Annotated in this window: 212 protein-coding genes, 4 tRNA genes and 15 pseudogenes (1 of these 231 cut by a window edge); 169 read left to right on the top strand and 62 right to left on the bottom strand. The window is 72.9% G+C overall.

Going from position 1 to position 226,710, the window contains the following annotated elements:
* Positions 1-139: 139 nt before the first annotated feature.
* Entirely contained in the window at positions 140-1,558 is a 1,419-nt protein-coding gene (locus ET495_RS15270) for an isochorismate synthase (protein ID WP_129205494.1), read from the bottom strand.
* Positions 1,559-1,738: 180 nt separating this feature from the next.
* Here ET495_RS15270 and ET495_RS15275 point away from each other — a divergent pair, with 180 nt between their 5' ends.
* A complete protein-coding gene (locus tag ET495_RS15275; protein ID WP_129205495.1) occupies positions 1,739-2,434 on the top strand; it encodes a demethylmenaquinone methyltransferase in 696 nt (231 codons plus the stop codon).
* A gap of 201 nt (positions 2,435-2,635) precedes the next feature.
* On the opposite strand, the gene ET495_RS15285 is transcribed toward ET495_RS15275, so the two are convergent.
* Positions 2,636-3,298: a response regulator gene (locus tag ET495_RS15285; protein WP_129205496.1), complete on the bottom strand. Its 663-nt coding sequence runs from the start codon at positions 3,296-3,298 to the stop codon at positions 2,636-2,638.
* Positions 3,299-3,779: 481 nt separating this feature from the next.
* Positions 3,780-4,709 (bottom strand): annotated as a pseudogene (locus tag ET495_RS19775) (histidine kinase); the annotation flags it as partial.
* On the opposite strand from ET495_RS19775, the gene ET495_RS15295 reads away from it, so the two are divergent.
* The 32 genes and pseudogenes from ET495_RS15295 (at position 4,700) to ET495_RS15445 (ending at position 39,286) form a co-directional block, all read left to right on the top strand.
* Positions 4,700-5,395, top strand: a complete 696-nt coding sequence (locus ET495_RS15295; RefSeq protein ID WP_129205497.1) for an ABC transporter ATP-binding protein — start codon at positions 4,700-4,702, stop codon at positions 5,393-5,395. The pseudogene ET495_RS19775 and the gene ET495_RS15295 sit on opposite strands and share 10 nt — an antisense overlap.
* Positions 5,392-6,681, top strand: coding sequence for an ABC transporter permease (locus ET495_RS15300; protein ID WP_129205498.1), 1,290 nt, complete (start codon positions 5,392-5,394; stop codon positions 6,679-6,681). Before ET495_RS15295 ends, ET495_RS15300 begins: the two co-directional genes overlap by 4 nt.
* 627 nt (positions 6,682-7,308) lie before the next feature.
* Entirely contained in the window at positions 7,309-8,616 is a 1,308-nt protein-coding gene (locus ET495_RS15305; protein WP_129205499.1) for a geranylgeranyl reductase family protein, read from the top strand.
* A 72-nt stretch (positions 8,617-8,688) separates the two neighbouring features.
* Positions 8,689-9,051: an NADH-quinone oxidoreductase subunit A gene (locus ET495_RS15310; RefSeq protein WP_129205500.1), complete on the top strand. Its 363-nt coding sequence runs from the start codon at positions 8,689-8,691 to the stop codon at positions 9,049-9,051.
* A gap of 24 nt (positions 9,052-9,075) precedes the next feature.
* Positions 9,076-9,627 carry a NuoB/complex I 20 kDa subunit family protein gene (locus ET495_RS15315; RefSeq protein ID WP_129205501.1) on the top strand — a complete coding sequence of 184 codons (552 nt, stop codon included), beginning with the start codon at positions 9,076-9,078 and terminating at the stop codon, positions 9,625-9,627.
* On the top strand, positions 9,624-10,358 hold the full coding sequence (locus tag ET495_RS15320; protein ID WP_129205502.1) for an NADH-quinone oxidoreductase subunit C: 735 nt from the start codon (positions 9,624-9,626) through the stop codon (positions 10,356-10,358). Before ET495_RS15315 ends, ET495_RS15320 begins: the two co-directional genes overlap by 4 nt.
* Complete coding sequence (locus ET495_RS15325; RefSeq protein ID WP_129205503.1) at positions 10,355-11,698, top strand: NADH-quinone oxidoreductase subunit D; 1,344 nt, start codon at positions 10,355-10,357, stop codon at positions 11,696-11,698. The genes ET495_RS15320 and ET495_RS15325 overlap by 4 nt, the downstream gene beginning before the upstream one ends.
* Positions 11,695-12,414: an NADH-quinone oxidoreductase subunit NuoE gene (nuoE, locus tag ET495_RS15330; protein WP_129205504.1), complete on the top strand. Its 720-nt coding sequence runs from the start codon at positions 11,695-11,697 to the stop codon at positions 12,412-12,414. Before ET495_RS15325 ends, nuoE begins: the two co-directional genes overlap by 4 nt.
* Positions 12,411-13,750, top strand: a pseudogene (nuoF, locus tag ET495_RS15335) (NADH-quinone oxidoreductase subunit NuoF). Before nuoE ends, nuoF begins: the two are co-directional and overlap by 4 nt.
* Positions 13,750-16,383 (top strand): NADH-quinone oxidoreductase subunit G, encoded by a 2,634-nt coding sequence (locus ET495_RS15340; RefSeq protein WP_129205505.1) that lies wholly within the window; start codon positions 13,750-13,752, stop codon positions 16,381-16,383. The pseudogene nuoF and the gene ET495_RS15340 overlap by 1 nt, the downstream one beginning before the upstream one ends.
* Positions 16,380-17,725 (top strand): annotated as a pseudogene (nuoH, locus tag ET495_RS19780) (NADH-quinone oxidoreductase subunit NuoH). The gene ET495_RS15340 and the pseudogene nuoH overlap by 4 nt, the downstream one beginning before the upstream one ends.
* The gene (gene nuoI / locus ET495_RS15350) at positions 17,722-18,513 is read left to right on the top strand and encodes an NADH-quinone oxidoreductase subunit NuoI (RefSeq protein ID WP_129205506.1); all 792 of its coding nucleotides are present in this window, start codon (positions 17,722-17,724) and stop codon (positions 18,511-18,513) included. The pseudogene nuoH and the gene nuoI overlap by 4 nt, the downstream one beginning before the upstream one ends.
* Positions 18,510-19,379, top strand: a complete 870-nt coding sequence (locus tag ET495_RS15355) for an NADH-quinone oxidoreductase subunit J (RefSeq protein ID WP_129205507.1) — start codon at positions 18,510-18,512, stop codon at positions 19,377-19,379. The genes nuoI and ET495_RS15355 overlap by 4 nt, the downstream gene beginning before the upstream one ends.
* Positions 19,379-19,678 (top strand): NADH-quinone oxidoreductase subunit NuoK, encoded by a 300-nt coding sequence (gene nuoK / locus ET495_RS15360; RefSeq protein ID WP_129205508.1) that lies wholly within the window; start codon positions 19,379-19,381, stop codon positions 19,676-19,678. The genes ET495_RS15355 and nuoK overlap by 1 nt, the downstream gene beginning before the upstream one ends.
* A 10-nt stretch (positions 19,679-19,688) precedes the next feature.
* Positions 19,689-21,611: an NADH-quinone oxidoreductase subunit L gene (gene nuoL / locus ET495_RS15365; RefSeq protein WP_129205509.1), complete on the top strand. Its 1,923-nt coding sequence runs from the start codon at positions 19,689-19,691 to the stop codon at positions 21,609-21,611.
* 15 nt (positions 21,612-21,626) lie between these two features.
* Positions 21,627-23,222, top strand: a complete 1,596-nt coding sequence (locus tag ET495_RS15370) for an NADH-quinone oxidoreductase subunit M (protein ID WP_129205510.1) — start codon at positions 21,627-21,629, stop codon at positions 23,220-23,222.
* Positions 23,219-25,015, top strand: a complete 1,797-nt coding sequence (nuoN, locus tag ET495_RS15375; RefSeq protein ID WP_129205511.1) for an NADH-quinone oxidoreductase subunit NuoN — start codon at positions 23,219-23,221, stop codon at positions 25,013-25,015. The genes ET495_RS15370 and nuoN overlap by 4 nt, the downstream gene beginning before the upstream one ends.
* On the top strand, positions 25,012-26,046 hold the full coding sequence (locus ET495_RS15380) for a polyprenyl synthetase family protein (protein WP_129205512.1): 1,035 nt from the start codon (positions 25,012-25,014) through the stop codon (positions 26,044-26,046). The genes nuoN and ET495_RS15380 overlap by 4 nt, the downstream gene beginning before the upstream one ends.
* A 307-nt stretch (positions 26,047-26,353) precedes the next feature.
* Positions 26,354-26,965: a hypothetical protein gene (locus tag ET495_RS15385; RefSeq protein WP_162616510.1), complete on the top strand. Its 612-nt coding sequence runs from the start codon at positions 26,354-26,356 to the stop codon at positions 26,963-26,965.
* Positions 26,962-27,618 carry an OmpA family protein gene (locus tag ET495_RS15390; RefSeq protein ID WP_129205514.1) on the top strand — a complete coding sequence of 219 codons (657 nt, stop codon included), beginning with the start codon at positions 26,962-26,964 and terminating at the stop codon, positions 27,616-27,618. The genes ET495_RS15385 and ET495_RS15390 overlap by 4 nt, the downstream gene beginning before the upstream one ends.
* 84 nt (positions 27,619-27,702) lie before the next feature.
* On the top strand, positions 27,703-28,257 hold the full coding sequence (locus tag ET495_RS15395) for a hypothetical protein (protein ID WP_129205515.1): 555 nt from the start codon (positions 27,703-27,705) through the stop codon (positions 28,255-28,257).
* A 163-nt stretch (positions 28,258-28,420) separates the two neighbouring features.
* Positions 28,421-29,680, top strand: a complete 1,260-nt coding sequence (locus ET495_RS15400; protein WP_162616511.1) for an RDD family protein — start codon at positions 28,421-28,423, stop codon at positions 29,678-29,680.
* Positions 29,677-30,495, top strand: coding sequence for a PP2C family protein-serine/threonine phosphatase (locus ET495_RS15405; protein ID WP_129205517.1), 819 nt, complete (start codon positions 29,677-29,679; stop codon positions 30,493-30,495). Before ET495_RS15400 ends, ET495_RS15405 begins: the two co-directional genes overlap by 4 nt.
* 17 nt (positions 30,496-30,512) lie before the next feature.
* Positions 30,513-32,240 (top strand): FHA domain-containing protein, encoded by a 1,728-nt coding sequence (locus tag ET495_RS19250; protein WP_129205518.1) that lies wholly within the window; start codon positions 30,513-30,515, stop codon positions 32,238-32,240.
* Between the two features lie 51 nt (positions 32,241-32,291).
* Positions 32,292-32,489: a hypothetical protein gene (locus tag ET495_RS15415; protein ID WP_129205519.1), complete on the top strand. Its 198-nt coding sequence runs from the start codon at positions 32,292-32,294 to the stop codon at positions 32,487-32,489.
* Positions 32,490-32,747: 258 nt separating this feature from the next.
* Positions 32,748-33,479 carry a hypothetical protein gene (locus ET495_RS15420; protein ID WP_129206076.1) on the top strand — a complete coding sequence of 244 codons (732 nt, stop codon included), beginning with the start codon at positions 32,748-32,750 and terminating at the stop codon, positions 33,477-33,479.
* Positions 33,476-33,721: a hypothetical protein gene (locus ET495_RS15425; protein ID WP_129205520.1), complete on the top strand. Its 246-nt coding sequence runs from the start codon at positions 33,476-33,478 to the stop codon at positions 33,719-33,721. The genes ET495_RS15420 and ET495_RS15425 overlap by 4 nt, the downstream gene beginning before the upstream one ends.
* Positions 33,722-33,861: 140 nt before the next feature.
* Entirely contained in the window at positions 33,862-34,521 is a 660-nt protein-coding gene (locus ET495_RS15430) for a hypothetical protein (RefSeq protein WP_129205521.1), read from the top strand.
* The gene (locus ET495_RS15435; protein WP_129205522.1) at positions 34,518-35,111 is read left to right on the top strand and encodes an OmpA family protein; all 594 of its coding nucleotides are present in this window, start codon (positions 34,518-34,520) and stop codon (positions 35,109-35,111) included. Before ET495_RS15430 ends, ET495_RS15435 begins: the two co-directional genes overlap by 4 nt.
* Before the next feature lie 42 nt (positions 35,112-35,153).
* Positions 35,154-37,643, top strand: coding sequence for a type VII secretion EssC family protein (locus tag ET495_RS15440; protein ID WP_245993133.1), 2,490 nt, complete (start codon positions 35,154-35,156; stop codon positions 37,641-37,643).
* Positions 37,644-37,673: 30 nt separating this feature from the next.
* Entirely contained in the window at positions 37,674-38,633 is a 960-nt protein-coding gene (locus ET495_RS18985; protein ID WP_245993135.1) for a hypothetical protein, read from the top strand.
* Complete coding sequence (locus ET495_RS15445; RefSeq protein WP_129205514.1) at positions 38,630-39,286, top strand: OmpA family protein; 657 nt, start codon at positions 38,630-38,632, stop codon at positions 39,284-39,286. The genes ET495_RS18985 and ET495_RS15445 overlap by 4 nt, the downstream gene beginning before the upstream one ends.
* Before the next feature lie 135 nt (positions 39,287-39,421).
* Here ET495_RS15445 and ET495_RS15450 read toward each other — a convergent pair whose 3' ends face one another.
* Together ET495_RS15450 and ET495_RS15455 are read right to left on the bottom strand one after the other, a co-directional pair.
* Positions 39,422-40,078 (bottom strand): hypothetical protein, encoded by a 657-nt coding sequence (locus ET495_RS15450; protein WP_129205523.1) that lies wholly within the window; start codon positions 40,076-40,078, stop codon positions 39,422-39,424.
* Positions 40,079-40,177: 99 nt separating this feature from the next.
* Complete coding sequence (locus ET495_RS15455) at positions 40,178-40,765, bottom strand: prepilin peptidase (protein WP_129205524.1); 588 nt, start codon at positions 40,763-40,765, stop codon at positions 40,178-40,180.
* Between the two features lie 905 nt (positions 40,766-41,670).
* Between ET495_RS15455 and cpaB the strand changes: the two genes are divergently transcribed.
* The 17 genes from cpaB to htpX all read left to right on the top strand — a co-directional run bounded on the left by cpaB (position 41,671) and on the right by htpX (position 57,646).
* Complete coding sequence (cpaB, locus tag ET495_RS15460) at positions 41,671-42,399, top strand: Flp pilus assembly protein CpaB (protein WP_129205525.1); 729 nt, start codon at positions 41,671-41,673, stop codon at positions 42,397-42,399.
* Positions 42,400-43,147: 748 nt separating this feature from the next.
* Positions 43,148-44,050, top strand: coding sequence for a CpaE/TadZ family protein (locus tag ET495_RS15465; RefSeq protein WP_129205526.1), 903 nt, complete (start codon positions 43,148-43,150; stop codon positions 44,048-44,050).
* Positions 44,047-44,379 (top strand): TadE/TadG family type IV pilus assembly protein, encoded by a 333-nt coding sequence (locus ET495_RS15470; protein ID WP_129205527.1) that lies wholly within the window; start codon positions 44,047-44,049, stop codon positions 44,377-44,379. Before ET495_RS15465 ends, ET495_RS15470 begins: the two co-directional genes overlap by 4 nt.
* On the top strand, positions 44,376-45,740 hold the full coding sequence (locus ET495_RS15475; protein ID WP_129205528.1) for a TadA family conjugal transfer-associated ATPase: 1,365 nt from the start codon (positions 44,376-44,378) through the stop codon (positions 45,738-45,740). The genes ET495_RS15470 and ET495_RS15475 overlap by 4 nt, the downstream gene beginning before the upstream one ends.
* Positions 45,722-46,663 (top strand): type II secretion system F family protein, encoded by a 942-nt coding sequence (locus ET495_RS15480; protein ID WP_129205529.1) that lies wholly within the window; start codon positions 45,722-45,724, stop codon positions 46,661-46,663. The genes ET495_RS15475 and ET495_RS15480 overlap by 19 nt, the downstream gene beginning before the upstream one ends.
* The gene (locus tag ET495_RS15485; RefSeq protein WP_129205530.1) at positions 46,660-47,574 is read left to right on the top strand and encodes a type II secretion system F family protein; all 915 of its coding nucleotides are present in this window, start codon (positions 46,660-46,662) and stop codon (positions 47,572-47,574) included. Before ET495_RS15480 ends, ET495_RS15485 begins: the two co-directional genes overlap by 4 nt.
* Entirely contained in the window at positions 47,571-48,767 is a 1,197-nt protein-coding gene (locus ET495_RS15490; protein ID WP_129205531.1) for a sensor histidine kinase, read from the top strand. Before ET495_RS15485 ends, ET495_RS15490 begins: the two co-directional genes overlap by 4 nt.
* The gene (locus ET495_RS15495; RefSeq protein WP_129205532.1) at positions 48,760-49,428 is read left to right on the top strand and encodes a response regulator; all 669 of its coding nucleotides are present in this window, start codon (positions 48,760-48,762) and stop codon (positions 49,426-49,428) included. The genes ET495_RS15490 and ET495_RS15495 overlap by 8 nt, the downstream gene beginning before the upstream one ends.
* Before the next feature lie 132 nt (positions 49,429-49,560).
* Positions 49,561-49,755: a hypothetical protein gene (locus ET495_RS15500; RefSeq protein ID WP_129205533.1), complete on the top strand. Its 195-nt coding sequence runs from the start codon at positions 49,561-49,563 to the stop codon at positions 49,753-49,755.
* The gene (locus tag ET495_RS18270) at positions 49,755-50,471 is read left to right on the top strand and encodes a hypothetical protein (protein WP_211340861.1); all 717 of its coding nucleotides are present in this window, start codon (positions 49,755-49,757) and stop codon (positions 50,469-50,471) included. The genes ET495_RS15500 and ET495_RS18270 overlap by 1 nt, the downstream gene beginning before the upstream one ends.
* A gap of 80 nt (positions 50,472-50,551) precedes the next feature.
* Entirely contained in the window at positions 50,552-52,150 is a 1,599-nt protein-coding gene (locus tag ET495_RS15510; protein ID WP_129205534.1) for an OmpA family protein, read from the top strand.
* A 71-nt stretch (positions 52,151-52,221) separates the two neighbouring features.
* Complete coding sequence (locus tag ET495_RS15515; protein ID WP_129205535.1) at positions 52,222-53,499, top strand: hypothetical protein; 1,278 nt, start codon at positions 52,222-52,224, stop codon at positions 53,497-53,499.
* Between the two features lie 349 nt (positions 53,500-53,848).
* The gene (locus ET495_RS15520; protein ID WP_129205536.1) at positions 53,849-54,073 is read left to right on the top strand and encodes a hypothetical protein; all 225 of its coding nucleotides are present in this window, start codon (positions 53,849-53,851) and stop codon (positions 54,071-54,073) included.
* Positions 54,070-54,594, top strand: coding sequence for a hypothetical protein (locus tag ET495_RS15525; RefSeq protein WP_129205537.1), 525 nt, complete (start codon positions 54,070-54,072; stop codon positions 54,592-54,594). The genes ET495_RS15520 and ET495_RS15525 overlap by 4 nt, the downstream gene beginning before the upstream one ends.
* Positions 54,591-54,965 carry a hypothetical protein gene (locus ET495_RS15530; protein WP_129205538.1) on the top strand — a complete coding sequence of 125 codons (375 nt, stop codon included), beginning with the start codon at positions 54,591-54,593 and terminating at the stop codon, positions 54,963-54,965. Before ET495_RS15525 ends, ET495_RS15530 begins: the two co-directional genes overlap by 4 nt.
* Positions 54,966-55,159: 194 nt before the next feature.
* Entirely contained in the window at positions 55,160-56,569 is a 1,410-nt protein-coding gene (locus tag ET495_RS15535; RefSeq protein ID WP_129205539.1) for an FAD-dependent oxidoreductase, read from the top strand.
* Positions 56,570-56,752: 183 nt separating this feature from the next.
* A complete protein-coding gene (gene htpX, locus ET495_RS15540) occupies positions 56,753-57,646 on the top strand; it encodes a zinc metalloprotease HtpX (RefSeq protein WP_129205540.1) in 894 nt (297 codons plus the stop codon).
* On the opposite strand, the gene ET495_RS15545 is transcribed toward htpX, so the two are convergent.
* Positions 57,640-58,710 carry a sugar-binding transcriptional regulator gene (locus tag ET495_RS15545; RefSeq protein WP_129205541.1) on the bottom strand — a complete coding sequence of 357 codons (1,071 nt, stop codon included), beginning with the start codon at positions 58,708-58,710 and terminating at the stop codon, positions 57,640-57,642. The genes htpX and ET495_RS15545 overlap by 7 nt on opposite strands.
* Before the next feature lie 693 nt (positions 58,711-59,403).
* Here ET495_RS15545 and ET495_RS15550 point away from each other — a divergent pair.
* Positions 59,404-60,072 carry a class II aldolase/adducin family protein gene (locus tag ET495_RS15550; protein ID WP_129205542.1) on the top strand — a complete coding sequence of 223 codons (669 nt, stop codon included), beginning with the start codon at positions 59,404-59,406 and terminating at the stop codon, positions 60,070-60,072.
* Positions 60,073-60,117: 45 nt separating this feature from the next.
* On the opposite strand, the gene ET495_RS15555 is transcribed toward ET495_RS15550, so the two are convergent.
* Together ET495_RS15555 and ET495_RS15560 are read right to left on the bottom strand one after the other, a co-directional pair.
* Positions 60,118-61,035, bottom strand: coding sequence for an HAD family hydrolase (locus tag ET495_RS15555; protein WP_129205543.1), 918 nt, complete (start codon positions 61,033-61,035; stop codon positions 60,118-60,120).
* A complete protein-coding gene (locus ET495_RS15560; protein WP_129205544.1) occupies positions 61,032-61,526 on the bottom strand; it encodes a YajQ family cyclic di-GMP-binding protein in 495 nt (164 codons plus the stop codon). The genes ET495_RS15555 and ET495_RS15560 overlap by 4 nt, the downstream gene beginning before the upstream one ends.
* A 180-nt stretch (positions 61,527-61,706) precedes the next feature.
* On the opposite strand from ET495_RS15560, the gene ET495_RS15565 reads away from it, so the two are divergent.
* From ET495_RS15565 to ET495_RS15590, 6 genes are all read left to right on the top strand, one after another.
* Positions 61,707-61,788: transfer RNA gene (locus ET495_RS15565), tRNA-Tyr, on the top strand.
* A 157-nt stretch (positions 61,789-61,945) separates the two neighbouring features.
* Positions 61,946-62,018, top strand: a tRNA-Thr gene (locus ET495_RS15570).
* Positions 62,019-62,082: 64 nt separating this feature from the next.
* Positions 62,083-62,159 (top strand) — tRNA-Met (locus tag ET495_RS15575).
* A 103-nt stretch (positions 62,160-62,262) separates the two neighbouring features.
* Positions 62,263-62,433, top strand: a complete 171-nt coding sequence (gene rpmG, locus ET495_RS15580) for a 50S ribosomal protein L33 (RefSeq protein ID WP_079572326.1) — start codon at positions 62,263-62,265, stop codon at positions 62,431-62,433.
* Positions 62,434-62,467: 34 nt separating this feature from the next.
* Entirely contained in the window at positions 62,468-62,938 is a 471-nt protein-coding gene (locus tag ET495_RS15585) for an FAS1-like dehydratase domain-containing protein (RefSeq protein ID WP_129205545.1), read from the top strand.
* Positions 62,935-63,363, top strand: coding sequence for a MaoC/PaaZ C-terminal domain-containing protein (locus tag ET495_RS15590; protein ID WP_425471154.1), 429 nt, complete (start codon positions 62,935-62,937; stop codon positions 63,361-63,363). The genes ET495_RS15585 and ET495_RS15590 overlap by 4 nt, the downstream gene beginning before the upstream one ends.
* A 4-nt stretch (positions 63,364-63,367) precedes the next feature.
* On the opposite strand, the gene ET495_RS15595 is transcribed toward ET495_RS15590, so the two are convergent.
* Positions 63,368-64,480 (bottom strand): LacI family DNA-binding transcriptional regulator, encoded by a 1,113-nt coding sequence (locus tag ET495_RS15595; protein ID WP_129205546.1) that lies wholly within the window; start codon positions 64,478-64,480, stop codon positions 63,368-63,370.
* A gap of 196 nt (positions 64,481-64,676) precedes the next feature.
* On the opposite strand from ET495_RS15595, the gene ET495_RS15600 reads away from it, so the two are divergent.
* Positions 64,677-65,957, top strand: coding sequence for an MFS transporter (locus ET495_RS15600; RefSeq protein WP_129205547.1), 1,281 nt, complete (start codon positions 64,677-64,679; stop codon positions 65,955-65,957).
* A gap of 25 nt (positions 65,958-65,982) precedes the next feature.
* Complete coding sequence (locus tag ET495_RS15605) at positions 65,983-67,155, top strand: UDP-N-acetylmuramate dehydrogenase (protein WP_129205548.1); 1,173 nt, start codon at positions 65,983-65,985, stop codon at positions 67,153-67,155.
* 34 nt (positions 67,156-67,189) lie between these two features.
* Here the strand turns inward: ET495_RS15605 and ET495_RS15610 are convergent, their stop codons facing one another.
* Together ET495_RS15610 and ET495_RS15615 are read right to left on the bottom strand one after the other, a co-directional pair.
* The gene (locus ET495_RS15610; RefSeq protein ID WP_129205549.1) at positions 67,190-67,627 is read right to left on the bottom strand and encodes a cupin domain-containing protein; all 438 of its coding nucleotides are present in this window, start codon (positions 67,625-67,627) and stop codon (positions 67,190-67,192) included.
* Between the two features lie 32 nt (positions 67,628-67,659).
* Positions 67,660-68,112, bottom strand: coding sequence for a RidA family protein (locus tag ET495_RS15615; RefSeq protein ID WP_129205550.1), 453 nt, complete (start codon positions 68,110-68,112; stop codon positions 67,660-67,662).
* 35 nt (positions 68,113-68,147) lie between these two features.
* Here ET495_RS15615 and ET495_RS15620 point away from each other — a divergent pair, with 35 nt between their 5' ends.
* Genes ET495_RS15620 through ET495_RS15640 form a run of 5 tightly spaced genes read left to right on the top strand, consistent with a single transcriptional unit; the run spans position 68,148 to position 73,609 of the window.
* On the top strand, positions 68,148-68,948 hold the full coding sequence (locus tag ET495_RS15620; protein ID WP_129205551.1) for a fumarylacetoacetate hydrolase family protein: 801 nt from the start codon (positions 68,148-68,150) through the stop codon (positions 68,946-68,948).
* A gap of 20 nt (positions 68,949-68,968) precedes the next feature.
* Positions 68,969-69,907 (top strand): acyl-CoA thioesterase, encoded by a 939-nt coding sequence (locus ET495_RS15625; protein ID WP_129205552.1) that lies wholly within the window; start codon positions 68,969-68,971, stop codon positions 69,905-69,907.
* Entirely contained in the window at positions 69,904-72,276 is a 2,373-nt protein-coding gene (locus ET495_RS15630; protein WP_129205553.1) for a bifunctional salicylyl-CoA 5-hydroxylase/oxidoreductase, read from the top strand. The genes ET495_RS15625 and ET495_RS15630 overlap by 4 nt, the downstream gene beginning before the upstream one ends.
* On the top strand, positions 72,273-72,758 hold the full coding sequence (locus tag ET495_RS15635; RefSeq protein WP_129205554.1) for an acyl-CoA thioesterase: 486 nt from the start codon (positions 72,273-72,275) through the stop codon (positions 72,756-72,758). The genes ET495_RS15630 and ET495_RS15635 overlap by 4 nt, the downstream gene beginning before the upstream one ends.
* Complete coding sequence (locus tag ET495_RS15640; protein ID WP_129205555.1) at positions 72,755-73,609, top strand: PaaX family transcriptional regulator; 855 nt, start codon at positions 72,755-72,757, stop codon at positions 73,607-73,609. Before ET495_RS15635 ends, ET495_RS15640 begins: the two co-directional genes overlap by 4 nt.
* Before the next feature lie 52 nt (positions 73,610-73,661).
* Here ET495_RS15640 and ET495_RS15645 read toward each other — a convergent pair whose 3' ends face one another.
* Both ET495_RS15645 and ET495_RS15650 read right to left on the bottom strand, forming a co-directional pair.
* On the bottom strand, positions 73,662-74,762 hold the full coding sequence (locus tag ET495_RS15645) for an LLM class flavin-dependent oxidoreductase (protein ID WP_129205556.1): 1,101 nt from the start codon (positions 74,760-74,762) through the stop codon (positions 73,662-73,664).
* A 36-nt stretch (positions 74,763-74,798) separates the two neighbouring features.
* The gene (locus ET495_RS15650; RefSeq protein WP_129205557.1) at positions 74,799-75,275 is read right to left on the bottom strand and encodes a flavin reductase family protein; all 477 of its coding nucleotides are present in this window, start codon (positions 75,273-75,275) and stop codon (positions 74,799-74,801) included.
* A gap of 162 nt (positions 75,276-75,437) precedes the next feature.
* Here ET495_RS15650 and ET495_RS15655 point away from each other — a divergent pair, with 162 nt between their 5' ends.
* The 5 genes from ET495_RS15655 to ET495_RS15670 all read left to right on the top strand — a co-directional run bounded on the left by ET495_RS15655 (position 75,438) and on the right by ET495_RS15670 (position 81,166).
* Positions 75,438-76,397: an AraC family transcriptional regulator gene (locus tag ET495_RS15655; RefSeq protein WP_162616512.1), complete on the top strand. Its 960-nt coding sequence runs from the start codon at positions 75,438-75,440 to the stop codon at positions 76,395-76,397.
* A 118-nt stretch (positions 76,398-76,515) separates the two neighbouring features.
* Positions 76,516-77,286, top strand: coding sequence for a cyclase family protein (locus ET495_RS15660; protein ID WP_129205559.1), 771 nt, complete (start codon positions 76,516-76,518; stop codon positions 77,284-77,286).
* A gap of 66 nt (positions 77,287-77,352) precedes the next feature.
* On the top strand, positions 77,353-78,243 hold the full coding sequence (locus ET495_RS18990) for a hypothetical protein (protein WP_245993136.1): 891 nt from the start codon (positions 77,353-77,355) through the stop codon (positions 78,241-78,243).
* A 485-nt stretch (positions 78,244-78,728) separates the two neighbouring features.
* Positions 78,729-79,529 (top strand): thiamine pyrophosphate-dependent enzyme, encoded by an 801-nt coding sequence (locus ET495_RS18995; RefSeq protein WP_245993496.1) that lies wholly within the window; start codon positions 78,729-78,731, stop codon positions 79,527-79,529.
* A complete protein-coding gene (locus ET495_RS15670) occupies positions 79,526-81,166 on the top strand; it encodes an indolepyruvate oxidoreductase subunit beta family protein (protein ID WP_129205560.1) in 1,641 nt (546 codons plus the stop codon). The genes ET495_RS18995 and ET495_RS15670 overlap by 4 nt, the downstream gene beginning before the upstream one ends.
* A 22-nt stretch (positions 81,167-81,188) precedes the next feature.
* On the opposite strand, the gene ET495_RS15675 is transcribed toward ET495_RS15670, so the two are convergent.
* From ET495_RS15675 to ET495_RS15705, 7 genes are all read right to left on the bottom strand, one after another.
* The gene (locus tag ET495_RS15675) at positions 81,189-82,175 is read right to left on the bottom strand and encodes a L,D-transpeptidase family protein (protein WP_129205561.1); all 987 of its coding nucleotides are present in this window, start codon (positions 82,173-82,175) and stop codon (positions 81,189-81,191) included.
* 130 nt (positions 82,176-82,305) lie between these two features.
* Positions 82,306-83,340 carry an adenosine deaminase gene (locus ET495_RS15680; RefSeq protein ID WP_129205562.1) on the bottom strand — a complete coding sequence of 345 codons (1,035 nt, stop codon included), beginning with the start codon at positions 83,338-83,340 and terminating at the stop codon, positions 82,306-82,308.
* A gap of 25 nt (positions 83,341-83,365) precedes the next feature.
* A complete protein-coding gene (locus ET495_RS15685) occupies positions 83,366-83,920 on the bottom strand; it encodes a response regulator (protein ID WP_245993497.1) in 555 nt (184 codons plus the stop codon).
* Positions 83,921-84,018: 98 nt separating this feature from the next.
* The gene (locus ET495_RS15690) at positions 84,019-85,170 is read right to left on the bottom strand and encodes a sensor histidine kinase (protein WP_425471155.1); all 1,152 of its coding nucleotides are present in this window, start codon (positions 85,168-85,170) and stop codon (positions 84,019-84,021) included.
* Positions 85,128-85,292, bottom strand: a complete 165-nt coding sequence (locus ET495_RS19785) for a hypothetical protein (RefSeq protein ID WP_162616513.1) — start codon at positions 85,290-85,292, stop codon at positions 85,128-85,130. The genes ET495_RS15690 and ET495_RS19785 overlap by 43 nt, the downstream gene beginning before the upstream one ends.
* Before the next feature lie 11 nt (positions 85,293-85,303).
* On the bottom strand, positions 85,304-86,161 hold the full coding sequence (locus ET495_RS15700) for an ABC transporter permease (RefSeq protein ID WP_129205563.1): 858 nt from the start codon (positions 86,159-86,161) through the stop codon (positions 85,304-85,306).
* The gene (locus ET495_RS15705; protein WP_129205564.1) at positions 86,158-87,063 is read right to left on the bottom strand and encodes an ABC transporter ATP-binding protein; all 906 of its coding nucleotides are present in this window, start codon (positions 87,061-87,063) and stop codon (positions 86,158-86,160) included. Before ET495_RS15705 ends, ET495_RS15700 begins: the two co-directional genes overlap by 4 nt.
* A 237-nt stretch (positions 87,064-87,300) precedes the next feature.
* Here ET495_RS15705 and ET495_RS15710 point away from each other — a divergent pair.
* From ET495_RS15710 to ET495_RS15940, 47 genes and pseudogenes are all read left to right on the top strand, one after another.
* Positions 87,301-87,376, top strand: a tRNA-Trp gene (locus ET495_RS15710).
* A gap of 93 nt (positions 87,377-87,469) precedes the next feature.
* Complete coding sequence (gene secE / locus ET495_RS15715; protein WP_129205565.1) at positions 87,470-87,724, top strand: preprotein translocase subunit SecE; 255 nt, start codon at positions 87,470-87,472, stop codon at positions 87,722-87,724.
* Positions 87,725-87,775: 51 nt separating this feature from the next.
* Positions 87,776-88,582: a transcription termination/antitermination protein NusG gene (nusG, locus tag ET495_RS15720; protein WP_129205566.1), complete on the top strand. Its 807-nt coding sequence runs from the start codon at positions 87,776-87,778 to the stop codon at positions 88,580-88,582.
* Between the two features lie 98 nt (positions 88,583-88,680).
* The gene (gene rplK / locus ET495_RS15725; protein ID WP_129205567.1) at positions 88,681-89,112 is read left to right on the top strand and encodes a 50S ribosomal protein L11; all 432 of its coding nucleotides are present in this window, start codon (positions 88,681-88,683) and stop codon (positions 89,110-89,112) included.
* A gap of 97 nt (positions 89,113-89,209) precedes the next feature.
* Positions 89,210-89,926 carry a 50S ribosomal protein L1 gene (rplA, locus tag ET495_RS15730; RefSeq protein ID WP_129205568.1) on the top strand — a complete coding sequence of 239 codons (717 nt, stop codon included), beginning with the start codon at positions 89,210-89,212 and terminating at the stop codon, positions 89,924-89,926.
* Between the two features lie 236 nt (positions 89,927-90,162).
* Positions 90,163-90,804 (top strand): RNA polymerase sigma factor, encoded by a 642-nt coding sequence (locus ET495_RS15735; protein ID WP_129205569.1) that lies wholly within the window; start codon positions 90,163-90,165, stop codon positions 90,802-90,804.
* Positions 90,801-91,283, top strand: coding sequence for a hypothetical protein (locus tag ET495_RS15740; RefSeq protein ID WP_245993140.1), 483 nt, complete (start codon positions 90,801-90,803; stop codon positions 91,281-91,283). Before ET495_RS15735 ends, ET495_RS15740 begins: the two co-directional genes overlap by 4 nt.
* A 160-nt stretch (positions 91,284-91,443) precedes the next feature.
* Positions 91,444-94,050, top strand: a complete 2,607-nt coding sequence (locus tag ET495_RS15745; RefSeq protein WP_129205571.1) for a CHAT domain-containing protein — start codon at positions 91,444-91,446, stop codon at positions 94,048-94,050.
* A 274-nt stretch (positions 94,051-94,324) separates the two neighbouring features.
* Positions 94,325-94,849, top strand: a complete 525-nt coding sequence (gene rplJ / locus ET495_RS15750) for a 50S ribosomal protein L10 (protein WP_129205572.1) — start codon at positions 94,325-94,327, stop codon at positions 94,847-94,849.
* A 90-nt stretch (positions 94,850-94,939) separates the two neighbouring features.
* Complete coding sequence (gene rplL / locus ET495_RS15755; RefSeq protein WP_129205573.1) at positions 94,940-95,329, top strand: 50S ribosomal protein L7/L12; 390 nt, start codon at positions 94,940-94,942, stop codon at positions 95,327-95,329.
* Between the two features lie 426 nt (positions 95,330-95,755).
* The gene (gene rpoB, locus ET495_RS15760) at positions 95,756-99,256 is read left to right on the top strand and encodes a DNA-directed RNA polymerase subunit beta (RefSeq protein ID WP_129205574.1); all 3,501 of its coding nucleotides are present in this window, start codon (positions 95,756-95,758) and stop codon (positions 99,254-99,256) included.
* Positions 99,257-99,315: 59 nt separating this feature from the next.
* Positions 99,316-103,190, top strand: a pseudogene (locus tag ET495_RS15765) (DNA-directed RNA polymerase subunit beta').
* A gap of 463 nt (positions 103,191-103,653) precedes the next feature.
* A complete protein-coding gene (gene rpsL / locus ET495_RS15770) occupies positions 103,654-104,028 on the top strand; it encodes a 30S ribosomal protein S12 (RefSeq protein ID WP_069982102.1) in 375 nt (124 codons plus the stop codon).
* The gene (gene rpsG / locus ET495_RS15775) at positions 104,028-104,498 is read left to right on the top strand and encodes a 30S ribosomal protein S7 (protein WP_129205575.1); all 471 of its coding nucleotides are present in this window, start codon (positions 104,028-104,030) and stop codon (positions 104,496-104,498) included. The genes rpsL and rpsG overlap by 1 nt, the downstream gene beginning before the upstream one ends.
* A gap of 76 nt (positions 104,499-104,574) precedes the next feature.
* Positions 104,575-106,677, top strand: a complete 2,103-nt coding sequence (gene fusA, locus ET495_RS15780) for an elongation factor G (protein ID WP_129205576.1) — start codon at positions 104,575-104,577, stop codon at positions 106,675-106,677.
* 126 nt (positions 106,678-106,803) lie between these two features.
* Positions 106,804-108,009 carry an elongation factor Tu gene (tuf, locus tag ET495_RS15785; protein ID WP_129205577.1) on the top strand — a complete coding sequence of 402 codons (1,206 nt, stop codon included), beginning with the start codon at positions 106,804-106,806 and terminating at the stop codon, positions 108,007-108,009.
* Positions 108,010-108,541: 532 nt separating this feature from the next.
* On the top strand, positions 108,542-108,850 hold the full coding sequence (gene rpsJ, locus ET495_RS15790) for a 30S ribosomal protein S10 (RefSeq protein ID WP_012877409.1): 309 nt from the start codon (positions 108,542-108,544) through the stop codon (positions 108,848-108,850).
* Between the two features lie 14 nt (positions 108,851-108,864).
* The gene (gene rplC, locus ET495_RS15795; protein WP_129205578.1) at positions 108,865-109,518 is read left to right on the top strand and encodes a 50S ribosomal protein L3; all 654 of its coding nucleotides are present in this window, start codon (positions 108,865-108,867) and stop codon (positions 109,516-109,518) included.
* 7 nt (positions 109,519-109,525) lie between these two features.
* The gene (gene rplD / locus ET495_RS15800) at positions 109,526-110,227 is read left to right on the top strand and encodes a 50S ribosomal protein L4 (protein WP_129205579.1); all 702 of its coding nucleotides are present in this window, start codon (positions 109,526-109,528) and stop codon (positions 110,225-110,227) included.
* Positions 110,224-110,526 (top strand): 50S ribosomal protein L23, encoded by a 303-nt coding sequence (gene rplW, locus ET495_RS15805; protein ID WP_129205580.1) that lies wholly within the window; start codon positions 110,224-110,226, stop codon positions 110,524-110,526. Before rplD ends, rplW begins: the two co-directional genes overlap by 4 nt.
* Before the next feature lie 31 nt (positions 110,527-110,557).
* Positions 110,558-111,394 (top strand): 50S ribosomal protein L2, encoded by an 837-nt coding sequence (gene rplB / locus ET495_RS15810; protein ID WP_129205581.1) that lies wholly within the window; start codon positions 110,558-110,560, stop codon positions 111,392-111,394.
* 15 nt (positions 111,395-111,409) lie between these two features.
* Entirely contained in the window at positions 111,410-111,691 is a 282-nt protein-coding gene (rpsS, locus tag ET495_RS15815; protein WP_012867940.1) for a 30S ribosomal protein S19, read from the top strand.
* 55 nt (positions 111,692-111,746) lie between these two features.
* Complete coding sequence (gene rplV, locus ET495_RS15820; RefSeq protein ID WP_129205582.1) at positions 111,747-112,115, top strand: 50S ribosomal protein L22; 369 nt, start codon at positions 111,747-111,749, stop codon at positions 112,113-112,115.
* A complete protein-coding gene (gene rpsC, locus ET495_RS15825) occupies positions 112,115-112,963 on the top strand; it encodes a 30S ribosomal protein S3 (protein ID WP_129205583.1) in 849 nt (282 codons plus the stop codon). Before rplV ends, rpsC begins: the two co-directional genes overlap by 1 nt.
* 2 nt (positions 112,964-112,965) lie before the next feature.
* Positions 112,966-113,385, top strand: coding sequence for a 50S ribosomal protein L16 (gene rplP, locus ET495_RS15830; protein WP_129205584.1), 420 nt, complete (start codon positions 112,966-112,968; stop codon positions 113,383-113,385).
* Positions 113,385-113,621: a 50S ribosomal protein L29 gene (rpmC, locus tag ET495_RS15835; RefSeq protein WP_129205585.1), complete on the top strand. Its 237-nt coding sequence runs from the start codon at positions 113,385-113,387 to the stop codon at positions 113,619-113,621. Before rplP ends, rpmC begins: the two co-directional genes overlap by 1 nt.
* 8 nt (positions 113,622-113,629) lie before the next feature.
* Positions 113,630-113,923, top strand: coding sequence for a 30S ribosomal protein S17 (gene rpsQ / locus ET495_RS15840; RefSeq protein WP_129205586.1), 294 nt, complete (start codon positions 113,630-113,632; stop codon positions 113,921-113,923).
* Positions 113,924-114,124: 201 nt separating this feature from the next.
* Positions 114,125-114,493, top strand: a complete 369-nt coding sequence (rplN, locus tag ET495_RS15845) for a 50S ribosomal protein L14 (RefSeq protein WP_021480431.1) — start codon at positions 114,125-114,127, stop codon at positions 114,491-114,493.
* 2 nt (positions 114,494-114,495) lie between these two features.
* Positions 114,496-114,837, top strand: coding sequence for a 50S ribosomal protein L24 (gene rplX / locus ET495_RS15850; RefSeq protein ID WP_129205587.1), 342 nt, complete (start codon positions 114,496-114,498; stop codon positions 114,835-114,837).
* A complete protein-coding gene (gene rplE / locus ET495_RS15855) occupies positions 114,837-115,421 on the top strand; it encodes a 50S ribosomal protein L5 (protein WP_129205588.1) in 585 nt (194 codons plus the stop codon). The genes rplX and rplE overlap by 1 nt, the downstream gene beginning before the upstream one ends.
* Before the next feature lies 1 nt (position 115,422).
* The gene (locus ET495_RS15860) at positions 115,423-115,608 is read left to right on the top strand and encodes a type Z 30S ribosomal protein S14 (RefSeq protein ID WP_012877422.1); all 186 of its coding nucleotides are present in this window, start codon (positions 115,423-115,425) and stop codon (positions 115,606-115,608) included.
* A 108-nt stretch (positions 115,609-115,716) separates the two neighbouring features.
* A complete protein-coding gene (rpsH, locus tag ET495_RS15865) occupies positions 115,717-116,115 on the top strand; it encodes a 30S ribosomal protein S8 (protein WP_129205589.1) in 399 nt (132 codons plus the stop codon).
* Positions 116,116-116,135: 20 nt separating this feature from the next.
* Positions 116,136-116,672 carry a 50S ribosomal protein L6 gene (gene rplF / locus ET495_RS15870; RefSeq protein WP_129205590.1) on the top strand — a complete coding sequence of 179 codons (537 nt, stop codon included), beginning with the start codon at positions 116,136-116,138 and terminating at the stop codon, positions 116,670-116,672.
* A complete protein-coding gene (rplR, locus tag ET495_RS15875; protein ID WP_129205591.1) occupies positions 116,672-117,043 on the top strand; it encodes a 50S ribosomal protein L18 in 372 nt (123 codons plus the stop codon). Before rplF ends, rplR begins: the two co-directional genes overlap by 1 nt.
* 34 nt (positions 117,044-117,077) lie before the next feature.
* Positions 117,078-117,749: a 30S ribosomal protein S5 gene (gene rpsE, locus ET495_RS15880; RefSeq protein ID WP_129205592.1), complete on the top strand. Its 672-nt coding sequence runs from the start codon at positions 117,078-117,080 to the stop codon at positions 117,747-117,749.
* Positions 117,749-117,931 carry a 50S ribosomal protein L30 gene (gene rpmD / locus ET495_RS15885; protein ID WP_012877427.1) on the top strand — a complete coding sequence of 61 codons (183 nt, stop codon included), beginning with the start codon at positions 117,749-117,751 and terminating at the stop codon, positions 117,929-117,931. Before rpsE ends, rpmD begins: the two co-directional genes overlap by 1 nt.
* A gap of 2 nt (positions 117,932-117,933) precedes the next feature.
* Positions 117,934-118,422, top strand: coding sequence for a 50S ribosomal protein L15 (gene rplO / locus ET495_RS15890; protein ID WP_129205593.1), 489 nt, complete (start codon positions 117,934-117,936; stop codon positions 118,420-118,422).
* A gap of 272 nt (positions 118,423-118,694) precedes the next feature.
* Positions 118,695-119,993, top strand: a complete 1,299-nt coding sequence (secY, locus tag ET495_RS15895) for a preprotein translocase subunit SecY (RefSeq protein WP_129205594.1) — start codon at positions 118,695-118,697, stop codon at positions 119,991-119,993.
* On the top strand, positions 119,990-120,628 hold the full coding sequence (locus ET495_RS15900) for an adenylate kinase (RefSeq protein ID WP_129205595.1): 639 nt from the start codon (positions 119,990-119,992) through the stop codon (positions 120,626-120,628). The genes secY and ET495_RS15900 overlap by 4 nt, the downstream gene beginning before the upstream one ends.
* A 31-nt stretch (positions 120,629-120,659) precedes the next feature.
* A pseudogene (gene map / locus ET495_RS15905) lies at positions 120,660-121,525 on the top strand (type I methionyl aminopeptidase).
* 343 nt (positions 121,526-121,868) lie between these two features.
* Positions 121,869-122,090 carry a translation initiation factor IF-1 gene (gene infA, locus ET495_RS15910; protein ID WP_012867920.1) on the top strand — a complete coding sequence of 74 codons (222 nt, stop codon included), beginning with the start codon at positions 121,869-121,871 and terminating at the stop codon, positions 122,088-122,090.
* A 69-nt stretch (positions 122,091-122,159) separates the two neighbouring features.
* Positions 122,160-122,273, top strand: coding sequence for a 50S ribosomal protein L36 (gene rpmJ, locus ET495_RS15915; RefSeq protein WP_009740505.1), 114 nt, complete (start codon positions 122,160-122,162; stop codon positions 122,271-122,273).
* A 173-nt stretch (positions 122,274-122,446) separates the two neighbouring features.
* On the top strand, positions 122,447-122,821 hold the full coding sequence (gene rpsM / locus ET495_RS15920) for a 30S ribosomal protein S13 (protein ID WP_129205596.1): 375 nt from the start codon (positions 122,447-122,449) through the stop codon (positions 122,819-122,821).
* 44 nt (positions 122,822-122,865) lie between these two features.
* Complete coding sequence (rpsK, locus tag ET495_RS15925) at positions 122,866-123,273, top strand: 30S ribosomal protein S11 (protein ID WP_129205597.1); 408 nt, start codon at positions 122,866-122,868, stop codon at positions 123,271-123,273.
* A 139-nt stretch (positions 123,274-123,412) separates the two neighbouring features.
* On the top strand, positions 123,413-124,435 hold the full coding sequence (locus ET495_RS15930; RefSeq protein ID WP_129205598.1) for a DNA-directed RNA polymerase subunit alpha: 1,023 nt from the start codon (positions 123,413-123,415) through the stop codon (positions 124,433-124,435).
* Between the two features lie 78 nt (positions 124,436-124,513).
* A complete protein-coding gene (rplQ, locus tag ET495_RS15935; protein ID WP_129205599.1) occupies positions 124,514-125,080 on the top strand; it encodes a 50S ribosomal protein L17 in 567 nt (188 codons plus the stop codon).
* Positions 125,081-125,291: 211 nt separating this feature from the next.
* A complete protein-coding gene (locus tag ET495_RS15940; protein ID WP_245993141.1) occupies positions 125,292-126,110 on the top strand; it encodes an alpha/beta fold hydrolase in 819 nt (272 codons plus the stop codon).
* Here ET495_RS15940 and ET495_RS15945 read toward each other — a convergent pair.
* Positions 126,037-126,804 carry an ROK family protein gene (locus ET495_RS15945; protein ID WP_129205600.1) on the bottom strand — a complete coding sequence of 256 codons (768 nt, stop codon included), beginning with the start codon at positions 126,802-126,804 and terminating at the stop codon, positions 126,037-126,039. The genes ET495_RS15940 and ET495_RS15945 overlap by 74 nt on opposite strands.
* A 40-nt stretch (positions 126,805-126,844) precedes the next feature.
* Between ET495_RS15945 and truA the strand changes: the two genes are divergently transcribed.
* Positions 126,845-127,780 carry a tRNA pseudouridine(38-40) synthase TruA gene (gene truA, locus ET495_RS15950; protein WP_129206081.1) on the top strand — a complete coding sequence of 312 codons (936 nt, stop codon included), beginning with the start codon at positions 126,845-126,847 and terminating at the stop codon, positions 127,778-127,780.
* A 25-nt stretch (positions 127,781-127,805) separates the two neighbouring features.
* Here the strand turns inward: truA and ET495_RS15955 are convergent, their stop codons facing one another.
* Positions 127,806-128,222 (bottom strand): DUF5709 domain-containing protein, encoded by a 417-nt coding sequence (locus tag ET495_RS15955; protein ID WP_129205601.1) that lies wholly within the window; start codon positions 128,220-128,222, stop codon positions 127,806-127,808.
* Positions 128,223-128,407: 185 nt separating this feature from the next.
* Between ET495_RS15955 and ET495_RS19255 the strand changes: the two are divergent.
* The 7 genes and pseudogenes from ET495_RS19255 to ET495_RS15985 all read left to right on the top strand — a co-directional run.
* Positions 128,408-128,536 (top strand): annotated as a pseudogene (locus tag ET495_RS19255) (DUF937 domain-containing protein); the annotation flags it as partial.
* 155 nt (positions 128,537-128,691) lie between these two features.
* On the top strand, positions 128,692-128,985 hold the full coding sequence (locus ET495_RS19260; protein WP_281276133.1) for a hypothetical protein: 294 nt from the start codon (positions 128,692-128,694) through the stop codon (positions 128,983-128,985).
* 271 nt (positions 128,986-129,256) lie between these two features.
* On the top strand, positions 129,257-129,706 hold the full coding sequence (rplM, locus tag ET495_RS15965; protein WP_129205602.1) for a 50S ribosomal protein L13: 450 nt from the start codon (positions 129,257-129,259) through the stop codon (positions 129,704-129,706).
* A 35-nt stretch (positions 129,707-129,741) separates the two neighbouring features.
* The gene (gene rpsI, locus ET495_RS15970) at positions 129,742-130,236 is read left to right on the top strand and encodes a 30S ribosomal protein S9 (RefSeq protein WP_129205603.1); all 495 of its coding nucleotides are present in this window, start codon (positions 129,742-129,744) and stop codon (positions 130,234-130,236) included.
* 201 nt (positions 130,237-130,437) lie between these two features.
* Positions 130,438-131,801 (top strand): annotated as a pseudogene (gene glmM, locus ET495_RS15975) (phosphoglucosamine mutase).
* Complete coding sequence (locus ET495_RS15980; protein WP_129205604.1) at positions 131,798-132,469, top strand: peptide deformylase; 672 nt, start codon at positions 131,798-131,800, stop codon at positions 132,467-132,469. Before glmM ends, ET495_RS15980 begins: the two are co-directional and overlap by 4 nt.
* Before the next feature lie 218 nt (positions 132,470-132,687).
* On the top strand, positions 132,688-133,464 hold the full coding sequence (locus ET495_RS15985) for a DedA family protein (RefSeq protein ID WP_129205605.1): 777 nt from the start codon (positions 132,688-132,690) through the stop codon (positions 133,462-133,464).
* 312 nt (positions 133,465-133,776) lie between these two features.
* On the opposite strand, the gene coaA is transcribed toward ET495_RS15985, so the two are convergent.
* Positions 133,777-134,799: a type I pantothenate kinase gene (gene coaA / locus ET495_RS15995; RefSeq protein WP_245993144.1), complete on the bottom strand. Its 1,023-nt coding sequence runs from the start codon at positions 134,797-134,799 to the stop codon at positions 133,777-133,779.
* Positions 134,800-134,863: 64 nt separating this feature from the next.
* On the opposite strand from coaA, the gene glmS reads away from it, so the two are divergent.
* Positions 134,864-136,759, top strand: coding sequence for a glutamine--fructose-6-phosphate transaminase (isomerizing) (glmS, locus tag ET495_RS16000; protein WP_129205607.1), 1,896 nt, complete (start codon positions 134,864-134,866; stop codon positions 136,757-136,759).
* 23 nt (positions 136,760-136,782) lie between these two features.
* A complete protein-coding gene (locus ET495_RS16005; protein WP_129205608.1) occupies positions 136,783-137,133 on the top strand; it encodes a holo-ACP synthase in 351 nt (116 codons plus the stop codon).
* Positions 137,134-137,166: 33 nt separating this feature from the next.
* On the opposite strand, the gene ET495_RS16010 is transcribed toward ET495_RS16005, so the two are convergent.
* Positions 137,167-138,216: a TIGR03560 family F420-dependent LLM class oxidoreductase gene (locus tag ET495_RS16010; RefSeq protein ID WP_129205609.1), complete on the bottom strand. Its 1,050-nt coding sequence runs from the start codon at positions 138,214-138,216 to the stop codon at positions 137,167-137,169.
* Between the two features lie 187 nt (positions 138,217-138,403).
* Between ET495_RS16010 and ET495_RS16015 the strand changes: the two genes are divergently transcribed.
* Complete coding sequence (locus tag ET495_RS16015; protein ID WP_129205610.1) at positions 138,404-140,038, top strand: bifunctional ADP-dependent NAD(P)H-hydrate dehydratase/NAD(P)H-hydrate epimerase; 1,635 nt, start codon at positions 138,404-138,406, stop codon at positions 140,036-140,038.
* A 21-nt stretch (positions 140,039-140,059) separates the two neighbouring features.
* Here the strand turns inward: ET495_RS16015 and ET495_RS19000 are convergent, their stop codons facing one another.
* The 3 genes and pseudogenes from ET495_RS19000 to ET495_RS16025 form a co-directional block, all read right to left on the bottom strand.
* Entirely contained in the window at positions 140,060-140,782 is a 723-nt protein-coding gene (locus ET495_RS19000; protein WP_245993499.1) for a beta-xylosidase family glycoside hydrolase, read from the bottom strand.
* 26 nt (positions 140,783-140,808) lie between these two features.
* Positions 140,809-141,609, bottom strand: a pseudogene (locus ET495_RS19005) (GDSL-type esterase/lipase family protein); the annotation flags it as partial.
* Positions 141,610-142,225: 616 nt separating this feature from the next.
* Positions 142,226-143,722 (bottom strand): MFS transporter, encoded by a 1,497-nt coding sequence (locus ET495_RS16025; RefSeq protein ID WP_129205612.1) that lies wholly within the window; start codon positions 143,720-143,722, stop codon positions 142,226-142,228.
* 175 nt (positions 143,723-143,897) lie between these two features.
* On the opposite strand from ET495_RS16025, the gene ET495_RS16030 reads away from it, so the two are divergent.
* Positions 143,898-144,614 carry a TetR/AcrR family transcriptional regulator gene (locus tag ET495_RS16030; RefSeq protein ID WP_129205613.1) on the top strand — a complete coding sequence of 239 codons (717 nt, stop codon included), beginning with the start codon at positions 143,898-143,900 and terminating at the stop codon, positions 144,612-144,614.
* Positions 144,615-144,712: 98 nt separating this feature from the next.
* On the opposite strand, the gene ET495_RS16035 is transcribed toward ET495_RS16030, so the two are convergent.
* The gene (locus ET495_RS16035) at positions 144,713-145,213 is read right to left on the bottom strand and encodes a glutathione peroxidase (protein ID WP_129205614.1); all 501 of its coding nucleotides are present in this window, start codon (positions 145,211-145,213) and stop codon (positions 144,713-144,715) included.
* Positions 145,214-145,250: 37 nt separating this feature from the next.
* Here ET495_RS16035 and ET495_RS16040 point away from each other — a divergent pair, with 37 nt between their 5' ends.
* Entirely contained in the window at positions 145,251-146,186 is a 936-nt protein-coding gene (locus tag ET495_RS16040) for a pseudouridine synthase (protein WP_129205615.1), read from the top strand.
* Between the two features lie 120 nt (positions 146,187-146,306).
* Here ET495_RS16040 and ET495_RS16045 read toward each other — a convergent pair whose 3' ends face one another.
* The 3 genes from ET495_RS16045 to ET495_RS19525 are packed head-to-tail and all read right to left on the bottom strand — an operon-like array spanning position 146,307 to position 147,054.
* Positions 146,307-146,711, bottom strand: a complete 405-nt coding sequence (locus tag ET495_RS16045) for a hypothetical protein (protein ID WP_129205616.1) — start codon at positions 146,709-146,711, stop codon at positions 146,307-146,309.
* Positions 146,708-146,863 carry a PadR family transcriptional regulator gene (locus ET495_RS19520; RefSeq protein ID WP_342770117.1) on the bottom strand — a complete coding sequence of 52 codons (156 nt, stop codon included), beginning with the start codon at positions 146,861-146,863 and terminating at the stop codon, positions 146,708-146,710. The genes ET495_RS16045 and ET495_RS19520 overlap by 4 nt, the downstream gene beginning before the upstream one ends.
* Positions 146,860-147,054, bottom strand: a complete 195-nt coding sequence (locus ET495_RS19525) for a PadR family transcriptional regulator (protein WP_342770118.1) — start codon at positions 147,052-147,054, stop codon at positions 146,860-146,862. The genes ET495_RS19520 and ET495_RS19525 overlap by 4 nt, the downstream gene beginning before the upstream one ends.
* Positions 147,055-147,282: 228 nt before the next feature.
* Between ET495_RS19525 and alr the strand changes: the two genes are divergently transcribed.
* Genes alr through ET495_RS16075 form a run of 5 tightly spaced genes read left to right on the top strand, consistent with a single transcriptional unit; the run spans position 147,283 to position 151,389 of the window.
* Positions 147,283-148,575 (top strand): alanine racemase, encoded by a 1,293-nt coding sequence (gene alr / locus ET495_RS16055; RefSeq protein WP_245993501.1) that lies wholly within the window; start codon positions 147,283-147,285, stop codon positions 148,573-148,575.
* A complete protein-coding gene (gene tsaE / locus ET495_RS16060) occupies positions 148,572-149,117 on the top strand; it encodes a tRNA (adenosine(37)-N6)-threonylcarbamoyltransferase complex ATPase subunit type 1 TsaE (RefSeq protein WP_129205618.1) in 546 nt (181 codons plus the stop codon). The genes alr and tsaE overlap by 4 nt, the downstream gene beginning before the upstream one ends.
* A gap of 9 nt (positions 149,118-149,126) precedes the next feature.
* Complete coding sequence (gene tsaB, locus ET495_RS16065; protein ID WP_129205619.1) at positions 149,127-149,903, top strand: tRNA (adenosine(37)-N6)-threonylcarbamoyltransferase complex dimerization subunit type 1 TsaB; 777 nt, start codon at positions 149,127-149,129, stop codon at positions 149,901-149,903.
* Positions 149,900-150,496, top strand: coding sequence for a ribosomal protein S18-alanine N-acetyltransferase (gene rimI, locus ET495_RS16070; RefSeq protein ID WP_129205620.1), 597 nt, complete (start codon positions 149,900-149,902; stop codon positions 150,494-150,496). The genes tsaB and rimI overlap by 4 nt, the downstream gene beginning before the upstream one ends.
* Entirely contained in the window at positions 150,493-151,389 is an 897-nt protein-coding gene (locus ET495_RS16075) for a sulfurtransferase (RefSeq protein ID WP_129205621.1), read from the top strand. Before rimI ends, ET495_RS16075 begins: the two co-directional genes overlap by 4 nt.
* A 96-nt stretch (positions 151,390-151,485) precedes the next feature.
* Here the strand turns inward: ET495_RS16075 and ET495_RS16080 are convergent, their stop codons facing one another.
* The gene (locus ET495_RS16080) at positions 151,486-152,106 is read right to left on the bottom strand and encodes a malonic semialdehyde reductase (RefSeq protein ID WP_129205622.1); all 621 of its coding nucleotides are present in this window, start codon (positions 152,104-152,106) and stop codon (positions 151,486-151,488) included.
* 128 nt (positions 152,107-152,234) lie between these two features.
* Between ET495_RS16080 and tsaD the strand changes: the two genes are divergently transcribed.
* Entirely contained in the window at positions 152,235-153,293 is a 1,059-nt protein-coding gene (gene tsaD, locus ET495_RS16085) for a tRNA (adenosine(37)-N6)-threonylcarbamoyltransferase complex transferase subunit TsaD (RefSeq protein WP_129205623.1), read from the top strand.
* Between the two features lie 18 nt (positions 153,294-153,311).
* Here tsaD and ET495_RS19830 read toward each other — a convergent pair whose 3' ends face one another.
* From ET495_RS19830 to ET495_RS16100, 4 genes and pseudogenes are all read right to left on the bottom strand, one after another.
* A complete protein-coding gene (locus ET495_RS19830; protein WP_484455995.1) occupies positions 153,312-153,800 on the bottom strand; it encodes an LURP-one-related/scramblase family protein in 489 nt (162 codons plus the stop codon).
* Between the two features lie 87 nt (positions 153,801-153,887).
* Positions 153,888-155,024 (bottom strand): annotated as a pseudogene (locus tag ET495_RS16090) (glutamate--cysteine ligase); the annotation flags it as partial.
* A 58-nt stretch (positions 155,025-155,082) separates the two neighbouring features.
* A complete protein-coding gene (locus ET495_RS16095) occupies positions 155,083-156,360 on the bottom strand; it encodes a class I SAM-dependent methyltransferase (protein WP_129205624.1) in 1,278 nt (425 codons plus the stop codon).
* Between the two features lie 83 nt (positions 156,361-156,443).
* On the bottom strand, positions 156,444-157,241 hold the full coding sequence (locus tag ET495_RS16100; RefSeq protein WP_129205625.1) for a hypothetical protein: 798 nt from the start codon (positions 157,239-157,241) through the stop codon (positions 156,444-156,446).
* 424 nt (positions 157,242-157,665) lie between these two features.
* Here ET495_RS16100 and groES point away from each other — a divergent pair, with 424 nt between their 5' ends.
* On the top strand, positions 157,666-157,962 hold the full coding sequence (groES, locus tag ET495_RS16105; protein ID WP_129205626.1) for a co-chaperone GroES: 297 nt from the start codon (positions 157,666-157,668) through the stop codon (positions 157,960-157,962).
* 114 nt (positions 157,963-158,076) lie between these two features.
* On the opposite strand, the gene ET495_RS16110 is transcribed toward groES, so the two are convergent.
* Positions 158,077-158,358, bottom strand: a complete 282-nt coding sequence (locus ET495_RS16110) for a WhiB family transcriptional regulator (protein WP_129205627.1) — start codon at positions 158,356-158,358, stop codon at positions 158,077-158,079.
* 191 nt (positions 158,359-158,549) lie between these two features.
* Here ET495_RS16110 and ET495_RS16115 point away from each other — a divergent pair, with 191 nt between their 5' ends.
* A complete protein-coding gene (locus ET495_RS16115; RefSeq protein WP_129205628.1) occupies positions 158,550-159,644 on the top strand; it encodes a MerR family transcriptional regulator in 1,095 nt (364 codons plus the stop codon).
* A 92-nt stretch (positions 159,645-159,736) separates the two neighbouring features.
* The gene (gene guaB / locus ET495_RS16120) at positions 159,737-161,248 is read left to right on the top strand and encodes an IMP dehydrogenase (protein WP_129205629.1); all 1,512 of its coding nucleotides are present in this window, start codon (positions 159,737-159,739) and stop codon (positions 161,246-161,248) included.
* A 39-nt stretch (positions 161,249-161,287) separates the two neighbouring features.
* Here the strand turns inward: guaB and ET495_RS16125 are convergent, their stop codons facing one another.
* On the bottom strand, positions 161,288-162,031 hold the full coding sequence (locus ET495_RS16125) for an exonuclease domain-containing protein (RefSeq protein WP_129205630.1): 744 nt from the start codon (positions 162,029-162,031) through the stop codon (positions 161,288-161,290).
* Between the two features lie 203 nt (positions 162,032-162,234).
* On the opposite strand from ET495_RS16125, the gene ET495_RS16130 reads away from it, so the two are divergent.
* Together ET495_RS16130 and ET495_RS16135 are read left to right on the top strand one after the other, a co-directional pair.
* Positions 162,235-163,359 (top strand): GuaB3 family IMP dehydrogenase-related protein, encoded by a 1,125-nt coding sequence (locus ET495_RS16130; protein ID WP_129205631.1) that lies wholly within the window; start codon positions 162,235-162,237, stop codon positions 163,357-163,359.
* An 84-nt stretch (positions 163,360-163,443) separates the two neighbouring features.
* On the top strand, positions 163,444-165,087 hold the full coding sequence (locus tag ET495_RS16135) for a succinic semialdehyde dehydrogenase (RefSeq protein ID WP_129205632.1): 1,644 nt from the start codon (positions 163,444-163,446) through the stop codon (positions 165,085-165,087).
* A gap of 79 nt (positions 165,088-165,166) precedes the next feature.
* Here ET495_RS16135 and ET495_RS16140 read toward each other — a convergent pair whose 3' ends face one another.
* The 6 genes and pseudogenes from ET495_RS16140 to ET495_RS16160 all read right to left on the bottom strand — a co-directional run bounded on the left by ET495_RS16140 (position 165,167) and on the right by ET495_RS16160 (position 172,916).
* Entirely contained in the window at positions 165,167-165,778 is a 612-nt protein-coding gene (locus tag ET495_RS16140; protein WP_129205633.1) for a SanA/YdcF family protein, read from the bottom strand.
* 121 nt (positions 165,779-165,899) lie between these two features.
* Entirely contained in the window at positions 165,900-166,145 is a 246-nt protein-coding gene (locus tag ET495_RS19530; protein WP_342770119.1) for an HD domain-containing protein, read from the bottom strand.
* Entirely contained in the window at positions 166,142-166,873 is a 732-nt protein-coding gene (locus ET495_RS16145) for a DUF4031 domain-containing protein (RefSeq protein WP_342770120.1), read from the bottom strand. The genes ET495_RS19530 and ET495_RS16145 overlap by 4 nt, the downstream gene beginning before the upstream one ends.
* A 136-nt stretch (positions 166,874-167,009) precedes the next feature.
* Positions 167,010-168,191: an acetate/propionate family kinase gene (locus ET495_RS16150; protein ID WP_129205634.1), complete on the bottom strand. Its 1,182-nt coding sequence runs from the start codon at positions 168,189-168,191 to the stop codon at positions 167,010-167,012.
* Positions 168,192-168,234: 43 nt separating this feature from the next.
* A pseudogene (pta, locus tag ET495_RS16155) lies at positions 168,235-170,324 on the bottom strand (phosphate acetyltransferase).
* Positions 170,325-170,435: 111 nt separating this feature from the next.
* Positions 170,436-172,916 (bottom strand): phosphoketolase family protein, encoded by a 2,481-nt coding sequence (locus ET495_RS16160; protein WP_129205635.1) that lies wholly within the window; start codon positions 172,914-172,916, stop codon positions 170,436-170,438.
* Positions 172,917-173,244: 328 nt separating this feature from the next.
* Here ET495_RS16160 and ET495_RS19790 point away from each other — a divergent pair.
* Positions 173,245-173,763 (top strand): annotated as a pseudogene (locus tag ET495_RS19790) (SURF1 family protein); the annotation flags it as partial.
* Positions 173,764-173,885: 122 nt separating this feature from the next.
* On the top strand, positions 173,886-174,119 hold the full coding sequence (locus ET495_RS19015; protein WP_245993145.1) for a hypothetical protein: 234 nt from the start codon (positions 173,886-173,888) through the stop codon (positions 174,117-174,119).
* A 91-nt stretch (positions 174,120-174,210) separates the two neighbouring features.
* On the opposite strand, the gene ET495_RS16170 is transcribed toward ET495_RS19015, so the two are convergent.
* Positions 174,211-175,944, bottom strand: a complete 1,734-nt coding sequence (locus ET495_RS16170) for an ABC transporter ATP-binding protein (protein WP_129205636.1) — start codon at positions 175,942-175,944, stop codon at positions 174,211-174,213.
* Positions 175,941-177,815 carry an ABC transporter ATP-binding protein gene (locus ET495_RS16175; protein ID WP_170220625.1) on the bottom strand — a complete coding sequence of 625 codons (1,875 nt, stop codon included), beginning with the start codon at positions 177,813-177,815 and terminating at the stop codon, positions 175,941-175,943. Before ET495_RS16175 ends, ET495_RS16170 begins: the two co-directional genes overlap by 4 nt.
* A 47-nt stretch (positions 177,816-177,862) precedes the next feature.
* On the opposite strand from ET495_RS16175, the gene ET495_RS16180 reads away from it, so the two are divergent.
* From ET495_RS16180 to ET495_RS16190, 3 genes are all read left to right on the top strand, one after another.
* Positions 177,863-178,264 (top strand): DUF3817 domain-containing protein, encoded by a 402-nt coding sequence (locus ET495_RS16180; protein WP_129205638.1) that lies wholly within the window; start codon positions 177,863-177,865, stop codon positions 178,262-178,264.
* A gap of 78 nt (positions 178,265-178,342) precedes the next feature.
* The gene (gene guaA, locus ET495_RS16185; RefSeq protein WP_245993146.1) at positions 178,343-179,884 is read left to right on the top strand and encodes a glutamine-hydrolyzing GMP synthase; all 1,542 of its coding nucleotides are present in this window, start codon (positions 178,343-178,345) and stop codon (positions 179,882-179,884) included.
* A 179-nt stretch (positions 179,885-180,063) separates the two neighbouring features.
* Positions 180,064-180,690 (top strand): aromatic ring-opening dioxygenase LigA, encoded by a 627-nt coding sequence (locus ET495_RS16190; protein WP_211340864.1) that lies wholly within the window; start codon positions 180,064-180,066, stop codon positions 180,688-180,690.
* 148 nt (positions 180,691-180,838) lie between these two features.
* Here ET495_RS16190 and ET495_RS16195 read toward each other — a convergent pair whose 3' ends face one another.
* Together ET495_RS16195 and ET495_RS16200 are read right to left on the bottom strand one after the other, a co-directional pair.
* Entirely contained in the window at positions 180,839-181,534 is a 696-nt protein-coding gene (locus ET495_RS16195) for a hypothetical protein (RefSeq protein ID WP_129205640.1), read from the bottom strand.
* Between the two features lie 190 nt (positions 181,535-181,724).
* Positions 181,725-183,437, bottom strand: coding sequence for a PspC domain-containing protein (locus tag ET495_RS16200; protein WP_129205641.1), 1,713 nt, complete (start codon positions 183,435-183,437; stop codon positions 181,725-181,727).
* Between the two features lie 147 nt (positions 183,438-183,584).
* Here ET495_RS16200 and ET495_RS16205 point away from each other — a divergent pair, with 147 nt between their 5' ends.
* The 5 genes and pseudogenes from ET495_RS16205 to pcrA all read left to right on the top strand — a co-directional run bounded on the left by ET495_RS16205 (position 183,585) and on the right by pcrA (position 189,642).
* On the top strand, positions 183,585-184,991 hold the full coding sequence (locus tag ET495_RS16205) for an ATP-binding protein (protein WP_129205642.1): 1,407 nt from the start codon (positions 183,585-183,587) through the stop codon (positions 184,989-184,991).
* A gap of 199 nt (positions 184,992-185,190) precedes the next feature.
* Positions 185,191-185,811, top strand: a complete 621-nt coding sequence (locus tag ET495_RS16210; RefSeq protein ID WP_245993503.1) for a LuxR C-terminal-related transcriptional regulator — start codon at positions 185,191-185,193, stop codon at positions 185,809-185,811.
* 93 nt (positions 185,812-185,904) lie between these two features.
* Positions 185,905-186,273: a hypothetical protein gene (locus ET495_RS16215; protein WP_129205644.1), complete on the top strand. Its 369-nt coding sequence runs from the start codon at positions 185,905-185,907 to the stop codon at positions 186,271-186,273.
* 86 nt (positions 186,274-186,359) lie between these two features.
* Complete coding sequence (locus ET495_RS16220) at positions 186,360-186,839, top strand: DUF456 domain-containing protein (protein WP_129205645.1); 480 nt, start codon at positions 186,360-186,362, stop codon at positions 186,837-186,839.
* A gap of 138 nt (positions 186,840-186,977) precedes the next feature.
* A pseudogene (gene pcrA / locus ET495_RS16225) lies at positions 186,978-189,642 on the top strand (DNA helicase PcrA).
* Positions 189,643-189,770: 128 nt separating this feature from the next.
* On the opposite strand, the gene ET495_RS16230 reads toward pcrA, so the two are convergent.
* Positions 189,771-190,322, bottom strand: a complete 552-nt coding sequence (locus tag ET495_RS16230) for a Clp protease N-terminal domain-containing protein (RefSeq protein WP_129205646.1) — start codon at positions 190,320-190,322, stop codon at positions 189,771-189,773.
* 96 nt (positions 190,323-190,418) lie between these two features.
* Positions 190,419-190,631, bottom strand: coding sequence for a helix-turn-helix domain-containing protein (locus tag ET495_RS16235; RefSeq protein ID WP_129205647.1), 213 nt, complete (start codon positions 190,629-190,631; stop codon positions 190,419-190,421).
* Between the two features lie 239 nt (positions 190,632-190,870).
* On the opposite strand from ET495_RS16235, the pseudogene sucC reads away from it, so the two are divergent.
* The 11 genes and pseudogenes from sucC (at position 190,871) to ET495_RS16295 (ending at position 203,645) form a co-directional block, all read left to right on the top strand.
* Positions 190,871-192,042, top strand: a pseudogene (gene sucC, locus ET495_RS16240) (ADP-forming succinate--CoA ligase subunit beta).
* A 52-nt stretch (positions 192,043-192,094) separates the two neighbouring features.
* On the top strand, positions 192,095-192,991 hold the full coding sequence (gene sucD / locus ET495_RS16245) for a succinate--CoA ligase subunit alpha (RefSeq protein WP_129205648.1): 897 nt from the start codon (positions 192,095-192,097) through the stop codon (positions 192,989-192,991).
* A gap of 428 nt (positions 192,992-193,419) precedes the next feature.
* Positions 193,420-194,387: pseudogene (locus ET495_RS19020) on the top strand (cell division protein PerM).
* A 37-nt stretch (positions 194,388-194,424) separates the two neighbouring features.
* Positions 194,425-195,066, top strand: coding sequence for a phosphoribosylglycinamide formyltransferase (purN, locus tag ET495_RS16260; RefSeq protein WP_129205651.1), 642 nt, complete (start codon positions 194,425-194,427; stop codon positions 195,064-195,066).
* Between the two features lie 397 nt (positions 195,067-195,463).
* Entirely contained in the window at positions 195,464-196,369 is a 906-nt protein-coding gene (locus tag ET495_RS16265) for an ABC transporter ATP-binding protein (RefSeq protein ID WP_170220590.1), read from the top strand.
* A 104-nt stretch (positions 196,370-196,473) separates the two neighbouring features.
* On the top strand, positions 196,474-197,508 hold the full coding sequence (locus ET495_RS16270; protein ID WP_129205652.1) for an aliphatic sulfonate ABC transporter substrate-binding protein: 1,035 nt from the start codon (positions 196,474-196,476) through the stop codon (positions 197,506-197,508).
* Positions 197,508-198,458, top strand: coding sequence for an ABC transporter permease (locus ET495_RS16275; protein WP_245993148.1), 951 nt, complete (start codon positions 197,508-197,510; stop codon positions 198,456-198,458). Before ET495_RS16270 ends, ET495_RS16275 begins: the two co-directional genes overlap by 1 nt.
* Positions 198,449-200,626: an acetate--CoA ligase gene (acs, locus tag ET495_RS16280; RefSeq protein WP_129205653.1), complete on the top strand. Its 2,178-nt coding sequence runs from the start codon at positions 198,449-198,451 to the stop codon at positions 200,624-200,626. The genes ET495_RS16275 and acs overlap by 10 nt, the downstream gene beginning before the upstream one ends.
* 55 nt (positions 200,627-200,681) lie before the next feature.
* Entirely contained in the window at positions 200,682-201,743 is a 1,062-nt protein-coding gene (sfnG, locus tag ET495_RS16285; protein ID WP_245993149.1) for a dimethylsulfone monooxygenase SfnG, read from the top strand.
* A pseudogene (locus ET495_RS16290) lies at positions 201,740-203,100 on the top strand (O-acetylhomoserine aminocarboxypropyltransferase/cysteine synthase family protein). The gene sfnG and the pseudogene ET495_RS16290 overlap by 4 nt, the downstream one beginning before the upstream one ends.
* On the top strand, positions 203,097-203,645 hold the full coding sequence (locus tag ET495_RS16295; RefSeq protein ID WP_129205654.1) for a CoA-binding protein: 549 nt from the start codon (positions 203,097-203,099) through the stop codon (positions 203,643-203,645). Before ET495_RS16290 ends, ET495_RS16295 begins: the two are co-directional and overlap by 4 nt.
* 231 nt (positions 203,646-203,876) lie before the next feature.
* Here ET495_RS16295 and ET495_RS16305 read toward each other — a convergent pair whose 3' ends face one another.
* Genes ET495_RS16305 through ET495_RS16325 form a run of 5 tightly spaced genes read right to left on the bottom strand, consistent with a single transcriptional unit; the run spans position 203,877 to position 208,620 of the window.
* Positions 203,877-205,082, bottom strand: coding sequence for an ABC transporter permease (locus ET495_RS16305; RefSeq protein WP_129205655.1), 1,206 nt, complete (start codon positions 205,080-205,082; stop codon positions 203,877-203,879).
* Positions 205,079-205,879: an ABC transporter ATP-binding protein gene (locus ET495_RS16310; protein ID WP_129205656.1), complete on the bottom strand. Its 801-nt coding sequence runs from the start codon at positions 205,877-205,879 to the stop codon at positions 205,079-205,081. The genes ET495_RS16305 and ET495_RS16310 overlap by 4 nt, the downstream gene beginning before the upstream one ends.
* Positions 205,876-206,142: an efflux RND transporter periplasmic adaptor subunit gene (locus ET495_RS16315; protein ID WP_129205657.1), complete on the bottom strand. Its 267-nt coding sequence runs from the start codon at positions 206,140-206,142 to the stop codon at positions 205,876-205,878. Before ET495_RS16315 ends, ET495_RS16310 begins: the two co-directional genes overlap by 4 nt.
* A gap of 10 nt (positions 206,143-206,152) precedes the next feature.
* Positions 206,153-207,631, bottom strand: a complete 1,479-nt coding sequence (locus ET495_RS16320) for a hypothetical protein (protein ID WP_129205658.1) — start codon at positions 207,629-207,631, stop codon at positions 206,153-206,155.
* Positions 207,628-208,620, bottom strand: a complete 993-nt coding sequence (locus tag ET495_RS16325) for a hypothetical protein (RefSeq protein WP_129205659.1) — start codon at positions 208,618-208,620, stop codon at positions 207,628-207,630. The genes ET495_RS16320 and ET495_RS16325 overlap by 4 nt, the downstream gene beginning before the upstream one ends.
* Before the next feature lie 458 nt (positions 208,621-209,078).
* On the opposite strand from ET495_RS16325, the gene purH reads away from it, so the two are divergent.
* Positions 209,079-210,734 (top strand): bifunctional phosphoribosylaminoimidazolecarboxamide formyltransferase/IMP cyclohydrolase, encoded by a 1,656-nt coding sequence (purH, locus tag ET495_RS16330; RefSeq protein WP_129205660.1) that lies wholly within the window; start codon positions 209,079-209,081, stop codon positions 210,732-210,734.
* Between the two features lie 140 nt (positions 210,735-210,874).
* On the opposite strand, the gene ET495_RS16335 is transcribed toward purH, so the two are convergent.
* Positions 210,875-212,392, bottom strand: coding sequence for an FAD-dependent oxidoreductase (locus ET495_RS16335; protein ID WP_245993151.1), 1,518 nt, complete (start codon positions 212,390-212,392; stop codon positions 210,875-210,877).
* A 53-nt stretch (positions 212,393-212,445) separates the two neighbouring features.
* Between ET495_RS16335 and ET495_RS16340 the strand changes: the two genes are divergently transcribed.
* Positions 212,446-212,778: a DUF3017 domain-containing protein gene (locus ET495_RS16340; protein ID WP_245993152.1), complete on the top strand. Its 333-nt coding sequence runs from the start codon at positions 212,446-212,448 to the stop codon at positions 212,776-212,778.
* 244 nt (positions 212,779-213,022) lie between these two features.
* Here the strand turns inward: ET495_RS16340 and ET495_RS16345 are convergent, their stop codons facing one another.
* Positions 213,023-213,982, bottom strand: coding sequence for an aquaporin (locus ET495_RS16345; RefSeq protein WP_211340865.1), 960 nt, complete (start codon positions 213,980-213,982; stop codon positions 213,023-213,025).
* Between the two features lie 256 nt (positions 213,983-214,238).
* Here ET495_RS16345 and ET495_RS16350 point away from each other — a divergent pair, with 256 nt between their 5' ends.
* Complete coding sequence (locus ET495_RS16350; RefSeq protein ID WP_129205661.1) at positions 214,239-215,225, top strand: malate dehydrogenase; 987 nt, start codon at positions 214,239-214,241, stop codon at positions 215,223-215,225.
* 149 nt (positions 215,226-215,374) lie between these two features.
* Here ET495_RS16350 and ET495_RS19535 read toward each other — a convergent pair whose 3' ends face one another.
* Positions 215,375-215,827 (bottom strand): hypothetical protein, encoded by a 453-nt coding sequence (locus ET495_RS19535; RefSeq protein WP_342770121.1) that lies wholly within the window; start codon positions 215,825-215,827, stop codon positions 215,375-215,377.
* A gap of 137 nt (positions 215,828-215,964) precedes the next feature.
* Here ET495_RS19535 and ET495_RS16355 point away from each other — a divergent pair, with 137 nt between their 5' ends.
* The 3 genes from ET495_RS16355 to ET495_RS16365 all read left to right on the top strand — a co-directional run bounded on the left by ET495_RS16355 (position 215,965) and on the right by ET495_RS16365 (position 220,733).
* Complete coding sequence (locus tag ET495_RS16355; protein ID WP_342770122.1) at positions 215,965-219,114, top strand: ATP-binding cassette domain-containing protein; 3,150 nt, start codon at positions 215,965-215,967, stop codon at positions 219,112-219,114.
* Positions 219,115-219,924: 810 nt separating this feature from the next.
* On the top strand, positions 219,925-220,221 hold the full coding sequence (locus tag ET495_RS16360; protein ID WP_162616516.1) for a WXG100 family type VII secretion target: 297 nt from the start codon (positions 219,925-219,927) through the stop codon (positions 220,219-220,221).
* Complete coding sequence (locus tag ET495_RS16365) at positions 220,218-220,733, top strand: hypothetical protein (protein WP_129205663.1); 516 nt, start codon at positions 220,218-220,220, stop codon at positions 220,731-220,733. The genes ET495_RS16360 and ET495_RS16365 overlap by 4 nt, the downstream gene beginning before the upstream one ends.
* A gap of 123 nt (positions 220,734-220,856) precedes the next feature.
* Here the strand turns inward: ET495_RS16365 and purU are convergent, their stop codons facing one another.
* On the bottom strand, positions 220,857-221,726 hold the full coding sequence (purU, locus tag ET495_RS16370; protein WP_129206088.1) for a formyltetrahydrofolate deformylase: 870 nt from the start codon (positions 221,724-221,726) through the stop codon (positions 220,857-220,859).
* Between the two features lie 76 nt (positions 221,727-221,802).
* Here purU and ET495_RS16375 point away from each other — a divergent pair, with 76 nt between their 5' ends.
* On the top strand, positions 221,803-222,309 hold the full coding sequence (locus ET495_RS16375; RefSeq protein WP_129205664.1) for a GNAT family N-acetyltransferase: 507 nt from the start codon (positions 221,803-221,805) through the stop codon (positions 222,307-222,309).
* 15 nt (positions 222,310-222,324) lie between these two features.
* Here ET495_RS16375 and ET495_RS16380 read toward each other — a convergent pair whose 3' ends face one another.
* The 3 genes from ET495_RS16380 to ET495_RS16390 all read right to left on the bottom strand — a co-directional run bounded on the left by ET495_RS16380 (position 222,325) and on the right by ET495_RS16390 (position 225,748).
* Positions 222,325-223,419, bottom strand: a complete 1,095-nt coding sequence (locus ET495_RS16380) for a type IV toxin-antitoxin system AbiEi family antitoxin (RefSeq protein ID WP_129205665.1) — start codon at positions 223,417-223,419, stop codon at positions 222,325-222,327.
* Between the two features lie 170 nt (positions 223,420-223,589).
* A complete protein-coding gene (locus ET495_RS16385) occupies positions 223,590-224,651 on the bottom strand; it encodes an ATP-binding cassette domain-containing protein (protein ID WP_129205666.1) in 1,062 nt (353 codons plus the stop codon).
* Positions 224,648-225,748: an ROK family transcriptional regulator gene (locus tag ET495_RS16390; protein WP_245993155.1), complete on the bottom strand. Its 1,101-nt coding sequence runs from the start codon at positions 225,746-225,748 to the stop codon at positions 224,648-224,650. Before ET495_RS16390 ends, ET495_RS16385 begins: the two co-directional genes overlap by 4 nt.
* Before the next feature lie 320 nt (positions 225,749-226,068).
* Between ET495_RS16390 and chvE the strand changes: the two genes are divergently transcribed.
* Positions 226,069-226,710 carry the 5' portion of a multiple monosaccharide ABC transporter substrate-binding protein gene (gene chvE / locus ET495_RS16395; RefSeq protein WP_129205668.1) on the top strand. It continues 483 nt past the right edge of the window, so 642 of the gene's 1,125 nt are visible here — the first part of the coding sequence; it begins with the start codon at positions 226,069-226,071; the stop codon falls past the right edge of the window.

A 226,710-nucleotide genomic window follows, 5' to 3' on the forward strand; every position in this document is an offset into this window, starting at 1 on the left:
TTCTTTCTGCGGTGGCGTGGGGAAATGATGACGCGAAGAGGTCGAGTGCAATTGTTCGCCGTCTCTCGCCCGGGCGGTATTGTCGACAATGTTTGCCGTGTGATGCTCTGTGCGGGTCCGGGCTCGGCGCCTCGGGAGCTCAGCTACCCAGCGCCCACCGCATCGGTACCAGCTTGGCCTCCGACTCCGCCAGCTCTGCCGCCGGGTCCGACGCCGCCACGACGCCGCACCCGGCGAAGAGACGCACCCGGTGCGGGTCGGCGTCGTCGAGCCGTGCCGAGCGCAGCGCGATGCCCCACTCGCCGTCGCCGTCGCCGCCCATCCAGCCGACCGGCCCGGCGTAGCGGCCCCGGTCCATGCCTTCGAGCTCGCGGATGAGCTCGCGTGCCGGCGCCGTCGGGGTGCCGCACACCGCGGCCGACGGGTGCAGCGCCGCGGCGAGCGTCAGCGACGACGGCGGCCCGCCGGGCGTGCCTCCGGAGGTCCCGGCCGCGCGGTCCAGCACACCGGTGACGTCGCTCGCGAGGTGCATGACGTTGGGCAGGTGCAGCACGAACGGCTGCTCGGGCACGTTCATGGACGTGCAGAACGGCTCCAGCGCGCGGGCCACGGAGACGACGGCGTGCTCGTGCTCCTCCAGGTCCTTCGACGAGCGGGCCAGGTGCGCGGCGCGCAGCAGCGCGTCGTCGTCGGTCATGCCCGGCTCGCGGCGGATCGTGCCGGCGAGCACGCGCGAGGCGACCAGCCCCTTCTCGGAGCGCACCAGCAGCTCGGGGGTCGCCCCCACCATCCCTGCCACGGAGAACGCCCAGGTCGCCTCGTAGGCGCGCGCGAGCCGGCGCAGCATCCAGCGCGGGTCGAGCGGGTGCTCAGCCGTGGCGACGACGTCCCGCGCGAGCACGACCTTCTCCAGCCGCCCCGCCTGGATGCGGGCGACCGCGTCGGCCACGATGCCGGGCCATCCCGTCGCGTCGACGGCGCCGTCCGACTCGGTGACGGTGCCGGGCGAGGCGACCGGCTCGCGCCGTGCGGGGTCGAGCAGCGCCGCCGTCGGGGCGGCGTCGAGCGTGGCGGAGATGGTCGTGATCCAGGCCTGGCCGCCGCGGCGCCCGACGACGACCCGGGGCACCACGAGCACGCCCCCCTCGGCGGACTCCGCGTCGAAGGCGAACGAGCCGAAGGCCACCGGCCCGGTGCCGGGCAGCCGGACGTCGTCGCGCACGACGGCACGGTCGAGCACCGCCTGCCAGGCGGCCTCGGCGGCGGCGAACCGCTCGGCGCCGCGGGTGTCGACGCGCAGCGCCTCGCCCCAGCCGACGATGCCGTCGCCGCGCCGCACCCAGGCGAGGGGTGCGCCGCCGGCGCGGTCGGCCCCGGCGGCGGCGCGCAGGGGGAGCCCCGAGGCGGGCAGGAGGTCGACGAGCGTGGTGAGGCCGTCGTCGGGCAGGTCGAGGGCCGCCGTTCGCACGACCAGCGGCTGCGCCTCGGGGAGCGGGCTTGTCGATCCGGACCGGCGCCCCGGGCGGCCTGCAGGGTGAGGAAAGGTGCTCGCGGACATCGCCCCCCAGGGTAGACCCGGACGCGTCCGGTTCCAGGTCCCGGCCGCGTGACCCGCGCCTCCGTGGCCTCGCCGCGCCCGGGCCCCCGTCCTGGGCCCTCGTCCTGGGCCCTCATCCTGGGCCCTCATCCCGGGACCGTCGTGTCCGGCGTCGGTGCGGTGCGTGGGAGCATGGGGCGCATGCCACGTGCCACCCTGGAGAAGCACCCCGGCGAGGTCGCGTCGATGTTCGACGGGATCGCCGAGCGGTACGACCTCGTCAACGACCTTGTCTCGCTCGGGCAGGACAGGCGCTGGCGCCGGCTCGTGCGCGAGGCCGTCGCGGCGGCACCGGGCGAGAAGGTGCTGGACCTCGCGGCCGGGACGGGGACCTCGAGCGAGCCGTTCGAGCTCGACGGCGCCCACGTGGTCCCCTCGGACATCTCGCTCGGCATGCTGACGGTGGGCAAGCGCCGCCGCCCCGACCTGCCGTTCGTCGCGGGCGACGCGACGGCGCTGCCGTTCGCCGACGGTGCGTTCGACGCGGTGACGATCAGCTTCGGGCTGCGCAACGTCGTCGACACCGCGGGTGCGCTGCGCGAGATGCTGCGCGTCGTGCGGCCCGGCGGGCGGCTGGTGGTGTGCGAGTTCTCGACGCCGACCTGGGCCCCGTTCCGCACCGTCTACATGGAGTACCTGATGCGGGCGCTGCCCGTGGTGGCGGGCGCCGTGACGCGCGACAAGGGCTCGTACGACTACCTCGCCGAGTCGATCCGCTCGTGGCCCGACCAGACCGGGCTCGCGCACCTGATGCTCGACGCCGGCTGGGAGCGTGTCGCCTACCGCAACCTCACGGGCGGGATCGTCGCGCTGCACCGCGCCGCCAAGCCCGCCTGACCGGCTCGCGCGCACCACGGAGGCGCTCGACCCGAAGGACGCGGCGCACGGCCCGAGCGCCGACGGCGGCCGGAGCACGGGCTCCGTGCACGGCTCGGAGACCAAGGGTCCGGTCCAGAAGGCGGTCCGCCGCACGAGCGGCCGAGCCGCCGGCGCCTCCACGCCGCCACGCCAACACGCCACCACGCCACCACGCCACAGTCACGCCCCCTGCGGCCGCACCAGCCCGTTCTCGTATGCCGCGATGACGAGCTGGGCGCGGTCGTGGGCGTGCAGCTTGGTCATGATCCGGTTGACGTGGGTCTTGGCGGTGTGCGGCGAGATGACGAGGCGCTCGGCGATCTCGGCGTTGGACAGCCCGGATCCGACGAGCGTGAGAATCTCGACCTCGCGCTCGGTGAGGTGTTCGAGCGCCCGCGGCACGGTGCCCGCGGCGGTGGGTCGCACGTAGCGGTCGATGAGGGCGCGCGTCGCGGCCGGCGAGAGCAGGGCCTCGCCCCCGTGTACGGCCCGGACCGCCGCGATGATCGCGTCGGGCTCGGAGCCCTTGCCGAGGAACCCGCTGGCTCCGGCGCGCAGCGCGCCGACGATGACGGCGTCCTCCTCGAAGGTGGTCAGCACGAGGACGTGCACGTCGGCGAGCGCCGGGTCGTCGCAGATGGCTCGCGTCGCGTCGATGCCGTCCATGCCGGGCATGCGGATGTCCATGAGCACGACGTCGGGGCGCAGCCGTCGCGCGAGCTCGACGGCTCGCCGCCCGTCGCCGGCCTCCCCGACGACGTGGAGCCCGTCGGCGTGCGTGACGAGGTCGGCGACGGCCGACCTGATGAGGGTCTGGTCGTCCACGATCAGGACGCTGATCATCCTGCCTCCCGGGGCCGAGCTCGACGGGCAGGTCGGCGGTCAGCGCCCACGTGCCGGTGCCGTCGTCCCCGTAGGTCAGAGTGCCGCGCACCGCCTCGACGCGCTCGGCCATGCCGACGATCCCGTGCCCGGTGCCGACCGCCTCGGGTGCCTGCGGCCGGTCGGCGACACGGTTCGTGACGGTCAGCCGCAGGTGGCCGGGCAGGTGCTCGACCAGCAGGTGCGCGCTCGTGCCGGCGCCGTGCTTGTGCGCGTTGGTCAGCGCCTCCTGGATGACGCGCAGCGCTGTCGCGTCGACGGTGCCGGGCAGCTCGCGCGGCGTGCCCTCGACGCGCACCGAGACGGCGAGCCCGTGGACGGCGAGCCCGCGCACGACGTCGTCGAGCTGGGCGAGCCCGGGCGGGCCCAGCGCGGGTGCGTCGGGGTCGCGCAGCGTCGCCATGAGGTCGCCGATCTCGGCGAGCACGGCCCGGGAGGAAGCGCGGATCGTGCCGAGCGCGCGCTCGGCGTCGTCGGGCCTCGCGCGGACCGCGGACGACGCCGCCCCCGCGTGCAGGTTGATGACGGCGATCTGGTGGGCGACGACGTCGTGCAGGTCGCGGGCGATCGACAGGCGGGCCTCGGCCACGCGCTGCCGGGCGAGCGCCTCGCGTGTGGCCTCGGCGCGGTCGGCGCGCTCGCGCGCCTCGGTGAGCTGGTCGCGTTGCGAGCGCACGGCTTCCCCGAGTGCCGACCCGAGCAGGACGGCGAGCACATGCTGGCCGGACCAGTCCCCGACCACCGCCGTGCGGGCGGCGACGACGACGGCGACGGCCAGCGTGAGCAGGATCGCGTCGCGTCGGCGCAGGTGCTGCACGCAGGTGTAGACGGCGATCGCGACGGCGGCCGCTCCGCCGGCGCCCTGGTGGCCGAGCAGCGCGGGCACGACCGCGAGCAGGAGCGTGAGCGCGACGACGGTGCGCGGCCACCGGCGGCGCCCGAGCAGCACGATCGCGGCGGCGGCCTGGAGCGCGATGCCGCCGGCGGTCCAGTGCGGCGCGGTCCCGCGGTCGGGGGGCACCGCGCCCGCGAGCAGCACCCCCGCGGTGGCGGCGACGTGCCCGAACCAGGGCCACGACCAGGGCGGGTTCACCGCGACGGGCGCCAGCGGCGCCCACCGGCTCGTCCTGATGCTGTCCACGTCCCTGCTGTCCACGTCTCTGCTGCCCACGTCCCTGCTGCCCACGTCCCCGCCGTCCACGTGCCCAGCATCGCCCAGCGTGCGCGCGCGCACGTCCCGCGCGGGGCGTAGCGCGCGTACTGCGGACGCGGTACGCGGGTGACCGCACCAGCGGGATCCGGCGCGGGACCGTCCCGGCGAGAGTGGACGCGTTCCGACAACCACCCCGGCGAAGGGCAACCATGACCGCACCGTTGATCTCGGTCCGAGATCTGCACAAGACCTACGGGACCGGGTCCGCCGCGTTCCACGCCCTGCGCGGGGTCGACCTCGACATCCGGCGCGGGGAGTCGCTGGCGATCGTCGGCAAGTCGGGCTCCGGCAAGTCGACGCTCATGCATCTGCTCGCGCTGCTCGACCGGCCGACGTCGGGCACGATCACGCTCGACGGCGTCGAGACCTCGACCCTGGCCGAGCGCGAGCTCAACAAGACGCGCAACGCCATGTTCGGGTTCGTGTTCCAGCAGTTCTTCCTCACGCCCTCGACGAGCGTGCTCGACAACGTCACGATGCCGCTGACGATCGCGGGCGTCCCGGCGCGCGAGCGCAACGCGCGCGGCATGGCCGCGCTCGAGCAGCTCGACATCGCGGACAAGGCGGGCAACAAGGCCAACGACCTGTCGGGGGGTCAGAAGCAGCGCGTCGTCATCTCGCGCGCGCTCATCAACCGCCCGCAGGTGATCTTCGCGGACGAGCCGACGGGCAACCTCGACTCCGCGACGGGCGAGGTCGTCGCGGACATCCTGTTCGACCTCAACCGTCGCCAGGGCATCACGCTCGTCGTCGTCACGCACGACCTCGACCTGGCCGCCCGCTGCGACCGCAGCGTCGTCGTGCGCGACGGCCTGTTCGCCGACGACCTGGAGGTGGCCGCATGAAGCCGCTCGACGTGATCCGCCGCGCGTTCGCGAACGCGTTCCGCTCCCGTCTGCGCACCACGCTGACGGTCGTGGCCATCGTGATCGGCGCGTTCACCCTGACGCTCACCAACGCCATCGGGGCGGGCGTCAACAGCTTCGTGGACGACACGGTCGCGTCGCTGGGCGTCGACGACGTCATGACGGTCATGCGCGCCAACCCGCAGGCCGACGCCGGCTCAGGCCCCGCCCGCTACGACCCCGACCAGGTGCAGGCGGGCGGCGGCGGGTTCCTGGGCGCGACCGCCGCCCTCACGGACGCCGACCTCGACACGATCGCGGCGACCGAGGGCGTGCAGTCGGTGCGGCCCATGCTGAGCGCCTCGCTCGACTACGTCCAGCACGAGTCGTCCGACCGCTTCCAGCTCACGGTGCGCCAGATGATCCCCGGCATGCACGTCGAGCTCGCCGCGGGAGAGCAGCTCACGCTCGACGGGCAGGACGCGCAGCTCATCCTGCCGTCGTCGTACGTCGACCCCCTCGGGTTCGCCGACGACGACGCCGCGATCGGCGCGACCGTGACGCTCGCCCTGACCGACGCCACGGGCACTCAGGTCACGACGACGGCGACCGTCGTCGGCGTCGCCGAGCCCGGGCTCGTGGCCGGGACCGCGGCGGTGCCGAACGAGGCGCTGCTGCAGACGCTGAGCGATCTGCAGGCCGTCGGCCGCCCGGCCTCCGTGCCGGCCGCGCATGTCGCGGCGATGGCGTGGTTTGACGCCGGCGCGGGCACCGAGGCGACCCAGGCGTTGCAGGACTCGCTCGCCGGCGAGGGCTTCACGGCGACCACCCTGACCGACCAGCTCGGCGCCTTCACCTCGGTGATCGACACCATCGTGCTGATCCTCAACGGGTTCGCGATCATCGCGCTCGTCGCCGCCTCGATCGGCATCGTCAACACGCTGTTCATGGCCGTGCAGGAACGCACGCGCGAGGTCGGGCTCATGAAGGCCATGGGCCTGTCGAGCGCGAAGGTCTTCTCGCTGTTCAGCGTCGAGGCCGTGGTGATCGGGCTGCTCGGCTCCGCGATCGGCGTCGTGCTCGCCTTCGCGACCGGCGAGGTCGTCCAGGCGGCGCTCTCGGGGTCGATCCTCGCCGACCTGCCCGGCCTGCAGCTCGTGCTGCTCGAACCGGGAACGGTCGCCCTCGTCGTCGTCGGCGTCATGGCGATCGCGTTCCTCGCCGGGACGCTGCCCGCGCTGCGGGCCGCGAAGCAGGACCCGATCTCGTCGCTGCGGTACGAGTGACGTGACGGCCCGGTGCCCTCCGCGCGCTGCGGCGCGCGGAGGGCACCGTCATGCAGGCGTCCGTCACGGCCACCACCGTGCGCACCTTCGCCGCCTCGCCCGCGGACGGCGGCACGCACGGCTCGCCGATCGCCTCGCTCGGGCCCGCCGACTCGGCGAGCTGAGGCACGGGCGCCAGGCCCGCGACGGGCACGAGGTTCGCCTCATCATCCGAGGTCAGGCACTTCTGGCTGCCCTGGCCCGGTGCGCCACGCCACGAACGGCGGACCGGGGCTGAGCCCCGCGCGGCGCGGCAGGAGCGCCCGGAGGCCACGTACGTCGGCACCGCGCGGTACTGATCGGGACCTTCCGGACGGTGCGGACATCGTTCTCACGGCGACACGTGGCGACGTTCGGTTCCAAAGTCGGTCCGGCTGCCGAAGTTCGCGCGTACGATCCACCCCTGCGGAGGGGCGTGGATTTTCCCAGGTCGCTCCGCTGCTCACCGGTGTCCGGCGGCATCCGCTACCCATGCGGGCGCCGAGTGGCTATGGTGACGTGGGGGTTGTGACTCGGTTCACAAGGCTGGTGCCGTCGTGTCCGGGCAAGTCTACGGTGCGTGACGAAGACGCGACGAGGAGGTGGGCGGTGCGCGCGGGAGCGAACGACGACGCCGACGTCGTCGTCGTCGGCGCCGGTCCGGCCGGCTCCTCGACGGCGCACTGGTGCGCCGCCGCCGGCCTCGACGTCCTGCTCCTGGAGAAGGCCGCCTTTCCGCGCGACAAGGTTTGCGGGGACGGGCTGACGCCACGCGCGGTCGCCGAGCTGACGCGCATGGGCGTCGACCTCGACCCGGCGGACGGGTGGATCCGCAACGACGGCCTGCGCGTGCTCGCGGGCCGTCGCTCATGGGAGCTGCCCTGGCCCGAGGTCACCGCGTTCCCCAGCTACGGCTCGGCGATGGCCCGCGCCGTCCTCGACCACCGGCTCGCCCAGCATGCCCAGCGCAGCGGCGCCAAGCTGCTCGAACGCACCAAGGTCACCGGACCCGTGCAGGACGACCGCACGGGACGCGTCGTGGGCGTCCGAGCGCAGGCCGCGGACGGACGCGAGGTCGTGTACCGCGCGCCCGTCGTCGTCGCCGCCGACGGCGTCAGCTCGCGGTTCGCGACGGCGCTGGGCATCGCCCGGCGCGACGACCGCCCGCTCGGCACGGCCTACCGCACCTACTTCCGCACCGACGGCGCGGGCACCCGCACCGCCCGGCACGCGGACACCTGGATGGAGTCGCACCTCGAGCTGTGGGCGGGCGAGCCGGGCCAGAGCGCCCTGCTGCCGGGCTACGGCTGGATCTTCGCCCTGGGCGACGGCACCGTGAACGTGGGCCTCGGCTCGGTGAGCTCGACGCCGCAGCGCCAGTCGGCCGTGGGGCACGACTACCGGGCGCTGCTGGCGCAGTGGATCGCGAGCACCCCCGAGGAGTGGGGGTTCACCCCCGAGAACCAGATCGGGCCGATCCGGGGCGCCGCGCTTCCCATGGGGTTCAACCGCAGCCCGATGTACCGCGACGGCACGATCCTGGTCGGCGACGCCGCCGGCATGGTCAGCCCGTTCAACGGCGAGGGCATCGCGTACGCGCTCCAGGCGGGGCGGGTCGCCGCCGACGCGATCGCCCAGGCACGCACCCGTACGAGCGACGCGGCCCGCGAGGCCGTGCTCGGCGGCTACGCCGAGCGCATGCGCGCCGACCTCGGCGGCTACTACACGCTGGGCCGGGCCTTCGTCCGGCTCATCGAGCACCCGGCGATCATGCGGTTCGGGACGCGCTACGCGCTGCCCGTCCCGGCCGTCATGAGCCTCGTGCTGAAACTGCTGTCCGACTGCTACGAGCCGCGCGGCGGCGACTGGGTCGACCGACTCATCTCCGCGCTGACGCGGGTCGTGCCGGCGGCCTGACGGCCGGGCGCCACGCCCGGGTGACGAGCACGGTCTCGAAGGAGTGATCGAAGCGATGGACGAGGAGGGTCGATGAGCAACCCGTATGTGCCGGTGCTGGTCCTCATGGCCGTGGCCGCGGTGCTCGCGCTCGGCGGCGTGGGGGCCTCTGCGGTCATCGGCCCGAAGCGCTACAACCGCGCCAAGCTGGAGGCGTACGAGTGCGGCATCATGCCGACGCCGCACGCCGTGGGCGGCGGGCGACTGCCCGTCAAGTACTACCTGGTCGCGATGACGTTCATCGTGTTCGACATCGAGGTCGTCTTCCTCTACCCGTGGGCGGTGAGCTTCGCGTGGCTGGCCGGGTTCGGCCTGGTGGCGATGCTCGTATTCCTCGCTCTCATCACCGTGCCGTTCGTGTACGAATGGCGGCGCGGCGGGTTCGACTGGGTCTGACGGGCGCGACGGAAGGGACGGGCAATGGGGCTGGAAGAGGCGCCGTCGGGCTTTCTGCTGACGACGATCGAGGATCTCGCGGGCTATCTGCGCAAGGCGTCGGTGTGGCCGGTGACGTTCGGCCTGGCGTGCTGCGCCATCGAGATGATGGCGGCGGGCGCATCGCGGTTCGACCTGTCGCGGTTCGGCATGGAGGTGTTCCGCGCCTCGCCCCGGCAGGCCGACCTCATGATCGTGGCGGGCCGCGTGAGCCAGAAGATGGCACCCGTCGTGCGGCAGGTCTACGACCAGATGAGCGAGCCCAAGTGGGTGCTGTCGATGGGCGTGTGCGCGTCGAGCGGCGGCATGTTCAACAACTACGCGATCGTGCAGGGCGTCGACCACGTCGTCCCTGTCGACATCTACCTGCCTGGGTGCCCGCCCCGGCCCGAGATGCTCATCAACGCCATCCTGGCGCTGCACCAGCAGATCCAGGACATGCCGCTGGGCGTCAACCGGCGCGAGGCCGCACGGGCCGCCGAGTCGGCGGCGCTGGAGGCCACGCCCACGTTCCAGCAGAAGGGACTGCTGCGGTGAGCGACGACGAGAAGGCACTGACCTCCACCACCGGCAGCCGCCCGCAGGGCGAGGTCGTCGGCGCACGGCACGGTCTGTTCGGCAACGGCGGCTCGGGCGACACGTCGGGCTTCGGCGGCACGGTCACCCCGATCCGGTTCCCCGGCGCGGCCGAGCGTCCCTACGGCGGCTGGTTCGACGACGCCGTCGACGTGCTCGCCGAGGTGCTCGCCGCCCAGGGCATCGGGTTCGGGCAGGCGATCGAGCGCGTCGTCGTCGAGCGGCAGCACGGGGCGCCCGGACCGCACGACGAGCTGACGCTGTGGGTCGCGCGCGAGCACCTGCTGCCCGTGGTCCGCGCGCTGCGCGACGACCAGGACCTGCGCTTCGAGCTGAGCCTCGGCGTCAGCGGCGTGCACTACCCGCACGACGCCGGCCGCGAGCTGCACGCCGTCTACCACCTGACCTCGGTGACGCACGGGCGCCGGCTGCGCCTGGAGGTCGCGTGCCCCGAGGCCGACCCGCACATCCCGTCGACGACGGCGGTGTACCCGGCGAACGACTGGCACGAGCGCGAGACGTTCGACTTCTTCGGCATCGTGTTCGACGGCCACCCGGGCCTCGCGCGCATCGAGATGCCGGACGACTGGCCGGGGCACCCGCAGCGCAAGGACTACCCGCTCGGCGGCATCCCGGTGGAGTACAAGGGCGCCACGGTGCCGCCGCCTGACACGCGCAGGAGCTACTCGTGACCAGTTCGACCTTCCATGCCACACGGGCCGCGGACGAGTCGCTGCCCGAGGGCGCGACGTTCTACGAGGCATCCGGCGGCGACTGGGACGAGATCGCCCGCGAGGTCGTGGGCGAGGAGCGCATCGTCGTCAACATGGGCCCGCAGCACCCGTCCACGCACGGCGTGCTGCGCCTGATGCTGGAGATCGACGGCGAGACCGTCACCGAGGCCCGCGCCGGCATCGGCTACCTGCACACCGGCATCGAGAAGAACATGGAGTTCCGCACCTGGACGCAGGGCACCACGTTCTGCACCCGGATGGACTACCTGGCCCCGCTGTTCCAGGAGGCCGCGTTCTGCCTCGGCACCGAGAAGCTCCTCGGCATCACCGACGACGTGCCCGAACGGGCGAGCGACATCCGCGTGCTCATGATGGAGCTCAACCGCATCGGCTCGCACCTGGTGTGCTTGGGCACCGCAGGCAACGAGATGGGCGCCACGACGGTCATGACCATCGCCTTCACCGCGCGCGAGGAGATCCTGCGGATCTTCGAGGCCGTGACGGGCCTGCGCATGAACCACGCCTACATCCGCCCCGGCGGAGTCGCCCAGGACGTGCCGGACGACATCGGCGACCTGGTGCGCAAGGCGCTGCCCGAGGTGCGCAAGTACCTCGGCCAGCTCGGCGACCTCATGCTCGCCAACCCCATCTTCAAGGCACGCCTCGTCGGCACCGGCACGCTCGACCTGGCCGGGTGCATGGCCCTGGGGATCACCGGGCCCGTGCTGCGCTCGGCCGGCCTGCCGTACGACGTCCGCAAGGCGTTCCCCTACAGCGGCTACGAGACGTACGACTTCGACGTCCCCGTCGCGAGCAACGCCGACTGCTACGACCGGGTCGTGCTGCGCATCGAGGAGTGCTACCAGTCGCTCAAGATCGTCGAGCAGGCGACGGCACGCCTCGAGAAGTCCATGGGCGCGCCCACGATGGTGGCCGACAAGAAGATCGCCTGGCCCGCGATGCTCGCCGTCGGCGGCGACGGCCAGGGCAACTCGCTCGAGCACATCAAGAAGATCATGGGCACCTCGATGGAGGCCCTGATCCACCACTTCAAGATCGTGACCGAGGGCTTCCGCGTCCCCGCCGGCCAGGCCTGGCAGACCGTCGAGCACCCCCGCGGCGAGCTCGGCGTGCACGTGGTGTCCGACGGCGGGACGCGCCCCTACCGCGCGCACTTCCGCGACCCGTCCTTCAACAACCTCCAGGCCGTGTCGGTCATGTGCGAGGGCGGCCAGGTGGCCGACGTCGTCGTGGCCGTCGCGTCACTGGACCCCGTCCTGGGAGGTGTCGACCGATGACCTACGACGCGCAGACCCTGACGTCGCTCAAGTCCGACGCCGAGGCCATCGTCGCCCGCTACCCGGACCCCCGCTCGGGGCTGCTGCCGCTGCTGCACCTGGTGCAGTCGGTCGACGGGTACGTCAGCCGCGACGGCATCCTGTTCTGCGCCGAGCACCTGGGCCTCACCCCGGCCGAGGTCAGCGCGGTCGCGACCTTCTACACCCAGTACAAGAGGCACCCCAACGGCACCTACACCGTGGGCGTGTGCACCAACACGCTGTGCGCCGTGATGGGTGGCGACGCCATCTTCGACGAGCTCAGCGAGCACCTCGGCGTCGGGCACGACGAGACGACCGACGACGGCGCCATCACGCTCGAACGCGTCGAGTGCAACGCGGCCTGCGACTACGCGCCCGTCGTGATGGTCAACTGGGAGTTCTTCGACAACCAGACGCCGCAGACGGCCACGGCGCTCGCGGACGACCTGCGGGCCGGAAAGCCCGTCGCGCCGACGCGGGGCGCGTCGAGCGTGTGCACGTTCAAGCAGATGAGCCGCGTGCTCGCCGGGTTCCCGGACGGGCGCGCCGACGAGGGCGGCGCCGCGGGCGAGCCGACCCTGGCGGGGCTGCGGCTGGCGCGCGAGCACGGGTGGACGGCTCCCGCCGGCGAGCCGGAGCAGAGCGCGGAGCAGACGCCGGGCGCGGCGCCTGCGGGCGAGGAGGGCTCGAAGTGACGACGCTGACGCCGGTCCTCACGGACACCTGGGACAAGGAACGATCCTGGTCCCTGCAGACCTACCTGGACGCGGGCCACGGGTACGAGGGCCTGCGCAAGGCCCTGACCATGGCCCCGCCGACATCGTGCAGACCGTCAAGGACTCGGGCCTGCGCGGCCGCGGCGGCGCGGGCTTCCCCACGGGGATGAAGTGGGGCTTCCTGCCGCCCGACGACGGCAAGCCGCGCTACCTGGTGGTCAACGCCGACGAGTCCGAGCCGGGCACCTGCAAGGACATCCCGCTCATGATGGCCAGCCCGCAGCACCTGGTCGAAGGCGTGGCGATCACGAGCGTCGCCATCAACTGTCACCACGCGTTCATCTACGTGCGCGGCGAGGTGCTGCACGTGTACCGCCGCCTGCTCGCGGCGGTGCAGGAGGCGTACGACGCCGGCTACCTGGGCAAGGACATCCTGGGCAGCGGCTACGACCTCGACGTGACGGTGCACGCGGGGGCGGGCGCGTACATCTGCGGCGAGGAGACGGCCCTGCTCGACTCGCTCGAGGGCCGCCGCGGCCAGCCGCGGCTCAAACCGCCGTTCCCCGCGGTCGCGGGCCTGTACGCCCGGCCGACCGTGGTCAACAACGTCGAGTCGATCGCGTCGGTCCCGGCGATCGTGCGCCAGGGCGCGGCATGGTTCGCGAGCATGGGCACCGAGCGCTCGCAGGGGCACGGCCTGTTCTCGCTGAGCGGTCACGTGACGCGGCCGGGCCAGTACGAGGCGCCGCTCGGCATCACGCTGCGCGAGCTGCTCGACCTGGCGGGCGGCATCCGGGCCGGCCACGAGCTGAAGTTCTGGACGCCCGGCGGGTCCTCGACGCCGATGTTCACCCACGAGCACCTCGACGTGCCGCTCGACTACGAGTCGGTGGGCGCGGCCAAGTCGATGCTGGGCACGCGCGCCCTGCAGATCTTCGACGAGACGACGTGCGTGGTGCGCGCCGTCAGCCGGTGGATGGACTTCTACGCGCACGAGTCGTGCGGCAAGTGCACGCCGTGCCGCGAGGGCACCTACTGGATGAAGCAGGTGCTGCGGCGCATCGAGGCCGGCCAGGGGCAGGAAGCCGACGTCGACCTGCTGCTCGACCTGTGCGACACCGTGCTCGGCCGCGCGTTCTGCGCCCTGGGCGACGGCGCGACCTCGCCCGTGACCAGCTCCATCGAGCTGTTCCGGGACGAGTACCAGGCACACATCGACGGGCACGGGTGCCCGTTCGACCCGGTCGCGTCGGCCCTGTTCGACTACACCCCGAAGACCAAGCCCGGCGTGCTCGCCGGCGCGGGAGGCCACTGATGACCGCGACCGCGGACAAGACGGCGGGCGGCGGCCCGGTCGAACCCGCCGAGCCCCGCAAGGACGGCGTGACCCTCACGATCGACGACGTCCAGGTCACCGTGCCCAAGGGCACCCTGGTGATCCGCGCCGCCGAGCAGCTCGGCATCCAGATCCCGCGCTTCTGCGACCACCCGCTGCTCGAGCCCGCGGGTGCGTGCCGTCAGTGCCTGGTCGAGGTGGCGATGCCCGACCGCGAGGGCAACGTGCGGCCCATGCCCAAGCCGCAGGCGTCGTGCACGCTCGAGGCCGCGCCCGGCATGGTGGTGCGCACGGCGCACTCCTCGCCCGTGGCCGACAAGGCGCAGTCGGGTGTCATGGAGCTGCTGCTCATGAACCACCCGCTCGACTGCCCGGTGTGCGACAAGGGCGGCGAGTGCCCGCTGCAGAACCAGGCCATGACCAACGGCCGCGCCGACTCGCGGTTCGTCGACGTCAAGCGCGTCTACCCCAAGCCGATCTCCGTCTCGACGCAGATCCTGCTGGACCGCGAGCGATGCGTGCTGTGCCAGCGGTGCACGCGGTTCAGCGACGAGATCGCGGGCGACGCGTTCATCGCGCTCCAGGAGCGCGGTGCCCGCCAGCAGATCGGCGCCTTCGACGTCGACGTCCTCGGATACCTCGAGTCCGCGGCGTCCGACGGCGCCGCGACCGCCGAGGACGTCGAGGGCCTGGCCGCGACCAGCGCCGACGGCACGCCGTTCGCCTCGTACTTCTCGGGCAACACCGTGCAGATCTGCCCGGTGGGCGCGCTGACCAGCGCCGCCTACCGGTTCCGTGCCCGCCCGTTCGACCTGGTGTCGACGCCGAGCATCGCCGAGCACGACTCGAGCGGTGCGGCGATCCGTGTCGACCACCGCCGCGGCGTCGTCGTGCGTCGCCTGGCGGGCGACGACCCGGCGGTCAACGAGGAGTGGATCACCGACAAGGACCGGTTCGCGTTCCGGTGGCAGTCGGCGAACGACCGCATCACGACGCCGCTCGTGCGTGAGGACGGCGAGCTGCGCCCGGCGAGCTGGGTCGAGGCGCTCGAGCTGGCCGCCGAGGGGCTGGCGAACGCGCAGGCGGCGGGCGGCGTGGGCGTGCTGCCCGGCGGCCGCCTGACGTACGAGGACGCGCTGGCGTGGTCGCGCTACGCGCGCACCGTGCTCGGTACCGACGACGTCGACCAGCGGGCGCGGGTGCACTCGGCCGAGGAGGTCGCGTTCCTGGGCCACGCCGTGGCGGGCACGGGCGTCGGCGTGACGTTCGGTGACCTGGAGAAGGCGCCCGTCGTGCTGCTCGCCGGCCTGGAGGCCGAGGAGGAGGGCGGGTACCTCTTCCTGCGGCTGCGCAAGGCGGTGCGCAAGCACGGGCAGCGTGTGCTGGGCCTGGCGCCCTTCGCGTCGCGCGGGCTGCAGCGCCTGGGCGGCGCCCTGCTGCCGGCCGCGCCGGGCATGGAGGGCGAGTGGCTGGGTGCGGTCGCGACGCAGGCGGGCGGTGGGCGGCTGCCCGCGGACCTGGCCGAGGCGGAGCGGGCCGCCATCACGGAGGCCGCCGAGGCGCTCGCGCAACCGGGTGCCGTGGTGCTCGTGGGCGAGCGGCTCGCCGGTGCGCCCGGCGCGCTGGGCGCCGCGGTGCGCGTGGCCGAGGCGACGGGCGCGCGGCTGGCATGGGTGCCGCGGCGTGCGGGGGAGCGCGGCGGCCTGGACGCGGGCCTGCTGCCGGGCCTGCTGCCCGGTGGCCGCCCGATCACGGACGCCGACGCGCGTGCGCAGGTCGCGCGCGCGTGGGGTGTCGAGGAGTCGGCGCTCCCGGCGTGGCCGGGCCGCGACCTGACGGGCATCGTGCGGGCGCTCGGCACGGGGGCGCTGGGCGGCGCCCTGGTCGGTGGTGTCGAGCTGGCCGACCTGCCGGACCCGCAGGCGGCGCGCAGCGCGCTGGCCGCGGCGGGCTTCGTCGTCAGCCTCGAGGTTCGCGCCTCGGAGGTGACGGCGCTGGCCGACGTCGTGCTCCCGGTCGCGCCGCCTGCCGAGCGCGCCGGCTCCTATGTGAGCTGGGAGGGACGCGTGCGCGCGTTCGGGCAGGCGCTGGAGTCCTCCGCGCTGCCCGACCACCGCGTGCTGCACGCGCTGGCCGCGCAGGCCGGCGTCGACCTCGGCGCGGACGACCCGGTCGCGGCGCATCACGCCGCCGCCGCGCTGCCGGCCTGGCGGGGCGAGCGGCTGGCCGCCCCCGGGACCACCACGGTCACGCCACCCGAGGTCGAGCGCGGCACGGCGGTGCTCGCCTCGTGGCACCTGCTCCTCGACGACGGCGCGCTGCAGGACGACGAGCCGCACCTGGCCGGCACGGCGAAGTCGCCGGTGGCCCGGCTGAGCGCGGCCACCGCGGCGGAGGCCGCCGTGTCCGACGGTGACGCCGTCACGGTGTCGACCGACCGTGGGTCGATCACGCTGCCCGTCCGGGTCACGCCCATGGTCGACCACGTCGTCTGGCTACCGCTGGCCAGCAAGGGGTCACGCGTCCACGACCAGCTCGGCGCCGCACCGGGCGACGTCGTGCGGGTCGCGGCCGCCGGCGCCCCGGCCACCGCACAGGGAGGTGCCGCATGAACCCCGGAGTCGTCGCCGACTTCAGCAACGACAACGGCTGGACGTTCCTGGTGAAGGCCGTCCTGATCGTGGTGTTCCTGCTGGTCAGCGTGCTTGTCGCGATCTGGTTCGAGCGCAAGGTCGTCGGCCGCATGCAGGTGCGGCCCGGCCCCAACGTGCACGGCCCGTTCGGTCTGCTGCAGTCCCTCGCCGACGCCATGAAGCTCCTGCTCAAGGAGGACATGAACGTCACGGCGGCCGACCGCATCATCTACCTGCTCGCACCGATGATCTCGGTGTTCTGCTCGCTGCTCGTCTTCGCCGTCGTTCCGTTCGGGCCCGAGGTGCGGCTGCCGTTCACCGACTGGTCGACTCCGGCGCAGCTCACCGACTTCCCGGTCGCGGTGCTCTACGTGCTGGCCTGTGCCTCGGTCGGCGTCTACGGCATCGTCCTGGGCGGCTGGTCGTCGGGGTCGACGTACCCGCTGCTCGGCTCGGTGCGCTCGACGGCCCAGGTCATCAGCTACGAGCTCGCGATGGGGCTGTCCCTGGTCAGCGTGTTCATCCTCTCGGGCTCGATGTCGACCTCGACCATCGTGGACGAGCAGACCAGCCGATGGTTCTTCGTCCCGCTGCTGCCGGCGTTCGTCATCTACGTCATCTCGATGATCGGTGAGACCAACCGGCTGCCGTTCGACCTGCCCGAGGCCGAGGGCGAGCTCGTCAGCGGTTACATGACCGAGTACTCGTCGATGAAGTTCGCGTGGTTCTTCCTGGCCGAGTACATCAACATGCTCAACGTCTCCGCGGTGTGCGCGACGCTGTTCCTGGGTGGTTGGCGTGCCCCTGGCCGCTGAGCGCGATCAACGACGGGATGTTCAACGAGGGCTGGTGGCCCATCCTGTGGTTCCTCGCCAAGGTGTGGATCCTCATGTTCATGTTCGTGTGGGTGCGCGGCACGCTGCTGCGCCTGCGCTACGACCAGTTCATGGTCTTCGGCTGGAAGGTGCTCATCCCGGTCGCGCTCGGCTGGCTCGTGTTCCTCTCGGTCGTGCAGTACGGGCGGCTCGCCGGCTCCGTCAGCCGGGGCACGTTGGTCGGGGTGATCACCGGGGTCGGTGTGGTCGTCGTGGCGCTGGCGACCTTCTGGCCCGAACGCCGCAAGCAGCCCGACGACGCCGCACCCGCCACGTTCGACGCGTTCGCGGGCGGCTACCCGGTGCCGCCCCTGCCGGGCCAGACGCTGCCGCCGTCGCCGCGCGCGGCGCGCCGACCGGTCACGGTCGACGCCACGCCCGCCGGCGCCCCCGCCGGCGCCCCCGCCGGCACTGCCGGGTCCGACGCCGAGGAGGACGCACGATGAGCGACTACAAGCCGCTACGGCCGGCCAAGGGACCGGTCGGCAGCCTGTTCGCCCCGGTCGCGGGCTTCGGGGTGACGCTCGGGGCGATGTTCCGGCCGACCGTCACCGAGCAGTACCCGTTCGAGAAGGTGCCGCCACCGCAGCGCTACCACGGCCGGCACCAGCTCAACCGGTACGCCGACGGGCTGGAGAAGTGCATCGGCTGCGAGCTGTGCGCCTGGGCCTGCCCGGCCGACGCCATCTACGTCGAGGGAGCCGACAACGCCGACGTCCGCGCCGAGACGGGCGGCGGGCAGGTCAGCCCCGGCGAGCGGTACGGCCGCGTCTACCAGGTCAACTACCTGCGGTGCATCTTCTGCGGGCTGTGCATCGAGGCGTGCCCCACCCGGGCGCTGACCATGACCAACGACTACGAGATCGCCGGCCCCACGCGCGCCGGGATGATCTTCGAGAAGCAGGACCTGCTGGCCCCGCCCGCGCCGGGCGCGCTCGCCGGACCGCACCCGATGGCCGAGGGCACGACCGACACCGACTACTACCAGGGCGCGGTCACGGGCCCGACGGCAGGGCAGGTCGCGTGGGTGCGTGAGCACCGCCCCGACGACCCGACGATCGAGGCCGCGACCGACGTCGTCGAGGGCCGGGCACCGGCACCGCAGCCCAGGAAGCACGAGCTGCGACCCCCGGCGACCAAGGCCACGGCGACCAAGGAGGCCGCGCGCGGCGGCCACGTCGACCGGCCGGCCGAGCCGGCCCCGCTCCGACCGGCCGAGGGAGGCCAGCGATGACGACGACCGGTGGTGAGGCGGCCCTCTTCGGGATCCTCGCGCCTCTCATGGTGATCGCCGCGCTCGGGCTGCTGTTCGTGCGTCGCGCGGTGCACGCGGCCGTGTGCGTGGTGTTCGTGATGATCTGCCTCGCGGTGCTCTACGTCGCCAACGAGGCACCGTTCCTCGGCGTCGTGCAGGTCGTCGTCTACACCGGCGCGGTGATGATGCTGTTCCTGTTCGTGCTCATGCTCGTGGGCGTCGACGCCGCCGACTCGCTCACGGAGACCATTCGCGGGCAGCGCTGGGTCGGCCTGCTGTTCGGGGCGGGGCTGCTCGCCGTGCTGCTGGGCGTGCTCAGCCGCACCGACCTGCCGGCGGCCGTGGGACTCGACCTGGCGAACGCACAGACCAACCCGAGCGGGCTGGCCGCGATCCTCTTCGGGGACTACGTGCTGGGCATGGAGGTCATCGGCGTGCTGCTGGTGACGGCCGCGCTCGCCGGCCTCGTGCTCACCCACCGCCGGCGGCTGGGACCGCGACGCACGCAGCGCTCCATCGCGCGCGAGCGCGTCGCGGCCGTGGCCGACGGCAGGGTGCTGACGCCGCTGCCCGCCCCCGGCGTGTACGCGCAGAACAACGCCATGGACACCCCGGCGCTCGGCCCGGACGGGCAGCCGCTGGAGCACTCGGTGCCGCGCGTGCTGCGCATCCGCGGTCAGCAGCGCACGGCCACCGAGGTGCTCGCCACCGAGGAGACGCTGCGCGGCAGGCTCGGCCTGCCCGCCACGGCCGAGGCCGCCGCCGCGGCCACGCAGGTCGAGGACACCGAGGTCGACGACGGGATCCGCGTCCCGTCCGCCGACGACGAGGAGGCGAAGCACTGATGCCCGTCACCAACTACCTGGTGCTCGCGGTGATCCTGTTCTCGATCGGGGCCACCACGGTGCTGCTGCGCCGCAACGCCATCGTGGTGTTCATGGGCGTGGAGCTCATGCTCAACGCCACGAACCTCGCGTTCGTCACGTTCGCCCGCATCCACGGCGACCTCACCGGGCAGGTGCTCGCGTTCTTCGTCATGGTCGTGGCCGCCGCCGAGGTCGTCGTCGGCCTGGCGATCATCGTGACGATCTTCCGCACCCGCCGCTCGGCCTCGGTCGACGACGTCAACCTGCTGAACGGCTAGGGGGAGCACGATGGAAACTCTGGGTCTTGCACCCTGGCTCGTCGGGTTCCCGCTGCTCGGGGCGGCGATCCTGCTCCTGGGCGGGCGGCGCACCGACCGCTGGGGCCACTGGCTCGGCGTGCTGGCCTCGACGGCGAGCTTCGGCACAGGGCTGGCGCTCCTGCTCGACGTGCTCGGCCGGCCCGCCGGCGACCGCGTACACGTCGAGACACTCTTCACGTGGCTCACCGCGGGTTCGCTGCACGTCGACGCGGCGTTCCGCATCGACCCGCTGTCGCTGACGTTCGTGCTGCTGGTGACGTTCGTGGGCACGCTCATCCACGTCTACTCCGTCGCCTACATGGAGCACGACGCCTCCCGGCGGCGGTTCTTCGCCTACTTGAACCTGTTCGTCGCGGCCATGCTGCTGCTGGTGCTCGCCGACTCCTACCTGCTGCTGTTCGTCGGCTGGGAGGGCGTGGGCCTGGCGTCGTTCCTGCTCATCGGGTTCTGGGACCACGACCTGAAGAACTCGGTCGCCGGCAAGAAGGCCTTCGTGATGAACCGCGTGGGCGACATGGGCCTGATCGTCGCGATGATGCTGATGGTCTGGTCGCGCGGCTCGGTGAGCTTCGACGCGTTCCTCGACGGTGCGGACGGCGTCGTCTCGGGTTCGCTCACCACCGGCACCGCGACCGCGATCAGCCTCATGCTGCTGCTCGCCGCGTGCGGCAAGTCGGCGCAGTTCCCGTTGCAGGCGTGGCTCGGGGACGCCATGGCTGGCCCAACACCCGTCTCGGCGCTCATCCACGCCGCGACCATGGTCACCGCGGGCGTCTACCTGCTGGTGCGCAGCGCACCCATCCTCGAGGCGGCGCCCCACGCGCAGCTCGTCATCGTCATCGTCGGTGCGATCACGCTGCTGTTCGGGGCGATCGTCGGCTGCGCCAAGGACGACATCAAGAAGGCCCTGGCCGCGTCGACGATGTCCCAGATCGGCTACATGATGCTCGCTGCGGGACTCGGTCCGATCGGGTACGCGTTCGCGATCTTCCACCTGGTGACGCACGGCTTCTTCAAGGCCGGGCTGTTCCTCGGCGCCGGGAGCGTCATGCACGCCATGGACGACAACGTCGACATGCGGCGCTTCGGCGGGCTGTCCCGCGCGCTGCCGGTCACCGCGATCACGATGGGCCTGGGCTGGCTGGCGATCCTGGGCGTGCCGCCCTTCTCGGGCTACTGGTCCAAGGACAAGATCATCGAGGCGGCGTTCGTCGGCGAAGGCTGGCGGCCGTGGGTCTTCGGCACGGTCGCGCTGCTCGGCGCCGGCATCACGGCGTTCTACATGTCGCGCCTGTTCTTCATGACGTTCGCGGGCCGGCGCCGCTGGCCCACCGCCGAGGAGACCGGCGGGCACGGCGCCCACCCGCACGAGTCGCCCGCGCTCATGCGCTGGCCCATGATCATCCTCGCGGTCGGCTCGGTCGGCCTCGGCTTCGTGCTCCAGCTCGGCGGCGGGTTCACCACCTGGCTCGAACCGGTGACGGGTCACGCCGAGCACGGCGAGCCGGTGCTGCCCGTCTGGCTGCTGGTCACGCTCACCCTGGTTCTGGTGGTGCTCGGCGCGGCGCTCGCGTTCCGCATGTACGCCGTCGGGCCGGTGCCCGTCACGGCACCCGAGTCGACCGTGCTGGTGCGCGCCGCCCGCCGCGACCTGTACCAGGACCCGGTGAACGAGACGATCGCGATGCTGCCCGGCCAGGTGGTCACGCGCACCCTCGTCTACGCCGACCGCACCGCCGTCGACGCCGCGTTCCTCCAGCTCGCCTCAGGCGTACGGCGGACGGGCGACGGGTTGCGGCGGCTCCAGAACGGCTATGTCCGGACCTATGCGGCCACGTCGCTCGGTGGCCTGCTCGTGGTCGCCGCCGTCGTGTGGGCCCTGGCCGGCTGAGGAAGGACGACGACGATGAGCTTCCCCTGGCTGACAGCCCTCATCGCGTGGCCGCTCGTGGCCGCGCTCGCCACCGCCCTGACCGGCCGTGGACGCGGACGCCCCGCCGCCACCGCGCACGGCCCCGGATCGGGCGCGTTCGGCGCCCCGGCCGCGCGCACGGTCGCGCTGGTCGGCTCGCTCGTCGAGATCGCGCTGCTGGTCGGCGCGTTCCTCGCGTTCGACACCGCGCGGGCCGGCGAGCACCAGCTCGCCGAGACCCACCAGTGGATCCCGGGCATCGGGGCCTCCTACGCCGTCGGCGTCGACGGCGTCGGGCTGCTGCTCGTGGCGCTCTCGGTGGGCCTGGTGCCCCTGGTGATCCTCGCGGCGTGGAAGGAGCAGGGCGGCGACCACCCGCGGCTGCGGTCCTACCTGGCGACCGTGCTGGTGCTGGAGGCGTTCATGGTCGCGGTGTTCGCGGCACGCGACGTCTTCCTGTTCTACGTGCTGTTCGAGGCCATGCTCATCCCCGCCTACTTCCTCATCGGCGGGTTCGGGCAGGGCGCGCAGCGCCGCTACGCCGCGGTCAAGTTCCTGCTGTTCTCCCTGGCCGGCGGGCTGATCATGCTCGTCGCCGTCATCGCGCTCTACCTGCAGGTGCCCGCCGCCGAGCGCGGCCCGGAGACCTTCCTGACCGCGAACCTGGCCGCCACCGCCGACGGCCTCGGCACGACCGCCGGCCGGCTGATGTTCTGCGCGTTCTTCCTCGCGTTCGCCGTCAAGGCGCCCATGGTGCCCGTGCACACATGGCTGCCCGACGTCACCGAGAACGCCACCCCCGGCACGTCGACGCTGCTCATCTGCGTGCTCGACAAGGTCGGCACGTTCGGGATGCTCACGCTGTGCCTGCCGCTGTTCCCGGAGGCGACCCGCTGGGCGGCGCCCGCGATCGTGGTGCTGGCCGTCGTCTCGATCCTGTACGGGGCGATCCTCGCCATCGGGCAGACCGACCTGCTGCGCCTCATCGGCTACACCTCGGTGTCCCACTTCGGGTTCATCATCCTGGGCATCTTCACCTTCACCGCGACGGGCACCGCCGGGGCGAGCCTCATGATGCTCAACCACGGCATCTCGACGGGGGCGCTGTTCCTGATCGCCGGCTTCGCGATCGCGCGGCACCCGCAACGCAGCCAGCAGATCGCCGACTACGGCGGCCTGCGCACCGTGGCGCCCATCCTCGGCGGCAGCTTCCTCGTCGCCGGCCTGAGCGCCGCGGCACTGCCGGGCCTGGCCACGTTCGTGTCCGAGATCCTCGTGTTCCTCGGGGCGTTCAGCGCCAACCACGCCGCCGCCCTGGTGGCCGTCCCCGCCGTCGTGCTGGCCGCCGTCTACGTGCTGCTGACCTACCAGCGCATGTTCACCGGGAAGGTGCCCGCCACGCTCACCGCCGACGGGCCCGTGCGCGACCTCGACGCGCGCGAGCGCACCGTCGCGGGAGTGTTCGTCGCCGCCCTGCTGCTGCTGGGCTTCGTGCCCAGCCTCGCCCTGCGCTACGTCGACCCCCCGGCACACACCACGGTCACGCTGACCGCTGCTGCCAGCGCCCACACCACGGAGGTGGCGTCGTGAACGAGTTCAACGCTCCGGCGATCGACTGGGCGGCCGTCTCGCCCGTCCTCGTCGTGCTCGGCGCCGGCGTGCTCGGCGTGCTGGTCGAGGCGTTCGTGCCCGCACGGGCCCGCCGCACCGTCCAGCTCGTGCTGTCGCTCGCGGCGCTCGCGGGCGCCGTCCTCGCCGTCGGGCTCCTGTGGGAGTCGGTCCACGCCAACCCGCGGCTCGTCGTCCGTGACAGCTACGACCTGACGCCGTTCGGCCTGGCCATCCAGGGCATCATCGCCGTGCTCGCGTTCCTGGCGGTGCTCGTCATGGCCGACCGCCCCGGCGGGCAGGACGCGTTCGCTCCCACGGCCGCGGCCGTGCCCGGCAGCCGCTACGAGGAGGAGGCGCGCCGCGCCGGCCTCCAGCAGACCGAGATCTACCCGCTGGCGCTGTTCTCGACGGGCGGCATGCTGCTGTTCGCCGCGACCGACGACCTCGTGGTGCTGTTCATCGCGCTGGAGGTGCTCAGCCTGCCGCTGTACGTGCTGTGCGCGACCGCGCGCCGGCGCCGCCTGCTGAGCCAGGAGGCCGCGTTCAAGTACTTCCTGCTCGGCGCGTTCGCCTCGGCGCTGACGGTGTTCGGCATCGCGCTGCTGTACGGCTACGCCGGGTCCGTCCACCTGCCGGCGATCGCCGACGCGCTCTCCGGGCGCGGCGACTCACCGCTCCAGGGCCTGCACGTGCTGGCGATCACCGGCATCGTGCTCGTCACCGGAGGCCTGCTGTTCAAGGTGGGCGCGGCCCCGTTCCACACGTGGACGCCCGACGTCTACCAGGGCGCCCCCACCCCGGTCACCGGGTTCATGGCGGCGTGCACCAAGGCCGCCGCCGTGGGCGCCCTGGTGCGCGTGCTGTTCTACCTGGGCAAGGGCTTCGACGCCGCGACCCGGCACGAGGTCCAGGTGCTCCTGTGGGCCGTCGCGATCGCGACCATGGCGATCGGCACGATCGTCGCGGCCGTCCAGACCGACATCAAGCGGCTGCTCGCGTACTCCTCGATCGCGCACGCGGGCTTCATCCTCGTCGCCCTCGTGGGGTTCGACGACGCCGGTGCCGGCGCGGTGCTCTTCTACCTGCTGGCCTACGGCCTGGCGACCGTCGGCGCGTTCGCCGCCGTGACCCTGGTGCGCGAACGGCTCACGGGCGCGGGCGAGGACTCCGTCATCCTGGGCGAGGCGACGCACCTGTCCCAGTGGGCGGGCATCGGCCGCAAGGCGCCCTGGCTGACGGCGGCGTTCGCGCTGTTCATGCTGTCGATGGCGGGCATCCCGCTCACGGCCGGCTTCGTCGCCAAGTTCGGGGTGTTCTCGGCCGCCGTCGGCGCCGGCGCGTGGCCGCTCGCGCTGCTGGGCGTGCTCGCCTCGGCGATCTCGGTGTTCTTCTACGCGCGGATCATCGTCCTCATGGTGCTGACGCCGGCGCCCGACGCCGCCCACGACGGAACCGGGAACGAGTCGCAGCACGGTGCGGGGCACGACGCCACGCGCGAGCCGGTCAGCGCGGGCCAGGGCACCGCGACGCTCGCCTCGGCAGGCACCGCGACGGGCACCGCAACGGGCACCGCAGCGGGCACCGCGACGGGCACCGCAGCGGGCACCGCGACGCAGGTGCGACCGGCGACACGCGCCGTCGTGACCGTGATGACCGGGTGGGGTCCGGCGGCCGTGGTGGTCGCCGTGTGCGCGATCGGAGTCGTCCTCCTGGGCGTGCTGCCCGCCACGGTTCTCGATCTGGCCGCCGGGGCGGTTAAGTTCGTGCCGTGAGCCTGCCCCCACAGCCCAGCGCCGCGCCCACCGTGACGGCCATCCCGCTGTCCGATCCCGCGCTCGCCGCGCGCCTCATGGAACGCATGGAGGCCGTGGAGCGCGCGCTCGCGGACGCCGTCGCGAGCGCCGACCGCCTGGCGGACGACGTCTCGCACCACCTCGTCGCCGCGGGCGGCAAACGGCTGCGCCCGTTCCTGACGCTGCTGACGGGCGAGCTCGGGGACGGGACGCGGCCCGAGCTGCTCGACGCCGCCGTCGTCGTCGAGCTCACGCATCTCGCGTCGCTGTACCACGACGACGTCATGGACTCGGCGCCGTTGCGGCGCGGGGCGCCCAGCGTGCACTCGGTGTGGGGAAACACCGTCGCGATCCTCGTGGGTGACCTGCTGTTCGCGCGCGCGTCGGCTCGGGTGGCCGGGCTGGGCCCCGACGCGGTGCGCCTCCAGGCCGAGACGTTCGAGCGCCTGTGCCTGGGCCAGCTCCACGAGACGACGGGCCCCGGCGAGGACGAGGACCCGGTCGAGCACTACCTCCAGGTGCTCGCCGACAAGACGGCGTCGCTGCTCTCGACGTCCGCGCGGTTCGGTGCCATGTTCGGCGGCGCGCCGCAGGCCGCCGTCGAGACGGTCGCGGCCTACGGGGAGAAGGTCGGTGTGGCGTTCCAGCTTGCCGACGACGTGCTCGACCTCGCGTCGAGCGGGGCCGAGTCCGGCAAGACGCCGGGCACCGACCTGCGCGAGGGCATCGGAACGATGCCCGTTCTGCTGCTGCGCCAGCGCGCGGCGCGGGGCGTGGCGTCGCAGGACGACCTCGCGCTGCTCGCGGCGCTCGACGGCGACCTGAGCTCGGACGCGGCGCTCGCCGACGTCGTCGGACGGCTGCGGGCCCATGACGTGCTGCGCGAGACGCGTGACCTCGCGGTGCGCTACGCGCGCGAGGCCGCTGCCGAGCTCGCGCCGCTGCCCGCGGGCCCTGTCCGCGAGGCGCTGGAGGCGTTCGCGTCCGCGCTGGCCGACCGGGCAGCCTGACGGCCGGCTGAGGGCCCGAGCGCGGGCCCGACCCGGGCGACGGGGAGCCCGCCCCCCTAGGAACGCGGCGCGTCGTTCGCTAGCGTGGTGTGTGGCGACCGTCACCGGGCCCCGCAGTCGCGGCCCGCACGAGCCTGCACGTGGCTCTCGCACGCGATCCCGGCACTGGGGCCGGGATCGCGTGAGGCCGGGGGAGCGGTCGCTGGGGTCGAGCCGTGACGAGCGAGGTGCGGCGCTCGGGCGTCGTCAAGGGCGACTGAAGGGAGGGGCGCGGGTGCGAGCACGCTTGCGAACGGGAACGGGAACGGTGGCGCTGGCGGTCGGGTTGGCGCTGGCGGGTTGTACCGGGGGTGCCGGGCAGGGCGAGAGCTCCGCGAGCGGTGAGCCCACAAGCGCGGCCGGCCAGACCGAGTCGGGGGCCGAGAACGACGGGGCCGTGGGCAAAAAGGCGGTCCTGGCCGAGCAGACCCTCGCCATGCCGAAGGGGGGCGTCGAGGGCCAGGCGACGATCACGGTGACGCTGCGCTCGGTCGAGGTCGCCGGCGACACGATGGAGGTCCTCTGGGCGTTCCGGTGGGACGAGGACGGCGCCCCGCCCACCTCGAAGCTGACCTTCTACGACATGGGCCTGAGTGCGGTGACCTCGGTGATCGACGGTGAGAACCTCAAGGTCTACCGGCCCTTCTGCACCAAGGGTGGGTGGGACGCAAGGCCCTTCGATCAGGCGATGTGCTCGAACAGCCAGATCGCCGCGCCTCGCAGCAACACCGATCCCGAGTTCCCCATCCATGGGGTGATCGAGGCGTGGGCGCTCCTCCCGGCCCCGCCAGAGCGCCCGGAAACCGTCGACGTCGTGCCCGCTGAGGGGATCCCGCCGTTCGGCGGTGTCGAGGTGACCTACCGGGACGCGGCGAAGTGATCGGTTCGCGGGCGCTGGCCGTCGCGATGACCGTGGCCGCAGCCGTCGCGGGCTCGCCCACGTCCTCACCGTCGCCGCCCTCACCGTCGCCGCAGTCGTCACACGACGCCGACCCCGGTCTCGTGGCCGACACGCAGCGGAAGCTCGACGAGGCGCGTGCGGACCTGGAGACCACGAGCCTCACGGACGAGATGCACCGCGCCGCAGTCACCGAGCTGCGCCCGGACGTCTCCATCGCCGACCTGCGGTCGGAGGGGTCCGTCACCGGTCTCGACACGGTGGTCGAGGACAAGGGCCGCACGGTCGTCCACCTGACTGCGGACCTGCTGTTCGAGTTCGGGCAGGCCACGCTGACGGACCCGGCCCGGGCCGCCGTCGGGAGGCTGACGGAGCAGATCCCGCAGGGCGTCGCGGTCAGCGTGGACGGCCACACCGACTCCGTCGGCGACGACGCGTTCAACGACACGCTCTCGCAGCAGCGGGCCGACTCCGTCGCGGCCGTGCTGGGCGAGGCACGACCCGACCTGGTCCTGACCGTGACCGGCCACGGTGAGCGCGAGCCGGTCGCCAGCAACGAGGTCGGCGGACAGGACAACCCGGCCGGGCGGGCACGGAACCGCCGGGTCGAGGTCTCGTACGAGTCCGGCGGATGACGCCGGCACCAACGCCGACAGACTCCGCGAGAGGGGTACCTCGCGATGGATGCACAGCAACGCAGACGACTGACCCTGGCCACCATGATCATGACCGCCTTCCTCGCGGGAGTGCGCCTGCTGCGCACCAGCGACGGCGCCGAGGTCGGCGCCAACGTGATCGCGGTGACGGTCCTGGTCGCGTTGTGCGCGCTGCTGCTCGCGCTGGTGGTGCGCCGCGTCAGGGCGTGCGCCGAGAACGCGGCCCGGCATCGCCCGGGGGCGGTCGTCGTCCCGGGGTACACGACCGCCGAGATGTGCGACCTCGCGGCCGTCGCCGGAGCCTCGACCCATGGCTGGTTGTCGATGGGCGGCAGCCCTGTCGCCGTCGTCGTCACCGCTGACGGGTTCGAGGTGTGGGGCCGGGCCGACGACGCGCCGCGCTGGGTGGTGCGCCGGGAGCCCGGCGCGGTCGCGATCGGGAGCGGCGTCTACGGGAGCCGTATACGTCGGGCCGTCCGCCTCGACGACGGCACGCTGGGAGCCGTGTTCGTGCCGGCCTTCCGGCCGCTGAGGGCAACCGGCGGCATGGTGGGCGACGACGTCGAGCGTGCCGTGGCGGTGCTCAGCGGGCGGGGCCGTGCGCCGCTGCACGGCTGAGCGCCGTGTTCCTCAGGGCAGCCGTCGCCCCGCGCGGCACCTGCTCGCGCATCGCGCCGTGCGCCGAGGGCAGCGGCGTCGTGCGTGCACCTGCTGGTCGATGCGTGCCGCGGTCCGAAGCGTGCACGCCGTCCGTCGTCCCGTCGCCCGAGTGAGGAGCCTCATGTCCGTGCTGTGCCCCGCGTGCGGCTCGCAGCAGCCGTCCGATGCGGCGTTCTGCCCGATCTGTGGCGCCCCGCGCCCGCGCGCGGACGCCCCGACCGACCTCGCCGCGCCCGGCCAGGGCGTGCCGTCGACCGCGACGCCGTCGGGCCGGAGCGGGAGCGGCCCTGACGGCGCGGGGGGCGCCGCGGGGGAGGGGTGCCCGACCGCCGGGGTCGGGCGGCGTGTCGCCGCGTCCGTCCTCGACCTGCTGGCCGTCGCGATGCCGACCTGGCTCATGCTGCTCGTGGGGGTCGTGCGCGCACCCGGCGGCTTCGACGCCGCCGGCCCGGTGGCGCTCGTCGCGGCGGCGCAGCCGTGGGCCGTCGGGGCCGGGGTGTGGTCCCTGGCCGCGGGGATCGGCCTCTGCTGGTGGGAGGGTGCCACGGGCGCGGCCGTCGGCGGGCGGGTGCTCGGCGTGCGTGCGGTGGATCGTGAGCACGCCGCGCCGCTCGGGTTCTGGCGTGCACTCGTGCGCGCCCTCGTCGTCGCCGCAGGTTCGGTCGTGCCCGTCCTGGGCACCCTGCTGGTGCTCCTCAGCCCCCTGTTCGACGGCGGCGGCCGCGGGCAGGGGTGGCACGACAAGGCGGCGGGCGCCGTCGTGCTGCGCGTTCGGCCGCCTCGCGGGGCTAGAGCGCCGGACGAGCCCCCGGCGCATGAAGACGGAGTGGCGGCGCAGGCGAGCGCGTCGCCTCGGGCGGGCACCGCCCCTGCGGCGCCTGCGGCGCCCGAGGCCTCGCCGTGGGCCATCTCGCCGTGGGCCGCGGCGATGGCCGGGCCGGACGGGGCGCGAGCACCGACGCCACCGGGTGCGTCCGCCGCGCCGGACGAGTCGGTGGTCCGCGGTGCGCCGCCCCCCGGGAAGCTCCCGGTGCGGCTGATGCGCGCACCCGTCCGCCCGGTGCGGCTCGTGCTGCCCGACGGCACGTCCGTCGTCGTCACCGGACCATCGCTCGTGGGGCGTGACCCGCAGGCCGAGACCGGAGGGTGGGCGCTGGTGCCGCTCGACGACCCCGGCCGCTCGGTCTCGAAGACGCACGCGGAGCTCGACGTCGACCCCGACGGGTTGTGGGTGACCGACCGCGGGTCGACCAACGGCACGGTCGTCGCGGAGCCGGGGCGACCGCTGCGCGCCGCCGCACCCGGGACGCGCACGCGCGTGCCGCACGGTTCGCGGCTGCACCTCGGCGATCTGAGGCTCGCCGTGCAGGGGGGCGTATGAGCCTGCGGCAGGAGTACGGCGGCGTCGTGCTGGAGTGGGGTGTCGTGACCGACGCGGGCCGGCGCAGACCCCTCAACGAGGACCACTACGTCGCGTCGGTGCCCGTGTTCGTCGTCGCCGACGGCATGGGCGGCCGGGACGCGGGCGAGATCGCGAGCGCGGCCACGGTGGCGGCCCTGGGGACCCTGGTCGAGCGCGCCGTGGTGTCGCGCAAGGACGTCGAGTCCGTGCTCGACGCGGCACACGACGAGGTGCGCCGCATCGAGACCCGGCCGGGGCGGGGCGCCGGGACGACCGCGACCGGCGTCGTCGTCGTGCCGGGGAAGCTCGGGCCGCGGTGGCTGGTGGTCAACGTCGGCGACTCGCGGACGTACCTGCACGCGCAGGGGCGGCTGGAACGCGTCACCGTCGACCACTCGGAGGTGCAGGAGCTGGTCGACGCGGGGCTGATCACGCGCGCGCAGGCGCGCACGCACCCGCGCCGCCACGTGATCACGCGTGCGATCGGTGCGCCGTGGGCACCGCGCCCCGACTTCTGGTGGCTGCCGGTCGAAGCGGGCGACCGCGTGCTCGTGTGCTCGGACGGGCTGACGGGCGAGGTCGACGACGACGAGATCGCGCGCGTCCTGGGCGACGAGCCCGACGCGCAGGTGGCCGCCGCGACCCTCGTCGAGGCCGCCCTGCGCGCCGGGGGCCGCGACAACATCACCGTCGTCGTCGTGGACGCCGTGACGGTCGACGGAGCCGACGGGTCGCACCGCGACGAGGACACCCGACCCCGCCCGGCGGGTGCCCGACCGGAAGACGTCCAGTGACGACGGGGGAGCGCGAGATGACAACGCGACGCGCGGCGGTTCGATACGTGGCAGGGCGCGGCTGCGCGGTGGTGCGCGGCGACGTCGTCGTGCTGCTGCCCGACCCGCCCGCCGGTGTTCCCGGCCGACTCTGGGAGGCCCTCGACACGGCCGACGGCGTTGAGCCAGGCGTCGTGGAGGCGCTCGGGGCGCTGTCGACGGGCGCGGGTGCCGCACTGATGGACACGCCCCCGTTCGCGATCGCCGCGCTGCGCGACGGGAGCGCGCACGTGCTGGTGCGCGGCGCGTGCGTGGTGGTCACCGAGACCGCCGGGGGGACGGAGGTGACCGTGGACGGCGAAGGCATCGCGACATGGTCCGAACGCGTCGTGCCGGAGGCCGTCGGCCTGACCGTGTACGCCGACGACGGCGGCGAGCCGCTGGCCGACGACGCCTGGCCCCTCGACGCAGGTGTTGTCGCCGCACGCGCGGTGGTGGTGCGTGGCGCACCGGAGCCGCGTCCCGGCGAGCAGCGCGCACGCCCCACGGCCGCAGCCTCGGTGCCCAGCGACGTGCGCGACGGCGTGACCGACGCCGTGCGCGACGGCGTGCCCGACGCCGTGCCCCTCGCCGTGCCTCCCAGTGGCGTGGCCGGCAGTGCTGGGGCGGACGGCGAGGACCCCTCGTCGCGTCGCGCGGTTGACGCCCACGCGGCGCCAGAGCCCGGCGTCGCAGCCCAGCCCGCCCGGCCGGCGCCGCCCGTCCCGCCCGCGCCTCCCGCAGCGCCTGTCCCGCCTGTCCCGCCCGCAGCGCCTGTCCCGCCCGCGCCCCCCGCACCGCCTGTCCCGCCCGCACCTCCCGCAGCGCCCGTGCCCGAGGAGGAGACCTACGGCCACCTGTGGGGGGCGACGGTTCTGAGCGGGGTCGAGGCAGCCGCCGTCCGCATCGGGGACGACGGTGCCGAGCCCGCAGACCCCGCACCTGCCGACCCCGAGCACGCGGCCCCCGAGCCCGCAGAGCCCGGGCCGGTGAACCCCGGCCGGGTCCTGGCGTCGGTGCCCTCCGACGAGCAGGGCGAGTCGCGGCAGGAAGCCTCCTCGAAGGGTGAGGACTCTGGCGACCGGACGATCCTGCCGGACCTCACGGTGTTTCCCGAGGAGCCGTCCCCTGCCGGGGCGACCGGGGGCCCTCCGGGGGGCCTGCCATCGCCGGGCGACCTTGACCACGACGGATCCACGGTCACGTCCGCCCCGTTCATGAGCCTGCAGGGGCCGCGGCATGTCCCGGCGACGCCGGACGGCACGCAGGTGCCGCAGATCCTCGCCCGCGTGTGCGTCCAGGGGCACGCCAACCCGCCGCCGCGCGAGGCATGCCGGACCTGCGGCAGTGCGCTGGTGGGCGAGGCCGCGCTGACGGAGCGTCCGCCGCTGGGCCGCATGCGCGTCTCGACGGGCGAGGAGGTCGACCTCGACCGGCTCGTCGTCGTCGGCCGCCGCCCGCGCGCACCGCGCGCCGGAGGCGACGCGGTCGCGCGGCTGGTCACGGTGCCCAGTCCGGGCAGGGACGTCTCGCGCTCGCACGTCGAGGTGCGGCTCGACGGGTGGCATGTGCTGGTCGTGGACCTGGCGACCACCAATGGCACGACGCTGCTGCGGCAGGACCGCCAGCCGCGCCGGCTGCACCCTCACGAAGCCGTGCCGGTCGTGGACGGTGACGTCATCGACCTGGGTGACGGTGCCGCGCTGACCTTCGAGGGGATCTGGTGAGCCGACGGCTCGTGGAGCAGGCTGTCGCGTCGCGGAAGGGGGGATGAGCCAATGAGACGAGCATGTCCGTCCCGTGGTGCGCGCGGGTGGTACGTCGCGGCGGCGGGGTTCGCGTTCGCCGGCTGTGACGCCGGCAGCGAGCCGGCGCCGACGGTGAGCCTCACGCCGACCCCCGCGTCGTCGCCGAGCCAGACGCCGGACCCGGCGGTCGACGAGACCAAGGTCGCAGAGGTGCTCCTGGTCGGATGAGGCGATCCGTATGCCCGTGTGGTCGTGGCGTCGCGCGACCCGGGCTCCGGCTGCCCGACGGGCTCCAGCCGGGGTTGCGGGAGCCGGTAGCGTCGATCGCCAGAGGCCTGCCGAGGGCCGGCCGTGCCGAGCCGAAGGAGTCCTGATGCGCGCCGCCACGCTCCGTCATCCCGCACAGACGCAGAACGACGGCGTCACGGTCGTGGAGGGGGAAGACGCGTGAGCGCGCAGGAGGTGTCAGCCCCCGTGACGACCCCGATGCCCGAGGAGTCGCTGCCGCCCGCGGGGCATCTCGCGGTGGAGTTCTGCGGCGAGTGGTTCCGGCCCGACCCGGCCGGGCCGCCGTTCGAGGTCGGCCGCGACGGCGACCTGGAGATCGACGACAACCCGTACCTGCATCGCCGGTTCCTGGTGTTCTCGCACGAGTCGGGCATCTGGTGGATGGCGAACGTCGGCACGCTGCTGTCGGCGACGGTCTCGGACGCCGGCGGGGGTGTGCAGTCGTGGGTCTCGCCGGGCAACCGCATTCCTGTGGTGTTCCCGACGACGTCGGTCGTGTTCACGGCCGGCCCGACGACGTATGAGCTGACGCTCGTCCTTGAGGGCGGCCCGTACCGGGCCGTGCGCGCGGAGGTGGCTGACGGCGGCGCGACGACGATCGGCGTGATCCCGTTCACCACGAGCCAGCGGCAGCTCATCGTGGCGCTTGCCGAGCCGTTGTTGCGCCGCGACGGGTCGAGCCTGGCGCGGATCCCGGCGTCGTCGGCGGCGGCCGAGCGGCTGGGCTGGACCACGACGAGGTTCAATCGCAAGCTCGACAACGTCTGCGACAAGCTCGACCGCATCGGCGTCCAGGGGCTGCGCGGCGGTCCGGGGGCGCAGGCGACGAACCGCCGGGCGCGCCTGGTGGAGTACGCGGTCGCCTCGCGGCTCGTGACGTCCGAGGACCTGGCGCTGCTGGACGTGCGCAGCGAGGAGGGGGACGGATGAGCGCGCCGACGCCCGGGCGGCTCGTCCTGGCGTTCGCGGTCGGTGCGGCGGCGGTGGCGTTCGCCGTCGTCGTCGCGGCCCGCATGTTCGACGGCGGGGTCGGGACGGGCGACCCCCTCGACCCGCCCCGGGCGCTCGCGGGGGTGCTCGCCGACGGCGGGACGTGGCTGGTGACGTTCGCGGCCGGGGCCGCGGGTGGTGTCGTCGGAGGATTCGTTGCGTTGATGCGCAGGCGCCGCTGACCTGGGCCTCTGCCTGACTCCTTGACATTCTCAGATAACTCCCTAGATTCGCCAAGACGGGGCTGTCCTTCGCACGCCCGGAGCGGATCGACGTCGCCATCGGCGAGTGAGGAGACCTGAAAATGCGCGGAGTAGGTCGCGTGGCCGCCTTGGCGGTGGCGTCGGGGCTGGTGCTGTCGGGGTGTATCGGAGGCGGCGGCAAGGGCGGCGCCTCGCCCCAGCCGATTCAGAGCGCGAGCGCCGGCTCCGAGGGCGAGAAGCCCGCGGCCAAGGGCTCGACAGGGTCCCGCGAGCGGCTCGGCGACATCGAGCAGACGATCGGGACGCCCGGCGGTGGGAACGAAGGCGACGGGACCGTCACCGTCGCGATCCGCGCCGTCGAGGTCACCGGGCCCACCATGACGGTGCGCTGGGCCCTGCGGTGGGACGAGGACGCCTCGCCGGCCAAGTCGACCGTGACCTACGGCACCATGGGCATCGAGCCCATCATGACCGTCACCGACGGAGCCAATGTGAAGGCATACCGGCCGATCTGCCTCGAGGGAAGCTGGAAGAGCGACCCCGAGGCCGATCAGGACCCCGTCGCGGACTGCGTGGCGAGCCAGCTCGCCTCGCCGACCGGGTACTACTTCGAGTTCCCCAACCACGGGGTCATCGAGGCGTGGGCCGTCCTGCCCGCACCCGAGGGCAGGCCTGAGAAGGTCGACGTCCTGCTCGCCGAGGGGCTCCCGGCCTTCACCGGCGTGGACGTGACCTACCGCGACGACAACCAGGGCGACGCGAAGGACGAATCGCAGTGAGGGCCGCACGGATCGCTGCCGCGCTCGTCGTGACAGGCCTGACCGGGGTCCTGCCCGCCGAGGCTCCCGGCCCGGACCCTGAGCTCATCGCGCAGGCGCAGGCGGTGCTCGCCGAGGACTACACCCGCCTCCAGGGTGTGACGATCACCCCCGAGATGCGCGAGAACGCGACGTTCGACCTGCGGCTCGTCGAGTCCAACCTCGGGTTCGACACCGTCGTCGAGGACGAAGGGCACACCACCGTGCGCCTGTCGGCCGACCTGCTCTTCGAGTTCGGGCAGGCCGCGCTGACGGACGAGGCGAGCACCGTCGTCGCCGAACTGGCGCAGGACATCCCCCAGGGCGCTGCCGTCGCCGTCGACGGCCACACCGACTCGGTGGGCGACGCGGCAGCCAACGACACCCTGTCCCGGCAGCGCGGCGACGCCGTCGCCGCCGCGCTCGCGCAGGCGCGCCCCGACCTGGCACTGACCGTCACGGGGCACGGGGCCGCGCAGCCGGTCGCCGAGAACGAGGTGGACGGGCACGACAACCCTGCGGGCCGGGCGCTCAACCGCCGCGTCGAGGTCACCTACGAGACGAGCGAATGACGCACGCACCGAGGGCCGCGACCGGACCAGACAGGGAATGGGATGCACCTCAAGGCCACGCTGCACCGCTCGGACGGCACGACCGACGACGTCGTCGTCACCGCCGACGCCGGCGCGACCATCGGTGAGATCGCGCAGACGATCGCACGCGTCGACCCGCACGGGTCACCCGGCGGCCCCGACGCGCCGCGCACGCTCGAGGCGCGCCTGCCCGGTCAGGACCAGCCGGTGCGGCTGCCGCCCGACGCGGCGCTCGGCGAGGCGTGGATCGGGTCGGGGGCCGACGTCGCCGTCGTGGACACGTCTCTCCCGCTCGCGTCGCAAGGGTCGGGCACGGTGCGCGCCACCGTTCGCGTGGCGGGCGCCGAGCCGGTGCCGCTGCAGGAGGGCAGCTTCCTGGTGGGTCGTGCACCCGAGTGCGACATCGTGCTCACCGACCCGCTGGTCTCCAAGCGCCACCTGCGCATCGACGTCGGTGAGCAGGTCGACGTCGTGGACCTCGGCTCGGCCAACGGCACGCTCGTCGACGGCGTCCCGATCCCGCGGGTGCGGGTCGACCGCGCGCAGTGCGTCGTCGTGGGCGACACGCCGCTCGACGTCGAGCGGCGTGTCACGGAGAACCGCATCAGCGGTGTCGCGCCGAAGGCGGGACCGGTCGCGTTCACGCGGTCCCCGCGCGTGGAGGAGCGCTACGCCGGGCAGGAGTTCGAGGCACCGCAGGCGCCCGACGAGGTCGAGCCGCGAGAGTTCCCGATCCTGGCCCTGATCGCCCCCGTGCTGCTGGGCGTCGCGATGTTCTTCATCCTGAAGCGCCCCGCGGCCCTGCTCATGATCGCGATGTCGCCGACGATGATGGCGATGAACTACCTGACGCAGGGGCGTCAGGCGAAGAAACGGCTCGAGCGGCAGGTCAAGCGGTTCGACGAACGCCTTTCGTCGCTGCGCGACCTGCTCACGGCCGAGCGTGAGACCGAGCGTTCCGTCCGGCTGCGGGAGGCGCCCGCGACACGGCACGTCTACGTCGAGGCGATGCGGCACGGCCCGCTGCTGTGGACGCGGCGCCCCGAGCACTGGAGCTTCCTCAACGTCAGGCTGGGCCTGGGCACCATGCCGACCCGCAACGTCGTCAAGACGGGTGACAAGGGCGCGCTCCTCAAGGAGCACCAGGACCAGCTCGACGCCGTCACGGCGGCGTTCGGCACGGTCGACGGCGTGCCCGTCGTGGAGAACCTCTACGACGCGGGCGCGCTCGGGTTCGCCGGGCCGCCCGCGCGCGTCGCCGGCGCGCTCAACGCGGTGCTCGTCCAGCTCACGGGCCTGCACGCGCCGAGCGAGCTGGTCGTCACCGCCGCCGTCAGCCCCGTGTGGACGCGGTCCCTGCGCTGGCTCACGTGGGTGCCGCACACGTCCTCGCCGCAGAGCCCGGTCGACGGGCTGCACCTGGCCGACTCGGCGGGCGGCACCTCACGCCTGCTCGCCCAGCTGGAGGAGCTCGTCGCGCAGCGCAGCACGGCGCGCGGCGCGCAGCGCCGCGGGGCGATCCGCGAGGACGGCGCCGCGATCGAACGCGGCGCCGACGTCGGTTCCGGCGACGACGGCGGGACGGCGTCCGAGGTGCCGGCGGTCGTGGTGGTCGTCAGCGACGACATCGACGCCGACCGCGCACGCCTCATCCAGCTCGCCGAGCTCGGGCCTGACGCCGGCGTGTACCTGCTGTGGGTCGCCTCGGACCCCGCCCGGCTCCCCGCCGCGTGCCGCACCTTCGTCGACGTCAGTACGGAGCACCAGCGCGTCGGCCTGGTGCGCCTGGGCCGCTGGTGCGACGACGTCGTGCTCGAAGACCTCGACGACGACGCGGCCCTCGGCTTCGGGCGGCGGCTCGCGCCCGTCTTCGACGCCGGCGCGCTCACCGACGACGCCACGGACCTGCCCCGGTCGGTGTCGCTGCCCGCCCTCCTGGGCCACGACCTGTTCGAGTCGTCCGGCGCCGTGCTCGACCGGTGGCGGCAGAACCTGTCGGTCTACGACCGTACGGGCGCCGCCGGCGCGCGGCGGCGAGCCGGGTCGCTGCGCGCCGTCGTCGGCTCTGCGGGTGTCGACGCCCAGCACCTCGACCTGCGCGCCCAAGGCCCGCACGCCCTCGTAGGCGGCACGACGGGCGCCGGAAAATCCGAGTTCCTCCAGGCGTGGGTGCTCGGCATGGCCGCCGAGTACAGCCCCGACCGGGTCACGTTCCTGTTCGTCGACTACAAGGGCGGGTCCGCGTTCGCCGACTGCATCAACCTGCCGCACTGCGTCGGCCTCGTCACCGACCTGTCCCCGCACCTCGTGCTGCGGGCACTGACGAGCCTGCGCGCCGAGCTGCACCACCGCGAACGCCTCTTCAACCGCAAGAAGGCCAAGGACCTCCTGGAACTGGAGAAACGCGCCGACCCGGAGACGCCGCCCGCGCTCGTCATCGTCATCGACGAGTTCGCGGCGCTCGCGGGCGACGTGCCCGAGTTCGTCGACGGCGTCGTCGACGTCGCGTAGCGCGGCCGGTCGCTCGGCATCCACCTCATCATGGCCACGCAGCGCCCGGCGGGTGTCATCAAGGACAACCTGCGGGCCAACACGAACCTGCGCGTGGCGCTGCGCATGGCGGACACGTCGGACTCGACCGACGTCGTCGAGGTGCCCGACGCCGCGCTGGTCGACCCGAGCATCCCCGGCCGCGGCCTGGTCAAGACGGGGCCCGGCCGTGTGCAGGCGTTCCAGTCGGGATACGCGGGCGGGTGGAGCACGCGCGCCCCCGAGAAGGCGAAGGTGTTGGTCTCGGAGTTCGACTTCGGGCGTGAGACGCCGTGGGAGGAGCCCACCGAAGACGCCGACGCCGACGACCAGGACGACCTCGGCCCGAACGACCAGCAGCGGCTGGTCGCCCGCATCGGTGAGGCGTTCACGGGGGCGGGACTGCCCGTTCCGCGCAGGCCGTGGCTCGACTCGCTGGCCGACGTGTACGACCTGACGCTGCTGCGCCAGCGCACCGACACCGAGCTGCTGATCGGCGTCGCCGACCTGCCCGAGCAGACCCTCGCCATGCCGAAGGGGGGCGTCGAGGGCGAGGCGACGATCACGGTGACGCTGCGCTCGGTCGAGGTCGCCGGCGACACGATGGAGGTCCTCTGGGCGTTCCGGTGGGACGAGGACGGCGCCCCGCCCACCTCGAAGCTGACCTTCTACGACATGGGCCTGAGTGCGGTGACCTCGGTGATCGACGGTGAGAACCTCAGGGTCTACCGGCCCTTCTGCACCAAGGGTGGGTGGGACGCAAGGCCCTTCGATCAGGCGATGTGCTCGAACAGCCAGATCGCCGCGCCTCGCAGCAACACCGATCCCGAGTTCCCCATCCATGGGGTGATCGAGGCGTGGGCGCTCCTCCCGGCCCCGCCAGAGCGCCCGGAAACCGTCGACGTCGTGCCCGCTGAGGGGATCCCGCCGTTCGGCGGTGTCGAGGTGACCTACCGGGACGCGGCGAAGTGATCGGTTCGCGGGCGCTGGCCGTCGCGATGACCGTGGCCGCAGCCGTCGCGGGCTCGCCCACGTCCTCACCGTCGCCGCCCTCACCGTCGCCGCAGTCGTCACACGACGCCGACCCCGGTCTCGTGGCCGACACGCAGCGGAAGCTCGACGAGGCGCGTGCGGACCTGGAGACCACGAGCCTCACGGACGAGATGCACCGCGCCGCAGTCACCGAGCTGCGCCCGGACGTCTCCATCGCCGACCTGCGGTCGGAGGGGTCCGTCACCGGTCTCGACACGGTGGTCGAGGACAAGGGCCGCACGGTCGTCCACCTGACTGCGGACCTGCTGTTCGAGTTCGGGCAGGCCACGCTGACGGACCCGGCCCGGGCCGCCGTCGGGAGGCTGACGGAGCAGATCCCGCAGGGCGTCGCGGTCAGCGTGGACGGCCACACCGACTCCGTCGGCGACGACGCGTTCAACGACACGCTCTCGCAGCAGCGGGCCGACTCCGTCGCGGCCGTGCTGGGCGAGGCACGACCCGACCTGGTCCTGACCGTGACCGGCCACGGTGAGCGCGAGCCGGTCGCCAGCAACGAGGTCGGCGGACAGGACAACCCGGCCGGGCGGGCACGGAACCGCCGGGTCGAGGTCTCGTACGAGTCCGGCGGATGAGTCGCGGCGCCGATGCCGCCTCGACGCGGGCCGAACCCATCCAGGAGTAGGCGAAGGCGATCCGCGGAAGCGTCCACCTGGTGCGGCCCGAGGGTCACGACCCGGTCGAGCCTGGCACGCGGCCACGGGGTCAGGTCAGTCGTCCTCGCCGACGTGCTGCTCGTAGAGGTCGTCGAGCGCGACGAGCGCTTCCTGCGCCTGGGCCGGGTGGTCTGCGGCAGCGAGCGGGCGGGTCGCCGACCGCCACACGAGGTCGTGGACCCGACTCTCCAGGCTCCGGTCGGCGCTCCGGTCGGCGCTCCGGTCGGCGCTCCGGTCGGCGCTCCGGTCGGCGCGGAGCAGGGCGACGACGAGTTCCGCGACCTCGGGGTCGACCTCTCGCGCGGACCGCGAGGCCCGGTCGAGGCTTGCCTCGGCCTCGACGCGCTGGATCGAGGGGGGTTCCCGCCTCTTGCGCCGCTCCCTGGCCAGCACGGTGATGCCGGTGACCAGGAGGAGGCCGACCGCGATCGCCGGCGTCGTGGTGATCCACATGGCGCGCCCGAGACCCATCCCCAGATCGCGCAGGACGAAGAAGGTCGCCGCACAGAACAGCCCGATCCAGCCGAGGCCGGTGCGTTCGACGAACCGGACCCACCGGGGTTCCTCGGCGACGAGGGAGCGGCGCACCAGCATCACGGCGGCATCGACGTCAGCCGCGGCCCGGGCCCCAGCCTCCTGGGTGAGCCCTGGCTTGGTGGTGATGATCAGCTGCGTCTGGGGGCCGGTCGTCAGCCATGGGACGTCGGGCACGGGTGCTCCTGGTGGGTGCGAGGTCGGTGAATCGATGCGCCGTCGGGATCTGGTCGAGCGGCACGAGCGGGGTCGGCGCGAGGGCTGACGCGAGCGGGGTCAGGCGGCCACGCGCGCCCACGTGAGTGCGAGCGCGGCTCCGGCGAGCATGAACGGACCGAACGCGAGCGCCGTCTTCCGGGTCGCGCGCCGGGCGGCGAGCAGCGCCACCGAGACCACGCCGCCGATGAGGAACGGCAGGATCGCCGCCCCGGCGAGCGTGCTCCAGCCGAACCAGGCGGCGACGCCCCCGAGCATCGGTGCCAGCTTGACGTCGCCGAGCCCCATGCCGGACCGGTTGACCAGGTGCAGCACGAGGTAGGCGCCACCGAGCGCGGCCGCGCCGAGGGCGGCGCGGCCGAGCGCGGACCAGGTCCCTCCCACCGCGGCGGCGAGCACGAGGAGGACGGCGACCGCGGCCGTGGTCGGGTAGGTGATCACGTTCGGTAGCCGGTGCGAGCGCAGGTCGATCACGGTGAGCGCTGCGCCGGCCGCGGCCGCGACCACGAGCGCCGGGGTGACCGGGCTGAGGCCGCCGATCCACAGCGCCCACGCGACCGCGGCGATGGCGGTGGCGAGCGCGGGCGCGCGCACCGGGGCGATCTCCGCGGTGATCGCGGCCGTCAGGCGTCCAGGGGATGTCGGCATGGGCGCATCGTAGCGACGAGGGACCTTGTATTTGGCTGGGAAAAGCCTGGTAGGTTTCGTAACAGAGCGGAGACGCCAGCCTTGAGAGGAACGTATGACAGTCGAAGTGCTTGTGTGTGCGCTCTTGCCGACGGATCCAGGACTCGACGACGGCGTCCTCGCCGGCGCGGTCGTGGTCGCCCGCGGTGACGACCGCCTGCTCGGGCAGGTCCGCGGCCGGACCAGCAGCCACGTCGTGATCCTCGCAGAGCGCAGGGACGAGGCACTGGCACGACGGCACGCGGCCGTGCTCACCGATCTCGGCCGCTCCGTCGCGGTGCGCGTCCTCCCGCACGGGCCCGTCGCCATCCTGCTCCTCGCGCTCAACGCGGCCCGGCTCCACCAGGACCCGGGCCTCGTCGTCGGATGGATCGACGGCGTCGCGCCCCTCACCTGGAGCGGAGCGTGGTCGCCCAGCGTCAGCCGCCTCGACGACCCCGCTCCGACGCTCGGGCAGCACGTCGCCTCCTTCCTCCCGGGCACGGCGGGCTTCGTCGTCAACCTCGCGGGGCACGAAGGCCCGGCGGTGCTGCGCGCGCGGGCGGTCCCGGAGCCGCGAGCCGCAGGGGCCCGGCCCGTGCTGCACGTCGTGGCAGACGGGCTCGCGCCGAGGGCGCTCGCGGCCATGCGCCGTGCGTCGAACGCGGCCGACGCGGCGGTCCTGCCGTTCTCGGCCGGAGCCGCGCGCGACCGCTTCGCCCACCCGCGCGCCGTCGAGGCCGTGGCCCTGCCCGCCGACCCGATGGCCCTGGTTCCCGCCGTCGCAGCCGTGTGCCCCGTCTGCGCGGCCGTGGTCGTCGAGACCTTCTGCGCCTTCTGCCACGTGCGCCCCGCGCGGATCGACACGCTCTCCGAGGGGCAGCCGCATGAACCCGCGCCAGAGGCGTGGTGTCCTCTTCGTCGTCATCTCCGGTCTCCTGGCGGTCGTGGTGTTCGCCGCCGTGGCCGTCTTCGTCTCGAGCGTCAACAGCAAGGTCGGCGACGTCGTCACGGTGTACCGCGCGGGCGGCCCGATCCCCGCCTACGGCGAGCTCACCGCGGACTCGATCGTCGCCGACGAGATCCCGCGTCGCTGGGTCGCCGACGACGCCGTCCTGGCCACCTCGGACCTCATCGGCCGCCGCGTCGCCTTCAACGTGGCGAAGGGGACGCTGATCAGCAGCGACATGCTGGTCCCGCCGTCCGACCTGGCACCCAACGAGCGCGAGATCGCGATCGACGTCGACTCCGTGACGGGCATCGCGGATCGTGTCCGGCCCGGCGACCTCGTGGACATCTACGCGGTGTTCGCCGACGTGCCGGGCCTGCCCAAGCAGGTGCGCGTGCTCGTGCGCGACGTGCGGGTCGTCTCGGTGCGCGGGTCGCAGGTCCGGGTCGACGAAGAGAGCGCGCGCGGCCAGGAGTCGGTGGTGCCGGTGACTCTCGCGCTCGCGCCGGACGACGCGCTCGCCGTCACGTACGCGGCGGCGTTCGCCGCGGAGGTACGCCTCGTCGGCCTACCGGCCGGCGCGACCGGAGACAGATCCGGCGAGATTGGCGACTTCGACGCCGGCAACCTCGGTGGCCAGGCGATTCCCGAGGGGAGCAACGGCTGATGAGTGGGTCCGTGGTGATCGGTTGCGCGGAACAGTCGCTGGCGTACGAGCTGCGCTCGCAGCTCGCCGAGGCCGGCGACCTCGAGGTCCTGGGGATCGCCGAGACGACGTCGGAGCTGACCGAGATGGTCATCACGCTCGAGCCCAACGTCGTGCTGGTCCACGACCAGCTCGGCCCCACCCCCGCGCACCAGACGGTGCGCGACCTGGGGCAGCGGCGGCCGGCGACCGTGTCGGTCGTCGTCTCGAGCGATCCGGACCCCGAGGCTCTGGCGATCGCCATGGACGCCGGGGCGCGCGGGGTGCTGACCTACCCGCTGACCTTCGACGCGGTGCAGCAGCGGGTGACCAACGCCCTGGCCTGGTCGCAGCAGATCCAGGGCATGCTCGCCGTGACGGACCAGGGCGAGCAGAGCGCCCGCGGGCGCGCGACGGTCGTCGCGATCTCCGGGTCGAAGGGCGGCGTCGGCACCTCGTCGATCGTCACACACCTGGCCTGGGACCTGCGCAGGCGCACACCCGACCTGAAGGTCGTCGTCCTGGACGCCGACCTGGAGAAGGGTGACGTCACCAGCTACCTCGCCGCCACCTACCGCACGTCGCTCGCCGACCTCGCGAAGGTGGCCGAGGACCTGTCCACACGCACGGTGGCGGACGCGGTCTTCGAGCACGAGTCGGGCCTGCACCTGCTGCTGCCCCCGAGGACGTGCGCGACATCGAGTGGATCACGCCGCAAGCGGTGCGTCAGGTGGTGTTCCTGCTGCGCCAGCTCTACGACCTCGTGCTCATCGATGCAGGCGCGCACGTCACGCCCGTCCAGGCGGCAGCGGTGGAGGTCGCCGACGAGGTCGTCCAGGTGGTCACCCCAGACCTCGTGAGCCTGCGCGCGCTGCGCCGCAACGTCGGCTGGTGGGAGTCGCTCGGCGTCCGCAAGCCGGACGCCGTACGGGTCCTCGTCAACCGGCACACCTCCGCCGACGAGGTCCAGTTCGACGCCGTCCGCCAGCTGTCCCCGGCGCCGGTGCTGGCCACGTCCGTGCCCCACCTCGGGCGCAACCTGGAGACGGCGATGAACTCGCGGTCGCCCCACCTGGTCGAGTCCGAGAACTGGTGGCGAGCGCTGCGCGCGGTGGGCGACGAGCTCCACGTCCTGCGCGCCGTCCCCGGTGCGCAAGTTCCGGCCGCGAACGCGCGGCGCCGGAGCCTGCGGCCGGGCTCACGCCGGAGCTCCGACGCCGGCACCGAGACGGCGGCGCCGTCGAGCCGCGCGGGGCGCAGGGCCGCGCCTGCCGCACAGTCCGGTGCCGTCTCGGTCGAGCTGCTCGGGGCGCTCCCCGTGCTGCTCCTCGTGCTCCTGACGCTCGCGCAGCTCGCCGCGGCGAGCCTGACGTACGTGTGGGCCGGCCACGGCGCCGCCGCCGCGGCCCGCGAGGCCGCCGTCGCCCCGTACGACATCGCAGCAGCCCAGGCCGCCGTCCGTGAGGCGGTGCCGTCCTCCGTCGCACACACGATGCACGTCACGATCACCCGGAACGGTGCGGCGAGCGGCGAGGTCGGCGTCCGGGTGCGCACCCCCGTCCCCCTGTTGCTGCCGGGCCTCGGAAGCCCCTGGGACATCACCGTCGACCGCCGGGTGGTGACCGAGCCGTGAGCCGCCGGACGGAACGAGGGTCCTCGACGCTCGAGATGCTCGGCGCGATCCCCGTCGTCATCCTGGTCATGCTCGTCGTCGTGCAGGTGTGCGCGTTCACGTGGACGGCGCTGGCAGCCGACCAGGCCGTGCGCGACGGCGCCCGCGCGCTGAGCCTCGGGCGTTCGGCCGACGCCGCCGTGCGCCGGTCGCTGCCGGGCGGGCTCGACGCCCGCTCCGTCGACGTCGTCGGCGAGCGCGTGGTGATCCGCGTGGACGTGCCGCGATTCCCGGTCGTCCCGGCCATGACCATCACGCGTGACGCCTCGATGCCGAGGACGGCGCGATGAAGGGGTTCTCGCAGTGGGCGCCGGCACGCGCGCCCGCGACACCGTCGCCCGCCGGGAGCCGCAGCGATCTCGACGAGGGGTTGGTTGCGCTGTTCCGGCGCAAGCTGCTCGAGGAGGTCGATCTGCATGAGCTGGCGCGTCTGGACGCGGGCCAGCGGCGTGTGCGCCTGGAGCGGGTCGTGGCGCACCTGGTCTCGACCGAGGGCGTCATCCTCACGACGCGTGAGCGCAACGCGCTCATCCGCCGCGTGGTCGACGAGGCGGTGGGACTGGGCGTGCTCGAACCGCTGCTCGCGGACGAGACGGTCTCGGAGATCATGATCAACGGGCACCAGACGATCTACGTGGAACGCTTCGGCCAGGTCGAACGCGTCCCGACGGCGTTCGCCTCCGAGGAACAGCTGCGCCAGACGATCGACCGCATCGTCTCGACCGTCAACCGGCGTGTGGACGAGTCCAGCCCGATGGTCGACGCCCGCCTGCCCGCCGACGACCGCATGCCACGCGGCGCCCGCGTGCACGTGGTGCTCCCACCGCTGGCCCTGGGCGGACCGACCGTGACGATCCGCCTGTTCCCCAAGGCGTACGGCCTGGACGAGCTGCTCAACCGGCGCAGCCTCGACCAGACCACGGCCGAGCTCCTGGCGGCGTGCGTGCGGGCGCGGCTCAACATCATCGTCTCGGGCGGCACCTCGTCAGGCAAGACGACGCTGCTCAACGCACTGTCGGCGTTCATCCAGCCGCGTCAACGCATCATCACCATCGAGGACGCCGCCGAGCTCTCGCTCTCCCAGGAGCACGTGGTGCGCCTGGAGACACGCCCGGCCAACGTCGAGGGCCGCGGCCAGGTCACGATCCGTGACCTGGTCCGCAACGCGCTGCGCATGCGCCCCGACCGGGTCATCGTCGGGGAGGTCCGTGGCGGTGAGGCCCTCGACATGCTCCAGGCCATGAACACCGGCCACGAGGGCTCGCTCGCGACCGTGCACGCCAACACCACGGTCGACGCGCTGATCCGCCTGGAGACGCTCGCGTCGATGAGTGACGTCGAGGTCCCCTTCACCGCCCTGCGCGACCAGGTCAACGGCGCCGTCGACATCGTCGTCCAGCTCCTGCGCGGCTCGGACGGCGCCCGCCGGGTCGTCGCCGTCGACTGGGTCTCCTCACGACACCGCGAGGACTTCCGCGTCGACCACCTCATGCACTGGGACCCCGAAGGCATCGGCGAGTCCGGCACACGCGGACGCTTCGTCGTCCACCCACTACCCCCACCCCTGCTCGACCGCCTCCGCATCGCCGGAGAACCGGTCGGCGTGCCGCGTGCCGACGAGCTCGAGCAGACATGGAGGAGGTCCCGATGATGATGCTGCTGCTGCTCGGGCTCTCGTTCCTGCTGTGCCTGTGCCTGGTCGTCGGGCTCGCGGACCTGCTCACGGTCGCCCGGCGGCGGAGGGACCTGGTCAGCGCCCTCGAGGCGATCGACGACCGGTCGTTCGGCAAGCGCATCGTGCGCTGGGACCGCGCGTTCCGCCGCACGCGCCCCGGAAGGTGGGTCGAACGCCAGCTCCTTCTCGCGGGCCTGGAGCAGCAGCGCCCGCTGGTCGTCGTCGCGGTGGCGACCAGCGGCGGCATCGCGCTCGGGTGGACGCTCGCCGCCGGCCTCGCACCGGTGTTCGGTGCGCTCGGTCTGGTCGCGGCCGTCGCCGGGATCCGCGGGTACCTGGAGCGCGGCCGTGAACGCCGCAGGGAACAGTTCATCGCCCAGATGCCCGAGCTCGCGCGGGTCCTGTCGAACGCGACGAGCGCGGGCCTGTCGATCACCGGTGCGATCGGCGTGGCGGCGTCCGAGCTCGCCATGCCTGCCGGCGTCGAGCTGGGCCGGGTCTCCTCCCGGATGCGGTTCGGTGCGAGCCTCGAGGACGCCATGGCGGAGCTCGAGAGCCGGCTGCCGTCCCGCGAGGTCGGCGTCCTCGTCTCGACGCTGCTGGTCAGTGCACGCAGCGGCGGATCCCTGGTCAGCGCGCTGCGGGACATCGCCGACACGCTCGAGGAGCGCAAGGAGGTGCGCCGCGAGATCCGCACCACGCTCGCCGAGTCCACCTCGACCGGCTACCTCGTCATCCTGCTCGGGATCGGCCTGCTGTTCCTCCTCAACACCATCCAGCCCGGCACCGTCCAGGCCATGACGACCCACTGGGTGGGCCAGCTCGCCCTCGTGGTCTCCGGCTCCATGTTCGCGGGCGGGTTCGTGCTCATCCGCCGCATGACGAGGTTCGACGGATGACGACGCTGCTGCTGGCGGCGGCTGCGGGTGGAGGGGCGGCCGCAGCCACCGTCCTGCTGCTCGTCGGGCTGCGCTGGGCGCGCTCGGACGCGCTCGATCTGCTCGAGGTGGACGACCTGGTGCTGCTGCGCAAGGAGCAGCGCAAGAGAGCCGAGGGAGAAGGCGTGCTGGCGCGCGCGGGCCGTGGGCAGGTGCCGCGGCTGCGGCGGCTGCTGGGCCCGGCGCGCGTGGCGGCCCTGCAGAGGCGCATCGACGAGGCCGGGCGGCCCGGCGGGCTCACCATCGATCTGTTCCTGCAGCAGTGCGCGCAGTGGATGCTTGTCACCTCGCCGCTCGTGGTGGTGTTCCTGCTTCAGCGCAACTTCCTGGCCATCCCGTTCTGCCTTCTTCTTCCGGTGCTGCTGCCGCTCATGCGGCTCGCCTCCGAGCGACGCAAGCGCCGCGAACGCATGGAGCGTGACCTGCCCGACTTCCTCGACGTCCTCGCCGTGACCGTCATCGCAGGCGTGACGTTCCGCGCGGCGCTGGCCCGGGTCTCGGCCCGGTTCGACGGGCCGCTGGCCGACGAGGTCACGCTCACGCTGCACCAGATCGCCAACGGCGCGTCGGTGCGCGAGGCGTTCGACGACATGCGGGCCCGTTCGGCGTCGGAGCCCATGGCGCAGTTCGTCTCCGCCCTGTTGCAGTCGCAGGAGCTGGGGGCGCCGCTCGCGGAGTCGCTCAGCCAGATCGCCGAGGACATCCGGCGTGACAGCGCTCAGCGCCAGCGTCAGGCGGCGGCCAAGATGTCGCCGCGCGTGACGCTGGTGAGCTCGATGGTCCTGCTCCCCGCGTCGCTGATCCTCGTGGTGGTGGGGCTCGTGCTCGGGCTCGACATCGACTTCGGGGCGCTCCTCGGAGGCGCGGGATGAGCGCCGTGATCAGCGAGGGCGAGCGCGACGAGTTCACGCGTCGGCTGATCGGCATCTGCATGCTCGTGCGGCTCGTGGCGATCCTGGTCGCGTTCGCCGGGCTCGCGGGCCAGATACTGACGCCGGCCCTGCTGCTGTGCGCCCTCGTGCAGAGCGTGACGGGTCTGGCACTGCTCATGTCGGCTCGGGTGGGCGCGTTCGTCGCCAACCACCCGCTCGCGTTCGTCGCCGACGTGCTGATCTCGCTCGGGGTCGTCGCGGTGCTGGGGACGGAGAGCCCGCTCGTGCTGGCCACGATGTCGACGGCGATCGTCACCGGCTTCCTGTTCACGCGCCCGGTGGCGGCGACGTGCGCCGTCGTGCTCGTGGCGGGCCACCTGCTGGTGTCCGCGCTGCGGTACCCGGTCGGCGCGGGCTTCATGACCACGATCGGCGTGCCGGCCATCTACGTCGGCCTCGTCGCGATCGGCGGTGCGTCCCGGCACGCGCACGCAGCCCAGGTGGAGTCCGGCCGCGACGCCGCGGCGGCGCTCCTGGCGGCCGCCGCGGCGGACGAGCGCGCCCGCCTGGCACGGGAGATGCACGACTCGCTCGGCAAGACGCTCCACGGCGTCGCCCTCGGCGCGGACGCGCTGCCGCAGCTCGTCGAGAACGACCCTGCCGCAGCCCGCGACTACGCGGCGGACCTCGCGCGAGGAGCCGGCCGCGCGGCCCGCGAAGCGCGCCAGATCCTCGTCCGGCTGCGCGCCGACCAGCCCGACCGCCCGCTCGCCGACGTGCTGCGAGGTCGGTGCGACGCCTGGCAGGAGGAGACGGGTGTGCCGTGCACTCTCCACGTCGACGGTGCCGTGGACCTGCCCACCGACGCCCGGTACGAGGTCCTGGCCATCGTCGCCGAGGCGATGGAGAACGCGCGCCGCCATGCCGAGCCGAGGAGCGTGGTCGTGAGGCTCGCTGGCGCCGCAGGGGGAGCGGTGGAGATCTCTGTCACGGACGACGGCAAGGGCTTCGTGCCGGACCCCGACGGTCGCAGCCCGTACGGGCGATTCGGGCTCACCGGCATGGCCGAGCGCGCGGCCGAGGCGGGGATCTCGCTCGTGATCAGGTCGGCGCCCGCGCAAGGAACGACGGTCGCCGTCCGGTCGCCGGCCGTGCACCTCGGCGACGCCGTCGTCAGGACGCCCGATGAGTGACGCCGTCGCCGAGGCGCAACGGTCCGCGCCGGTCAGCGTCGTGGTCGTCGACGACAACGACGTCGTTCGCACGGGCCTGCGTGCGCTGCTGCGCTCCAGCCCACGCCTGCGCGTCGTCGGCGAGGCCGCGGACGGCGACGAGGCAGTGCGGGTCGTGCGCGCGATGCGCCCCGACGTCACGCTTCTCGACGTGCGGATGCCGCGTCGCGACGGCGTCCAGGTGCTCGCCCAGGTCGCGGACTGCACCAGGGCTCTCATGCTCACCTACGCGGAGGCGCCCGACGTCGTGCGTGCCGCGCTGGCCGCCGGTGCGTCCGGATATCTCGTCCACGGGCACTTCACGGCGGAGGAGCTCACCCTCGCGGTGCTCTCCGTCGCCGGTGGCAGCCTGCTGTTCGCGGGCCCTTCGGTCGCGGCCGTCCGCTCCGGGCTGCAGCCCGCATCGGAGGAGACCGCCTACCGGGCCGGCTTCGGGCTCTCGGCGCGTGAGCTCGAGGTGATGGAGCTCGTGGCGAAGGGCGAGGGGAACCGGGCAATCTCCAAGGCTCTGTTCTTGTCGGAGAAGACGGTCAAGAACCACGTCAACCACGTCTTCGCGAAGCTCGGTGTGGTCTCGCGCGCCGAGGCGGTCGCCGTGTGGCTCGGTCAGGTGAGCCGGTGAGCCGGCCGGTAATTGGGCCCGGAACTGGGCCCAGGGGCCCGGCGCGAGCGAGCCGCGGATCGTTAGTTTCGAGGTGTCGAGAAGGCGCCCGGCAGATTCGCCGGACGCCACGCCATCTGAAGGAGGAGCACCATGACACGCGCGTTCATCAAGACCAAGTACCGGATCCAGCAGGCTCTCGAGGGCCGCGAGCGCGGCGCCAGCACGATCGAGTACTTCGGTGTGGTCGTCGTCGCCGTGATGCTCATCGTGGCGATGATCGCGGCCTTCCGGGGCTTCAACCTGGGCGCCAAGATCACGACCGAGCTCAACAAGATCCAGGGTTGATGATCAGACTCCGAGACGCCGACGAGGGCGCGGCCACCAGCGGGACGCTGGCCGTCGCCTTCGTCGGCGTCGTGGCGCTCGTCTTCATGGCGACGCTGCCGCTCCTGCGGGCCACGGATCACTCGGCCCGGAGCCACACCGCGGCGGAGGCGGCGGCCCTCGCCGGAGCCCGGCACGTGAGCGAGCACTTCCTCGAGGAGCTTGCGGGCGTGACGTTCGGCTCCCTTGCCGGTCGCGGAGACCTCGCCGCGAGGTGGGTCGGGCGCGCGCAGGGTCCCGCTCTCGGTTACCGGGCAGCCTCGGACTACGCCGCGGCCAACGACGCCCTGGTGCGTCCGGACTGGTACCGCTACGACTTCAGGCGCAGCACGGTGGCTGTGCGGGCGCAGCTGCGTGAGCCCGGTCCCAACGGCAGGCGCGCCGAGTCCGACGCGACGGCCGAGGTGGGCCTGAACCTCGCCTCGTGCCGCCTGGACGCCGCCCGCGAGGAGATCCCGCCGCCCCCGCCCCCGCCCCCGCCGCCGGAGCCCGAGGACGGAGAGGCCCCCGAGCCGCCCCCGCCCGCAGCCGAGCCGCCCCCGCCGCAGTACACGCCGTGGGAGTTCACCTTCTCGTGCCAAGGCACGGCGACGCTGCACGGCAAGCACCTCGGGGCCTTGCTGGACCAGGCCCGGGCCCTTGTGGAGCGGGCGGTCGAGCCCCGTCTCGTGCGATGAGGCAGGGCCGCGCGCCGAGCCCATGACAGTGACCCTGCGACGTGTGCTCGCGCGTCGCCAACGACGGTGAGAGGACCGACATGACGCGACGACACTCCCCGCGCACGGCGGCGCGAACCACCGCGGCGCTGGCGGGAGCCGTGCTGCTCCTGGCAGCGTGCACCGGCGAGGAAGCTGGCCCGGGCGGCGCGACCTCCGGCACCGCGACGCCGCAGGCGAGCGGCGACGCCCAGTCGCCGACGCCGGGCCCGGACGACGTCGCGACGTCGTTCACGATGGCGATCGGCGGCGGCGAGGTGGAGGTCGACGTCCACCCGCTGGTCCGTTCGGACGAGCACGTGGTGCTGACCTACGACCTGCGCCCGACGGCGGGTCCCGGCGACGCCGGCGACAGCCTCGGGGCCAACGTCCTGTATGACGACGTCACCAGCCAGCGGGTGCCCGGCGGAGCGGTGCGGCTCGTCGACGTCCCGTCCGGGCGCGTCCACCTCCCGGGCGTCGACGCCGACGGCTACGGCGTCGGCGAGCCGTCCGACCTGCCGACCGTGCCGGCCGAGGGCGTGCGGGTCCAGCGCGCCTACGCGGCTCCGGAGGCCGGCACGGAGGTGCTCTCCGCCCTGTTCCCCGGCGCTTTGGTCCCGGACGTGCCCGTCGTCGACGGCCCCGTCCCGTCGCCGGCCCTCGATGACGACGGCGCCGAGCCGATATCGCTCGACGCGGTGGCAGAGGCGCCCGTGACCGAGGCCAGCCGGTTCACGCGGCAGCTCGACGGCGCCGTCCAGGTCATCGAGTCCAGCGAGCAGGTGCAGGTGAGCCTGGGCAGCGACGTCCTCTTCGCGACGGACTCGGCGGAGCTCACCGAGGCGGCGCAGGCCGCCCTGGCCGAGGCCGCGAACCAGCTCAAGAGCCACGCACCCGGTGTGGTCGACGTCGTGGGCCACACCGACGACGTCGGCGACGAAGCCTCCAACCAGTCGTTGTCGGAGCGGCGGGCCGCCTCCGTCGCGGGGGCGCTCGAGACGCTGATCGACACCTCGGACTACGAGCTGCGGCAGTCCGGCCGCGGCGAGAGCGAGCCGCTCGTGGCGAACGACTCGGACGGAAACCGCCAGCTCAACCGACGGGTCGTGCTGAGCCTGACCTCCACGGCGACTCACCGGGCGCCCGTGGAGACGGCTGGTGAGACCCCGCCCTTCGAGGACGGCCCGGTCGCCACGGGTGCCGAGGGGGTCGTGCTCGACGGCACGCGCCAGGTCCGGATCACGGCGCCCGAGGTGCGCCGCGTGGGCGACGACGCTCTGCTGGTCACCATCCAGGTCGAAGCGCTCGATGACGAGGTCGACTCGAACTTCGGGTTCGGTGGCCTGAGCAGCGTCTTCTCGTACCGCGGGGACGGGACGGTGTATCCGCAGAACGCGCTCGGCGTCGCGCTCGTGACCGGCGCGACGGCCGTCTACCCGTTCGACTACCTGCTCTCCACGAGGGACAACGGCGTGCAGGACTGGCGCCCGCTGGCCGACCTCGACACGCTCCAGCAGATCGACGGCGGGAAGACGGCCACGTTCGTGGGCCTCTACCCCGCGATCTCCGATGCGGACACCGCCACGGTCCAGGTGGGCCGGGGCCTGGGAGCGCAACCGTTCCGCCTGACCGACATCCCGGTGGTCGACGGCGACTGAACGCCGGTCGAGACGAGCTGCGAGGAGGCATTGTGCGCGTGCAAGCGTCGGACGAGAGAGGTAGCTCACCCTTGGAGCTGCTCGGCATCACGATGTCGGTGGTGGTGCTCGTGACCGCTGTCACGGTGGCGATGGTGGGTTTCGACCTGGGGCCGAGAGTCGCCGCCCAGTTGTGCAAGATCGTGCCCGGCGCCTCGTGCGAGGAACCTGGGCCGGCGCGCTCGGCGGCCGATCACGTCCCGCCCGAGCCGTGTGTCGTCGGCGGCGACGGCGGCGCAGTGCGAGGGTCGGTCGCCGCGGGCATCAAGATCGACGGCGGCTACACCTGGTTCATCGAGGAGCTCGGCAACGGCCAGTACCGGTTGTCCCGGACGGCAGAGCAGGGGGTCGGGGCAGAGACGGGCGCGGGGTTCGACGTGTCGGTCACGCTGGACGGCAGCCGGTTCGGGGCGGCGTTGTCTGCGGGTGCGGCGGTCACCGCCGCACTGCGCGAGGGCGACGTCTACTACGCGTCCAGCGACGCCGAGGCGCAGGAGATCCTGCATGCGGCGCTGGCTGACGACGTGAAGGACCGGGTCGTCGGTGACAGCTGGTGGGGACGTGACGCCGTCGACTGGTTGACCCTCGCGTCCGACAAGGAGCAGCGCGAGCCCGAGTCGACCTTCGTCAAGGCCGGCGTCGACGCGACGGCGCAGGCCGCCGCGACGCTGCTGGACCTGGACGCGAGCGCCGGCGTGGAGGCCGGGGACTTCCTGGGGCGGACGACGTACCGGGACGGCCGTACGACCGACCACTTCACCTCCAGCTCGAGCGCCTCCGTCCAGGCGAGCACTGTGACGGATCAGGCCGGGGCGTCTGCCGCAGGCGCCCTCGGGATCGAGCTCGACCGGGACAAGGACGGCAACCCGACGGCGATGCGAATCGTCTCGACGAGCTCGGCGCACGCGGATGTCGCCAGCTGGGACAACCCGGCCTCCGACCCCCGGTACACGCAGACCACGTGGGAGGTGCCCCTGAAGAGCGCCGAGGACCGAGCCATCGCAGCGGGCATCGCACGCGAGCTCGGCCTGTCGATCGTCGACCTGGCCACGTCGACCGCGCGGCTCGCGCCCGACCCGACACGCCTGGCCGCGAGCTTGGCGCAGTTCGACAACTTCGCCAAGACGAAGGGCTACGTATGGGTGCAGGAGTACGAGCTGGGCGACTCCACGTACGGGGCAAACTTCGACGCCAAGTGGTTGCTGGAAGCAGGTCTCTCGGCGGAGTACACGGGCAGCAGCCGCAAGGCGACGTCGTACAAGTACTGGGACGGTACGCAGTTCGCGGACCGCGCCGGGTGCGTGGCGTAGGTGGGCCGACGGGGAGGAATGTCATGAGATTGCGTGGTCGGAGCTTCTCGGCGGTGTGCGCCGGGCTCGCCGCGACTGCCGGCCTTGTGGTGGCTTGCGCGCCGGGACGCCCCGCGCCCGACGTCGACCCGAGCTGGACGACGCACACGCTCGGCCCGGTCACCTTCCGGACACCGCCAGAGTGGGCGGAGCTCGAGTCGACGGCGCAGACGTTGACGGTCGGTGAGGAGAGCGACGCGGCGGTGCGCCCCGGCGTGAGCGCGACGGTCCTTGACGACCCTGCGATGGATGCGGCGGCCGAGGCGCGGTCGCTGGTGGTGCGTGAGCAGGCGACCCGCGGGCCCAGGACGTGCACAGCCAGGAGGTCGACGTCCCCGGCGCGCGGGCAGCGGTCGAGGTCTCGCTGTGGAGCGTGCAGCCCACCGCCGGCGGCGACACGCACGTGCGGTGGCGCTGGCTGGTCGCCGACCTCACCGACGGGAGGCAGGCGCTCGTCGGGGTCCTCGGCGTCCGGGAGACGTTCGAGGCCCTGCCGCTCGACGAGGTCTTCGACTCGGTGGAGCTCGCTCCGTGACCACGACGAGCGAGCGGTTGCGCCGGGTGTTCCGCATGAGCGGCTACACGGCGGCGGCCTCGGTGGCGGTCTGCCTGGTCGCTGCCGGCGTCGTGCTCACACGCGGCGACGTCGTTCCAGCGCCGACGGCGTCGGCATGGGTCGGCGCCGGTCAGGCGGTCCACGTGGCCCTCGGTTCGCGAGGGCCCGTCTGGGGCGTGGGCGCGCGGCTCGATCCCGAGGCCGTGCGCTGCGAGTGGACGTCGCGGCACGGCGAGTCGGGCACGCTCGACATGGGCGCTGCTGGGGCGCGCACGTCGGAGGGCACGTCGGAGGGGACGGCCGTGCTGCTCGGGGACGCCGAGGGCACCGAGGCGCACACCGTCGTCTGCTCGGGCGGGGGGCTCGAGCGGTTCGCGGTGGCTGCGCCGACGACCGCGCCGCCGGCGGCCGCGCTCGGCGTCGGGTTCATCGCGTTCGCGGTCGTGGCTGCGGTCTGGGCCGTGGTGTCGTTGCGTTCCACGCGGCGGAGGTCGTCGTGACCGTGCGACAGGTCGTGCGCTCGGCGGGCGTCGTCCTCGCCTATGCCGCGATGGGCCTGGCCTGCCTGGTGCTGGTCGGCGTCCTCGCGGACCGGGGTGCGGCGTTGACCGCCCTGCTGGCCGCGCGCGCCGTGCTGGTGACGGCCGGTCTCGTGGCGATCGGCGTGGTGACCGCACGGGGCCGTGGCACGGGAGCGCACACGCTGCTCGCGGTGCTGGGGTATGCCGCCTGCCCCGCGGCGTGGGTCGGGCGGGCGTTCCTGTCCCAGCTGTGGTTCGCGCCGGGGCCGGCGACCGTCGCGCTCGACGCCGTCGCGTGGCTCGCCGTCGTGCTGGCCGCGAGGGTCGTCGTCACGCGCACGCGTGCGTGAGCGCGCCGGGTTGTCGTCGGCCCGCACCGGGCGGCGGGAAGCGCGTCGGTGGAGGTTTCGTCCAGGTTCTGGACCGACCGGCGGATGCCAAGGCGGGCTGCTGCGAGCCTGGCCGTAGACTCGGAGGTTGAGAACTCGTGGCGCGCCGCAACCCCTGGTTCGCGCCGATCCCCGACCGGAAGGCTCCTTCCGCTGTGACCAGCATCCGTCCTCTGCGCGTCGCGATCGTCGGTGCCGGCCCCGCCGGCATCTACGCGGCGGACATCCTGTCGAAGACCGACCTGGACGTCTCGATCGACCTGTTCGAGCGCCTTCCCGCACCCTTCGGCCTGGTCCGCTACGGCGTCGCACCTGACCACCCGCGCATCAAGCAGATCATCGTGGCGCTGCACAAGGTGCTCTCGCGCGGGGACGTGCGCCTGATCGCCAACGTCGACTACGGCGTCGACGTCAAGCTGGAGGACCTGCGCCAGTTCTACGACGCCGTCATCTTCTCGACCGGCTCCATCAAGGACGCCCCGCTGCCGCTGCCCGGCGTGGACCTGCCCGGCTCGTTCGGCGCGGCCGACTTCGTCTCCTGGTACGACGGCCACCCCGACGTGCCGCGCACGTGGCCGCTCGAGGCCCGGACGGTCGCGGTGCTGGGCGCCGGCAACGTCGCGCTCGACGTCGCCCGCATCCTGGCCAAGCACGCCGACGACCTGCTGCCCACCGACATCCCGGCCAACGTGTACGAGGGCCTCAAGGCGTCGCCGGTCACCGACGTCCACGTCTTCGCGCGCCGCGGCCCGGCGCAGGTCAAGTTCTCGCCGCTGGAGCTGCGCGAGCTGGGCCACGTGCCCGACGTCGACATCGTCGTGTACCCCGAGGACTACGACTTCGACGAGGGGTCGATGGCGGCCATCGAGTCGTCCAACCAGACCAAGCAGGTCGTCAAGACCCTCACGGACTGGACGCTGACGGACCCGTCGGCCCAGACGGCGAGCCGCCGCATCCACCTGCACTTCCTGCACCAGCCCGACGCCATCCTCGGCGACGGCAAGGTCGAGGCCCTGCGCACCGAGCGCACCGCCCTCCAGGGCGACGGCACCGTGCGCGGGACGGGGGAGACGCACGAGTGGCCCGTCGAGGCCGTCTACCGCGCCGTCGGCTACTTCGGTTCGCCCCTGCCCGGGATCCCGTTCGACCAGGACCGTGGCGTGATCTCCAACCGTGAGGGGCGCGTCGTCGACCTGAGCGGAGCCCACCTGCCCGGCGTGTACACGACAGGCTGGATCAAGCGCGGCCCCGTGGGCCTCATCGGCCACACCAAGTCCGACGCGTCCGAGACCATCCGCCACCTCGTCGAGGACGTCACCGGCGTCGGCGAGGGCGGCAACCCCGCCGACGGCGACGCCGCGGGCGGGCGGACCGCGCCGCACGGCGAACCGCGGGCCGTGCTCGACTTCCTGGCCGAGCGCGGCGTCGAGTACGTCGAGTGGCACGAGTTCGAGGTGCTCGACGAGCACGAGAAGGCGCTCGGCGTGCCGCAGGGTCGCGAGCGGATCAAGGTCGTGCCGCGCGAGGAGATGATCGCGGTCGCCAAGGGGCGCACCCTGGCCTGAACCCGGCACACGGCGGTCGCCCCGCGAGCCCGTCTCCCGCCGGCGTCCGCGCCCTCCGTGCGCGGCCAACGGCGCGTGCGGCTCGCGCCGGGCGCCGCCACCGCGGGAACCGACGCCGCCCCCGCCGCGTTCTCCCCGGCAGGGGCACGCACGCGCCACGCACGCCCCGGGGAGGATGAGAACATGCGCCAGCGCAACCACTTCAACGGCGTCAAGACGGCCGCCCTGTTCGGCGTCATGTGGGCCGTCGTGCTCGGGGTCGGCTGGCTCGCGGGGGGCGGCACGGGCCGCTTCCTGTGGCTGTTCACGCTCGTCGGCCTGGTCATGACGTTCGTCGGCTACTGGAACTCCGACAAGATCGCCATCCGCGCGATGCACGCCTACCCGGTCACCGAGCTCGAGGCACCGGAGATGCACCGCATCGTGCGCGAGCTGTCGACGGCGGCCCGCCAGCCGATGCCCCGCCTGTACATCTCGCCCACGCGCGCCCCGAACGCGTTCGCGACGGGCCGCAACCCCAAGAACGCGGCCGTCTGCTGCACCGAGGGCATCCTGCAGCTCCTCGACGAGCGCGAGCTGCGCGGCGTGCTCGGCCACGAGCTCATGCACGTGTACAACCGCGACATCCTCACGGCGTCGGTCGCCTCGGCGCTCGCGGGCGTCATCACCTCGCTCGCGCAGTTCCTGCTGTTCTTCGGCGGCGGCAACCGCCGCGAGGGCGGCAACCCGCTCGCGGCGCTCGCGATGGTCATCCTCGCCCCGATCGCGGCGACGCTCATCCAGCTCGCGATCTCCCGCACGCGCGAGTACGACGCCGACGAGGACGGCGCGAAGCTCACGGGTGACCCCTTGGCGCTGGCGAGCGCGCTGCGCAAGCTCGACCAGGGCACGGCGGCCGCGCCGCTGCCGCAGACCCGCGAGCTGGAGAACGTCAGCCACCTCATGCTGGCCAACCCGTTCCGCGGGGCGGGCCTGGCGAAGCTCTTCTCGACGCACCCGCCGATGGCCGAGCGCATCCGGCGCCTGGAGGCGATGGGAGGTCAGGGCTTCGGGCCGGGCGGCATCACGCGCTACTGAACGCCTGCGCGCGGGTCGCGCCCGGGACGCGGGACCCCGTTGTGCGGGCTGCCGTTGTACGCCGTTCCGTCGTACGGCTCCCCTGGGTACGGCTCCCCGTTGTGCGGTGCGCCGGACCGGAGCCGTCCGAGGATCAGTTCCGCCGTCGCCTCGTCGGTGACGAGGCCTCGCAGAAGGTTCCCGCGGGCGGCACCGAGAATCGCGTCGACCTTGTGCGCGCCGTTGGCGACGCCGATCACCAGCGGGATGCGGCCGAGCTCCTCGGGGGTCAGCGCGAGCATGCGGGCGCACAGCGGTGTGACGATGTGCCGGCCCTGGGCGTCGTAGTGGTGGTCCAGGATGTGGCCGACGGCCTTCCCCCGGGTGATGGCCGCCGCGACCTCGGGGGTGCGGTGGCCGGCGAGCTCGGGGTGACCGGCGGTGACGCCACCCACTCCGACGATGGCGACGTCGGCCCGTGCGGCGAGCGCCATCGTCGTGGCGACGCTCTGCTCGCGCCGCAGCTGCAGGGCGGTCTGCGCGTCGTCCGCGAAGAGCGGGAAGGGGGCACGCGCGCAGGTGGCGCTGAGCCTCCGGGCGATCTGGTGGCACAGCGCGGGAGAGTCGCGGTCCCGCGCCGACCCCGGCTCGCGAGGCGACCCGAGGAGCTGCACGACGGTGGTGTGCGGCCGGGGGACGGCGGGCAGGCTGCGCGCCGTCGCCGCGACGGCTCGTCCGTTGCCCACGCCGATGACCTGGCCGTCCGCCGCCACCTCGGTCAGGAGGTCTGCCGCCGTGCGGCCCAGGGCGTCGATCGTGCAGGGTCCGCGCGTCTCCGCGACGCGCACGAGCGTGAGCGCGAGCCCCTCCTTGAGCCTCTGCTCGATCTCGAGAACGTGCTCCAGCGGGTGGGTGATCGTCACGCGCACGATGCCGGCCCGCTTGGCGCGGGTGAGCAATCGAGAGACGGTGGCGCGCGAATAGCCGATGGTGCGCGCTATCTCTGCCTGAGTCTGATGCTCCGAGAAGTAGAGCCGCGCGACGTGGAGTTGAACCTCGATGTCGTCGCGCTCGCATTGTCTCACGCGGTCAGGGTACTCATCCCTCGCGCGGACTCGCGCCGGAAATCGTTGCGCGCGGCGCCCCGGTGAACGGATGTGCGTTCATTTCGTGCAAATCGCCCGGCGTGAAGTCCGAATGGGGCCGTAGCCGCAGGTGAAGTGACCGCCCGCCAGGCGGCCGGGCGCATGGCGTGAACAGATGCGCGGTCATTCGGTTGTCCGACCGGGGTGGCCTCGGTACTTTCAGCGAAGCCGCCAGCGGAACGGACCTCCAGTGTTCGAGCCGTGCGCCCGGCCCGAATGCCACATGATGGAGTGCCGCCATGCGTGAAGGGTGCGTGAGGCGCGAGCCGGTCTGGTTCGCCGGGGCGGAAAGTCGCAGGTCAGGTCGGGTTCCTGCGGCGAACGGCCGGAATGGTCGCCGCCCGGGGGTGGTCCGGTGGCAGAAGACGGTCGAGACGAGCGCGAATACCGGGACGGTGGCCGTGGCCGGCCGATTCTCGCCGTCGTCGCGAGGGCGAGGAGTTCAGGGCCTTGCAGCCGCGGTCGCCAATGGCGCGCGCGAAGGCCGCCCCGGGCGAGGACGACAGCCGACAGGCATCCGCGGGGTTCGGTCGGTTCATTCCTGTGGCGCGCCCCCATGATTTCCGAGCCTTGTCGAGCGAATGCCGATGAATGACGCACCCCAGCCCGACGTTCCCCGTGAGTGAGGTAGCCATGCTCGAGAGCCTGAAGAAGGACGTGGTCCACATCGCCCATCGTGCGCAGCGCGAGGGTCTGTGCAAGCACCGGTCCGGGAGCTTCAGTGCCCGCGACGCGACGACGGGGATGATCGCGGTCACGCCCGCGGGCATCGAGCAGGACGAGATGGGCCCGCGGGACGTCGTGGTGATGGACCTCGACGCGCGTGTCGTCGAGAGCCCGTGGGGGCTGCGCCCGGCGGCCGAGGTCCTCATGCACCTGGCCATCTACGAGGCGCGGCCCGACGTCCGCGCGATCGCCCACACCCGGTCGGCGTACGCGACGGCGTTCTCCGTCCTCGGCCGTCCCCTGCCCGCCGTCGTCTTCGAGGCGGCCGCTCTCGGCCTCACCAAGGCGCGCGTCCCGGTGGCCCCGTACGAGCGTCCGGGCACGCCGGCCCTCGCCAACGCCGTGCTGCCGGCCGTCCTGGAGGCCGACGTGCTGCTGCTGGCCCGGCACGGAGTGGTGGCGGTCGACCACGGGAGCATCGACGAGGCCTTCCTGAAGGCGGCCTACGTCGAGGAGCTGGCGGAGCTCTACCACCACGCGCTGCTGGCCAACGGGGGGCGTGAGCCGGAGTCGTTCGACCAGGACGAGCTCAGCCGGTGGGAGTACCCCCGAGAGGTGTCGTTCCCCGGGGAGTGACCGCGCGGCAACCCGCGACCGACGTCGGCCTCGCCGGTAGCCCGCTCAGCCCGCGTCCGTGCGCGGGTGCCCGAGGGCCGCGTCCATCGCGGCCTCGAGCGCCACCGCGACGCCGTCGTCGTCGTTGGAGCCGACGACGGCGTCGGCGGCAGCGAGCACCTGCGGGTGCGCGTTGGCCACCGCGTGGCCGCGGCCGGCCCACCGCAGCATCGGCAGGTCGTTGGGCATGTCGCCGAACGCCCAGACGTCGGCGGCGTCGATGCCCAGCCCCGCGCACCACCGCGCGAGCGCGGCGTCCTTGGTGACGTCGGGGGCGAGCAGCTCGGCGAGCCCGCCGGCACCCGAGTAGGCCAGGTGCGCGCGTGCGCCGACGGCGTCGCGCACGCGCGCGAAGAACGCCTCCTGCGCGGCGGTGGCCGTCACGGGCGCCGTGGCGGGCGTGCTCCACGGCTTGCCGGCACCGGGGCCGTCGTCGGCCTCCGCCGGGGCCTGGCGGGGCGTGTCCAGCGCGAGGATCTTGCCCACCGGCGCGGCGCCACGGCCGAGCGCGCTCTCGACGGCGGGGGTGACCCACGCGGGGTCGAGGGACTCGCCCGAGCGGAACGCGGCGTCGTACACGGGCCCGTCGACGCGCTCGAACGCGAGCGCGACGCCCGGCAGCGCGGCGCGCAGGTCGGCGACGACGGCGCGGGCGTCGTCGTCGCCGAAGCCGCGCACGTCGAGCGCCGCGCCGGACGCGAGGTCCCACACGGCGGCACCGCCGAGGCACACCACGCGCCCGTGCCCGCCGACGACGTCGGCCAGGTGGCCGAGCCAGCGCGGCGGGCGCGCGGTGACGAACACCACCTCGACCCCGGCGCGCTCGGCGGCGCCCAGTGCGCGGCGCGTGCGTGCGGAGATCGTGCCGTCGCCGCGCAGCAGCGTGCCGTCGAGGTCGGTCGCGACGAGGCGGGGGAGGTTCACCGGTAGTTGGTGAACTGGAGCGCGACGTCGAGGTCTGCGCCCTTGAGCAGCGTGATCACGGTCTGCAGGTCGTCGCGCGACTTGCTCGTGACGCGCACCTCGTCGCCCGTGATCTGCGTCTTGACGCCCTTGGGGCCCTCGTCGCGGATGGTCTTGGTGATCTTCTTCGCGGCCTCGCCGCTGAGACCCTCCTTGATCGAGGCGGCCAGGCGGTACTCCTTGCCCGACGGCTTGGGCTCCTTGTCGCCCGTGTCGAGGGCCTTGAGGGAGATGCCGCGCTTGACGAGCTTGGTCTCGAACACGTCGAGGATCGCCAGCACGCGCTCGGCCGAGTTGGCGACCATCAGGATCGACTCGCCGCTCCAGGCGATCGAGGCGCCGACGTTCTTGAAGTCGTAGCGCTGCGCGATCTCCTTGCCGGCCTGGTTGAGGGCGTTGTCGACCTCCTGGCGGTCGACCTTGGAGACGATGTCGAACGACGAGTCGGCCACGGTGATGCTCCTTGGGATCGGGGGTGACGGTCGGGGGGTGACGGTCGGGGTGACAGTTGGCGTGACAGTTGGGGTTGACGTCCTGACGCTCACCGTAGCCTCGCGCGCGCCGCGATTTCACGGCGAGGCCGAACGGGCGCTATGGTTGCTCCCGCCCTGCTTCGGTGGGGTACCACACCTGGCAGGTTGCCCGAGCGGCCAAAGGGAGCTGACTGTAAATCAGCCGCGTCATGCTACGGGGGTTCGAATCCCTCACCTGCCACCCTGGACGAGGGGCCCGGCCGATCGGCCGGGCCTTTCGTCGTGGGGGTCCCTGCCGGCACGCCGGAGGGCGCGAGGGAGGCCCTCGTCACACGCGCGATGCGTGCGATGGAGCCGATTTCGCAGCCTGCCGGATGCCGTGTAGAGTCTTCCCCGCTGCCCCGATAGCTCAGTCGGCAGAGCGTCTCCATGGTAAGGAGAAGGTCAAGGGTTCGATTCCCTTTCGGGGCTCTGTGATCTCGGCGCGGGGCCGCCTCCGAACTCGGCAGGTGGCCTCGCGTTAAGTCACGTTTGTGGCGGGGTAGCTCAGCTGGTCAGAGCGCACGACTCATAATCGTGAGGTCGCGGGTTCGAGCCCCGCCCTCGCTACCACTTCAGACAGGGGTCCTCACGGACCCGACGGCACGACGGCCGGCGTCGTTGCCGACTCCGATTTGCACGCAGCGCCTACCGGGGGCGCGAGAGGTGAACCACCATGGCTGCCAAGAGCGCGGACGTCCGCCCCAAGATCACGCTTGCCTGCGTGGACTGCAAGGAGCGGAACTACATCACCAAGAAGAACCGCCGCAACGACCCGGACCGTCTGGAGCTCGCGAAGTTCTGCCCGCGCTGCGGGAAGCACACCTCGCACCGCGAGACCCGCTGACGCAGGCGCCTTCGCTTCGCGGCGACAACCGAGCATGACCGACACGCTGCCCGACACCGCTTTCGCGGGACGCGAGTACCCGGCCACCGCGCCGTACTCCGTGGCCCGCGAGAAGCTTCGTGAGTTCGCGGCAGCCGTCGGGTCCGAGCACCCCGCCCACGTCGACATCGACGCGGCGCGGGGTCTCGGCTATCCGGACCTGGTCGCCCCCGCGACGTTCGCCGTCGTCGTCGCGCAGCGCGCCGAGGCGCAGTACATCGAGGACCCGGCCGCCCGGATCGACTTCTCGCGCGTGGTCCACGCCGACGAGCGGTTCACCCACCACCGCCCGATCGTCGCCGGTGACGAGCTCGTGACCGTGCTGCACGTCGACGGCGTCGTGCACCGCGCCGGCATCGCGACGGTCACCACGCGGTGCGAGATCGCCGCCCTGACGCCCGGCGGCGTGAGCGAGCCGGTCGCGACCGTCGTCTCGACGCTCGCCGTGCGCGGGGAGGACGCGTGACCGTGAACCGCCCGGTGCTCGACGACCTCGCCGTGGGCGACGTCGTCGCCACGCGCACCCTGACGTTCGACCGCGCGCGCCTGGTGCGCTACGCGGGAGCGAGCGGCGACTTCAACCGCATCCACTGGGACGAGGCGTTCGCCACGGGCGTCGGCCTGCCCGGAGTCATCGCCCACGGCATGCTCACGATGGGCGCCGCGGTCGGCGTCGTCGAGGACTGGGCGGGGGACCCGGGCGCCGTCGTCGACTACCAGACGCGCTTCACCCGGCCCGTGGTCGTGCCGCGCGACGGCGCCGCGCTCGTCGAGGTGACGGCCACGGTCGGCGCGCTCGACGTGCAGGCGCGCACCGCGCGCGTCGACCTGACCGCGACCTTCGAGGGCGTGCGCGTCCTGGGCAAGGCCCAGGCGGTCGTCCGGCTCTGACCGGCTAGCCCCGCTGGGGCGCCGGCCCCGTCGTGGTCCCCTGGACCAGGCGCACCGGCATCGACTGCACCGCGGGCGGGTCGCCCGCGAGCAGCCCGAGGACGGCACGCCCCAGCGCCGCGCCCTTCTCCCCGAGCGGCTGGTGCACGCTCGTGAGGACGTCGGGCGACAGCCACGGCAGGTCGAGCCCGTCGAACCCCGCCACGGAGACGTCCTGAGGCACGCGCAGCCCGAGCTCGCGCGCCGCGATCACCGCGCCGGCGGCCAGCAGGTCGGACTGCGCGAAGATCGCCGTCGGGCGCTGCTCGGCCGGGACCTGCGGGCCGAGGATCGCCAGGGCGGCGTCGCGGCCGTGCTCGACGAGCGAGGCCGGCGTCTCCCACGTGAGCACGGGTTCCACGACGTCGCGCACGCCCGCGAGCCGGTGCAGCGTGGGCGTGCGGTCGGCGAGCGCCAGGCGCGCGGCGTCGACGGGGCCGGAGCGCTCGCCGCGGCCGAACGGCAGCGCGATCTCGGCGATGCGGGTGTGCCCCAGGTCCACCAGGTGCTGGGCCGCCTCGGCCGCGCCGCCGCGGTCCTCGATCCGCACCAGGGGCGCACCCTCGACCTGACGGCCTTCGCCGATGACGACGCGCACGCCGCGCCGCTGGAGCGCGTGCAGATTGGGGTCGTCCGACACCACGCCCCACACGAGCACCGCGACGTCCATCGCCGCCGACTCGACCAGCGGGTCGACGCGCTCGACGCCCGAGGTGTCGGCGGCCGTGCCGGACGCCGCGTGCGAGAGCCCGGGCACCAGCAGGACCCCGAGCCCGCGCTCGCCGAGCACCTGCATCAGGCCGTCGAGCACCTGCACCGACACCGGGTCGCGGAACGCGCGGCCCGGGTTGTCGCCGATGACGACGCCGACGATGCCCGAACGGCCCGAGCGGAGCTGACGCCCGAGCGGGTTGGGGCCCGAGTAGCCGAGGTCCGTGGCGGCGGCCAGGACGCGAGCACGCGTCTCGGGGGTGATCGGCCCGGCGCCCGAGAACGCCAGCGACGCCGTCGAGACCGACACCCGGGCGCGCTCGGCCACCTTCGCCAGCGTGGGGCGTCCCGTGTCGCTGCGTGCCATCGCGTCTCCTGTCGGTGCGGTGCGAGTCCTGCGCAGCGGACCCGCTGCGCCCTGGCGTGCGGCACGGTCCCGAAGGTCGTAGGGACCGGTTCCGCCGCGCGGGGTGGGCGCGGGTGTGGCGCGAGCCTACCGGTGCCGTGGCCTCCAGCGCTCGGATCGGTTTGACGGGGCACGCGCCTTCCGGGACCGTCGCAGGGTGAAAAACACCGCAACCCGTGCCGCGGACGACGCCGCCTTCCGCCGTGCCACGCGTGCCGCGTGGGCGGTCTTCGCCGTCTTCGCCGCGAGCGGCGCGACCTTCGCGACCTGGGCCTCGCGCGTGCCCGCCGTGCGCGACGCGCTCGGCTTCTCGGGCAGCCAGATGGGCCTGCTGCTGCTCACCGGCGCCATCGGGTCGGTCGCGGCGCTGCCGCTGTCGGGGCTGATCACCAGCCGGCTCGGGGCCGCGCGCGCCGTCCTGGTCTTCGCCCTGGTCGCCGCGGCGGGGTACGCGCTGGTGTGCGTGGGGGTCGAGACGGGCGGCGCGCTCGCCGTGCGCGTCGGCCTGGCGGTCTCGGGAGTCGGCATCGGCGTGTGGGACGCCGCGATGAACCTCGAGGGCGCCGTCGTCGAGCAGCGCCTGGGGCGGGCGATCATGCCGCGCTTCCACGCCGGGTTCTCGCTCGGCACCGTCGTGGCCGCTGGCGTCGGCGCGCTGGTCGCGCACGCCGGGGTGTCGTTCGTGGTGCATGTCGGCATCGGTGTCGCACTCACGACGACGGCGGCGATCGTGGGTGTGCGCGGCTTCCTCCCCACGCCGCACACCGGTCACGCCGACCCGTCGCCGCTCGCCGTCGACGGTGCCGACCCCGCCGGCTCCGCGCCTGCACACGGCCTGCGCGACACCCTCGCGGCGTGGCGCGAGCCACGCACGCTGCTCGTGGGCCTCGTGGTGCTCGCCGCCGCGCTGACCGAGGGCGCCGCCAACGACTGGACGGGCCTGTCGCTGGTCGACGGGTTCGACGCCTCGCAGGCCACGGGAGCGTTCGGCCTGGCCCTGTTCCTGACCGCGATGACGTTGACGCGCCTGGCGGGCACCTCGCTCATCGACCGCTTCGGCCGGGTCACGGTGCTGCGGGCGAGCGCGGTGGCCGCGCTGGTCGGCGTCGGCACGTTCGCGTTCGCGCCGTGGCTGTGGCTCGCGATGGCCGGCAGCCTCGTGTGGGGCGCCTCGGCCGCACTGGGGTTCCCGCTGGGGATGTCCGCCGCGTCCGACGAGCCGGCGCGGGCCGCGATGCGCGTCGCCGTCGTCTCGACCATCGGGTATGCCGCGTTCTTCGTCGGCCCGGCCCTCATCGGGTTCTTCGCCGACCATGTCGGCTACCGGCACGCGCTCGCCGTGATCGCCGTGCCCGTGGTCGTGGGTCTGGCGCTCGCGGGGGCGGCGCGGCCGCTCGCGCAGGGCGGCGACGTCCCCGAAGGCGTACGCCCTGCGTGACGGGTTCTGCGCCTAGGGTGGAGGCGTGAGCATCTCGACGACCGCCCCGTCCTTGGCCGAGCTGACGACACTGCGGGTGGGCGGTCCCGCCGACGCGTACGTCGAGGCGACGACGGAAGCCGAGCTCATCGACACGATCCGGGCCGCCGACGACGCCGGGCAGCCGCTGCTCGTCGTCGGCGGCGGGTCCAACCTGCTGGTGTCCGACGAGGGGTTCGGCGGCGTCGTCGTGCGCGACCTGCGCACGGGCTTCGCTCTCGACGCGCAGGACACGTGCGGAGGCGCGAGCGTCTCGGCCGTCGGCGGTCAGGACTGGGACGAGGTGGTGGCCGCGTCGGTCGAGCACGGCTGGGTGGGCCTCGAGGCGCTGTCCGGCATCCCGGGCACGGTGGGTGCCGCCCCGGTGCAGAACATCGGCGCCTACGGGCAGGAGGTCGCCGGTGCGTTGTCGACGGTGCGCACCTGGGACCGGCTGCGTGGGCGTGTGCGAACCTTCGCGGTGGGGGAGCTGGGGCTCGGCTACCGCACGTCGGTGCTCAAGCGGTCGATGCGCGGTGCGCCCACGGCGGACGACCCGCAGGCGCCCTGGTACCCGACGCCGCGCTACGTGGTGCTCGACGTGACGTTCCAGATGCGGCTCGGCACGCTCTCGGCCCCGGTCGGCTACGCGGAGCTCGCGCGGACCCTCGGCGTCGAGGTGGGGTCGCGGGCGCCGTCGGCGGCGTTGCGTGAGGCGGTGCTGGAGCTGCGCGCAGGCAAGGGGATGCTGCAGGACGGGCGGTTCGGGTCGGCGCCCGGCGCCGACCACGACCGCTGGTCGGCCGGGTCGTTCTTCACCAACCCGGTCGTGCGCGCGGACGAGGCGGGCCTCCTGCCGCCCGAGGCACCCCGCTACCCGGTGCGCTCGGCCCTGCCGGCGACGACGACGGGTCCGAGCCTGGGTGCCGTCGACGAGAGCCTGGTCAAGACGAGCGCGGCGTGGCTCATCGACCACGCCGGCTTCGGCAGGGGCTTCGGCGTCGCCGGCCCCACGAGCCCGGCCACGTTGTCGACCAAGCACACGCTCGCGGTGACCAACCGTGGCGGTGCCTCCGCGGAGGACGTGGTCGCGCTCGCGCGCGTCGTGCGCGACGGCGTCCTCGACGCCTTCGGGATCGAGCTGGAGCCCGAGCCGGTGCTGGTGGGCGTCAGCCTGTAGGGCGGCGGAGCGCCCACCAGCGGGTGCCGTGCGGTCAGTCGACGTAGGCGATCTCGATGTCGGCGACGTCCTGGTCGGTGAGGTTGACGACGATGTTGTCGGGGTTGCGCGTCGTCATCCAGACGAGCTCCTCGGTGTGGCTCAGGTTGCCCTCGATGTGCGGCACGAAGGGCGGGACGTAGACGAAGTCCCCCTCCGCGAGGTAGACGATCTCCTCGTAGCGCTCACCGAAGCGGATGAACCCGTTGCCCTTGAAGACGTAGCCGCCGGTCTCGGCCTTGCCGTGGTGGTGCGGGTCGGAGACCTCGCCCGGGCCGGTGTACACCTTGCCGAACCAGAGGTCCTTGACCTCGGTGTTCTCCTTGCTGACGCCCGAGATGCGGCGGGCGTTCTTGGTCTGTCCAGGCGCCTGGGGGAGCTCGTCGCTGCGCTGGACGGTCAGGCGCTTGAGGGGGAGCTGGGTCTCGGTCATGGCGTTGTCTCCTGTTCCTGGTGGGTTCCCGCTCAGCGGGTGGGGGTGACGAGCCGCTCGTCGGGGATGACGGCGACGCCGAGGATCTCGATGAGGGCTTCGGGCTGCCACAGCCCTGTGGTGCCGATGCCGGCCATCGCCGGGTAGACCGGCCCGGCGAGCTCGCGCCACACGGCGCCGATCTCGCGCCCGTGGGCCTGGTATCCGGGGATGTCGGTCAGGTAGAGCGTGACCGACACCAGATCCTCGGGGCGCCCCCCGGCGGCGCGCAGCGTGGTGAGCAGGTTGCCGAACGCTTGCCGGAACTGCTCGACGATGCCGCCCGGGACGATCCGCATGGTGGCGTCGAGCGCCGTCTGGCCGCCGAGGTAGAGCGTGTTGCCGCTCAGCGTGCCGTGGGAGTAGCCGCTCGGGGCGGGCAGGGCGGGCGGGTTGACCGGTCGGGGGTCAGGTCCGTGCTCATGGTCGGCAGCGTAGACGGGCATTGACAACATGGCAACGTTCGTGCGAGAACTGAAATATGCGATTGGCGACCGTCACCACCCTGCGCGGCACCAGCGCCGCCGTCGAGACCGACGACGGCTGGCGAGCGCTGCCTGCCCCGGACCTCTCGGCGCTACTGGCCCGCGGCGGCGCCTGGCAGCCCGGGGAGGTCCTCGCGGAGGCGACGCCCACCCTCCCGCTGCCACGCCCCGGCAAGGTCATCTGCTGCGGCCTCAACTACGGCGACCACATCGCCGAGACGGGGCGGGACATGCCCGCCTACCCCACCCTGTTCGCCAAGCACGCCGACACGCTGCTCGCCGACGGCCAGGACATCCGCCTGCCCGCCGGCCTCCAGGTCGACTGGGAGGCCGAGCTCGCCGTCGTCGTCGGGCGCGAGCTGCGGCGCGCGAGCGAGGACGAGGCCCGCGCGGCCGTCGCCGGGTACACCGTCGCCAACGACATCTCGGTGCGCGACTGGCAGCGCCGCACGCCGCAGTGGTTCCAGGGCAAGAACTGGGACGCCACGACCCCGCTCGGGCCCGTCGTCGTCACCCCGGACGAGGCCGACCCGCAGGCCGGGCTCGACGTGCTGTGCCGCGTCAACGGCGTCGAGCGCCAGCGGGGCAGCACCCGGACGCTCGTCTTCCCCAGCGCCGCACTGCTCGCCTACGCCTCGACCTTCACGGTGCTGCGGCCCGGCGACATCGTGCTCACCGGGACGCCCGGCGGCGTCGGCATGGGCATGACGCCGCCCCTGTACCTGCGCGACGGCGACGTCGTCGAGACCGAGATCCCCGGTATCGGGACCCTCACCAACACCCTTCGCCTGGCGTGACCACCCGAGAGGACGACCGGATGCCCACCCCTGAACCCGCCCGCGCGCCCACGTCCGCGACCCTCACCGACGTCCTCGCGCTCACGCCCGTCGACGCCGAGATCTTCGACGCCGCGTTCACCGCGACCACGGGCCCGTGCCCCTGGCCCAAGGCCTACGGCGGCGACATGGTCGCCCAGGCCCTGGTCGCCGCCATCCGCACGGTCACCGACGGGAAGTCCGTCCACTCGGCGCACTCCTACTTCCTGCGGCCCGTCGACATCGGCGCCGAGGTCCGCTACGAGGTCGAGGTGCTGCGCGACGGACGCGGCTTCTCGACCCGGCAGGTACGCGCCTTCCAGCGCGGCAAGCCCGTCTACGCATGCCTGGCGAGCTTCGCCGCCGGCGAGCCGGGGGGCTCCTACCAGGCCGCCGTGCCCGACGGCGTCCCGGCCCCCGCCGGCCTGCCGTCGTCGGCCGCGTACCTCGCCGGGCGCGACGGCGGCACCCTCGCGGCGGACGCGAGGGAGTACTGGGCGGGGGGCCGCAGCCTCGACCTGCGGCACGTGCCGGGCCCGCTGTACCTCACGGTCGACGGCGGACGCACGCCGCACCAGGCGGTCTGGGTCGCCCCGTTCGACCCGCTGCGGCCCGTCGCAGGGCTCACGGCCGCGCAGCGCGACACCGCCGCGCTCGCCTACGCCTGCGACTACACGATCCTCGAGCCCGCGCTGCGCGTGCTCGGGCTGGCGTGGGCGGACGCGGGGCTGGCCACCGCCAGCCTCGACCACGCCATGTGGTTCCACCGGCCCGTCACGCTCGACGGATGGCTGCTCTACGCCCAGGAGGCGTGGTCGGTGGCCGACGGTCGCGGAAGCGCGACCGGCCACTTCTTCACCGCCGACGGCGTCCTGGTGGCGACCGTCGTCCAGGAAGGTCTGATCCGGGCCGCCGCGCCCGCGAAGGGAGACGTGTCATGAAGATCGCGATCGTGGGTGGCGGCCCCGGAGGCCTGTACTTCGCCACCCTCATGAAGACGCTCGACCCCGCCCACGAGATCACGGTCTGGGAGCGCAACGCCCCCGACGACACCTTCGGGTTCGGCGTCGTGTTCTCCGACGAGACGCTCGGCAGCATCGACGGTGCCGACCGCGTCATCCACGAGCGCATGGAGGAGCGCTTCGCCCGGTGGAGCGACATCGACATCCAGTTCGGGGAGCACACCTTCACGGTCGGCGGGCAGGGCTTCGCCGCGATGTCGCGCCACGAGCTGCTGGAGATCCTCCAGCGGCGTGCCCTGGAGCTCGGCATCGCCGTCCACTTCCGCACCCTGGCGCCCGACCTGGCCGAGCTCCAGTCCTCCTACGACCTGGTCCTGGCGTCCGACGGCCTGCACTCGGGCGTCCGCACGGCGCTCGCCGAGCACTTCCGCCCGTCGCTGGACCGCCGGCCCAACAAGTACATCTGGTTCGGCACCGACCTGGTGTTCGAGGCGTTCCAGTTCTTCATCAAGCAGACCCCGTGGGGCACGATGCAGATCCACGGCTACCCGTACTCGGCCGAGGGCTCGACGTTCATCGTCGAGATGCACGAGGACGTGTGGCGCCGGGCGGGGTTCGACAAGACCGAGGGCGACAGCTTCCCGCCCGGCGTCTCCGACCAGTACGCCGTCGAGCGCATCGCGGACCTCTTCGCCGACGAGCTGCGCGGCCATGCGATCCTCACCAACAACTCCAAGTGGATCAACTTCCACACCGTGCGCAACGAGAGCTGGTACCACGAGAACGTGGTGCTGCTGGGCGACAGCGCGCACACCGCGCACTTCTCGATCGGCTCGGGAACCAAGCTCGCCATGGAGGACGCGCTCGCGCTGGCCGCCTGCCTGCACGAGCACCCGACGCTCGAGAGCGCGCTCGAGGCGTACCAGACCGAGCGCAAGCCCGTGGTCGAGTCGACGCAGCGTGCGGCGCAGGCCTCGCTCGAGTGGTTCGAGAACATCGGCCTGTACGCGGGGCAGGACCCGTCGGAGTTCGTGTTCAACCTGCTCACGCGCTCCCGCCGCATCACCTTCGAGAACCTCAAGGACCGTGACGTCGAGTTCGCCACGCGGATCGAGTCGGCGTTCGCGCGCCGCCACGACGGCGACGAGTCGGCACCCGCGATGTTCCAGCCGGTGCGCATCGGCCCGCTCGAGCTCAAGAACCGGGTCGTGCTCTCACCCATGGACATGTACTCGGCCACCGACGGGCTGATCGGCGACTTCCACCTCGTCCACCTCGGGTCCAAGGCGCTCGGGGGCGCCGGCCTGGTGATGACCGAGATGACGTGCGTGTCGCCCGAGGGCCGCATCACGCCCGGGTGCCCGGGGCTGTGGACGGACGCCCAGGGCGCGGCGTGGCGGTCGGTGACGTCGTTCGTCCACGACCGGTCGACGGCGAAGATCGGCGTCCAGCTCGGCCACTCGGGCCGCAAGGGGTCGACCAAGCTCATGTGGGACGGCATCGACGAGCCGCTCGACGACGGCAACTGGGAGGTCATCGGCCCCTCGGCGCTGCCGTACGGCGAGGGCTGCCACGTCCCGCGCGAGGCCACGCGCGCCGACCTCGACCGGGTCGTCGCCGACTTCGCCGCGGCGGCGCGCCGTGCGGTCGACGCCGGGTTCGACCTCGTCGAGGTGCATGCCGCGCACGGCTACCTGCTCAGCTCGTTCCTGTCTCCCGTGGCCAACCAGCGCGACGACGAGTACGGGGGCAGCCTGGAGAACCGGCTGCGCTTCCCGGTCGAGGTGTTCCGGGCCGTCCGCGCCGCCGTGCCCGTCCACATCCCGGTGACGGTCCGCATCTCTGCCACCGACTGGGTCCCCGACGGGACCACGGCCGACGACGCCGTCGAGATCGCCCGCGCCTTCATCGGGGCCGGGGCGGCCGCCATCGACGTCTCGACCGGCCAGGTCACCAAGGACGAGCGACCGGCGTTCGGCCGGTCCTACCAGACGCCGTTCGCCGACCGGATCCGCCACGAGGTGGCCGCACCCGCGGGGGTCGCCGTCATCGCCGTCGGCGCCATCTCGTCGTACGACGACGTCAACTCGATCCTGCTCGCGGGCCGCGCCGACCTGTGCGCGCTGGGCCGCACGCATCTGCACGACCCGAGCTGGACGCTGCACGCGGCGGCCGACCAGGCGTACGTGGGTGACGCCGCCGACTGGCCGGTGCCGTGGCGGGCGGGCAGCCGCAAGCCGCCGACGTCGCGGACGGACAAGGTGCCGCCGCGCCTGCAGCTCCTGCTGGACGGGGCGCAGTCCGTCCCGCACCTGCGGTGGCAGGCCGGTGTTACGGTTCCTGCGTGACTCTGCAACCACTGGCCGTCGGTATCTCCCGAGCCCGAGTGGAGTGGGTCGACACGGATGCCTCCGGCATCTATCACAACAGCACCGTGACCCGGCTGGTCGAGTCCGCCGAGTCGTGTCTCATGATCGAGCGCGGCCTGCCGGACTACTTCCCGTCGAGCCCGCGCGTGCGGTTCGAGGTCGACTTCGAGTCGCCGCTGTTCTTCACGCAGGCCGTCACGACGTCGGTCCGGCTCATGCGCATCGGTGCCTCCTCGATGGACTGGGAGTTCGAGGTGTGGGGCGAGGAGTTCGATGGCCGGCCCCGTCGGCGCGCGGCGCGCGGGCGGTACGTGACCGTCCACGTCGGCGTCGGGCGCCGCCCCGGCAGCGACGGCGGGAGCGTGCCCTGGCCGCCGGAGTGGCGCGCGGCGCTGACGGGCTCGGACGGGTCGCACGGTGCGGCGGGCGAGGCCCCCGGTCGTGCCGGCTCCGCGCGATGACGGTGACCCAGACGCCGCGCAGCGGGACCGAGGTCTACCGGACCCGCAAGTCGCGCAGCAGCGTCGTGACGTTCCTGGGCGCCGTCGTGCGCCCGCTGGGCGGGTGGACGCCGATCGCGGGCGCCGTCGAGCTGCTCGCGCAGTGCGGGCTGGACGACCCGAGCGTGCGCACGGCGATCCACCGGCTCAAGCGCAAGGACTGGCTCGCGTCGCAGTCGCGCGACGGCGTGCGCGGCTACGCGCTCACCGAGGCGGCGTCGGCGACCCTGGCGGCGGGCGACGAGGTCATCTGGCACCCGCGCACCCCGCCCGACCTCGCCGACGGGTGGTGCATCGTCAACTTCAGCGTGCCCGAGGCCAAGCGCGCGCTGCGCCACCAGCTCCGGTCGCACCTGGCCGCGCGCGGCTTCGGCAACATCGGCACCGCCGTGTGGATCGCGCCGGCCCGGATGCGGGCGGCCGCGGCGAGTGCGATCACCGACCTCGGCCTCGAGTCGTTCGCGACGATCTTCACGGGCGACTACCACGGCCCCCAGGACCTGACCGCCCTGGTCTACGAGAGCTGGGACCTGGCCGCGGTCGAGGCGGACTACCGCGTGTTCGCGGGCGAGTACGCCGCCGTGGCCGACGACGTCGAGCGAGCGGCGCCGTCGGGCGCCGAGGCGTTCGCCCAGTACCTGCGCGTCATCGACGACTGGCGCCGGCTGCCGTTCCGCGATCCCGGGCTGCCCCGCGAGGTGCTCGCGGCCGACTGGCCGGGACCGGCCGCCGCGCGCGTGCTCGAGCGGCTCGTGTCGGTGCTCGAGGCGCCGGCGCTCGCGCACGCTGCCGCGTACTGGCCGCGCACCTGAGCCTCGGCCGACGGCGGCCCGCGCCGCCGTCGGCCGAGGCCCGAGGCCGCGGTCAGGCGCCCTCGGGGCGCAGGCCCTTCTTCGCCAGGCGCGGCATGACCTCCTCGGCGAAGTACTCGAGCTCGCTCACGTAGTCGACGAACGCCATCGTGATGCCGCCGAAGCCCGCCCTCGCGAACTTCTCGATCTCGTCGGCGACGTCGTCGGGCGACCCGATGAGCGGGCAGGTGCCGTGGCCGGCCGCGAACCGGGTGCGGTAGTTCTCCAGCAGGTCCTTGCTGAACGACTGCGCGTGCAGGCCCTGGAGCGTCATGAGGTTGTCGACGGCGTCCCAGTCGGCGTTCTCGACGGCGTAGTAGTGCAGGTACTCCTCGGCCTCCTTGCGGGTGGGGCGGCACACGACGTGCGTCGGGGTGAGCACCCCGGCGTCGCGGCCCAGCGCGGCCGAGGCGGCCTTGACCTCCTGGACGACGGCGGCGCCGTCCTCGGGGCCGCTGACGATGGTGAAGACGAAGTCGGCGTTGCGGGCCGCGTACGCCTTGCCCTGCGGGGAGGAGCCCGCGTTGAGGACGGGCAGGCGCCGGGCGGCCGGCTTGGGCACCGACTCGATGCCCTCGAGGTCCCAGAACCGTCCCTTGAGGTCGTAGCGGCCGTCGCGCGACCACAGCGTGTTGATGACGTCGATCCACTCCTGGGCCAGCGCGTAGCGCGAGTCGTGGTCCTGCGGCAGGTCGACGCCCATGGCGACGTACTCGGGCTGGTTCCAGCCGGCGACGACGTTGATGCCGATGCGGCCCGGGGCGACCTGGTCGATGGTCGCGAGCTGCTTGGCGGTGACGGCCGGGTGGTTGTAGGCGGCGTGGATCGTGCAGAACGCGTTGAGCCGCTCCGTGTTGGCCAGGATCGCGGTGGCCCACGGGATCGGCTCGAGCACGCTCTCGTGGAAGTTGGTCGTGCCGCCGTAGCCGATCCAGCGCGCGATGGGGAGCATGAAGTCGATGCCCGTCCGGTCGGCGAGCTTGGCGAGGCGCAGGTTGTCCTCCCACGACGCCGACCAGCGCTCCGGGATCGTGGTGACGGCGAGGCCGCCCGAGCAGTTCGCCGAGAACAGGCCGAGCCGGAAGTGGTTCGACTCGAGAATGGGGATGCTCATGTCGTGTCTCTCCTGGGGTTGGGCAACAGCGGCTGGTCAGCGCTGGATTGTCATGGGCGTGTGGTGGGACGCGGTCATCGTGACGACCTGCCCGATGAGGTAGACGTGGTCTCCGACGTCGAACGTGTCGGCGATGCGGCACTCGAGCCGTAGCGGGACGTCGCAGGCGAGCAGGGGGATGCCGTCGAGGCCCGGCATCGTGTCGAGGCCGTCGAACCTGTCGGACCCCGAGGCGGCGAATCGCGTGACGAGGTCCGTCTGGTGGCCGGCCATGACGTGGACGGCGTATCCGGTGACGGCGACCCACTCGTCGAACCGGCTCGATCTCTTGTCGATGCACCAGCCGACGAGTGCCGGGTCGAGCGAGGCGGCGTGGAAGCTGTTGGCCGTCTTGCCGAGCGGGCGACCGTCGCCGCAGGCGGTGATGATCGTGACGCCCGTGGGCCACCGGGCGAGCTGGCTGCGAAGTGACGTGGGCGTCACGTCGACTGTGCTGGCAGTCACACTTGTCATGCACACCGATGGTCGGCGCCCGGGCGGGTGCCTTCTATCCGCTCGCGTGCAGCGGCTATCCACAAGGCGCGAATATTGCAGTACCGTGACGATCGTCGACCCTTAGACACGTGCCGCGAGGTGCGAGGTGCACGACGACCGACAGGGGGGCTGATGGCCCGGGTGGCGACGCCGTTGGGATCGCACGGCGTCCTGCACACCAGCGATATCGATGCCGCCCGCGAGTCGATCGCCGCGTCGCTGGCGCCGCACTCGCTGTGGGTGCGGCGCGGCGGCGACGGGTTCATGGCGCTGCACAACGCCGCCACCCTCGAGCGGATCAGCCTGCACTACATCGACTACCACGCCGAGGTCGAGGTGGCCACGGAACGCCTCGACTTCTGCCTCGTGCAGATCCCGCTGAACGGGCTGACGACGGTCCAGGCCGGGGCGAGCCTCGTGAGCGTCGGCCCGCGCAGCGCGGCCGTCACGAGCCCCGGCGAGGCGGTCCGCATGCGGTACTCCGCGGGCAACCCGCGCCTGCTCGTGCAGGTCGCGACCGACCTGCTGCGCGAGCGGATCGCCCTCGCCGCCGAGAGCGGCGTCGTCGTGCCGCGCTGGAGCGGCAGGAGCTTCGACCTGCGCAGCGGCGTCGGCCGCACCTGGCGCAGCCTCGTGGGTCTCGTCGTCGCCGACCTGGAGCGCGACGACGGGATGAACGGCTCGCCCCTGACGGCCCGGTCGCTCCAGCTCGCGCTCATCGACGGGCTCGTCGCGGCGCTCGCCTCTCCGCACGCGCCGGGCACCGACGTCTCGGCCTCCGAGCAGCTCGTCAGGCGCGCCGCGCGCCTGATCGAGGACCACTGCGCCGAGCCGCTGCGGACCCTGGACATCGCGGAGGCGGTCGGCGTCTCGATCCGCACGCTGCAGGCCGGGTTCCGCACCCATCTGCGGACCACGCCGATGGCGCACCTGCGCCGCGCGCGCCTGCACCGCGTGCGCGAGTCGCTCGTCGACGGCAGCGCGACATCGGTCGCCGAGGCGGCGCACCGCTGGGGCGTCAGCCACCTCGGCCGGTTGTCCGGCGACTACCGCGCGGAGTTCGGGGAGTCCCCGAGCGAGACGATCCAGCGCCTGGGCTGAGCGGCCGGCGGCGTATTCCGGCTGACAGCCGCGCAATACGGATAGAGCAGCCCCGGCGCCGCCACCTAGGTTCTGACGCCAACACGTGATCACCCTCACGCACGAGGAAAGGCTCACCATGTCCGCCATCGGCACCCTGCTGACCGCTCTCGCCGCCGGCGAGGCCGAGATCGTCGACCTCACCGCGCCGCTGTCGCCCTCGACCCCGATCCTCCAGCTCCCCGCGCCCTTCGCGAACACCATCCCGCTGTCCCTGGAGGTCGTCAGCAACTTCGACGAGGCCGGGCCGGCCTGGAGCTGGAACAACCTCCACCTGGGTGAGCACACCGGCACCCACCTCGACGCCCCCGTCCACTGGGCGACGGGCCGCGACGGCTACTCCGTCGACGCCATCCCGCCCTCGCGCCTCGTCGGCCCCGCCGTCGTGCTCGACGTGACGGCCGAGGCCGCCAGCAACCCCGACTTCGTGCTCGAGCCGGAGCACCTCGACGCGGTGGTCGCAGAGCGCGGGCCGCTGCCCGACGGCGCGTGGCTGGTGCTGCGCACCGGCTGGAGCGCGTACAACAAGGACGCCGCCGCCTTCGCGAACGCCGACGAGAACGGCCCGCACACGCCGGGCGTCTCCCCGGCCGGCGCGCGGTGGCTCGCCGCGTCCCCGATCACGGGCTTCGCGGTCGAGACGGTGGGCATCGACGCCGGCCAGGCGGGCGGCATGGAGCCCCCGTTCCCGGCCCACCACTACCTCCTCGGCGCCGGCAAGTTCGGGCTCACGCAGCTGCAGAACGTCGACCGGCTCCCGGCGACGGGCGCCGTCATCGTCGCGGCGCCGCTGCCGATCGTCGGCGGTACCGGGTCGCCGGCGCGCGCGCTGGCGATCGTCCCGGCCTGAGCGGTCGCGCACGACCCGACCGCCCCGACGACAACCCCGGTCCGAACAGCACAGGAAGGAGCACCGGTGGCCGAGCGCTCGTTCGCGCACGAGGTGCGCAAGCTCCGCATGGGCGAGGGAGGCACCTTCTCCGGCGAGGGGATCCTCGCGGTGACCAAGGCCCTGCTCCAGTCCGGGGTGGCCTACGTCGGCGGGTACCAGGGGGCCCCGATCTCCCACCTGATGGACGTGCTGGGGGACGCGCACGAGATCCTCGACGAGCTCGGCGTCTACTTCGAGAACAACGCGTCGGAGGCGACAGCCGCCGCGATGCTCGCGGCGTCGGTCAACTACCCGCTGCGCGGTGCCGTCACCTTCAAGTCGACGGTCGGGACCAACGTCGCCTCCGACGCGCTGGCCAACCTGTCCAGCGGCGGGGTCACGGGCGGCGCGCTGGTCATCGTGGGCGAAGACTACGGCGAGGGCTCCAGCATCATGCAGGAGCGCTCGCACGCCTTCGCCATGAAGTCGCAGATGTGGCTGCTCGACCCGCGGCCCAACATCGACGCGATCGTCAGGGCCGTCGAGGCGGGGTTCGAGCTGTCGGAGGCGAGCAGCACCCCCGTGATGCTCCAGCTCCGCCTGCGCTCGTGCCACCTGTACGGCAGCTTCACCGCCAAGGACAACGTCCGCCCGCCCGTGACGGTCAAGGACGCCGTCGAGAACCCGACGCGCCGGCTCGACCGCATCGTGCTGCCCCCGCGAGCTTCCAGCACGAGAAGGAGAAGGTCGAGGACCGCTGGCCGGCCGCCGTCGAGTACATCACTGGCCACGGCCTCAACGAGGTGCTCGGGGCCGGCACCAGCGACGTCGGGATCATCGTGCAGGGCGGCGTCTACAACACGCTCAACCGCGCCATGGAGCTGCTCGGCGTCTCGGACGCCTACGGCAACGCCCAGGTGCCGACGTACGTCATGAACGTCACCTACCCGGTGGTGGACTCGGAGATCCTGGACTTCGTCGCGGACAAGCGGGCCGTGCTGCTCGTGGAGGAGGGGCAGCCCGACTACATCGAGCAGAACCTCAACGCGATCCTGCGGCGCGCCGGCTCCGAGGTCGCGCTGCACGGCAAGGACCTGCTGCCGGTCGCGGGGGAGTACACCGCGACCGTCGTGACCCAGGGGCTGCACGCGTTCCTCAGCAGGTACGTCCCCGGGGCCGCCACGGACCGCCCCGCCCTGCTGCTGCCGCACGGCGACCCGCGCAGCCCGTTCGCGCCGCGCGTCGACGCCGGCGTCGTCCGTGGCCGCCCGCCCGGCCTGTGCACCGGGTGCCCCGAGCGGCCCATCTTCTCGGCGCTCAAGCTCGCGGAGAGACAGATCGGCAAGCAGCACCACGTCAGCGCCGACATCGGCTGCCACCTGTTCGCCATCAACGAGCCGTTCAACCTCGGGGCCACCACGATGGGCTACGGCCTCGGCTCGGCCGGGGCCGCCGCACTCAACTCCCACGACGCCGACCGCCGCACCGTCGCCGTCATGGGCGACGGCGGCTTCTGGCACAACGGCCTGACGAGCGGTGTCGGCAACGCCGTCTTCAACCAGAACGACCAGGTCCTGCTCGTCGTCGACAACGCGTACAGCGCGGCGACCGGCGGTCAGGACCTGCTCTCCTCGCGGGCCGACAGCATGCTCCGCTCGACCAAGCACCCCATCGAGAAGGCCGTGCGCGGCATCGGCGTCACGTGGGCGAAGACGGTCACCGACACCTACAAGATCGGCGCCCTGCGCGACCTGCTCGTCACGGCCCTGACCACCAGGACCCCCGGGCCCAAGGTCGTCGTCGCGCAGAGCGAGTGCCAGCTCAACCGGCAGCGGCGCGTCAAACCGCAGCGCGCCCAGGCGATCAAGGCGGGCCGGCGCGTCGTCACCGAACGGTTCGGTGTCGACGCCGAGACCTGCACGGGCGACCACGCCTGCATCCGCGTCTCGGGCTGCCCGTCGCTGTCGATCAAGGCCAACCCCGACCCGATGCGGACCGACCCCGTGGCGACCGTGCTCGACTCGTGCGTCGGCTGCGGCGTCTGCGGCGCCAACGCCCACGCGGCGTCCCTGTGCCCGTCGTTCTACCGCAGCGACCTGGTGTTCAACCCGACGCGGCGCGACAGGCTGCTCGCCCGCTGGCGCGCGGTGTGGATCGGCGCCCTGTCACGCGGCGTGGAACGCCGGGCCGCCCGACTCGAACCCGCCGAGGTGAACCGATGAGCAGCTGGAGCACGGGCCGCAGGCCCCTCACGATCGCGATCCTCGCCATGGGCGGCGAGGGCGGCGGCGTCCTCGCCGACTGGATCGTCGCCGTCGGGGAGCGCGCGGGGTACCACGCGCAGAACACCTCGGTCGCGGGCGTCGCCCAGCGCACCGGGGCGACCGTCTACTACGTCGAGCTGTACCCGGGCGGCCAGGCAGGACCGGAGGACACCCGCAGCGAGCCGGTGCTGAGCCTGTTCCCCACGCCCGGGGAGGTCGACGTCGTCATCGCCTCCGAGCTCATGGAGGCCGGGCGGGCGATCCAGAGAGGCTTCGCCACCCCGGACCGCACGACGCTCATCGCCTCGACCCACCGCGTCTACTCGATGGACGAGAAGCTTGCCCTCGGTGACGGCCGCGTCGACAGCAACACGCTGCTCGAAGCCGCGCACGGCGGGGCGAAGCGCCTCATCGCGGCAGACTTCATGGCGCTCGCCCTCGAGGCGCGCAGCGTGATCAGCGCCTCGCTGTTCGGTGCGCTGGCCGGCTCGGGCGCGCTGCCGTTCGACAGGGCGGGCTTCGAGGACGCGATCCGGGCCAGCGGGAAGGGCGTCGACGCCTCGCTGGCCGCCTTCGCCGCAGGCCTGGACGCCGCGCAGCGCCCCGCACCGCGCCCCCTCCCGGCGGAAGGCCGCGGCACCGGACCCGTGCCCGTGACCATCGGCCGCAGCCGGCCCGTGGACGCCACCGAGGCGGCGGCCGCCGCGGCCGCCGAGCGGCGCGCGGAGCAGGCCGTGCGCGACCCGGCCTCGCTCGTCGGCCCGGGCCTGCAGGACGCGGCCGCCCGGGTCGCCGCCGACTTCCCCGCCCCCGCGCGCTCGATGCTGCTGCACGGCGTCGTACGCACCGCCGTCCACCAGGACACGCGCTACACCGACACCTACCTTGACCGTGTCGCACGGTTCGTCGCCCTCGAACGGCCCGACGGCCCGGCCCGGCTGACCACCGAGGCCGCCCGCCACGTGGCGCTGTGGATGTGCTATCAGGACACCATCCACGTCGCGCAGCAGAAGATCCGCCGCCGCCGCCTCGACGCCGTGCGCGCCGAGGCCAAGGCGGCACCCGGGCAGCTCCTGAACGTGCGCGAGTACCTGCACCCGCAGCTCGACGAGATCGCCGACACCCTCCCGACGGCGATCGGCCGGCGCGTGGCCGCGTCCGCCGGGCTCGGCCGCGCCATCGGCCGGGTCACCCGCGACGGCATGGTCGTCAACACCACCGGCGTCGTCGGCTTCACGATGCTGTGGGCCATGGCCAGGTTCCGGCCGCTGCGGCCCCGGTCGCTGCGCTTCGGGCGCGAGCAGGCCGCCATCGAGTCCTGGATCACGCAGGCGCTCGCCGCGGCCGCGGTCGACTACGACCTCGCCTGCGAGATCGTCGAGTGCCAGCGCGTGCTCAAGGGGTACGGAGCCACGCACCGGCACGGCACGGAGAGCTTCGCGACGCTCCTGGAGGTCGCCGCGGATCTCGTCGGCGATCCGGGAGCTGCCCCGACCCTGGCCCGCCTGCGCGACGCCGCGCTCGCCGACGAGGACGGTGCCGCGCTCCGTCAGGCGCGCGCCGCGCTCGACGGCGGTGTCGCGCGGGCCGGCTGAGCGAGGCGGTCCCGCACGTCCGTCAGTACACGAGCACCGGCGTCCCGATCGGCATGCCCCATGAGTCCCACAGCCAGTTCATCGCCCCGTTGGAGACCCGCACGCACCCGTGCGACGCGGGGTACGGCGGGATCGACCCCGAGCCGTGGACGGCGATGCCGCCCGAGAAGTACTTGGGCCGCCACATGTCGCCCAGCTCGAGCGTCGAGCTGTGCATGCCGTTGTCCTGGCTGTAGACCTGGAACGAGCCGCGCGGCGTGTGCGCGACGAACTGACCACCCTTGGCCTCGAACGGCTTGCCGTTGCCGGACGACGCGTTGATGACCTTGGTGACGTGGCCGCCGTCGACGGCCAGCAGGATCTGCCGCTCCAGGTCGATCTCGACGACGTGGCCGGACGTCGAACGCGGCGTGGGCCGGTATCCGGCGTCGAGCGCGGCCTGCGTCTGCGGGCCGATGACGCCGTCGCGGCCGAGGCCGGCCGCCTTCTGGAAGGCCCACACGGCCTGGCGGGTGCTCGAGCCGTAGACACCGTCGGGGTCCACGAGGCCGTAGCCGAGCTCCTGGAGCCGCTGCTGCAGCGCGAGCACCTCGGGGCCGGTGGACCCGTGCGTGACGTACTGCGGCGCGGGCGGCTCCGTGGGCTCGGGCGTCTCGGCCGGTGGCGGCGTGACGGGAGGCGTCGCCTCCGGGGTCGGTGCGTCCGCGGCGGGAACCTCGGGCGTCGCCTCCGGCTCGGGCGTCGGTGTCGGTGTCGGTGTCGGCGTCGACGGCGGTGTGCTCGTGCCGGGCGTCGCCCGGGTCGATGCCGTGGGAGCCGGCGACGACGTGGCCGACGGCGACCCCGCAGACGACGCCGCACCCGCAGGGCTCGCCTCACCGGGCCAGGCGCACCCGGCCGGGACTGCCACGAGCCCTGCCGCGAGCCCTGCCACGAGTGCGCGGCGGAGCGGGACGCGGGCGCGCCTGTGTCCCGTGCGGGGCCCCGTGCCGGCCGTGCCGTGCGTCATGGATCGTCCTCCCGTGCCATGTCTGAGGTTCAGATGGTGCGCCCACTCTCTCTCACGCACGCGCAACCACCCACGTGGTGCGCCGATCGTCACGCACTCGTGATGTCGGCCGGCCCGGGCCGGCCGCGACTCACCCGACCGTTCCCCCCTCGGCCCCGAGCCAGGCGTCGACCCCCGCCAGCATGCGCACCTTGCTGGCGGGAGTCGCGCGGCTCGCCCGGATCGAGGCGCGCGCCAGATCCGCGAGCTCGGCGTCGTCGAACCCGTGGACGGTGCGCGCGGCCTCGTACTGGTCGACGAGCCGCGACCCGAACAGCAGCGGGTCGTCCGCACCGAGCGCCACCTCGGCGCCCGCGTCCACGAGCGCACGCAGGGGCACCGCGGCCGTGTCCGCATACACCCCGAGCCCCACGTTCGACGCCGGGCAGACCTCGAGGGCGACCCCGCGCGCTACCAGCCTGGCAAGCACTGCCGGATCCTCGCTGGCGCGCACGCCGTGCCCCAGGCGATCGGGCAGCAGCATCTCGGCCACCGTGCCCACGTGCTCGGGCCCGAGCAGCTCACCGCCGTGCGGCACCGACGCCAGGCCCGCGTCGCGCGCGATGCGGAACGCGTGCGCGAACGCCTCGGTGTCTCCCGACCGCTCGTCGTTGCTCAGCCCGAACCCGACCACCTCGCCCGGCCCGTGCCCCGCGTACCGGGCGGCAAGCCGCGCGAGCGTGCGCGCGTCCAGGGGGTGGCGCATGCGGCTTGCCGCGACGACGACGGCGACCTCCAGGCCGTGCGCGGCGCTCGCAGTCCTCGCGGCATCGAGCACGATCTCGACCGCGGGCGTGATCCCGCCGACGAACTGCGCGTACGACGTCGGGTCGACCTGGAGCTCCAGGCGCACCGACCCCTCGGCGGCGTCGGCGGCCGCGGCCTCGTCGACGATGCGACGCATGTCGGCCTCCGAGCGCACGCACGCGCGCGCGGCGTCGTACAGGCGCTGGAACCGGAACCAGCCGCGCTGCGTCGCCGGGACGCGCAGCGGGTCGCCGTCGAGCAGAGCCGACGGCAGGCGCATGCCGCGCTCGTCCGCGATCGCGCGCAGCGTGGGCACGCTCATCGACCCCGTGAAGTGCAGGTGCAGGTGGGCCTTGGGCAGCCGGGTGAGGTCGCGCACGGGGGCAGTCTCGCACCCAGGCGCGCTACGCCAGCCAGCCGCGGCGCCGCGCTTCGGTCACCGCGCCTGTCCGGTCGTCCACCCCGAGCTTGGCGAACGTGCGCAGCAGGTGGGTCTTGACCGTCGCCTCGCCGATGAACAGCGCGCGGCCCACCTCGGCGTTGGAGCGCCCCTCGGCGACGAGCGCGAGCACCTGCGCCTCGCGCGCGGTCGGCCGTTCGGCGGTGCTGCGCATCGAGCCCACCAGGCGGGTCGCGACCGTCGGAGCGAGCACCGTCTGCCCCTGGGCGGCCGCGCGCACGCCCCGCACCAGCGTGTCGCGCGGCGTGTCCTTGAGCAGGTAGCCCGTGGCCCCGGCCTCGACCGCACGCAGGATGTCTGCGTCGGTGTCGTAGGTGGTCAGCACCAGCACGCGCGGGCCGGTGCCGGCGATCCGCGCGGTCGCGCCCACGCCGTCGAGCACCGGCATGCGCAGGTCCATGAGCACGACGTCGGGGGTCAGCGAGGCCGCGAGCGCCACCGCGACCTCGCCGTCCCCGGCCTCGCCGACCACCTCCAGGTCGGGCTCCCCGGCGAGCATCCCCACGAGCCCCGAGCGCACCACGGGGTGGTCGTCGACCACCAGCACGCGCACGACGGCGCCTGCCGCACCCTCGCCGGCTCCGCCCGCGGCGCCGGTCACGACGCGCTCCGCGCCGGCAGCCGCACGTGCACGGCCGTCCCGCCGTCCTCGCGCGGCCCGACGTCGAGAGACCCGCCACCGGCGGTGACCCGTTCGCGCATGCCCCGCAGCCCGAACCCCTCGGCGACGTCGTCGTCGATGCCGCGCCCGTCGTCGATCACGTCGAGCTCGACGGGCCGGCCCCCGCCGCCGCGCAACGTCACCCGCACGGAGGCGGCGCCCGCGTGGCGGCGCACGTTGGCCAGGGCTTCCTGGGCGGCGCGCAGCAGCACGACCTCCTCGGCCGGTTCGAGCGCGCCCACGTCGTCGGCGCTCACGGTGGCGCGCGCGCCCGTCTCGGCGGCCCAGCGGCCGGCCAGGCGGCGCAGCGCGTCCGTGAGCGTCGCACCCTGGAGCGGCACGGGCGCGAAGGCCGCGACGAGGCCGCGCGCCTCGGCGAGGTTGTCGCGCGCCGTGGTCTCCATGGTCGCCAGGCGCTCGCGGACGGACCCGTCGTCGCCCCGGTCGAGCGCCGCCCCGGCGGCCTGGGCCTGCATGACGACGCTCGTGAAGCCCTGGGCGAGGGTGTCGTGGATCTCGCGGGCCAGGCGCTCACGCTCGGCCACCACGCCCGCGGCGTGCTGCGTCGCGGCGAGCTCCGCCTGCGCGGCCCGTAGGCGGTCGACGAGCCGGGCGTTCTCCTCCGACTGCCGCATCGTGAACGCCACCCACAGGCCGAGCGCGACGACGAACACGAACGTCACACCCATCTGCGGGGCGGCCTGGGCGAGCGCGGCGTCCTCCCAGCCGGCCGATCCCCAGATCCCGAGCGTGGTCCCGACGACGAGCGCCGTGACCACCACGATGCCGTCGCGCAGGGAGTCGGTCAGCATCCAGGCGTGCGCGAACGCCATGAACAGCAGCGAGACGGCGACGTCGCCCTGCGTGACGGCTCCGGTCGTCGCGACGACCACGACCGCCAGGTAGGCCAGCGCGCGCGCCCGGTCGCGGGTACGCGCCGCCCGCGCCCCCACCAGCGCGTACGCCAGGGCGATGACGGCGACGCACACGAGCTGGACGGCCAGGGCGCGCCCGCGGCTCCCGGCGAGCAGCAGCGAGAGCACGGTCAGCGCGAGCACCGCGTAGGCCGCCACGTCCCACCACAGCACGATGCGGTCCCACGCCCAGGGGTCGCGGGGGCCGTCCGTCGCGACGGCGTCGCCGACCGGCACCGTGCCCTGCTCAGCCGTGCCCTGCTCAGCCGTGCCCTGCTCAGCCGTGCCCTGCTCAACCGTGCCCTGCTCAGCAGTCGTCACGCCGCCTCCAGCGGAACGTGCGCAGCCCCACCGCGAGACCCACAACCAGCCATACGACCAGTACAACAGCGGTGGCGCCGTGCTGCCACGAGCCGTCCGGTTCGAGCGCGAGCGCGGCGTCGGGCAGGAACACCGAGCGCATGCCCTGCGCCATCCACTTGAGCGGGAACACCTCGGCCACCTGGCGCAGCCACGCGGGGAGCTGGTCGAGCATGAAGAACACGCCCGAGATGAACTGCAGGACCAGCACGACGGGCGTCACGACGGCGGTCGCCGAGCGGCCCGAGCGCGGCAGCGACGAGAACGCGACGCCGCACACCGTCCCCGTGGCCGCCCCGAGCAGCAGCACCCAGGCGAAGGTCCACCAGCGGCCGGGGTCGTCGGGCAGCGGCACGTCGTAGACGAGCGTCGCGACGGCCAGCAGCGCGGCCACCTGCACCACGGTGACCGTGAGGATCTGCGCGATCTTCCCCAGGAAGTACGCGGCTGCCGGTGCGGGCGTGGCGCGCAGCCGCTTGAGCGTGCCGTCGTCGCGCTCGACGGCGATGGCGATGGCCAGCGACTGGAAGCTCGACAGCATGACGCCCGTGGCGACCATGCCGGGCAGGAAGTACTGCGCGAACCCGACGGCGCGCCCCGCCTCGTCGGTGATGCCGACGGGGTCGCTGCCGAACACCGTGGCGAAGATGACCAGCATGATCACGGGGTAGGCGAGGATGAAGACGACCGCGTCGCGCTCGCGCAGGAAGGTACGCAGCTCGACCCCCGCGCGGACGCGCGCGAGCGTGAGCAGGCCCGGCAGGCGTGCGGTGTCGACCGTGGCGGGCGCCGCGGTGGCGGTCATGACGGCTCCTTCGGGGTGATGAGGTCGAGGTAGACGTCCTCGAGGCTCGGCCGGGTCACGGTCAGCCCGGGGACCTCGCCGGCGGGCGCGTTCGCGGCCAGGCGCGCGACCAGCGCCGTCGGCGTCGTCGTGCGTTCCTCGCGCGGGCGTCCGTCGTCGAGCCACCGCACCACGGGGGTGCGTGCCTGGGGTCCGCCGAGGTTCTCGGGCGTGCCGAGCGCGACCACCTTCCCGTCGCGCACGACGGCGGCGCGGTCGGCGAGCGCGGCGGCCTCGTCGAGATAGTGCGTCGTGAGCAGGATCGTGGTGCCGTCGTCGCGCAGCGAGCGCACCAGCGCCCAGAACGCCCGGCGCGCCTCGGGGTCGAACCCGGTGGTCGGCTCGTCGAGGAAGAGCAGCTCGGGGCGGCCGACGATGCCGAGCGCGACGTCGAGTCGTCGTCGCTGCCCGCCGGACAGCGCCCGCACGCGCGCGCGCTCCTTCTCGCCGAGCCCCACGGCCGCGATCACCTCGGCGGGGTCGCGTGGCGCGGGGTAGTAGCGGGCGGTGGCGCGGACCGTCTCCGCGACGGTCAGCTCGGACAGGTCGCGCGAGTCCTGCGCGACGACGCCGACGCGGGCGCGCCACGCGCGGCCCGCCGTGGCCGGGTCCTGGCCGAGCACGCGCACCTCGCCGCCGTCGCGTGTGCGGAAGCCTTCGAGGATCTCGACCGTGGTGGTCTTGCCCGCCCCGTTGGGGCCGAGGACGGCGAAGATCTCCCCGTGGACGACGTCGAGGTCGAGGCCGTCGAGCGCCTGCGTGGCGCCGTAGCGTTTGCGCAGGCCGCGCACCCGGACGGCGGGCGCGGTGCGGGGCGGCCGCGTCCCGGGCTGGACGGCTGGGGCCGTGTGCGTGCTGGTCATGCACCTAGCATCGCCGCCAGGGAGCACGTCGCGCGACGCCCCGACGGCGGGTTCCGGGGTCCACCGAACGGTGGACGACGACGGCGCGGGCCCTCCGGCGGCCGAGCGCGGGCGGCGCGGTGGCGGCGGGAGGTGGTTCGACCCAGGCGCTCTCGTCGCGTACAGTTGTCCCTCGGTGGTTGACGGCCGCCATGCTGGTCCGCGCCCACGCGGCGCGGCGATGGCCGTCGGTCTCAAAGGGTAGTGGCGCAATTGGCAGCGCAGCGGTCTCCAAAACCGCAGGTTGCAGGTTCGAGTCCTGTCTACCCTGCCAGGGGTCCCCGCGGCCTCGGTACGCCAGGTGTCAGTGCCGTTCAGCGCCGCCGGCAGGTGGCGCGAACGCTGTCGGAAGATCGAGGTTGGACGAGTGAGCGAGTCGACCGGAGCCGTTCAGGCAGGTGGAGCCAAGGAGCGCGATCACCGCGATCGCAAGGGTCTCTTTGCGCGTATCGCCCTTTTCGTGCGCCAGGTCGTCGCCGAGCTCAAGAAGGTCGTCTCCCCGACACGCCAGGAGCTTCTGACCTACACGGGCGTCGTGCTCGTGTTCGTGGTGATCGTCATGGCCTTCGTGGGGGTTCTGGACTTCCTCATCGGCAAGGGCGTCTTCGCTCTGCTCGGCTGAGCGACCACACCTCCAGCAACACCCATCGAGTAGTCGAAAGCAGGTTCGTTCGTGTCCCAGGAGCCTCTGGACCAGGAGAACGTCGACGCCGTCGAGCCCGCGGAGGGCACGGAGGCGGAGCTCGACGCGCCCGAGGACGCGACCGACGAGAACGCGACCGACGAGAACGTGATCGAGGACGCGACCGACGAGGACGCGACGGGCGAGGACGCGACGGGCGAGGACGCTCCCGCGGAGCCCGCCGACGAGGCCGACCCGGCCGAGGAGTTCAAGCGCACGCTGCGTTCCCAGATGGGTGACTGGTACGTCATCCACTCCTACGCGGGCTACGAGAACCGTGTGAAGGCCAACCTGGAGAACCGCATCCAGAGCCTGAACATGGAGGACTACATCTTCCAGATCGAGGTCCCCATGGAGGAGGTGACCGAGATCAAGAACGCGCAGAAGAAGATCGTCCGCCGCGTGCGCATCCCCGGTTACGTCCTCGTCCGCATGGACCTCACCGACGAGTCGTGGGGCGCCGTACGGCACACGCCCGGCGTCACGGGCTTCGTGGGCCACACGCACCAGCCGGTGCCGCTGACTCTCGACGAGGTCTTCTCGATGCTCGCCCCGACGATGCTCGAGGCGCCGTCCGCGGGCAAGCCCGCCGCCGGCGCGGCGAAGGCCAAGGCCGCCACCGTCGTCGTCGACTTCGAGGTCGGCGAGTCGGTCACGGTCACCGACGGCCCGTTCGACACGCTGCCCGCCACGATCTCCGAGATCAACATCGAGGCCCAGAAGCTCAAGGTCCTCGTCTCCATCTTCGGCCGGGAGACCCCGGTCGAGCTGTCGTTCAACCAGGTCGCCAAGATCTGACGGCACGACGGCGCCGATAGCCCGCGGGAGACCGCGGGCTTCGGCATGCAACCGGTTCATCGCCCACGGCGTCGGACCACGAACAGGAAGGAAGGCGCATGCCTCCCAAGAAGAAGGTCGCCGGCCTCATCAAGCTCCAGATCAACGCCGGTGCGGCCACGCCCGCCCCGCCGATCGGCCCCGCGCTCGGTCAGCACGGCGTGAACATCATGGAGTTCTGCAAGGCGTACAACGCGGCCACCGAGTCGCAGCGCGGCAACGTCGTCCCCGTCGAGATCACCGTGTACGAGGACCGCTCGTTCACGTTCATCACGAAGACGCCGCCGGCCGCCGAGCTGATCAAGAAGGCCGCGGGCGTCGCCAAGGGCTCCGCCACGCCGCACACGGTCAAGGTCGCCTCGCTCACCGCGGACCAGGTCCGCGAGATCGCGCAGACCAAGCTCGAGGACCTCAACGCGAACGACATCGAGGCTGCGATGAAGATCGTCGCGGGCACGGCGCGCTCGATGGGCATCACCACCGAGCTCTGAGCCCGTCCCGGTGGTCGCGCCCGTCGTGACCACCTCAGGTAACACCCACTGTGGCAGGGCCGTCGGGCCCGCTACGACCACTCAAGGAGAAGCCATCATGGCGAAGCACAGCAAGGCCTACCGGGCCGCTGCCGAGAAGATCGACCGCGACGCGCTCTACGCCCCGCTCGACGCGGTGCGCCTGGCCAAGGAGACGTCGACGACCAAGTACGACGCCACCGTCGAGGTCGCGTTCCGTCTCGGTGTCGACCCGCGCAAGGCGGACCAGATGGTCCGCGGCACGGTCAACCTGCCGCACGGCACGGGCAAGACCGCTCGCGTCCTGGTGTTCGCGAACGGCCCGAAGGCCGCCGAGGCCGAGGCCGCCGGTGCCGACATCGTCGGTGGCGACGAGCTCATCGAGCGCGTGGCCGCGGGCTTCACGGACTTCGACTCGGCCGTCGCGACCCCGGACCTCATGGGCAAGGTCGGTCGTCTGGGCAAGGTGCTGGGCCCGCGCGGCCTCATGCCGAACCCGAAGACCGGCACGGTCACGATGGACGTCACCAAGGCCGTGACGGAGATCAAGGGCGGCAAGATCGAGTTCCGCGTCGACAAGCACGCGAACCTCCACTTCATCATCGGCAAGGTCTCGTTCGACGAGAAGCAGCTGGTGGAGAACTACGCCGCGGCGCTCGACGAGGTCCTGCGTCTCAAGCCGTCGACGTCGAAGGGCCGCTACATCACCAAGGCGACCGTCGCGACGACGATGGGCCCGGGCATCCCGGTCGACCCGTCGCGCACGACCAAGCTCACCGAGGAGACCGCCGCCTGAGGCGGACCACCTCTCGACGAAGGCCCGTGCCGTCCGGCGCGGGCCTTCGTCGTTCCCGGGGCGCCGTGTATCAGCGCGGGCCCGCACCCCTCTTGTCTCGTGAGAGCAGCCGAGCGCCGGAGGGTGAAATGCGGACGGTGACGCACCCCGCGCCCGTCGGTGAACGCGCGCGCATCCTAGGCTCGACGCGACCGGACGGGAGCCCGAGGGTTCCGGCGCGAACGCACGAGGACGCGATGACCACCGACGACGCCCACCGCCAGGACGGGCGTGACGTCGCACGGGACCAGGAGACGCTCGGGGACCGTGCGGCGCGCGCGCTCCTGGAGTACCGCGAAGGGCGCTCGGCCGCGCTCAGCGCCGTGGTGCGCGAGGCGACGCCGCTGCTGTGGCACACCGTCCGCGCGCAGGGCGTCGACCGTGACACCGCCGACGACGTCGTGCAGTCGGTGTGGGCGGCGCTGGTCCGGCACGCGGGGACCATCACGGAGCCGCGCGCCGTGCTCAAGTGGCTCCTGATCACCGCACGCAGGGCCGCCTGGGAGGCTGCGCGGCGTGCCCGGGAGGACCAGCGGCGGCGCACCGGGCTGCCGGACGACGCACCGGACGCGGTCCACCCGCTGCCCGACCCGCGGCCCGGCCCGGACCTCCACGTCCTGACCGACGAGCGCGACCGCGCGGTGTGGCGGGCGCTCGCGCTCCTGCCGCAGCGGTGCCAGGAGCTGTTGCGGCTCGTGTCGCTCGCCGACCGCCCGGACTACCGGATGATCTCGGCCGCGATCGGCATGCCGGTCGGCAGCATCGGTGCCACCCGGGGACGGTGTCTCGCGAAGCTGCGGACCGCGCTCGACGACATGGCGGAGGACCCATGGACATGACACCAGCACCGGATGCGCCGTTCGACGAGCGCGACGCAGCGGTCCTTGCCGTCCTGGGCCGAGCGGTCGCCCTGCTCGACCCCGTGCCGGACGGACTGGTCGAACGCTCGCTGTTCGCGATGACCCTTGCCTCGCTCGAAGCCGAGGTGATGTCGATGCGGCACGTCGGCACTCCTGCCGGTGCCGTCCGCGGTGACGCGGCTCCCGTCGAGGCCCGGACCATCACGTTCACGCACGACTCGTTGACCGTCATGGTCGCCCTGTCGGCGTCGGGCGACGGCCAGGTGCGGATCGACGGGTGGCTGAGCCCGGCGGCGCCCCTGGTGGTCGAGCTGCGCCAGCCGTCCGGCGACCGGTCCACGATGGCCGACGGCGACGGCAGGTTCTCGTTCGACCCGGTCGATCGCGGCCCGGCAAGCCTGCTGGTGCGCCCGGCCGACGACGCGGCGCCCGTCGTGACTCCCGTCGTCGAGCTGTGACGCCGGCACCTCGGCCCCGCTCGTCTCGCCGGCGGAGTGGGCGCCGGGCCCCTGCGCCGTAGCGCGCGGGCCGGGGGCGGCATCGCACGCCGGTGCCGAGCGGGTGAAGTCTCGCCCGCTCGCCTGCCCGCGCGCCTCGCCGCGGACGTACTCTCCGGTGGTGCCCGGGGTTCTGGCGCGCGCCCGCGCGCTGTACGAGGACGCCCACCAGGCGGACGTGGCCGAGCGGTTCGACGACGCGCTGGAAGGCTTCCGCGCGCTCCTCGACCTGCTCGACGGCGCCGACCTCGGACCCGCCCTCAGCCCGGACCATCGCGCCGGCGCCGCGCTGCGAGTGCGCGCGCTGCTGGGGATCGCGCGCGCCCGCTACGAGTCGACGGGCGACCTGCGCGGCGCGATGGCGGCCGTGGACGGCGCGGAGCGGTACGCGCTCGCCGGCGGGCTGGAGCCCGAGGCCTTCGCGGTCCAGGGCGAGCGGGGTCGCCTGCTCCTGCGGTCGGGCGACGTCGAGGCCGCGCTGGCGGCGTTCGACACGGTCCTCCGCGGAGCCGACGTGCCGCCGACGCGCGACCTCGCCGTGGCGCTGCTGCATCACGGCTCGCTGCACCTCGACTACGGCGACCCGCGGAGAGCCGACGCCGACCTGCGCGCCAGCGCCGAGGTCGCCGTCCGGCTGGGGGAGCGCGACCTGGAGGCGATGGCCCGCCACCGCCTCGGTCTGCTGCGGTTCGTCCAGGGCGACCTGCCGGCCGCGCTGCGCGCCATGGGCGAGGCCGCGCGGATCGGCGGCACGCCCGAGCCTGTCGCCCTCCTCGACAAGGCTCGCGTGCTGGCGGACGCGGGACTCGTGGGCGACGCGGTCGAGGCACTCGAGCAGGCGGCAGTGATGGTCCGGGACGGGTCGTTGCTGGTGCGTGCCGAGGTCGAGCTCACCCTCGCGGCGTGCCTCATGGACCTGCGCCGGCACGACGAGGCCGTCGAGGCGGCGCGGGCGGCCGCGGCGGCGTTCGCGCGGTGCGGCAACGCGCTCTGGGCGGCGCGCGCACAGGTCGCGATGCTCGAGGCCCTGCTCGGCGCCGACCGGTGGATGCGCTCTCGCGTGCCGCGCGCGACGCTGCGGCGTCGGGCGGAGCGCGCGCTCGCGCTCGCGGACGGCGCGGACGGCCGGGGCAGCAGCGGCGGCGTCGCAGACCGGATGGCCGTCGTCTACCCGGCTCTCCTCGCGGCCGCCGAGTGGTGCGCGCTCGCGGGCGACCTCACCGCCGCGCGCGCCTACCTCGCGCGTGTCCCGGCCGACCTGGGGACGGCTCCGCTGTCGTTGCGCCTGGGCAGACCGGCCGTCGTGGCGCGCATCGCGTTTGCGGCGGGCCACCGTTCGGCGGGCGTGCGCGCGGTCCAGCACGGCCAGCGCATGCTCGCCGCACACCGGGGGCTCGGGTCGGTCGAGGCGGCGGCGGCCAGCGGCGTCCACGCGATGCGGCTCAACCTCGTCGACACGCAGGCGGCGCTGGCCACGGGGGATCCCGCGGCGGTCTTCGACGCGCTCGAGCGCGGGCGCGCCGCGGCGGCGGGTGCCGCGCGGGTCGTGCCGCCCGACGACCCCGAGCTCGCGATGCTGCTGGAGCAGGCGCGGGCGGCGCACCAGGCGGCGCTCGCGCTCGGGCCCACGTCGACGCCGGAGGGTCTGCGGGCCAAGCGCCAGCACCTGGTCCAGGCGCGCCGACTGCAGGACCGCGCGCGCGAGCGGTCCTGGCAGGTCGAGGGCGAGCGTCGCCCCGTCCGGCCGACGACGGCACGCGAGCTGCGTGCCGCGCTGCGCGGGCTTGCCGCGCACGGCGGCGCCCCGGTGGTCGCCTCCTACGTGTCGATCGGCAGCAGGGTGCTCGCCGTGCGGCTCGACGGCGGGGGTCAGCGCCTGCTGCGGCTCGGGGAGCGTGCCGAGATCGACGAGCTGGTGCGCCGGACCCGGGCGGACCTCGCCGTCGTCGCGAACTCGCTCATCCCGCAGCGGCTGCGCGCGGCCGCCGCCGCGTCGCTGCGCCACGCGCTCGGTGCTCTCGACGCGCTGCTGGTGGTGCCGCTCGACGCCCCGGGCGACCTTCACGTGGCCGCCCGGGGCGGGCTGCTGACGCTGCCGTGGTGCGCGCTGCCCTCGCGCTCCGGCCTGCGCACCTGGGTCGGCGACCGCGTCGATCTGCGGACCGGGGGCGGGGCCGGTGCCGCGCGGCCGGGCGGCGTCGTCGTCCTCGCAGGGCCGGGAACCGACGGGGCCGTGCGCGAGGCGCGGGCCGTGGCCGCCGTCTGGCCGGGCTCGTCCCTGCACACGGGCGCGGGCGCGACGACGAGGGTCGCGCTCGACGCGCTCGCCAAGGCCCGTGTCGTGCATCTCGCCGCGCACGGCGGCCACGTGGAGGACAACGCGCTGTTCTCGTCGCTGCGCCTCGCGGACGGCCCGCTGTTCGCGCACGAGCTCGACGGCCTCGACCTCGCGGACGCCGTCGTCGTGCTGTCGGCGTGCGAGCTCGGGCTGTCGGTCTCCGACGTCGGGGGAGAGGCGCTCGGGTTCGCGAGCGTGCTGCTGCGGCACGGGGCGCGCGCCGTGGTGGCCGCGGTCGCGCCCCTGCGCGACGACCTCGCGGTGCGGGTCATGCCGCGGCTGCACGAGGGTCTGCGGGCCGGGCTGCCGCCTGGGGCTGCGCTCGCGGCGGCGACGCGCTCCGAGCGCGACCCGGTGCCGCTCGTGTGCTTCGGGCCGCTGCCCGTGTGACGCCGGGGCCGGAGGCATGTCCCGGGGCCCGGTTTCCGTGGGACCCGTGGACTCGTGTACGCTGTGCAGGTAACCCAAGACCGCCGGTCGTCTCCGGCTGCCCTTCCGAGTTTCTCGAGGGGTGGCTGAGGACCGAAGTCCCGCCACGACGGCGGGGGCCTGCGCAGGTGACACCGTTCGTTCTTCGAGCCCCGGTGCGCCTGCGCCGGGGCTCCTTCCGTGTTCGGGCCTTCGCCATCCTGGAGCCGGTGGTACCACCACCGGAAGGATTGCCATGGCGAGGCCGGACAAGGCAGCCGCCGTCGCGGAGGTCGCGGAGAAGTTCCGCGAGTCGAACGCGGCCGTGCTGACCGAGTACCGCGGGCTCACCGTCAAGCAGCTCAAGGAGCTGCGTCGGTCGCTCGGCGGCAACGCAACCTACGCCGTGGTGAAGAACACGCTCACCCAGATCGCGGCCAGGGAGGCGGGTGTCGAGGGTCTCGACGCCGACCTCAAGGGCCCGTCCGCCATCGCGTTCGTGACCGGGGACCCGGTCGAGGCCGCGAAGGGTCTGCGTGACTTCGCCAAGGCGAACCCCGCGCTGGTCATCAAGGGCGGTGTCCTCGACGGACGCGCCCTGACCGCGGCGGAGGTCACCAAGCTCGCGGACCTCGAGTCCCGCGAGGTGCTGCTGGCCAAGGCGGCCGGTGCCATGAAGGCCAAGCTGTTCCAGGCTGCCTACATGTTCACCGCGAACACCGCCCAGGCTGCTCGCGTCATCGATGCCCTGCGTCAGAAGCAGGAGTCGGCCGCTGCCTGATCCGCACCGCGGATCGCAGCGCACCCACACATCCCCCTCTGCTTCTGACGGGCCTGACGCCCACGAAGCGTGAACGAAAGGAACGCCATCATGGCGAAGCTCACCACCGAGGAGCTCATCGAGCAGTTCAAGGGTCTGACCCTCATCGAGCTGTCGGAGTTCGTCAAGGCCTTCGAGGAGACCTTCGAGGTCACCGCCGCCGCCCCCGCCGCCGTCGCCGTTGCCGCCCCCGCGGGTGGCGCCGGTGAGGCTGCCGCCGAGGAGGAGAAGGACGAGTTCGACGTCATCCTCACCGCCGCCGGCGACAAGAAGATCCAGGTCATCAAGGAGGTGCGCGCCCTGACGTCCCTCGGCCTGAAGGAGGCCAAGGACCTCGTCGACGGCGCCCCCAAGCCCGTCCTGGAGCACGTCAACAAGGAGACGGCCGAGAAGGCCAAGGCGCAGCTCGAGGGCGCCGGCGCCACCGTCGAGCTCAAGTGACGCTCGCGGCGTAGCCGCTTCATCTCCGAGCGAGGCCCCGTACCCCCAGGGTGCGGGGCCTCGCCCGTCCTCGCGGGGGTATACTCCTGCGCACCGCTGTTCTTGGGCGGCATATGGCGGCCACCGAGACAACGCCTCGCACCCTTCCGGTCCGCGAGATCGACCCCGTCGATCTTGCGCCGATATCGACCGGCTCGGCCTGGCGTCTACTGTCGCGCCCTCGTGCAGTAGACAAACGGGTCAGGGCCGACTATGCTAACGCTTTGCGCTCGCGTGTGTCCGCCTCACCTTCCCCGACCGCCATCAGCCGCCACTCGTCACCCACGTACTCCGTGGCGACGTCGTGGGTGTCCGATGCCCGGACGGTCCTGTGCGGGGCACACGAAAGCGTACAGCGTGCCATCGAACTGCAGGGAAGGACCCCTCTTGGCTGCCTCGCGCACCCCTTCTGTTCCGTCCGCCGACGCTATCGCGAACCGCACCGCATCCCGTCGTCTCTCCTTTGCCAAGATCTACGAACCGCTCGAGGTCCCCGACCTCCTCGGCCTGCAGACCGAGAGCTTCGACTGGCTGCTGGGGAACGAGGCCTGGCAGCACCGCGTGGCCGCCGCCTCGTCCGCGGTGCCGGCGACGTCCGGTCTGGAGGAGATCTTCGAGGAGATCTCGCCGATCGAGGACTTCGGCCAGTCGATGTCGCTGTCCTTCTCCAACCACCGCTTCGAGCCGCCGAAGTACACGGCCGAGGAGTGCAAGGAGAAGGACTTCACCTACGCCGCACCGCTCTTCGTGACGGCCGAGTTCGTCAACTACACGACCGGTGAGATCAAGTCGCAGACGGTCTTCATGGGCGACTTCCCGCTCATGACCCCGCGCGGCACGTTCATCATCAACGGCACCGAGCGCGTCGTGGTCTCGCAGCTCGTCCGCTCGCCGGGCGTGTACTTCGAGCGCACCCCGGACAAGACGTCGGACAAGGACATCTTCACGTCGAAGATCATCCCGTCGCGCGGTGCGTGGCTCGAGTTCGAGATCGACAAGCGCGACGCCGTCGGCGTGCGCGTCGACCGCAAGCGCAAGCAGTCCGTCACGGTGCTGCTCAAGGCGCTCGGCATGACCGAGGCCGAGATCCGCGAGGAGTTCGCGCAGTTCCCGGCCGTGCTCGACACGCTCGAGAAGGACCACGTCCACACCGAGGACGAGGCCCTCGTCGACCTGTACCGCAAGATCCGCCCGGGCGAGCCGCCCACGGTCGAGGCCGGTCGCGCGCTGCTCGAGAACTTCTACTTCAACCCCAAGCGCTACGACCTCGCGAAGGTCGGCCGCTACAAGGTCTCCAAGAAGCTCGGCCTGGACGCGCCGCTCACGGACTCGACGCTGTCGCGCTCCGACATCGTCGCGACGATCAAGTACCTCGCCGCTCTGCACGCCGACGTCGCGGCCCTGCCGGGCACGCGCAACGGCGAGGCCGTCGAGGTCCGCGTCGAGACCGACGACATCGACCACTTCGGCAACCGCCGCATCCGCGCCGTCGGCGAGCTCATCCAGAACCAGGTCCGCACCGGCCTGTCGCGCATGGAGCGCGTCGTGCGCGAGCGCATGACGACGCAGGACGTCGAGGCCATCACGCCGCAGACGCTGATCAACATCCGCCCCGTCGTGGCGTCGATCCGCGAGTTCTTCGGCACCTCGCAGCTGTCGCAGTTCATGGACCAGAACAACCCGCTCGCCGGCCTGACGCACAAGCGCCGCCTCAACGCGCTCGGCCCCGGCGGTCTGAGCCGTGACCGCGCCGGCATGGAGGTCCGTGACGTCCACCCGTCGCACTACGGCCGCATGTGCCCGATCGAGACCCCTGAGGGCCCGAACATCGGCCTCATCGGCTCGCTCGCGTCGTTCGGCCGCATCAACCCGTTCGGCTTCATCGAGACGCCGTACCGCAAGGTCGCCGACGGTCAGGTCACCGACCAGATCGACTACCTCACGGCCGACGACGAGGACCGCTACGTCATCGCCCAGGCGAACACGCCGCTGACGGTCGACGGGCACTTCCAGGAGCCGCGCGTCCTCGTGCGCGTCAAGGGCGGCGAGACGTCCGACGTCCCCGTCTCCGAGGTCGACTACATCGACGTGAGCCCGCGCCAGATGGTGTCGGTCGCCACGGCGCTGATCCCGTTCCTCGAGCACGACGACGCCAACCGCGCCCTCATGGGTGCCAACATGCAGCGCCAGGCCGTGCCGCTGGTGCGCTCCGAGATGCCGCTCGTCGGCACCGGCATGGAGCGCCGCGCGGCCGTCGACGCCGGCGACGTCGTGGTGGCCACCAAGGCCGGCGTCGTCACCGAGGTGTCGGCCGACCTGGTGCTCGTCGCCAACGACGACGCGACGACGTCGTCGTACCGCATCGCGAAGTTCGTGCGCTCCAACCAGGGCACGTCCTACAACCAGCGCGTGATCGTGGACGAGGGCCAGCGCGTCGAGCCCGGCTCGGTCCTGGCCGACGGCCCCGCGACGGACGAGGGCGAGCTCGCGCTCGGCCGCAACCTGCTCGTGGCGTTCATGTCGTGGGAGGGCCACAACTACGAGGACGCGATCATCCTGTCGCAGCGCCTCATCGAGGACGACATCCTCAGCTCGATCCACATCGAGGAGCACGAGGTCGACGCGCGCGACACCAAGCTCGGCCCCGAGGAGATCACGCGGGACATCCCGAACGTCTCCGAGGACGTCCTGGCTGACCTCGACGAGCGCGGCATCATCCGCATCGGTGCCGAGGTCGGCGCCGGCGACGTGCTGGTCGGCAAGGTCACCCCGAAGGGGGAGACCGAGCTGACCCCGGAGGAGCGCCTGCTGCGCGCGATCTTCGGCGAGAAGGCCCGCGAGGTCCGCGACACGAGCCTCAAGGTGCCCCACGGCGAGTCCGGCACGGTCATCGGCGTGCGCGAGTTCAACCGCGAGGACGGCGACGAGCTGCCCGCCGGCGTGAACCAGCTCGTGCGCGTGTACATCGCCCAGCGCCGCAAGATCACGGTGGGTGACAAGCTCGCCGGCCGTCACGGCAACAAGGGCGTCATCTCGAAGATCCTGCCGCAGGAGGACATGCCGTTCCTGCCCGACGGCACCCCGGTCGACGTCATCCTCAACCCGCTCGGTGTGCCCGGCCGCATGAACGTCGGCCAGGTGCTCGAGACCCACCTCGGCTGGGTCGCCAGCCGCGGCTGGGACGTCGAGCTCGCCGAGGACGCGAACGCCGAGTGGAAGTCGCACCTGCCCGAGACCGCCCAGCGCTCCGAGCCGTTCAGCCCCGTCGCGACCCCGGTCTTCGACGGCCTGGAGGAGCAGGCGCTGCGCGGGCTGCTCTCGACGACGCTCCCGAACCGCGACGGCGACCGCATGGTCGGCGCCGACGGCAAGGCGCGCCTGTTCGACGGCCGCTCGGGCGAGCCGTTCCCGGACCCGGTCTCGGTCGGCTACATGTACATCCTCAAGCTGCACCACCTGGTCGACGACAAGATCCACGCGCGTTCGACGGGTCCGTACTCGATGATCACGCAGCAGCCGCTGGGCGGTAAGGCCCAGTTCGGCGGCCAGCGGTTCGGCGAGATGGAGGTGTGGGCCCTGGAGGCGTACGGCGCCGCCTACACCCTCCAGGAGCTGCTCACCATCAAGTCCGACGACGTCCCCGGCCGCGTCAAGGTCTACGAGGCGATCGTCAAGGGCGAGAACATCCCCGACTCGGGCATCCCGGAGTCCTTCAAGGTGCTCCTCAAGGAGATGCAGTCGCTCTGCCTGAACGTGGAGGTCCTGTCCTCGGACGGCTCCTCCATCGAGATGAAGGAGTCCGACGACGAGGTGTACCGCGCGGCGGAGGAGCTCGGCATCGACCTCTCCCGCCGGCCCAACGCCGCGTCCTCGATCGACGAGATCTGATCTCAGCTCAACGCTGACAAAGACAATCTTTCAAGAGCCACAAGGGAAGTAGGAATACCTTGCTCGACGTCAACGTCTTCGACGAGCTGCGCATCGGCCTGGCCACGGCGGACGACATCCGCCAGTGGTCGCACGGCGAGGTCAAGAAGCCCGAGACCATCAACTACCGCACCCTCAAGCCCGAGAAGGACGGCCTCTTCTGCGAGAAGATCTTCGGCCCGACCCGGGACTGGGAGTGCTACTGCGGCAAGTACAAGCGCGTGCGCTTCAAGGGCATCGTCTGCGAGCGCTGCGGTGTCGAGGTCACGCGGTCCAAGGTGCGCCGTGAGCGCATGGGTCACATCGAGCTGGCCGCCCCGGTCACGCACATCTGGTTCTTCAAGGGTGTGCCGTCCCGCCTGGGCTACCTGCTCGACCTCGCGCCCAAGGACCTGGAGAAGGTCATCTACTTCGCGGCCTACATGATCACGTGGGTCGACGACGAGGGCCGCCACGAGGACCTGCCGCGTCTCCAGAACGAGATCGACCTGGAGAAGAAGGAGATCGCGGACCGCCGCGACAACGACATCAACGCCCGCGCCACCAAGCTCGAGCAGGACCTTGCCGAGCTGGAGGCCGAGGGTGCCAAGGCGGACGCCCGCCGCAAGGTGCGCGACGCGGCCGAGCGCGAGATGGCGAACCTGCGCAAGCGCGCGGACGCCGAGCTCGACCGCCTCGACACCGTCTGGGACCGGTTCAAGAACCTCAAGGTCGCCGACCTCGAGGGCGACGAGATGCTGTACCGCTCGCTGCAGGACCGCTTCGGCCCGTACTTCGAGGGCTCGATGGGTGCTGCGGCGATCCAGAAGCGTCTCGAGAGCTTCGACCTGGACGCCGAGGCCGCCAACCTGCGCGAGATCATCCGCTCGGGCAAGGGCAGCGCAAGACGCGCGCGCTCAAGCGCCTCAAGGTCGTCAACGCGTTCCTCACGACGACGAACTCGCCCACCGCGATGGTGCTCGACGCCGTCCCGGTCATCCCGCCGGACCTGCGCCCGATGGTGCAGCTCGACGGTGGCCGCTTCGCGACGTCGGACCTGAACGACCTGTACCGCCGCGTCATCAACCGCAACAACCGCCTCAAGCGTCTGCTCGACCTCGGTGCCCCCGAGATCATCGTGAACAACGAGAAGCGCATGCTGCAGGAGGCCGTGGACTCGCTGTTCGACAACGGCCGCCGCGGGCGTCCGGTGACGGGCCCGGGCAACCGCCCGCTCAAGTCCATCTCGGACATGCTCAAGGGCAAGCAGGGCCGGTTCCGCCAGAACCTGCTCGGCAAGCGCGTCGACTACTCGGGCCGTTCGGTCATCGTCGTCGGCCCGACCCTCAAGCTGCACCAGTGCGGTCTGCCCAAGCAGATGGCGCTCGAGCTGTTCAAGCCGTTCGTGATGAAGCGCCTCGTGGAGCTCAACCACGCGCAGAACATCAAGTCGGCCAAGCGCATGGTCGAGCGCACGCGCTCGGTCGTGTGGGACGTGCTCGAAGAGGTCATCACCGAGCACCCGGTGCTGCTCAACCGTGCGCCCACGCTGCACCGCCTGGGCATCCAGGCCTTCGAGCCGCAGCTCGTCGAGGGCAAGGCCATCCACCTGCACCCGCTCGTGTGCGCCGCGTTCAACGCGGACTTCGACGGTGACCAGATGGCCGTGCACCTGCCGCTGTCCGCCGAGGCCCAGGCCGAGGCGCGCATCCTCATGCTCTCGAGCAACAACATCCTCAAGCCGTCGGACGGCCGTCCGGTGACCATGCCCTCGCAGGACATGATCATCGGCCTGCACCACCTGACGTCGGACCGCCCCGGCGCCCTGGGCGAGGGCCGTGTGTTCTCGTCGCAGGCCGAGGCGATCATGGCGTTCGACCGCGGCCAGCTCGACCTCAACGCGACGGTCAAGATCCGCATGTCGGACGTCGTGTTCGAGCCGGGCGAGGAGCCCGAGGGCTGGGAGCCCGAGGTGCCGATGCTGTTCGAGACGACGCTGGGCCGCACGGTCTTCAACGAGGCCCTGCCGGTCGACTACCCGTTCCAGAACGGCGTGGTCGGCAAGAAGGAGCTCTCGGCGATCGTCAACGACCTGGCCGAGTCGTACCCGAAGGTCGAGGTCGCCGCGGCGCTCGACGCCCTGAAGGACGCCGGCTACAAGTGGGCGACCCGTTCGGGCGTCACGATCGCGATCTCCGACGTCGCGATGCCGGACGTCAAGGACGCGATCCTCGAAGAGCACGAGCAGCGTGCCCTCAAGGTGCAGCAGCAGTTCGAGCGCGGTCTGATCACCGACGACGAGCGCCGTCAGGAGCTCATCGAGATCTGGACCCAGGCCACCGACAAGGTCGCCCTGGGCATGCGCGAGAACCTCGAGTCGAACGCCCGCAACACGCTGTACCGCATGGTGTCCTCGGGTGCCCGTGGTAACTGGATGCAGGTTCGTCAGATCGCCGGTATGCGTGGTCTGGTGGCGAACCCGAAGGGCGAGATCATCCCGCGCCCGATCAAGTCCAACTACCGCGAGGGCCTGTCCGTCCTCGAGTACTTCATCGCCTCGCACGGCGCCCGCAAGGGTCTGGCCGACACCGCGCTGCGGACGGCCGACTCGGGCTACCTCACGCGTCGTCTGGTCGACGTGTCGCAGGACGTCATCATCCGTGAGGACGACTGCGGCACCGAGCGTGGCCTGACGCTGCCCGTGGCCGAGTCGATCGCCGGAACGCTGACGCTGCACCCGCGCGTCGAGACGTCGATCTACGCGCGCACGCTGGCCGTGGACGTCACCGACGCCGAGGGCAACGTCATCGCCCAGGGCGGCCACGACGCGGGCGACGCCGAGATCGAGGCGCTGCTCGCGGCCGGCATCGAGACCGTCAAGGTCCGTTCGGTGCTCACCTGCGAGTCGCGCGTCGGCACGTGCGCCAAGTGCTACGGCCGTTCGCTGGCCACGGGCAAGCTCGTGGACATCGGCGAGGCCGTCGGCATCATCGCGGCGCAGTCCATCGGTGAGCCGGGCACGCAGCTGACGATGCGTACCTTCCACACCGGTGGTGTCGCCTCGGCCGAGGACATCACGCAGGGTCTGCCGCGTGTCACCGAGCTCTTCGAGGCCCGCACCCCCAAGGGCGAGGCGCCCATCGCGGAGTACACCGGCCGCGTCACCATCGAGGACGCCGAGCGCTCGCGCCAGCTCGTCCTGACGCCCGACGACGGCTCCGAGGAGATCCGCTACCAGGTCTCCAAGCGTGCCCGTCTGATGATCGACGACGGCGAGCACGTGCAGGTCGGCACCCAGCTCGTCCAGGGTGCGCGCGACCCGAAGAAGGTCCTGCGCATCCTCGGCCCGCGTGCCGCCCAGAAGTTCCTGGTGGACGAGGTCCAGGAGACCTACCGCAGCCAGGGCGTGGACATCCACGACAAGCACATCGAGGTCATCGTGCGGCAGATGCTGCGTCGCGTGACCGTGCTCGACTCGGGTGACACGAACCTGCTGCCGGGCGAGCTCGCCGAGCGCACGCGCTTCGAGGACGCCAACCGGGCCGCCGTGGCGGAGGGTGGCCACCCGGCCTCCGGTCGCCCCGAGCTCATGGGCATCACGAAGGCGTCGCTCGCCACCGACTCGTGGCTGTCGGCCGCCTCCTTCCAGGAGACGACCCGCGTGCTGACCGAGGCGGCGATGAGCGGCCGTCGAGACCCCCTGCTGGGCCTCAAGGAGAACGTCATCCTCGGTAAGCTCATCCCCGCCGGCACGGGCCTGCCCCGCTACCGGAACGTCGACATCGAGCCGACCGAGCAGGCCAAGGCCGAGCTCTACCCGAGCTTCGGCTACGACGAGATCGACTTCCCGACGCTGGGCATGGGCTCGGGCGAGGCGATCCCGCTGGAGGACCTGGACTTCGGCGACTTCCGCTGACCAACCTGCACACGACGCAGCCCTCGCCGCCCCAGGGTGGCGGGGGCTGCGTCGCGTGCAGGGGGTGTTCGAGCATTCGGTGCGTCTTCGAGCCCTCGGGCGCTCGAAGACACCCCCGAATGCTCGAACACCGGCGAGCGACCCACGTCACACCCTTCCGTTTTGCCCATACCCGGCGTGGCGGGTAGTCTTGGCGACCGTGCCCGTGCCGTCGCGCGTGCCCGCCGCGAGTCCGCCTGAGCGTGGATTGGCAGCAGGCGCCGCGATGTGAGTGCCCGGGCATCCCGTGATCCGCTGCTGGCGTCCGCCGCCGCGGCCGGTCCGGGCCATCGAGCCGGTGGTAAGTGGCGTTGCGGTCCCTCCGTAGTGGGGCTGCGTGCCTCCTGCTGTCGGCACGCACAGCCTGATACCACCCGCGGAGGCCGGCCGGCCTCCGTGAGCTCAAGAAGACGACGGAGACGTAGTGCCTACGATCCAGCAGCTCGTCCGCAAGGGCCGGACCTCGAAGGCCGGGAAGTCGAAGACTCCCGCCCTCAAGGGTTCCCCGCAGCGGCGCGGCGTGTGCACCCGCGTGTACACCACCACCCCCAAGAAGCCGAACTCGGCCCTGCGCAAGGTCGCCCGTGTGAAGCTGTCCTCGCAGATCGAGGTCACCGCGTACATCCCCGGCGTCGGCCACAACCTGCAGGAGCACTCGATCGTGCTCGTGCGCGGCGGCCGTGTGAAGGACCTCCCGGGTGTCCGCTACAAGATCGTCCGCGGCGCGCTCGACACGCAGGGCGTGAAGAACCGCAAGCAGGCCCGTAGCCGCTACGGCGCGAAGAAGGAGAAGGCCTGATGCCTCGTAAGGGTCCGGCCCCCAAGCGGCCGCTCATCGCCGACCCGGTCTACGGGTCCCCTGTCGTCACCCAGCTGATCAACAAGGTTCTGCTGGACGGCAAGAAGTCCACGGCCGAGGCCATCGTCTACGGCGCCCTCGAGGGCGTCCGCACCAAGACGGACCAGGACCCGGTCGTCGTTCTCAAGCGCGCGCTCGAGAACGTCCGCCCGGCCCTCGAGGTCCGCTCCCGCCGTGTCGGTGGCGCGACCTACCAGGTCCCGGTCGAGGTGCGCCCCACCCGCTCGACGACGCTGGCCCTGCGCTGGCTGACCGACTTCTCGCGAGCTCGCCGCGAGAAGACGATGACCGAGCGCCTCATGAACGAGATCCTCGACGCCTCGAACGGCCTTGGTGCCGCGGTCAAGCGCCGCGAGGACATGCACAAGATGGCCGAGTCGAACCGCGCGTTCGCACACTACCGCTGGTAATCGTCGTCGGCCCTGGGGGTGACCTGCCCCCGGGGCCGCAGGCGTACCGCCCTCCACCGACAAGGGGTACACCACCGTGGCACTTGACGTGCTGACCGACCTCAACAAGGTCCGGAACATCGGCATCATGGCGCACATCGATGCCGGCAAGACGACGACGACCGAGCGGATCCTGTTCTACACGGGCGTCAACTACAAGATCGGCGAGACCCACGACGGTGCCTCGACGACCGACTGGATGGAGCAGGAGCAGGAGCGTGGCATCACGATCACGTCCGCTGCTGTGACCGCGTTCTGGAACAAGAACCAGATCAACATCATCGACACCCCCGGTCACGTGGACTTCACGGTCGAGGTCGAGCGCTCGCTGCGCGTCCTCGACGGTGCGGTTGCCGTCTTCGACGGCAAGGAGGGCGTGGAGCCGCAGTCCGAGACTGTGTGGCGCCAGGCGGACAAGTACGAGGTCCCGCGCATCTGCTTCGTCAACAAGATGGACAAGCTGGGCGCCGACTTCTACTTCACGGTCGACACCATCGTCAACCGCCTCAAGGCCCGCCCGCTGGTCATCCAGCTCCCGATCGGCGCAGAGAACGACTTCGAGGGCGTCGTCGACCTGGTCGAGATGCGCGCGATCGTGTGGCGCGGCGAGACCAAGATGGGCGCCGAGTACACGGTCGAGGCGATTCCGGCCGACCTGCAGGAGAAGGCGGAGCAGTACCGCGCCGAGCTCCTCGAGGCCGTCGCCGAGACCGACGACGACCTGCTGGAGAAGTTCCTCGGTGGCGAGGAGCTGACGGTCGCCGAGATCAAGGGCGGCATCCGCAAGCTCACCGTCGCCGGCGAGGCCTTCCCGGTCCTGTGCGGCTCGGCGTTCAAGAACAAGGGCGTCCAGCCCATGCTCGACGCCGTCATCGACTACCTGCCCTCGCCCCTCGACGTCCCGGCCATCAAGGGCCACGACGCCAAGGACCCCGAGCTCGTGGTCGAGCGTCACCCGGACGCCACGGAGCCGTTCTCGGCTCTTGCGTTCAAGATCGCCGCGCACCCGTTCTTCGGCAAGCTCACCTTCATCCGCGTCTACTCGGGCAAGGTGTCGCAGGGCGCCCAGGTCGTGAACTCGACCAAGGGCAAGAAGGAGCGCATCGGGAAGATCTTCCAGATGCACGCCAACAAGGAGAACCCGGTCGACGAGGCGTCGGCGGGCCACATCTACGCGTTCATCGGTCTGAAGGACGTCACCACCGGTGACACCCTGAGCGACGCGAACGCGCAGGTCATCCTCGAGTCGATGACCTTCCCCGAGCCTGTCATCGACGTGGCCATCGAGCCCAAGACGAAGGCCGACCAGGAGAAGCTCTCGACGGCGATCCAGAAGCTCGCCGAAGAGGACCCGACCTTCCGCGTCAAGCTCGACGAGGAGACCGGCCAGACCGTCATCGGCGGCATGGGCGAGCTTCACCTCGACATCCTCGTGGACCGCATGCGCCGCGAGTTCAAGGTCGAGGCGAACGTCGGCAAGCCGCAGGTCGCCTACCGCGAGACCATCCGCCGCAAGGTGGAGAAGGTCGAGTACACGCACAAGAAGCAGACCGGTGGTTCGGGTCAGTTCGCCAAGGTCCAGGTGACCTTCGAGCCGCTCGACACGGCCGAGGGCGAGCTCTACGAGTTCAACAACGCCGTCACCGGTGGTCGCATCCCGCGCGAGTACATCCCGTCGGTCGACGCGGGTATCCAGTCCGCCCTTCAGCAGGGTGTGCTCGCGGGCTTCCCGCTCGTGGGTGTCAAGGCCACGCTCATCGACGGCGCGTACCACGAGGTCGACTCGTCCGAGATGGCGTTCAAGATTGCCGGCTCGATGGTCCTCAAGGAGGGCGTCAAGCGGGCTGACCCGGTTCTGCTCGAGCCGGTCATGGCCGTCGAGGTGCGTACGCCCGAGGAGTACATGGGCGACGTTATCGGCGACATCAACTCGCGCCGTGGCATGATCCAGTCCATGGAGGACGCGACCGGCGTCAAGGTCGTGCGCGCCCAGGTGCCGCTCAGCGAGATGTTCGGTTACATCGGTGACCTGCGGTCGAAGACGCAGGGTCGCGCGGTGTACTCGATGCAGTTCGACAGCTACGCCGAGGTTCCTCGCAACGTTGCTGACGAGATCATCAAGAAGACCCGGGGCGAGTGAGTCCCCACAGGTCGACCAGCTCCACCATCAACCTGTAGGAAGAACCCCGTCGCCCCGCGGGATGTAGGCTCTTCAGCCGAGTCTCGCAACGTTCGGGAACAACTACCGAGTCCCAGGAGGACCCCAGTGGCTAAGGCCAAGTTCGAGCGGACCAAGCCGCACGTCAACATCGGCACGATCGGGCACGTCGACCACGGCAAGACGACGCTGACGGCTGCCATCTCCAAGACCCTCGCCGAGAAGTACCCCGCCTCGGAGGGCTACCTCGCCAACCAGCTCATCAACTTCGATGAGATTGACAAGGCGCCCGAGGAGAAGCAGCGCGGTATCACGATCAACATCGCGCACATCGAGTACGAGACGCCGAACCGTCACTACGCGCACGTCGACGCCCCGGGTCACGCCGACTACATCAAGAACATGATCACCGGCGCGGCCCAGATGGACGGCGCGATCCTCGTGGTCGCCGCCACCGACGGCCCGATGGCCCAGACGCGTGAGCACGTCCTGCTCGCCCGTCAGGTCGGCGTCCCCTACCTGCTCGTCGCGCTCAACAAGGCCGACATGGTCGACGACGAGGAGATCCTCGAGCTCGTCGAGATGGAGGTCCGCGAGCTGCTGTCGTCGCAGGGCTTCGACGGCGACGACGCCCCGGTCGTGCGCGTCTCGGGCCTCAAGGCTCTCGAGGGCGACGCCGAGTGGACCGCCAAGATCCTCGAGCTCATGGAGGCCGTGGACGAGAACGTCCCCGAGCCCGTCCGTGACCTCGACAAGCCGTTCCTGATGCCGATCGAGGACGTCTTCACGATCACCGGTCGTGGCACCGTCGTCACCGGCAAGGTGGAGCGCGGCAAGCTCGACCTCAACTCCGAGGTCGAGATCGTCGGTATCCGTGCGGCGCAGAAGACGACCGTCACGGGCATCGAGACGTTCCACAAGTCGATGGACCAGGCTCAGGCCGGTGACAACACGGGTCTGCTGCTGCGCGGCATCAAGCGCGAGGACGTCGAGCGCGGCCAGGTCGTCGTCAAGCCGGGCTCGATCACCCCGCACACCGACTTCGAGGCTCAGGTCTACATCCTGGGCAAGGACGAGGGCGGCCGTCACAACCCGTTCTACTCGAACTACCGTCCGCAGTTCTACTTCCGCACGACGGACGTCACCGGCGTCATCACGCTGCCCGAGGGCACCGAGATGGTCATGCCCGGCGACAACACCGAGATGACCGTCCAGCTCATCCAGCCCATCGCCATGGAGGAGGGCCTCGGCTTCGCCATCCGTGAGGGTGGCCGCACGGTCGGTTCGGGCCGTGTCACCAAGATCATCAAGTGATCTGGTGAGCTGAGCTCCTTCGGCGCCGCCGGCCCTGCCGGCGGGCTGAGCACGCGAGGCCCGGGTTCCCGCGAGGGAGCCCGGGCCTTCGTGCGCCCAGAGCACGGAGCGGTGGCGCTGGGTGCGGCGTCACAGGCCGTGGGCTTGGGATCCGGCAGACCCTGTGGCACACTTGTCAGGTTGCCTGTCACGGGCGCGTTCTTTCTCGTGTCGAACAGTGTGTTGTGCCGCAGCCGCGCGGAACCCCGGGGATCACCCCCGCGGACCGCGTCAGTGCTGGAGCGGGTCCCCCTCATGCAGGGGTTCGCGGGGTGCCGTCTGTTCTCACGCTGAGCGCCCCGCACGACCGAGCTCCCGGTGGGACACACGTCCTCGTGGAGAGGGTTCGACAGGCCAGACATACGTCGTGGTCGGCCCACCCGGGCGGATCACAATTCAACGGCCTCCTGGCCTTCGAGCGTGTCACGCAAGCGACACGCCCGAGCGCGGGGGTCGGACAGTAGCGGTTCGAGAGAGAGAGTCAGACGACGCCATGGCGGGACAGAAGATCCGCATCCGGCTCAAGTCCTATGACCACGAGGTCATCGACAGCTCGGCGCGCAAGATCGTGGACACGGTCACGCGTGCCGGTGCGACTGTTGTGGGCCCGGTGCCGCTCCCGACGGAGAAGAACGTCTTCGTCGTGATCCGGTCGCCTCACAAGTACAAGGACAGCCGCGAGCACTTCGAGATGCGTACGCACAAGCGGCTCATCGACATCATCGATCCCACGCCGAAGGCCGTCGACTCGCTCATGCGTATCGACCTGCCTGCCGACGTGAACATCGAGATCAAGCTCTGAGGCAGGTGACTGAGATGAGCAACCTGCAGAAGAACGTGACCGCAGTGCTGGGCACCAAGCTGGGCATGACGCAGCTGTGGGACGAGGCCGGGCGCCTCGTGCCCGTCACGGTCGTCGCGGTGGACACCAACGTGGTGACCCAGGTCCGCACGGCCGAGACCGACGGCTACAGCGCCGTCCAGCTGGCCGCCGGCCAGATCGACCCCCGCAAGGTCACCAAGCCGCTGAAGGGCCACTTCGAGAAGGCCGGCGTCACGCCGCGCCGTCACGTGGCCGAGATCCGCACCGCTGACGCCGCCGACTACGCGGTCGGCCAGGAGATCACCGCCGCCGCCTTCGAGGCGGGCGCCGTGGTCGACGTCGTCGGTACGACCAAGGGCAAGGGCACGGCCGGTGTCATGAAGCGCCACGGCTTTGCCGGTGTGAGCGCCTCGCACGGTTCGCACCGCAACCACCGCAAGCCGGGCTCGATCGGCGGCGCATCGACGCCGTCGCGCGTGTTCAAGGGCCTGCGCATGGCCGGCCGGATGGGCAACGCCCGTCAGACCACCCAGAACCTGACCGTCCACGCGGTCGACGCCGAGAAGGGTCTGCTGCTCGTCAAGGGCGCGGTTCCCGGCCCCAAGGGCGGCGTCGTCGTCGTGAAGACTGCCGCGAAGGGTGCGTGACAGCATCATGACCGCTCAGATCGTTGACGTTCTCGACGCCAAGGGCAAGAAGGCCGGCACCGCCGAGCTTCCTGCCGAGGTGTTCGACGTCGTGACCAACGTCCCGCTGATCCACCAGGTCGTCGTCGCCCAGCGCGCCGCTGCTCGCCAGGGCACGCACGCGACGAAGACCCGCGGCGAGGTCCGCGGTGGTGGCCGCAAGCCGTACAAGCAGAAGGGCACCGGCCGCGCCCGCCAGGGTTCGACCCGCGCTCCGCAGTTCGCCGGCGGTGGCACCGTCCACGGCCCGCAGCCGCGCTCGTACGACCAGCGCACCCCGAAGAAGATGAAGGCCGCCGCGCTGCGCGGTGCCCTGTCCGACCGCGCCCGCGCCGGGCGTGTCCACGTCGTGGCCGGTTTCGGAGTCGACGGCACGCCGTCGACCAAGACCGCGCTCAAGACCCTGTCGGCCCTGACCGAGCGTCCCCACGTCCTCGTGGTGACCGAGCGCGCGGACGAGGCGACGATCCTGTCGCTGCGCAACGTGCCGACGGTCCACCTGCTCGCAGCCGACCAGCTCAACACGTACGACGTGCTCGTCTCCGACGACGTCGTCTTCACGCAGGGCGCGCTCGCCGCGTTCCTCGCCGGGCCCGCCAAGGGCGCGAAGGCGATCGCGACCGAGTCCGACGCCGCGTCCGAGGCCGCAGTCGAGGAGGCCACCAAGTGACCACCGTGCAGAAGGACCCGCGCGACATCCTGCTCGCGCCGGTCGTCTCCGAGAAGAGCTACGGCCTCCTCGACGAGGGCAAGTACACCTTCGTCGTGGACCCGCGGGCCAACAAGACCGAGATCAAGATCGCGGTCGAGCAGGTCTTCGGCGTCAAGGTCGACTCGGTGAACACGATCAACCGCAAGGGCAAGGCGCGTCGCACGCGTTTCGGCCTGGGCAAGCGCAAGGACACGAAGCGCGCGATCGTCACCCTCCGTGAGGGGTCGATCGACATCTTCGGCGGTCCGGTCGGCTGACCCGGACAGAGCAGATCGAGGACTGAATCCCATGGGAATCCGTAAGTACAAGCCGACGACGCCTGGCCGCCGCGGCTCGAGCGTCGCCGACTTCGTCGAGGTCACGCGCTCGCAGCCGGAGAAGTCGCTGGTCCGCCCCCTGTCGAAGACGGGTGGCCGCAACAACTCCGGTCGCATCACCACCCGGCACAAGGGTGGTGGCCACAAGCGCCAGTATCGAGTGATCGACTTCCGTCGTCACGACAAGGACGGTGTGCCGGCCAAGGTCGCGCACATCGAGTACGACCCGAACCGCACGGCGCGCATCGCGCTGCTGCACTACGCGGACGGCGAGAAGCGCTACATCATCGCGCCGAACAAGCTGTCGCAGGGCGACGTCGTCGAGGCCGGTGCGGCCGCCGACATCAAGCCCGGCAACAACCTGCCGCTGCGCAACATCCCGACCGGTACGGTCATCCACGCCATCGAGCTGCGGCCCGGTGGCGGTGCGAAGATCGCCCGCTCGGCCGGGACGTCGGTGCAGCTCGTCGCCAAGGACGGCCCCTACGCGCAGCTGCGCATGCCGTCGGGCGAGATCCGCAACGTCGACCTGCGCTGCCGCGCCACGGTCGGCGAGGTCGGCAACGCCGAGCAGTCGAACATCAACTGGGGCAAGGCCGGCCGCATGCGCTGGAAGGGCGTCCGCCCGACCGTGCGCGGTGTCGCCATGAACCCGATCGACCACCCGCACGGTGGTGGTGAGGGCAAGACCTCCGGTGGCCGTCACCCGGTGAGCCCCTGGGGCCAGCCGGAGGGACGCACCCGCCGTCCGAACAAGCCGAGCGACAAGCTGATCGTCCGCCGTCGCCGCACCGGCAAGAAGCGCTGATAAGGAGCCTGGAACATGCCTCGCAGCCTGAAGAAGGGCCCCTTCGTCGACGGCCACCTGCAGAAGAAGGTGGACGTGCAGAACGAGAAGGGGACCAAGAACGTCATCAAGACCTGGTCCCGTCGGTCGGTCATCACGCCCGACTTCCTCGGTCACACCTTCGCCGTGCATGACGGTCGCAAGCACACGCCGGTCTTCGTGACCGAGTCGATGGTCGGCCACAAGCTCGGCGAGTTCGCTCCCACGCGGACCTTCCGCGGCCACGTGAAGGACGACAAGAAGGGTCGTCGTCGCTGAGCCCCCGGCTCGCGACCGACACCCTGACTGTCTGAGAAAAGGAAGCAGGACAGCAATGGAAGCCAAGGCGCAGGCGCGGTTCGTCCGCGTGACGCCGATGAAGGCCCGGCGCGTCGTGGACCTCATCCGTGGCAAGCAGGCCGGCGAGGCCGTCGCGGTGCTGAAGTTCGCACCGCAGGCCGCCGCCGAGCCGGTGCGCAAGGTCGTGGAGTCCGCGATCGCCAACGCCCGGGTGAAGGCCGACCGCGCGAGCGAGCGCTTCGACGAGCAGGAGCTCGTCGTCGCCGCGGCGTTCGTCGACGAGGGCCCGACCCTGAAGCGGTTCCGTCCGCGTGCTCAGGGCCGTGCCGCCCGCGTGCTCAAGCGCACGTCGCACATCACCGTGGTGGTTGCACCGCGCGAGAAGAAGGAAGGGGCCCGATAGTGGGGCAGAAGGTTCACCCGCACGGGTACCGCCTCGGCATCACCACCGACCACCGGTCGCGCTGGTTCGCCGACAGCACCAAGCCCGGTCAGCGGTACCGCGACTACGTCCGTGAGGACGTCCAGATCCGCAAGCTCATGGGCACCGGCCTCGAGCGTGCGGGCATCGCCAAGGTTGAGATCGAGCGCACCCGCGACCGCGTCCGCGTGGACATCCACACGGCGCGCCCGGGCATCGTGATCGGCCGCCGTGGCGCCGAGGCCGACCGCATCCGCGGCGAGCTCGAGAAGCTCACGGGCAAGCAGGTCCAGCTGAACATCCTCGAGGTGAAGAACGCCGAGATCGAGGCACAGCTGGTCGCCCAGGGCATCGCCGAGCAGCTCGCATCGCGCGTCTCGTTCCGCCGTGCCATGCGCAAGGGCATCCAGTCCGCGCAGCGCGCCGGCGCGAAGGGCATCCGCGTGCAGGTCTCGGGTCGTCTCGGCGGCGCCGAGATGAGCCGGTCGGAGTTCTACCGTGAGGGTCGCGTGCCGCTGCACACGCTCCGCGCGAACATCGACTTCGGCTTCTTCGAGGCCCGCACCACCTTTGGCCGCATCGGCGTCAAGGTGTGGATCTACAAGGGCGACATGACCGAGAAGGAGTTCGCCGCACAGCAGGCCGCTGCGGCTCCGCGTCAGGGCCGTGGCCCCCGCGGCGAGCGTGGCGAGGGCCGTGGCGAGCGCGGTGACCGCCGTGGCGGTCGCCGTAACGAGCGTCCGGCTGCTCCTGCCGCCGAGAACACCGCGGCCCCCGCGGCTGACTCGGCTGCGGAGGCGTCGGCCACCGAGACCGGAACGGAGGCCTGAGCATGCTGATCCCTCGCAGGCTCAAGCACCGCAAGCAGCACCACCCCGGCCGCTCCGGCGCGTCGAAGGGTGGCAACTCGATCGCGTTCGGTGAGTACGGCATCCAGGCTCTTGAGCCCGCCTACGTCACCAACCGCCAGATCGAGGCTGCGCGTATCGCGATGACCCGCCACATCAAGCGTGGCGGCAAGGTCTGGATCAACATCTACCCGGACCGCCCCCTGACCAAGAAGCCCGCCGAGACCCGCATGGGTTCCGGTAAGGGCTCGCCCGAGTGGTGGGTCGCCAACGTCAAGCCCGGCCGCATCGTCTTCGAGCTGGCCGGCGTCCCGGAGCCCCTGGCTCGCGAGGCCATGCGTCGTGCGATCCACAAGCTCCCGATGAAGTGCCGTTTCGTGGTGCGCGAGGGTGGTGCGATCTGATGGCTATCGGTACCAAGGGCCTGGCCCCGACCGACCTGGACGGTTTCGACGACGAGAAGCTTGTCGCCGAGCTGAAGAAGGCCAAGGAGGAGCTCTTCAACCTCCGTTTCCAGTCGGCCACCGGCCAGCTGGAGTCGCACGGCCGCATCAAGGCCGTCAAGCGCGACATCTCGCGGATCTACACGATCCTGCGGGAGCGCGAGCTCGGCATCCGTACGGCTCCGAGCGCTGAGTGAGGCAACTGATGAGCATCGAGAACAACACAGCGACCGAGTCCGCTGCTGCTGAGCGTGGCATCCGCAAGGTGCGCCGCGGTTACGTGGTCAGCGACAAGATGGACAAGACCATCGTCGTCGAGGTCGAGGACCGCGTGAAGCACCCGCTCTACGGCAAGGTCATGCGCCGCACGACCAAGGTCAAGGCCCACGACGAGCAGAACAGCGCCGGCATCGGCGACCTGGTCGTCATCATGGAGACCCGCCCGCTGTCCGCGACCAAGCGGTGGCGCCTGGTGGAGATCCTCGAGAAGGCCAAGTGACATCCAGAGAGTGATCTTCGTCGCCCGGGTCCCTGACGGGACCTGGGCGGCGTAGACTCTCCCATTGGTCTGCCCGCGGCGTGACACACGTATGCGAGCGGGTGACCGCAACCATCAATCCGTTCGGCCAGGCTCCTTCGCCTGTCTGCGTGCTGTCACGCGGACGCGCGGGAGAACCAGCTCGACGACAGGAGCATTTGAATGATCCAGCAGGAGTCGCGACTCCGGGTCGCCGACAACACGGGTGCCAAGGAGATCCTTTGCATCCGCGTTCTCGGTGGTTCCGGCCGTCGCTACGCCGGTATCGGTGACGTCATCGTCGCCACCGTCAAGGACGCCATCCCGGGCGGCAACGTGAAGAAGGGCGACGTGGTCAAGGCCGTCGTCGTCCGGACCGCCAAGGAGCGCCGTCGTCCGGACGGTTCCTACATCAAGTTCGACGAGAACGCTGCCGTCATCCTCAAGAACGACGGTGAGCCCCGTGGAACCCGCATCTTCGGCCCGGTCGGTCGCGAGCTTCGCGACAAGCGGTTCATGAAGATCATCTCGCTCGCGCCGGAGGTGCTCTGACCATGGCCAAGATCAAGAAGGGCGACCAGGTCGTCGTCATCTCGGGTCGCGACAAGGGCAAGACGGGCCGCGTGCTCGAGGTCCTGACCGAGACCGACCGCGTCGTCGTCGAGGGCGTCCAGCGTGTGACCAAGCACGTCAAGGCCGGCCAGACCGCTCGCGGCACCCGCACGGGTGGCATCGAGACCATCGAGGCCCCGATCCACGTCTCCAACGTCATGCTCGTCGACCCGGAGACCAAGAAGGGCACGCGCGTCGGCTACCGCGTCGAGCAGGTCGAGCGCGACGGCAAGACCAAGACGGTTCGCGTCCGCGTCGCGAAGCGCTCCGGGAAGGACATCTGATGACCGAGACGACTCTCGAGGCCACCTCGAACGCAGTCGCGCCGCGGCTGAAGACCCGTTACCGCGAGGAGATCCTTCCCGCGCTCCGCGAGGAGTTCGGCTACGCGAACGTCACCCTGGTTCCCGGTCTGACCAAGATCGTCGTGAACATGGGTGTCGGCGACGCCGCCAAGGACTCGAAGCTCATCGAGGGCGCGATCCGCGACCTGACCGCGATCACCGGTCAGAAGCCGCAGGTCACCAAGGCCCGCAAGTCCATCGCTCAGTTCAAGCTGCGCGAGGGCATGCCGATCGGCGCCCACGTGACGCTGCGCGGTGACCGCATGTGGGAGTTCCTCGACCGTCTGCTGTCGATCGCCCTGCCCCGTATCCGTGACTTCCGCGGTCTGTCGGGCAAGCAGTTCGACGGCCACGGCAACTACACGTTCGGTCTCACGGAGCAGTCGATGTTCCACGAGATCGACCAGGACAAGATCGACCGCGTCCGCGGTATGGACATCACGGTCGTGACCACGGCGAACACCGACGACGAGGGCCGTTCGCTGCTTCGCCGTCTCGGCTTCCCCTTCAAGGAGGAGAACTGACATGGCGAAGAAGGCCCTGATCAACAAGGCCGCCGCGAAGCCCAAGTTCGCGGTTCGCGCCTACACCCGGTGCCAGCGCTGCGGCCGGCCCCACTCGGTCTACCGCAAGTTCGGCCTGTGCCGTATCTGCGTCCGGGAGATGGCCCACCGTGGCGAGCTCCCTGGCGTGACCAAGAGCTCCTGGTAATCACCGCGCAGCTGGTACCACCTACGACGTCGCAGGTCCGCCCGGGACCCCAGGACGGGTTCCTGGAGAGCCGCGCGGAAACCGCGACGAGGAAGGGCAAGAGCCCACATGACGATGACTGACCCGATCGCAGACATGCTGACGCGTCTGCGGAACGCCAACTCGGCGCACCACGACTCCGTGACGATGCCGTCCTCCAAGCTGAAGCTCCACATCGCGGAGATCCTTCAGAAGGAGGGCTACATCGCCGGATTCGTCGTCGAGGACGCGAAGGTGGGCAAGAGCCTCACCATCACCCTGAAGTACGGCCCGAACCGCGAGCGCGCCCTGTCGGGCATCCGCCGCATCTCGAAGCCCGGTCTTCGCAAGTACGCGAAGTCGACGGAGCTGCCCAAGGTCCTCGGTGGCCTTGGCGTCGCGATCCTGTCGACCTCCTCCGGCCTCCTCACCGACCGCCAGGCTCAGGCCAAGGGCGTCGGTGGCGAGGTCCTCGCCTACGTCTGGTAATCGGAAGGGAGATACAAGCCATGTCTCGAATCGGCAAGATCCCCGTCCCGGTGCCTGCCGGCGTGGACGTCACCATCTCGGGCGCGCTCGTGACGATCAAGGGCCCCAAGGGCTCCCTTGAGCACCGCGTGCCTGCCCCCATCACGGTCGCGCAGGAGGACGCCACGCTGGTCGTGTCGCGCCCGAACGACGAGCGTGACTCCCGTGCGCTGCACGGCCTCACCCGCACGCTGCTGGCGAACATCGTCACCGGCGTCACGCAGGGCTACGAGAAGAAGCTCGAGATCGTCGGCACGGGTTACCGCGTCACGGCCAAGGGCTCCGACCTCGAGTTCGCCCTCGGCTTCAGCCACCCGGTGCTCGTGAAGGCCCCCGAGGGCATCACGTTCGCCGTCGAGGCCCCCACCAAGTTCTCGGTGTCGGGCATCGACAAGCAGCAGGTCGGCGAGGTCGCGGCGAACATCCGCAAGATTCGCAAGCCCGAGCCGTACAAGGGCAAGGGTGTGCGGTACGCCGGCGAGGTCGTCCGCCGCAAGGTCGGAAAGGCTGGTAAGTGATGGCTATCAAGATCCTGGGCAAGGGCAAGGCCGTCGCCCGTCAGCGCCGCCACCTGCGCCTGCGCAAGAAGATCACCGGCACGGCGGCGCGTCCGCGCCTCGTCGTCACACGGTCGAACCGCCACATGGTGGCGCAGATCGTCGACGACACCGTGGGCAAGACCGTCGCGTCCGCCTCGACCCTCGAGGCCGACCTGCGCGCCTTCGACGGCGACAAGGTCGCCAAGGCCCGCAAGGTCGGCGAGCTCGTCGCCTCGCGTGCCAAGGCAGCCGGCGTCGAGTCCGTGGTCTTCGACCGCGGTGGCAACAAGTACCACGGTCGAGTGGCCGCCGTCGCAGACGGTGCCCGCGAGGCGGGGCTGGCGCTGTGATGACGACCAACGCACGGAAGATGAGGAACCTCTGATGGCTGCAGGGCAGCGCACCGGCGCCCCCCAGGGCGCCAACGAGAGCAACAACGACGGACGTCGCAGCAACCGCCGCGACGACCGCCGCAACGACCGCCGCGAGGCGGAGAAGTCCGCGTTCGTCGAGCGCGTCGTCACGATCAACCGCGTGGCGAAGGTCGTCAAGGGCGGCCGCCGCTTCAGCTTCACCGCGCTCGTCGTGGTGGGCGACGGCGACGGCACCGTGGGCGTCGGCTACGGCAAGGCCAAGGAGGTGCCCGCGGCGATCGCCAAGGGTGTCGAGGAGGCGAAGAAGAACTTCTTCCGCGTTCCCCGCATCCAGGGCACCATCCCTCACCCCACCCAGGGTGAGGCCGCTGCCGGTGTCGTGTTCCTGCGTCCGGCCTCGCCGGGTACCGGTGTGATCGCCGGTGGTCCGGTGCGCGCCGTGCTGGAGTGCGCGGGCATCCACGACGTCCTGAGCAAGTCGCTCGGCTCGTCGAACTCGATCAACATCGTCCACGCGACGGTGCAGGCGCTCAAGCAGCTCGAGGAGCCGGCCGCCGTGGCCGCGCGTCGTGGGCTGCCGCTGGAGGACGTGGCTCCGGCCGCGCTCCTGCGTGCGCAGGCCGCCGGCGTCGCCGCCAAGAAGGACGCTGCCGGCTCCGACTCGGTGAAGGTGGGTGCGTGATGGCTCGCCTGAAGGTGACCCAGACCAAGTCCGCCATCGGCGGCAAGAAGAACCAGCGCGAGACGCTGCGGACCCTGGGCCTCAAGCGGATCGGTGACACCGCCGTCAAGGAGGACCGTCCCGAGATCCGCGGCATGGTCAACACGGTCTCGCACCTGGTGACCGTCGAGGAGGTCGACTGATCATGGCCGAGGCCAAGAAGACCGGCGAGGCCGTGGCCTCTGCCCCGGTCAAGCCGCTCAAGGTCCACCACCTGCGTCCCGCCCCTGGGGCCAAGACCGCCAAGACCCGCGTGGGTCGCGGTGAGGGCTCGAAGGGCAAGACGGCGGGTCGTGGTACCAAGGGTACGAAGGCTCGCTACCAGGTTCCCGAGCGTTTCGAGGGCGGGCAGATGCCTCTGCACATGCGCCTTCCGAAGCTGCGCGGGTTCAAGAACCCGTTCCGCGTCGAGTACCAGGTCGTCAACCTGGACAAGCTCTCCGCGCTGTACCCCGAGGGTGGCTCCGTCACCGTCGAGGACCTCGTCGCCAAGGGCGCGGTCCGCAAGGGTCAGCTCGTGAAGGTGCTCGGCACGGGTGAGATCACCGTCAAGCTGGACGTCGCGGTCGACGCGCTGTCCGGCTCCGCCAAGGAGAAGATCCTGGCGGCCGGCGGCTCGATCTCGGAGGACTGACACGACACGCAGGGCCGGAGGCGCGGTTGGTGCCCCCGGCCCTGTGTGCTGTCATGTGTTGCGACAGTGTGGCGTACGCGGTGTCGCTTCCACGTAGAATCCCTTGCGGTCCGGCCTTGCCTGTGGGCGTGGTCAGTGGCTCGGGTCGGCAGACCCGTCCCGGACCTCGTCCATCCGGCGCCGTGAGACAGTTCAGCCAGAAGTCGCGTCGCCACTTCTCGCCGGGGTGACCCGGCGACACGAGAACCCGCCTCGGCGGGCCAGGAGGATAGGTGCTCAGCGCATTCGCCCGGGCTTTCCGGACGCCCGACCTGCGGCGCAAGCTGCTGTTCACGATCGCGATCATGGCGATCTTCCGCGTCGGTTCGTTCATCCCGACGCCGGGCGTGAACTACCCCAACGTCCGCCAGTGCATCGACCAGGCCGCCGGCGGCACGTCGCTCCTGGGTCTCGTCAACACGTTCAGCGGTGGCGCGCTCCTGCAGCTGTCCGTCTTTGCGCTGGGGATCATGCCGTACATCACGGCGAGCATCATCATCCAGCTGCTGCGTGTGGTGATCCCCCGTTTCGAGGTCCTCTACAAGGAGGGGCAGGCGGGCCAGGCGAAGCTGACGCAGTACACGCGCTACCTGACCATCGCCCTCGCGATCCTCCAGTCGACGACCGTCATCACGACGGCGCGCGCCGGTGCGCTCTTCCAGAACTGCACGCTCGACGTCATCGCTGACGGCAGCATCGTCACCATCCTGCTCATGGTCATCACCATGACGGCCGGTACCGGCCTCATCATGTGGCTGGGTGAGCTCATCACCGAGCGCGGCGTCGGCAACGGCATGTCGCTGCTGATCTTCACCTCGATCACCGCGAGCTTCCCTGCGGGTCTGGGCTCGGTCATCGGCGGCAGCAACGGCATCCGCAACATCGTCATCCTGCTCGCGGTCATCATCGTCGTGATCGGCCTGGTCGTGTACGTCGAGCAGTCGCAGCGCCGGGTGCCGGTCCAGTACGCGAAGCGCATGGTGGGCCGACGCATGTACGGCGGCACGAGCACGTACATCCCGATCAAGATCAACATGGCCGGTGTGATCCCGGTGATCTTCGCGTCGTCGCTGCTGGCGATCCCGACCCTCATCGCCCAGTTCGGAAACGACTCGGCCGGGTGGGTCCGGTGGATCACCCAGCACCTGGCCATGCCGTCGTCGCCCGTGCACATCACGCTGTACGCGCTCCTGATCCTGTTCTTCTGCTTCTTCTACACCTCGATCACGTTCAACCCCGACGAGGTCGCGGACAACATGAAGAAGTACGGCGGCTTCATCCCGGGCATCCGTGCCGGCCGCCCGACCGCGGAGTACCTGGACTACGTGATCACCCGTATCACCTCGGCCGGATCTCTCTACCTCGTGGTCATCGCACTGATCCCGACGCTGATGGTCGTGGCTCTGGGTCTCACCCACAACCTGCCGTTCGGCGGCACGTCGATCCTGATCATGGTGGGCGTGGGGCTGGAGACCGTGAAGCAGATCGACTCCCAGCTGCAGCAGCGTCATTACGAAGGGTTCCTCCGTTGACAGAGAGCTCCGTCCCCTCACGGCACGACCTGCACCCGACCCCCGGGCCCGAGTCCCGTGTGACCCGGCTGCTGATCATGGGTCCGCAGGGCTCCGGCAAGGGCACGCAGGCCGCGCGGCTCGCCGAGGTCTTCGGCATCCCGGCGGTCTCGACCGGTGACATCTTCCGCGCCAACATCAAGGGCGGCACAGAGCTGGGCCGGCTCGCGCAGGAGTACACGAACAAGGGCGAGCTCGTTCCCGACGAGGTCACCGACCGCATGGTCCGTGAGCGCCTGGGCGACGACGACGCGCAGGCCGGCTTCATCCTCGACGGCTACCCGCGCAACGGCAGCCAGGTCAAGGCGCTCGACGGCGTGCTCGAAGACAAGGGCTGGCAGCTCGACGGCGTCATCGAGCTCACCGCGGACCGGGCCGAGCTGCTGGCGCGCATCTCCAAGCGGGCCGAGCTGGAGGGCCGCGACGACGACACCGAGGAGGCGATCGCGCGTCGCCTCGACATCTACGCGGAGCAGACTGCTCCGCTCACCTCTGCATACGGGGAGCGCGGTCTGCTGGTGCAGGTCGACGGCATCGGCGAGGTCACCGAGGTGACCGACCGCATCGTCGCCGGTCTCGCGGCTCAGCTCGGCTGACGCTGGTGCGGCGTCGGCCCTGGGGGGCCTCATGCGGGTAGGGCGTGAGCGTGTCGAGCTGAAGACGCCTGAGCAGGTGCGCGTCATGAGACGGGCCGGGCTCGTGGTTGCCGACGTGCTGGCCGCGGTCCGTGCGGGTGCTCGCCCGGGCATGACGACGGCGGATCTGGACGGCATCGCGCGTCGGGTCATCGCCGAGGCAGGGGCGACGTCCAACTTCCTGGGCTACCACGGGTTCCCGGCGACCGTGTGCGTCTCGGTCAACGACGAGGTCATCCACGGCATCCCCGGCTCACGTGAGCTTCAGGTCGGTGACGTCGTGTCGGTGGACGCGGGCGCCGTCGTCGACGGTTGGCACGGTGACTCGGCGGCGACGTTCATCCTCGGCGCCGGCGGCGCGCTCGCGCCAGGGTCGCCGGACGTGGACCCCGGCGACGACGCCCTCGTGCGCGCGACCGAGGCGGCCATGTGGGCGGGCATCGCCGCGCTCGCGCAGCGCGGGAGGCTCAACGACGTCGGGCGCGCGGTCGAGGCCGCGCTCGATGTCGCCGCCCGGGCGACGGGGGAGGAGCTCGGCATCGTCGAGGAGTACGTGGGCCACGGGATCGGCACCGCGATGCATCAGCCGCCCGACGTCCTCAACTATGCGACGTCGTCGCGTGGCATCGCGGTGAAGGCCGGGATGTGCCTGGCGGTCGAGCCGATGGTGACGCGGGGAGCGGGGAGACGCGCGAGCTCGCGGACGGCTGGACGGTCGTGACCGTGGACGGTTCGCGCGCGGCTCACTGGGAGCACACGGTCGCGATCCTCGAGGGCGGCATCAGCGTGCTCACGGCGCCCGATGCGGGCGCGGACCGGCTCGCGGCGCTCGGCGTCGACGTCGTGCGCGTGGACTGAGCCGCGCGGCGGTGTGTCCTGGGCGCGAACCGGTGCGCGTGAGCGAACCCACTCTCGCTCCGGCTTTCCCCTCGTGGCGCCTTCCGGTAGGCTGGCACGTCGGGTGTAGTCCGTCCGCGCCCATCTCCGGACACTGATCTTCGGTCAGTCGTCTTGCGGTCACCGTCTCTCGACAGTGCTCGCTGGACGACGGCCTTCGGATCGTCCGCAGACGGCCGGACGGCAGCACGCGACATCCCACGTCCCACCATCGGTGTCACGCCGTCGGCCCCATGCCGCGCGGTGCGGCCGGGTTCGCCCGGGGGCGCACGGGAGAAGTCAGGACGAAGAGTTAGCGGAGGACATGGCAAAGAAGGACGGTGTCATCGAGATCGAGGGCAGCGTGGTCGAGGCCCTGCCGAACGCGATGTTCCGCGTGGAGCTGGCCAACGGCCACAAGGTGCTTGCCCACATCTCCGGCAAGATGCGTCAGCACTACATCCGGATCCTCCCCGAGGACCGGGTGGTGGTGGAGCTGAGCCCGTACGACCTGTCCCGTGGCCGGATCGTCTACCGCTACAAGTAGTCCGTCCCCCACCCGATACCGACCCAGCCGCAGTCACGCGCCCGCGCGTGCCGAGGCGAAGGAAGACTCATGAAGGTCAAGCCGAGCGTCAAGAAGATCTGCGACAAGTGCAAGGTGATCCGCCGGCACGGTCGCGTCATGGTGATCTGCGAGAACCTGCGCCACAAGCAGCGCCAGGGCTGATCGCACACACCGCGACACCTGGGTGACGTCAGTCGCCCGCCAGCGCACCACCACGAAGCCGCGCACCCCCTCGGGGAGCGTGGTGGAACCCCCGGTCCGGAGGCCGGGGCCCGTCGTTCCGCGGGAGGGTGGTGCGGAAGACCTCCGGGCGAAGTACAGGAGCCGTCAGGCACATGGCACGTCTTATCGGCGTCGACCTCCCCCGCGAGAAGCGGGTCGAGATCGCGCTCACCTACATCTACGGCGTGGGCCGTACTCGCGCGTCGCAGACGCTGGACGCCACGGGGATCAGCCCCGACGTCCGCGTCAAGGACCTTGACGACGCGCAGCTGGTCGCCCTCCGCGACTACCTCGAGGGCAACTACAAGCTCGAGGGTGACCTCCGCCGCGAGGTTGCCGCCGACATCCGCCGCAAGGTCGAGATCGGTACCTACCAGGGTCTGCGTCACCGTCGCGGGCTGCCGGTGCGCGGTCAGCGCACCAAGACCAACGCGCGTACCCGCAAGGGTCCGAAGCGCACCGTCGCGGGCAAGAAGAAGGCCCGCTGATAGCCGTCCGGCAGTCAGTACCCCAGGTTTAGGAAAGAGCGAGAATGCCTCCCAAGACTCGTGCCGCCGCCGGCACGCGCAAGCCGCGCCGCAAGGACAAGAAGAACGTCCCGGTCGGCCAGGCGCACATCAAGAGCACCTTCAACAACACGATCGTCTCGATCACGGACCCGACCGGTGCCGTGATCTCGTGGGCCTCGGCCGGCCACGTCGGCTTCAAGGGGTCGCGCAAGTCGACGCCGTTCGCCGCGCAGCTCGCCGCCGAGTCGGCCGCGCGCCGCGCCCAGGAGCACGGTGTGAAGAAGGTCGACGTCTTCGTCAAGGGCCCGGGGTCCGGTCGTGAGACCGCCATCCGCTCCCTGCAGGCGACCGGCCTCGAGGTCGGCTCGATCCAGGACGTCACGCCGCAGGCCCACAACGGCGTTCGCCCGCCGAAGCGCCGTCGCGTCTGACTCTTCTCGGCCGGCCGGACCCTCGGGACCGGCCGGCTGAACCCCTGCCCGGGTGGACAGACCCCACCCGGGCGTGCGAGTGATCGCCGATCCACCGTGATGCGTCATATGGCGGACGCACACCGAAAGGACAAACACAGTGCTGATCGCACAGCGCCCCACACTGACCGAAGAGGTCGTCACCGGCGACGAGAACAACGAGTACCGCCGTCGGTTCGCCTTCGAACCGCTGGAGCCGGGCTTCGGCTACACGCTCGGCAACTCGCTGCGCCGCACCCTGCTGTCGTCCATCCCGGGCGCGGCTGTCACCTCCATCCGCATCGACGGTGTGCTCCACGAGTTCACCACCGTGCCGGGGGTGAAGGAGGACGTCACCGAGATCATCCTCAACATCAAGAACCTCGTCGTCTCCTCGGAGAACGACGAGCCGGTCGTCATGTACCTGCGCAAGCAGGGCGCGGGGGCCGTCACCGCGGCGGACATCGTCCCGCCGGCGGGTGTCGAGGTGCACAACCCCGGTCTGCACATCGCCACGCTCAACGACAAGGGCCGGCTCGAGATCGAGCTGACCGTCGAGCGTGGCCGTGGCTACGTGTCGGCAGCGCAGAACAAGTCGGTGGACGCCGAGATCGGCCGGATCCCGGTCGACTCGATCTACTCACCGGTGCTCAAGGTCACCTACAAGGTCGAGGCCACCCGTGTCGAGCAGCGCACCGACTTCGACAAGCTGATCGTCGACGTCGAGACGAAGCCGGCCATCACGCCGCGCGACGCTCTCGCCTCGGCAGGCAAGACGCTCGTCGAGCTGTTCGGTCTCGCCCGCGAGCTGAACGTCGAGGCCGAGGGCATCGAGATCGGCCCGTCGCCGACGGACTCCGCGCTCGCCGCGGACCTCGCGCTGCCGATCGAGGAGCTCAACCTCACGATCCGTTCGTACAACTGCCTCAAGCGTGAGGGCATCCACCAGGTGGGTGAGCTCGTCGCGCGCAGCGAGGCGGATCTGCTCGACATCCGCAACTTCGGCGCCAAGTCGATCAACGAGGTCAAGGAGAAGCTGGCCGAGCTCGGTCTGGCGCTCAAGGACTCGCCGCTCGACTTCGACCCGTCCGCGTCGTTCTACGACGGCGGCGACGACACGGCCTACGACGAGCAGTCGTACTGACATTCCCTGCTTCGCGCAGCCTCGCCGCGCGGCCTTGGTGCCGCGGTGGCGAGGAATCCCCTCAAGGAGAACCCGAAAATGCCTACCCCCACCAAGGGTCCGCGGCTCGGCGGTGGCCCGGCTCACGAGCGTCTGATCCTCGCGAACCTCGCCACGGCGCTCTTCGAGCACGGCCGCATCACCACCACCGTGACCAAGGCGAAGCGCGTCCAGCCGCTCGCCGAGCGTCTCATCACGTTCGCGAAGCGCGGCGACCTGCACGCGCGCCGTCGCGTCCTGACCGTGGTGCGCGACAAGGGCGTGGTGCACACGCTGTTCACCGAGATCGCCCCGGCCGTGGCCGAGCGCAACGGTGGCTACACGCGCGTGACGAAGATCGGCAACCGTAAGGGCGACAACGCCCCCATGGCCGTCATCGAGCTCGTGACCGAGCCCGTCAGCCCGAAGCAGGCCGTCGTCAAGGAGGCCGAGAAGGCCACCAAGAAGGCCGCGCCGAAGAAGGCTGAGAAGGTCGAGGAGCCCGTGGTCGAGGAGACCGTCGAGGCCGTCGAGACCGTCGAGGCCGACGTCGTCGAGACCGCCGCCGACGCCCCCGAGGCGCCGGCTGCCGCCGACGAGAAGCCCGAGGAGACCAAGGAGGCCTGAGCCTCCCCGCGTCTCGCGCGAGGGCCCCGCACCGCTGCCGGTGCGGGGCCCTCGCGCGTGCGGCACCTCGACGGGCGCCGTGCGCGCGGGGACTCGCGCGCGGAGGCCTCTGCGAGCACGGAGCCGCCGCCGGTGCCACAGTGGTGGGACCCGGCGCGCGGGAACGCCACGAGGACGATTCCTGGGCCGGGCGAGCGGAGCGGAGGCCGGCGTGCGGCAAGGGCAGGAGCAGGTTCCGGTCCTGCTCGTGCACGGAGCGCGCACCTCGCGCACGATGTGGCGCCGTCAGGTCGAGATCCTCGACGCCGCAGGCGTCCCCGCGCTCGCCGTCGACCTGCCCGGCCACGGCACGCGCATGGCCGAGCGGTTCACGCTCGCCGGCGCCGTCGCGGCGGTGGACGACGGCGTCGCGGCCCTCGGCGGGCGGGCACTGGTCGTCGGGCTCTCGCTCGGCGGGTATGTCGGCATCGAGCACCGGGCCCGGTACCCCGAACGGTCGGCGGGACTCGTGGCGTCGTCGTGCTGCACGCCCCCGCAGACGCGGGTGCGCGACGCGTGGCTGCTGGCCATGCGGCTGGTCGAGTCACGGCCCGACCACGGTGCGCGCCTCAACGACCTGCTCGCCGGGCTCGCGCTCGACCCGCAGTCGGCGCGCGACGTCGCCGAGGGCGGCTACGCGCTCGAGGTCATGGTCGACGTGCTGCGCGAGGTCGCGGCGAGCGACACGCTGACGGCGCTGGCCGCAGGCACGAGCCCGGTGTGGCTCCTCAACGGCCGGTGGGACCACTTCCGCGGCCGGGAACGGTCGATGCTCGCCGCCGCCCGGTCGGGCGGGACTCCGGCGCGCCTCGTCGTCGTCCCGCGGGCCACGCACCTGGTGAGCCTCGACGCACCCGTGGCGTACGCGCGTGTCGTGCTCGAGGCCGTCGCCGCGGTGAGCGAGGGCGCGGGCGCCCTCATCCCCAGGTCTCGCGCGGCAGCTCCCACGCTCGGGCCCCGCCGACGAGAGCCGCTGAGTTCGGCACGATGACGACGTCGTCGCCCAGCCGGGCGAGCGCGGCCGGCGTGATGCGGCGTGAGTTGCCGCCGCCGACGTAGAGGCGGTCCCACCAGAACACGGGACGCAGTCCGTCGACCATCGTCACGACGCGGCGCGACCACAGGCCGTCACCGAGGCGGCGGCGTTCGGGCTCGCCGATGTACTCGTCGTATGTCGCGCCACGGCGTACCGGCGCGCGCGACCACTCCAGGTGCGGCGCGAGGCGGCCGCCGTCGAACGTCGCGGAGCCGAGGCCTGTGCCGAGCGTCAGGACGAGTTCCAGGCCAGACCCGGCGATGACCCCGGCGCCGTGGACCTCGGCGTCGTTGAGCACCATCACGGGCACCCCGAGCCGTTCGGTCACGGCGGCGCGCATGTCGAAGCTGGACCACGCGTCCACGAGGTCGGGCTCGACGCGCGAGCGCGGGCCGGAGCGCGTGATGTAGTGCGGCGTGTGCACGACGACGCCGTGGCGGATCATGCCGGGCATGCCGACGGTCGCACGGTGTGCGCGCGGCAGCGAGCGCGCGATGCCCGCGATGGTCTCGACGAGCAGGGCGGGCGCGAGCGGGTAGGGCGTCGCGACGCGGACGGGCGCGGCGTGCGCGGTGCCCGCCTCGTCGAGCACGGCGGCCTTGATGCCGCCGCCACCACAGTCGACGGCGAGGGTGAGCGTCTCTGGCACCGTGCCATCATCGCGTGATTTCGCCGGTCCGTCCGTGAGAATGGGGGCCGTGAACGACGTCGAGACCGTGCGTGTACGCCTCGACCTGGGCTATGACGGCACCGGGTTCTCGGGCTGGGCGCGCCAGCCCACGCTGCGCACCGTGCAAGGTGCCATCGAGGAGGGGCTCGAACGCGTGCTGCGGCTGGGGCCGCTCGGCCTGCCGGCGCCGCGCCTGACCGTCGCCGGGCGCACCGACGCGGGCGTGCACGCGCGCGGTCAGGTCGCGCACGTCGACATCCCGCTCGCGCGCTGGCAGGCGCTGCCGGGACGGTCGGACCGCGCGCCGGGGGAGTCCCTCGTGACGCGGCTGGCCGGGGTGCTGCCGCCCGACGTCGTCATCTACCGTGCGCGGCTCGCTCCCGCCGGCTTCGATGCGCGCTTCAGCGCGCTGTACCGGCGCTACGCCTTCCGCATCGCCGACGACGCCGGCCTGCGCGACCCGCTGCGCCGCACGCACGTGCTGTGGCACCGGCGCCCGCTCGACGTGGCCGCGATGCACGACGCCGCGCAGCCGCTGCGCGGGGTGCGCGACTTCGCGGCCTTCTGCAAGCCGCGGCCTGGGGCGACGACGATCCGCGAGCTCAAGGAACTGTCATGGACGCGTACGGCGGACGGGCCCGACGCGGGCCTCGTCGTCGCGCGTGTGGTGGCGGACGCGTTCTGCCACAACATGGTGCGCTCGCTCGTGGGCGCGTCGATCGCCGTGGGGGAGGGGCGCAGGCCCGTGGCCTGGCCGGCCGAGGTGCTGGCCTCGCGGCGGCGCGAGCTCAACGCCGCCGTCGTCCCCGCGCACGGGCTGGTCCTGGAGGAGGTCGTCTACCCGCCCGACGCCGACCTGGCGACCCGCGCGACGCGCGTGCGGGCGCTGCGCATGGACGAAGACGTCTGCGACCCCCCGCCGCTGCGCGCCTTCCCCGAGGCGCCCGCGCAGTAGGGCGCTCCGGTGCGCCCAGGAACGGTCACGGTTCCTGGACCCAGTGGACGGCCGCCTCCTCAGCCGAGGCGCCCGCGCCGTCGACTCCGGCGTCGTCGCCGTAGACGTCGTTCGAGCGCGGGCTGCCCTCCTCGTCGGGGTCCGCGTCGTTGTCGGCGACGAGGCGGCCCGCGCGGGTGCGGTCCGCGGGTGGGCGGCGGTCCTCCTCCCACCAGTCGGGCTCCTCGGCTGCCAGGCGGGAGTCGAGCGGCTCGTCGCGAGCCTGCTCCCAGGCGGTCTCGCCCCAGTGGTTGGCGCGATCACGCTCGGGCGGCGAGACGCCTTCGTCGAGCGGGTCGTAGTCGCCGCGGTCGAACAGGATGTCGTCCGCCGAGAGCTGGTCGCCGTCGCCCTCGGCTCCGGACTCGGGATCGGGTGCCGTCCCCGGGATGTCGTCGCTCATGCGACCACGATGGTCCCCCTGCAGCGGCCGCGCAGCCTGAGAGGCGTCGAACGAACACGACGAACGTCGGGCGGGGTGAGCGGACGTCGCGCGGCGGGCAGCGTCGCCGAGCGCGGCGCGCGAGCCGGAGCTACCGTCGATCCAGGCGTGCCGCCACGCACGCCCCGGACGTGACGGAGCCGACCATGGCTGGACTCGACGACCTGCTCAAGGCGCTGCCGCTGGATCAGATTGCGGGCAGCCTCGGTATCGACCCGGGCACCGCGCAGTCTGCGGCGGGCGGCCTGCTCCCGGCGATCTTCGGCGGCCTTCAGGCCAACGCCGGCGACCCGGCCGGCGCGGCCTCGCTCGGCGAGGCGCTCGCGCAGCACGGCCCGGCGCTCGTCGAGGGGGCATCAACCTCGACGACGTCGACACCGACGACGGCGCGAAGATCGCCGGCCACATCTTCGGGGCGCAGCAGGAGCAGGTGGTCGCGAAGGTCGCCGAGACGACGGGCGCCGAGACCGGGATCCTCCAGAAGCTGCTGCCGGCGCTCGCTCCCATCGCGCTGTCCTTCCTGTCGAAGCAGCTTCAGGGGAAGGCGGCCGCACCGCAGCCCGGAGCGACCACCGCGCAGGGCGCGTCGGCGCCCGAGGAGGGCGGCGGTCTCGGCGGGCTCCTCGGCGGGCTCCTCGGGGGTGCGGGCGGTTCCGGCGGCGGGCTCGACGTCGGGTCGGTCCTGGGTGGCCTCGGCGGGCTTCTGGGCGGCGGTCGCCGCTGAGGGCGGGCGCCGAGCGGCGACGGGCGCCGAGCGGTGACGGGCGCCGTCGGATCGACGGTGAGCGAACTCGCTTTGGCGATCGGTTGGTGCCCAGGCTAGACTGGTGAGTCGTTGTGCTGTAACTCCGACGTCCCGCGATTCTCAGCGCGCCCACTCGCACCGAGTCTCGCATGGCCTGGACGTCATCCATGGAGCCTCCCGCGCACAACGCCTGACTCATCGGGCGCCGCTTCTAGCCCGACGACTACCGAACACGAAAAGGTTACGAACCGTGCGTACGTACACCCCGAAGCCCGGCGACGTCCAGCGCGACTGGTACGTCATCGACGCGACCGACGTCGTCCTGGGCCGCCTGGCGACTCACGTTGCCACCCTCCTGCGCGGGAAGCACAAGCCGACCTTCGCCCCGCACGTCGACGGAGGTGACTTCGTCATCGTCATCAACGCCGACAAGGTCGCCCTGTCGGGCAACAAGCGGGCCACGAAGCTGGCCTACCGCCACTCCGGTTACCCGGGTGGTCTGCGTTCCGTCGCCTACGGCGAGCTTCTCGAGAAGAACCCTGAGCGCGCGATCGAGAAGGCCGTCCGCGGGATGATCCCCAAGACGTCCCTCGGCCGTCAGCAGCTCGGCAAGCTGAAGGTCTACCGCGGCGCGGAGCACCCGCACGCGGCCCAGCAGCCCCAGCCGTTCGAGATCACCCAGGTTTCGCAGCAGGCCTGAGCCGCTGCTGAAGACGACACCAAAGGAATCGCAAAGTGGCAGAGACCACCGTCGACACCATCGACACCGAGCTGGACGAGACGCCCAGCACCTACACGACGGAGACCGAGGCGCCCGTCGCCAACCGCGGTCAGTCCATCACCGCCCCCGGCCAGGCCCTGGGCCGCCGCAAGGAGGCCGTGGCGCGCGTGCGCCTCGTCCCCGGCACCGGCCAGTGGAAGATCAACGGCCGCACCCTCGAGGAGTACTTCCCGAACAAGGTGCACCAGCAGCTCGTCAACTCGCCGCTCAAGCTGGTCGAGGTCGAGGGGCGCTTCGACGTCGTCGCCCGCATCACGGGTGGCGGCTCGTCCGGCCAGGCCGGCGCACTGCGCCTGGGCATCGCCCGCGCGCTCAACGAGATCGACCGCGACGCCAACCGCGCCGCGCTGAAGAAGGCCGGCTTCCTGACCCGCGACGCGCGCGTCGTCGAGCGCAAGAAGGCCGGTCTCAAGAAGGCCCGCAAGGCCCCGCAGTACTCGAAGCGCTGATCGGCCCGATCACCGCTGCACGCACGGCCCCGCCGGACTCGGTCCGGCGGGGCCGTCGCCGTCCGCGGCACCGCTGCGGCGCCTGCCGCGTCACGGCGCGCTGACGACGGCGGACCGGCTGCGGTCTGGGTGGCGGGCGCCGCGCGGCCGCCTCCCTGGGGAGGTCTACGATTCGGGTGGCATCGTCCGAGGAGGATATTCATGGCACGTCTGTTCGGCACCGACGGAGTGCGGGGGCTCGCCAACCGCGACGTGACCGCGGAGCTGGCCCTGGCGCTCGGCAGCGCGGCCGCGCACGAGCTCGCGGCCGCCCCGCACTCGCCGGGCCACCGCCCGCGGGCCGTCCTGGGGCGCGACCCCCGCGCGTCAGGTGAGTTCCTGGGTGCTGGCGTGACCGCGGGGCTCGCCAGCGCGGGCGTCGACGTCGTCGACCTGGGCGTCCTGCCGACCCCGGCCCTGGCGTATCTCGTCAGCGAGCTCGACTGCGACCTCGGCGTCATGATCTCGGCGTCGCACAACCCGATGCCCGACAACGGCATCAAGTTCTTCCAGCGCGGCGGGCTCAAGCTCGACGACGCCGTCGAGGACCGCATCGAGGCGTGGATCCAGGAGTCGTGGGAGCTGCCCACCGGGGCGATGGTCGGGCGCGTCCGTGTCGACAACGGAGCCGCCGTGGACCGCTACGTCGAGCACCTGGTCGCGAGCATCGGCACGACGGCGGACCACCGCCCCTCGAAGGGCTGCGGATCGCCGTCGACGCCGCGAACGGCGCCGCGAGCGCCGTCGGCCCCGAGGCGCTGCGGCAGGCCGGCGCCGACGTCGTCGTGATGAACGCCAGCCCGGACGGGCGCAACATCAACGAGAAGGCCGGGTCGACGCACCCCGAGCAGCTTCAGGCCGTCGTGGTCGCGGCGGAGGCGGACTTCGGCGTCGCGTTCGACGGCGACGCCGACCGCTGCCTCGCGGTCGACCACGCCGGCGCGCTGGTCGACGGCGACCAGATCCTCGGCATCCTCGCGCGCGCCATGAAGGCAGAGCAGCGACTGCCCAACGACACGCTCGTCGTGACCGTGATGAGCAACCTCGGCCTGCTGATCGCCATGAAGGAGTCGGGCATCACCACGGTGCAGACCGGGGTGGGCGACCGGTACGTGCTCGAAGAGATGCGCGCGCACGGGCACGGCATCGGTGGGGAGCAGTCGGGGCACATCATCCTGGCCGAGCACGCGACCACGGGCGACGGCGTCCTGACGGCGCTGCACCTGGCGGCCGAGGTCAAGCGGTCCGGCCAGCGCCTGGCCGAGCTCGCCGCGCAGATCCCGCGTCTGCCGCAGACGCTCGTGAACGTCAAGGGTGTCGACAAGGCTCGCGCGGGCAGCGACGAGGGCGTGCTCACGGCCGTCGCGGCAGCCGAGGCGCTGCTGGGGGAGACCGGGCGGGTGCTGCTGCGCTCGTCGGGTACCGAGCCGCTCGTGCGCGTCATGGTCGAGGCGGCGACTCAGCAGCAGGCCGACGGTGTCGCCGAGTCGCTCGCCGCCGTCGTACGCGAGCGGCTCGCGCTATGAGCACCCCGGGGTTCGCCGGACCTGTCGACGCAGGGCTGCGCGCCGAGGTCGCGGACCGGCTCGCGGCGGCCGGTGCGAACGGCACGCTGCCCATCGTCCAGTCCGGTGACCCGGTGCTGCGCACCCCCGCGGCCACCTACACCGGGCAGCTCGGCGACCTGCTGATCCCGCTCGTCGCCGCGATGCGCCGCACCATGCACGCGGCCCCCGGCGTGGGCCTGGCGGCGCCGCAGATCGGCGTCGGCCTGGCGCTCGCCGTCGCGGAGGACGCCGGTGCGGCGCAGGACCCGCGCGAGCGCGCACCGCTGGCGTTCCGGGTGCTGGTCAACCCCCGGTACGAGCCCCTGGGGGAGGAGGACGGCGGCCCCGCCCGGCACGCGTCCTTCTTCGAGGGATGCCTGTCGATCGAGGGGTGGCACGCGCTCGTCCCCCGGCACCACCGCGTGCTCCTGACCGGGCAGGACGAGACGGGTGCCGCCGTCGAGGAGGCGTTGACCGGCTGGCCGGCGCGGATCATCCAGCACGAGACGGACCACCTGCGCGGCGAGCTGTACCTGGACCGTGCGGTGCCCCGGTCGTTCTCGAGCAATGCGAACCTGGTGCGACTGTGGGGCGGAGCGCTCGACCCGGTGCCGGTGTCGGAGGCGCTCGGTTTCGAGGTTCCCTGACCGTGGCCGTGCGTGCGCGCCGAGCGTGCGCGACGACGCCCGTTCCCTGCGCGGGGAGCCCGCGTGCGGGGCGAGCGGCGGGGAGGCCGTGAACCCGCGGTGAAGGTTCGCGGAACCAGGGTCGGGCCAGGGGAATCCCCGGAGACCCGAGGCGGCGCGCCCCTCTAGTCTGGTCCGGGGCGCCACACCGGCCCCCGCCGACGAGAGGACACCAGCGCGTGGATCTGCTGACGATCCTGGACCAGCTCGAGAGCTGGATCCTCGCGCTGTCCGGCGCGACCTGGGTCTACCCCGTGATGTTCGCGCTCGCCTTCATCGACGGGTTCTTCCCGCCGCTGCCGAGCGAGTCCGTCATCATCACGCTTGCCGTGGCGTCCGTGGCGACCGGCTCGCCGTGGCTGGTCGGCGTGCTGATCGCCGCGGTGCTCGGCGCGTGGTGCGGCGACCAGATCGCCTACCAGATCGGCCGGTCGATCGGCACGGAGCGTGTCGCGATCCTGCGAACCAGGCGCGGCCGGTCGACGGTCGCCTGGGCGCGCCGCGCGCTCGCTCGTCGCGGGGCGTCGTTCATCATCGCCGCCCGGTACGTGCCCATCGGCCGCGTCGCGGTCAACATGACTGCGGGTGCCGTCGGGTATCCGCGGCGGCAGTTCATGGGCTACTCGGCCATCGCCGCCGTGGTCTGGGGCCTGTACTCGCTGGCCGTGGGCATGACCGCGGGCGCGTGGCTCGAGGACGTGCCGCTGCTCGCGATGGCGGTCGGCATCGTCGCGGGCGTGCTGGTCGGCGTCGTGCTCGATCGCGTGGTCCGCGCCGTCCTGCGCCACCGCGGCGAGGCGGTCGACGAGGCGTTCGCGGAGGAGATCGGCGACGTCGCGGGCTCTGGCGCGGGCCTGTGGGGTGCGGCGGACGCACAGGCCCCCGAGCTGCCGGCCGGCATCGTGGGACGTGTGCCGACCAGGTCGGCCGACGCCGCGAGCGACGTGTCCGTCTGAGGCTCGGTGCCTCGCGGCGGACACTCGCCGCACACGGCCGGACGGGGACGTGCCGTCGCTCAGTGGGCGCGGGCCTTCTGGCGCGGGCCGGAGCCGGTGGCGTCGCGGCTGCGAGGTCGCTGGCCCTGCCAGAGCCTGGCTGGCGGTTCCGGCAGCTGGACGCGCGCTACTACCGACCTCTGTGTGCGGTCCTGGGCGCGTTCGCCCTCGTGGTGCGCGCCGCACCTGAGACCACGTGATCGCACGGCGGGCCGTGACGGCGCCGGCGCGTGCGGTCGCCGCCGGGGTGGGATCTCGCTCCGCGCCCGCCCGTCAGAGCTTGCGCAGGCGGACGCGCTGGACGGAGTGGTCGGCACCCTTGGTGAGCACGAGCGTCGCCCGCCCGCGCGTGGGCAGGATGTTCTGCTCCAGGTTGGGGGCGTTGATGGCATCCCAGATGGACAGCGCGCGCGCGGTCGCCTGCTCGTCGGTGAGGTCCGCGTACCGGCGGAAGTAGCTCTCGGGCCGGGAGAACGCCGTCTGGCGCAGGTTGAGGAACCGGTCGACGTACCACTGGCGGATGCTGCGCGTGCGGGCGTCGACGAAGATCGAGAAGTCGAAGAAGTCGCTCACCGCGACGATGGAGTCCTCCGCGGCGCCCGGCCGGGCCGGCTGGAGCACGTTGAGCCCCTCGACGATGAGGACGTCGGGCCGGCGCACGACGACCTCCTCGCCGGGCAGGATGTCGTAGGTGACGTGCGAGTACACGGGGGCGCGCACCTCGGCCTGGCCGGCCTTGACGCGGGAGACGAACCGCACCAGCGCCCGCCTGTCGTACGACTCGGGGAAACCCTTGCGTTCCATGAGCCCGCGGCGCTGGAGCTCGGCGTTCGGGTAGAGGAACCCGTCGGTGGTCACCAGCTCGACGTGCGGGGTCTCGGGCCAGCGCGCCATCATCTCGCGCAGGATGCGCGCCACCGTCGACTTGCCGACGGCGACCGATCCCGCGACGCCGATGACGTACGGAGTGCGGGGCCCGCCCTCGCGCAGGAACGTCGACGTCGCCCGGTGCAGGCCTGCCGTCGCGGTGACGTAGAGGTTGAGCAGCCGGGACAACGGGCGGTAGACGGCGTCGACCTCGGCGAGGTCGATCGGGTCCCCGAGGCCGCGCAGGCGGCGCACGTCGTGGTTCGTCAGGGGCAGCGGCGTCGACTCCGACAGGCGGCTCCACGCGGCACGGTCGAGGTCGACGTAGGGCGACGACGAGGACCGGCCGGTGAGCGAGAACGACGGCTCGTGCGACGCGTCGGTGGAGGGGAGGGCGCCGTCGTCGGCGTGTCCGGACAGTGCTGGCACGCCTCGATTGTGCCGTACGCGGGGACGGGGCTGGGTGGGTCCGGGCCCGGATAGACTCCTGCGCATGTGTGGAATCGTCGGGTACGCAGGTCTGGGTCTGACCGAAGGAGGCGCTGCCGGCACGCCGGCCGCGACGCGGCATCCGCTCGAGGTGGCCCTGGAGGGCCTGCGGCGGTTGGAGTACCGCGGCTATGACTCGGCGGGCGTCGCGCTCGCCGGCCCGGGGCAGGCGCGCATCGCGTTCGCCAAGAAGTCGGGCAAGCTCAACAACCTCGTCGGCGAGCTCGACGCGCACCCGCTGCCCGACGCCACCGCCGCGATCGGCCACACCCGTTGGGCTACCCACGGCGGCCCCACGGACGTCAACGCCCACCCGCACCTGGCCGACGACGACAAGCTCGCCGTCATCCACAACGGCATCATCGAGAACTTCGCCCAGCTCAAGGCCGAGCTGCTGGCCGACGGTGTCTTCTTCCGCAGCGAGACCGACACCGAGGTCGCGGCCGCGCTGCTCGCCCGCGAGTACGCGTCGACGAAGGACCTCACCGCAGCCATGGCTGCCACCGCCCGGCGGCTGGAGGGCACGTTCACGCTGCTGGCCGTGCACGCGGACGACCCGCTGACGGTCGTCGGCGCGCGTCACGACTCGCCGCTCGTCGTCGGGCTCGGCGACGGGGAGAACTTCCTCGGCTCCGACGTCGCGGCGTTCATCGCCTTCACCAAGGAGGCGCTCGAGCTCGGGCAGGACCAGATCGTCACGATCACCCCGACGTCGGTCACCGTCACCGACTTCCACGGCAAGCCCGCCGACGCCAAGCGCTTCACGGTCGACTGGGACGCGGCCGCGGCCGAGAAGAGCGGCTTCGACTCCTTCATGGACAAGGAGATCCACGACCAGCCGCACGCCGTCGCGGACACGCTGCTGGGGCGCACCGACCTCGACGGGCGCCTGACGCTCGACGAGATCCGCATCGACGAGTCGGTGCTGCGCTCGATCGACAAGATCATCGTGATCGCCTGCGGCACCGCCGCGTACGCGGGGCACGTGGCCAAGTACGCGGTCGAGCACTGGTGCCGCATCCCTGTCGAGGTCGAGCTCGCGCACGAGTTCCGCTACCGCGACCCGATCGTCAACGAGAAGACGCTCGTCGTCGCGATCTCGCAGTCGGGCGAGACCATGGACACCCTCATGGCCGTGCGGCACGCGCGCGAGCAGGGCGCCAAGGTGCTGTCGATCGTCAACACGCAGGGTTCGACGATCCCGCGCGAGTCCGACGCCGTGCTCTACACGCACGCCGGGCCGGAGATCGCCGTCGCCTCGACCAAGGCGTTCCTCTCCCAGATCACCGCGGCCTACCTGCTGGGCCTGTACCTCGCGCAGCTGCGCGGCAACAAGTTCCCCGACGAGATCGCGGCGCTGCTGAACGAGCTGCGCGGGCTGCCCGCCAAGGTGCAGACCGTCATCGAGCGCGGCGAGTACGTGCGCGCCACGGCACGGTCGATGAAGGACGCGACGTCGGTGCTGTTCCTCGGGCGGCACGTGGGCTTCCCCGTCGCGCTGGAAGGCGCGCTCAAGCTCAAGGAGCTGGCGTACATCCACGCCGAGGGCTTCGCGGCCGGTGAGCTCAAGCACGGGCCCATCGCGCTCATCGACGAGGGTCAGCCGGTGTTCGTCGTCGTGCCCTCGCCGCGCTCGCGCGACGGGCTGCACTCCAAGGTGGTCTCGAACATCCAGGAGATCCGTGCGCGCGGCGCGCGCACCCTCGTCATCGCCGAGGACGGCGACGACGAGGTGCGCAAGTACGCCGACGAGATCTTCTGGATCCCCGCGGCGCCGACGCTGCTGCAGCCGCTGCTCGCCGTGGTGCCGCTGCAGATCTTCGCGATGGCGCTGGCGACGGCCAAGGGCCTGGACGTGGACCAGCCGCGCAACCTGGCCAAGTCCGTCACCGTCGAGTGAGGCCGCCTGCGTAGGGTGGCCGCATGATCATCGGCGTGGGCATCGACGTCGTCGACGTCGCGCGGTTCGTCGCGACGCTCGAGCGCACGCCGCGGCTGCGCGAGAAGCTGTTCACGCCGCAGGAGCGGGACCTGCCCGCCAACTCCTTGGCCGCGCGGTTCGCGGCCAAGGAGGCGATCGCCAAGGCGCTCGGCGCCCCTGGCGACCTGCGCTGGCAGGACGCGACGATTCACCGCACCGTCGGCGGCCCGCCCCACGTCGAGCTGCGCGGCACGGTCCTGGCCCGCGCCCAGGCGCTGGGCGTGCGCACCTGGCACGTCTCGATCAGCCACGACGCCGGCATCGCGTCGGCGTTGGCAATCGCCGAGTCCTGACGCGCGAGCCGCGCGGCACCGTCCGGCGGGGTCCTATCGAGCGGGGCTCGCGGTGCCGCTGAGCGCGGGGACGACCTCGCGGGCGAACAGGTCGAGCTGGTCGCGGTCCGCGGCGGCGTTCGGGAAGTAGCCGATCGTGTAGGCGAGGCCGGCGGCCTGGAACTGCGCCAGCGTCTCCGTGATCTGCTCCGGGGTCCCGCGCAGCGGCGTCGACCGCCAGCCTTCCAGCTCCGCGTCGGCCTTCTGGGGGGTGTGCTTGCGGTAGACCGACGCCAGCCAGGCCTCCTTGTCGGCGATCTCCTTCGCCGAGCCGATGAGCACGTTGAAGTTCGCCGAGCGGGTGATCTCGGCGAAGTCGCGGCCGATGGCGTCGCAGTGGGTGCGGAGCACCTGCGACTTGTGGACGAAGGTCTCCAGGTCACCACCGAAGTTGGTGTACTGCGCGTACTTGGCCGCCGTCAGCAGCGTCTTGCGCTCGCCGCCGCCCGCGATCCACAGGGGGATCGACGGCTTGTCCTCGCCGTCGACAGGAACGGTCTGCCGGGGCTGCGGGTAGCACAGGGCGCCGTCGACCTGATAGCGCTTGCCGGCGAACGTGCCCGAGGAGCCGGTGCGCCACATGTTCGCCATGATCTGCACGCCCTCGTCGAGGGCGAGCAGCCGCTCGCCGGCGCGCGGGAAGCCGTAGCCGTAGGCGCGCCACTCGTGCTCGTACCAGCCGGCGCCGATGCCCATCTCGGTGCGGCCACCGGAGATTGCGTCGACCGTGGCGGCGACCTTCGCGAGGTACGTGGGCTCGCGGTAGGCCATGCAGGTGCACATCTGGCCCAGGCGCACGCGTTCCGACGACGCCGCGAACGCGGCCATGAGGGTCCAGGCCTCGTGCGTCGCCTGGTCGGTCGGGGCCGGGACGGAGTGGAAGTGGTCGTAGACCCACGCCGACTCGAACGCGAACGCGCCCGTCGGGGTGGTGGCCGTGTCTGCGTGCTGAAGGAGGGAGCGCATCGTCCCCCAGTGGTTCTCGGGCGCCACCTCGGTGAGGTCGAGACGCCAGCCCTGCGGGATGAAGAGGCCGAATCGCATGCCGTCAACCTACTCGCGGGGTCGAAACGCTGCGAGCAGCTGTCAGCCCCAGGCGGCCGTCTGACGTGACGCCGCGCGGCGCGAGGCCCCCCGCCTCGGCCGAGCAGGAGGCGCGGCCTGGGGCCCCGCCGCGACAGGCCGCACCGGCCGGCCCGCCCGCCCGCCGCGAACCGTCCATGATGGGGGCATGATCCAGGCCTGGTCCGCCGACGACGTCCGTGCCGCCGAGGAGCCCCTGCTCGCCGCCGGGGTGCCGCTCATGCAGCGGGCCGCGTTCGCGCTGGCCGCCGTCGTCCGCAGGGACCTGGCCCGGCGGCGAGCCGTGGCAGGACCCGACGGCGAGCTGCGCGACGGCTCGGTTCGCGGGGCGCGGGTCGCGCTGCTCGTGGGCGCCGGCAACAACGGCGGTGACGCGCTGCACGCCGGGGCGTTCCTCGCCCGCCGCGGGCTCGCCGTGACCGCCTACCTCGCCGCGTCACGCGTCCACGAGGGCGGGCTTGCCGCGCTGGACGCCGCAGGCGGGCGCGTGGTCGCGCTCACCGCGGCGGACGGCGGAGCGGCCCCGCAGCCGGGCGCGGCACGGAGACCGACGGTCGGCGTCACGACGGCTGCGGCTGCGGCGTCCGGTGCCGACGTGATCATCGACGGCCTGCTCGGGATCGGCGCCCAGGGGCCGATGCGCGGCATGGGCGGCGCGCTGGTCGACGAGCTGAGCCGGATCCTTCCCCCGCCCGGGGGCACAGGACGTCCCTGGGTCGTCGCCGTCGACGTCCCGTCGGGCGTCGGCGTCGACGACGGGACGCTGCCCGGGCCGGTGCTGCCCGCCGACCGCACCGTGACGTTCGGCGCCGCCAAGCCGGGCCTGCTGCTGCCGCCCGCGACCCACCTGACCGGGGCGGGCGCCGTGATCGACATCGGGCTGGCCCTGCCGCCCGCCGCACGAACGGGCGGCAGGCCCGCCGTCGTGCGCCTCGAGGACGCCGACGTCGCCGCTGCCTGGCCGGTGCCCGGGCCGCAGGACCACAAGTACACGCGCGGCGTCGTCGGGGTCGTCGCCGGCACGACCACGTACCCGGGCGCGGCCGTGCTCACCGCGGCCGCCGCCGTGCGCGCCGGTGCGGGCATGGTCCGCTACCAGGGACCCGACGACGTCGCGCGCGCCGTCGTCGCCGCACGGCCCGAGGTCGTCCCCGCCGACGGGCGCGTGCAGGCGTGGGTGCTCGGTCCGGGGCTGCCGGCCGACGGCGTCGACGACGGGCAGCGCGGGCGGGCGCGGGCGGCGCTCGCGGCGGCGTCGGGTCTGCTCGCGGGCACGCAGGACCCGGTGCCTGCGGTGGTCGACGCCGGTGCGCTCGCGCTGCTCGACCGCCCCTGCCCGGCGTGGGTCGTGCTCACGCCGCACGCGGGCGAGCTTGCGGCGCTGCTCGTCGCCCACGGCGAGGACGTGGAACGGGTGGGCGTCGAGGCAGAGCCGTTGCGCTGGGCGCGGCGCGCGCACGAGCTCACGGGGGCGACCGTGCTGCTCAAGGGGGGAGCGACCGTCGTCGTCGGGCCCGGGGTCACATACGCGCAGGCCGACGCGCCCGGGTGGCTTGCGACGGCGGGCGCGGGGGACGTGCTTGCCGGGCTGCTCGGCGCGATGCTCGCCGCGCGATCCGCCGAGGTGGTGGCACACCCCGAGCGGGCGGCGGCGGTGGCCGCGGCCGCGGCGCTCGTCCACGGCCGGGCGGCCGAGCGGGCCACGCCGGGCGGGCCCGTGGCGGCGCTTGCGGTGGCCGACGCGATCCCGGGCGTGGTCGCCGGGCTCCTCGCCGCGCGCTGAGCGCGCGGCGAGGAGCCGCCGTCAGTGGTCGGCGAAGAACGCGACGGGTTCGTCGTCGAGCGTGAAGCCGGAGAACCGGATGGTCGGGTCGGGCGTGGTGTACGTGCCCTTCGACGCGAGCACCCCCACCTTGAGCTCGGTGGTCGGGTCGAGCATGGTGTTGGTGACCGCCGGGGAGACGGGGGTCCACGCCGTGCCGTCCTGGCTGAAGGACACGGTGACCTGCGTGCCGACGCGCTGCAGGCGCAGCCTCAACGGCCCCGTGCCCGGGTCGGGAACCTCCCGCTCGGCCAGGCCGCCGTTGGTCTCGTTGAGGAGCCGCACGCGGGGCGTGCCGTAGTTGCTGCGCAGGATCGCGACGTAGGAGTTGTCGTCGAGGTAGACCACGAGGCCGGCGCCGGTCGCGTAGGTGGCGGGCCGGTTCTCCACGGTGACCGTGGCCGTGAAGTCGCGCGTGCCGACGTCGCGGACGAGCACGTTGGCGGCGTTGTTGTTGGCGGCGCGCAGGTCGCCCCACTGACTGGTGATCGCCAGCACGTCGCCGGGCTCCTCGGCCACGGCGGCCGACGAGGGGCGGACGGTCTGCCAGCCGGCCGCGTACGCAGGCAGCGAACCGGGGGTGAAGTCGATCCACTCGACCGACGCGAGCTCGAGCGACGGCGGCGAGGACGGCCGGTCGAACGACAGGTAGAGGTCCTGGGGCCGGTGCCGACGTCCGCGAGCGTGATCGGGACGGTCTTCCATGAGGCGAGGCCGCCGGTCTGCGCGACCTTGACCGCCGCGAGGACGGTGCCGGTCGGCGAGCCGGCGCGGATCGTGAGCGTCGTGTTGTCGTAGGGAACCGCGAGGCGCACGTGGATCGCCGGTGAGGGTCCCGGGTCGAGGGTCACGTTCGAGAAGGAGACCCAGTCGCCCGCGTTGACCGACCGCAGGGCCGGGAGACCGGACCGGTCGTTCGAGCCGTACAGGTACGCGCCCTTCTCGTCGGTCAGGCTCGTGACCATGGTCTTGCGGGAGTGCGCGGCCCGCGTGTCGCCGACAAGCTGGGTGCGGACGTTGACCGCCAGCTCGGTCGAGCCCTCGTTGCCCGGGTGGACGCCGTCGCCGTACAGGGCCTTGCTGTCGGCCGTGAACGTGTGGTTGTCGATGATCGTGACGTCCTGGAACTCGGGCGTCGACATGGCGTCCAGGATGCGCTTGTTGACGTCGAGGAGGTTGGTCTCGTCGATGCCGTAGGCGGTCGAGAAGACCGTGGGCGGCAGTGCGACGAAGACGACGGGCGCGGAGGGAAGGCTGAGGTAGGACCGCACCAGTGCCCGGTAGTCGTCCACGAAGTCGCTGATGTACCGGTAGTTCCACGACTTGGTGTCGTTGGTGCCGAGCTGGAACACGACGACGTCGGGGTTGAGTGCCCGGCTCTGCGTGTACTGCGTCGTGCGCGCATAGGGCAGGTCGCCGCGAGTCATGACGGTGTAGCCCGAGATGCCGAAGTTCTTGACCGAGAACGCGTCGCCGAGCATCGACTGGAGCTGGGCGGGGTAGGAGCTGGTCTCGGTGCCCGAGGTGTTCATGCCGTAGGTGATGCTGTCACCGACGGCCGCGACGCTGAGCGTCTGGTTGCGTGCGCCGACGGTGACGACGCCGGTCACGGACGCGCCCGTGTCGGTCACCTCGCCGGTCACGGTGTGCGTGCCGGGATCGGTGAAGATCCCGGGGTCGAGCGCGGGCCACCGCACCGCGTGCGTGACGGGTGTGCCGTCGTCGGACACGACGACCTGGGCGGGGAGCTGCGCGGTCTGACCGTAGGGAACGACGACGTTGACGTCGTGCGGGCTCGACGGGGCGCCGGACGCGACGGGGGCGCCCACGGCGGCCGTGAGCGCCACGGCCGCGGTCAGGCCCAGCACCAGCCGCGCGGTCGGGATGGCTCTCACAGGATCGCTCCTTCCCGGTGTTCACCGGTGGCGGCCGAACCTGGAAGGCCGCACGTCGGGGCGAGCAGGGGCCTTCACGGGCGCCCTCGGCCGGGGCCGCCACGCGGTGCTCATGGTGGCGGCACGCGCGCCGCGGAGTGGCCCGGTGACGGGTTTTGGCCAGCCGCCCGGTCGCGCCCGCTCGCCGGACCGCCCGCTCGCCGGACCGCCCGGGGCGCCGGACCGCCCGGGGCGCGGGCGGTCCGGCGGTGCCTCAGGAGCCGGCGCGGACCTCGGCGACCTCGGCGGCAGCGGGCCCGCCTGCGGCCTGCGCGGCCGCCCTGCGGCGGAAGAGCAGTCCTGTCAGCACGGACCCACCCGCGAAGATGAGCGCGGAGACGCCGAACGCCGTCGTGTAGCTGTCGATCGCCGCGCGCGCGAGCACGCCGCCGGCGGGTGGGTTCGTGGTCGCGTGGGCCGTCACGTAGGCGCTGGCGGCCGATGTCGCGATGGTGTTGAGCACCGCGGTTCCGAGGGCGCCGCCGACCTGCTGGCTCGTGGAGACGACGGCGGAGGCGACCCCCGCGTGGTCGCGGTCGACGCCGAGCGTGGCCGTCTGGATCGCGGCGGGCATGGCCGTGCCCATGCCCGCGCCCATGATCATGAGGCCCGGGAGGACGTCGGCCACGAAGGTCGACTGAAGGTCGATCCGGGTGAGCATCGCCAGGCCGACCGCGGCGAGGCCCAGGCCGATCGGCACCATGACCTTGGGCCCGAAGCGTGGCAGGAAGATGTTGGTGCACAGCTGGGCGCACGTGGCCAGGACGAGGATCTGCGGCAGGAACGCCAGGCCCGTCTCCCACGGGCTGTAGCCGAGCTGGGTCTGCAGGTAGAACGTGCCGAAGAGGAACGCACCGAACATGCCCGCGCCCGCGACGAGGATCGCGAGGAACGACGCTCCGCGGTTGCGGTCGAGGACGACGCGCAACGGCAGCAGGGCGTCGTGCCCGGCGGCGCGCTGCCGCAGCACGAAGGCGGTCAGCAGGACGGCCGACGCGACCAGCGGCCCCCACGTCCAGAGTGATCCCCAGCCCTCGGGCTCGGCGCGCGAGAAGCCGTAGACCAGCGCGAACAGCCCGGCCCCGCCCAGCGCGGCCCCGGCGACGTCGAGCCGCTGCGCGCGCCCTCGCGTGGCGTGCAGGAACGTCAGGCCGCCGGCCACGGCGAGCGCGGCGAACACGAGGTTGATGTAGAGCGTCCAGCGCCAGTCCAGGTGCTCGGTGAGGAAGCCGCCGAGCAGCAGGCCGATGGCGCCGCCGGCGCCCGCCAGGCCGCCGAAGACGCCGAAGGCGCGCGAGCGTTCCTTCGGGTCGACGAACGTCGTGGTCAGCACCGACAGGGCCGCGGGGGCGAGCACCGCTCCGAACGCGCCCTGCAGGGTTCGTGCGCCGACGAGCATGCCGAAGGACTGTGAGGCTCCGCCCAGGGCCGACGCCCCCGCGAAGCCGATCAGGCCGATGATGAAGGTCCTGCGCCGCCCGACGAGGTCGGACAGGCGACCGCCGAGCAGCAGCAGCGACCCGAAGGCCAGTGCGTACGCCGTCACGACCCACTGGCGGTCGTTGTCGGAGAAGACCAGCTCGGCCTGGGCCGACGGCATGGCGATGTTCACCACGGTGGCGTCGAGAACCACCATGAGCTGGGCGATCGCGACGGTCGCGAGGATCCACCAGCGCCGGGAGTCGTGGACGGTGGGGGAGGGTGAGGTCATGGTGGGCTCCTGCGGAGGGCGTGCGGCGTCGTGGCGCGTCGCTCAGCGCCACGGTAGGCACGTCGCGACGTCTTTCGGAACCCCCTGGTTCCGAAATCCCGGACCCTGATCGCTCAGGGCAGAATGGAACGACGGCGCCCTCGCGGGCGACCGCCCACGCGCAAGGAGGCCGACGATGGCGAACCCCGACGGGAACACCGCGCACGCCGCACCGGTCGAGCCTCCCGAGCCTTTCGCGCCCCCCGCAGCCCGCGACCGGCGGCCCGCGCCGACGGCGCGGGTGGGTCGCCCCCGTGACCAGACCCGCGACGGCGACATCCTCGACGCCGCCCGGGCGGAGCTCGCCGAGCACGGGTACGCGCGCATGACGATGGCCGGTGTGGCCGCGCGAGCGGGCGCCGGGAAGGCGACCGTCTACCGGCGCTGGCCGTCCAAGGCCGAGCTCGTGATCGACACCATCGCCTGCACGGGGCACGGGGCGCCGCGCCTCGACGACGTGCCGGACACGGGCTCGCTGCGCGGCGACCTCGCGGCGTTGCGCGGCCTCAAGCACAAGGACGAGGGAGTCTGGGAGGCGCTGGCCGGGATCGCTGCGGAGCTTCAGCACTCGCCGCAGCTCGCGGCGGTCGCCGACGAGCGCCTGGTGCGCCCGCGCGTCGCAGTGGTGCGCGGCCTGCTCGCGCGGGCCGCCGCGCGCGGCGAGCTCGCGCCGGGGCTCGACCTCGACCTCATCGCGCAGGTGCCGGCCGCGATGGTCGCGTGCCGGCTCGTCATGGGCCGCGAGCCGGTCGACGCCGCGTTCCTGCGCTCGCTGGCCGACGACGTCCTGGTCCCGCTCGCGACGGGGTGTCCCGCGGCCCGGGAGCGGCCGGAGGACCGTCCCGCGCGCTGACCCGCTCCCCGGCACCGGCCCCCGCGTGGGGCCCGGCGTGGGCCCGGCGTGGGGCCCGCGTGGGGCCGGCGTGGGGCCGGCGTGGGGCCTCGCGTGGATCAGCGCGGCAGGTGCGCCTCGATCTGCTCCACGATCGCCGGGTCGTCGGGCACCGTCCGGGGTTCGTAGCGCTGCACGGTCCCTCCGGGCAGCACGAGGAACTTCTCGAAGTTCCACCGGATGCGCCCCTCGTGGCCGCTCGCGTCCGCCGTCTTCTTGAGCAGCTCGTAGAGCGGTGCGGTGCGGCGCCCGTTGACCCGGATGCGGTCCATCACCGGGAACGTCACGCCGTACGTCGTCGAGCAGAAGTCGGCGATCGCCTCGTTCGACCCGAGCTCCTGGAGGAACTGGTTGGACGGGAACCCGACCACGGTGAACCCGCGCTCGCGATACCTCTCCTGGAGCTCCTCCAGCGCGGCGTACTGCGGCGTGAGCCCGCAGCGTGAGGCCACGTTGACCACCAGCACGACGTCGTCGCGATGCCCGTCGAGCACCTGCGCGAGCGACGTCGCCGACCCGTCCATCCGCCGGAACGGGATGTCGTAGATCTCTGTCCCCATATGTCCATCCTGCACCTCTGGATGGGACCATGGGGACGTGCCGTTCAGTCCGCTCCCGGTGCGTGACGGGCTCAACCCCACGCGGCTGGTGCTCCCGCACGACGCCGCGTCCGTCGCCCGGTGGCCCACCGCCCTCGCCTACCTGCTGGAACGTTTCCCCCACGACGCCGCGCGCCTGCGCGCGAAGGTCGCCGCCGGGGAGGTGATGACGGGCCGTGGTGCGCCGATCGACGCGGTGACGCCGTATGAGCCGCGCGGCTTCCTGTTCCTGTACCGCGACCCGCCCGCCGACGAGCCGCGCGTCCCCGCGCTCGACGAGATCGAGGTGCTGCACCGCGACGAGAACCTGCTCGTGGTCGACAAGCCGCACCTGGTCGCGACCATGCCGCGCGGGCGGTGGATCACCCAGACCGTGCTGGTGCACCTGCGTCGCACGCTCGACCTGCCCGAGCTCGCGCCGGCCCACCGCCTCGACCGCCCGACGGCGGGTGTGCTGGTGCTGACCGTGCGCGCCGCGGTGCGCGGGGCCTACCAGGACCTGTTCCAGGAGCGCCGCGTCCGCAAGGTCTACGAGGCGGTGGCCCCGTTGCCCCCGGACGGGCTCGCGTTCCCGGCGACGGTGCGCTCGCGCATCGTCAAGGTCCGCGGGATCGCCCCCGCTCAGGAGGTGCCGGGGGAGCCCAACGCGGAGTCGTGGATCGACCTGGTGGCGCGCGACGACGCCCGAGGGCTGGGGCTGTACCGGCTCGAACCGCACACCGGCAAGACGCACCAGCTCCGCCTGCACCTGGCGGGACTCGGCCTGCCGATCCTGCACGACCCGTTCTGGCCGCAGGTGCGCCCGGACGGCGGGGACGACCCGGCGCACCCGCTGCAGCTGCTCGCGAGGTCGCTGACGTTCACCGACCCGTTCACCGGGACGGGCCGCGCGTTCGTCTCGCGGCGCGCGCTGGCCCAGTGGCCGCACGCCTGACGGCGTCGCGGGTCGGCGCGCCGCCGGAGCGCGGTCACCGGGGCGACAGGAGAACCGCCACCGCGGCGAGCACGCTCGCCCCCGCGATCACGACGGCGAACGCCGTCCCCCCTCCGCTGCTCAGGCGCTTGCCGGTGCGCGGGTCGTGCACGGGCGGGCGCAGCCGCTGCGCGCACCAGATCGTCGTCGCGCACAGCGTGAGGGCCAGCGCGGCGGTGACCGCGACCGGCATCCCCAGGACGTGCTCGCCGCGCAGGGCTCCGGCGAGAGCAGTGAAGACGGCGAGACCGTGAGGCCGCCCAGCAGGGCCTCGAGCGCGAGCCGTGGCCCGCGGCGCGGCGGGTGCGGCTCGACGACCCGCGCGTAGTCGTGCGCGTCGCCGAAGGCCTCGCGCGGGTCCTCGCCCGTCTCCGCGACGTGGCTGTCGACCTCCGCGACGACCTCCCCGATGCGGTGCGACGGGACGCGGCGCGCGTGCAGGGCCAGGACGAGCGTCTGGAGGTAGCCGTCGGTGGTCTTCGTCATCGTGCGTCCGCCTCTGCGATCAGATGGGTGGTCAGCGTCGTGAACTCGCGCCAGCGCGCGAGCTGCGCGGCGAGGTGGCGGCGCCCGCCGGGGGTCAGGGTGAACACCTTGCGGCCGGGTCCGCCGTCGCCGGGCAGCCAGGACGCGGTCACGAGCCCGTCCTCCTCCAGGCGCCCGAGCAGGGGTAGAGCGTGCCGCCCTTGACGGTGCCCATGCCTGCCGTGGCGAGCGCCTGGGCGATCGCGTACCCGTGCGTGCCGTCGTCGTGCCGCGCGACGACGGCGAGGACGCACAGCGACAGCGGCCCGCGCATCCACTCGGAGGGCCAGGGGGTGTCGGTCACGGCTAGACAGTAACTCTGACTAGTCAGTGAGACAAGGTAGGGGCGTGCGAACGACGCCGCAGCCGCGCGGCTCGTGCGCGGCGAGGCGAGCGCGCCCGAGCACAGTGGGAGGATGGCCGCGTGACGCCCCTCCCCGACCAGGCCACACCGGCGCCCACACCCGCGCCCTCGCCGTCCGACGGCTGGACCGGGAGCTTCCCGGCCCGCGCCGTCGTCGATCTTGAGGCCGTGCGCGACAACGTGCGCGCGCTGCGCGACCACGCGCCGACCGCCGCCCTCATGGCCGTCGTCAAGGCCGACGCGTACGGGCACGGGCTCGTGCCGAGCGCGTGGGCGGCGCTCGCGGGCGGGGCCACGTGGCTCGGCGTCGCGCAGGCGGCCGAGGCCCTCGCGCTGCGCGCCGCGGGCATCGGGCCGGGCGACGCCCGCATCCTCACCTGGCTGCAGGCGCCGGGCGTGGACTTCGGCGCGCTGCTGGCCGCCGACGTCGACGTCTCGGTCGCGGCGCCCTGGGCGCTCGACGGCGTCGCCGCCGCGGCGCGCGCCACCGGGCGCCCGGCGCGCGTCCACCTCAAGATCGACACGGGCCTGGGCCGCAACGGCATCATGCCCGCCGACCTGCCGGGCGCCGTCGCGCGCGCGGCCGCGTTGCAGGCCGAGGGCGTGGTGCGCGTCGTGGGAGTGTGGACGCACCTGGCGTACGCCGACGAGCCCGGGCACCCCACCATCGCGGCCCAGCGCGTCGTGCTCGACGACGCCGTGCGGACCGTCGAGGCCGCAGGCATCGAGGTCGAGGTCCGGCACGCCGCGAACTCGGCCGCGACGCTGACCGCGCCCGCGCTGCACTACGACCTCGTCCGGCCCGGCCTCGCCGTCTACGGGCTCTCGCCCGTGCCGCAGGTCGCACCGCCGTCGTCGTTCGGGCTGCGCCCGGCGATGACGCTCCAGGCGCGGCTCGCCACGGTCAAGGACGTGCCCGCCGGGCAGGGCGTGTCGTACGCGCACCTGTACACGACGGCGCAGGCCACGCGGCTCGGCGTCGTCCCGCTCGGGTACGCCGACGGCATCCCGCGGCACGCCTCGGGCGGCTCGGCCGGCCCGGGCGGGCCCGTGTACGTCGGCGGGCCCGAGACCGCGGGGCTCGGCAGCCCCGCCGACCCCGACGCCGACGGCGGGCGCGTACTGCGCGTCGCCGGTCGCGTGTGCATGGACCAGGTCGTGCTCGACCTCGGGCCGTACGCCGCCGAGCGGGCCGGCGACGTCGTCACGCTCTTCGGCTCGACCGACGGGCTCGCGCACTCGGCCGCGGTGCCGAGCGCGCAGGACTGGGCGGCGGCGGCCGGCACCATCTCGTACGAGATCGTCACGCGACTCGGTGCGCGCGTGCCACGCGTCTACGTGGGGCACGTTCCCGGGGTGCCGGGGCGCACGGCTGCCACGGTCACCGGGGTGCCGGTGGCACCACCGGCGGCGCCGGCCACCGCCGACGCAGGCACGGCCGAGTCGGGGTCGTGGACGTGACCGAGGTGCGCGTCGACCTGCCCACCGCGGAGGCGACACGCGCGCTGGGCGCGGCGCTCGTGCGCGTCCTGCGCGCGGGCGACCTCGTGATCCTCACGGGCGACCTCGGGGCGGGCAAGACCACGTTCACACAGGGCCTCGGCGCCGCGCTGCACGTGCGTGGGCAGGTCGCGTCGCCCACCTTCATCGTCGCGCGCGAGCACCCGCCCCTGCCGCGCCCCGACGGCACCACCGGCCCCGGTCTCGTCCACGTCGACGCCTACCGGCTCGGCGGCCTGGGCGAGCTCGACGCGCTCGACCTCGACGCCTCGCTCGACGACTCCGTGACCGTCGTCGAATGGGGGCGAGGGCTGGCCGAGACGCTCACCGACGACCGGCTGGAGATCGAGCTCGTGCGCCCGCGGGGCCTCGCCGCGGCCGGCCTCGACCCGGAGAACGCCGAGGCGGGGGTGCGGCACGCGACGCTGCGCGGCGTCGGGGCCCGGTGGGCCGGCGTCGACCTGCGCGCCGTCGTCACCGACCCCGGTCCCGGCGCTCCGTAGGCTGGTGCCGTGGCAGTCCTCTCGATCGACACGTCCGCAGCCGTCGCCGTCGCGCTCGTCTCCGACGACGGCGCGCGCCTGGCCGCGCGCGCGGTCGACGAACGGCGCCGTCACGCCGAGCAGCTCGCCCCGATGATCGCGCAGGTGCTCGACGACGCCGGGCTGACCCGCGCGGACGTCACCGCCGTCGTCGCGGGCACCGGGCCCGCGCCCTTCACGGGGCTGCGCGTCGGGCTCGTCACTGCGCGCACGCTCGCGCTCGCGCTCGGCGTCCCCGTCATGGGCGTGCCCAGCCTCGACGCCCTGGCCGTCCAGGCCGTCGCCGACCTGGGCCTCGCCCCCGACGACGAGGTGCTCGTGGCGACCGACGCGCGCCGCCGCGAGGTCTACTGGGCGCGATACCGCGTCGTCGCGCACGAGGGACCGCACGGGGTCCCCGTCGTGGAGACGGTGGCCGGACCTGACGTCGGCCGGGCGGCCGACGTCGCTGCGGCCAACGAGCCGGCCGACCCTGCCGGTGCGGGCCGGTCCGCCCGGGCGGGCGCCGCGAGCCTCGCCGTCGTCGGCGAGGGAGCGACGCTGTACCCCGACGCGCTCACCGCCGACGAGGACGCCCCCACGCTGCCCGACCCCGTCGTGCTCGCACGCGTCGCGCTCCAGCGGCGCGCGGCCGGGCGCGACCAGCCCACCGAGCCGCTGTACCTGCGGCGGCCCGACGTCCACGAGTCACCACGGGTCGTGCCGGCGTTCGCCGTCACCCCCGGCACGGCAGGAGGTGCCCGATGACCAGCACGGACGGCGCAGCCCCGGCGACGGTCCCCGCACCCGGCGCGGCCCAGCCCCCCGCGACGCGCGTGCGGCTGCGCGACCTGCGGCGCGACGACTTCGACCGCGTGCTCGACCTCGAACGCGTCCTGTTCGGCGTCGGAGCGTGGACGTACGGCATGCTCGCCGAGGAGCTCGCCGGGTGGGGTCGCTGGTACATCGTCGCCGAGCCGGCAGAGCACGGCGTCGTCGGGCGCGACGACGCCGGGCGCACCGCCGCAGAGAAAGCCGTGCGCGGCCGCGCCGTCGGCTACGCGGGCCTGTGGTTCGACGGCGACGTCACCCAGATCATGACCATCGGCGTCGACCCCGCATGGCAGCGGCACGGCGTCGGACGCGCGCTGCTCGAAGCGCTCGTCGCACGGTCGGTCGAGCTCAAGGCGACCGCGGTGCTGCTCGAGGTGCGCGTCGACAACGAGCCCGCGCTCGCGCTGTACGCCGACCTCGGGTTCGAGCGCATCGGGCTGCGCAAGCGCTACTACCAGCCCGAGGACAAGGACGCGTACACGATGCGGCTGACACTGCCCGCCGCCCCCGGAGGAGACCACGCATGAGCGACCCGGACCCGCGCGCCGCCGTCCTGGTGACCGCAGACGACCTCGCCGCCGACCTCGGGCTGCGCGGTGACGACCCGGTGCCCGGCCCGCCCGTCGTGCTCGACGTGCGCTGGGCGCTCGCGGCCGCCGGGCAGACCTTCGACGGGCTCGCCCACTACCGCGCCGGGCACCTGCCCGGCGCGGTCTTCGCCGACCTGGAGACCGAGCTCGCGGCCGCGCCCTCCGCCGCGGAAGGACGCCACCCGCTGCCCAGCACGTCCCAGCTCCAGACGGCCGCTCGGCGGTGGGGCGTACGGAACGACTCGCGCGTCGTCGCCTACGACGCCACCGGTGGCATGGCCGCCGCACGCGCATGGTGGCTGCTGCGCTACTTCGGGATGCGTGACGTGCGCCTGCTCGACGGCGGCCTGCCCGCGTGGGAACGCGCCGGGTACCCGCTGGAGGTGGACGACGTCGAAGCCACCCCGGGCGACGTCGTCCTGACCCCCGGGCACCTGCGCACGCTCACGGCGTCCGACGCTGCGGCGCTCGCGGCGGGCGATGGCGTGCTGCTCGACGCGCGCGCGGGGGAGCGGTACCGCGGCGAGACCGAGCCGATCGACCCGCGGGCGGGCCACATCCCCGGGGCGCGGAGCGCACCGACGTCGGACAACCTCGCGCAGGACGGCACGTTCCTCCAGGCCGAGGTGCTCCGCGAACGGTTCGCGGCGCTCGGCGCGTGCGCGGGCGGGCCGAGGGTCGGCGTGTACTGCGGCAGCGGCGTGACGGCGGCGCACGAGGCGGCGGCGCTCGCCACGGTGGGCGTCACGGCCGCGCTCTACCCCGGGTCGTGGAGCCAGTGGTCCGCGGACGCGTCCCGCCCGGCGGCCACGGGGCCGAGACCGGCGTGACGCCGCCCGCCGCGCGGGCGGGGACGGCAAGAGGCCCGACGGCCGGGAGCGATCCAGCTCCCGTGCGTCGGGCCTCTGCCGTGCGGATGCCCGCGGTCAGCGGATCGCGGCGACCTCGTCGAGCTCGAAGCGCGGCAGGCGCGGGAACGCGGTGCCCTCACCCTCCGCGTGGCCGACGTTCACCACGAGGAAGCTCTTGAAGCCCGACTCGGCGAAGAACGCGGCGTCGACGGCCGCGTAGTCGGCGGCGTGCATCGGGCCGGTGGCCAGGCCCGCGGCGCGCAGGCTCACGATGAGGTAGCCCGTCTGCAGCAGCGCGTTGGTGCGGGCCATGCCGTCACGCATCTCGGCGGCCGGGGCGAACTGCTCCTTGATGCCGGGGGCGTGCGGGAACAGCGTGTCCATGTGCTCGTGGAAGTTGGGGTCGTACGCCAGCACGAGGGTCGCCGGGGCGGCCTCGACCTTGGCCTTGTTGCCGTCGGGCATGAGCTCGACGAGGCGGGCCTTCGCCTCGTCCGAGCGCACGATCGCGAAGCGCAGCGGGAGCGAGTTCATCGCCGTCGGGCCGAACTTGGCGAGGCTCCAGGCGGCCTCGATCTCGTCGTCGGTCACGACGTCGCCGGTCCACTGCATGGCGGTGCGCGCGGTACGGAAGAGCAGGTCGGCAGCGGCCTCGTCGATGGCGAGGTCAGCGGTCGTGGTCAGCGTTTCGGTCATGCCGGGGTGAACGCGTGACCAGCGCGGACTCATCCGGTATGGCACCGTGATCTGCGGCACAGTGGCTGCCTGGGGCGACCGTCCGGCGGGCGTCGTCGCCGGGGCCAGGCCCGCGCGGGGATGGGAGGATGGCCCCCATGGCAAGCGGCGACCCCCTCGTGCTCGGGATCGAGACCTCCTGCGACGAGACGGGCGTCGCCCTGGTGCGCGGCGACGAGCTGCTCGTCGACGCGACCGCCAGCTCGATGGACGAGCACGCCCGCTACGGCGGCATCATCCCCGAGGTCGCCAGCCGCGCCCACCTCGAGGCGATGATCCCCACGATCCAGCAGGCGGTCGGCGAGGCCGGCGTCGACCTGTCGCAGGTGGACGCCGTCGCCGTGACCGCCGGGCCGGGCCTCGTCGGCCCGCTCACGATCGGTGCGAGCGCCGCGAAGGCGCTCGCCATCGGCCTGGGCAAGCCGTTGTACGGCGTCAACCACGTCATCGGGCACGCGTGCGTCGACCAGCTCGTCCACGGCCCGTTCCCGGGCCGCGTGATGGCCCTGGTCGTCTCGGGCGGCCACAGCTCGCTGCTGCTGGTCGACGACGTCGCGACCGACGTCACCGAGCTCGGCTCCACGCTCGACGACGCCGCGGGCGAGGCATTCGACAAGGTCGGCCGCCTGCTCGGGCTGCCCTACCCGGGCGGCCCGCACATCGACAGGCTCGCCCGTGAGGGCGACCCGGGCGCGATCCGGTTCCCGCGCGGCCTGACCGCTGCCAAGGACCAGGCAAGGCACGCGTACGACTTCTCGTTCTCGGGCCTCAAGACGGCCGTGGCCCGCTGGGTCGAGACCGAGCAGGACGCCGGGCGCCCGATCCCTGTCGCCGACGTCGCGGCGTCGTTCGCCGAGGCCGTCGTGGACGTCCTGACGGCCAAGACGATCGCGGCCTGCCGCCGCCACGACGTCGGCACGCTCGTCGTCGGCGGCGGCTTCAGCGCCAACAGCCAGCTTCGCGAGAAGGCCGCCCAGCGGTGCGCCGAGGCGGGCATCGAGCTGCGCATCCCGCCGATCCGTTACTGCACCGACAACGGGGCGATGATCGCCGCGCTCGGCTCCGCGGTCGTGCGCGCGGGCGTCGCACCGTCGACGCTCGGCATCGGCGTGGACTCGTCGATGGCGCTGACCACCGTGAGCGTGTGAGGCGTCCGGGCGCGGCGCTCAGGTCGAGGCGTCGGAGGATGCCGCGCTCCTGACGTAGTCGATCGCCAGCACGATGGAGAGGACGACGATCTCGTCCTCGGGCCACTCGACCTCGACGGCGTACGTGTCGCGGACGGTCATCCACGTCTTGTCCACCCGCCCGATCGGGACCCCGCCACGGCGCAGCTCGAAGTGCATGCTCCACAGGTCGCCGAAAACTTCGATGCCCGGGCCGTCGATCACGAAGCGTGGGCGCAGGAACGTCAGCTCCTTGCGGATGGTCGCGACCGGGACGCCGTTGACCTCGACGAAGAACCGCGGCAGAAACGACAGCGGCTTCTTCCACACCCGCGCGTGCTCGCGGCCCGCGAGATCGGTGATCGTGAACTGCTTGGGGATCTGGAACAGGCTGCCCTCGACCTGGTAGACGGCACCGCCGAACTCATCCGTGACGGCGAAGCGTCCGCGCAGCGACCAGAGCTTCTGGTGGACGAACAGGCGGCGCATGCGGACCTCCAGGTGTCGGCTTCGGGTCCGGCGGGACTCAGCCGCCGGGGGCGCGTCCCCGAGTCTTCCAGGTCCGCGCGGCGCGGGGAGGGGACGACCTGCCCGCAGCTCCGCGACCAGGTGCGCGACGACGGCCTCCAGCCCGTCGTGCCCCCCGCCGTGCGCGGCCGCGACGGCGCGCTGCCGCTGGTAGGAGGCCCCGTGCTCGCTGATGTCGAGCACGCCCGCCAGCTCGGTCAGGCAGCCGAGGCGTTCGGCCGTGGGCTCCAGCTCGGTCACGAGCCGCCGCGTCGCGTCCGTGACCAGCTCCTCCTTGCCGGCGTCGTCGAGGATGATGATCGCGTCCATGCCGTAGCGGGCCGCACGCCACTTGTTCTCCTGCACGAACCACTGCGGCATGGTCGGCAGCGGCTTGCCCTCGTCGAGCCGCGTCGACAGGTGCTCGACCAGGCAGTGCGTCAGCGCGGACAGCGAGAGCAGCTCGGTGAGGTTCGAGACGCCGTCGCACACGCGGACCTCGACCGTGCCGAACCGAGGCGCCGGCCGCACGTCCCAGCGCACGTCGTTGACGTGGTCGATGACGCCGGTGCGCACCATGTCCTCGACGTAGTGCTCCAGCTCGGTCCACGTCGCGAACTGGTAGGGCAGCCCCGCCGTCGGGAGCTGCTGGAACAGCAGGGCGCGCATGGACGCGTACCCCGTGTCGCGCCCGTCGAAGTACGGCGACGACGCCGACAGCGACTGCAGGTACGGGTAGTACACGAGCAGCGACCGGATGATCGGCAGCACCTTGGCCCTGTCCTCGACGCCCACGTGGACGTGGACGCCGTAGATGAGCATCTGCCGGCCCCACATCTGCGCCCTGTCGACGACGGTGTGGTACCGCTCCTTGTCCGTGACCTTCTGCGTCGACCAGTGCGAGAACGGGTGCGTGCCCGCGCTGAGGAGCTCGACGCGCATCGGGTCGGTGATGGCGCGCACCTCGTCGAGCGTGCGTACCAGGTCGCCACCCGCCTCACCGACCGTCCGGGAGACCCCGGAAACGATCTCGACGGTGTTGCGCAGAAACTCCGGGTGGACGTTCGGGTGCGGGCCGAACGGAGACAGCGCGGCCACGACGGACGGCCCGGCCTGCCGCATGTCGCCGGAGTCGGCGTCGACCAGGGCGAGCTCCCACTCGAGCCCTACTGTCGAACGCGCCGAGCGCGCGAACTCGATCCCCATGCGGCCCATGCTTCCACGGAGGGGCCTGACCAGCCCAGCCATCGCGGGCTGCGGCCCGTCACGCCGGGGTGCCGCCGTGCGTGAGCGGCTCGACCACGAGGATCTGCTGCGCGCCCTCGACGCGCGTCAGGATGAGCGTCGCCTCGCGCGGGCCGTGCAGCGAGAGCTGGGCGCGCAGCTGCTCGGGCGTGACGGCGGTGCCGCGCTTCTTGATCGCGACCCGGCCCACACCGCGTTCGCGCAGGTAGGCCTTGAGCCGCTTGACGCCGAACGGCAGGACGTCGAGCACCCGGTAGCCGACCGCGAGCGGAGCCGCCCCCGACGCCGGGTCGACGACGGCGGCGGGCGCCGGCTGGTCGGTGGTGACGTAGGCGATCGTCGCGTCGAGCAGACGGCCGCCCAGGTCCTGAGCCGCCTGGCCCACGAGCCCCGCCCGGATGACGGCGCCGTCGGGCTCGTAGACGTACGCGCCCACGGGCCCCACCGGCGGCACGGCGTCGTACGCCGGACCGGCGGCGTGCTGGCCCACGGGGACGGCGCTGCGCAGCGTGCGCGTGCGCGTCACCCCGCCGCGTGTGGTCAGGATCAGCGCCGAGCGCCCCGGCCCGCCGGGGGCCAGCGGTCCGAACCACAGCCCCGCCTCGACGACGTCGCCGTCGACGCTGACCCACTGCGTCTCGGCGTCGGCGGGCAGTCCCTGGTGGGCGATGCCCGGGCCGACCTTGATGCCGACGGCGGGCACGCTGGACCGCAGCGCCCAGACGGCGTCGAGCGGCGGGGCGTACGCACGCGGGTCGAAGACGCGCTTGCCGCCGCGCGTGCGCCGGGCCGGGTCGGCGTAGACGCCGTCGACGCCCTCCGCCGACAGGTCGAGGGTGAGGCCGTCGGCGTGGCGCACCTCGGCCTCGGGGAAGGGTCGCAGGTTGACGGCGGCCATCGCCGCGGTGACCTCGTCGACGTCGGTGGCCAGCACCTGGAGCCCGACGCCCGCGAAGGCGAGCGCGTCCGCGCCGATGCCGCAGGTCAGGTCCGCGACCTTGGTGACGCCGGCCGCGAGGTAGCGGCGTGCGTGCAGCGCCGCGACGACGAGGCGCGTGGCCTGCTCGACGCCGTCGGGCGTGAAGAGCATGCCGTCGGCGAAGTCGCCGAGCTTGGCGCGCGCCTTGGCGCGCAGCCTGCTCTGGGTCAGGACGGCGGCGGCCAGGTCGGGGTCGACGCCCTGGTCCCGCAGGCGCATGGACAGCGCCATCGCCTGCTTCTCGTCGTAGGGCGGCAGGGCGGCGAGCAGCGCCCAGCCGTCGGGGCTGAGCAGCTTGCCGAGGGTTGCCGGATCCACGTTGTCATCGTGTCAGACGACGGGCGTGCGGTACGCCACCTGTCCACGGGTGCAGGGCGCCCGCGCCGTGCGGGCACGGCGCGCTACGGGTGAGCGGTCGAGCGGCGGCCGGCCGGCGGTCGGGCGGCGGCCGGCCGGTGGTCGGACGGCGGGCGCGGGCCCGTCCGTGCGACCGGGCGGTCAGCCGCGCAGTGCCGTGAGCAGGTCGGACGCGGTTCGAGGCGCCGTCGAGAAGACGGCGAGGTGGGTCGCGCCGTGCTCGGCGATCGCGGCGCGCAGCGCGGCGACGTCGGGTGAGCCGGCATCGGGTGCGGTGGCGGCCGCGGCCGCACCGGGCGCAACCTCGACCATCTCGGCGACGCCGACCGTGCGCCAGATCGCGCCGAGCCCGACGTGGGGGCCAGCGCGTCGGCCGCGGTGACGGCGTCGGCCTGCGTGCGCGGCTCCATGGCCTTGAGGGTGGCGACGAGCCCCTCCTCCTCGCCCCACGAGACGTACTCGGTGAGGAACTCGACGGCGTCGTCGGCGGCCTCGCGAGCCGCCGGCCGCGCCAGCACGCGCTTGGCCCCGGCGACGGCGTCGACGTCGGCGAGGGCCTCGGGGACGTCGTGCTCGAGCTGACGCGTTGCGTCGGCGGCCTCGGTGCTCACCGGGGCGAGCGTCACGGCGGCGCTGATCGCGCGCAGGGCGTCGACGTCCCCGGGGCCGACGGGCAGCACCCGCCACGCGACGTCGTCGCCGGACGTCACCGGCACGAGCCGGGCCTTGAGCGCGTCCAGGGCGCGCTCGGCGTCGAGGCGCACCAGGGCCCGCTGCGCCTGGACCTGTGCGTAGTAGTCCGCCCACAGCCGGGCGCGGTCGAGGATCTGCTGGGTGTTCATCGGGCGTCATCGTGCCTCGTGTTGCAGGGCGAGCGCCAGCGGATGGCCGACGGCGGTGCTGGTGCACGGCAGCCGGAAGGTGCGCGGCGCCGCGACCCTGTGCGCGGCCGTCCGCACGCCCCGGTCGTGCCCTGCTGGTCAGGTGCCGTGCCTGTGGTTGGGTGGGTTCGTGGCGACCTACGAGGCGGCGTTGGCCGGCGATGCCGGGCGTTCATCGCACACCTCGACCAGTGGATCATGAGCTCGAGCGCGTCGGTGCGGCCGGTGTGGTTCGCTGCGACAGCTTTGGCACTCGACTTGTCAGAGTGCTAACCGCACTCCTAGATTGTTCGCAGCGCAACGCGCTGTGCCGGCACCCGCGACGACGGCCAGCATGTGGCGCACACCAGTCCAGCACGCATCACAGCGAAAGAGGAGGTCCGACGTGTCGGTCCCCATCAAGCCGCTCGAGGACCGGATCGTCGTCAAGGCCATCGAGGCCGAGACCACGACGGCTTCCGGCCTGGTCATCCCGGACACTGCCAAGGAGAAGCCCCAGGAGGGCGAGGTCCTGGCGGTGGGCGAGGGCCGTTTCGACGACAACGGCAACCGCATCCCGGTCGACGTCAAGGTCGGCGACAAGGTCATCTACAGCAAGTACGGCGGCACCGAGGTCAAGTACGCGGGTGAGGAGTACCTCGTGCTCTCGGCTCGCGACGTCCTCGCCGTCGTCGTCGGCTGACGACAGGCTGCGTCCTTGAGGTAGCAGACACCTCGAAGCAACAGACGCGGAGGCCCCCGCACCGTCCATGGTGCGGGGGCCTCCGCGTCTTCGTGCGTCTCGCGGGGTGCTCGCTCAGCCGGTCCTCTTGGCCAGGATCGCCGCGCGCTCGTCCTCGGAGAGACCGCCCCAGACCCCGTACGGCTCGCGCACGCGCAACGACTGCTCGCGGCACTGCATCATCACAGGGCAGGTGTTGCAGATCGCCTTGGCGGCTTCTGCGCGTCGGCGGCGGGTCGAGCCCCGCTCGCCTTCCGGGTGGAAGAACAGGGTGTCGTCCGCGTCGCGGCACGCTCCCTGATACTGCCACTCCCACAGCTCCATTACCGGACCTGGCAGCCTCGAGATTTCCGTCATGCCGCATAACCTACAAGTTGTGCAGAAGTTGTTCAAGGCCCTGGCAGCGTCCGAGGTCTTGGCCTGACCTCGGGCAAGTTTTCTCGATCTGACCAGTTGTGCGAACGAGTTTTGCGATGATGCGCTGCTCGAATCGCGCCAGGGGTGGTCGCGCGGTGGCAGCGCCCCGGGGCCGTCGGCACAATCGAGCCATGACGCCCTCACGGCCCGCCTCCACGGGCAGGCCCAGCACGCCGAGCCCGGGGCTCGCCGTCGCGGCGGTCGCCCGCCGACTGGGGGTCGCACCCGCGACGTTGAGAACCTGGGACCGAAGGTACGGCCTCGGTCCCTCCGGCCGCACGGCCGGGTCCCACCGCCGGTACACGCCGGAAGACGTGGCCCGGCTCATGGTCATGCGCCGACTGACCCTCGAAGGCGTCGCGCCCGTCGACGCCGCACGCGCCGCTCTCGACGCCGAGGCCGATTCGCTCGACGCCTCCACGCAGCACGTGCGCGCGGACGGCGTCGAGGCGGCCGACGACGCAGGGCCCGACGGCTCCCGCGCCGTGCGCGGGCACCTGCGCGCGCTGCCCGGTGGCGGCGAGGGCGGCCGCGGCGCGGGCGCACCGACGCTCCCCGGGGCGTCGCCCTCGACCGTGTCCGCGCGCGTCGCCGCCGTCATCGACGCGGCGCTCGCCTACGACCAACCAGGGTGCGACGCGCTGCTGCGCATCGGAGCGCAGGGAGACCCCGCGGCATGGTGGACGCGGCTCGTCGAGCCCGCGTGGCTGCGCATCGCGCAGCGGACCGTGCTCGGAACCCCTGGCGAGGTGCCCGAGCTCGTCCTCGCGACGGCGGCGCTGCGCGCGCTGCGCGACTTCACGCAAGCGTTCGAGCAGGCGATGATCAGCGCAGGGAACCCGCCGGCCAACCACCCGAGCCGGATGCGCAAGATCGTGCTCATCTTCGCCGCACCCGACGAGGTCGTACCGCTCGCGGCACACGCCCTCGCGGCGGCGCTCGTGGCGCAGGGGGCAACGGCACGCATCGTGACGGGGCCGGCCAGCACCCACCGCGCCGTCGAGCTGGTGACGATGGTGCGCCCGGCAGCCCTGGTCCTGGCGACGACGCTCGCGCGGCCGGACCTCGACGTCGTCCACGCTGTCCACGACGCGTTCACCAGCCTGCCGATCTTCGTCGGCCTGCGGCGCGACGACTCGGCCAGCGCGGTGCCGCTCGCCCCGACCGTCCAGCGCGTGCGCTCCTTCACCGGGCTGCTGCACGAGGTTCTCGCCGTCGTCGGCTGACCTTCCCCGGGCGACGACACCGGGACGGGCGCGCGCCGCCGACCGGGGTACGGGGCGGCCTTCGTGCCCGTGACCGAACGTAGACTTTGGCCATGACGGACTCGACCCCGCACGACCCCTTCGCGAACCTCGGGCTCACGTATGACGACGTGCTGCTCCTGCCGGGCTACTCGGACCTGGCGCCGTCGGACATCGACACGACATCCCGCCTGACCCGCGAGATCTCGCTGCGGGTGCCGCTCGTCTCGGCCGCGATGGACACCGTCACCGAGGCGCGCATGGCGATCGCCATGGCCCGCCAGGGCGGCATCGGGGTGCTGCACCGCAACCTGTCGATCGAGGACCAGGCCCGGCAGGTCGACCTCGTCAAGCGCACGCAGACGGGCATCATCGACAACCCCGTCACGATCCACGCGGACGCGACCCTGGAGGAGCTCGACAGGCTCGCGGGCGAGTTCCGCATCTCGGGCTTCCCCGTCGTCGACGCCGGGCACCGCCTCATCGGCATCGTCACCAACCGCGACCTGCGGTTCACCCCTGTCGCCGAGTGGGCAACCACCAAGGTCGCGGACGTCATGACCCCGTCGCCGCTCATCACGGGCCCGTCCACCATCGGGCGCGAGGAGGCGACCCTGCTGCTGCGCAAGCACAAGCTTGAGCGGCTGCCCCTGGTCGACGCCGAGGGGCGACTCACGGGGCTCATCACCGTCAAGGACTTCGTGAAGTCCGAGCAGTTCCCGAACGCGTCGAAGGACGGCCAGGGGCGCCTGCTCGTCGGTGCGGCGATCGGCTACTACGGCGACGCGTGGACGCGCGCGACGACGCTCATCGACGCGGGCGTGGACGTGCTGGTCGCCGACACCGCGCACGGCAACGTCCGCATGCTCATCGAGATGGTCGAACGCCTCAAGAAGGACCCGGCCACGCGTGACGTGCAGGTCATCGGCGGCAACGTCGCCACCCGCGAGGGCGCGCAGTCGTTCGTCGACGCGGGCGCCGACGCCATCAAGGTCGGCGTCGGGCCGGGCTCGATCTGCACCACTCGCGTGGTCACCGGAGTCGGCGTGCCTCAGATCACGGCGGTCTACGAGGCGTCGCTCGCCGCCCGCGCCGCGGGAGTCCCGGTCATCGCCGACGGCGGCATGCGCCACTCGGGCGAGATCGGCAAGGCCCTCGTCGCGGGCGCGGAGTCCGTGATGCTCGGGTCGATGCTCGCCGGGACCGCGGAGGCGCCGGGCGAGACCATCCTCGTCAACGGCAAGCAGTTCAAGGCGTACCGGGGCATGGGCTCGCTCGGCGCGATGTCCTCGCGCGGCAAGAAGTCCTACTCGAAGGACCGCTACTTCCAGGCCGAGGTCGCCGACGACTCGCTCATCGTCCCGGAGGGCATCGAGGGGCGCGTGCCGTTCAAGGGTTCGCTCAACACCGTGACCCACCAGCTCGTCGGCGGACTGCACCAGACGATGTTCTACGTCGGGGCCAGGACCATCCCGGAGCTGCAGGCCAGGGGGAGGTTCGTGCGTATCACGTCAGCGTCGCTGAAGGAGAGCCACCCCCACGACGTGCAGATGACGGTCGAGGCGCCGAACTACACCGGTCTGTGACGGACCCGGCCGCGTCGGCAGGGAACCGGGCGGGGCAGGTCAGGACCGGGCAGGCTCGACGGGCCACGCCGTCGACGCGCCCGGTCCCTCCAGGCCCTTCCCGGCGCGCCACTCGTTGAAGGTGAGCGCCCACGCGTGGTGCGCGCCGACCTGAGCCTCGTGCAGCTGCTCGAGGGTCAGGTCGGCCAGGCGCGGGAAGTGGCGCAGCAGGGAGTCGAGGACGTCCAGCGTCGCCAGCACGTCGACGTCCGCCGCGTGCAGGCTGTCGGCCGTCTGGACGCCATAGTGGGCGACGAGGTCCCCGAGCCGACGCTTGCCGCGGCGGTAACGGTCCTGCCAGCGGTCGATGACCAGCGGGTCCAGCACCGGGGTCACGGCGTGGCCCAGCCGCTGGGGCAGCGTTGCGAGCCCGTGGCGTGCCAGCTCGGCGTCGAGCAGCGAGAGGTCGAACGCGGCGTTGTACGCGACGACCGGGACGCCCTCGCGCAGGTGCGCGGTGAGCTCGGCCGCGATCTCCTCCAGCGCGACGGCGGCAGGTGCGCCGTGCGCGCGTGCGTGCTGCGTGGTGACGCCGTGGATGGCGGCTGCCTCGGCCGGGATCTCGACTCCCGGGTCGAGCAGCCAGGTGCGCACGTCCGTGCTCACGCCGGGGATGCGCAGCACGACCGCCGCCGTGACGATCCGGTCGTGCGTGACGTCGACGCCCGTCGTCTCGGTGTCGAACCCCACCAGCGGGCCCCGGGCCCAGCTCGCGGCGTAGGCCTCGTACGACTGCTCACCCATCGACTGCTCCCTGCTCTCGCGTGCGTGCTACCGACTGCGTGCTCTGGACTGCGTGCTCTGGACTGCGTGCTCTGGACTGCGTGCTCTGGACTGCGTGCTTTCGAGGTGGACCCTGCCACGGGCCACCGACACGGCTGCCCGGCGAACCCGCGCGCGCCGACACCCGCCGGTCGCACACCGTCGAGCGCCGGTAGGCTGACCCGGTGAGCAACGAGATCGAGATCGGCCGCGGCAAGCGCGGACGCCGGGCGTACTCCTTCGACGACATCGCGGTCGTCCCCTCCCGCCGCACGCGGGATCCGGAGGACGTCTCGGTCGGCTGGCAGATCGACGCCTACCACTTCGACCTGCCGATCGTGGCGGCTCCGATGGACTCCGTGATGAGCCCCGGCACCGCCGTCGAGCTCGGTCGCCTCGGCGGGCTCGGCGTGCTCGACCTCGAGGGCCTGTGGACGCGCTACGAGACTCCCGAGCCGCTGCTCGAGGAGATCGCGCACCTGCCGGCCGACGAGGCGACGCGCCGCATGCAGGAGATCTACGCCGAGCCCATCAAGCCCGAGCTCATCACCCAGCGCCTCAAGGAGGTGCGTGCCGCGGGCGTGACCGTCGCGGGCGCGCTCAGCCCGCAGCGCACCCAGGAGCACTACCGCACGGTGGTCGACGCCGGCGTCGACCTGTTCGTCATCCGCGGCACGACGGTGTCGGCCGAGCACGTGAGCGGCAACGCCGAGCCCCTCAACCTCAAGCGCTTCATCTACGAGCTCGACGTGCCCGTCGTCGTCGGCGGCGCCTCGACGTACACCGCGGCGCTGCACCTGATGCGCACGGGCGCGGCGGGCGTCCTGGTCGGCTTCGGCGGCGGGGCCGCGCACACGACGCGCGTCAGCCTGGGCATCCACGCGCCCATGGCGACCGCGGTGTCCGACGTCGCGGCGGCCCGCCGTGACTACCTCGACGAGTCGGGCGGCCGGTACGTCCACGTCATCGCCGACGGCGGCGTGGGGCGCTCGGGCGACATCGTCAAGGCCGTGGCTTGCGGCGCCGACGCCGTGATGCTCGGCGCGGCGCTCGCGCGCGCGTCGCAGGCCCCCGGGCGCGGCTGGCACTGGGGCCCCGAGGCTCACCACTCGGTGCTGCCGCGCGGGGAGCGCGTCGAGGTCGGCACGGCCGGGACTCTTCAGGAGATCCTGTTCGGGCCGGGTCGTCAGGCCGACGGCACGCTCAACCTCGTGGGCGCGCTCAAGCGCGCGCTCGCCACGACCGGGTACTCGGACCTCAAGGAGTTCCAGCGGGTCGAGGTCGTCGTCTCGCCGTACCAGCCGCACTGACGGCGCGGGCGCCTCCGGCGGGGCGTCGCGCGAACCGTGGAAGGCCGGTGAACGGCGTCGGTGCCCGTGTGTAGGGTGGCGAGCATGGCTACCGGGCACGAGGGTGAGGACGCTCGTCACGACGTCACGCAGGGCACGCAGGGCCTCGTCGACCCTGACCTGCCGGGCGGCACGTACGCGCTCGAGCCGGACGTCGTCGCTCCGCTGATCGCTCGCGTCGTGACGTCGCACCGAGCGGGCGAGCACCGGGCGCACATGCCGTTCACCGGTGCGCCGCTGGTCTCGCTGCCGCTGTCGTCGCCCGACGACGTCGCCACCGCCGTCGGGCGGGCGCGCGTCGCGCAGCGGGCGTGGGCCGCCGTGCCGGCGCGCGCGCGTGCGCGCGTGCTGCTGCGCGTCGCGAGCGCGGTGCTGGACCGGCAGTCCGAGGTGCTCGACCTGGTGCAGATGGAGGGCGGCAAGGCCCGGCTGCACGCCTTCGAGGAGGTCGTCTACACGTCCCAGCTCGCGCGGCACTACGCGGTCGCGGGGCCCGGTTACGTGGCGCCGCGCCGCGTGCGCGGCATGATCCCCGCGCTCACGGGTGCGCGGCTCCTGCTGCACCCCGTGGGCGTCGTCGGGGTGATCGCGCCCTGGAACTACCCGCTCGCGATGGCCGTGTCCGAGGCGCTGCCGGCGCTGCTCGCGGGCAACGCCGTCGTCGTCAAGCCCGACCCGCAGACGTCGCTCTCGGCGCTGTGGGTCGCCGAGCTGCTCGAACGCTGCGGCCTGCCCGCGGACCTGTTCCTCGTGGTCACGGGCGCGGCCGAGACGGGCACGGCCCTGATCGACGCCGTCGACCACATCGCGTTCACCGGGTCGACGGCGACGGGGCGGGTGGTCGCGGCGCAGGCGGGGCGGCGGCTCATCGGGTCGACGCTCGAGCTGGGCGGCAAGAACGGCCTGTACGTCGCCGCAGACGCCGACCTCGACGCCGCCGTGCCCGGGGCGCTGCGGGCGTGCTTCGCGAACGCCGGGCAGCTGTGCGTGTCCGCTGAGCGGCTCGTGGTGCACGAGGCGATCGCCGGCGAGTTCGTGCGGCGGTTCGTCGCCGGTGCGCGCTCGCTGCGACTCGGCGGTGGCCTCGACTACAGCTCCGACGTCGGCTCGCTGGTCTCGGCCGAGCACCTTGCGCGCGTCACCGCGCATGTCGAGGACGCCATGTCACGTGGCGCTCGGGCGCTCGCCGGCGCCGTCCACCGAGCCGACGTCGGTCCCTACTTCTACGCGCCCACGGTGCTCGACCACGTGCCTGACGACGCCCGGTGCGCGCGCGAGGAGACCTTCGGTCCCGTCGTGGCGATCCGGCGGGTCGCCTCCGACGACGAGGCAGTGGCCGTCATCAACGACTCCGAGTACGGGCTCAGCGCGTCGGTGTGGTCGCGCGACGTGCGGCGCGCGCAGCGCATCGCGGCGCGGCTGCGGGCCGGGGCGGTCAACGTCAACGACGGGTACATGGCGGCGTTCGGGTCGGTGGCGGCGCCGCTCGGTGGCTTCGGCGCCTCAGGGCTGGGACGGCGGCACGGGCGCGCGATCATCGATGCGCTGACCGACCAGCAGACGGTGGCGACCCAGCGGGGCGTGGCCCTCGGGCTGTCGGTGGACCGGTTGTACGCGCTCGGCGGCGAGCGCGCGGCCACGACGCTGACGGCGGGAATGCGCGCGCTGCGAGCGCTGCGAGCCCGCTGAGCGGCGCGCCGGCCGGAGGACCGCGAGGGACTCACGGGCGGGCGCCGTCGCTTTCGGCGTGCCCGTGGCGTTCGCCGTGTCAGACGCCCACCAGCTCGCGCACGGCGGCCTTCCATGAGGCCGGCATCTCGCGCACGTGCCACCACAGCCAGTTGGCGGGGCTGGCGCTCGCGGCCGAAACACCGACCCCGACCGCGTCCAGCCCGGCCTGGGTGCACGAGAACAGGGCGCGCCGCACGTGGTAGTCCTGCGTGACCACGACGGCGGAGCGTGCGCCGTAGACGTCGTGGGCCCGGCGGCAGGTGGCCGTCGTGCTGAAGCCCTCACGGTCGAGCACGAGGTCCGTGGCGGGGACGCCGTGGTCCACGATCCAGTCGCGCATCGACGCGGGCTCGTCGTACGTCGAGCCGTCGGGGCGCTGGTGGGCGTCGCCGGAGAGGATGACGGTCGAGGCGACGCCGCGTTCGTGCAGCGTTGCGGCGAGCGCGAGCCGGCGCCGCAGGTAGGGCGAGGGTGTCCCGTCGGCACGCAGCCCCGCCCCGAGCACGACGACGGCGTCCACCGGGCCGACCTCCGCGACCTGACGGTGGTGCGCCTGGCCGACCGCCTGCACCCAGGCGACCGGCGCGGCCAGGAGCAGGGCGAGGAGGCCGCCGCCGACGTAGAGCAGACGGCGTCGTACGGGACGCATGGGGTCATCGTAGGCAGCCTCCCGAGGACGTCCTGCTCGAGTGTCCATGACTGCGAGGGACCCGACGCGGGCACGGCCCCGCACCGGCTCTCGCACGCGAAGCGCTCGCCCCGGCGCCGGCTCAGCGCGCTCGCGCGAGACCGTCGAGCTCGGCCCGGAGGTTGGCCGACGCACGGTCCGCCCATGCCGCGCGCCCCGGCGTCGTGCGGTACAGCGCCGGCAGGCTCAGGAGCTGGTCGAGCACCGCTGCGCGGCCCTCACGGAACGCCACATCGGGCACGTCGGCGTACTCGGCGCGCACCTGATGGACGTAGCGGGTGTACCGCGCAGGGGTCGAACCGAGGATGGCGAGGTCGGCGTCGCTCACGAGCGCACCGAGGCTGTCGCCCGGGGCCGGGTCGTGGGACGCCGTGAGCCGCACGAGCCGGGCGACGTCGTCGTGCGTCGCGGGCGGCAGCACCCCCGCGCCGACGGCGGGGCAAGGACGTCTGACGCGAGGGCGCCCGAGCGCTCCTCGTCACGCCCGGCGACGCCGTCGTGGACCGCGTCGTGGAACCACAGCGCGAGCCGTACCGTCCGGGTCTCGGCGGCGGTCAGGGGTGTGGTGACGAGCAGGGCGTCGAGGGCGTCGAGCGCGGCCGCCAGGTGGAGGCGCCCGTGGTAGACGCGGTGCGGCTCGCTCCATCGCCGCACGAGCTCGCCGCCGGCGTCGAGCACGGCGGACGCGGGCCCTGACGCCGGCGCGGGCGGGGACCCCGTCGGCCAGCGGGCGGGCTCTGCGAGCGGCGACCACAGCCGCTCCCAGCGGGCGCGCAGTGCGTCGCGTCTCGCCCCGGCACGCTCGTGGCCCGCGACGCGCAGGCCGGACGCACCGAGGCGCCGGGCCAGGGTGCGCCCGCCGACGGCGGTGGCTCCCGCGGCGAGCAGGTCCGCGTGCCGGTCGGCGGGTGTGTCGTAGTGGTCGAGGTCGAAGCTGCGGTCGGGCAGCCCAGCCGCGCGAGCGAACGCGCGCAGCTCGTGCAGCGACGTGTCGGACACGAGGTGCGACCACACGGTCCCGTGTGCCGGCCACGTGGGCGGATCGAGGAGGATCACCCGCCGAGCCTACGGGCGGAGAGCCGCCCAGCCCCGGCGAGGGTGCGGGCCCAGGCCCGCACCGGTGAGGATGCAGGTCCGGGTCGACGAGCCCCGGCCCCGGCCCCGGTGAGGATGCGGGGCCGGGCCGGCGACGTCAGCTGATCGCGGCGACCGACAGTCGCGCGATCGCGAGCTCCTCGTTGGTCGGCACGACCATGACCAGCGGCCCCTCGTGGCCGTCGGGGGAGATGACGCGCGGCTCCTTGGAACGCACGGCGTTCTTCTCGGGGTCGACGGCCAGGCCGAGGAACCCGAGCGCGTCGACGACCTCCTGGCGCAGCGGCGCCGAGTTCTCGCCGACGCCGGCCGTGAAGGTCAGCACGTCGAGGCCGCCGAGCACGGCGGCGTACGCGCCGACGTACTTGACGAGCCGGTGGCGGTACACGGCCAGGGCCAGCAGCGCGGCCGGGTCGCCGTCGTCGGCGGCCGAACGCACCTCGCGCATGTCGTTGCGTCCGGCGATGCCCTTGAGGCCCGACTGCTTGTTGAGCAGGTTGTCGATCTCGTCGACGTCGAGCCCCGCCACGCGGCGCAGATGGAAGACGATTGCCGGGTCGAGGTCGCCCGAGCGGGTTCCCATGACGAGGCCCTCGAGCGGCGTCAGGCCCATCGAGGTGTCGACGGCGACGCCGGACGCCACCGCCGACGCCGACGCACCGTTGCCCAGGTGCAGCACGATCTGCCGGAGGTCCTGGCGGCCCAGCACCTCGGAGACGCGCTGCGAGACGTACTCGTGCGACGTCCCGTGGAAGCCGTAGCGGCGGATCTGGTGGGCCTTGGCGACCGCCGCGTCGATCGCGTACGTGTACGCGGCCTCGGGCAGCGTGGCGAAGAACGCGGTGTCGAACACGGCGACGTGCGGCACGTCGAGCAGCTCGCGGGCCACCTTGATGCCCGTGGCGTTGGCCGGGTTGTGCAGCGGGGCGAGCGGGGCGAGCGCCGCGATGCCGGCCTCGACGTCGTCGTCCACCACGGTGGGGTGCGAGTAGGCGGTGCCGCCGTGGACCACGCGGTGACCGACCGCGACGATGCCGGCCTCGTCGAGCGACGGGCCGACCTCGTCGAACAGGCCGAGCACCAGGCGCAGCGCCTCCCCGTGGTCGGGGATGGGCAGCTCGCGCGTCGTCTCGTCGTCGCCGACCTCGTGCGTGAGGACGCCGACGGGCTCCCCGATCTTCTCGACCAGGCCGACGGCGAGCGCCTCACCCGAAGCCGGGTTGACGAGCTGGTACTTGAGCGACGACGAGCCGCTGTTCAGGACGAGGACGGTGCTCATCGGTCAAGCCCCTTCAAGAGCGCGGACGTGCGGGTGGAGGTGGTCATGCGGACGTCCCCTGGGCCTGGATGGCCGTGATGGCGACGGTGTTGATGATGTCCTGGACCAGGGCGCCGCGCGACAGGTCGTTCACCGGCTTGTTGAGGCCCTGGAGGACGGGGCCGACGGCGACGGCGCCCGCTGAGCGCTGCACCGCCTTGTAGGTGTTGTTGCCCGTGTTGAGGTCGGGGAACACGAAGACCGTCGCGCGACCGGCGACGTCGGAACCGGGCAGCTTGGACGCGGCGACGGCGGCGTCGACGGCGGCGTCGTACTGGATCGGACCCTCGACCGACAGGTCGGGGCGGCGCTCCTTGACGAGCGCGGTCGCGGCGCGCACCTTGTCGACGTCGGCGCCCGAGCCGGACTCGCCCGTCGAGTACGACAGCATCGCGATGCGCGGCTCGACGCCGAACTGCGCAGCCGTCGCGGCCGAGGAGATCGCGACGTCGGCGAGCTGCTCCGCCGTCGGGTCCGGGATGACGGCGCAGTCGCCGTAGACCAGGACGCGGTCCTCGAGGCACATGAGGAACACGCCGGACACGGACGAGATCCCGGGGGCCGTCTTGATGATCTCGAAGGACGGGCGGATGGTGTGCGCCGTCGTGTGGGCGGCACCCGAGACCATGCCGTGCGCGTCGCCCAGGTGGACCATCATCGTGCCGAAGTAGGAGACGTCGGAGACGATCTCGCGGGCGCGCTCGACCGTCATGCCCTTGTGGGCGCGCAGGCGCGTGTACTCCTTGGCGTAGCGCTCGACGTGCGCGGGGTCGGTCGGCGAGAGCACCGTGGCGCCCGAGATGTCGAGGCCGAGCTCGGTCGCGCGGGCGCGCACGGCGACCTCCTCGCCGAGGATCGTCAGGTCGGCGATGCCGCGCGCGAGCACGGTCGACGCGGCGCGCAGGATGCGGTCGTCGCCGCCCTCGGGCAGGACGACGCGGCGCCGGTGGGAGCGGGCCCGCTCGATGAGCTCGTACTCGAACATCAGCGGCGTGACGACCTCGGGGCGCGGCACGTCCAGCCTGGCCAGCAGCTCGGCGCCGTCCACGTTGGCCTCGAACAGCGCACGGGCGACGTCGACCTTGCGGGTCGAGCCGACGGTCACACGGCCGATGGTGCGGCCCGCGGCACGCGCGACGGGGAAGGTGTCCTGCTCGGTGAGGATGAGCGGGACGTGCGGGGTGAGCGCGTGGACCAGGTCGCCGATGCGCCCCCCGGCGTCATGCCGCCCGTGAGGATGATGCCGGCCAGGGACGGGAAGGTCGTCGCGACCTGGGCGGCCAGGAGACTGAGGATGACGTCGGTGCGGTCGCCGGGCGTGATGACGACGGCGCCGTCCGACAGGTGGTCGAGCAGGTGCTCGACCGACATCGCCCCGACCAGGACCGCCAGGGCCTCGCGCGAGAGCAGCTCGGGGTCGCCGAGCCACAGGCGGCCGTCGACGGCGTTCATGAGCTGGGCGACCGTGGGCGCCTGGAGGAAGCGCTCCTCGGGCACGACCCAGATCGGCAGCGAGGGGTCGGACGTCAGTGCGGCGGTGTCGGCGGGCATGGGGCCGTCGTAGCGGTTGATGACCACGCCGACCGGCTGGGCGTGGTTCGCGCGCAGCTCGCCCAGGCCGATGCCGGCCAGGGCCTTGGTGTCCTCGGCGCTGCGGTCCCGGCCCGAGACGACCAGCAGCACGGGCGCACCGAGGTTCGCGGCGATCTTGGCGTTGAACGCCAGCTCGGTCGGGCCCGACACGTCGGTGTAGTCGGTGCCGAGCACCACCACGGAGTCGCACTTGGCGGCGACCTCGTGGTAGCGGGCCACGATGCGGCTCATCGCGGCGTCGAGGTCGGCGTGGATGTCGTCGTACGTGATGCCGACCGACTCTTCGTAGGTGAGGTCCACGCCGTCGTGCTGGAGCAGCATCTCGAGCACGTGGTCGCGCTCGCCGTCGGGACCCTCGCTGGCAGACACCCGCGAGACCGGGCGGAACACGCCGACACGCTGACCCTGGCGCACGAGGAGGTCGATGACGCCGAGGGCGACCGTGGACTTCCCGGAGTCCCCTTCGGGGGAGGCGATGACGATGCTGCGCGTGGCCGGCATGAGGGTGCTGCTCCTTGTTGAGATGGTGGTGCCCCGCCACGGTGCGGGCGGGCGTGCTGCGAGCGGGCGTGAGCCCGGCCGGGGATCGCCCCGGCCGGGCTCAGCGGATGGTCATTCGTTGTCGCCGCCCGTGCTCAGGGTGGCAGCGACATCGACGGAGGCCGCGAGGTCACGCGCGTCGGGCCACACCCAGTCGCGCACCTCGGGCAGGTCGTCGCCGTGCTCGCGAGTGTAGGCGCGGGCGCGGATCCGGGCGTCCTGCATGCGCTGGCGCAGGCCCGCGTACCGCTGGCCGAGTCCCGCGACGCGGTCGATCACGTCGATGACCAGGTGGAAGCGGTCCATGTCGTTGAGCATCACCATGTCGAACGGCGTCGTGGTGGTGCCCTCCTCCTTGTACCCGCGCACGTGGATGTTGTCGTGCCCGTTGCGACGGTAGGTGAGGCGGTGGATGAGCCACGGGTAGCCGTGGTAGGCGAAGATGATCGGCTTGTCCGTGGTGAACAGGCCGTCGAACTCCTTGTCCGTCAGGCCGTGCGGGTGCTCCTTCGGGTCCTGGAGCTTCATGAGGTCGACGACGTTGATGACGCGGACCTTGAGCTCGGGGACCTCCTGGCGCAGGATGTCGGCCGCCGCCAGGATCTCGAGCGTCGGGACGTCACCTGCGGCCGCCAGCACGACGTCGGGCTCCTCGCCGTCCGTCTCCGTGCCGGCCCACTCCCAGATGCCCAGGCCGCGCGTGCAGTGCTCGACCGCCTGGTCCATGGTCAGCCAGTTCGGGGCGGGCTGCTTGCCCGAGATGACGACGTTGACGAGCTGGCGTGAGCGCAGGCAGTGGTCGTACGTCGACAGGAGGGTGTTGGCGTCGGCCGGCAGGTAGACGCGCACGACCTCGGCCTTCTTGTTGACCACGTGGTCGATGAAGCCCGGGTCCTGGTGGCTGAAGCCGTTGTGGTCCTGGCGCCACACGTGGCTCGACAGCAGGTAGTTGAGCGACGCGACCGGACGGCGCCACGGGATGTGGTTGGTGACCTTGAGCCACTTGGCGTGCTGGTTGAACATCGAGTTGACGATGTGGATGAACGCCTCGTAGGAGCTCATCATGCCGTGGCGACCCGTGAGCAGGTAGCCCTCGAGCCAGCCCTGCACCTGGTGCTCCGACAGCATCTCGACGACGCGGCCCGCGCGGGCCATGTGCTCGTCGACGTCGGCGCCGAAGAACTCTGCGTTCCACTGCTTGTCGGTGACCTCGTACACCGCCTGCAGGCGGTTCGACGCCGTCTCGTCCGGGCCGAAGATCCGGAAGTTGTCCGGGTTGCGGCGGATGATCTCGGTGAAGAACTTGCCCAGCTCGCGCGGGGCCTCGGACATCGAGCCGCCCGGCGTCGGTACCTCGACGCCGAAGTCGCGGAAGTCGGGCAGGCGCAGGTCGCGCAGCAGCAGACCGCCGTTGGCGTTCGGGTTGTCGCTCATGCGCAGCGTTCCGGCCGGGGTGAGCGAGGTGATCTCCTCGAGCACACGGCCGTTGGCGTCGAACAGCTCCTCGGGGCCGTAGGACTGGAGCCACGCCTCGAGGTCGTGCAGGTGCGCGTCGGTGTCACGTGCGCTGGCGAGCGGCACCTGGTGGGCGCGCCACGAGCCCGTGGTCTTCTTGCCGTCGATCGTCTCGGGGCCGGTCCAGCCCTTGGGCGTGCGGAAGACGATCATCGGCCAGGCCGGCCGCGACAGGTCGCCCGCGGCGGCCTTGGCCTTGATCGCGGCGATCTCGTCGAGCACCTCGTCGAGCACGGCCGCGAAGCGGCGGTGGATGTCGACGTGGCTCTCGGTCGAGCCGTCCTCGACCTCGAAGAAGTGCGGCTTGTGGCCGTAGCCCTCCATGAGGGACTTGAGCTCGTCCTGCGGGATGCGCGCCAGCACCGTGGGGTTGGCGATCTTGTACCCGTTGAGGTGCAGGATCGGCAGCACGACGCCGTCCTGGGCCGGGTTGACGAACTTGTTCGAGTGCCACGACGTCGCCAGCGGGCCCGTCTCGGCCTCGCCGTCGCCGACGACGGCCGCGACCAGCAGGTCGGGGTTGTCGAACGCTGCGCCGTAGGCGTGGCTGAGCGCGTAGCCGAGCTCGCCGCCCTCGTGGATCGAGCCGGGCGTCTCCGGTGCGACGTGCGAGGGGATGCCGCCGGGGAAGGAGAACTGCTTGAACAGCCGGCGGACGCCCTCGGCGTCCTTGGTGATGTCGGAGTAGGTCTCGGAGTAGGTGCCGTCGAGGTAGGAGGCCGCGACGAGGCCGGGCCCGCCGTGGCCCGGACCGGTGATGTAGATCGTCGACTGCTCGCGCTCCTTGATCGCGCGGTTGAGGTGCGCGTAGAGGAACGTGAGGCCAGGCGTCGTGCCCCAGTGGCCGAGCAGGCGCGGCTTGACATGGTCGCGGTGCAGGGGCTCACGCAGCAGGGGGTTGTCGAGCAGATAGATCTGACCGACGGACAGGTAGTTGGCGGTCCGCCACCACTTGTCGATCAGCTCGAGAGTCGCCACCGGCAGGTCCGCCACACCGGTGGACCGCCACGTCTTGGTGGCGGAGGTCGTCAATGTCATCACTCGCTCCCGTTCTTCGAGGGCTCGCTGGTGCCCGACGCTCATTCCACCTCAGAACCCCCCGGTCTGCAGGTGGGACCGCGGTCTTGGCGCCGGGACGGCGGTGGGGCGTCGGCACGACGCCCTCCCTGTGGACAGACCTCATCTAAGCACCGTGCGCTTGGTGCTTCGAACACGATGTCACCAGCCGGATGTGAGGCACCGCACATCGGGCGCCGGGGGTTCGTTGACCGCTCCCCGGCGCCGATAGCGTGGGCGCGTGCCCGAGCCGCTTCCCGTGCGCGCGACAGAGCGTCCGCATCCCTGGCGGGTGCTGGTGCGCCCACGGATGCTGGTGCTGCTCGTGATCGCCCTCGTGGTCGCCGCCGGGTGCGTGCGGCTCGGCGTGTGGCAGTGGCACCGCGCCGTCGAACGCGCGACGACGGCCGAGCGCCAGGCCGCTGCCGAGACCGCTGCGGCCGGCCCCGTCGGGCTCGGGTCGCTCGTCGCGCCGCAGGCACCGGTGCCGGGCGACGTCGTCGGACGGGCCGTGTGGGTGACCGGCACCTACGAGGGCGACGGGCAGCAGCTGGTCGCCGGGCGTGCGCTCGGCGGCGAGACCGGCTACCTGGTGCTGACGCCGTTGCGCGTCGCCGACGACGGCACGGGCGGCGCGTCGTGGGCCGACCTGTCGGGCGCCCCCGTGGTCCCCGTGGTGCGCGGCTGGGTCGCCTCCCCGGCGGACGCCCCCGGCCTCACGGTGCCCGCCGGCCAGGTGCGGGTCTCCGGGTGGCTCCAGGCCGCCGAGTCGACGTCGGGCGTCCCCGCGGACGCCAACCCCGGCGGGCCGCCGCTGACCGACGCGATCGCGACGGGCGCCCTGGTCAACGAGTGGGGCGGGCCGATCTGGGACGGGTACGTCGTGCTGACCGGCTCGGAGCCCGCGCAGGTCGCCCCCGCCGACGGCGGGCCGCGGGCACTGCCCGGCCGGTGCTGGAGGACGGCACGGGGCTCAACATCCAGAGCCTGTTCTACGCGATCGAGTGGGGCGTTTTCGCGCTGTTCGCCCTCGCGTTCTACGGGCGCCTCGCGCGCGACGAGCTGCTGGCTGAGCGTGGCGGACCCGCACCGGCCGGGGGCGGCGGCCAGCCGCCGTCGGACGGCGTGCGCGGCCCGCGGCCGAGGCGCGGCGAGGACGCGGGCATCGCGGGGCTGCCGGGCTGAACGGCCCTGCCGGGCTGAACGGCCCTGCTGGGCTGAACGGCACTGCGATGACTGCGCGGGCCGAAGGCGCTGCGGCCCGCGCAGGCGCGGCTCACTCGTGCTGCCAGCTGCGCCACAGCGCCGCGTACGACCCGCCGGCGGTCACCAGCTCGTCGTGCGAACCGAGCTCGGTGATGCGCCCGTCCTCGACCACCGCGACGCGGTCGGCGTCGTGCGCGGTGTGCAGGCGGTGGGCGATCGCCACGACCGTGCGCCCCCGCAGCACCGCGGCCAGCGAGCGTTCGAGGTGCCGGGCCGCGCGCGGGTCGAGCAGCGACGTCGCCTCGTCGAGCACGAGCACGTCGGGGTCGAGCAGCACGAGCCGAGCGAGTGCGAGCTGCTGCGCCTGCGCCGGGGTCAGCACGGCGCCGCCCGAGCCCACCTCGGTCGCCAGCCCGTCGGGCAGCGCGTCCACCCAGTCGAGGGCGTCCACGGCGGCCAGGGCCTCGCGCAGTCGCTCGTCCCCGGCGGCGACGTCGGCGAGCCGCAGGTTGTCGGCCAGCGTCCCGACGAACACGTGGTGCTCCTGCGTCACGAGGGCGACCCGGCGGCGCAGCTCGTCGAGCGGCAGGTCGACCAGCGGCACGCCGCCCACCGTGACCGACCCGCCCGTCGGCGGGTGGATTCCCGCGAGCATGCGCCCGAGCGTCGACTTCCCGGCCCCCGACGGCCCCACGATCGCCAGCCGCTCCCCGGGCCGCAGGTCGAGGTCGACGCCGTGCAGCACGTCGTGCCCCTCGCGGTAGGCGTACCGCACGCCGCGCGCGACGACGTCGCCCGACGCCGGCGCCGCCCCGGAGGCCGTGCGGTCGGGCGGCACGAGGCGCACCCCGATGATGCGTGCCAGCGACACCGCCGACACCGAGATCTCGTCGAGCCAGTACACGAGGTTCCACACGGGCCCGGTGAGCTGGAAGGTGAACATGACGACGGCGGTCACCGCGCCCATGGTCACGGTGCCCTGCGACGCGAGGAACCCGCCCCACACCAGCACGGCCACGGGCGCGAGCACGAACGTGAGGTCGACGCCGGGGAACAGCACGGTGCGCAGGCGCAGCGTGCGCATCTCGGCCGCGTACGCGTCGGCGAGGTCGCCGTCGGACCTCCCGTCGCGGCGAGCGCCCAGGTCGAGCGCGTCGACCGTGCGCACCCCCTCGACCGACTCGGTGACGGTGCCGTTGAGCTGCGCGTACGTCGCCGACTCGCTCTGGTAGGCGGCGGGCGCGCGGCGCAGGTACCAGCGGGTGACGGCGAGCAGCAGCGGCAGCCCCACGAACATCGCGACGGAGACCAGCGGCGACAGCACGAGGCACGCCGCCACGGTCAGCACGATCGTCACCACGGCCACGACGAGCTGCGGCACGCCGAACCGCACGGCGTTCTGGATCTTCGACACGTCGTTGGTGGTCCGTGCGACCAGGTCGCCCGTCCCGGCACGCTCGACGGTCGACAACGGCAGGGCGGTGACCGTGTCGAGGAACTCCTCGCGCATCGCGGCGAACACCGTCTCCCCGAACGCCATCGAGCGCTGCTGCGCGACCTTCTGCACCACCGCGCGCGCGAGGATCGCGACGGCGGCGACCAGCACCAGGTCGCGCACGTGCCCCGCCGTGGTGCCGTCGCGGACGTCGTCGACCAGGCGGCCGAGCAGCCACGGCCCGACGAGGCCCGCGAAGGCCGCGAGCACGTGCAGCGCCGCGATGACCGTCAGGTCGCGGCGGTGGGAGCGGATCAGTCCCGCGGTGTAGCGCCAGGTGGTGCGGGCGTCCGCGATGGGGAGCTTCATGGGAGCACCTCCACGGTGTCGGCACGGACGTCGGGCGCGGCGGCGGCGTCGGGCTCGGCATCGGGCTCGGTGTCGGGCTCGGCGTCGGGTGCGGCGTCGGCGAGCGACCGGCCGACGACGGCGCGGTAGCGCGCCGCGACCTGGCCGCCCGGGGCGGTGCCCGGGCGGTCGAGCAGCTCGCGGTGCGTTCCGCGGGTGGCGACGCGCCCGCCCTCGAGGAACAGGACGTCGTCGACGTGGTCGAGCACCAGCGGGCTCGCCGTGACGATGAGGGTCGTGCGCCCGCGACGCTCGTCGGCGAGGCGGGCCGCGATGCGGGCCTCGGTGTGCGCGTCGACGGCGCTCGTCGGCTCGACCAGCACGAGGATCTCGGGGTCGGTCAGCAGGGCGCGCGCGAGCGCCACCCGCTGCCGTTGCCCGCCCGACAGCGAGCGCGCCTTCTCGGGCAGCTCGCCCGCCAGCCCGTCGGGAACCGAGTCGAGCACGTCGTGCGCGTCGGCCACGTGCATGGCCCGTTCCAGGTCCGCGAGTGCCGCGCGCTCGCGCGCGTCGAGCTCGACGTCGAGGCGTCCCGAGAAGATCGTGGGCGTCGCGTCGGCGACGACGATGCGGCGGCGCAGGTGTTCCTTGGGCAGCGCGGCGAGGGCCACGCCGCCGAGCGTGACGGGCGTGCCGGCCTCGGCGTCGTCGTCGAACCTGCCCAGGCGCAGCGCGACGGCGGCGGCCTCGTCGGGGTCGGCGGCGACGAGCGCGACGACGCGGCCCGGATCGAGGCTGACGCCCGTGGCCTCGTCGCGCAGCAGCGCGCCCGGTGCGGGTGGCGTGGCCGTGGCCGGCGCCGCGCCCGTGGCGGGAACCACGCGCAGCACCTTGACCACCTTGCCCGCCGAGACGTGCGCGTTGGTCGCGATCTTGAGGAACTGCGTCGCGAGCTGCACCGGCCAGCCGAGGAACGCGGCGTAGCCGTAGAAGGACACGAGCTGGCCGGTGGTGATGCGACCCACGACGGCGGCGAGCGCCCCCAGGTAGACGATCACCACGACGAAGAGCCCGGGCAGCAGCACCTGGAGCGCGTCGAGCCACGACTGCGTGCCCGCCACGCGCACGCCCGCGGCACGCACGGCCTGCGACTGCTCGCGGTAGCGCGCCGAGAAGACGGACTCACCGCCGATGCCCCGCAGGATGCGCAGGCCAGAGACGGTGTCGGCGCCGAGGGTGGTCAGCCGGCCCGTGGCCTCGCGCTGCGCCGTCTGCCGCCGCTGGAGCGGCTTGACGAGGAACGCGAGCACCGCCGCCACGACGGGCAGCCCGAGCGCCACGACGACCCCGAGCTGCACGGACGCCGACAGCATGAGCGCCGTCGTCACCGCGTACGCGACGAGCGACCCGAGGAACTGGGCCGACATCGCGTACAGCTCGCCGATGCGGAACGTGTCGTTCGCGACCGCCGCCACGACCTCGCCCGTGGGCAGCTCGGCAGAGATCGCGTGCCCCGAGCGCGACACCGTGCGCGAGACGAGCTGAGAGGACCGGAACGCCGCCTGCATCCAGTTGCGCACGTCGAACCGGTGCCCGACGACGGACACCCCGGCCATGACGACGCCCACGGCCAGCAGCAGCACCGCCCAGCGCCAGGTGGCCGCGTCGAGCCCGCCCGCGACGGCCGAGTCGACCACCCGCCCCAGCAGGAACGGCTGCACCGCCTGGGCCGCGAACGTCACGACGCCGCAGGTCAGCGCCATGGCGAGGGTCGGCGCCTGCCGGCGCGCGAGCCAGCCGAGGAACGTCCACGGCCCGCGCAGCGGGGGCGTTCCCGGGTCGGTCAGGGGGAGCGGTTGCACGAGCAGAAACGTAGGCACGCCCACCGACATGATGCGACGCATTATGTCGGCGCGACGCAGACCCGTACGGTGGCCTCGTGACCGAGGTATCCAGCGCACAGGCCGCCACCGCCATCCGCAAGGCGCGGGGAGCGCTCGGCCGGTACCGGTTCATGGCGATCCTCACCGGCGTGATGCTGCTGCTGCTGACGGCGGCGTGCATCGTCAAGTACGTGTTCGGCCTCTGGTGGGACGTCGACTGGTCGACCGGGGTCACCAAGTGGGTCGGCATCGTGCACGGCTGGGTCTACATGGTCTACCTCGTGACCGTGCTGCACGGCTGGTCCGTCATGCGCTGGGGCTGGGGACGGCTCGCCGCGATGGTCTTCGCCGGCGTGGTGCCGGTGATGTCGTTCGTCGTCGAGCGGCACGTGCACGCCGACGGCCAGACCAAGCTCGCGGCGCTCGCCGAACGGTACGAGGTGCGCGACGGCGCCTGAGGCCGAGGCCGTCGCCGCCTAAGATGGACCGGTGACGACCCCCTCCGCCCCGGCCCTCACGACCCTCGCCCCGTCCTGGTGGTCGACTTCGGCGCCCAGTACGCCCAGCTCATCGCCCGCCGTGTGCGCGAGGCCAAGGTGTACTCCGAGATCGTCCCGCACACCATGCCGGTCGCTGACATGCTCGCGAAGGACCCGGCGGCCATCATCCTCAGCGGCGGCCCGAGCTCGGTGTACGCCGACGGCGCCCCGTCGGTCGACCCGGCGCTGTTCACCGCGGGCGTGCCGGTCATGGGCATCTGCTACGGGTTCCAGGTCATGGCGCAGGCACTGGGCGGCGAGGTCGCCCGGACGGGGCTGTCGGAGTTCGGCGGCACGGCCGTCGACGTGTGCGCGACGGGCGTGCTGCTCGCCGGCACCCCGGTGCGCCAGAGCGCGTGGATGAGCCACGGCGACGCCGTCCACCGCGCCCCGCAGGGCTTCGAGGTGCTCGCGACGACGACGGGCGCGCCCGTCGCGGCGTTCGAGGACCGCGGCCGGCGCCTGTTCGGCGTGCAGTGGCACCCCGAGGTCCGGCACTCCGAGCATGGGCAGACCGTGCTGGAGCACTTCCTGTACGACGGCGCCGGGCTGGCCCCCGAGTGGACGCCCGGCAACGTCATCGCCGACCAGGTCGCCGCGATCAAGGCGCAGGTGGGCGACGCGCGCGTCATCTGCGCGCTGTCGGGCGGCGTCGACTCGGCGGTCGCCGCGGCGCTCGTGCAGAAGGCCGTGGGCGACCAGCTCACGTGCGTGCACGTCGACCACGGCCTGATGCGCGAGGGCGAGGTCGAGCAGATCGAGCGCGACTTCGTCGCCGCCACCGGCGTGCGCCTCATCGTGCGCGACGAGAAGGAGCGGTTCCTGACGGCGCTCGCGGGGGTCACCGACCCGGAGACCAAGCGCAAGATCATCGGCCGCGAGTTCATCCGCGTGTTCGAGGACGCGCAGCGGGACATCGTCGCCGAGGCCGGCGCGCACGGCGAGGAGGTCCGGTTCCTCGTGCAGGGCACGCTCTACCCCGACGTCGTCGAGTCGGGCGGTGGCGAGGGCGCGGCCAACATCAAGTCGCACCACAACGTGGGCGGTCTGCCCGACGACCTGACGTTCGAGCTGGTCGAGCCGCTGCGCACCCTGTTCAAGGACGAGGTGCGTGCCGTGGGCCGCGAGCTGGGCGTGCCCGAGGAGATCGTCTCCCGTCAGCCGTTCCCCGGGCCGGGCCTGGGCATCCGCATCATCGGCGAGGTCACCGCGCACAACCTCGACATCCTGCGCCGCGCCGACGCCGTCGCACGCGAAGAGCTGACCAAGGCCGGGCTCGACGGCGAGATCTGGCAGTGCCCCGTGGTGCTGCTGGCAGACGTGCGTTCCGTGGGCGTGCAGGGCGACGGCCGCACCTACGGCCACCCGGTCGTGCTGCGTCCGGTCTCCTCCGAGGACGCCATGACGGCGGACTGGACCCGCCTGCCCTACGACGTGCTCGCCACGATCTCGACGCGCATCACCAACGAGGTGCGCGAGATCAATCGCGTCGTGCTCGACGTGACCTCCAAGCCCCCGGCCACGATCGAATGGGAGTGAGCGCACGCTCGCACGCAATCCGTCGATCCTTCTCGCATGCGCTGAGCATCTGCTCGAATCGCGAACGTTTGACGACCTGAAATCCCCTGCGCACCCGCGCGGACCTGCCGATTCACCGGGCGCACCTCCTGACCGGCCGATAGCGTGACTTACGGCCACACGAGCCGAGGAGGGGAACAATGTCGAGCACCGTCACCGTGCGTCCGACCCGCACCGTACGAGGGATCGGACTCTTCGCGATCATCGCCGGAGTCGTCATGATCCTGGCGGGGATCCTGGTTTGGATCCTCGTCGCCACACAGCTGGCGAACGAGAAGATCACCGTCTCCGGGGACTCCACGTTCCTCGGGGGCATGTTCAGCGGTGACCGCGTCGCCGGACCGCTCACCGCGTTCGCCCAGGCGGACATCATCAACGACCACGCGCTGAGTTCCACCGACGGACAGACATACGCCCAGCTCGGCCAGGACGACCCGCGTCGCGAGGTCGTCATGACCGCGTCCTTCCTGCGCGCTTCGCTGTTCACGTCGGTCGTGTCCTTCGGGATCTGCCTGCTCGTGATCGCGCTCGGGGTGCTGTTCCTGCTCGTCGGCGCTGCGCTCCGGCGCCTCGCGGCAGGCCCCGAGGTGTCGATCAGCGGCGTGGGGACCGCCGCGCTCGCCTCGGACGCTGACGCCTACGGGCGGCACGCGAGCGCCGCGGCGGCGCCGTCGCCCTCGACGCCACCGGCAGAGGCTGGGCCAGGTGCAGGGGGCACCGCGGAGGCGGGCGAGGACGGTGACGGCGCCGGGGGGCGCCGCGCCTGAGCCGCACGCACCCGCACGCCGTCGGGCCCCGGACACCTCCTGGTGACCGGGGCCCGACGTGTGAGTGCTCTCGGCGCGTCGTCCGCGCTCGGGGCCGCCCGGGGCCGCCCCGGCGCCGCGAGCGCCGGTCGGCGGAACGCCGGCCGTGTCAGGCGCTCGCGCGGCGCTCGGCGCGGGTCCGGCGACGCGCCGCGCCGACCACCGATGCGACGACGAGCACCGCACCCGCGACGGCGAGCAGGTAGATGACCGCGAGGCCGACGTCGAGGCGTGCCCCCGCCGCGACCGACAGGGCGCCGACGCCGATCGCGATGATCATGAAGCCCCACAGGATGGTGCCGGTGCGGGGCGTCGTGCGCACCAGGGGTGCGGGCGGCGGCGTCCAGGCGGGCACCTCGGAGGGCGTCGCCGCGGACGGGCCCGCGGTGGGCGGTGTCGTGTAGGCCGGGGCGGCTCCGTAGGGCGACCCGTAGGACGACGTCCCCGAGGGGTCCGTGCCGTACGTCGTGCCGTACGTCGTGCCGTACGTCGTGCCGTACGTCGTTCCGTATTCGGCTGGGCCGCGGGCCGGGGGCTCTGCCGTGACGGGCGCGGCGGCGAAGACGGCGGTGTCCGCCACGACAGGGTCGGCGGCCGGTGCGTCGAAGACTACGGTCTCGCCGGCGGCGTCTTCGGCGGCGTCTTCGGTGGTGTTCTCGGCGGCGGTGCCTTCGTCGGTGGCGCCGCGGTCCGCGGCGTCGGCGAGCACCTGCGTGTCGCCCGGGTCGGGCTCGAGCTGCTGGGTCGTGTCGCCGTGCTCGACGGCGTCGTCGTCGGGGCGTTCGCCCGTGGGGGTCTGGCTCATCGGTTCATCTCCTTGCGGTCAGCCTGTGCGGCGCTTCGCTGCGGTGGGTGCCTCGTGTCCCGGCTCTCGCCCGCGCTGCGCTCCGTGTCGTTCGGGTTCGTCGTGCTGGTCGTGCTCGTCGTGGTCGGCCCGGCGGTTCGTGGCGCGGGGCGTCGTGTGCCTCGGCGTGCGACCCGCGCCGCCCGGCGCGTCAGTTCTCGGTGACCGTGACGTTGCCTGCGCCCGCTGAGACGAGCAGGCGCAGCGTGGCGCCGTCCTGGATCGCCTCGTCGGAGGAGAGGTGGGCGGTGCTGCTGCCGACGCGGCTGAGCGTCCGCGTCCCGGGGTCCACCTGCCAGATGACCTGGCCGGCCAGGAGCCGGACGTCGGCCTCGACGGCGGCGTCGCGCGGGACGACGACGGTCAGGTCGCCCGCGGTGAGCCGGATCGGGACCTCGACGGGGTCGTCGGTCGTGGCGTCCGAGAGGTCGAGCCCGGACAGGTCGATCGTCGGGTCGCCGAACTGGACGCGGAACCCGCGCTCGGCCTCGGCGAGCGACCGCGGCGCGACCGTTCCCTCGCTGACGTCGGTGCCGCGGGTGCCGACGTCACGCCACGTGCCGTGGATGTCGCGCGTGATGTACAGGCCGGGGAACCCGTCTCCGCTCGCACCGATGCTCCAGGGGAGGGCCACGACCAGGCCGACGATCGCGAGGAAGCCCAGCCAGCCGCTCGACCGGCCGCGGATGCCGCTGACGACGATCGCAGCGCCGACGACGACGAGGGCCAGGCCCAGCCACGCGAGCACGGGCTCGACACCACCGTCGAACGGCCAGGGCAGCGACAGCCCCGTGCGGTCCTGAGCCATCAGCAGTGCACCGGCGATGAGCACCAGGCCGACGACGACGCCGAGCGTGGCCGCCCCCGCACTCTTGGTGACCGGCTTCGAGGCCCGCTCTGCGGCACGCTCGCGGGCGCGCTGCTGCTGGGTGGCGGCCTTGAGGTGTGCCTGCTCGCGCGCTGCCGCGGCGCGGGCACGCGCGGCCTCGACCCGGGCGTCGGCGGCCTGGGCGCGAGCCGCGGCCCGGGCCTGGTTGGCGGCGCGGGTCCGCTCGGCGTGGGTCCGCGGGTCGTCCCCCGGCTCCGGCGGCACGGACGCGCGGACGCCGTCGGGCGCACCGGCGAACGCCGCGCTGCTCGAGGCGCCGGTCGCGCTCGCCGAACCCGGCTGGCCGGCGGAGGGCTGGGCCGGGTACGGCGTCGTCGGCCCGGGGTAGGCAGGACCCGTCGGGCCCGCGTACGCCTGGGGCGCGCCAGGTCCGGACGGCGTCGGACGCGAGGTCGCACGGCCCGACTCACGCCACGCCCGGCGCCGGTCGCGCACGAACCGGAGCAGCAAGCAGCCGACCGTGATCCAGACGGCGATCCAGAAGAGTGTGACGATCCAGCCGAAGTCGCCACGGAACCACCACGTCCCGAGCCCGTTCGACCAGCTGAAGCCGGCGATGAGCGCGAGCCCCGCACCGACCAGCGCGACGTCGAAGTCACCGTGGAGCGCCTGCTGGATGTGGATGCGACCGTCGCGGCGCTCGGGCAGCAGGGCCCAGCCGAGGGCGTACGCCACCAGGCCGATGCCGGTGAGGAAGAAGCTCAGGAAGAGGATGCCGCGCACGAGCAGCGGGTCCCAGCCCAGGCGCTCGGCGACGCCACCGGCGACACCGCCCACCCAGCGGTCCTCCGAGCGGGCCAGGCCCGAGCGGCGGATCGAGTCGAAGAACCGGTCCGAGCCCGAACGGGGAGGTCCGGACGGTGTCCCGTACGGCGCCTCCTGCGGAGGTGGGTCGAACGGCGGGACCGACGCCGACGGGGGAGTCGAGTCGGCGCCGGAGTCCGGCGAAGGAGGAAGGTGCGGGTCCGTGCTCATGCCGTCGATCCTCGCCCGGGCACGCCTGGCGCGACTATCGGGTGCCGCCCTGAAGCGACCCTGAAACTGCACTCCGGGGCGGCGCCGGAACCCTGATTCCCCGCCCCGACGGCGGTCCGGGGACCCAAGACGTGTCACGATCGGCAGGTGAGCCACCCGCAACCCGCCGCAGGCGCCCGCCTGCCGCTGCGCCGCCCCGAGGCGGACCGGTGGGTCGCGGGCGTGTGCTCGGGAGTCGCCGCGCACCTCGCGGTCCCGGTCGCCGCGGTGCGTGCCGTCATGGCGCTGCTCGCGCTCGCGGGCGGTGCGGGCGCGGCCGTCTACGTCTTCTGGTGGGTCACCATCCCCTCGGGCGACCCGCGCGCCGCGGCCGACGACGCCGCCCCCGCCGCGCTGCGCCGGCTCGCGCCACGGCTACGCCTCGCGGACGTGGCCGCACGCGTGCAGCGGCGCGACATCGCCGTCGGCGTGGGCCTGCTGCTCGGTGCCGCCCTGCTGGTCTCGATGCGCGCCGGGTGGGACTGGCAGCAGTCCTGGGTGATCCCCGCCCTGCTGACGCTCGGTGGCCTCGCGCTCGCGTGGAGCCAGGTCGACGCCGTCCAGCGCGCCGCCCCCGCCGGTGGGCGCCGTTGGACCGCCCTCGCCCGCCCTGCCGGCGGCCTCGCGCTCGTGGTCGCCGGAGCGTTGCTCCTCGTGGGTCAGGACGCGCCCAGGTGGGCCGTGATCCAGGCGGCAGCGGCGGCGCTCGCGGTCCTGATCGGCTTCGCGCTCGTGCTCGCCCCGTGGTGGCTGCGGCTCGTGCGCGAGCTCGGCGACGCGCGCGCCGCGCGCGCCCGCGAGGCCGAGCGCGCCGACATCGCCGCCCACCTGCACGACTCCGTGCTCCAGACCCTGGCCCTCATCCGCACGCGGGCCGACGACGCCGACGCCGTCGCGCGCATGGCCCGCGCGCAGGAGCGCGAGCTGCGCGAGTGGCTCTACGACGACCGCCGCGCCCCCGGCACCTCGCTCGCGGCCGAGCTGCGTGCGCTGGTCGCCCAGGTCGAGGACGGCCGCGTCGGCAAGCCCGCCGAGGGTCCCCGGGCCCTCAACGGCGTGCCACCGGGCGACGACGAGGCGGCAGGCGCCGGGAGGGGCGTCCCCGGGATCGCGCCCGTGGCGGTCGACGTCGTCGTCGTCGGCGACTGCGAGCCGACCGAGGCCACGACGGCGCTGCTGCAGGCCACGCGCGAGGCGCTGGTCAACGCGGTCGCCCACGGCAGACCGCCCGTGACCGTCTACCTCGAGGTGACCGCCGCCGCGGCCGAGGTGTTCGTGCGCGACCGCGGCGACGGGTTCGCGATGGACGACATCGCCCCCGACCGGTTCGGTGTACGCGAGTCGATCCTCGGGCGCGTGCGGCGCCGCGGCGGGACTGCCGAGGTCAGCAGCCGTGCGGGGTGGGGCACCGAGGTCCGGCTGCGGATGCCGCGGGACCCCGAGGCCGCGCGCGGCCCGACGCCCGAACGTGCCGCGACCAGCGCGCGCGAGGGGGCTGCGCTCCCGGCAGAGTAGGGGTGTGCCGCCGGCCGTGCCTCCGGTGCCGGGCCGGGTTCTCGACGGTCCCGGCCCCGCTCCCACGCCCGGCCGTCACCCCCGGCAGGCCACCGCCCGGCCGGCTGCCGCCCCATGACGAAGGAGCCCATCCGTGAGCACGCCCTCCGCAGCCGAGGTCACCTTGCCCGTGCCCGTCGTGCTCGTGGACGACCACCACATGTTCCGCACCGGTGTGCGCGCGTCGCTCGACGAGCGCGTGCGCGTGGTCGGTGAGGCCGCGGACGTCGACGAGGCCGTCGTCGTCATCCACGCGCAGCGTCCGCCCGTGGTGCTGCTCGACGTCCACCTGCCGGGCGGCACCGGGGGCGGCGGGGCCGAGGTCGTGCGGCTGTGCGCCGACCTCGTCGGGGCCGGCGTCACCCGCTTCCTCGCGCTGTCGGTGTCCGACGCCGCGGAGGACGTCGTCGCCGTCATCCGCTCGGGTGCGCGTGGGTACGTCACCAAGAACATCTCGGCGCACGACCTGTCGTCCGCCGTCGTGCAGGTCGCGGGCGGTGACGCCGTGTTCTCGCCGCGCCTGGCCGGGTTCGTGCTGGATGCGTTCGGCACGGCCGCGGGCGAGGTCTCGGTGGCCGACGACGAGCTCGACCGGCTCTCGCGCCGCGAGCAGGAGGTCATGCGGCTCATCGCGCGCGGCTACTCCTACCGCGAGGTGGCCAGCGAGCTGTTCATCTCGATCAAGACCGTCGAGACGCACGTCTCGGCGGTGCTGCGCAAGCTCCAGCTGTCGAGCCGCTACGAGCTCACCCGGTGGGCGGCGGCCCGGCACATCCTGTGACCTGCGCACCGTCACGGGCGGTGGCCGTGCGACGTTCCCGCGGGTCGTGGCTCCCGGGCCGGAGCGCACGGGGGCGGCTGTAGCCTTCGGGGCGTGGACTTCCTTTTCGACGTGTTCGCCTTCCTGCACTTTGTCGGCTGGGCCATCGTGCTCGGCGGCTACCTCGCCTCGATGCGCACGCCGGGCCTGTACCGCGGTGTCTTCCATGGCGCCGCGACGGCGCTCGTGTCGGGCGTCGTGATGATGGGACTCATCGAGGGCGACGCTGTCGGCTCGTACTTCCACCGGGGCACGTTGATCGCCAAGCTTGTGATCGCGGCGGTCATCACGGTGCTCGCGTTCGTCGCGCGGCGCCAGGGCGCGAAGGGCGACAACGGTACGGGCGCCGTCGTGCCGTGGGTCAAGCACGCGATCGGGGGGCTGACGATCGTCAACATCGTGCTGGCGGTGTTCGTGCACTGAGGGCGCCGCGGGGGAGTGTGTGAACCGTACCGGGCGACGGGCGTCGCTCGGCCGGGGCGATGGCGCCCCACCGGGAGGGGAAGCGGATGAGCGTGCTCGGTGAGGTCCTCGTCGGCCTCGTGATCGTCGTCGGGCTGGTGGGCACCGTCGTCCAGGTGCTGCCCGGCAACGTGCTCGTGCTGGGCGCGATCCTGGTGTGGGCGTGGGTGACCGGCGGCGGCGCGTGGTGGGCGTTCGCGGCGGCCGCCGTCGTCGTCGCTCTCGCGGAGCTGGGCCAGTGGCTGCTGGCCGGGCGGCACCTGCGGCGGGCCGACGTGCCGTGGTCCACCCTCGCCTGGGGTGGGGTCGCGGGCGTCGTCGGGTTCTTCGTCCTTCCGGTCGTCGGGCTGCCGCTGTTCTTCGTGGGCGCCGTGTACGTGGCCGAGCTGGTGCGCAGGCAGGACCGCGAACGGGCCTGGCGCGCGACGGTGGCCGCGCTCCAGGCGACCGGGATCACCATCGTCGTCCAGCTCGCGGGCGGGCTGCTCGCCTCGGTGGCGTGGCTGGTGGGGGTCTGGCGGACGTGACGGGCCGTGGCTCGGCCGGGCGCGGCGCCGTGGTCTGCGTCCGCGACGACGTCGCCCCGCGTGGCGCGACGCGACGTCGCTCGCCCGGTCCCGCCGTGCCCTGGCGTGTCGGCGGCGGCGCCTAGGCTTGCTCACGCGATGACCTCACTCTTCGATCACATGCCCCTGCCCGGTGCCCGCGGGTTCAGCGCTGACGGGTTGAGCGCCGACAGCTCCAGCGCTGCCGGGTCGCGTGCTGCCGCGAGCCGCTCGGCCGGTTCCGGCGACGCGGCGCGCCTGCCGCCCTCGGGCCCGCGGTGGGACGCGTGGGCGGACGGCGAGACGGCCGACGCACCCGACTGGGTGCGCGCGGCGGCCGGGGACGTCGTCCCGGACGACGCCCCGCGTCGCGGCCCGTACGCCCACCTCGACCCGGAGGTGCTGCTCGAGGGTCTCAACCCGCAGCAGCGGGCCGCCGTCGTGCATCACGGGGCGCCGCTGCTCATCGTGGCCGGCGCGGGCTCGGGCAAGACGCGTGTGCTGACGCACCGCATCGCCCATCTCCTTGCGACCGGTCGCGCGCGGGCGGGGGAGATCCTCGCGATCACCTTCACCAACAAGGCCGCCGCCGAGATGCGCGAGCGCGTCCAGCACCTGGTCGGCCCGGCCGCGTCCCGCATGTGGGTGTCGACGTTCCACTCGGCGTGCGTCCGCATTCTGCGGCGCGAGTACAAGGTGGTGGGCCTGCGGTCGAGCTTCTCGATCTACGACGCCGCGGACTCCCAGCGCCTGGTCACCCTCGTGACGCGCGAGCTCAACCTGGACGCGAAGAAGTACCCGGCGCGTGGGCTCGCCAACCGGATCAGCGACCTCAAGAACGAGCTCGTCACCCCGGACGACTACGCCGACCGGCAGGACAAGGACCCGATCCTGGCCGACGTCTACACGCGCTACCAGGCCCGCCTCCAGCAGGCCAGCGCGCTCGACTTCGACGACATCATCATGACGACGGTCCACCTGATGCAGGCGTTCCCCGCCGTGGCCGAGCACTACCGCAGGCGGTTCCGGCACGTGCTCGTCGACGAGTACCAGGACACGAACCACGCGCAGTACGTGCTGGTGCGCGAGCTCACGGGAGTCCCGGGCAGCGCCCCCGCGGCGACGGCGGCCGCACCCGAGGACGGCCTCGAGCCGGGCGAGCTCACCGTCGTCGGCGACGCCGACCAGTCGATCTACGCCTTCCGCGGTGCCACGATCCGCAACATCCAGGAGTTCGAGCAGGACTACCCGAGCGCGACGACGATCCTGCTCGAGCAGAACTACCGCTCGACGCAGAACATCCTCAGCGCGGCCAACGCCGTCATCTCCCGCAACGCGGACCGCAAGCCCAAGCGGCTGTGGACGGCGTCGGGCGCGGGCGCGCAGATCGTCGGCTACGTGGCCGACGACGAGCACGCCGAGGCGCGCTTCGTCGCGGAGGAGATCGACCGGCTCGGGGACGCCGACGGCGTGCGGCCCGGCGACGTCGCGGTCTTCTACCGCACCAACGCCCAGTCCCGCTCGCTCGAAGAGGTGCTGGTGCGCGTGGGGCTGCCGTACAAGGTGGTGGGCGGCACGCGCTTCTACGAGCGGCGCGAGATCAAGGACGCCATCGCCTACCTGCGCGCGCTGGCCAACCCCGACGACGACGTCAACCTGCGGCGCGTCCTCAACGTCCCCAAGCGGGGCTCGGCGACAAGGCGGAGTCGCTGCTCGCCGCCTTCGCCGAGCGGGAGCGCGTCTCGTTCGGCGCGGCCGTCGAACGCGCCGAGGACGTGCCCGGCATGAGCACGCGCACGCTCAACCCGCTGCGCGGCTTCCGTGATCTCATGGCCGGCCTGCGTGCGATGGTCGACGCCGGTGAGCCTCCCGCCGCGATCCTCGGGGCCGTGCTCGACCGCACCGGCTACCTCGAGGAGCTGCGGGCCTCGGACGACCCCCAAGACGCCTCGCGCGTCGAGAACCTCGCCGAGCTGCACGCGGTGGCGACCGAGTTCTCCGGCACCGACCCGGAGGGGACGCTCGTCGACTTCCTGGAACGGGTGTCGCTCGTCGCGGACTCCGACCAGATTCCCGACGAGGACGTCGCCGACGGCGAGGCCGAGCAGGAGCCCCGGCCGGACCAGGGCGTCGTCACGCTCATGACGCTGCACACGGCCAAGGGCCTGGAGTTCCCCGTCGTCTTCCTGACCGGCATGGAGGACGGCACGTTCCCGCACATGCGCTCGCTGCACGACGACGCGGAGCTGGCCGAGGAGCGCCGGCTGGCGTACGTCGGGATCACGCGGGCGCGTGAGCGGCTGTACATCTCGCGCGCGGGCGTGCGGTCGGCGTGGGGGATGGCCAACGAGATGCCGCCGAGCCGGTTCCTCGGCGACATTCCCGAGGAGCTGTGGGACTGGCGCCGCCGTGAGTCGTCGACCCAGTACCTGCGCGGTGGCGGGTCCGCGTGGGGCTCGCGGGGTTCGTCGTGGGGGAACGGCGTGCTGCGCCGGGGTCGAGCGGCGCGGGCGCACCGGGCAGCGGTGCCGGGCCCGCGCGCCTCGGGCGTCCGCGGACCGCTGCGGAGGGGTCGACGGGTGCCCGCTTCGGCAGCGCGACCCCGCGCAAGGACGCCGACATCCCGTCGCTCGCGGTCGGTGACCGGGTGACGCATGACGCCTACGGCCTCGGGACCGTCGTCTCGGTCGAAGGCGCCGGAACCAACGCGGTCGCGAAGATCGACTTCGGCTCCGACGGCACGAAGCGGCTGCTGCTGCGCTACTCCCCGGTGACCAAGCTCTGACGGCGGGCGGGCCGCCGGTTGCCCGGTCTGTCGCGCGACTGGAGGTCGGCCCGTCCGCCTGGCCTCCCGTCGGCGGGGCCGGGCGCCGCGCCGTCACGGCTCCGCCGACGCCTGGGTGTGCGTCGCCCTCAGGTGGCCGGCGTCCCGCTCCGCTCGACGGCGGCGCGCAGGGCGTCGTCGTCGGACCCCGCGCGAGTGAGGGCCGCGTGCAGGGCCTTCGCGGCGGGGGAGCCCCCGCGGAGGATCCCGAGCAGCAGGTGCCCGGAGTCGATGCTCGGCGAGCCGAGGCGGATCGCCTCGCGCAGCGCGAGGCTGAGGGCCTTCTTCGCGTCCGACGCGAACGGGATGTGCTTGCGGTCGCTGCCGCGCCGGCCGCCGACGCCGTCGAACGCGCCCTCGCCGAACGTCGCGTCGGTGCTGCGGCGCACCTCGTCGAGGTCGACGCCCACGGCGGCGAGCGCGGCGGCGTCGATGCCCGCCAGCTCGGCGCGCAGCCGCCGGGCGAGCTCGCCGACGTCGACGCCGACGGTGCGCAGGGCGCCGACCGCGGGGCCGATCTCGGACTCGGCGAGCGCGACGAGCACGTGGCGTGCGTCGATGGTGGGCGTGTGGGCCGAGCGCGCCACGAACTGCGCCTCGATCACGGGCACGCGGGCTTCCTTGGTGAATCGCTCGAACATCGGATCCTCCTGTCTGTGGGTCTGCCGCCGGTCTGCTCGCCCGGGTGGCCTGGCGCCGCGTGGCGGTGCCGGCCCGGGGCGTGCGGGTGCGTCGCGTCAGAGCGTCTTGCCGAACTTCTTGTGGACTGCCTGCCTGGTCACCCCGAGCGCGTCGGCGATGTCCTGCCACGTCCACCCGAGGCTCCGGGCTCGTTCGACCTGGAGCGTCTCGAGGCGGTCGGCCAGCTCGCGCAGCGCTCGGACGGCGCGCAGGCCCTGATGGGGGTCGTCGCTCGCCGCCGAGGAGGCGAGCGTCTGCCGGGAATCCATGTGTCAACTATGGTTGACACGCGGTTCGCCTGTCAACCCAGGTTGACGAGCAGACGCGGAACGGGCCGCGCGGCGGCCCGGCGGCGTGGCGTGCGTCACGCTCGTCCGGCGAGACCGGGGTTCAAGCCGCTGCCGGGCCGGGCTACTCTTGGCGAGATGTCTTGACGTCGAGACATCGTCAAGGCAGCCTCTGCCGGACCACGGGCACAGGGGCTCTTCGGAGGGAAGGACGCAGGCGGGTGGACCTGTTCGAATACCAGGCGCGCGACATCTTCGAGAAGCACGGCGTGCCCGTGCTCGGGGCGTCGTCGCGACGACCCCGCAGGAAGCACGTGAGGCCGCCGAGCAGCTCGGCGGCGGGACTGTGGTCGTCAAGGCCCAGGTCAAGACCGGTGGCCGCGGCAAGGCCGGCGGCGTCAAGCTCGCCCACTCGCCCGACGAGGCGGCCGACAAGGCGGGCGAGATCCTCGGGATGGACATCAAGGGCCACACGGTCCACCGGGTGATGGTGGCGCAGGGCGCCAAGATCGCCGAGGAGTTCTACTTCTCGGTGCTGCTCGACCGCTCCAACCGCAACTACCTGGCCATGTGCTCGGTCGAGGGCGGCATGGAGATCGAGCAGCTCGCGGTCGAGCGCCCCGAGGCGCTGGCACGGGTCGCCGTCGACCCGATCGTGGGCATCGACGCCGCGAAGGCCGCGGAGATCGTCGAGGCGGCGCGCTTCCCGCAGGAGCTGCGGGCCGACGTCGCCAAGGTCGTCCAGCAGCTGTGGACGGTGTTCAAGGCCGAGGACGCCACGCTCGTCGAGGTCAACCCGCTGGTCCGCACCGAGGACGGTGCGATCGTCGCCCTCGACGGCAAGGTCACGCTCGACGACAACGCCTCCGAGGTGCGTCACCCCGACCACGAGGCGCTCGCGGACAAGGAGTCGTCCGACCCGCTCGAGGCGAAGGCCAAGGCCAGCGGGCTCAACTACGTCAAGCTCGACGGCGAGGTCGGCGTGATCGGCAACGGTGCGGGTCTCGTCATGAGCACGCTCGACGTCGTCGCCTACGCGGGCGAGCACCACGGTGGCGTCAAGCCCGCCAACTTCCTCGACATCGGTGGCGGCGCCAACGCCCAGGTCATGGCCGACGGGCTCGACGTCATCCTCAATGACCCGCAGGTCAAGGCGGTGTTCGTCAACGTGTTCGGCGGGATCACCGCGTGCGACGAGGTCGCCCGGGGCATCGTCGGTGCGCTGGAGATCCTCGGCGACGAGGCGTCCAAGCCGCTGGTCGTGCGCCTCGACGGCAACAACGTCGACCTCGGCCGCGCCATCCTGCGCGAGGCGAACCACCCGCTCGTGACCCTCGCCGAGACCATGGACGGCGGCGCCGAGAAGGCGGCCGAGCTGGCCGCGGCCGCCTGACCTGCCCGAGACGAAAAGTCGATAGCTCCCGAAAGCAGAGACAAGAAGAACTATGTCGATCTACCTGAACAAGGACTCGAGGATCATCGTCCAGGGCATCACGGGCGGGATGGGTGCCAAGCACACCGCCCTCATGCTCGACTCCGGCGCGCAGATCGTGGGCGGCGTCAACGCCCGCAAGGCCGGCACGACCGTGACGCACCAGGACCACGAGGGGAACGACCTCACGCTGCCGGTGTTCGGCACGGTCAAGGAGGCCATGGCCGAGACCGGCGCCAACGTGTCGGTGCTCTTCGTGCCGCCGGCGTTCACCAAGGATGCGGCGATCGAGGCGATCGACGCCGACATGCCGCTCATCGTCGTCATCACCGAGGGCGTCCCGGTGCAGGACACGGCCGAGGTGTGGGCCTACCTCCAGGGCAAGTCCACCCGCATGATCGGCCCCAACTGCCCCGGCATCATCACGCCGGGCGAGTCGCTCGCGGGCATCACGCCGCACACGATCACGGGCAAGGGACCGATCGGGCTGGTGTCGAAGTCGGGCACGCTGACCTACCAGATGATGTACGAGCTGCGGGACCTCGGGTTCTCGACGGCGATCGGCATCGGCGGCGACCCGATCGTGGGCACCACCCACATCGACGCGCTCGAGGCCTTCGAGAAGGACCCGGAGACCAAGGCGATCGTCATGATCGGCGAGATCGGCGGCGACGCCGAGGAGCGCGCCGCGGCCTACATCAAGGCTCACGTGACCAAGCCGGTCGTCGGCTACGTCGCCGGCTTCACGGCCCCCGAGGGCAAGACCATGGGCCACGCGGGCGCCATCGTGAGCGGGTCGGCGGGCACCGCCGCCGCCAAGAAGGAGGCGCTGGAGGCCGTCGGCGTCAAGGTCGGCAAGACGCCGTCCGAGACGGCCGCTCTCATGCGCGAGATCCTCGCGGCCCAGTGACCTGCCGGCGGCGCGGCGTCAGGGCCGCCGCGCCGCCGCGGTCACTGCGGGGCCGGCGTCCGCCGGACGCCTCGTCCTGCGCTCGACCGCGGCGGCACCGCGAGAGCGAGCGGGCGGCCTACGGTGTGGCACGAGCGGTGCGGGACGCGCCGCAGGGGACCATGGGACGGTGAGCTCGCCCCGCACCACCTCCCGCCCCGGACGCCGGACCGTCGAGGACCCGGCGCCCCGGAGAGCCTGCGCATCGCCCGGACCGCGCCTGCGATGTCGGGCGTCTGGTCGGTCGCCCAGGGCCTGGTGCTGAGCTTTGCGGTCGTGCTGCTGCTCGCCGTCGTCGCCCTCCTCGGTGCGCCCGACGCCGGTGCTACGCGCGTGCCCTGGGGGCCGCGTCGCGTGTGGCCGGGGCGCTGTGGCTCCTGGGGCACGGCGTGCCGGTCGCCGTCGGGGCCGCGACGATCACCGTGGTTCCGCTGGGGATCGGTGCGCTCGCACTGTTCACGACGTACGTGAGCGCGAAGCGCTCAGCGATCGCCTCGCCGGCCGCGGTCGTGTCCGGCGCGGTCACCTACCTGCTGGCCGTCGTCGGCTCCGCCGCCGCCGGTGGCGTGCGTGGCTCCGGCCTGGCGCTGGCGGCACTCGGGGCGCTCGTCGTCGGCGGCGGCGGGATGGTGCTCGGCACGCTAGCGCAGCCCGAGGCGCCCAGGATCGGCGACCTCGCCGAGCGCGCCTTCGGCGTGGTGCCGGCCGTGGCACGGCTGGGCGTGCGCGGGGAGGCGTCGCGCTCGCGTCGCTGCTCGGGCTCAGTGCGCTGCTCGCCGCGGTGTGGATGGTGGCGGGCCGTGGCTCCGCCGACGACGTCCTGACGGCGCTGGCACCCGGCTGGCTCGGGGGCATCGTGCTGGCCGTGTCGCAGCTCGCGCTGGTGCCCAACCTCGTCGTGTGGGCCTCGGCGTGGATCGCGGGGCCGGGCTTCGCCGTCGGGCAGGGCACGACGTTCTCGCCGCGGGCCGTCGTGGACGGGCCGCTGCCCGCGCTGCCCGTGCTCGCCGCGCTGCCGCGGCCCGACTGGACCGGGGCGAACGTGCTGTGGGCACCGGCCGTGGTGGTGCTGTGCGGCGCTCTCGGAGGCTGGTTCGTGTGGCGGCGGCTCGAACCGTCGCTCGTGCGGTGGACCGACGTCGCATGGTCGCTCGGTGGGCTGGCCTTCACGGCCGGCGCGGGCGCCGCCGTGCTCCAGTGGTGGGCCGGGGGAGCGGCCGGGGCGGGGCGACTGTCGCTCGTCGGCGCGAACCCGCTGGCCGTGGCCGGGTTCGTCACGCTCGAGGTGCTGCTGGGCGCGGCGATCGTGGTCGTCCCCGCGCACTCGCGCCCGTGGCGGTACGTGACCTCGCGCTGACGCGCCGAACGCGACCGCCCGACTACGCTGGGCCACCGTGCAGACCCCCTCCGGCCACGCCGTCGACTCGACCACCGCCACGCGACTCGTCGTCCTCGCCTCGGGCGGCGGGTCGAACCTCGCGGCGCTGCTCGCGGCGCACGACGCGCCCGCGTTCGGCGGCCGCGTCGTCGGGCTCGTGACCGACAAGCCCGGCGCGGGTGCCCTCGATCTGGCGCGCGACGCCGGAGTCGCCTCGGTGGTCGTCGCTCCGGCCGACTTCGAGGACCGTGCGGCGTGGGACCGCGGCATCGCCGACGCGGTCGCCGTCTTCCGCCCCGACCTGGTGGTGCTGGCGGGTTTCATGCGGATCCTCGCGCCCGGGTTTCTCGACCGGTTCCCCGGGCGGGTGGTCAACACCCATCCGGCCCTGCTGCCCTCGTTCCCGGGCGCGCATGCCGTGCGTGACGCGCTCGCGCACGGCGTGACGATCACCGGGTGCACCGTGCACGTGGTCGACGCGGGCGTCGACACCGGGCCGATCCTCGCGCAGGCGGCCGTCCCCGTGCTCGCCGACGACGACGTCGCGAGCCTCCATGAGCGCATCAAGGTGGCCGAGCGGGCGCTCCTGGTCGAGACCGTCGGCCGGATCGCCCGCGAGGGCCTGACCGTCGAGGACGGGCGAGCGACGATCGGCTGACGGGTCGGGGGACGTGCGTGGGCCCAGCGGTCGGTTCACGCGGCGGAGGACCGTCCCGCAATGTCCGGCATCCGGACGAGACTGATGCCCGAATGATGAGACGGTGATTGCCGTGCCTGGAGTTCTTGCCTAGCGTGCGTTTCAAGAGATGGGACTGTCTCGCATAGAGAGACAATCCGGTCACGTGAACCCGTCGAGGCAGCACGATCGAAAGGACTGGCCATGGGCCCCACCCGCACCGCCGCCACGTCCTGCTGCTGCCTGCCGTGCTGTCGAATGCAGCACCGCGCCGGCGGGTGAGCCCTGCGGCCTTCGGGCCGCGCTCCTTCCGGCGTGCAGTCGCCCCGCGACCGCCGGATGATCCCCGGTCGCTTCGACGAGACCGAGGACTCCCCCCATGACCAGCACGACCAAGGCACTGGACCCGGCCGAGACCCGGGCGCAGGCTCACACCGAGCCGCGGCACGCGACCCCGCCGGCCGCCCCGGTCACCTCGTCGGCCGCCCCGGCCACCCCGCCGGCCGCGACCGCCCACGCCGTCACCATCGAGTCGGTCGATCGCACCTTCCAGACCCCGCGCGGTGCGCGTCCCGTGCTGCGCGGCGTCGACATCGAGCTGCGCGCGGGGGAGATCGTCGCCGTCGTCGGCCCGTCCGGGTGCGGCAAGTCGACCCTCCTGCGTCAGGTCAGCGGCCTGGACGCCCCGACGTCGGGGCGGATCCTGCTCGACGGGACGCCCGTCGTCGGCACCGACCCGCGCACGGCCGTCGCGTTCCAGGAGCCGCGGCTGCTGCCGTGGCGCACGCTCGCGCAGAACGTCGCGCTCGGCCTTCCGCGCCAGACTCCGCGCGCCGCGGGGCGCGAGCGCGTCGCCGACCTGCTGCGGCTTGTCGGCCTGCACGAGTCGGCCGACCTGCGCCCGCGCCAGGTCTCGGGCGGCATGGCGCAGCGCGCGTCGCTCGCCCGCGCGCTGGCGCGCACGCCAGGGGTGCTGCTGCTCGACGAGCCCTTCGGCGCGCTCGACGCCCTCACCCGGCTGCGCATGCAGGACCTCCTGCTCGACGTCCACGCCGCCGAGCCCACGACGGTCCTGCTCGTCACGCACGACGTCGAGGAGGCGCTGTACCTGGCCGACCGCGTGCTCCTGCTGCGCTCGCTCGCGGAGGCGGCGCCGGACGCCGGAAGCCTGGCCCGCGTCGTCGACGTCCCCGGCACGCGGCCACGCGACCGCGCCGACCGCGTGCTCGCCGAGCTGCGCGCCGACCTGCTCGAAGGCCTCGGCGTCGAGACCCACCACGCCTGACCGCTCCCACCCGGGCCGATCCCACCCCGGCCGCTCCCGGACCCGACCACGAACACACCTGCCCGGCCAGAACCACCTGGCCGGCCCACCCCGAAGGAACCCACATGCGCACCCGACACGCCCGCCTCGCCACCGTCACCTCGGCGATCGCCGTCGCGACCATGCTGGCGTCAGCCGGCTGCGTCGCAGGTGAGGGAGGCGCCGCGGCCGCGAACGACGACGCCGCGTCCGGCTCCGCGTGGAGCACCGACCACCTGAACATCGACTTCGCCACGTATAACCCGCTGAGCCTCGTCGTGAAGGACCAGGGCCTCATCGAGAAGGCGCTGGGTGACGCCGTCACCGTCACCTGGCTCCAGTCGGCCGGATCCAACAAGGCCAACGAGGCGCTGCGTGCGGGCGCCGTCGACGTCGGTTCGACGGCAGGTTCTGCGGCGCTGCTGGCCCGGTCGAACGGGTCGCCGATCAAGACCATCGACGTCTACAGCCAGCCCGAGTGGGCGGCCATCGTCGTCGGGAAGGACTCGGCGATCGCCTCGGTCGAGGACCTCGCGGGCAAGTCCGTCGCGGCGACCAAGGGCACCGACCCGTACTTCTTCCTGCTCCAGTCGCTCGACGAAGCGGGCGTCGACCCGGCGTCGGTCGAGGTGCAGAACCTCCAGCACGCCGACGGCCGCGCGGCCCTCGACAACGGCTCGGTCGACGCCTGGGTCGGCCTCGACCCGATCATGGCGGCCGCCGAGGCCGAGTCGGGCGACAGGCTCCTGTACCGCAACGTCGGCTTCAACACCTACGGGTTCCTCAACGCGACCGAGGACTTCGTGACCAAGCACGCCGACGTCGCGCAGGTCGTCGTGGACGCCTATGAGGAGGCTCGCACCTGGGCGATCGCCCACCCGGCCGACGTCTCCAAGCTCCTGGCCGACGCCGCCGGGATCGACCAGGCCGTCGCCGACACCGTCGTGCAGGAGCGCACGCACCTCGACATCGACCCGGTGCCCGGCGACGCGCAGACCGCGGTGCTCAAGGTCGTCGGGCCGATCTTCGTGCAGAACGGCGACGTCAAGAGCCAGGCGGACGTCGACGCCGCGCTCGGCTCGCTGTTCGACACGCGGTTCGCGGAGAAGGCGAAGCACTGATGCCGCAGCCGTTCGACCCGCGCGGGACGCAGGTGGGCGCTGCCGGCGCCGACGCGTCCGCACCCGGCGCGGCGGTGACCGGAGCGGCGGCGGGGAACGCCGCCGCAGGGACCGTCGTCGCGTCCGAGGCCGGCACGTCCGCCGTCGCGCACCCGGCCGTGCGTCGCGGTGGGCAGAACCCGCCCCGCGGACTGCTCGGTCGCCGGTGGGCCGTGGTCACGCTCGGCCTGGTGCTGCCCGTGCTCGCACTCGCCGTCTGGCAGGCGGTGACGGCGTCGGGACTCGTGCCCGCCTACCAGTTGCCCGGTCCGGGCGCGGTGTGGGACGCGGCCACAGACCTGCTCGGGCGCGGCGAGCTGGGCCGCCACGTGGCGATCTCGACGCAGCGCGTCCTGCTCGGGTTCTCGATCGGGGCGCTGGCCGGGCTGGCCGTCGGGGCCGTCGTCGGGCTGTCGCGGCTCGGTGACGTGCTGCTGACGCCGACGCTCGCCGCGCTGCGGGCGGTGCCGTCGCTCGCGTGGGTGCCGCTGCTGATCCTGTGGCTCAAGATCGGTGAGGAGTCGAAGGTCACGCTCATCGTGATCGGCGCGTTCTTCCCCGTGTACACGACGGTCGCGGCGGCGCTGCGGCACGTGGACCCGCAGCTCGTCGAGGCAGGGCGATCGTTCGGGCTGCGCGGGCTCGCGCTGTTCCGCACCGTGCAGCTGCCGGCCGTGCTGCCGTCGCTCGTGGCCGGGCTGCGGCTCGCGCTCGCCCAGTCGTGGCTGTTCCTGGTGGCCGCCGAGCTCATCGCGTCGTCGATGGGCCTGGGGTGGCTGCTGACCGACTCGCAGCAGAACGGGCGCGTCGACCGGATCCTGCTCGCCATCGTGCTGCTGGCCCTGCTGGGCACGCTCACCAACGGGCTGGTCGGGCTGGCCGAGAAGCGCCTCCTGAGGAGATGGGCGTGACGACTTCCACCACCGACAGCGTCCCCGGGCGCGCCGAGGCGCGTCTGCTGGAGACGCGCGCGTTCGCGCCGTCCGCGGCCTTCGCGGCCCAGGCGAACGTGGGCCCCGACGTCTACTCTCGCGCGCAGGCCGACCCGGTCGCGTTCTGGGAGGAGGCGGCCCGCCGCCTCGACTGGCACACCCCGTGGCACACCGCCCACACCTGGGCGCCGCCCGTCGAGGACCCGGCCACGGGCGAGCTGAGCGTGCCGCGCGCCACCTGGTTCGAGGGCGGCCGCCTCAACGTGGCGGTCAACTGCGTCGACCGGCACGTGGCGGCCGGGCGCGGGGCCAAGGTCGCGTTGCACTTCGAGGGCGAGCCCGGCGACCGCGTCACCGTCACCTACGCCGACCTGCAGCGCCGTGTCGCGCAGGCCGCGCACGGGCTCACGTCGCTCGGCATCGGCCCGGGCGACCGCGTCGTGGTGTACCTGCCCGTGCTGGTCGAGACCGTCGTGATCGCGCTCGCGTGCGCCCGCATCGGTGCCGTGCACTCGCTGGTGTTCGGCGGGTTCTCCGCCGAGGCCGTGCGCTTCCGGCTCGAGGACACGCGCGCGAGGCTGCTGGTCACGAGCGACGGGCAGTTCCGCCGGGGCGTGCCCACGCCCGTCAAGCAGAACGCCGACGACGCCGCCGCGGGCCTCGACCACGTCGAGCACGTGCTCGTGCTGCGCCGCACCGGCGTCGACATCCCGTGGACCGAGGGCCGGGACGTGTGGTGGCACGACGTCGTCGAGACGCAGCCGCAGGTGCACGAGCCCGAGTTCTTCGACGCCGAGCACCCCCTGTTCGTCATCTACACCAGCGGCACGACGGGCCGCCCCAAGGGCCTGGTCCACACCGCGGGCGGGTACCTGACGCACGCCGCATGGGCGCACTGGGCGCACTTCGACGCCAAGCCCGACGACGTGCACTGGTGCACCGCCGACCTCGCCTGGGTCACCGCCCACACCTACGAGATCTACGGCCCGCTCGCCAACGGGCTCACGCAGGTCATCTACGAGGGCACCCCCGACGCCCCGCACCGCGAGCGGCACCTGGAGATCATCGAACGCTACGGCGTCACGGTGTACTACACGGCGCCCACGCTGATCCGCACGTTCATGACGTGGTTCGGCGACACGCTGCCCGCGGGGCACGACCTGAGCAGCATCCGGCTGCTGGGCACGGTCGGCGAGGCCATCAACCCCGAGGCGTGGGTGTGGTTCCGCCGCAGCTTCGGCCGGGACGAGACGCCCGTCGTCGACACGTGGTGGCAGTCCGAGACGGGCGCCGCGATGGTCGCCCCGCTGCCGGGCGTCACGGTGCTCAAGCCCGGGTCGGCGACGGTGTCGCTGCCCGGCATCGACGCGGCCGTCGTCGACGACGACGGCCGCCCCGTCGGCCCGGGGCGTTCCGGCACGCTCGTGGTGCGGCGCCCCTGGCCGGGCATGGCCCGGACGGTGTGGGGCGACCCCGAGCGGTACCGCGACTCGTACTGGCGCCGGTTCGCGGGGCGCGGCGAGCACGGCGGGTACTACGTGGCGGGCGACGGGGCGACCGTCGACGACGACGGCTACCTGTGGATCCTCGGCCGGCTCGACGACGTGGTCAACGTCTCCGGGCACCGGCTGTCGACCATCGAGATCGAGTCCGCGCTCGTCGCCCACCCGCTGGTGGGCGAGGCTGGTGTCACGGGAGTCCACGACCCGGTCACCGGGCAAGCGGTGGCGGCGTTCGTCGTCGTCAACCCGGCCGCCGACCCGGCCGCCGACCCGGACGCGGCGGTGGACGACGTCGCCGCGGCGCTCCGAGCCGCCGTCGCGCAGGCGATCGGCCCGGTCGCCAAGCCGCGGCACGTCGTCGTCGTCCCCGAGCTGCCCAAGACGCGCAGCGGGAAGATCCTGCGCCGCCTGCTCGCCCAGCTCTGGGACGGCCAGGAGCTCGGCGACACCACGTCGCTGCAGAACCCGTGGGCCGTCGCGCAGGTCCGTGACGCCGTCGCCGCCCACCGGGCCCGGACCGGGTCCACCACGAACCCGGCCACCACGAACCCGGCCACCACGAGCCCGGCCACCACGAACCCGGCCGCCACGAACCCGGCCGCCACGAACCCGGCCACCCCGACCCTCGGAGGAGCACAGCCATGACCGCCACGTACGCCAACGACGCCGACCGGACGACCCCCTGAAGTTCGCCTACTGGGTGCCCAACGTCTCCGGAGGGCTGGTCGTCTCCACGATCGAGCAGCGCACCCACTGGGGGTACGAGTACAACCGGGACCTCGCCCGGATCGCCGAGAACAGCGGGTTCGAGTACGCGCTGACGCAGGTGCGCTACGCGGCCAGCTACGGCGCGTCCGAGCAGCACGAGTCGACGGCGTTCTCGCTGTCGCTGCTGCTGGCCACCGAGCGGCTCAAGGTCATCGCGGCAGTCCACCCCGGTCTGTGGCACCCGGGTGTGCTGGCCAAGTGGATCATCACGGCCGACCACCTGTCCGGCGGGCGTGCCGCCGTCAACGTCGTCTCCGGATGGCTCAAGCAGGAGTTCGTCGGGTTCGGCGAGCCGTGGCTCGAGCACGACGAGCGGTACCGCCGCACGGGCGAGTTCATCCAGGCGCTGCGCGGGCTGTGGACCGAGCAGGGCTTCGACCTGCGCGGCGACTTCTACCGCTTCCACGACGCGACGCTGCGGCCCGCGCCCGTCGACGTCCCCGGCCGCGCGCACCCGGAGATCTTCTTCGGCGGCAACTCGACGGTCGCGCGCGCGACGGCGGGAGCCCACGCCGACTGGTACTTCTCCAACGGCAAGGACCTCGACGGGTTCGGCGAGCAGTACCACGACGTGACGGACGCGGCGAAGACGGCGGGCCGTGCGATCCGCTTCGGTCTCAACGGCTTCATGATCGCCCGCGACTCGCAGGCCGAGGCCCGCGAGACGCTGCGCGAGATCGTCGCCAAGGCCGACCGCCCCGCCGTCGACGGGTTCCGTGACGCCGTCCGGCAGGCCGGTGCCTCGACGTCGGACAAGAAGGGCATGTGGGCCGACTCGACCTACGAGGACCTGGTCCAGTACAACGACGGGTTCCGCACGGGCCTGATCGGCACGCCCGAGGAGATCGCCGAGCGGATCATCGCCTTCAAGCGCCGGGGCGTGAACCTGTTCCTGCTCGGTTACCTGCACTTCCAGGAGGAGGTCCAGCAGTTCGGCGCCACCGTGCTGCCCCTCGTCCGTGAGCTCGAGGCCGAGGAGGCCCGTACCGCATGAGCACCCCTTCCACCACGTCGACGCCGGCACCCGGCGCGCCCGAGCACCGCTTCGGCTTCCGTACCCGCGCCCTGCACGCGGGCGGCATCCCCGACGCCACGACGGGCGCGCGGGCCGTGCCGATCTACCAGACGACGTCGTTCGTCTTCAACGGCACCGACGACGCCGCGAACCTCTTCGCGCTGCAGAAGTACGGCAACATCTACAGCCGCATCGGCAACCCGACGGTCGCCGCGCTCGAGGAGCGCATCGCCTCGCTCGAGGGCGGCATCGGTGCGGTGGCGACGGCGTCGGGCATGAGCGCCGAGTTCATCACGTTCGCCGCGCTGGTCGGGGCGGGCGACCACGTCGTGGCGAGCGCCCAGCTCTACGGCGGCACGGTGACGCAGCTCGACGTGACGCTGCGGCGGTTCGGCGTCGAGACGACGTTCGTGCCGGGGACCGACCCGGCCGACTTCGCGGCCGCGATCCGCCCCGAGACCAAGGTGCTGTACACCGAGGTGATCGCCAACCCGTCGGGGGAGATCGCCGACCTGGAGGGTCTCGCACGCGTGGCCCACGAGGCCGGCGTCCCGCTGGTCGTCGACGCCACCCTCGCCACCCCGTACCTGGTGCGGCCCATCGAGCACGGGGCCGACATCGTCATCCATTCGGTGACCAAGTTCCTCGGCGGGCACGGCACCACGCTGGGCGGAGTCGTCGTCGAGTCGGGGCGGTTCGACTGGGGCAACGGCAAGTTCCCGCAGATGACCGAGCCGGTGCCCAGCTACGGCGGCATCCGCTGGTGGGGGAACTTCGGCGAGTACGGGTTCCTCACCAAGCTGCGCTCGGAACAGCTGCGCGACATCGGCCCGTCGCTGTCGCCGCAGGCCGCGTTCACCCTGCTCCAGGGCGTCGAGACGCTGCCGCAGCGGCTCGACGCGCACCTGGCCAACGCCAGGGCGGTCGCGCAGTGGCTGGAGTCGGACCCGCGCGTCGCGTACGTGAGCTGGGCCGGGCTGCCGAGCCACCCGCACCACGAGCGCGCCCTCAAGTACCTGCCGCTCGGGCCCGGGTCGGTGTTCGCGTTCGGGGTGCGCCCCGGCGCGGGTGCCGCGGGACCGGAGGCGGCGCGCGAGGCGGGGCAGGCGTTCATCGAGGCGCTCGAGCTCGCGTCGCACCTGGCGAACGTCGGCGACGCGCGCACCCTCGTGATCCACCCGGCGTCGACGACGCACCAGCAGCTCGCCCCGAGCAGCTCGCCGCGGCGGGCGTCCCCGCGGACCTGGTGCGGATCAGCGTGGGGCTGGAGGACGTGGAGGACATCCTGTGGGACCTGGACCAGGCCCTGACCAAGGCGACGGGAGAGGTGCGATGAACAGCCCGGTGACCGAGGGCGCGGTCTGCGCGCTCCCGACGGCGGCACCCGCCGCCGCTCCCTCCGCCCGCACCTGGCGCGGGCCTGGCGCGCCGGAGCGGCTGGCGATCCTGCGTGCGACGCGCAGCGTGGCCATCGTCGGTGCGAGCGACAACCCGTCGCGCGCGAGCTACTTCGTGGCGACCTACCTGCTGTCGAGCTCGCCGTACGACGTGTACTTCGTCAACCCGCGCGCCGAGTCGATCCTCGGGCGGCCCGTCTACCGTTCGCTCGCCGACCTTCCGGTGGCCCCCGACGTCGTCGACGTCTTCCGCCGGCACGACGACCTGCCGGGCGTCGCGCGCGAGGCCGTCGCGGTCGGGGCCAGGACGCTGTGGCTCCAGCTCGGTTCCTGGAACGAGGAGGCGGCGGCGATCGCCGAGGCGGCTGGGCTCGGCGTCGTCATGGACCGGTGCCTCAAGATCGAGCACGCGCGGTTCCACGGCGGGCTGCACCTGGCGGGCTTCGACACGGGCGTCATCAGCAGCCGGCGCGCGCCGGCGTGAGCGAGGTCTGGTCCCGCGCCTGACGGTCCCGCGCCTGACGGTCCCGCGCCTGACGGTCCCGCGCCTGACGGTCCCGCGCCTGACGGTCCCGCGCCTGACGGTCCCGCGCCTGACGGTCCCGCGCCTGACGGCGCGGGACCGTCGCGCGTTCGGGAGCTGGGCGGGGCCGACCGCGACGACGACGGTGTGCAGCTCGCGGGCGACCCGGCCAGAGGCCGCCGCCGGACGGCGTCACACACCCCCGCGCAGCGCCGTCACCGGCTCGATCGACGCAGCCTTGATCGCCGGGTACGCCCCGGCCACCAGCCCCACGACGGCACCCAGCAGCGCGGACCCGAACGCCACCCGCAGGTCCAGGATCGGCGTCCAGTCACGCGCGGCGGACACCCCGACGACGACCAGCACGGCCAGCGCCGTCCCCATGAGCCCGCCGAGCAGACCCGTGGTGGCCGACTCGATCACGAACTGACCCGCGATCGCGCGCCGGGAGGCACCGAGCGCACGCCGCAGCCCGATCTCCGCGACGCGCTCGAGCACCGACAGCAACGTGACGTTCGCGATGCCCAGGCCGCCGACGACGAGCGCCACCCCGCCCAACGCCAGGAACAACGCGTTGACGTCGGCTTGGACGTTGGCCTGGACCGAGGATCCGGTGGTCGGCGCCTGGACCTTGTACGCCTCCGGGTTGTTCGGGTCCAGGGCGATGGGAGCCTGGTGGGCGACGACGGCGCCCGCACCCGTCGCGATACGGATCTGCAGCTCGTCGGGCGAGCCGGCGCCGAGCTCCTGCCGCGCCGTCGACGCCGGCAGGATCACCGCGTCCTTGAGCGCGGGCACCCGGTGCATGCCGTCGATGATGCCGATGACGGTGTAGGCGACGTCGCCGATGAACACCGCAGGCTGCCGGTCGACGCGGTGGACGCCCAGCCGCTGCGCCGCACCGGCACCGAGGACGACGACGCGATCGGCGCGCGCGTCGTGCCCGGCGTCGAAGAACCTGCCGGTGACCACCTGCCCGCGCACGGCGTCGAGCAGCCCGGCGCTCGCGGCCATCACCTTGGGTGCGGCCTGCGCCGCGCTCGACGGGTCGTTGACCGGAGCGGTGGTCACGGCGGCCTGCCCGATGTCGACGGTCGTGACCGACCCGGCCGCGACGACGCCGGCGACCTGGCGCACGCGGTCCTCGCCGTCCCAGGGGAGCGCGGCGAGGTCCCGCTCCTCGCCCTTGAAACGTCCCTTGTCGGGCTTGACCACGACCTGGGTGGCCGCGACGGCGTCGAACTGCTTGGTGATCTGGCCGGCCGCGGTCTGCGCCAGCCCCACGGTGACCACGACGGCGCCGATCCCGAGCACGGTGCCCAGGACGGTCAGGAACAGCCGGGTGGGCCGGGTGCCGATGCCGTGCAGGGCCTCGGCCCACAGGTCGCGCGGGCTCACGCGATCTCCTCCAGACGTCCGTCCACGAGCCGCACGCGGCGGGCCGCGCGGGCCGAGACGGCCAGGTCGTGCGTGATGACGGCGAGCGTGACGCCCTCGGCGTGCAGCTCGTCGAACAGGGACATGACCTGCGCGGAGCTTGCCGAGTCGAGGTTGCCGGTCGGCTCGTCGGCCAGCAGCAGGTGGGGTTCGGTGACCAGGGCGCGGGCGACGGCGACGCGCTGGCGCTCGCCGCCGGACAGGGTCGTGGGCAGGAAGCCGAGCCGGTGCCCGAGCCCGACGCGTTCGAGCGCCGTGCGCGCACGGGCCGTGCGCCGGGCGCGGGGCACGCCGGAGTACAGGGTGGCGAGCACGACGTTGTCGAGCACGGTGCGCTGCGGCAGCAGGTGGAACGCCTGGAACACGAACCCGATGCGCTGCGCCCGCAGCCGGGCACGCTCGCGCTCGCCGGCCGTGCCGACGGGGCGCCCGTCGAGCAGGTAGTCGCCCGACGTCGGGCGGTCGAGCAGGCCGAGGATGTTGAGCAGCGACGACTTGCCCGACCCTGACGGGCCCACGATCGACAGGTAGTCGCCGCGTTCGACCCGCAGGTCCACCTGCCGCAACGCCTCCACGAGGGGCGGCCCGGGGAACCGGCGCGAGACCTTCGCCAGCTCGACGACCGGTGGCGTGGCCGTGGGCGCCCCGGCGTCGAGGACCTCGCCCGCCCGCACCTCCCGTGCCCCCGGGGCGGTGATGTCGACCGTGCCCGGTCCGGACGCCCCGCCGGGCGCGGTGCCGAACAGGTCAGCCGTCATCGGCCGACCACCACGAGGTCGCCGGCTTCCAGGTCGCCGTCGGCCGAGACGATCTCGACGAATCCCTCCGCGGCAAGGCCGGTGGTCACCGTGACCAGCTCGGTGACCAGCTCGGTCTCGGTGCCCTTCGCGCGCTGGACCTCGACACGCGACTCCCCGCCCGGCCCGGCTGTCAGGGCCGCGACCGGCACGGCCAGGACCGCGCCCTGCGTGGAGCCGACGGAGACCCGCACGCGCACGTTCTGGTCCCGGAGCGCCTCCACCTCCTCGGGGTCAGGTCCCGGGGCTCCAGCAAGACGGCGGTGCGGCCGGCCCCGGACGCGCCCCCGTTGCCGCCGTCACCGCGGTCGCCGCCGTCGCCTGCGTCCCCGCCACCGTCCCGTCACCGCCGCCGTCCCCGCCGCCGTCACCGCCGCCGGCCGGGCGCTTCGCCTCGCCGACGGACACCACCGCCGCGCGTGCGGTGGTGCCGTCAGGCAGCGTGAACTCGCCCTCGGCGCCCACCGTGAGCAGCGCGGCGCTGGACGTGGCGACGCGAGCCTCCAGCCGCAGCGCGGCACCCGAGACGGCCGCGACCGGGCCGGTGACGAGCTCGCCCCGCCCGACGTGGACCGCGTCGACACGGCGCGGCAGCCCGGCGACGTACACGACCTCGGAGGCGGGGAGTGCCGTGAGCGCACCGGTGGTCGCCTCGGCGAGCTCTTCCTGCGCGTCGGTGAGCGACCGGCGGGCGGCGTCGAGCTGCGCCCGCTCGGCGCTGGTGTCCGCGGGCCGGTCCAGCGCGGCGCGCTGGGCCCTGGCCAGGGTGAGCGCGTCCTCGGCGCCCGCGACGTCTGCCGGCGGGGCGGCCTCGGGTCCGGGCCCGCCCGCGTCGGCGGGCTGTGCCGCCCAGGCGTCGTGCGCGGCCTGCTCCGCCCGTGCCTGGGCGAGCTGACGCTCCGCCGCACGGACGGCGTTGTCGGCCTCGATCTTCTCGACGTCGCCGGCGCCGCGCCCGGCTGCGGCGAGCGCCGTCTCCGCGTCACGGATCGCCGACTGCGCCGAGCGGACCGACTCGCGGGCACCCTTGAGCACCGCCTGCGCCTCCTCGCCCGGGTCGGGGCTCGGGTACCCGGCCTTCGCGTAGAGGGCCTCGACGCCGGCTGCCGTCGCGGCGTCGTAGACGTCCGTGGCGTCGCCCGCGTCGATGCCGAGTGACGTGAGCGCCGCCTTGAGCTGGAGCACGTCGGGGCCCGAGGTCCCGGCGCGCAGCGTGCGGTAGACCGGCAGGTCGCCGGGCAGGACGATCACGGGGCGCCCGGCGACCTCCAGGAGCACGCTCGCCGGGTCGAGCTGCGCCCCGACCTCGGGCACCTGGCCGGTGACGACGGCTGGGCCGGAGATCTCGGCGGCCTCGATGCGCACGTCGACGGCGTCCGCGTAGGCGGTGTCGGCGCGCAGCACGACGTCGTTGCTGATCGTGCGCATCTCGACCGGGGCAGTGATGGCGCCGGCCTCGGGTGGCGCCGCGTTCGCGGCGGCCTGCGCCGGCGAGATGACGAAGCGGCCCGCGAGGAGCCCGGCGACGAGGCTCGCGACGGCGGCGCCCGCGACCACGAGCACGAGGCGTGGCCCGCGCAGCCCGCGCGACGCCGCCGGCGGCGCGCCGGGCCCCGTGGGTGGCGCCGGCTCGACCGACCCCGGGCCGACCGGCACCAGGCCGGCCTGCCGGGGTTCGCTCGGGCCGGGATCGCCGCTGTCAGAGGTGGTCACAGCCCGACCTTCCGGTAGGCGTCCTTGAGGGCCTCCAGCTCGGCCTGGTGCGTCTTGATGAACTCCGACTCCTTGGCGAAGCGGATCTTGTCGTGCGCGGCCTGGTAGCCGACCTTCTCCTTGCAGTCGAAGTCCGCGACGGCGGTCGCACGCTCCGCCTTCTGGAGGTCGGGATCGGGCTCGGGCTGCTCGTCAGGACCGAGCGCCTCCCAGTCGAGGGTCTCCCAGAAGGCGTTGGTGCGGTTCGCGAAGTCTTCGGACGCCTCGTCGGGGGACGCGTAGCCGTCCATGCCCGCGTCGGCCATGCACGAGGCCCACGCGGCGTCGATCTTGGCCTGGCGCGGGTCGCCCGAGATCTCCTCCTCGAGCGCGGTGATGGCCTCGTTGAAGGCATCGACCTCTTCGCTCTCGTAGAAGGCCTCCGAGCCGTCCCCGTGGACCTCGGACTGAGCCGCGCCGTAGCAGCCCTGCTCGCTCAGCGGCGGTGTCTCGAACTCGGCTTCGGACGAGGGACCGTACAGCGCCTCGTAGTAGGCGATCTGCTCGGACTCCGTCAGCGAGTTGATGTAGTCGGAGTTGGGGTCGGTGAACTCCGCCAGCCCCTCCGGCTCCTCGCCGTCGATCGCGATGGAGTAGCCGTACCCGTTCTTCTCCGCCCACTCGCGCGAGCGGGTGTCGTCCTCGGGGGTCGACTCCTCCAGCGTCTCGCTGAGTGCGCTGTAGTCGACGGGCGTGTACTCGAAGCCTTCCTCGGCCATGCAGCGTGCGACTGCCTCCTCGGCCTGAAGCTGCTTCGCGTTCGCCTTGGCCAGGTCCTGCTCGCCGAAGAGGTCGGAGAAGTAGGCGCTGAGCGGGCTCTCCTCCTGTTCGCCCGTGGACTTGCCCTTGCCGCCGCCGCTGCACGCGCCGACCAGAGCGAGGCAGGCCGCGATCACGGCGGCTCCGGTGAGGCGAAGCGTGCTCCGCGGGGCTGAGGTCCGGGGTGTCATGCGGTCTCCTTCGGGGGCGACGGGGCGACAGATGGACAGAGGGCGTCGAGTCATTCGGCCAGCAACACCTCAGTGTGTCTACTACACATATTCTGTAGGCGTTCGGAGCACACCGAGATAACACTCATATAACTCCCATCATCTCCGCCAACCCCGGCCGCCCCGAACCGTGCAGGCGACGTCCCGCCGGCGCCTTGCCCACGCTGCCGGGTTGCCGATGGCAAGGGCAATCACGACGAACACCACGGTGCGAGAACGATCACGAGGCACCTCTGACGCCACGGCCCGGCGTCGGCTCGTAGACTTGGCCCCGGCCGTGACTGGCGAGGGTGGGTCACCACCGGGGAGCGGCCGGGGCACCAGCGCGCGAGCGCCGGTCGCCGCCCCGTTCGTGCGCCGCCCGCCTGGGCGCCGGGGTCGACCGCTGACCGCCCGAACGACCCTTCGAGGAGCACTCGATGTCCGGCACCGCACAGGTCCATTCCTCCGCCCCCGACGTCCAGCTCGCCGACGACTCCCAGCGCCCCGTCCGGCGTGCGCTGCTGAGCGTCTTCGACAAGACCGGCCTGGTCGAGCTCGCCACCGCGCTGCACGCCGCCGGCGTCGAGCTCGTCTCGACCGGCTCGACGGCGTCGACCGTCGCCGACGCCGGCCTGCCCGTCACCCGCGTCGAGGACCTCACGGGCTTCCCCGAGTGCCTCGAGGGCCGCGTCAAGACGCTGCACCCGCGCGTGCACGCCGGCATCCTGGCCGACTCGCGCAAGGCCGACCACCTGCACCAGCTCGCCGAGCTGGAGATCGAGCCCTTCGAGCTCGTCGTCGTCAACCTCTACCCGTTCGCCGCGACCCTGGCGGCGTTCGAGAAGGCGGGCAGCGCCGACGAGAACACGATGGTCGAGCAGATCGACATCGGGGGCCCCTCGATGGTGCGTGCCGCCGCGAAGAACCACCCGTCGGTCGCCGTCGTCGTCGACCCGGCACGGTACGACGACGTCGTCGCCGCAGTCCGGGCGGGCGGCTTCACCTACGCCCAGCGCAAGGCGCTGGCAGCCGCCGCGTTCGTCCACACCGCCACCTACGACGTCGCCGTCGCCTCCTGGATGACGACGGCGGTCGCGCCCACCGACGTCGTCGACGGCGTCGCCTCCGGCTTCCCCGCGTGGACCGGCGCGACCTGGGACCGCGCTGCGGTGCTGCGCTACGGCGAGAACCCGCACCAGGCCGCGGCGCTGTACGTCAACGGCGACGGGACGCGCGGGCTCGCCCAGGGCCGGCAGCTCCACGGCAAGGAGATGAGCTACAACAACTACCAGGACGCGGACGCCGCCTGGCGTGCCGCCTGGGACTTCGACGAGCCGGCCGTCGCCGTCATCAAGCACGCCAACCCGTGCGGGATCGCCGTCGGCGACGACATCGCGCAGGCGCACCGCCGCGCGCACGCGACCGACCCGGTCAGTGCCTACGGCGGGGTCATCGCGGCCAACCGCGTGATCACGGCCGAGGCCGCCGAGGGCATCGCGCCGATCTTCACCGAGGTCGTCGTCGCGCCGGGCTTCGAGCCCGAGGCGCTCGAGATCCTCCAGAAGAAGAAGAACCTGCGCCTGCTCGTCGTCGACACCCCGCCGCTCGCCGCGCTGGAGACCAAGCCCATCAGCGGTGGCCTGCTCGTCCAGGCCGCCGACCGCTTCCAGGCCGAGGGTGACGACCCGGCGTCGTGGACGCTCGCGGCCGGCGAGGCGGCGGACGACACGACCCTGGCCGAGCTCGCGTTCGCCTGGAAGGCCGTGCGCGCCGCGAAGTCCAACGCCATCCTGCTCGCCCGCGACGGCGCCGCCGTCGGCATCGGCATGGGCCAGGTCAACCGCGTCGACTCGTGCCGCCTGGCGGTCGAGCGCGCCAACACGCTCGCGGGCGACGAGGAGCGCGCCCGGGGCTCCGTCGCGGCGTCGGACGCGTTCTTCCCGTTCGCCGACGGCCTGCAGGTGCTCCTGGACGCGGGCGTGCGTGCCGTCGTCCAGCCGGGTGGCTCGATCCGCGACGAGGAGGTCGTCGCCGCCGCGGCAGCCGCCGGGGTGACGATGTACCTGACCGGGACCCGCCACTTCGCCCACTGACGCACCACCGCCCGCGCCCACCCCGGTCGCCGGGGTGGGCGCGGGCGTGCCGGGCCAGGGTCAGCGCGCCGCGTCCCGCAGGCGCACCGCGGGGTCCAGGGCGCGGGGCAGGTCCAGGCGCAGCCGCGCCGGGCCGTTCATCAGGCGCCGGACGGCGCCGACCTCCCGCGGCGAGTCGACGAGGAGGATCGCGCACACGGTCGCGACGGGGTGGCCCTCGGGCGTCGTCTGCGGGTGACGGTCCAGCGCCCGCTCCACGTAGAGCGCGGCCCACGGGCCGCCCCGGCGGGATCGCCACGCAGCAGGACGTCGTCGCCCGCCGTCGGCAGGCCGAGCAGCGCCAGGTCGTGCCCGAGCTGGCGCGAGAAGACGTACGGCGCGTGCCGCGGGACCGGGGTCAGGCCGAGGCGGGCGCGCAGCTCCTCCGGGTCCGACGGCGCGGCGTCGACGCCGAGCATGGCGCGCACCGTCACCTCCGGGTCGTGCAGCGCGGCCGACCAGTGCCCGCCGGGGACCGGCCCGTACATCGGGTGGTCGCGCACCGCGACGTCGCCGACGGCCCAGATCCGTGCGAGCGTCGCGGGCGCGAGCCGGCCTGCGGACTCGGTCGGCGCCGCATGCCCGGTCAGCCGCCCGGACACGTCGACGCGCAGGCGGCCGTTGACGTCGAGCGGCAACGTCCCCGCGAGCCACCCCGACGCGGGCCGCGCACCGACGGCGGCGAGAACGATGTCGGCGGGCACGAAGTCGGCGGACTCGACGTCGGCGGGCACGAAGTCGGTGGACTCGACGTCGGTGGGCGCGATGTCGGTGGGCGCGATGTCGGTGGGCACGGAGGCGGAGGGCACGGAGGCGGAGGGCACGGCGGCGGAGGGCACGGAGGCGGAGGGCACGGGGCCGCCGCCCCGGGCGCCGGCGCCCTCGGCCGCCAGCAGCACGCCGTCGGGCCGCACCGCGGCGACCCGGCGCCCGGTGACCAGCCGGACGCCTGCCTGCGAGTACCAGCGACCGAGGTGCGCGCCGACGCGCGCGCCGAGCTGCCGCTCGAGCGGCGTCCCGGCCGCCTCGACGACGGTGACCTCGGCGCCGGCGCCGGCGGCGACCCCGGCGAGCTCGGCCCCGATCCATCCGGCGCCCACGACGACCAGCCGCAGCCCCGGCCGCAGCGCCGCGCGCAGCCGCGCGGCGTCGGCGGCCGAGTGCAGCGTCCACGCCGACTCCCAGCCGGGCGGCAGCACGGGCGCCGAGCCCATCGCGAGCACGACGGCGTCCGCCGCGACGTCGTCGCCGGCCGAGGTCCGCACGGTGATGCCACCGGGGGAGGCGTGCAGGCGCGTCGCCGGCTCGGCGAGCCGCACGTCGTCGGCGAGCTCCTCGACGTCGACGCCCAGGTCGTCGCGCAGCCACACCGGCTCGCGCCGTGTCAGCAGCTCCTTGGACAGCGGCGGGCGGTCGTAGGGCGGCACACCCTCGGCGCCCAGCAGGGTGATCCGCCCGTCATGGCCGTGAGCCCGCAACGCCGCGACCGTCTGCGCTCCGGCGAGTCCCGCACCGACGACGACGACGCTGCGCGGGGGTGCCTGAGCGGCGTGCGAGGCGGGCGGGACAGGCAGCGCAGGGAGTGCGGGGAACCGGCGCGGGGCAGGACGTGGGGGCACGTCAGACACGCTAGCGGGCCGGGCTCACGCCGGTGCGCCGGTAGGCTCGGAACGTGGATCCCCGCCCTCCGTCGCCCGGCTCGCGCGTACCGTCGCACGCGTCGTCGCAGCCGAGGTTCCGTGGCCCCGACCCGCGCCGTTCGCTCGTGGTCGCGATGCTGGGCGTGCTGCTCGCGGCCGTGCTCGGCGCGCTCGTCAGCGCGCAGCTCGGTGCGCTGACGATCGCCGTGACCCTCGCCGTCGTGGGGACGTGGCGGGCCGTGGCTCCCCGCACGAGCAGTGCGGTCGGGATCGCGGTGCGCAGCAAGGCGTTCGACGTCGTCATGTGCTTCGCCGCAGCGGTGGCGATCGGCCTGCTGGCCCTCACGGTGCCGTATCTGGGGTGATCGGCCCGGCGCGGGAGCCCGCCTCTGGTGGCCCGCTTCCGGTGGCCCGCTTCCGGTGCGGCCCGCCTCCGGTGCGGCCCGCTTCCGGTGCGGACGGCCTCCGGTGCGGCCCGCCTCCGGTACGGACGGCGAAGGCCCCGCCGTCGTCCGGGTGGACGACGGCGGGGCCGTCACGTTGGTGTTCCTGGGTGCCGACCGGTCGAGCGTCGGCCTCGGGCCGTCGACCTCTCGGCCGACCCCGAGGTCAGGCCTTCGGGTCCTCGGGCTTGTCGGCCGGCTCGGGTGTGTCGGCGGGCTCGGGTGTGTCGGCGGGCTCGGGCGTGTCAGCCGACTCGGGCGTGTCAGCCGGCTCGGGCGTGTCGGCGGGCTCGGGCGTGTCGGCCGGCTCGAGGTCGAGCGAGAGGGCGTGGCCGTGCGGGTGCTCCGCGTCGGCTACCTCGACGTCGTACGTCGTCTCGAGCTCGTCGAGGGCCTCGGCCCCGGCGATCGCGTGGATCGGCTGGAATGCGCGGTAGACCAGCGCGGCGAGCGCGCCACCGACCAGCGGTGCGACCAGGAAGAGCCAGTACTGGCGCCACAGCGACGCGTCCCCGGCGAACAGCACCGACGCGAACGAGCGCGCCGGGTTGAACGACGTGTTGGTGGCGGGCCACGAGATGATGTGCAGCGCGGCGAGCGTCAGGCCGATGACGACGGCGGGGTAGGTGATCTTCGAACGCTTCGACGTCACCGCGAGCACGACGCCCACGAACACGGCGGCGATCACGACCTCGAACACGAGCGCGTGCTGGAGGGAGAACTCCGCCCCGCCCTGCGAGAGGGACGCCAGCGGCGAGTGCTCGCCCCAGCCGTTGGCGGTACGCCCGAGCACGTCGCCGCGCGAGGCGACGCCGATCAGCTTCGCGAAGTCCGACGGCACGAGGAACCACATGACCAGCGCCGTGGCTGCCGCGCCGAGGAACTGTGCGACCCAGTAGGGCAGCACGTCCTTCCACGACAGGCGTCCCGCGATCGCGGCGCCGAACGTCACCGCCGGGTTGAAGTGGCCGCCGGAGACGTGCCCGACGGCGGCGATGCCCGCGATGAGCATGATGCCGCCCGCGAGGGCGACGGTGATGATCGTGCCCTGGTTGGCGGCGTTGAATGTCGCGGTTCCGACGATGCCGAGCACCAGGATGAACGTGCCGAAGAACTCGGCGGACATCTTGGTGAAGAGCGAGTAGGGGCCGTAGCCGACGTCTCGCCAGCGTCGTCGGCCGGGACGGTGACGCCGACGGGTGCGGCGTATTCCTGGGACATGTGATTCCTTGGTCCTCGTTCCGAGCTGTCCCCGGCACGGTACAGCCCTTCACTGGACGATTCCTCCGACACGGCGCACGAGCGGCAGGTTCGCCGCTCGATACCGAGTTCTCGGCTGCCAGCCCTGGATTCCCGCTCCCGATTACGAAAGAGTGGCTGGCATGACAACACCCGTCACCGTCACCGTCACCGGAGCCGCCGGGATGATCGGGTACTCGTTGCTGTTCCGCACTGGCGCGGGGCAGCTCCTGGGCGCCAGCACTCCCGTCCGTCTCCGCCTGCTCGAGATCCCCCAAGCCGTGCGTGTCGCCGAGGGCGTCGCCATGGAGCTCGACGACTGCGCCTTCCCGCTGTTGATGGACGTGGAGGTCACCGACGACCCCCGCGTCGCGTTCGACGGCGCGAACGTGGCCCTGCTCGTCGGTGCCCGGCCTCGCGGCAAGGGCATGGAGCGCGCCGACCTTCTCGGCGCCAACGGCGCGATCTTCGGCCCCCAGGGCCGCGCGATCAACGACGCCGCGGCCGACGACGTGCGCGTGCTCGTCGTCGGGAACCCGGCGAACTCCAATGCGCTGATCGCCGCGTCGAACGCCCCCGACGTGCCGAAGGAGCGCTTCTCGGCGATGACCCGCCTCGACCACAACCGCGCGATGTCGCAGCTCGCGCGGCACGCCGGCGTGCACGTGTCGCAGGTGCGGCGGATGTCCATCTGGGGCAACCACTCCGCCACCCAGTACCCGGACGTGTTCCACACCGTCGTCGGAGGGCGTCCCGGCGTCGAGCTGGCCGAGGACACGGCGTGGCTCGCGGGGGAGTTCATCCCGACCGTCGCGCAGCGTGGTGCTGCGATCATCGAGGCGCGCGGGTCGTCGTCGCAGGCTTCGGCGGCGGACGCCATCATCGACCACGTGCGCGACTGGTACCTCGGCACGCCCGAGGGCGACTGGACGAGCGCCGGCGTGTGGTCGACGGGGCACTACGGGGTGCCCGACGGCCTCATGTGTTCCTTCCCCGTGACGAGCGACGGCAAGGGGTGGTCCGTCGTGGACGGGCTCGAGATCGCGCCGTTCTCGCGCGAGCGGATCGACGCGTCGATCGCCGAGCTGGTCGAGGAGCGGGAGGCGGTCCGGGCGCTCGGACTGGTCTGACGGCGCCGCGGGACGGTCTGCGCGCGCCACGCGCACCGGCCACCGCAAAGCCACGGGACCGTGGCCCGCACCGTCGCCGGACGGCGGTCCGAGGTGCGGTCCGGGGCGCAGACAGGGCGCAGCGCGGGAAAAACGTGCGCTGGGGGCCATCACCCCGGCTTAGGGTCGGCACGATGTCCACCACGACCACGCACCCCGGCACCGGCCTGCCCGCAGGCGCTTCGGCGCACCCCGGCACCACCGGTCCGCACGCCGCGGGAGACCCCAGCCGCAGGCTCGACTGGCGGCGCCTCAAGGGAGCCACAGCGGCGCTCGCCCTCGTGGGCCTCGTCGTGGGTGCCGTCGGGCAGACGATCGGCACCGTCGTCGCCGGCCGGATGGCCGAGTCCCCGGCCGCGACGACGCTGCTGGTGCTGGCCGCGTGCATGGTGGGTGGCGCGCTGCTCGACAGCGCCGGGCTGGTGACCTGGGCGGGCGTCGTCGACCGCGCCGAGGGGCGGCTGCGCGGCGACCTGCTCACGGCCGCGCTGCACCAGCCGCTCGCGCAGCTCGGCGAGCAGGCGGCGGGCGAGATCCTCGACCGTGTCGACGACGACACGCACGCGGTCGGCAAGCTCGTACGCCGCCAGCTGTGGGCCGCTGGCCGCACCCTCGCGGGCGTGGTGCCGATGTGGGTCGTCGCGGGCGTGACCTGGTGGCCGGGCTGGTTCGTGTTCCCCGCGCTCGGCGGCCTCGTGTGGTGGCGCGCGCACCCCGGCTGGGCGAGATCGCGCGGCGCAAGGTCGAGGAGGAGAAGGCGTGGACCGACCACGCCGCCGCGTTCGAGGAGGCCGTCGCCGCGCGCGACGACCTGCGCACCAGTCTGGGGCGGCCGTTCGCGCTGCGACGCCTCGCCGAGCTGTCCGCCGTCGTCCACGGCCGTTTCAAGGACGTGCTCGACGTCGAGTTCCGGCTCGTGGGGGTGTCCGGGCTGCTGCTGCACGGGCTGCTCGCCGCCGTCGCCGTCGTCGGGGTGGCGCTCGCCTCGGCCGACGGGATGTCGGTGGCGCGGCTGGTCACGTTGTTCCTGGTCACAGCCCGGTTCGTGGGCCAGGTCGACAACCTCGTCCACCACCTGCCCGACATCCAGGAGGGCCTGGGTGCCGTCGTGCGCCTGCGCCAGATGCTCGACGTCGAGCCCGAGCCCGCCGGCGGCGCCGGCGTCCCCGCAGGGGCGCTCGACGTCGAGTTCCGCGGACTCGACTTCGCCTACCCGTCGGCCGAGGGCGGATCGTTCGCGCTGCGCGACGTGAGCCTGCGGGTGCCCGCCGGGCACACGATCGCGCTGGTGGGCCGCACCGGCTCGGGCAAGTCGACGCTCGCGTCGCTGCTCTCACGCGCCGTCGAACCACCGCCCGGGACCGTGCTGCTGGGCGGCGCGGACGTGTGCGACCTCGACCTGCAACGGCTGCGCGCCGCCGTCGGCGTCGTCACCCAGCGCACCGAGCTGCTGGCCGGCACGTTGCGCGAGAACGTCACGCTGTTCGACGACGTCGGTGCCGGCGTCGTCGAGGACGCGGTGCGCGAGCTCGGGCTCGGGGACTGGGTCGACGGTCTGCCCGACGGGCTGGAGACGCTGCTCGGGCCGGGCGGCACGCGCCTGTCCGCGGGCGAGGAGCAGCTCGTCGCGTTCGCCCGGCTGCTGGTGCGTGACGTGCAGGTCGTCGTGCTCGACGAGGCGACCGCGCGCATGGACCCGCTGACCGAGTCGCGCGTCGTCGCGGCCTCCGAGCGGCTGCTGCGCGGGCGCACCGGCGTGCTGGTCGCGCACCGCCTGTCGACCATCGAGCGCGCCGAGCTGGTCGCGGTGCTCGACCACGGGCGCGTCGTCCAGCAGGGTCCGCGCCAGGACCTCGCACGGCAGCCCGGCCGCTTCCGGTCGCTGCTCGAAGCGGGCGCGGCGGGGCTGCTCGACGGCGACCCCGCCGAGGTCGACGAGGTGCCCGTGGGCGCCGGCCTGGACATCGCGGCGGTGGAGCCGTCGGTGACGGCCGAGGCCTCCACGAGTGCCGCGGCGACGACGGCGACCGCCGCGACCGCGACGACCGTGGCCGCCGTCGGCCCGCACCGCGACCACCGGCCTGCCGACGCGGCCGCGCGCTCCCGGTCGGCCGGCGTCGGCGCGCGCCGACGCACCGGCCCGGCCCCGGCGCTGCGTCAGCCCGGCGACGGGCTGAGCCTGGCCCGGGGAGTGGTGCGCCAGCTGCGCGTGACGCCCCGCTGGGGCCTGGTCGGGGCGGCCATGTTCCTCCTGGCGAGCCTCGTCTCGGCGCAGGGCGCGGCGACCGGGTTCCTGTGGGGGCACGTCGTCGACGCGCTGCGCACCGGCGACGACGTGCGGTGGCTGCTGGCCGCGATGTCGGTGCTGCTCGTCCTGGCGCCGTTGGGCCTCGCGTGGGCCGTCTACGTGTACCCACGCTGGTGGATCGAGGTGCTGCTGCGCGTACGCATGACCGTCCTGGCCGGCCAGACAGGTCAGCACCGGCTGCCCGCCACCCCTCCGGGTGAGGTCGTCGCACGGGCGATGGACGCCGACAGGTTCGTGCAGTACGCCGACCGCTGGGTCGACTTCATCAACGGCCTGATCATCGTCGTCGTGACCGCGCTGCTCGGCTGGTCGTGGCAGGCGGGGGCCGTGCTGCTCGCGGTCATGGTGGTGCCGGCGGTCGCCTCGGCGGCGGGCCGGCCGATCGCGGGTCGTTCGGCCGCGCGCTCGTCGGCCGCCCGCGCACGGTTCGGCCGCGCCCTGGTCTCCGCGCTCGACGCCGCGCGCACCGTCAAGCTCGCCGCCCGCACGCCGCAGGTGCATGCCCACCTGAGCGGTGTCGACGCCGGACGCGTCAGGGCCGCGATCTTCGAGCACCGCGTCCAGGCGGTGCTCGACGGCGTGCCCACGGTGATGATCCAGGTGGGCGTGGTCGCCGCGTGGTTCGCGCTGCTTGACGGTGCGTGGAACCTGGCCACCGCGCTGCTGGTCGCCAACGCCGTGACCGGCTTCGGCTGGTTCGGCACGGTCGCGGGCGCCGTCGTCACCGAGGCACCCGGCACGCGCGCGTGGCAGCGGGCCACGAGCCAGTTCGCCGACGGCGCCGACCTGTGCGCGCTGCCCGACGGCGTCGACCTGGTCGCAGGCACCGCACCCGCACCGGCACCGGTCCAGCGGGACCCGTTCGACCGGCTCGAGATACGGGGCGTCACGGCGGTGCACGACGACGGCACCATCGGCGTCGCCGACGTCGACCTCACGGTGCGCCGCGGAGAGCTCGTGCTGCTGCTCGGGCCGGTCGGCTCCGGCAAGTCGAGCCTGCTCGCCTCGCTCGCCGGGCTCGTGTCCCACACCGGCGCGGTCGCCTGGAACGGCACGCCGGTCGCAGACCCCCAGACGTTCCTGCGGCCCAGGCGCGTCGCGTACGTCGCCCAGGTGCCGCGCGTGCTGTCGGGCACGTTCGCGGACAACGTGCGGCTCGACCACGCGCGAGACGTCGCCGGACCGCTGGACGCCGCCCGCATGACGGGCGACGTCGCCGACGCGGGCGGGCCCGGCTCGCTCGTCGGCCACCGTGGTGTGCGGCTCTCGGGCGGTCAGGTGCAGCGGCTTGCGCTCGCGCGGGCGCTCGCGGCCGACGCCGAGGTGCTGCTGGCCGACGACGTGTCGTCAGCGCTCGACGCCGCCACCGAGATCGAGCTGTGGGAGTCGCTGCGCTCGCGCGGCACCACGGTGCTCGGCTCGACGTCGAAGCGGGCCGCGCTGGCCCGTGCGGACCGCGTGGTGGTGCTGCTCGAGGGCACGGTGGCCGCCGTCGGGCCGTGGCGTGACCTGGCGGGCGCCTGGGGCCACCTGGCCGGGTAGGTCTGGCCGGGTAGGTCTGACGGGTAGGTGCAGGCGTTCGCGGGCTCGATCGCGGTCGGGGGGCCGGTGCACCAGCAGCCCCGCCGCGCGGGGGCGTTCGAAGACCTCCCTGCGGCGTGCAGCGGGTGGAGACGCCGGAGCAACGTCTGGCCCTTGCGCGGCAGGCCCATCGCGAGAGCTGACCGGGCCGCGGTGCTGGCCGGCGGGTGCGTCGCCGTCGGGCCGTGGCGCGAGCCTGCGGCGCGCTGGGCACGCGTGGCGGGGCGAGACGGCCTGGGCGCGGTGCCGGCTGGTCGACGGGTTGACTGGTTGACTGGTCGGCGGGGTGGCTGGTTGGCTGGCGCGTTCGGCGCTCGGGCCGTGTGACTGCGTCCGATTGCGGACACGGGTGCGTGGCGGGATGACAACGCGACGTGCCGCGGCCCTGTCTCCCGGTAGCGTCCCGCCGTCCATGCAAGGTGCTTGTGCTACGGGGTTGGGTGTTCTGCGACGGAGGGCCCATGAGAGCAGACGTCGAACAGATCCGGCAGGCCGACGAGCTGGCCGTGCGCCAGGCTGCGGCACCCACGGCGGTCGCGCGGCAGGTCCCGGCCAGCACGTCGATCTCGCCGGTCGACCTCGGCCCCGTGATCTTCGCGCTCTGGCCCGTCCCCGGAGGGTTGGCGTCGCTGGGGTGCACGGCCGTGACGCCGACGAGACGCGCTCCCACGAGACCGCCGGGGACCCGCTCACCGAGCTGGACGATCTGCGGGCCAGAGCCGAGCAGCGGTCTGCCGGGTCGCGTGCTCGGCTCCAGGGAGAGGAGAGATCGTGAGTACGACGTTTCATGCGCAGCCTGACGAGCTTGAGCGCTGGGCGGGCACGCTCGGCGGCGCCGCGCGGGCCATCACCGACCCCCTGAACGCCCTCGACCGGGCGGCGCAGACGCTGCGTCGCGACTGGAGCGGCGCGGCGCGGCTCGCCTTCGACGACGCGCAGCGCCAGCGGCTGACAGGGACGGCCGGTCTGACCCAGCTCGCGCAGGACTCGAGCCGGAGCCCAGACGCGGCCGCGCAGCGCTGTCGCGCCGCAGAGCAGGCCCACGCTCACCGCTGGCCGCTCGGGTGAAGCAGGTTCGTCGCGGGCGACTGTTCTCGTGGCAGGCGCGCCGCATTGCGCCCGCCCGCAGGTTCGTCGTCGCCCTTGCGCCAGACGCGGCGCTGCACCTCGCCGACCACATGCTGCGCTCCCGGCACTTCAAGCCACGGGCCACCGGTCCGTCCGGTGTGCGGTTCTATCGCTATGGCACGTGGGTCGGTAGCGCTCTGCTCGCGGACTTCCGCCTGCTGGCCCCGTTCTTCCCCGAGCCGCTGCGCCGCACCGTGACCTTTGCTCAGGTCGCCGTGGAAGCCACCCCTGCTCGCCCGGCCGCCCACGGGACCGCACCCACCTGGCTCACCGTCGCAGCCATCCCGGACCCGACTGGGGCCAGCGCCTGCGTGACCGGCGCGATCGAGGCGATCGAGGCCGAGCTCGCCGAGCGACGCGCACTCATCCACGCCGAGCCGCCCACCTCGACATACGACCTTGACGGGGACGGGATCAGGCCGGAGCGGTTCCAGCCCCCGCGCCGCGCGTAGCTCTCGCTGGACGACGGGCGTGGGACGGCGGGGACAGGGTCGTCGTTGCTGCCGGCCGCCCTCGCAGGTGACTGCGCCGACGTCGTCCTCGGCGATGCCGCAAGACCGTGCCGCGTCGGTGCCTCAGCGGAAGACGACCGTGCGGTGCCCGTCCAGCAGCACCCGGTGCTCGGCGTGCCAGCGCACCGCGCGCGCCAGCGTGCGCCGCTCGACGTCCTCACCGATCGCGACCAGGTCGGCCGGGGTGCGCGAGTGGTCGACGCGCTCGACGTCCTGCTCGATGATCGGGCCCTCGTCGAGGTCGCCCGTCACGTAGTGCGAGGTCGCGCCGATGAGCTTGACGCCGCGGTCGTGCGCCTGCACGTACGGGCGCGCGCCCTTGAAGCTCGGCAGGAACGAGTGGTGGATGTTGATGACCTGGCCCGCGAGGTCGCGGCACAGGGCGTCCGAGAGGATCTGCATGTAGCGCGCGAGCACGACGAGCTCGACGTCGAGCTCCTCGACAAGGGCCCGCAGGCGGTCCTCGGCGTCGGCCTTGGTGTCCGCGGTGACGGGGATGTGGTGGAACGGCTTGCCGTAGAACGCGGCGATGTCCTGCAGGTCCGGGTGGTTGCCGACGACGCCGACGACGTCGATCGGCATGCCCTGCGACCGTTCGCGGTACAGCAGGTCGACGAGGCAGTGCGCGGCCTTGCTGACGAGCAGCAGCGTGCGCACCCGGCGTCCGACGGCGTCGAGCTGCCAGGTCATGCCGAACGACTCGAACGCAGGCGTCAGGGCCGTCACGAGCTCGTCGCGCGTCGCGGAGGACACGACCTGAAGCCGGAGGAAGAACAGTCCCGAGGCCGGGTCGCCGAACTGCTGCGACTCGGTGATGTTGTCCCCGCGGGCGGCGAGCGTCCCGGTCACCGCGGCGACGATGCCGGGCCCGTCGGGGCACGAGACGGTCAGCACCCACTCGGTGGGCGCGCTGCTGGCAGGGGCGTCGGTCATGGGGACTGCGTCGGTCACGAGGACACGGTACGGCCACAACGCGCACGTCGGCGTCGTCGTCTGGTTCGATGCACCTATGGACGACGCCACGCAGGCCACTCGCATCGCTCTGGTCGACGACGCCGACGCGGGCGAGCTGCTCACGTTGCGTCGCGCCGCGTTCGTCACCGAGGCACAGGTCTTCGGCGACCCGAACATCCCGCCCCTGACGCAGACCCTCGCCGAGCTGCGCGAGGACCTCAAGCGTGACGACGTCGTCACGATCGGCGCGTGGGAGGGGCACCGGCTGGTGGGTTCGATCCGCGTCGAGCTCGAGGACAACAAGGCCACGCTGGGCCGCCTGGCGGTCGCGCCCGACATGCAGGGCCGCGGCATCGGCACGAGCCTGCTGTTCGCGATCCTGCCGCATCTGCCCGAGCAGGTCACCGAGGTGTGGGCGTTCACGGGGAAGGACTCGAAGGAGAACCTGACCATGTACGCCAAGCACGGTTTCGAGGAGCACCACGACGACTCCGCCGGCGCCCTGACGTACACGTACCTGCGCCGCGTCCTCCACGAGGTCGAGGCCCGCAACGCCGGCTAGCGGCGAGTTCGAGCACTAGTCGGGAGTTCGAGCCCTCGTGCGCTCGAACTGGACGACAACCGCTCGAACACCGACCCCCATCGCGTCAGCGGGCCAGGGAGGGGTGGAGGAGGGCCGGGGTGGGGTGGGCTGTGGTGCGAACCTCCGGGGGAAGCGGGCGAGGAGGCGAGCCGCCGTCGGGTCCGGGCGGTCCTGGGCCGTCGCGCGGAACGGGACGATGCCCGTCGCCTCGACGATCGCGTCCGTGCGCCGCTTCTCGGCGAACAGTGCCTGCGCGCCGTCATACCCCGTGCCCAGCGCACCGTCGGTGTACTTCACCCGGCCGTCGAACTCCGCGAGCACGCCGTGCTCGGGCCAGGCGATGTCCGCGCGGAAGGTCCCCAGGCGCGTCCGGATCGGATGCTGCGTGACCGGCCGCGGCAGCCCGGCGCGCAGCGCGAGGTAGCGCAGCCAGGTCTCCCACGGTGACTCCGCCCCCGGGTCGGCGAGGTCGAGCACGACCCGCGCCCGCCTGCTGCCGCGGACCGGGCCCAGTGCGGCAACGCGGTCGAGCACAGCTTCCCGATCGACGCCGTCGGCCAGCGCCGCGTCCGCGACGACGAGCCCGGCAAGCGGGTGCGCCGTCCGCGCGACGTCGACAAGTGTGCGCTCGCGGCTGGTCACGAGCAGTCCGTCGCGCTCGACGACGTCGCCGCCCGGCAGCCGAGAGAAGTGGCGCGCGACGTCCGCGGCGGCCGTGCCCGCCCGCCGTGTGCCCTGGGTGACGTGCGTGCGCGCGGGCACCGTCCAGGTGGGCCAGCCCCACCAGGTCGCTGCCGACTCGTGGCTGAACACGGGGGCCAGGAGCTGGAGCGAGACGGCCCGCATCCGCAGCCGCGCACTCTCCCGCGCGCCCTGGGCCGACGCGAACGCCGACACCGGTCCGCGCCGCTCGCCCCGCAGGGCACCGTCGGCGAGGTCGCCGACCCCCTCGCGGCCGGCCCCGCTGGCGCGGCCGGTGCGCAGGTAGGCTCCGCGGCGCACGCGTTCGACGGCTCCGCGGTCGAGGTCGCGCCGAAGGCGGTCCCGGTCGGCATGGCGGGCAAGCAAGATCTCAGGAGGCTCGGACACGCCGCACAGGCTGCCCCACCCACCCCTGCCAGCACCCCCCCACACCGCCCCCTGTGTCGACAACCCCCAACCCACCGACGGTGTGAACACCGTCGCTTCCAGGGGGTTGTTCGAGCGATTGTCAGTGCGTTCGAGCGCTCGGGGCTCGAAGTTTCGACTGATGCTCGAACTCACCCGCGGCCGAGAGCTGTCGCGCCGGTGATCGCTGCGACGACCTTTTCGTAGGTCGCGCTGCGGGCCTCGAACGAGCCGTTGTTGCGGCCGTGGCGCAGCACCTCGATGCGGTCCGCCACCGCGCGCACGTCGCTCATGTTGTGGCTGATCAGCACGACCGCGTGTCCGAGATCGCGCAGGGACTCGATGTGCGTGAGCACCTCGGCCGTGTGTGCAACGGACAGCGACGCCGTGGGCTCGTCGAGCACGACGACGCGGGGGTGGCCCAGCAGCGTGCGGGCGATCGCGACGGTCTGCCGCTGGCCGGCCGAGAGCACCGACAGCGGAGTACGTACCGACGGGATGTTGGCGGTCAGCGAGGTGAGGATGCGACGCGCCTCCTCCTCCATCTCCGCGTCGTCGAGCGGGGTGCCGAGCCCTCCGCGCCGGTGCGGCTCCAGGTTCTCCAGGCGACTCATGCCCGCCCGGCCCAGCCCTGGTCCGCCCGGCCGTTCCAACCCCGGCCCGTCCAGACTCGGCCCGTCCAGGCGCGACCCGTCCAGACTCGGCCCGCCGGAGTCCGGCCCGCCGGAGTCCGGCCCGTCAGCGCTTCGCCAGCCCAGGCCGGGCAAGCGCGGGTCGCCACCGTCCGGATCCGGCCGACCCGGAGCGCGCCGGCCGAGGACTCGTCGGCCCAGCCCTCTGCGGCCCTTCGCGGTGCGCGCCAGCCCGCGCCGCGTCTGGCGCAGCTCGCGCCCCAGATAGAGGTTCTCGACGACGTCGAGGTTCTCGCACAGGGCCAGGTCCTGGAACACGGTCGCGATCCCGAGCGCGTGCGCGGCGGCAGGGGAGGGGACGGTGACGGGCTCCCCGTCGAGCTCGATGAACCCCGCGTCGGGTTGCAGCACGCCCGAGATGATCTTCGCGAGCGTCGACTTTCCCGCGGCGTTGTCGCCGACGAGCGCGACGACCTCGTGCGCGTGCACGTCCAGGTCGACGTCGGTGAGCGCCTCGACGTGGCCGAACGCCTTGTGGATCCCGCGCAAGGACAGCACGGGTGGGGTGTGGGTGGTGGTCACCGCGCGACTCCTTCGACGTCGGTCTCCTTGCGCGCCAGCTCAAGCGCGCCGATCAGCTCGGCCCGGGGTCCGAGCTGGCCGGCGACGACGTCGACGGGTGCGAACCGGTGCGGGAGTGCGTGCCGGTGAACCGATTCTCGCAGAGCGACGACGACGCCGTCTCCCGCGCGCGCCAGCTCTCCGCCCACGACGACGACCTGTGGATCGAGGAGCGTCACCACCCCCGCGACGACCTCACCGGTGAGGCGGGCGGCGTCCGCGAGCACGCGCGCGCACCCGGGGTCACCCTGCTGCGCCCTGCGTACGACGTCGCGCAGCGTGACCTCGCCGAGGGCGGGTCGTAGGAGCTCGAGCAGTGCGGCCTCGCCGACCTCGGTGTCGAGACATCCGCGGTTGCCGCACGAGCACACCGGTCCGGCGGGTGACACCTGCACGTGGCCGAGCTGCCCGGCGGCGCCGGAGCCGCCGTGGTGCAGGCGCCCGCCCAGGATCAGCCCGGCGGACGTTCCGTACGAGAGTCGCACATACAGGACGTCCTGCACGTAGCGGCCGGCGCCGAGCTGGTGCTCGGCGAGCGCGCCGAGGCCGGCGTCGGACTCGACGTGGACGGGGCGGGCGAGCCGCTTGGTGAGCACCTGGGCGACGGGCACCTCTTCCCAGCCGCGCAGCGCCCCGCGGACGGCGATGAGCCCGGTGCCCGACTCGACAGGCGCGGCGATCGCGACGCCGACGCCCAGTAGCCCGTCGAGGTCCGTGCCGACGCGTTCGAGCAGGTCCACGATCAGGAGCGCGGCGCGGTCGAGCGACGTGTCGGGGCGGTGGTCCGCGGGAAGGGGTAGTGCTTGTTCTGCCACGACGTCGTGCGCGAGGTCGCCGAGCGCGACGGCGAGCGAGCGGGGTCCGATGTGGATTCCGGCGACGAGCCCGGCGCTCCGGGCGATCGTCACGCGCAGTGCGCGCCTGCCCGAGCGCGACGTCGTCTCCGTCTCGACGACGCCGGTGCCGACGAGCTCTTTGACGATGGTCGACACGGTTGCCGTCGAGAGTCCGGTGGCGGCTGCGAGCTCGACCTGGGTGAGGCCGCCGAATCGTTTCACCGCAGCGACGATGCGGCTCCGGTTCGCCTCACGGAGCGAGGTTTGGGAGCCGGGTGACGGCGTCGTGTCCCTGCGCACGCTTCGAGGGTAGCGCTGTCGGGCCCTGAGTTAGAGTCTTGAACACAATCTGATCACGATGACGCGGGTTGCGTCATTTGGCGTTGAAAGTCGAACGCAGCGGGGCTACGTTCTCGGTGGTCCCAAGGTCGGCACCACGGTCTCGCAACAGGCGCTAGACAGCCTCGACACCGGCGTGAAGGCCTATGGCTCGACGGGCGCGCTGCCCGTCTCCTGTACTCGACGACGAAGAAGGAATGACGATGAGGTCTTGGCGCAAGCTCGTGGCGATCGCCACGGTCACGCTCACGCTCGGCGCCCTCGGAGCATGCTCCGCGGAACGCAGCGACGACGCCGGTGGCGACGGGAGCGCGGCTCCCGGCGACACCCTGATCGGCATCGCGATGCCGACGCGCTCGCTGGAGCGCTGGAACAACGACGGCGCTCACCTGGAGTCGCTCCTGCAGGACGAGGGCTTCAAGACCTCGCTGCAGTACGCCGACAACAAGGTCGACCAGCAGATCACCCAGATCCAGAACATGATCAACGAGGGCGCCGACGTCCTCGTGATCGCCTCGATCGACGGCACCGCTCTCGGCCCGGTCCTGCAGACCGCCGCCGACGCCGGCATCAGGATCCTGGCCTACGACCGCCTGATCAACGACACGCCCAACGTCGACTACTACGCGACGTTCGACAACGAGCTGGTCGGCACCCTTCAGGGCCAGTACATCGAGGAGCAGCTCGGCCTCAAGGACGGCGCCACCGGCCCGTTCAACATCGAGATGTTCGCCGGCTCGCCCGACGACAACAACGCGCGCTTCTTCTTCAAGGGTGCGTTCGACGTCCTCAAGCCCTACCTCGACAGCGGCGTGCTCGTCTCCCCGTCGGGCAAGGTCCCCGCG

Origin of the sequence: Xylanimonas allomyrinae, from assembly GCF_004135345.1 — a bacterium.
Lineage (GTDB): Bacteria > Actinomycetota > Actinomycetes > Actinomycetales > Cellulomonadaceae > Xylanimonas > Xylanimonas allomyrinae.

Excerpts from the sequence above, each read along its gene's own strand:
- rplR (WP_129205591.1), top strand. The coding sequence starts at position 116,672 with ATGGCTATCAAGATCCTGGGCAAGGGCAAGGCCGTCGCCCGTCAGCGC.
- ET495_RS15705 (WP_129205564.1), bottom strand. The coding sequence starts at position 87,063 with ATGACCAGCACGCACACGGCCCCAGCCGTCCAGCCCGGGACGCGGCCG.
- ET495_RS16210 (WP_245993503.1), top strand. The coding sequence starts at position 185,191 with ATGTTCCGCACCGGTGTGCGCGCGTCGCTCGACGAGCGCGTGCGCGTG.
- ET495_RS16375 (WP_129205664.1), top strand. The coding sequence starts at position 221,803 with ATGGACGACGCCACGCAGGCCACTCGCATCGCTCTGGTCGACGACGCC.
- ET495_RS15620 (WP_129205551.1), top strand. The coding sequence starts at position 68,148 with ATGCGATTGGCGACCGTCACCACCCTGCGCGGCACCAGCGCCGCCGTC.
- rplL (WP_129205573.1), top strand. The coding sequence starts at position 94,940 with ATGGCGAAGCTCACCACCGAGGAGCTCATCGAGCAGTTCAAGGGTCTG.
- ET495_RS16110 (WP_129205627.1), bottom strand. The coding sequence starts at position 158,358 with ATGACGGAAATCTCGAGGCTGCCAGGTCCGGTAATGGAGCTGTGGGAG.
- ET495_RS15480 (WP_129205529.1), top strand. The coding sequence starts at position 45,722 with ATGGAGGAGGTCCCGATGATGATGCTGCTGCTGCTCGGGCTCTCGTTC.
- ET495_RS15650 (WP_129205557.1), bottom strand. The coding sequence starts at position 75,275 with ATGACAAGTGTGACTGCCAGCACAGTCGACGTGACGCCCACGTCACTT.
- nuoL (WP_129205509.1), top strand. The coding sequence starts at position 19,689 with ATGGAAACTCTGGGTCTTGCACCCTGGCTCGTCGGGTTCCCGCTGCTC.
- ET495_RS16075 (WP_129205621.1), top strand. The coding sequence starts at position 150,493 with ATGAGCGACCCGGACCCGCGCGCCGCCGTCCTGGTGACCGCAGACGAC.
- rplP (WP_129205584.1), top strand. The coding sequence starts at position 112,966 with ATGCTGATCCCTCGCAGGCTCAAGCACCGCAAGCAGCACCACCCCGGC.
- ET495_RS15640 (WP_129205555.1), top strand. The coding sequence starts at position 72,755 with ATGACGGTGACCCAGACGCCGCGCAGCGGGACCGAGGTCTACCGGACC.
- rplD (WP_129205579.1), top strand. The coding sequence starts at position 109,526 with ATGACCGCTCAGATCGTTGACGTTCTCGACGCCAAGGGCAAGAAGGCC.
- ET495_RS16015 (WP_129205610.1), top strand. The coding sequence starts at position 138,404 with ATGATCCAGGCCTGGTCCGCCGACGACGTCCGTGCCGCCGAGGAGCCC.
- ET495_RS19830 (WP_484455995.1), bottom strand. The coding sequence starts at position 153,800 with ATGCGCCGCCTGTTCGTCCACCAGAAGCTCTGGTCGCTGCGCGGACGC.
- acs (WP_129205653.1), top strand. The coding sequence starts at position 198,449 with ATGGGCGTGACGACTTCCACCACCGACAGCGTCCCCGGGCGCGCCGAG.
- ET495_RS16160 (WP_129205635.1), bottom strand. The coding sequence starts at position 172,916 with ATGACATTGACGACCTCCGCCACCAAGACGTGGCGGTCCACCGGTGTG.
- htpX (WP_129205540.1), top strand. The coding sequence starts at position 56,753 with ATGCGCCAGCGCAACCACTTCAACGGCGTCAAGACGGCCGCCCTGTTC.
- ET495_RS16125 (WP_129205630.1), bottom strand. The coding sequence starts at position 162,031 with ATGGGTGAGCAGTCGTACGAGGCCTACGCCGCGAGCTGGGCCCGGGGC.
- rplX (WP_129205587.1), top strand. The coding sequence starts at position 114,496 with ATGGCCAAGATCAAGAAGGGCGACCAGGTCGTCGTCATCTCGGGTCGC.
- nuoK (WP_129205508.1), top strand. The coding sequence starts at position 19,379 with ATGCCCGTCACCAACTACCTGGTGCTCGCGGTGATCCTGTTCTCGATC.
- ET495_RS15660 (WP_129205559.1), top strand. The coding sequence starts at position 76,516 with ATGTCCGCCATCGGCACCCTGCTGACCGCTCTCGCCGCCGGCGAGGCC.
- ET495_RS15645 (WP_129205556.1), bottom strand. The coding sequence starts at position 74,762 with ATGAGCATCCCCATTCTCGAGTCGAACCACTTCCGGCTCGGCCTGTTC.
- rimI (WP_129205620.1), top strand. The coding sequence starts at position 149,900 with ATGACCAGCACGGACGGCGCAGCCCCGGCGACGGTCCCCGCACCCGGC.
- ET495_RS15675 (WP_129205561.1), bottom strand. The coding sequence starts at position 82,175 with ATGACGCACGGCACGGCCGGCACGGGGCCCCGCACGGGACACAGGCGC.
- ET495_RS15500 (WP_129205533.1), top strand. The coding sequence starts at position 49,561 with ATGACACGCGCGTTCATCAAGACCAAGTACCGGATCCAGCAGGCTCTC.
- rplK (WP_129205567.1), top strand. The coding sequence starts at position 88,681 with ATGCCTCCCAAGAAGAAGGTCGCCGGCCTCATCAAGCTCCAGATCAAC.
- truA (WP_129206081.1), top strand. The coding sequence starts at position 126,845 with ATGGGGGCCGTGAACGACGTCGAGACCGTGCGTGTACGCCTCGACCTG.
- ET495_RS15980 (WP_129205604.1), top strand. The coding sequence starts at position 131,798 with ATGAGCACCCCGGGGTTCGCCGGACCTGTCGACGCAGGGCTGCGCGCC.
- rpsS (WP_012867940.1), top strand. The coding sequence starts at position 111,410 with ATGCCTCGCAGCCTGAAGAAGGGCCCCTTCGTCGACGGCCACCTGCAG.
- rpmG (WP_079572326.1), top strand. The coding sequence starts at position 62,263 with ATGGCTGCCAAGAGCGCGGACGTCCGCCCCAAGATCACGCTTGCCTGC.
- rpsG (WP_129205575.1), top strand. The coding sequence starts at position 104,028 with ATGCCTCGTAAGGGTCCGGCCCCCAAGCGGCCGCTCATCGCCGACCCG.
- nuoE (WP_129205504.1), top strand. The coding sequence starts at position 11,695 with ATGACCTACGACGCGCAGACCCTGACGTCGCTCAAGTCCGACGCCGAG.
- ET495_RS15395 (WP_129205515.1), top strand. The coding sequence starts at position 27,703 with ATGATCATGACCGCCTTCCTCGCGGGAGTGCGCCTGCTGCGCACCAGC.
- ET495_RS16200 (WP_129205641.1), bottom strand. The coding sequence starts at position 183,437 with ATGAGCACGGACCCGCACCTTCCTCCTTCGCCGGACTCCGGCGCCGAC.
- ET495_RS15495 (WP_129205532.1), top strand. The coding sequence starts at position 48,760 with ATGAGTGACGCCGTCGCCGAGGCGCAACGGTCCGCGCCGGTCAGCGTC.
- ET495_RS15425 (WP_129205520.1), top strand. The coding sequence starts at position 33,476 with ATGAGCGCGCCGACGCCCGGGCGGCTCGTCCTGGCGTTCGCGGTCGGT.
- ET495_RS16190 (WP_211340864.1), top strand. The coding sequence starts at position 180,064 with ATGTCGAGCACCGTCACCGTGCGTCCGACCCGCACCGTACGAGGGATC.
- ET495_RS16135 (WP_129205632.1), top strand. The coding sequence starts at position 163,444 with ATGGCTACCGGGCACGAGGGTGAGGACGCTCGTCACGACGTCACGCAG.
- ET495_RS15630 (WP_129205553.1), top strand. The coding sequence starts at position 69,904 with ATGAAGATCGCGATCGTGGGTGGCGGCCCCGGAGGCCTGTACTTCGCC.
- ET495_RS16270 (WP_129205652.1), top strand. The coding sequence starts at position 196,474 with ATGCGCACCCGACACGCCCGCCTCGCCACCGTCACCTCGGCGATCGCC.
- ET495_RS15860 (WP_012877422.1), top strand. The coding sequence starts at position 115,423 with ATGGCGAAGAAGGCCCTGATCAACAAGGCCGCCGCGAAGCCCAAGTTC.
- ET495_RS15610 (WP_129205549.1), bottom strand. The coding sequence starts at position 67,627 with ATGACCGAGACCCAGCTCCCCCTCAAGCGCCTGACCGTCCAGCGCAGC.
- cpaB (WP_129205525.1), top strand. The coding sequence starts at position 41,671 with ATGAACCCGCGCCAGAGGCGTGGTGTCCTCTTCGTCGTCATCTCCGGT.
- rplV (WP_129205582.1), top strand. The coding sequence starts at position 111,747 with ATGGAAGCCAAGGCGCAGGCGCGGTTCGTCCGCGTGACGCCGATGAAG.
- ET495_RS16045 (WP_129205616.1), bottom strand. The coding sequence starts at position 146,711 with ATGACGAAGACCACCGACGGCTACCTCCAGACGCTCGTCCTGGCCCTG.
- ET495_RS16140 (WP_129205633.1), bottom strand. The coding sequence starts at position 165,778 with ATGCGTCCCGTACGACGCCGTCTGCTCTACGTCGGCGGCGGCCTCCTC.
- ET495_RS15400 (WP_162616511.1), top strand. The coding sequence starts at position 28,421 with ATGTCCGTGCTGTGCCCCGCGTGCGGCTCGCAGCAGCCGTCCGATGCG.
- ET495_RS18995 (WP_245993496.1), top strand. The coding sequence starts at position 78,729 with ATGGGCTACGGCCTCGGCTCGGCCGGGGCCGCCGCACTCAACTCCCAC.
- ET495_RS15415 (WP_129205519.1), top strand. The coding sequence starts at position 32,292 with ATGAGACGAGCATGTCCGTCCCGTGGTGCGCGCGGGTGGTACGTCGCG.
- ET495_RS15595 (WP_129205546.1), bottom strand. The coding sequence starts at position 64,480 with ATGGCACGCAGCGACACGGGACGCCCCACGCTGGCGAAGGTGGCCGAG.
- nuoI (WP_129205506.1), top strand. The coding sequence starts at position 17,722 with ATGAGCGACTACAAGCCGCTACGGCCGGCCAAGGGACCGGTCGGCAGC.
- ET495_RS15955 (WP_129205601.1), bottom strand. The coding sequence starts at position 128,222 with ATGAGCGACGACATCCCGGGGACGGCACCCGATCCCGAGTCCGGAGCC.
- ET495_RS15295 (WP_129205497.1), top strand. The coding sequence starts at position 4,700 with ATGACCGCACCGTTGATCTCGGTCCGAGATCTGCACAAGACCTACGGG.
- rplQ (WP_129205599.1), top strand. The coding sequence starts at position 124,514 with ATGCCTACCCCCACCAAGGGTCCGCGGCTCGGCGGTGGCCCGGCTCAC.
- rplB (WP_129205581.1), top strand. The coding sequence starts at position 110,558 with ATGGGAATCCGTAAGTACAAGCCGACGACGCCTGGCCGCCGCGGCTCG.
- ET495_RS15625 (WP_129205552.1), top strand. The coding sequence starts at position 68,969 with ATGCCCACCCCTGAACCCGCCCGCGCGCCCACGTCCGCGACCCTCACC.
- infA (WP_012867920.1), top strand. The coding sequence starts at position 121,869 with ATGGCAAAGAAGGACGGTGTCATCGAGATCGAGGGCAGCGTGGTCGAG.
- rplO (WP_129205593.1), top strand. The coding sequence starts at position 117,934 with ATGGCCGAGGCCAAGAAGACCGGCGAGGCCGTGGCCTCTGCCCCGGTC.
- ET495_RS15670 (WP_129205560.1), top strand. The coding sequence starts at position 79,526 with ATGAGCAGCTGGAGCACGGGCCGCAGGCCCCTCACGATCGCGATCCTC.
- rpmJ (WP_009740505.1), top strand. The coding sequence starts at position 122,160 with ATGAAGGTCAAGCCGAGCGTCAAGAAGATCTGCGACAAGTGCAAGGTG.
- ET495_RS15270 (WP_129205494.1), bottom strand. The coding sequence starts at position 1,558 with ATGTCCGCGAGCACCTTTCCTCACCCTGCAGGCCGCCCGGGGCGCCGG.
- ET495_RS15585 (WP_129205545.1), top strand. The coding sequence starts at position 62,468 with ATGACCGACACGCTGCCCGACACCGCTTTCGCGGGACGCGAGTACCCG.
- sucD (WP_129205648.1), top strand. The coding sequence starts at position 192,095 with ATGTCGATCTACCTGAACAAGGACTCGAGGATCATCGTCCAGGGCATC.
- glmS (WP_129205607.1), top strand. The coding sequence starts at position 134,864 with ATGTGTGGAATCGTCGGGTACGCAGGTCTGGGTCTGACCGAAGGAGGC.
- ET495_RS16100 (WP_129205625.1), bottom strand. The coding sequence starts at position 157,241 with ATGAACACCCAGCAGATCCTCGACCGCGCCCGGCTGTGGGCGGACTAC.
- ET495_RS16080 (WP_129205622.1), bottom strand. The coding sequence starts at position 152,106 with ATGACCGAAACGCTGACCACGACCGCTGACCTCGCCATCGACGAGGCC.
- ET495_RS16150 (WP_129205634.1), bottom strand. The coding sequence starts at position 168,191 with ATGAGCACCGTCCTCGTCCTGAACAGCGGCTCGTCGTCGCTCAAGTAC.
- rplE (WP_129205588.1), top strand. The coding sequence starts at position 114,837 with ATGACCGAGACGACTCTCGAGGCCACCTCGAACGCAGTCGCGCCGCGG.
- rpsJ (WP_012877409.1), top strand. The coding sequence starts at position 108,542 with ATGGCGGGACAGAAGATCCGCATCCGGCTCAAGTCCTATGACCACGAG.
- rplJ (WP_129205572.1), top strand. The coding sequence starts at position 94,325 with ATGGCGAGGCCGGACAAGGCAGCCGCCGTCGCGGAGGTCGCGGAGAAG.
- ET495_RS16030 (WP_129205613.1), top strand. The coding sequence starts at position 143,898 with ATGGCGAACCCCGACGGGAACACCGCGCACGCCGCACCGGTCGAGCCT.
- ET495_RS15310 (WP_129205500.1), top strand. The coding sequence starts at position 8,689 with ATGAGCAACCCGTATGTGCCGGTGCTGGTCCTCATGGCCGTGGCCGCG.
- ET495_RS16220 (WP_129205645.1), top strand. The coding sequence starts at position 186,360 with ATGAGCGTGCTCGGTGAGGTCCTCGTCGGCCTCGTGATCGTCGTCGGG.
- ET495_RS16295 (WP_129205654.1), top strand. The coding sequence starts at position 203,097 with ATGAACAGCCCGGTGACCGAGGGCGCGGTCTGCGCGCTCCCGACGGCG.
- ET495_RS15550 (WP_129205542.1), top strand. The coding sequence starts at position 59,404 with ATGCTCGAGAGCCTGAAGAAGGACGTGGTCCACATCGCCCATCGTGCG.
- guaB (WP_129205629.1), top strand. The coding sequence starts at position 159,737 with ATGACGGACTCGACCCCGCACGACCCCTTCGCGAACCTCGGGCTCACG.
- ET495_RS15440 (WP_245993133.1), top strand. The coding sequence starts at position 35,154 with ATGCACCTCAAGGCCACGCTGCACCGCTCGGACGGCACGACCGACGAC.
- ET495_RS19000 (WP_245993499.1), bottom strand. The coding sequence starts at position 140,782 with ATGGAAGACCGTCCCGATCACGCTCGCGGACGTCGGCACCGGCCCCAG.
- ET495_RS16195 (WP_129205640.1), bottom strand. The coding sequence starts at position 181,534 with ATGAGCCAGACCCCCACGGGCGAACGCCCCGACGACGACGCCGTCGAG.
- ET495_RS15300 (WP_129205498.1), top strand. The coding sequence starts at position 5,392 with ATGAAGCCGCTCGACGTGATCCGCCGCGCGTTCGCGAACGCGTTCCGC.
- tsaD (WP_129205623.1), top strand. The coding sequence starts at position 152,235 with ATGGCCCCCATGGCAAGCGGCGACCCCCTCGTGCTCGGGATCGAGACC.
- rplN (WP_021480431.1), top strand. The coding sequence starts at position 114,125 with ATGATCCAGCAGGAGTCGCGACTCCGGGTCGCCGACAACACGGGTGCC.
- ET495_RS15420 (WP_129206076.1), top strand. The coding sequence starts at position 32,748 with ATGCCCGAGGAGTCGCTGCCGCCCGCGGGGCATCTCGCGGTGGAGTTC.
- ET495_RS16005 (WP_129205608.1), top strand. The coding sequence starts at position 136,783 with ATGATCATCGGCGTGGGCATCGACGTCGTCGACGTCGCGCGGTTCGTC.
- ET495_RS16025 (WP_129205612.1), bottom strand. The coding sequence starts at position 143,722 with ATGACCTCACCCTCCCCCACCGTCCACGACTCCCGGCGCTGGTGGATC.
- ET495_RS15490 (WP_129205531.1), top strand. The coding sequence starts at position 47,571 with ATGAGCGCCGTGATCAGCGAGGGCGAGCGCGACGAGTTCACGCGTCGG.
- ET495_RS16310 (WP_129205656.1), bottom strand. The coding sequence starts at position 205,879 with ATGACGGCTGACCTGTTCGGCACCGCGCCCGGCGGGGCGTCCGGACCG.
- ET495_RS15285 (WP_129205496.1), bottom strand. The coding sequence starts at position 3,298 with ATGATCAGCGTCCTGATCGTGGACGACCAGACCCTCATCAGGTCGGCC.
- ET495_RS18985 (WP_245993135.1), top strand. The coding sequence starts at position 37,674 with ATGGCCACGCAGCGCCCGGCGGGTGTCATCAAGGACAACCTGCGGGCC.
- ET495_RS16350 (WP_129205661.1), top strand. The coding sequence starts at position 214,239 with ATGACAACACCCGTCACCGTCACCGTCACCGGAGCCGCCGGGATGATC.
- ET495_RS16010 (WP_129205609.1), bottom strand. The coding sequence starts at position 138,216 with ATGCGATTCGGCCTCTTCATCCCGCAGGGCTGGCGTCTCGACCTCACC.
- ET495_RS16235 (WP_129205647.1), bottom strand. The coding sequence starts at position 190,631 with ATGGATTCCCGGCAGACGCTCGCCTCCTCGGCGGCGAGCGACGACCCC.
- rplF (WP_129205590.1), top strand. The coding sequence starts at position 116,136 with ATGTCTCGAATCGGCAAGATCCCCGTCCCGGTGCCTGCCGGCGTGGAC.
- purH (WP_129205660.1), top strand. The coding sequence starts at position 209,079 with ATGTCCGGCACCGCACAGGTCCATTCCTCCGCCCCCGACGTCCAGCTC.
- rpmC (WP_129205585.1), top strand. The coding sequence starts at position 113,385 with ATGGCTATCGGTACCAAGGGCCTGGCCCCGACCGACCTGGACGGTTTC.
- ET495_RS16175 (WP_170220625.1), bottom strand. The coding sequence starts at position 177,815 with ATGTCGGTGGGCGTGCCTACGTTTCTGCTCGTGCAACCGCTCCCCCTG.
- ET495_RS19250 (WP_129205518.1), top strand. The coding sequence starts at position 30,513 with ATGACAACGCGACGCGCGGCGGTTCGATACGTGGCAGGGCGCGGCTGC.
- ET495_RS15740 (WP_245993140.1), top strand. The coding sequence starts at position 90,801 with ATGACACCAGCACCGGATGCGCCGTTCGACGAGCGCGACGCAGCGGTC.
- ET495_RS16275 (WP_245993148.1), top strand. The coding sequence starts at position 197,508 with ATGCCGCAGCCGTTCGACCCGCGCGGGACGCAGGTGGGCGCTGCCGGC.
- rplC (WP_129205578.1), top strand. The coding sequence starts at position 108,865 with ATGAGCAACCTGCAGAAGAACGTGACCGCAGTGCTGGGCACCAAGCTG.
- ET495_RS15615 (WP_129205550.1), bottom strand. The coding sequence starts at position 68,112 with ATGCCCGTCTACGCTGCCGACCATGAGCACGGACCTGACCCCCGACCG.
- rpsE (WP_129205592.1), top strand. The coding sequence starts at position 117,078 with ATGGCTGCAGGGCAGCGCACCGGCGCCCCCCAGGGCGCCAACGAGAGC.
- ET495_RS16115 (WP_129205628.1), top strand. The coding sequence starts at position 158,550 with ATGACGCCCTCACGGCCCGCCTCCACGGGCAGGCCCAGCACGCCGAGC.
- ET495_RS15405 (WP_129205517.1), top strand. The coding sequence starts at position 29,677 with ATGAGCCTGCGGCAGGAGTACGGCGGCGTCGTGCTGGAGTGGGGTGTC.
- purU (WP_129206088.1), bottom strand. The coding sequence starts at position 221,726 with ATGACCGACGCCCCTGCCAGCAGCGCGCCCACCGAGTGGGTGCTGACC.
- ET495_RS15700 (WP_129205563.1), bottom strand. The coding sequence starts at position 86,161 with ATGACCGCCACCGCGGCGCCCGCCACGGTCGACACCGCACGCCTGCCG.
- ET495_RS16170 (WP_129205636.1), bottom strand. The coding sequence starts at position 175,944 with ATGAAGCTCCCCATCGCGGACGCCCGCACCACCTGGCGCTACACCGCG.
- ET495_RS15455 (WP_129205524.1), bottom strand. The coding sequence starts at position 40,765 with ATGCCGACATCCCCTGGACGCCTGACGGCCGCGATCACCGCGGAGATC.
- ET495_RS15355 (WP_129205507.1), top strand. The coding sequence starts at position 18,510 with ATGACGACGACCGGTGGTGAGGCGGCCCTCTTCGGGATCCTCGCGCCT.
- rpsH (WP_129205589.1), top strand. The coding sequence starts at position 115,717 with ATGACGATGACTGACCCGATCGCAGACATGCTGACGCGTCTGCGGAAC.
- ET495_RS15315 (WP_129205501.1), top strand. The coding sequence starts at position 9,076 with ATGGGGCTGGAAGAGGCGCCGTCGGGCTTTCTGCTGACGACGATCGAG.
- ET495_RS15370 (WP_129205510.1), top strand. The coding sequence starts at position 21,627 with ATGAGCTTCCCCTGGCTGACAGCCCTCATCGCGTGGCCGCTCGTGGCC.
- ET495_RS15340 (WP_129205505.1), top strand. The coding sequence starts at position 13,750 with ATGACCGCGACCGCGGACAAGACGGCGGGCGGCGGCCCGGTCGAACCC.
- ET495_RS15475 (WP_129205528.1), top strand. The coding sequence starts at position 44,376 with ATGAAGGGGTTCTCGCAGTGGGCGCCGGCACGCGCGCCCGCGACACCG.
- rpmD (WP_012877427.1), top strand. The coding sequence starts at position 117,749 with ATGGCTCGCCTGAAGGTGACCCAGACCAAGTCCGCCATCGGCGGCAAG.
- ET495_RS16230 (WP_129205646.1), bottom strand. The coding sequence starts at position 190,322 with ATGTTCGAGCGATTCACCAAGGAAGCCCGCGTGCCCGTGATCGAGGCG.
- rpsK (WP_129205597.1), top strand. The coding sequence starts at position 122,866 with ATGCCTCCCAAGACTCGTGCCGCCGCCGGCACGCGCAAGCCGCGCCGC.
- ET495_RS15510 (WP_129205534.1), top strand. The coding sequence starts at position 50,552 with ATGACGCGACGACACTCCCCGCGCACGGCGGCGCGAACCACCGCGGCG.
- rpsM (WP_129205596.1), top strand. The coding sequence starts at position 122,447 with ATGGCACGTCTTATCGGCGTCGACCTCCCCCGCGAGAAGCGGGTCGAG.
- ET495_RS15485 (WP_129205530.1), top strand. The coding sequence starts at position 46,660 with ATGACGACGCTGCTGCTGGCGGCGGCTGCGGGTGGAGGGGCGGCCGCA.
- ET495_RS15685 (WP_245993497.1), bottom strand. The coding sequence starts at position 83,920 with ATGCTCGCCGGGGAGCCCGACCTGGAGGTGGTCGGCGAGGCCGGGGAC.
- ET495_RS15275 (WP_129205495.1), top strand. The coding sequence starts at position 1,739 with ATGCCACGTGCCACCCTGGAGAAGCACCCCGGCGAGGTCGCGTCGATG.
- rplA (WP_129205568.1), top strand. The coding sequence starts at position 89,210 with ATGGCGAAGCACAGCAAGGCCTACCGGGCCGCTGCCGAGAAGATCGAC.
- ET495_RS16325 (WP_129205659.1), bottom strand. The coding sequence starts at position 208,620 with ATGACACCCCGGACCTCAGCCCCGCGGAGCACGCTTCGCCTCACCGGA.
- ET495_RS18270 (WP_211340861.1), top strand. The coding sequence starts at position 49,755 with ATGATCAGACTCCGAGACGCCGACGAGGGCGCGGCCACCAGCGGGACG.
- ET495_RS16265 (WP_170220590.1), top strand. The coding sequence starts at position 195,464 with ATGACCAGCACGACCAAGGCACTGGACCCGGCCGAGACCCGGGCGCAG.
- ET495_RS16035 (WP_129205614.1), bottom strand. The coding sequence starts at position 145,213 with ATGGGGACAGAGATCTACGACATCCCGTTCCGGCGGATGGACGGGTCG.
- rpsQ (WP_129205586.1), top strand. The coding sequence starts at position 113,630 with ATGAGCATCGAGAACAACACAGCGACCGAGTCCGCTGCTGCTGAGCGT.
- ET495_RS16345 (WP_211340865.1), bottom strand. The coding sequence starts at position 213,982 with ATGTCCGCCGAGTTCTTCGGCACGTTCATCCTGGTGCTCGGCATCGTC.
- ET495_RS15735 (WP_129205569.1), top strand. The coding sequence starts at position 90,163 with ATGACCACCGACGACGCCCACCGCCAGGACGGGCGTGACGTCGCACGG.